Source organism: Pseudomonas yangonensis, from assembly GCF_009932725.1.
Classification (GTDB): Bacteria; Pseudomonadota; Gammaproteobacteria; order Pseudomonadales; family Pseudomonadaceae; genus Aquipseudomonas; species Aquipseudomonas yangonensis.
Map to the genome: position 1 here is coordinate 445,239 of NZ_BLJU01000002.1, position 223,444 is coordinate 668,682.

The 223,444-nt window shown below is 63.4% G+C and carries 218 protein-coding genes, 3 tRNA genes and 2 pseudogenes (2 of these 223 only partly in view); 155 read left to right on the plus strand and 68 right to left on the minus strand.

Annotation, left to right across the window (positions count from 1 at the left end; all coding sequences use genetic code 11):
* Both GYB81_RS03745 and GYB81_RS03750 read right to left on the minus strand, forming a co-directional pair.
* A protein-coding gene (locus tag GYB81_RS03745) for an arsenic transporter (protein WP_161866543.1) crosses the window boundary here: on the minus strand, positions 1–1,282 show its 5' portion. Its footprint begins 2 nt before the window's first position; only the first 1,282 of its 1,284 coding nucleotides appear in the window; the start codon lies at positions 1,280–1,282; its stop codon straddles the left edge of the window (only 1 of its three bases is visible, at position 1).
* Between the two features lie 9 nt (positions 1,283–1,291).
* Entirely contained in the window at positions 1,292–1,648 is a 357-nt protein-coding gene (locus tag GYB81_RS03750; protein ID WP_161866542.1) for a metalloregulator ArsR/SmtB family transcription factor, read from the minus strand.
* A 151-nt stretch (positions 1,649–1,799) separates the two neighbouring features.
* Here GYB81_RS03750 and GYB81_RS03755 point away from each other — a divergent pair, with 151 nt between their 5' ends.
* On the plus strand, positions 1,800–3,248 hold the full coding sequence (locus tag GYB81_RS03755) for an alpha/beta hydrolase (RefSeq protein WP_161866541.1): 1,449 nt from the start codon (positions 1,800–1,802) through the stop codon (positions 3,246–3,248).
* A 163-nt stretch (positions 3,249–3,411) separates the two neighbouring features.
* Here the strand turns inward: GYB81_RS03755 and grxC are convergent, their stop codons facing one another.
* Together grxC and GYB81_RS03765 are read right to left on the minus strand one after the other, a co-directional pair.
* Positions 3,412–3,666, minus strand: a complete 255-nt coding sequence (grxC, locus tag GYB81_RS03760; protein WP_161866540.1) for a glutaredoxin 3 — start codon at positions 3,664–3,666, stop codon at positions 3,412–3,414.
* Positions 3,667–3,684: 18 nt separating this feature from the next.
* Positions 3,685–4,203, minus strand: a complete 519-nt coding sequence (locus GYB81_RS03765; protein WP_161866539.1) for a carboxymuconolactone decarboxylase family protein — start codon at positions 4,201–4,203, stop codon at positions 3,685–3,687.
* 121 nt (positions 4,204–4,324) lie between these two features.
* Here GYB81_RS03765 and GYB81_RS03770 point away from each other — a divergent pair, with 121 nt between their 5' ends.
* The 5 genes from GYB81_RS03770 (at position 4,325) to GYB81_RS03790 (ending at position 8,579) form a co-directional block, all read left to right on the plus strand.
* Positions 4,325–5,152: an AraC family transcriptional regulator gene (locus GYB81_RS03770; protein WP_161866538.1), complete on the plus strand. Its 828-nt coding sequence runs from the start codon at positions 4,325–4,327 to the stop codon at positions 5,150–5,152.
* Positions 5,153–5,263: 111 nt separating this feature from the next.
* The gene (locus tag GYB81_RS03775; RefSeq protein WP_161866537.1) at positions 5,264–5,788 is read left to right on the plus strand and encodes a DUF3087 domain-containing protein; all 525 of its coding nucleotides are present in this window, start codon (positions 5,264–5,266) and stop codon (positions 5,786–5,788) included.
* A 166-nt stretch (positions 5,789–5,954) separates the two neighbouring features.
* Entirely contained in the window at positions 5,955–6,302 is a 348-nt protein-coding gene (locus GYB81_RS03780; protein WP_161866536.1) for a hypothetical protein, read from the plus strand.
* Between the two features lie 61 nt (positions 6,303–6,363).
* Entirely contained in the window at positions 6,364–7,107 is a 744-nt protein-coding gene (locus GYB81_RS03785; RefSeq protein ID WP_161866535.1) for an SDR family NAD(P)-dependent oxidoreductase, read from the plus strand.
* A gap of 158 nt (positions 7,108–7,265) precedes the next feature.
* Positions 7,266–8,579, plus strand: a complete 1,314-nt coding sequence (locus GYB81_RS03790; protein ID WP_161866534.1) for a CitMHS family transporter — start codon at positions 7,266–7,268, stop codon at positions 8,577–8,579.
* Positions 8,580–8,729: 150 nt separating this feature from the next.
* Here GYB81_RS03790 and GYB81_RS03795 read toward each other — a convergent pair whose 3' ends face one another.
* On the minus strand, positions 8,730–9,467 hold the full coding sequence (locus GYB81_RS03795) for a GntR family transcriptional regulator (RefSeq protein ID WP_161866533.1): 738 nt from the start codon (positions 9,465–9,467) through the stop codon (positions 8,730–8,732).
* Positions 9,468–9,631: 164 nt separating this feature from the next.
* Between GYB81_RS03795 and GYB81_RS03800 the strand changes: the two genes are divergently transcribed.
* Positions 9,632–10,462 carry an amidohydrolase family protein gene (locus tag GYB81_RS03800; RefSeq protein WP_161866532.1) on the plus strand — a complete coding sequence of 277 codons (831 nt, stop codon included), beginning with the start codon at positions 9,632–9,634 and terminating at the stop codon, positions 10,460–10,462.
* A gap of 40 nt (positions 10,463–10,502) precedes the next feature.
* Positions 10,503–11,804 (plus strand): SLC13 family permease, encoded by a 1,302-nt coding sequence (locus GYB81_RS03805; protein ID WP_161866531.1) that lies wholly within the window; start codon positions 10,503–10,505, stop codon positions 11,802–11,804.
* 825 nt (positions 11,805–12,629) lie between these two features.
* Here GYB81_RS03805 and GYB81_RS03810 read toward each other — a convergent pair.
* From GYB81_RS03810 to GYB81_RS03820, 3 genes are all read right to left on the minus strand, one after another.
* Complete coding sequence (locus GYB81_RS03810) at positions 12,630–13,187, minus strand: COG3904 family protein (RefSeq protein ID WP_161866530.1); 558 nt, start codon at positions 13,185–13,187, stop codon at positions 12,630–12,632.
* Positions 13,188–13,252: 65 nt separating this feature from the next.
* Complete coding sequence (locus GYB81_RS03815) at positions 13,253–14,452, minus strand: MFS transporter (RefSeq protein WP_161866529.1); 1,200 nt, start codon at positions 14,450–14,452, stop codon at positions 13,253–13,255.
* Positions 14,453–14,526: 74 nt separating this feature from the next.
* Entirely contained in the window at positions 14,527–15,450 is a 924-nt protein-coding gene (locus GYB81_RS03820) for a LysR family transcriptional regulator (RefSeq protein WP_161866528.1), read from the minus strand.
* A 280-nt stretch (positions 15,451–15,730) separates the two neighbouring features.
* Between GYB81_RS03820 and GYB81_RS03825 the strand changes: the two genes are divergently transcribed.
* Positions 15,731–16,780, plus strand: a complete 1,050-nt coding sequence (locus GYB81_RS03825) for an SDR family oxidoreductase (RefSeq protein WP_161866527.1) — start codon at positions 15,731–15,733, stop codon at positions 16,778–16,780.
* Positions 16,781–16,823: 43 nt separating this feature from the next.
* The gene (locus GYB81_RS03830) at positions 16,824–18,134 is read left to right on the plus strand and encodes an NTP/NDP exchange transporter (RefSeq protein ID WP_161866526.1); all 1,311 of its coding nucleotides are present in this window, start codon (positions 16,824–16,826) and stop codon (positions 18,132–18,134) included.
* Between the two features lie 43 nt (positions 18,135–18,177).
* Here GYB81_RS03830 and GYB81_RS03835 read toward each other — a convergent pair whose 3' ends face one another.
* The gene (locus tag GYB81_RS03835) at positions 18,178–18,879 is read right to left on the minus strand and encodes a glutathione S-transferase N-terminal domain-containing protein (RefSeq protein ID WP_161866525.1); all 702 of its coding nucleotides are present in this window, start codon (positions 18,877–18,879) and stop codon (positions 18,178–18,180) included.
* 176 nt (positions 18,880–19,055) lie between these two features.
* Between GYB81_RS03835 and GYB81_RS03840 the strand changes: the two genes are divergently transcribed.
* The gene (locus GYB81_RS03840; protein ID WP_161866524.1) at positions 19,056–19,493 is read left to right on the plus strand and encodes an HIT family protein; all 438 of its coding nucleotides are present in this window, start codon (positions 19,056–19,058) and stop codon (positions 19,491–19,493) included.
* A 53-nt stretch (positions 19,494–19,546) separates the two neighbouring features.
* On the opposite strand, the gene GYB81_RS03845 is transcribed toward GYB81_RS03840, so the two are convergent.
* On the minus strand, positions 19,547–19,813 hold the full coding sequence (locus GYB81_RS03845) for a DUF2790 domain-containing protein (protein ID WP_161866523.1): 267 nt from the start codon (positions 19,811–19,813) through the stop codon (positions 19,547–19,549).
* Positions 19,814–19,999: 186 nt separating this feature from the next.
* Here GYB81_RS03845 and GYB81_RS03850 point away from each other — a divergent pair, with 186 nt between their 5' ends.
* The 4 genes from GYB81_RS03850 (at position 20,000) to GYB81_RS03865 (ending at position 23,535) form a co-directional block, all read left to right on the plus strand.
* Positions 20,000–20,425, plus strand: a complete 426-nt coding sequence (locus GYB81_RS03850; protein WP_161866522.1) for a PQQ-binding-like beta-propeller repeat protein — start codon at positions 20,000–20,002, stop codon at positions 20,423–20,425.
* 86 nt (positions 20,426–20,511) lie between these two features.
* Positions 20,512–21,786, plus strand: coding sequence for an FAD-dependent oxidoreductase (locus tag GYB81_RS03855; protein WP_161866521.1), 1,275 nt, complete (start codon positions 20,512–20,514; stop codon positions 21,784–21,786).
* Positions 21,787–21,908: 122 nt separating this feature from the next.
* Positions 21,909–22,475: a nicotinamide riboside transporter PnuC gene (pnuC, locus tag GYB81_RS03860; RefSeq protein ID WP_161866520.1), complete on the plus strand. Its 567-nt coding sequence runs from the start codon at positions 21,909–21,911 to the stop codon at positions 22,473–22,475.
* 1 nt (position 22,476) lies between these two features.
* Positions 22,477–23,535 (plus strand): AAA family ATPase, encoded by a 1,059-nt coding sequence (locus GYB81_RS03865; RefSeq protein ID WP_161866519.1) that lies wholly within the window; start codon positions 22,477–22,479, stop codon positions 23,533–23,535.
* Here GYB81_RS03865 and GYB81_RS03870 read toward each other — a convergent pair.
* Both GYB81_RS03870 and GYB81_RS03875 read right to left on the minus strand, forming a co-directional pair.
* Entirely contained in the window at positions 23,526–24,257 is a 732-nt protein-coding gene (locus GYB81_RS03870; RefSeq protein ID WP_233787474.1) for a substrate-binding periplasmic protein, read from the minus strand. The two genes, GYB81_RS03865 and GYB81_RS03870, sit on opposite strands and share 10 nt — an antisense overlap.
* A gap of 5 nt (positions 24,258–24,262) precedes the next feature.
* Positions 24,263–25,873, minus strand: coding sequence for an FMN-binding glutamate synthase family protein (locus GYB81_RS03875; protein WP_161866517.1), 1,611 nt, complete (start codon positions 25,871–25,873; stop codon positions 24,263–24,265).
* A 237-nt stretch (positions 25,874–26,110) separates the two neighbouring features.
* On the opposite strand from GYB81_RS03875, the gene GYB81_RS03880 reads away from it, so the two are divergent.
* The 3 genes from GYB81_RS03880 (at position 26,111) to GYB81_RS03890 (ending at position 28,133) form a co-directional block, all read left to right on the plus strand.
* Entirely contained in the window at positions 26,111–27,232 is a 1,122-nt protein-coding gene (locus tag GYB81_RS03880; protein WP_161866620.1) for a beta-ketoacyl-ACP synthase III, read from the plus strand.
* A 71-nt stretch (positions 27,233–27,303) separates the two neighbouring features.
* Positions 27,304–27,906, plus strand: a complete 603-nt coding sequence (locus GYB81_RS03885) for an RNA polymerase sigma factor (protein ID WP_090426324.1) — start codon at positions 27,304–27,306, stop codon at positions 27,904–27,906.
* Positions 27,900–28,133 (plus strand): anti-sigma factor family protein, encoded by a 234-nt coding sequence (locus tag GYB81_RS03890; protein ID WP_161866516.1) that lies wholly within the window; start codon positions 27,900–27,902, stop codon positions 28,131–28,133. The genes GYB81_RS03885 and GYB81_RS03890 overlap by 7 nt, the downstream gene beginning before the upstream one ends.
* 159 nt (positions 28,134–28,292) lie before the next feature.
* Here the strand turns inward: GYB81_RS03890 and rpsU are convergent, their stop codons facing one another.
* The 5 genes from rpsU to GYB81_RS03915 form a co-directional block, all read right to left on the minus strand.
* On the minus strand, positions 28,293–28,547 hold the full coding sequence (rpsU, locus tag GYB81_RS03895; protein WP_161866515.1) for a 30S ribosomal protein S21: 255 nt from the start codon (positions 28,545–28,547) through the stop codon (positions 28,293–28,295).
* Between the two features lie 132 nt (positions 28,548–28,679).
* Entirely contained in the window at positions 28,680–29,471 is a 792-nt protein-coding gene (locus tag GYB81_RS03900) for a hypothetical protein (protein ID WP_161866514.1), read from the minus strand.
* 90 nt (positions 29,472–29,561) lie between these two features.
* Positions 29,562–30,566 (minus strand): HNH endonuclease, encoded by a 1,005-nt coding sequence (locus GYB81_RS03905; RefSeq protein WP_161866513.1) that lies wholly within the window; start codon positions 30,564–30,566, stop codon positions 29,562–29,564.
* 91 nt (positions 30,567–30,657) lie between these two features.
* Positions 30,658–31,146, minus strand: a complete 489-nt coding sequence (locus GYB81_RS03910; RefSeq protein ID WP_161866512.1) for a hypothetical protein — start codon at positions 31,144–31,146, stop codon at positions 30,658–30,660.
* Positions 31,147–31,638: 492 nt separating this feature from the next.
* Positions 31,639–32,016, minus strand: a complete 378-nt coding sequence (locus GYB81_RS03915; protein ID WP_161866511.1) for a hypothetical protein — start codon at positions 32,014–32,016, stop codon at positions 31,639–31,641.
* Positions 32,017–32,478: 462 nt separating this feature from the next.
* On the opposite strand from GYB81_RS03915, the gene GYB81_RS03920 reads away from it, so the two are divergent.
* From GYB81_RS03920 to GYB81_RS03935, 4 genes are read left to right on the plus strand one after another with little or no spacing between them, the layout of a single operon-like run.
* On the plus strand, positions 32,479–32,772 hold the full coding sequence (locus GYB81_RS03920) for an HvfA family oxazolone/thioamide-modified RiPP metallophore (RefSeq protein WP_161866510.1): 294 nt from the start codon (positions 32,479–32,481) through the stop codon (positions 32,770–32,772).
* A gap of 20 nt (positions 32,773–32,792) precedes the next feature.
* Positions 32,793–33,635, plus strand: coding sequence for an HvfB family MNIO-type RiPP peptide maturase (locus GYB81_RS03925; protein WP_161866509.1), 843 nt, complete (start codon positions 32,793–32,795; stop codon positions 33,633–33,635).
* Positions 33,632–34,342 carry an HvfC family RiPP maturation protein gene (locus tag GYB81_RS03930; RefSeq protein ID WP_161866508.1) on the plus strand — a complete coding sequence of 237 codons (711 nt, stop codon included), beginning with the start codon at positions 33,632–33,634 and terminating at the stop codon, positions 34,340–34,342. The genes GYB81_RS03925 and GYB81_RS03930 overlap by 4 nt, the downstream gene beginning before the upstream one ends.
* A gap of 5 nt (positions 34,343–34,347) precedes the next feature.
* Positions 34,348–34,947 carry an HvfX family Cu-binding RiPP maturation protein gene (locus GYB81_RS03935; protein WP_161866507.1) on the plus strand — a complete coding sequence of 200 codons (600 nt, stop codon included), beginning with the start codon at positions 34,348–34,350 and terminating at the stop codon, positions 34,945–34,947.
* A 188-nt stretch (positions 34,948–35,135) separates the two neighbouring features.
* On the opposite strand, the gene gliR is transcribed toward GYB81_RS03935, so the two are convergent.
* Positions 35,136–36,170, minus strand: coding sequence for an AraC family transcriptional regulator GliR (gene gliR, locus GYB81_RS03940; protein WP_161866506.1), 1,035 nt, complete (start codon positions 36,168–36,170; stop codon positions 35,136–35,138).
* A gap of 125 nt (positions 36,171–36,295) precedes the next feature.
* On the opposite strand from gliR, the gene GYB81_RS03945 reads away from it, so the two are divergent.
* The 3 genes from GYB81_RS03945 to GYB81_RS03955 all read left to right on the plus strand — a co-directional run bounded on the left by GYB81_RS03945 (position 36,296) and on the right by GYB81_RS03955 (position 41,396).
* Positions 36,296–37,891: an FAD-binding oxidoreductase gene (locus GYB81_RS03945; RefSeq protein WP_161866505.1), complete on the plus strand. Its 1,596-nt coding sequence runs from the start codon at positions 36,296–36,298 to the stop codon at positions 37,889–37,891.
* Positions 37,892–37,893: 2 nt separating this feature from the next.
* Complete coding sequence (locus GYB81_RS03950; RefSeq protein WP_161866504.1) at positions 37,894–39,477, plus strand: glycerol-3-phosphate dehydrogenase/oxidase; 1,584 nt, start codon at positions 37,894–37,896, stop codon at positions 39,475–39,477.
* Between the two features lie 359 nt (positions 39,478–39,836).
* Positions 39,837–41,396 carry an FGGY-family carbohydrate kinase gene (locus GYB81_RS03955; protein WP_161866503.1) on the plus strand — a complete coding sequence of 520 codons (1,560 nt, stop codon included), beginning with the start codon at positions 39,837–39,839 and terminating at the stop codon, positions 41,394–41,396.
* A gap of 120 nt (positions 41,397–41,516) precedes the next feature.
* Here the strand turns inward: GYB81_RS03955 and GYB81_RS03960 are convergent, their stop codons facing one another.
* The gene (locus GYB81_RS03960) at positions 41,517–42,215 is read right to left on the minus strand and encodes a pirin family protein (protein ID WP_161866502.1); all 699 of its coding nucleotides are present in this window, start codon (positions 42,213–42,215) and stop codon (positions 41,517–41,519) included.
* A gap of 177 nt (positions 42,216–42,392) precedes the next feature.
* On the opposite strand from GYB81_RS03960, the gene yegS reads away from it, so the two are divergent.
* Entirely contained in the window at positions 42,393–43,319 is a 927-nt protein-coding gene (gene yegS, locus GYB81_RS03965; RefSeq protein ID WP_161866501.1) for a lipid kinase YegS, read from the plus strand.
* On the opposite strand, the gene GYB81_RS03970 is transcribed toward yegS, so the two are convergent.
* The 9 genes from GYB81_RS03970 to GYB81_RS04010 all read right to left on the minus strand — a co-directional run bounded on the left by GYB81_RS03970 (position 43,303) and on the right by GYB81_RS04010 (position 52,229).
* Entirely contained in the window at positions 43,303–43,947 is a 645-nt protein-coding gene (locus GYB81_RS03970; RefSeq protein WP_161866619.1) for a response regulator, read from the minus strand. The two genes, yegS and GYB81_RS03970, sit on opposite strands and share 17 nt — an antisense overlap.
* Positions 43,948–44,140: 193 nt before the next feature.
* On the minus strand, positions 44,141–45,244 hold the full coding sequence (locus tag GYB81_RS03975) for a protein-glutamate methylesterase/protein-glutamine glutaminase (protein ID WP_161866500.1): 1,104 nt from the start codon (positions 45,242–45,244) through the stop codon (positions 44,141–44,143).
* Between the two features lie 22 nt (positions 45,245–45,266).
* On the minus strand, positions 45,267–46,076 hold the full coding sequence (locus tag GYB81_RS03980; protein WP_161866499.1) for a CheR family methyltransferase: 810 nt from the start codon (positions 46,074–46,076) through the stop codon (positions 45,267–45,269).
* Positions 46,076–46,585, minus strand: a complete 510-nt coding sequence (locus tag GYB81_RS03985; RefSeq protein WP_161866498.1) for a chemotaxis protein CheW — start codon at positions 46,583–46,585, stop codon at positions 46,076–46,078. Before GYB81_RS03985 ends, GYB81_RS03980 begins: the two co-directional genes overlap by 1 nt.
* Before the next feature lie 10 nt (positions 46,586–46,595).
* Positions 46,596–48,239, minus strand: coding sequence for a methyl-accepting chemotaxis protein (locus GYB81_RS03990; protein WP_161866497.1), 1,644 nt, complete (start codon positions 48,237–48,239; stop codon positions 46,596–46,598).
* Positions 48,240–48,252: 13 nt separating this feature from the next.
* Entirely contained in the window at positions 48,253–50,472 is a 2,220-nt protein-coding gene (locus GYB81_RS03995; protein WP_161866496.1) for a chemotaxis protein CheA, read from the minus strand.
* A 13-nt stretch (positions 50,473–50,485) separates the two neighbouring features.
* Positions 50,486–50,812, minus strand: coding sequence for an STAS domain-containing protein (locus tag GYB81_RS04000; RefSeq protein WP_161866495.1), 327 nt, complete (start codon positions 50,810–50,812; stop codon positions 50,486–50,488).
* A gap of 1 nt (position 50,813) precedes the next feature.
* Positions 50,814–51,179, minus strand: a complete 366-nt coding sequence (locus tag GYB81_RS04005; RefSeq protein ID WP_003245288.1) for a response regulator — start codon at positions 51,177–51,179, stop codon at positions 50,814–50,816.
* A gap of 21 nt (positions 51,180–51,200) precedes the next feature.
* Positions 51,201–52,229 carry a methyl-accepting chemotaxis protein gene (locus GYB81_RS04010; protein ID WP_438810698.1) on the minus strand — a complete coding sequence of 343 codons (1,029 nt, stop codon included), beginning with the start codon at positions 52,227–52,229 and terminating at the stop codon, positions 51,201–51,203.
* A gap of 318 nt (positions 52,230–52,547) precedes the next feature.
* Between GYB81_RS04010 and GYB81_RS04015 the strand changes: the two genes are divergently transcribed.
* Together GYB81_RS04015 and GYB81_RS04020 are read left to right on the plus strand one after the other, a co-directional pair.
* The gene (locus GYB81_RS04015; RefSeq protein ID WP_161866493.1) at positions 52,548–53,480 is read left to right on the plus strand and encodes a chemotaxis protein CheV; all 933 of its coding nucleotides are present in this window, start codon (positions 52,548–52,550) and stop codon (positions 53,478–53,480) included.
* A 75-nt stretch (positions 53,481–53,555) separates the two neighbouring features.
* Positions 53,556–54,362: an MOSC domain-containing protein gene (locus tag GYB81_RS04020; protein WP_161866492.1), complete on the plus strand. Its 807-nt coding sequence runs from the start codon at positions 53,556–53,558 to the stop codon at positions 54,360–54,362.
* A gap of 66 nt (positions 54,363–54,428) precedes the next feature.
* On the opposite strand, the gene GYB81_RS04025 is transcribed toward GYB81_RS04020, so the two are convergent.
* Entirely contained in the window at positions 54,429–56,357 is a 1,929-nt protein-coding gene (locus GYB81_RS04025; protein ID WP_161866491.1) for a transglycosylase SLT domain-containing protein, read from the minus strand.
* Between the two features lie 235 nt (positions 56,358–56,592).
* Between GYB81_RS04025 and GYB81_RS04030 the strand changes: the two genes are divergently transcribed.
* Both GYB81_RS04030 and GYB81_RS04035 read left to right on the plus strand, forming a co-directional pair.
* Positions 56,593–58,518 (plus strand): ATP-binding cassette domain-containing protein, encoded by a 1,926-nt coding sequence (locus GYB81_RS04030; RefSeq protein ID WP_161866490.1) that lies wholly within the window; start codon positions 56,593–56,595, stop codon positions 58,516–58,518.
* An 18-nt stretch (positions 58,519–58,536) separates the two neighbouring features.
* Positions 58,537–59,223: a DUF6901 family protein gene (locus tag GYB81_RS04035; protein WP_161866489.1), complete on the plus strand. Its 687-nt coding sequence runs from the start codon at positions 58,537–58,539 to the stop codon at positions 59,221–59,223.
* A gap of 90 nt (positions 59,224–59,313) precedes the next feature.
* On the opposite strand, the gene GYB81_RS04040 is transcribed toward GYB81_RS04035, so the two are convergent.
* Positions 59,314–59,763, minus strand: coding sequence for a universal stress protein (locus GYB81_RS04040; RefSeq protein WP_161866488.1), 450 nt, complete (start codon positions 59,761–59,763; stop codon positions 59,314–59,316).
* Positions 59,764–59,914: 151 nt separating this feature from the next.
* Positions 59,915–60,736 (minus strand): hypothetical protein, encoded by an 822-nt coding sequence (locus tag GYB81_RS04045; RefSeq protein WP_161866487.1) that lies wholly within the window; start codon positions 60,734–60,736, stop codon positions 59,915–59,917.
* 469 nt (positions 60,737–61,205) lie between these two features.
* Here GYB81_RS04045 and fadB point away from each other — a divergent pair, with 469 nt between their 5' ends.
* The 6 genes from fadB to GYB81_RS04075 all read left to right on the plus strand — a co-directional run bounded on the left by fadB (position 61,206) and on the right by GYB81_RS04075 (position 68,710).
* Positions 61,206–63,353, plus strand: a complete 2,148-nt coding sequence (fadB, locus tag GYB81_RS04050; protein ID WP_161866486.1) for a fatty acid oxidation complex subunit alpha FadB — start codon at positions 61,206–61,208, stop codon at positions 63,351–63,353.
* 171 nt (positions 63,354–63,524) lie between these two features.
* Positions 63,525–64,700 carry an acetyl-CoA C-acyltransferase FadA gene (gene fadA / locus GYB81_RS04055; RefSeq protein ID WP_161866485.1) on the plus strand — a complete coding sequence of 392 codons (1,176 nt, stop codon included), beginning with the start codon at positions 63,525–63,527 and terminating at the stop codon, positions 64,698–64,700.
* 73 nt (positions 64,701–64,773) lie between these two features.
* Positions 64,774–65,016: a DUF1653 domain-containing protein gene (locus tag GYB81_RS04060; RefSeq protein ID WP_161866484.1), complete on the plus strand. Its 243-nt coding sequence runs from the start codon at positions 64,774–64,776 to the stop codon at positions 65,014–65,016.
* 105 nt (positions 65,017–65,121) lie between these two features.
* Positions 65,122–67,728 (plus strand): type I DNA topoisomerase, encoded by a 2,607-nt coding sequence (topA, locus tag GYB81_RS04065; RefSeq protein ID WP_161866483.1) that lies wholly within the window; start codon positions 65,122–65,124, stop codon positions 67,726–67,728.
* Between the two features lie 142 nt (positions 67,729–67,870).
* Positions 67,871–68,389 carry a DUF6586 family protein gene (locus tag GYB81_RS04070; RefSeq protein ID WP_161866482.1) on the plus strand — a complete coding sequence of 173 codons (519 nt, stop codon included), beginning with the start codon at positions 67,871–67,873 and terminating at the stop codon, positions 68,387–68,389.
* Positions 68,390–68,470: 81 nt separating this feature from the next.
* On the plus strand, positions 68,471–68,710 hold the full coding sequence (locus GYB81_RS04075; RefSeq protein ID WP_090426226.1) for a hypothetical protein: 240 nt from the start codon (positions 68,471–68,473) through the stop codon (positions 68,708–68,710).
* Between the two features lie 63 nt (positions 68,711–68,773).
* On the opposite strand, the gene sulA is transcribed toward GYB81_RS04075, so the two are convergent.
* Together sulA and lexA are read right to left on the minus strand one after the other, a co-directional pair.
* Positions 68,774–69,244 (minus strand): SOS-induced cell division inhibitor SulA, encoded by a 471-nt coding sequence (sulA, locus tag GYB81_RS04080; protein ID WP_161866481.1) that lies wholly within the window; start codon positions 69,242–69,244, stop codon positions 68,774–68,776.
* Between the two features lie 9 nt (positions 69,245–69,253).
* Complete coding sequence (gene lexA, locus GYB81_RS04085) at positions 69,254–69,868, minus strand: transcriptional repressor LexA (protein WP_161866480.1); 615 nt, start codon at positions 69,866–69,868, stop codon at positions 69,254–69,256.
* Between the two features lie 216 nt (positions 69,869–70,084).
* On the opposite strand from lexA, the gene GYB81_RS04090 reads away from it, so the two are divergent.
* The 3 genes from GYB81_RS04090 to nagZ are packed head-to-tail and all read left to right on the plus strand — an operon-like array spanning position 70,085 to position 72,379.
* Positions 70,085–70,792 (plus strand): TetR/AcrR family transcriptional regulator, encoded by a 708-nt coding sequence (locus GYB81_RS04090; RefSeq protein ID WP_161866479.1) that lies wholly within the window; start codon positions 70,085–70,087, stop codon positions 70,790–70,792.
* 49 nt (positions 70,793–70,841) lie between these two features.
* Positions 70,842–71,369 (plus strand): L,D-transpeptidase, encoded by a 528-nt coding sequence (locus tag GYB81_RS04095; protein ID WP_161866478.1) that lies wholly within the window; start codon positions 70,842–70,844, stop codon positions 71,367–71,369.
* An 11-nt stretch (positions 71,370–71,380) separates the two neighbouring features.
* Entirely contained in the window at positions 71,381–72,379 is a 999-nt protein-coding gene (gene nagZ / locus GYB81_RS04100; RefSeq protein WP_161866477.1) for a beta-N-acetylhexosaminidase, read from the plus strand.
* A gap of 38 nt (positions 72,380–72,417) precedes the next feature.
* Here nagZ and GYB81_RS04105 read toward each other — a convergent pair whose 3' ends face one another.
* Both GYB81_RS04105 and mfd read right to left on the minus strand, forming a co-directional pair.
* The gene (locus tag GYB81_RS04105; protein ID WP_161866476.1) at positions 72,418–72,942 is read right to left on the minus strand and encodes a CsiV family protein; all 525 of its coding nucleotides are present in this window, start codon (positions 72,940–72,942) and stop codon (positions 72,418–72,420) included.
* Positions 72,943–72,953: 11 nt separating this feature from the next.
* Complete coding sequence (mfd, locus tag GYB81_RS04110) at positions 72,954–76,391, minus strand: transcription-repair coupling factor (RefSeq protein ID WP_161866475.1); 3,438 nt, start codon at positions 76,389–76,391, stop codon at positions 72,954–72,956.
* 131 nt (positions 76,392–76,522) lie between these two features.
* Between mfd and GYB81_RS04115 the strand changes: the two genes are divergently transcribed.
* From GYB81_RS04115 to sthA, 10 genes are all read left to right on the plus strand, one after another.
* Positions 76,523–77,989: a glyceraldehyde-3-phosphate dehydrogenase gene (locus GYB81_RS04115; RefSeq protein WP_161866474.1), complete on the plus strand. Its 1,467-nt coding sequence runs from the start codon at positions 76,523–76,525 to the stop codon at positions 77,987–77,989.
* Positions 77,990–78,299: 310 nt separating this feature from the next.
* Positions 78,300–79,637 (plus strand): Na(+)-translocating NADH-quinone reductase subunit A, encoded by a 1,338-nt coding sequence (locus GYB81_RS04120; protein ID WP_161866473.1) that lies wholly within the window; start codon positions 78,300–78,302, stop codon positions 79,635–79,637.
* 3 nt (positions 79,638–79,640) lie between these two features.
* The gene (locus tag GYB81_RS04125) at positions 79,641–80,852 is read left to right on the plus strand and encodes an NADH:ubiquinone reductase (Na(+)-transporting) subunit B (protein WP_161866472.1); all 1,212 of its coding nucleotides are present in this window, start codon (positions 79,641–79,643) and stop codon (positions 80,850–80,852) included.
* Positions 80,845–81,633, plus strand: a complete 789-nt coding sequence (locus tag GYB81_RS04130) for a Na(+)-translocating NADH-quinone reductase subunit C (RefSeq protein WP_161866471.1) — start codon at positions 80,845–80,847, stop codon at positions 81,631–81,633. The genes GYB81_RS04125 and GYB81_RS04130 overlap by 8 nt, the downstream gene beginning before the upstream one ends.
* Positions 81,630–82,304: an NADH:ubiquinone reductase (Na(+)-transporting) subunit D gene (locus GYB81_RS04135; RefSeq protein ID WP_178101849.1), complete on the plus strand. Its 675-nt coding sequence runs from the start codon at positions 81,630–81,632 to the stop codon at positions 82,302–82,304. The genes GYB81_RS04130 and GYB81_RS04135 overlap by 4 nt, the downstream gene beginning before the upstream one ends.
* Positions 82,304–82,912, plus strand: a complete 609-nt coding sequence (gene nqrE / locus GYB81_RS04140) for an NADH:ubiquinone reductase (Na(+)-transporting) subunit E (RefSeq protein WP_161866469.1) — start codon at positions 82,304–82,306, stop codon at positions 82,910–82,912. The genes GYB81_RS04135 and nqrE overlap by 1 nt, the downstream gene beginning before the upstream one ends.
* A gap of 15 nt (positions 82,913–82,927) precedes the next feature.
* A complete protein-coding gene (gene nqrF, locus GYB81_RS04145; RefSeq protein ID WP_161866468.1) occupies positions 82,928–84,151 on the plus strand; it encodes an NADH:ubiquinone reductase (Na(+)-transporting) subunit F in 1,224 nt (407 codons plus the stop codon).
* Between the two features lie 3 nt (positions 84,152–84,154).
* Entirely contained in the window at positions 84,155–85,180 is a 1,026-nt protein-coding gene (locus tag GYB81_RS04150) for an FAD:protein FMN transferase (protein ID WP_438810696.1), read from the plus strand.
* Entirely contained in the window at positions 85,177–85,407 is a 231-nt protein-coding gene (gene nqrM / locus GYB81_RS04155; RefSeq protein ID WP_161866466.1) for a (Na+)-NQR maturation NqrM, read from the plus strand. The genes GYB81_RS04150 and nqrM overlap by 4 nt, the downstream gene beginning before the upstream one ends.
* 96 nt (positions 85,408–85,503) lie before the next feature.
* Positions 85,504–86,898, plus strand: a complete 1,395-nt coding sequence (gene sthA, locus GYB81_RS04160) for a Si-specific NAD(P)(+) transhydrogenase (RefSeq protein ID WP_161866465.1) — start codon at positions 85,504–85,506, stop codon at positions 86,896–86,898.
* 473 nt (positions 86,899–87,371) lie between these two features.
* Here sthA and GYB81_RS04165 read toward each other — a convergent pair whose 3' ends face one another.
* From GYB81_RS04165 to GYB81_RS04175, 3 genes are read right to left on the minus strand one after another with little or no spacing between them, the layout of a single operon-like run.
* The gene (locus tag GYB81_RS04165) at positions 87,372–88,091 is read right to left on the minus strand and encodes a glycerophosphodiester phosphodiesterase (RefSeq protein WP_161866464.1); all 720 of its coding nucleotides are present in this window, start codon (positions 88,089–88,091) and stop codon (positions 87,372–87,374) included.
* On the minus strand, positions 88,088–88,396 hold the full coding sequence (locus tag GYB81_RS04170) for a phosphodiesterase (RefSeq protein ID WP_161866463.1): 309 nt from the start codon (positions 88,394–88,396) through the stop codon (positions 88,088–88,090). The genes GYB81_RS04165 and GYB81_RS04170 overlap by 4 nt, the downstream gene beginning before the upstream one ends.
* A gap of 19 nt (positions 88,397–88,415) precedes the next feature.
* Entirely contained in the window at positions 88,416–88,982 is a 567-nt protein-coding gene (locus GYB81_RS04175; protein WP_161866462.1) for a PilZ domain-containing protein, read from the minus strand.
* Between the two features lie 293 nt (positions 88,983–89,275).
* On the opposite strand from GYB81_RS04175, the gene GYB81_RS04180 reads away from it, so the two are divergent.
* From GYB81_RS04180 to GYB81_RS04190, 3 genes are read left to right on the plus strand one after another with little or no spacing between them, the layout of a single operon-like run.
* Positions 89,276–90,523, plus strand: coding sequence for a lipoprotein-releasing ABC transporter permease subunit (locus GYB81_RS04180; RefSeq protein ID WP_024307561.1), 1,248 nt, complete (start codon positions 89,276–89,278; stop codon positions 90,521–90,523).
* Between the two features lie 19 nt (positions 90,524–90,542).
* Positions 90,543–91,229 (plus strand): lipoprotein-releasing ABC transporter ATP-binding protein LolD, encoded by a 687-nt coding sequence (gene lolD / locus GYB81_RS04185; RefSeq protein WP_178101854.1) that lies wholly within the window; start codon positions 90,543–90,545, stop codon positions 91,227–91,229.
* A complete protein-coding gene (locus tag GYB81_RS04190; RefSeq protein ID WP_161866460.1) occupies positions 91,229–92,473 on the plus strand; it encodes a lipoprotein-releasing ABC transporter permease subunit in 1,245 nt (414 codons plus the stop codon). Before lolD ends, GYB81_RS04190 begins: the two co-directional genes overlap by 1 nt.
* Before the next feature lie 58 nt (positions 92,474–92,531).
* Here the strand turns inward: GYB81_RS04190 and GYB81_RS04195 are convergent, their stop codons facing one another.
* A complete protein-coding gene (locus GYB81_RS04195; RefSeq protein ID WP_161866459.1) occupies positions 92,532–93,056 on the minus strand; it encodes a DUF2062 domain-containing protein in 525 nt (174 codons plus the stop codon).
* Positions 93,057–93,182: 126 nt separating this feature from the next.
* Here GYB81_RS04195 and GYB81_RS04200 point away from each other — a divergent pair, with 126 nt between their 5' ends.
* The 8 genes from GYB81_RS04200 to murB are packed head-to-tail and all read left to right on the plus strand — an operon-like array spanning position 93,183 to position 99,978.
* Positions 93,183–95,408 (plus strand): DNA internalization-related competence protein ComEC/Rec2, encoded by a 2,226-nt coding sequence (locus tag GYB81_RS04200; RefSeq protein WP_233787476.1) that lies wholly within the window; start codon positions 93,183–93,185, stop codon positions 95,406–95,408.
* A gap of 57 nt (positions 95,409–95,465) precedes the next feature.
* Positions 95,466–96,098, plus strand: coding sequence for a flagellar polar localization protein PocA (gene pocA / locus GYB81_RS04205; protein ID WP_013714801.1), 633 nt, complete (start codon positions 95,466–95,468; stop codon positions 96,096–96,098).
* On the plus strand, positions 96,095–96,523 hold the full coding sequence (gene pocB / locus GYB81_RS04210; protein WP_090426166.1) for a flagellar polar localization protein PocB: 429 nt from the start codon (positions 96,095–96,097) through the stop codon (positions 96,521–96,523). Before pocA ends, pocB begins: the two co-directional genes overlap by 4 nt.
* Positions 96,524–97,525, plus strand: coding sequence for a tetraacyldisaccharide 4'-kinase (lpxK, locus tag GYB81_RS04215; protein WP_161866458.1), 1,002 nt, complete (start codon positions 96,524–96,526; stop codon positions 97,523–97,525).
* 22 nt (positions 97,526–97,547) lie between these two features.
* A complete protein-coding gene (locus GYB81_RS04220) occupies positions 97,548–97,733 on the plus strand; it encodes a Trm112 family protein (RefSeq protein WP_013714804.1) in 186 nt (61 codons plus the stop codon).
* Positions 97,734–98,498 carry a 3-deoxy-manno-octulosonate cytidylyltransferase gene (gene kdsB, locus GYB81_RS04225; RefSeq protein ID WP_161866457.1) on the plus strand — a complete coding sequence of 255 codons (765 nt, stop codon included), beginning with the start codon at positions 97,734–97,736 and terminating at the stop codon, positions 98,496–98,498. It begins immediately after the preceding gene.
* Positions 98,498–98,962: a low molecular weight protein-tyrosine-phosphatase gene (locus tag GYB81_RS04230; protein ID WP_161866456.1), complete on the plus strand. Its 465-nt coding sequence runs from the start codon at positions 98,498–98,500 to the stop codon at positions 98,960–98,962. The genes kdsB and GYB81_RS04230 overlap by 1 nt, the downstream gene beginning before the upstream one ends.
* Positions 98,959–99,978 carry a UDP-N-acetylmuramate dehydrogenase gene (gene murB, locus GYB81_RS04235; RefSeq protein WP_161866455.1) on the plus strand — a complete coding sequence of 340 codons (1,020 nt, stop codon included), beginning with the start codon at positions 98,959–98,961 and terminating at the stop codon, positions 99,976–99,978. Before GYB81_RS04230 ends, murB begins: the two co-directional genes overlap by 4 nt.
* 115 nt (positions 99,979–100,093) lie before the next feature.
* Here the strand turns inward: murB and rne are convergent, their stop codons facing one another.
* Positions 100,094–103,141 (minus strand): ribonuclease E, encoded by a 3,048-nt coding sequence (gene rne, locus GYB81_RS04240; RefSeq protein WP_161866454.1) that lies wholly within the window; start codon positions 103,139–103,141, stop codon positions 100,094–100,096.
* 578 nt (positions 103,142–103,719) lie between these two features.
* Between rne and rluC the strand changes: the two genes are divergently transcribed.
* Genes rluC through sppA form a run of 3 tightly spaced genes read left to right on the plus strand, consistent with a single transcriptional unit; the run spans position 103,720 to position 106,328 of the window.
* The gene (rluC, locus tag GYB81_RS04245; RefSeq protein WP_161866453.1) at positions 103,720–104,673 is read left to right on the plus strand and encodes a 23S rRNA pseudouridine(955/2504/2580) synthase RluC; all 954 of its coding nucleotides are present in this window, start codon (positions 103,720–103,722) and stop codon (positions 104,671–104,673) included.
* The gene (locus tag GYB81_RS04250; protein WP_161866452.1) at positions 104,666–105,361 is read left to right on the plus strand and encodes an HAD-IA family hydrolase; all 696 of its coding nucleotides are present in this window, start codon (positions 104,666–104,668) and stop codon (positions 105,359–105,361) included. Before rluC ends, GYB81_RS04250 begins: the two co-directional genes overlap by 8 nt.
* A complete protein-coding gene (gene sppA, locus GYB81_RS04255; RefSeq protein ID WP_013714811.1) occupies positions 105,351–106,328 on the plus strand; it encodes a signal peptide peptidase SppA in 978 nt (325 codons plus the stop codon). Before GYB81_RS04250 ends, sppA begins: the two co-directional genes overlap by 11 nt.
* A 67-nt stretch (positions 106,329–106,395) precedes the next feature.
* On the opposite strand, the gene GYB81_RS04260 is transcribed toward sppA, so the two are convergent.
* Positions 106,396–106,977 (minus strand): Maf family protein, encoded by a 582-nt coding sequence (locus GYB81_RS04260; RefSeq protein WP_161866451.1) that lies wholly within the window; start codon positions 106,975–106,977, stop codon positions 106,396–106,398.
* A gap of 119 nt (positions 106,978–107,096) precedes the next feature.
* On the opposite strand from GYB81_RS04260, the gene GYB81_RS04265 reads away from it, so the two are divergent.
* From GYB81_RS04265 to GYB81_RS04325, 13 genes are all read left to right on the plus strand, one after another.
* Positions 107,097–107,624, plus strand: a complete 528-nt coding sequence (locus GYB81_RS04265; protein WP_003245186.1) for a YceD family protein — start codon at positions 107,097–107,099, stop codon at positions 107,622–107,624.
* Positions 107,625–107,637: 13 nt separating this feature from the next.
* The gene (gene rpmF, locus GYB81_RS04270; protein ID WP_003245185.1) at positions 107,638–107,820 is read left to right on the plus strand and encodes a 50S ribosomal protein L32; all 183 of its coding nucleotides are present in this window, start codon (positions 107,638–107,640) and stop codon (positions 107,818–107,820) included.
* Between the two features lie 3 nt (positions 107,821–107,823).
* On the plus strand, positions 107,824–108,834 hold the full coding sequence (gene plsX, locus GYB81_RS04275; protein WP_161866450.1) for a phosphate acyltransferase PlsX: 1,011 nt from the start codon (positions 107,824–107,826) through the stop codon (positions 108,832–108,834).
* A 126-nt stretch (positions 108,835–108,960) separates the two neighbouring features.
* Positions 108,961–109,899 carry an ACP S-malonyltransferase gene (fabD, locus tag GYB81_RS04280; RefSeq protein ID WP_161866449.1) on the plus strand — a complete coding sequence of 313 codons (939 nt, stop codon included), beginning with the start codon at positions 108,961–108,963 and terminating at the stop codon, positions 109,897–109,899.
* Positions 109,900–109,914: 15 nt separating this feature from the next.
* Complete coding sequence (gene fabG / locus GYB81_RS04285) at positions 109,915–110,658, plus strand: 3-oxoacyl-ACP reductase FabG (protein WP_013714817.1); 744 nt, start codon at positions 109,915–109,917, stop codon at positions 110,656–110,658.
* A gap of 228 nt (positions 110,659–110,886) precedes the next feature.
* Entirely contained in the window at positions 110,887–111,123 is a 237-nt protein-coding gene (gene acpP / locus GYB81_RS04290; RefSeq protein WP_003245177.1) for an acyl carrier protein, read from the plus strand.
* A gap of 111 nt (positions 111,124–111,234) precedes the next feature.
* On the plus strand, positions 111,235–112,479 hold the full coding sequence (gene fabF / locus GYB81_RS04295) for a beta-ketoacyl-ACP synthase II (RefSeq protein ID WP_161866448.1): 1,245 nt from the start codon (positions 111,235–111,237) through the stop codon (positions 112,477–112,479).
* Complete coding sequence (pabC, locus tag GYB81_RS04300) at positions 112,479–113,294, plus strand: aminodeoxychorismate lyase (protein WP_161866447.1); 816 nt, start codon at positions 112,479–112,481, stop codon at positions 113,292–113,294. The genes fabF and pabC overlap by 1 nt, the downstream gene beginning before the upstream one ends.
* A 3-nt stretch (positions 113,295–113,297) precedes the next feature.
* Positions 113,298–114,353, plus strand: a complete 1,056-nt coding sequence (mltG, locus tag GYB81_RS04305) for an endolytic transglycosylase MltG (RefSeq protein ID WP_161866446.1) — start codon at positions 113,298–113,300, stop codon at positions 114,351–114,353.
* A 9-nt stretch (positions 114,354–114,362) separates the two neighbouring features.
* Complete coding sequence (gene tmk, locus GYB81_RS04310; RefSeq protein WP_161866445.1) at positions 114,363–114,995, plus strand: dTMP kinase; 633 nt, start codon at positions 114,363–114,365, stop codon at positions 114,993–114,995.
* A complete protein-coding gene (locus GYB81_RS04315; RefSeq protein WP_161866444.1) occupies positions 114,988–115,980 on the plus strand; it encodes a DNA polymerase III subunit delta' in 993 nt (330 codons plus the stop codon). Before tmk ends, GYB81_RS04315 begins: the two co-directional genes overlap by 8 nt.
* A 126-nt stretch (positions 115,981–116,106) precedes the next feature.
* Positions 116,107–116,463, plus strand: a complete 357-nt coding sequence (locus tag GYB81_RS04320) for a PilZ domain-containing protein (protein WP_003245164.1) — start codon at positions 116,107–116,109, stop codon at positions 116,461–116,463.
* Positions 116,464–116,577: 114 nt separating this feature from the next.
* Positions 116,578–117,360 carry a TatD family hydrolase gene (locus tag GYB81_RS04325; protein ID WP_161866443.1) on the plus strand — a complete coding sequence of 261 codons (783 nt, stop codon included), beginning with the start codon at positions 116,578–116,580 and terminating at the stop codon, positions 117,358–117,360.
* A 305-nt stretch (positions 117,361–117,665) separates the two neighbouring features.
* On the opposite strand, the gene GYB81_RS04330 is transcribed toward GYB81_RS04325, so the two are convergent.
* Positions 117,666–118,799, minus strand: a complete 1,134-nt coding sequence (locus GYB81_RS04330) for an aminotransferase class V-fold PLP-dependent enzyme (protein ID WP_161897735.1) — start codon at positions 118,797–118,799, stop codon at positions 117,666–117,668.
* 75 nt (positions 118,800–118,874) lie between these two features.
* Here GYB81_RS04330 and GYB81_RS04335 point away from each other — a divergent pair, with 75 nt between their 5' ends.
* The 6 genes from GYB81_RS04335 to GYB81_RS04360 all read left to right on the plus strand — a co-directional run bounded on the left by GYB81_RS04335 (position 118,875) and on the right by GYB81_RS04360 (position 123,547).
* The gene (locus GYB81_RS04335) at positions 118,875–119,495 is read left to right on the plus strand and encodes a TetR/AcrR family transcriptional regulator (RefSeq protein WP_003245158.1); all 621 of its coding nucleotides are present in this window, start codon (positions 118,875–118,877) and stop codon (positions 119,493–119,495) included.
* Positions 119,496–119,628: 133 nt separating this feature from the next.
* Positions 119,629–120,597, plus strand: coding sequence for a GTP 3',8-cyclase MoaA (locus GYB81_RS04340; RefSeq protein ID WP_161897736.1), 969 nt, complete (start codon positions 119,629–119,631; stop codon positions 120,595–120,597).
* Positions 120,598–120,737: 140 nt separating this feature from the next.
* Positions 120,738–121,631 (plus strand): radical SAM protein, encoded by an 894-nt coding sequence (locus GYB81_RS04345; protein WP_161897737.1) that lies wholly within the window; start codon positions 120,738–120,740, stop codon positions 121,629–121,631.
* A gap of 73 nt (positions 121,632–121,704) precedes the next feature.
* Entirely contained in the window at positions 121,705–122,307 is a 603-nt protein-coding gene (locus GYB81_RS04350; RefSeq protein WP_161897738.1) for a DUF4823 domain-containing protein, read from the plus strand.
* Between the two features lie 73 nt (positions 122,308–122,380).
* Positions 122,381–122,950, plus strand: coding sequence for a DUF1285 domain-containing protein (locus GYB81_RS04355; protein ID WP_161897739.1), 570 nt, complete (start codon positions 122,381–122,383; stop codon positions 122,948–122,950).
* Positions 122,951–123,016: 66 nt separating this feature from the next.
* On the plus strand, positions 123,017–123,547 hold the full coding sequence (locus GYB81_RS04360) for a GNAT family N-acetyltransferase (RefSeq protein ID WP_161897740.1): 531 nt from the start codon (positions 123,017–123,019) through the stop codon (positions 123,545–123,547).
* Positions 123,548–123,559: 12 nt separating this feature from the next.
* On the opposite strand, the gene GYB81_RS04365 is transcribed toward GYB81_RS04360, so the two are convergent.
* On the minus strand, positions 123,560–125,296 hold the full coding sequence (locus tag GYB81_RS04365; protein WP_438810699.1) for a S8/S53 family peptidase: 1,737 nt from the start codon (positions 125,294–125,296) through the stop codon (positions 123,560–123,562).
* Positions 125,297–125,502: 206 nt separating this feature from the next.
* On the opposite strand from GYB81_RS04365, the gene GYB81_RS04370 reads away from it, so the two are divergent.
* Positions 125,503–126,642 carry an acetyltransferase domain-containing protein gene (locus tag GYB81_RS04370; protein WP_161897741.1) on the plus strand — a complete coding sequence of 380 codons (1,140 nt, stop codon included), beginning with the start codon at positions 125,503–125,505 and terminating at the stop codon, positions 126,640–126,642.
* 80 nt (positions 126,643–126,722) lie between these two features.
* Here the strand turns inward: GYB81_RS04370 and GYB81_RS04375 are convergent, their stop codons facing one another.
* Positions 126,723–128,774, minus strand: a complete 2,052-nt coding sequence (locus tag GYB81_RS04375; protein ID WP_161897742.1) for a TonB-dependent receptor — start codon at positions 128,772–128,774, stop codon at positions 126,723–126,725.
* A 601-nt stretch (positions 128,775–129,375) separates the two neighbouring features.
* Complete coding sequence (locus GYB81_RS04380; protein ID WP_161866435.1) at positions 129,376–129,936, minus strand: type 1 glutamine amidotransferase domain-containing protein; 561 nt, start codon at positions 129,934–129,936, stop codon at positions 129,376–129,378.
* A gap of 338 nt (positions 129,937–130,274) precedes the next feature.
* Here GYB81_RS04380 and GYB81_RS04385 point away from each other — a divergent pair, with 338 nt between their 5' ends.
* The gene (locus tag GYB81_RS04385; RefSeq protein ID WP_233787478.1) at positions 130,275–130,985 is read left to right on the plus strand and encodes a MauE/DoxX family redox-associated membrane protein; all 711 of its coding nucleotides are present in this window, start codon (positions 130,275–130,277) and stop codon (positions 130,983–130,985) included.
* Entirely contained in the window at positions 130,969–131,628 is a 660-nt protein-coding gene (locus GYB81_RS04390) for a DUF2238 domain-containing protein (protein ID WP_161866433.1), read from the plus strand. Before GYB81_RS04385 ends, GYB81_RS04390 begins: the two co-directional genes overlap by 17 nt.
* 41 nt (positions 131,629–131,669) lie before the next feature.
* Here GYB81_RS04390 and GYB81_RS04395 read toward each other — a convergent pair whose 3' ends face one another.
* The 5 genes from GYB81_RS04395 to GYB81_RS04415 form a co-directional block, all read right to left on the minus strand.
* Positions 131,670–132,653 (minus strand): SDR family oxidoreductase, encoded by a 984-nt coding sequence (locus GYB81_RS04395; RefSeq protein WP_161866432.1) that lies wholly within the window; start codon positions 132,651–132,653, stop codon positions 131,670–131,672.
* A 56-nt stretch (positions 132,654–132,709) separates the two neighbouring features.
* Positions 132,710–133,084 carry an NUDIX hydrolase gene (locus tag GYB81_RS04400; protein ID WP_161866431.1) on the minus strand — a complete coding sequence of 125 codons (375 nt, stop codon included), beginning with the start codon at positions 133,082–133,084 and terminating at the stop codon, positions 132,710–132,712.
* Positions 133,085–133,299: 215 nt separating this feature from the next.
* On the minus strand, positions 133,300–133,485 hold the full coding sequence (locus GYB81_RS04405) for a con-10 family general stress protein (protein ID WP_161866430.1): 186 nt from the start codon (positions 133,483–133,485) through the stop codon (positions 133,300–133,302).
* Between the two features lie 132 nt (positions 133,486–133,617).
* Positions 133,618–134,163 carry a hypothetical protein gene (locus GYB81_RS04410; protein WP_161866429.1) on the minus strand — a complete coding sequence of 182 codons (546 nt, stop codon included), beginning with the start codon at positions 134,161–134,163 and terminating at the stop codon, positions 133,618–133,620.
* Positions 134,164–134,429: 266 nt separating this feature from the next.
* Positions 134,430–135,446 carry an alpha/beta hydrolase gene (locus GYB81_RS04415; RefSeq protein WP_161866428.1) on the minus strand — a complete coding sequence of 339 codons (1,017 nt, stop codon included), beginning with the start codon at positions 135,444–135,446 and terminating at the stop codon, positions 134,430–134,432.
* Between the two features lie 144 nt (positions 135,447–135,590).
* Between GYB81_RS04415 and GYB81_RS04420 the strand changes: the two genes are divergently transcribed.
* The gene (locus tag GYB81_RS04420; RefSeq protein ID WP_161866616.1) at positions 135,591–136,499 is read left to right on the plus strand and encodes a LysR family transcriptional regulator; all 909 of its coding nucleotides are present in this window, start codon (positions 135,591–135,593) and stop codon (positions 136,497–136,499) included.
* Positions 136,500–136,696: 197 nt separating this feature from the next.
* Positions 136,697–137,326: an isochorismate family cysteine hydrolase YcaC gene (gene ycaC / locus GYB81_RS04425; RefSeq protein WP_013717727.1), complete on the plus strand. Its 630-nt coding sequence runs from the start codon at positions 136,697–136,699 to the stop codon at positions 137,324–137,326.
* Between the two features lie 697 nt (positions 137,327–138,023).
* Here the strand turns inward: ycaC and GYB81_RS04430 are convergent.
* A complete protein-coding gene (locus GYB81_RS04430) occupies positions 138,024–138,977 on the minus strand; it encodes an AraC family transcriptional regulator (RefSeq protein WP_161866427.1) in 954 nt (317 codons plus the stop codon).
* Positions 138,978–139,186: 209 nt separating this feature from the next.
* Between GYB81_RS04430 and GYB81_RS04435 the strand changes: the two genes are divergently transcribed.
* Positions 139,187–139,951: an SDR family NAD(P)-dependent oxidoreductase gene (locus tag GYB81_RS04435; protein WP_161866426.1), complete on the plus strand. Its 765-nt coding sequence runs from the start codon at positions 139,187–139,189 to the stop codon at positions 139,949–139,951.
* Positions 139,952–140,050: 99 nt separating this feature from the next.
* Here GYB81_RS04435 and GYB81_RS04440 read toward each other — a convergent pair whose 3' ends face one another.
* Positions 140,051–141,112, minus strand: coding sequence for an AI-2E family transporter (locus GYB81_RS04440; protein WP_161866425.1), 1,062 nt, complete (start codon positions 141,110–141,112; stop codon positions 140,051–140,053).
* Positions 141,113–141,298: 186 nt separating this feature from the next.
* Here GYB81_RS04440 and GYB81_RS04445 point away from each other — a divergent pair, with 186 nt between their 5' ends.
* Entirely contained in the window at positions 141,299–142,003 is a 705-nt protein-coding gene (locus GYB81_RS04445) for a class I SAM-dependent methyltransferase (RefSeq protein WP_161866424.1), read from the plus strand.
* 10 nt (positions 142,004–142,013) lie between these two features.
* Here GYB81_RS04445 and GYB81_RS04450 read toward each other — a convergent pair whose 3' ends face one another.
* Complete coding sequence (locus GYB81_RS04450) at positions 142,014–142,403, minus strand: GFA family protein (protein ID WP_161866615.1); 390 nt, start codon at positions 142,401–142,403, stop codon at positions 142,014–142,016.
* 319 nt (positions 142,404–142,722) lie between these two features.
* Here GYB81_RS04450 and GYB81_RS04455 point away from each other — a divergent pair, with 319 nt between their 5' ends.
* A complete protein-coding gene (locus tag GYB81_RS04455; RefSeq protein WP_161866423.1) occupies positions 142,723–144,426 on the plus strand; it encodes an amidase in 1,704 nt (567 codons plus the stop codon).
* 275 nt (positions 144,427–144,701) lie between these two features.
* Here GYB81_RS04455 and gspD read toward each other — a convergent pair whose 3' ends face one another.
* Complete coding sequence (gspD, locus tag GYB81_RS04460) at positions 144,702–146,645, minus strand: type II secretion system secretin GspD (RefSeq protein WP_161866422.1); 1,944 nt, start codon at positions 146,643–146,645, stop codon at positions 144,702–144,704.
* Between the two features lie 4 nt (positions 146,646–146,649).
* Positions 146,650–147,297, minus strand: a complete 648-nt coding sequence (locus GYB81_RS04465; protein WP_233787480.1) for a type II secretion system protein N — start codon at positions 147,295–147,297, stop codon at positions 146,650–146,652.
* 230 nt (positions 147,298–147,527) lie between these two features.
* Here GYB81_RS04465 and gspE point away from each other — a divergent pair, with 230 nt between their 5' ends.
* The 28 genes and pseudogenes from gspE to GYB81_RS04605 all read left to right on the plus strand — a co-directional run bounded on the left by gspE (position 147,528) and on the right by GYB81_RS04605 (position 174,262).
* Positions 147,528–149,015 (plus strand): type II secretion system ATPase GspE, encoded by a 1,488-nt coding sequence (gene gspE / locus GYB81_RS04470; protein ID WP_161866420.1) that lies wholly within the window; start codon positions 147,528–147,530, stop codon positions 149,013–149,015.
* Between the two features lie 123 nt (positions 149,016–149,138).
* The gene (xcpS, locus tag GYB81_RS04475) at positions 149,139–150,356 is read left to right on the plus strand and encodes a GspF family T2SS innner membrane protein variant XcpS (protein ID WP_161866419.1); all 1,218 of its coding nucleotides are present in this window, start codon (positions 149,139–149,141) and stop codon (positions 150,354–150,356) included.
* 151 nt (positions 150,357–150,507) lie between these two features.
* The gene (gene gspG, locus GYB81_RS04480) at positions 150,508–150,960 is read left to right on the plus strand and encodes a type II secretion system major pseudopilin GspG (RefSeq protein ID WP_161866418.1); all 453 of its coding nucleotides are present in this window, start codon (positions 150,508–150,510) and stop codon (positions 150,958–150,960) included.
* Positions 150,961–151,066: 106 nt separating this feature from the next.
* Positions 151,067–151,561: pseudogene (gspH, locus tag GYB81_RS04485) on the plus strand (type II secretion system minor pseudopilin GspH); the annotation flags it as partial.
* Positions 151,558–151,944: a type II secretion system minor pseudopilin GspI gene (gene gspI, locus GYB81_RS04490; RefSeq protein ID WP_161866417.1), complete on the plus strand. Its 387-nt coding sequence runs from the start codon at positions 151,558–151,560 to the stop codon at positions 151,942–151,944. The pseudogene gspH and the gene gspI, both read left to right, overlap by 4 nt.
* Positions 151,945–151,985: 41 nt before the next feature.
* A complete protein-coding gene (gspJ, locus tag GYB81_RS04495) occupies positions 151,986–152,687 on the plus strand; it encodes a type II secretion system minor pseudopilin GspJ (RefSeq protein ID WP_161866416.1) in 702 nt (233 codons plus the stop codon).
* On the plus strand, positions 152,684–153,655 hold the full coding sequence (gene gspK / locus GYB81_RS04500) for a type II secretion system minor pseudopilin GspK (RefSeq protein WP_161866415.1): 972 nt from the start codon (positions 152,684–152,686) through the stop codon (positions 153,653–153,655). The genes gspJ and gspK overlap by 4 nt, the downstream gene beginning before the upstream one ends.
* Positions 153,652–154,791 (plus strand): type II secretion system protein GspL, encoded by a 1,140-nt coding sequence (gene gspL, locus GYB81_RS04505; protein WP_161866414.1) that lies wholly within the window; start codon positions 153,652–153,654, stop codon positions 154,789–154,791. Before gspK ends, gspL begins: the two co-directional genes overlap by 4 nt.
* A gap of 5 nt (positions 154,792–154,796) precedes the next feature.
* Positions 154,797–155,318, plus strand: a complete 522-nt coding sequence (locus tag GYB81_RS04510) for a type II secretion system protein M (protein WP_161866413.1) — start codon at positions 154,797–154,799, stop codon at positions 155,316–155,318.
* Between the two features lie 472 nt (positions 155,319–155,790).
* Complete coding sequence (locus GYB81_RS04515) at positions 155,791–156,564, plus strand: ABC transporter substrate-binding protein (RefSeq protein ID WP_161866412.1); 774 nt, start codon at positions 155,791–155,793, stop codon at positions 156,562–156,564.
* A 184-nt stretch (positions 156,565–156,748) separates the two neighbouring features.
* A complete protein-coding gene (locus GYB81_RS04520; protein WP_161866411.1) occupies positions 156,749–157,438 on the plus strand; it encodes an ABC transporter permease in 690 nt (229 codons plus the stop codon).
* Positions 157,439–157,448: 10 nt separating this feature from the next.
* Positions 157,449–158,147 carry an ABC transporter permease gene (locus GYB81_RS04525; protein WP_161866410.1) on the plus strand — a complete coding sequence of 233 codons (699 nt, stop codon included), beginning with the start codon at positions 157,449–157,451 and terminating at the stop codon, positions 158,145–158,147.
* A 28-nt stretch (positions 158,148–158,175) separates the two neighbouring features.
* On the plus strand, positions 158,176–158,940 hold the full coding sequence (locus GYB81_RS04530) for an ABC transporter ATP-binding protein (RefSeq protein WP_161866613.1): 765 nt from the start codon (positions 158,176–158,178) through the stop codon (positions 158,938–158,940).
* A 55-nt stretch (positions 158,941–158,995) separates the two neighbouring features.
* A complete protein-coding gene (gene argR, locus GYB81_RS04535) occupies positions 158,996–159,976 on the plus strand; it encodes a transcriptional regulator ArgR (protein ID WP_161866409.1) in 981 nt (326 codons plus the stop codon).
* A gap of 370 nt (positions 159,977–160,346) precedes the next feature.
* Positions 160,347–161,567: an aspartate aminotransferase family protein gene (locus GYB81_RS04540; protein ID WP_161866408.1), complete on the plus strand. Its 1,221-nt coding sequence runs from the start codon at positions 160,347–160,349 to the stop codon at positions 161,565–161,567.
* 123 nt (positions 161,568–161,690) lie between these two features.
* Positions 161,691–162,707 (plus strand): arginine/ornithine succinyltransferase subunit alpha, encoded by a 1,017-nt coding sequence (gene aruF / locus GYB81_RS04545; protein WP_161866407.1) that lies wholly within the window; start codon positions 161,691–161,693, stop codon positions 162,705–162,707.
* 82 nt (positions 162,708–162,789) lie between these two features.
* Entirely contained in the window at positions 162,790–163,806 is a 1,017-nt protein-coding gene (gene astA, locus GYB81_RS04550; protein WP_161866406.1) for an arginine N-succinyltransferase, read from the plus strand.
* Positions 163,807–163,867: 61 nt separating this feature from the next.
* Positions 163,868–165,331 (plus strand): succinylglutamate-semialdehyde dehydrogenase, encoded by a 1,464-nt coding sequence (astD, locus tag GYB81_RS04555; RefSeq protein ID WP_161866405.1) that lies wholly within the window; start codon positions 163,868–163,870, stop codon positions 165,329–165,331.
* Entirely contained in the window at positions 165,331–166,677 is a 1,347-nt protein-coding gene (astB, locus tag GYB81_RS04560; RefSeq protein WP_161866404.1) for an N-succinylarginine dihydrolase, read from the plus strand. The genes astD and astB overlap by 1 nt, the downstream gene beginning before the upstream one ends.
* A 55-nt stretch (positions 166,678–166,732) precedes the next feature.
* The gene (locus tag GYB81_RS04565) at positions 166,733–167,011 is read left to right on the plus strand and encodes a topoisomerase II (protein WP_161866403.1); all 279 of its coding nucleotides are present in this window, start codon (positions 166,733–166,735) and stop codon (positions 167,009–167,011) included.
* A 17-nt stretch (positions 167,012–167,028) separates the two neighbouring features.
* Positions 167,029–168,042 carry a succinylglutamate desuccinylase gene (astE, locus tag GYB81_RS04570; RefSeq protein WP_161866402.1) on the plus strand — a complete coding sequence of 338 codons (1,014 nt, stop codon included), beginning with the start codon at positions 167,029–167,031 and terminating at the stop codon, positions 168,040–168,042.
* A 150-nt stretch (positions 168,043–168,192) separates the two neighbouring features.
* Positions 168,193–169,197 carry a low-specificity L-threonine aldolase gene (ltaE, locus tag GYB81_RS04575; protein WP_161866401.1) on the plus strand — a complete coding sequence of 335 codons (1,005 nt, stop codon included), beginning with the start codon at positions 168,193–168,195 and terminating at the stop codon, positions 169,195–169,197.
* 270 nt (positions 169,198–169,467) lie between these two features.
* Positions 169,468–172,092: an alanine--tRNA ligase gene (gene alaS / locus GYB81_RS04580; protein WP_161866400.1), complete on the plus strand. Its 2,625-nt coding sequence runs from the start codon at positions 169,468–169,470 to the stop codon at positions 172,090–172,092.
* Positions 172,093–172,193: 101 nt separating this feature from the next.
* Entirely contained in the window at positions 172,194–173,432 is a 1,239-nt protein-coding gene (locus GYB81_RS04585) for an aspartate kinase (protein WP_161866399.1), read from the plus strand.
* Positions 173,433–173,624: 192 nt separating this feature from the next.
* Positions 173,625–173,810: a carbon storage regulator CsrA gene (csrA, locus tag GYB81_RS04590; protein WP_003244478.1), complete on the plus strand. Its 186-nt coding sequence runs from the start codon at positions 173,625–173,627 to the stop codon at positions 173,808–173,810.
* A 61-nt stretch (positions 173,811–173,871) separates the two neighbouring features.
* Positions 173,872–173,962, plus strand: a tRNA-Ser gene (locus tag GYB81_RS04595).
* A 73-nt stretch (positions 173,963–174,035) separates the two neighbouring features.
* Positions 174,036–174,112, plus strand: a tRNA-Arg gene (locus tag GYB81_RS04600).
* A 73-nt stretch (positions 174,113–174,185) separates the two neighbouring features.
* A tRNA-Arg gene (locus GYB81_RS04605) sits at positions 174,186–174,262 on the plus strand.
* Between the two features lie 44 nt (positions 174,263–174,306).
* On the opposite strand, the gene GYB81_RS04610 is transcribed toward GYB81_RS04605, so the two are convergent.
* The gene (locus tag GYB81_RS04610; protein WP_161866398.1) at positions 174,307–174,801 is read right to left on the minus strand and encodes a DUF4124 domain-containing protein; all 495 of its coding nucleotides are present in this window, start codon (positions 174,799–174,801) and stop codon (positions 174,307–174,309) included.
* Between the two features lie 322 nt (positions 174,802–175,123).
* Here GYB81_RS04610 and mgtE point away from each other — a divergent pair, with 322 nt between their 5' ends.
* Entirely contained in the window at positions 175,124–176,566 is a 1,443-nt protein-coding gene (gene mgtE, locus GYB81_RS04615) for a magnesium transporter (protein WP_161866397.1), read from the plus strand.
* A gap of 1 nt (position 176,567) precedes the next feature.
* Here mgtE and GYB81_RS04620 read toward each other — a convergent pair whose 3' ends face one another.
* Genes GYB81_RS04620 through GYB81_RS04630 form a run of 3 tightly spaced genes read right to left on the minus strand, consistent with a single transcriptional unit; the run spans position 176,568 to position 178,119 of the window.
* Complete coding sequence (locus GYB81_RS04620; RefSeq protein WP_161866396.1) at positions 176,568–177,029, minus strand: nuclear transport factor 2 family protein; 462 nt, start codon at positions 177,027–177,029, stop codon at positions 176,568–176,570.
* 29 nt (positions 177,030–177,058) lie between these two features.
* Positions 177,059–177,385, minus strand: a complete 327-nt coding sequence (locus tag GYB81_RS04625) for an Atu4866 domain-containing protein (RefSeq protein ID WP_161866395.1) — start codon at positions 177,383–177,385, stop codon at positions 177,059–177,061.
* Between the two features lie 11 nt (positions 177,386–177,396).
* The gene (locus GYB81_RS04630) at positions 177,397–178,119 is read right to left on the minus strand and encodes an SDR family oxidoreductase (RefSeq protein WP_161866394.1); all 723 of its coding nucleotides are present in this window, start codon (positions 178,117–178,119) and stop codon (positions 177,397–177,399) included.
* 175 nt (positions 178,120–178,294) lie between these two features.
* On the opposite strand from GYB81_RS04630, the gene GYB81_RS04635 reads away from it, so the two are divergent.
* The 4 genes from GYB81_RS04635 to GYB81_RS04650 all read left to right on the plus strand — a co-directional run bounded on the left by GYB81_RS04635 (position 178,295) and on the right by GYB81_RS04650 (position 182,589).
* Entirely contained in the window at positions 178,295–179,191 is an 897-nt protein-coding gene (locus GYB81_RS04635; RefSeq protein ID WP_161866612.1) for an AraC family transcriptional regulator, read from the plus strand.
* A gap of 191 nt (positions 179,192–179,382) precedes the next feature.
* Positions 179,383–179,640, plus strand: a complete 258-nt coding sequence (locus GYB81_RS04640) for an OadG family protein (RefSeq protein WP_178101847.1) — start codon at positions 179,383–179,385, stop codon at positions 179,638–179,640.
* Between the two features lie 23 nt (positions 179,641–179,663).
* Positions 179,664–181,442: a sodium-extruding oxaloacetate decarboxylase subunit alpha gene (oadA, locus tag GYB81_RS04645; protein WP_161866392.1), complete on the plus strand. Its 1,779-nt coding sequence runs from the start codon at positions 179,664–179,666 to the stop codon at positions 181,440–181,442.
* 10 nt (positions 181,443–181,452) lie between these two features.
* Positions 181,453–182,589 carry a sodium ion-translocating decarboxylase subunit beta gene (locus tag GYB81_RS04650; RefSeq protein ID WP_161866391.1) on the plus strand — a complete coding sequence of 379 codons (1,137 nt, stop codon included), beginning with the start codon at positions 181,453–181,455 and terminating at the stop codon, positions 182,587–182,589.
* Between the two features lie 109 nt (positions 182,590–182,698).
* Here the strand turns inward: GYB81_RS04650 and GYB81_RS04655 are convergent, their stop codons facing one another.
* Positions 182,699–183,025: an Arc family DNA-binding protein gene (locus GYB81_RS04655; protein WP_003461866.1), complete on the minus strand. Its 327-nt coding sequence runs from the start codon at positions 183,023–183,025 to the stop codon at positions 182,699–182,701.
* Positions 183,026–183,406: 381 nt separating this feature from the next.
* Here GYB81_RS04655 and phnC point away from each other — a divergent pair, with 381 nt between their 5' ends.
* From phnC to GYB81_RS04725, 14 genes are all read left to right on the plus strand, one after another.
* Positions 183,407–184,231: a phosphonate ABC transporter ATP-binding protein gene (phnC, locus tag GYB81_RS04660; protein WP_161866390.1), complete on the plus strand. Its 825-nt coding sequence runs from the start codon at positions 183,407–183,409 to the stop codon at positions 184,229–184,231.
* Positions 184,232–184,284: 53 nt separating this feature from the next.
* Complete coding sequence (gene phnD / locus GYB81_RS04665) at positions 184,285–185,286, plus strand: phosphonate ABC transporter substrate-binding protein (RefSeq protein ID WP_161866389.1); 1,002 nt, start codon at positions 184,285–184,287, stop codon at positions 185,284–185,286.
* A gap of 62 nt (positions 185,287–185,348) precedes the next feature.
* Positions 185,349–186,140, plus strand: a complete 792-nt coding sequence (gene phnE / locus GYB81_RS04670; protein WP_161866388.1) for a phosphonate ABC transporter, permease protein PhnE — start codon at positions 185,349–185,351, stop codon at positions 186,138–186,140.
* A gap of 20 nt (positions 186,141–186,160) precedes the next feature.
* Positions 186,161–186,883, plus strand: coding sequence for a phosphonate metabolism transcriptional regulator PhnF (gene phnF / locus GYB81_RS04675; protein WP_161866387.1), 723 nt, complete (start codon positions 186,161–186,163; stop codon positions 186,881–186,883).
* Positions 186,884–186,894: 11 nt separating this feature from the next.
* A complete protein-coding gene (phnG, locus tag GYB81_RS04680) occupies positions 186,895–187,344 on the plus strand; it encodes a phosphonate C-P lyase system protein PhnG (protein WP_003244506.1) in 450 nt (149 codons plus the stop codon).
* A complete protein-coding gene (gene phnH, locus GYB81_RS04685; RefSeq protein WP_024308758.1) occupies positions 187,344–187,955 on the plus strand; it encodes a phosphonate C-P lyase system protein PhnH in 612 nt (203 codons plus the stop codon). Before phnG ends, phnH begins: the two co-directional genes overlap by 1 nt.
* A complete protein-coding gene (locus tag GYB81_RS04690) occupies positions 187,955–189,031 on the plus strand; it encodes a carbon-phosphorus lyase complex subunit (protein ID WP_161866386.1) in 1,077 nt (358 codons plus the stop codon). The genes phnH and GYB81_RS04690 overlap by 1 nt, the downstream gene beginning before the upstream one ends.
* Positions 189,031–189,900, plus strand: coding sequence for an alpha-D-ribose 1-methylphosphonate 5-phosphate C-P-lyase PhnJ (locus tag GYB81_RS04695; protein WP_129483085.1), 870 nt, complete (start codon positions 189,031–189,033; stop codon positions 189,898–189,900). The genes GYB81_RS04690 and GYB81_RS04695 overlap by 1 nt, the downstream gene beginning before the upstream one ends.
* Positions 189,897–190,706 carry a phosphonate C-P lyase system protein PhnK gene (gene phnK, locus GYB81_RS04700; protein ID WP_161866385.1) on the plus strand — a complete coding sequence of 270 codons (810 nt, stop codon included), beginning with the start codon at positions 189,897–189,899 and terminating at the stop codon, positions 190,704–190,706. The genes GYB81_RS04695 and phnK overlap by 4 nt, the downstream gene beginning before the upstream one ends.
* Positions 190,707–190,788: 82 nt before the next feature.
* Entirely contained in the window at positions 190,789–191,505 is a 717-nt protein-coding gene (gene phnL, locus GYB81_RS04705) for a phosphonate C-P lyase system protein PhnL (protein WP_161866384.1), read from the plus strand.
* On the plus strand, positions 191,495–192,640 hold the full coding sequence (locus tag GYB81_RS04710; protein WP_161866383.1) for an alpha-D-ribose 1-methylphosphonate 5-triphosphate diphosphatase: 1,146 nt from the start codon (positions 191,495–191,497) through the stop codon (positions 192,638–192,640). The genes phnL and GYB81_RS04710 overlap by 11 nt, the downstream gene beginning before the upstream one ends.
* Positions 192,640–193,236 (plus strand): phosphonate metabolism protein/1,5-bisphosphokinase (PRPP-forming) PhnN, encoded by a 597-nt coding sequence (gene phnN / locus GYB81_RS04715; protein ID WP_161866382.1) that lies wholly within the window; start codon positions 192,640–192,642, stop codon positions 193,234–193,236. The genes GYB81_RS04710 and phnN overlap by 1 nt, the downstream gene beginning before the upstream one ends.
* Complete coding sequence (gene phnP, locus GYB81_RS04720; RefSeq protein ID WP_161866381.1) at positions 193,227–193,991, plus strand: phosphonate metabolism protein PhnP; 765 nt, start codon at positions 193,227–193,229, stop codon at positions 193,989–193,991. The genes phnN and phnP overlap by 10 nt, the downstream gene beginning before the upstream one ends.
* Positions 193,992–194,086: 95 nt before the next feature.
* The gene (locus tag GYB81_RS04725) at positions 194,087–195,286 is read left to right on the plus strand and encodes an MFS transporter (RefSeq protein ID WP_161866380.1); all 1,200 of its coding nucleotides are present in this window, start codon (positions 194,087–194,089) and stop codon (positions 195,284–195,286) included.
* Between the two features lie 18 nt (positions 195,287–195,304).
* Here the strand turns inward: GYB81_RS04725 and GYB81_RS04730 are convergent, their stop codons facing one another.
* The 3 genes from GYB81_RS04730 to GYB81_RS04740 form a co-directional block, all read right to left on the minus strand.
* Positions 195,305–195,922: an NAD(P)H-dependent oxidoreductase gene (locus GYB81_RS04730; protein ID WP_161866379.1), complete on the minus strand. Its 618-nt coding sequence runs from the start codon at positions 195,920–195,922 to the stop codon at positions 195,305–195,307.
* Entirely contained in the window at positions 195,915–197,309 is a 1,395-nt protein-coding gene (locus GYB81_RS04735; protein ID WP_161866378.1) for a class II fumarate hydratase, read from the minus strand. The genes GYB81_RS04730 and GYB81_RS04735 overlap by 8 nt, the downstream gene beginning before the upstream one ends.
* Positions 197,310–197,393: 84 nt before the next feature.
* Positions 197,394–198,404: a DUF2804 domain-containing protein gene (locus GYB81_RS04740; RefSeq protein ID WP_161897743.1), complete on the minus strand. Its 1,011-nt coding sequence runs from the start codon at positions 198,402–198,404 to the stop codon at positions 197,394–197,396.
* Positions 198,405–198,678: 274 nt separating this feature from the next.
* Between GYB81_RS04740 and GYB81_RS04745 the strand changes: the two genes are divergently transcribed.
* The 5 genes from GYB81_RS04745 (at position 198,679) to GYB81_RS04765 (ending at position 203,186) form a co-directional block, all read left to right on the plus strand.
* Positions 198,679–199,176, plus strand: a complete 498-nt coding sequence (locus GYB81_RS04745; RefSeq protein ID WP_161866376.1) for a DUF2059 domain-containing protein — start codon at positions 198,679–198,681, stop codon at positions 199,174–199,176.
* 11 nt (positions 199,177–199,187) lie between these two features.
* A complete protein-coding gene (locus tag GYB81_RS04750; RefSeq protein ID WP_024308745.1) occupies positions 199,188–199,481 on the plus strand; it encodes a BolA family protein in 294 nt (97 codons plus the stop codon).
* A gap of 357 nt (positions 199,482–199,838) precedes the next feature.
* Positions 199,839–200,777: an oxygen-dependent tRNA uridine(34) hydroxylase TrhO gene (gene trhO, locus GYB81_RS04755; RefSeq protein WP_161866375.1), complete on the plus strand. Its 939-nt coding sequence runs from the start codon at positions 199,839–199,841 to the stop codon at positions 200,775–200,777.
* A 2-nt stretch (positions 200,778–200,779) separates the two neighbouring features.
* Positions 200,780–201,412 (plus strand): DsbA family protein, encoded by a 633-nt coding sequence (locus GYB81_RS04760; RefSeq protein ID WP_161866374.1) that lies wholly within the window; start codon positions 200,780–200,782, stop codon positions 201,410–201,412.
* On the plus strand, positions 201,405–203,186 hold the full coding sequence (locus tag GYB81_RS04765; protein ID WP_161866373.1) for an ABC transporter ATP-binding protein: 1,782 nt from the start codon (positions 201,405–201,407) through the stop codon (positions 203,184–203,186). The genes GYB81_RS04760 and GYB81_RS04765 overlap by 8 nt, the downstream gene beginning before the upstream one ends.
* A gap of 431 nt (positions 203,187–203,617) precedes the next feature.
* Here GYB81_RS04765 and GYB81_RS04770 read toward each other — a convergent pair whose 3' ends face one another.
* Positions 203,618–204,481, minus strand: a complete 864-nt coding sequence (locus GYB81_RS04770; RefSeq protein ID WP_161866372.1) for a LysR family transcriptional regulator — start codon at positions 204,479–204,481, stop codon at positions 203,618–203,620.
* Between the two features lie 96 nt (positions 204,482–204,577).
* Between GYB81_RS04770 and GYB81_RS04775 the strand changes: the two genes are divergently transcribed.
* The 9 genes and pseudogenes from GYB81_RS04775 to GYB81_RS25140 all read left to right on the plus strand — a co-directional run bounded on the left by GYB81_RS04775 (position 204,578) and on the right by GYB81_RS25140 (position 213,735).
* Positions 204,578–205,315, plus strand: a complete 738-nt coding sequence (locus tag GYB81_RS04775; protein WP_161866371.1) for a CTP synthase C-terminal region-related (seleno)protein — start codon at positions 204,578–204,580, stop codon at positions 205,313–205,315.
* Entirely contained in the window at positions 205,312–205,638 is a 327-nt protein-coding gene (locus tag GYB81_RS04780) for an antibiotic biosynthesis monooxygenase family protein (protein WP_161866370.1), read from the plus strand. Before GYB81_RS04775 ends, GYB81_RS04780 begins: the two co-directional genes overlap by 4 nt.
* 224 nt (positions 205,639–205,862) lie before the next feature.
* Positions 205,863–206,948 carry a 4-hydroxyphenylpyruvate dioxygenase gene (hppD, locus tag GYB81_RS04785; protein ID WP_161866369.1) on the plus strand — a complete coding sequence of 362 codons (1,086 nt, stop codon included), beginning with the start codon at positions 205,863–205,865 and terminating at the stop codon, positions 206,946–206,948.
* A 4-nt stretch (positions 206,949–206,952) separates the two neighbouring features.
* On the plus strand, positions 206,953–208,086 hold the full coding sequence (locus GYB81_RS04790; protein ID WP_161866368.1) for a homogentisate 1,2-dioxygenase: 1,134 nt from the start codon (positions 206,953–206,955) through the stop codon (positions 208,084–208,086).
* Between the two features lie 103 nt (positions 208,087–208,189).
* Positions 208,190–209,176 (plus strand): fumarylacetoacetate hydrolase family protein, encoded by a 987-nt coding sequence (locus tag GYB81_RS04795; protein ID WP_161897744.1) that lies wholly within the window; start codon positions 208,190–208,192, stop codon positions 209,174–209,176.
* A gap of 96 nt (positions 209,177–209,272) precedes the next feature.
* On the plus strand, positions 209,273–209,923 hold the full coding sequence (maiA, locus tag GYB81_RS04800) for a maleylacetoacetate isomerase (protein ID WP_161866366.1): 651 nt from the start codon (positions 209,273–209,275) through the stop codon (positions 209,921–209,923).
* Positions 209,924–210,014: 91 nt separating this feature from the next.
* Positions 210,015–211,475 carry a sodium-dependent transporter gene (locus tag GYB81_RS04805; RefSeq protein ID WP_161866365.1) on the plus strand — a complete coding sequence of 487 codons (1,461 nt, stop codon included), beginning with the start codon at positions 210,015–210,017 and terminating at the stop codon, positions 211,473–211,475.
* A 1,216-nt stretch (positions 211,476–212,691) separates the two neighbouring features.
* Positions 212,692–212,877: pseudogene (locus GYB81_RS25135) on the plus strand (HAMP domain-containing protein); the annotation flags it as partial.
* On the plus strand, positions 212,872–213,735 hold the full coding sequence (locus tag GYB81_RS25140; protein ID WP_438810700.1) for a methyl-accepting chemotaxis protein: 864 nt from the start codon (positions 212,872–212,874) through the stop codon (positions 213,733–213,735). The pseudogene GYB81_RS25135 and the gene GYB81_RS25140, both read left to right, overlap by 6 nt.
* A 3-nt stretch (positions 213,736–213,738) precedes the next feature.
* Here GYB81_RS25140 and GYB81_RS04815 read toward each other — a convergent pair whose 3' ends face one another.
* The 4 genes from GYB81_RS04815 to GYB81_RS04830 form a co-directional block, all read right to left on the minus strand.
* Positions 213,739–214,512: an SDR family oxidoreductase gene (locus GYB81_RS04815; RefSeq protein ID WP_161866363.1), complete on the minus strand. Its 774-nt coding sequence runs from the start codon at positions 214,510–214,512 to the stop codon at positions 213,739–213,741.
* Between the two features lie 150 nt (positions 214,513–214,662).
* Positions 214,663–215,364, minus strand: coding sequence for a tRNA (N6-threonylcarbamoyladenosine(37)-N6)-methyltransferase TrmO (tsaA, locus tag GYB81_RS04820; RefSeq protein WP_161866362.1), 702 nt, complete (start codon positions 215,362–215,364; stop codon positions 214,663–214,665).
* Positions 215,365–215,374: 10 nt separating this feature from the next.
* A complete protein-coding gene (locus GYB81_RS04825; RefSeq protein WP_161866361.1) occupies positions 215,375–215,581 on the minus strand; it encodes a hypothetical protein in 207 nt (68 codons plus the stop codon).
* Between the two features lie 43 nt (positions 215,582–215,624).
* Positions 215,625–216,335 (minus strand): rRNA pseudouridine synthase, encoded by a 711-nt coding sequence (locus GYB81_RS04830; RefSeq protein WP_161866360.1) that lies wholly within the window; start codon positions 216,333–216,335, stop codon positions 215,625–215,627.
* Positions 216,336–216,516: 181 nt separating this feature from the next.
* Between GYB81_RS04830 and wecB the strand changes: the two genes are divergently transcribed.
* The 4 genes in view from wecB to GYB81_RS04850 are tightly spaced (at most 7 nt apart) and all read left to right on the plus strand, a layout consistent with a single transcriptional unit that may run on beyond the window.
* The gene (gene wecB, locus GYB81_RS04835; protein WP_161866359.1) at positions 216,517–217,659 is read left to right on the plus strand and encodes a non-hydrolyzing UDP-N-acetylglucosamine 2-epimerase; all 1,143 of its coding nucleotides are present in this window, start codon (positions 216,517–216,519) and stop codon (positions 217,657–217,659) included.
* Positions 217,660–217,666: 7 nt separating this feature from the next.
* Positions 217,667–219,841 carry a cyclic di-3',5'-guanylate-activated glycosyltransferase NfrB gene (gene nfrB, locus GYB81_RS04840; RefSeq protein ID WP_161866358.1) on the plus strand — a complete coding sequence of 725 codons (2,175 nt, stop codon included), beginning with the start codon at positions 217,667–217,669 and terminating at the stop codon, positions 219,839–219,841.
* On the plus strand, positions 219,838–222,969 hold the full coding sequence (locus GYB81_RS04845; protein ID WP_161866357.1) for an NfrA family protein: 3,132 nt from the start codon (positions 219,838–219,840) through the stop codon (positions 222,967–222,969). Before nfrB ends, GYB81_RS04845 begins: the two co-directional genes overlap by 4 nt.
* On the plus strand, positions 222,969–223,444 hold the 5' portion of the coding sequence (locus GYB81_RS04850; RefSeq protein ID WP_161866356.1) for a DUF4434 family protein. 370 nt of this gene lie beyond the right edge of the window; the window shows 476 of its 846 coding nt (coding positions 1–476); the start codon lies at positions 222,969–222,971; its stop codon lies beyond the right edge, outside the window. Before GYB81_RS04845 ends, GYB81_RS04850 begins: the two co-directional genes overlap by 1 nt.

Genomic DNA, 223,444 nt, shown 5'->3' on the forward strand with positions numbered 1-223,444 from the left:
AGAGGCTCAGGCGCAGGGCCAGAGCGGCAAGAGTCAGCAGGAGGATCGGCAGGGTGAGGATGATGCCGACCCTGAAGTAATAGCCCCAGGTAATACGGATGCCCTTGCGGGCCAACACGTGCAGCCAGAGCAGGGTGGCCAGGCTGCCAATGGGGGTGATCTTGGGGCCGAGGTCGCAGCCAATCACATTGGCGTAGACCATTGCCTCACGTACCAGGCCGCTGGCCTGGCTGGCGTCGATGGCCAGAGCGCCGATCAGTACGCTGGGCATGTTGTTCATGATCGAGGAGAGCAGGGCGCTGAGCAGGCCAGTGCCGATGGCGGCGGCCCAGATGCCTTGCGCAGCCAGCGCGTCGAGCAGGGTGGTGAGGTCCGCCGTGAGGCCGGCGTTGCTCAGGCCGTAGACCACCAGATACATGCCCAGCGAGAACACCACCACCTGCCATGGCGCACCGCGCAGCACCTTGGCCGTGGCGATGTGATGGCCGCGCGCGGCCACGCCGAACAGCACCGCCGCGCACACTGCAGCAATCGCGCTGATCGGGATGCCCAGCGGCTCCAGCGCGAACAGACCGAGCAGCAGCACCAGCAGGACGATCCAGCCGGCGATGAAGGTGTGTGGATCGCGGATCGCCTCACGCGGCGCCGGTAGGCTGCCTACGGCATAGCGCGCAGGAATGTCACGGCGGAAGAACAGCCAGAGCATGCCCAGGGTGGCGGTCACGCTGACCAGATTCACTGGCACCATCACCGCGGCGTAGGCGCCGAAGCCGATGCCGAAGTAGTCGGCCGAGACGATGTTGACCAGGTTCGACACCACCAGTGGCAGGCTGGCGGTATCGGCAATGAAGCCGGCGGCCATGACGAAGGCCAGGGTCGAGGCCGGCGAGAAGCGCAGCGCCAGCAGCATGGAAATGACGATGGGCGTGAGGATCAGCGCGGCGCCGTCGTTGGCGAACAGCGCCGATACCGCTGCGCCGAGCAGAATGCACAGGGCGAACAGGCGTGCGCCATGGCCGCCGGCCCAGCGCGCCATGTGCAGCGCAGCCCACTCGAAGAAGCCGGCCTCATCCAGCAGCAGGCTGATGATGATCAGGGCGATGAAGGTGAAGGTCGCGTTCCACACGATGTCCCACACGGTGGGAATGTCGCCGGGGCTGACCACTCCGGTGAGCAGGGCCAGCACCGCGCCGAGCGAGGCACTCCAGCCGACGCCAAGGCCGCGCGGTTGCCAGATGACCAGAATCAGAGTGAAGACGAAGATGGCGGCGGCGATAAGCATGCGGGCTTCTCAACAGCAAGTGGCGAGGCGGGCAGGGCGGTCGCCCATGTTGGCGAGACGGCTGGCATCCTGCTGCAGCCAGGTGCGGTTGGCAGCCAGGGTGGCGGCCAGCACGTCACGCACCCATTGCGGCAGATCCGGCGCCAGGCGGTAGTACACCCATTGGCCCTGGCGGCGGTCCTGCAGCAGGCCGCTCGTGCGCAGTTGCGCCAGGTGACGTGAGATCTTCGGCTGGCTGTCGGCCAATGCGCAGACCAGCTCGCATACGCATAGCTCACCTTGCTCGACGATCAGCAGTACGGCACGTGCGCGGGTTTCATCGGCCAGGGATTTGAACAGTGCGGGTGGAGACAGTTGATCGGACATTGGCGGAGCCCAAATATGTGGTTTTCCGAATATACGAAAATCCATATGTGTAAGGCAAACCCGGTGGAGCTCGTCGGGGCTTTGCACTACAGTCCCCGAGCCGGTCGCCGGGACGGATTTTCCCGGCCAGAGATTTCAAGGGAGGCGCTTGATGCGTTTACCGCGCATGCGCAACGTGATGGCCTGGACGCTGGTGGTGCTGTTGTTGATCCTGGTGGCCTTGCTCGGCATTCGTATCGCCGGGCTGTCGGCATTGCCCGAGTTGGAGCCCTGGCACCGCCTGGTGCCGCAGGAGCTGGAGGTCAGCGAGCTGGATGAGGGCGACTGGCAGGCCTATCTGGCTGCCGAGGCGGCCCTTTTCGAGCGCCTGCAACGTGATCTGATCGAGCCGGTCACGGTCTCCGGCACGGCGCCATACAGCCGTTATGCCAGCGACAGCCCGGTCTACCCCGGCAATCTGCCGCATGACTGGAACCGTTCCTTCATCCTGCCGCCTTCTGGCCCGGCGCGAGGCGTGGTGGTGTTGCTGCACGGCCTGACCGACTCACCCTACAGCCTGCGCCATATCGCGCGGCATCTGAGCGAGCGGGGGCTGCTCGCCGTGGTGCCGCGCATGCCCGGCCATGGCACGGTGCCGGCGGCGCTCACCGCTGCGCATTGGGAGCAATGGCTGGCCACCACGCGCCTGGCTGTGCGTGAGGCGCGGCGTCAGGTACCGGACGGGCCGCTGTATCTGGTCGGCTACTCCAATGGCGGGGCGCTGGCACTGCGCTACAGTCTGGCGGCGCTGGAGGATGAGCGTCTGGCCATGCCGCAACGTCTGGTGCTGATCTCGCCGATGATCGGCGTCACCAGTTACGCGCGTTACGCCGGCTTGGCGGCCCTGCCGGCGGTGCTACCGGCCTTCGCCAAGTCGGCGTGGATGAATGTGCTGCCGGAGTTCAATCCGTTCAAGTACAACTCCTTCCCGGTGCAGGCGGCGCGGCAGACCTACGAGTTGACCCGCGAGGTGCAGAGCGCCTTCGATGCTGCCGAGGCCGATGGCCGTCTGTCGCGGCTGCCACCGGTGCTGGCCCTGCAATCACTGGCCGACAGCACCGTGAGCACGCCCGCGGTGGTGCGCCAGCTGTTCGCGCGCCTGCCGGCCAACGACAGCGAGCTGGTGGTGTTCGATATCAATCGCTCGCAGGCCGCCAGCTCCCTGTTGCGAGCCGATATGAGCGGATTGCTGGAGCAACTGCTGCCAACGGCTCGGCGTGACTACGACCTGACCGTGGTCGGCGTGGTCACCGAGCAGGGCCGTGCAGTCGAGGCCCGACGTATCGCCGCAGGTAGCCAGCAGGTTCAGCGTCAGCCGCTGGGCGTGGATTACCCGAGTCAGCTGTTCTCGCTGTCGCATGTGGCCTTGCCGTTCCCGCCGAGCGATCCGTTGTACGGAAGCGACCCGGCAGCGGACGAATCCTATGGCGTATCGCTCGGCACCCTGGCGCCGCGTGGTGAACATGGCGTGCTGGTGGTGGGGTTGGACAGTCTGCAACGGGCAACTTCCAACCCCTTCTACGACTACCTGCTGCAGCGCATCGACGAGCACTTGGAGTGAGCGCCGAGGTGGGCGGCCAGCATGCGTTTCTTCCCCTTTTATGGGCGCGAACACCGGCCGCGGGGCGTGCCTGCCGATCGCTGCTGGCCATCGCGGCAACAGGCGCGCGTTGATAGCGGCGACCAGCAGGGCGGTGGCCGCCCACCAGGCCGGCCGTCAGCGCTCAGTCTTGCAGCAGCGCGTCCAGCTTGCCTGCACGCTCTAGCGCGGCCAGATCATCGAAGCCACCGACATGCTGCTCGCCGATGAAGATCTGCGGCACGCTGCGGCGCTTGCTGCGCTGCAGCATTTGCGCCATCAGCTCGGGCGAGCGGCTCACATCGATCTCCTCGTAGGTCACGCCCTTGCGCGTCAGCAGCGCCTTGGCATTGATGCAGTAGGGGCAGTACGCAGTGGTGTAGAGGGTGACGGCTTGCATGGTGGACCTCCGGCGTCATCAGACGGCTACTGGTGGAAAGTCGACAACGGTTTCGGCCAGGTTGTTGAGGTAATTGGTCAGCGTCATCAGGGCGACGTTGGCCACCACCTCGACGATAGCGGCCTCGCTCAGCCCGGCATCGCGCGCGGCTTGCAGCTGCGCATCGCTGATGCGGCCACGGCTGTCGATGACCTGCCGGGCCAGGCGCGCCACGGCATCGAACTCGCCATTGCGGGCGCTGCGAATGTCTGCCTCGCTCAAACCGGCCTTGCCGGCGAACAGGGTGTGTGCGGCCAGGCAGTAGTCGCAGCCGTTGACCTGCGAGCTGGCCAGCGCCACCACTTCGCGCGCCCTGGCGTTCAATGTGCCTTTGCCGAGGGCCTGGGACAGCGCCAGGTAGCCGCTCAGCGCGGCCGGGGCATTGGCCAGGGTGGCGAAGGTGTTGGGGATGAAACCGAGGCCCTTGCGGATGCCTTCCAGTTGCGACTGGGCGCTGGCAGCGGTTTGTTCGAAGGGCAGTGCGGCGATGCGAGTCATGGTGATTCTCCAGTCTTGGTGGGGAGCTTGTCGTTCAAGCCTGGAGCCAGATTATTGAAGCGAGCTGGCCTTTCGGATTCAGATCGTCGATGTTATGCGACAGATCGTCCAAGAGTGCGAAATGACCATGGATCGCCTGTCCAGCCTGCTGCATCACTTCAATCTGCACGCCAGCACCTTCCACCGCGGTGGTTTCTGCGGCACCAGCAGCCATGGCGAGCATGAGCCGCACGGTTACATCCACCTGCTGCGCGCCGGACGCATGAGCTTTCGCGAGGGCGATGGCCGCGAACTGCATCTGGCCGAGCCGAGCCTGATGCTGGTGGCCAGGCCGCGCCTGCACCAGATGAGCGCCAGCGAGGCCGACGGCGCCGAACTGGTCTGCGCCACCCTGGCCTTCGATGGTGGCATCGACAATCCGCTGTCGCGGTCGCTGCCCGGGGCCATCGTCAAACCCTTGCGCGAACTGCCGAGTCTGAGCGGTTGCCTGGACTGGCTGTTCGCCGAGGCGGCGGGGGAGGATTGCGGGCGTGAACTGGTGCTCAACCGCCTTTTCGAGCTGATGGTAATCCAGCTGCTGCGCCATCTGATGAACAATCGCGAACTGGCCTCGGGGATGATCGCGGGCCTTGCCGAACCGCGCCTGGCGCGCGCGCTCAATCGGATGCATGAGAAGCCGCAACATGGCTGGTCGGTGGCCGAGTTGGCTGCGCTGGCCGGCATGTCGCGGGCCAGTTTCGCTGCGTATTTTCACCAGGTGGTAGGCGCTACGCCGGCCGATTATCTGGTGGGCTGGCGTGTCAGCCTGGCGCAGAAGCGCCTGCGCGAAGGCAGGCCCATGGCACTGATCGCCGATGAGGTCGGCTACGAAAGCCCCTCGGCCCTGGCCCGCGCGTTTCGCCGCAAGGTGGGAACGAGCCCCAGTGAGTGGCTGAAGCAGGGCGGTTGAGTATCATGCGGCAGCTTTGATCTGCGGCAATCGGGCTGCTGATTGGGCTCGACCACAGTGCCCCGATAGTGCATGGTGGCGCCCCATGCTGCCTGCTTCGAGAGTTGCTCCATGTTCGAAATCCAAGCCATCGACCCCGCCTATTACCGCCAGCAGACACGCCGCAGCACGATGGTGATCGCGATCATCTTCGTGGCGCTGGCCATGCTCTGCGCCACGCTGAGTACGCAGGTGTTCGGCACGCCCGGTGGCGACAACTTCAAGTGGAACCTGCTCGGTGTGGCAGCGGGTCTGATGCTCACCGTCGCCCTGGTGCGCCAGCAGCTATGGTCGCGGCCGTTCATGGCACCGGCCGTTTATGGCTGGCGGCTCAAACGCAGCCTGATGCGCATCACCAACGTCATGCATCACGTCAAGGCGGGTGTGGCGCAGGGGGATGAAAGCGCGATGAAACTGCTGCGTTTCTATCACCTGGGGGTCACCCAGATGCACCAGCTCGACGGCAATTCCAGTGAGCTGAGCCAGATGGTGCGCGAGATCGACGACCATCGCGAGGCGATGCAGCAGCGTGGGCTGGATATCGAGCAAACGCGGCTCGATCCTGCCTCGCTGGAGTGGGTGAAGTCCTTTAACTGAACACTTCGTTATCGAGTCACAATGACTTATTTGCTGTTATTTTGACTTTTCTTTTCTGCTGTCATTAGTACCTATATTTTTCTATCTATTTGTTTTTAAAGATAAAAATATGTGGCACGAAATCTGACTATCTCCGGGTGCAATGCCCATTACAGGAGAAAATCAGATGAAACCCCTTGCCTTGCTCGCTTTTTCCCTTGGCCTTGCGGCCACCAGTGTCTTGCAGGCGGCCGAAGTGGTCGCCGAGCGTGAGGAAAACTCCGTCGGCGCCGGCTTCGGTGGCCTGTCCGGCCTGATGCTCGGCGCTGCCGCTGGCGGCCCCGTCGGTGCGCTGGTTGGCGCTGCCGCCGGGCTTTGGTCCGGAGCTCAGGTTCAGTCCGCCAGTGGCAACAGCGGTACTGCCTATGTCGTGCGTCATGAAGACGGTCGCGAACAGTGGGTGCGCTCGCCTAATGAGCGCTTCGAGTTGGGCCAGCAAATGGAAATGAACGGTATCCGTCTGCTGGCTCAGTAAACCGATTTGGCTGGGAGGTTACTCAGCCACCGCATTCACTTTTTCGCTTCGAGGACTTTTCATGAATACGAATTTTCAGGGCCGTCTGGCGGTCGTGACCGGGGCCAGCTCGGGTATTGGGCTGGCTGTGTGCGATCTGTTGCTGCAGCGCGGTGCGCGAGTGCTTGCCTTCTCGCGGCGCCTCGGTGCACTGGCCGAGTTGCAGGCGTCTTACCCCGAGCAGCTGCACTGGTGCGCCGGCGACGTCACCGATATCGACTCTCTGCACGCACTGGCCGAGCGGGCCGGGCGACTCGGTGCCGTGGATTATCTGGTGCCCAATGCCGGTATCGCGCGGCTCGCGCCGGGCGGCGACATGCAGGCATTCGAGCAGCAGTGGCGGGTCAACGGCGCTGGCGCGGTGAATACCTTCGAGGTGATCAAGCCGCATCTGGCGCGGCCGGCGTCCGTGGTGTTCATCAGTACGTTCCTGCGCCAGCTTGGTTTCGCCGGGCTCGGTGGATACATCGCCAGCAAGGCAGCGTTGTCGGCGCTGGTGCGCAGCCTGGCACTGGAACATGCCGGCGAAGGGCTGCGGCTCAATCTGGTTTCGCCGGGACCGACGGCGACGCCGATTTGGAGCAGTCTGGGCCTGGCCGAGGATGCCCTGGCGGGTGTCGCCAGTGAAGTGAACAAGCGCCTGGTCAATGGTGAGTTCCTCGAACCGCAGGCGATCGCCGAAGTGGTGCTGTTCCAGCTGAGCAACGGAGCACGCGGCGTCTATGGTCAGGATTGGGTGGTGGACAAGGGCTATACCCTGCAGTGAGCGGTTCAGGGGCGGCATGGCTGCCGCCCCGACTGCGCGACATATCCCCTGACATTTGCTCAACCTCGCGGTCAACGCTTAAAGGTTATTGAAAGGTTCGCCTCTTAGCCTCCCCACGCGCCTTTCGCGTGCTTACAAGAAAAAGAGGAGAAAGCGGTTTGTTGACCCTGATTGGCCTGTTGACCATTTGCAGCCTGGTTGTGCTGCTGCTCATCGGGCGCATGTCGCCTGTTCTGCCGTTGATCGTGGTGCCGCTGCTCGGCGCCTTGGCCGCGGGTTTCGGCCCGGAGGCAATTTCCGGTTTCTTCACCGATGGCATCGGCCGCGTGACGGCGATCGCCACCATGTTCGTGTTTGCCATCACCTTTTTCGGCGTGCTGCAGGACACCGGGCTGTTCCGCCCATTGATCGGCGGCATGGTGCGACTGACCCGCGGCAACGTCATCGCCGTCACCGTGGCCACGGCCATCATCGGCATGCTGGCGCACCTCGATGGCGCTGGCGCCACCACCTTCCTGCTTACCGTTCCCGCGCTGTTGCCGCTATACAAGCAGCTGCGCATGAGCCCCTATCTGATGCTGCTGTTGCTGGCCCTGGGCGCCGGTATCTTCAACATGGTGCCCTGGGCCGGGCCGTTGGGGCGCGCTGCGGCGGTTACGGGTATCGACGTCACCGAATTGTGGCGTCCGCTGATCGTCATTCAAAGCATTGGCGTGGTGCTGTTGATCGCCCTGGCTGCCTTGCTGGGCGTACGTGAACAACGCCGCATCGCCGCAGGCAACAGCAGCGACGAGGGCGTGCTGGTGGATACCAGTGGCGACCTGCATACCACGCCCAGCGACGAGGAGCGTGAACTGGAGCGCCCGCAGCTGCTGTGGGTCAACGCGGCGCTGTTCCTGCTGGTACTGGTGGCGCTGTTCACCGGAATCCTGCCGGCCGGCTATGTATTCATGATCGGGCTGTCGCTGGCGCTGTTGCTCAACTACCGTGGCGGCAAGGCGCAGATGCAGCGCATCGCCGCGCATGCGCCGGCCGCCCTGAGCATGGGCATGATCATTCTGGCGGCGGGGTCGATGCTCGGCATTTTCACCGGCACCGGCATGCTCACTTCCATCGCCCAGGATCTGGCCGGCGTGCTGCCAGCGTCCCTGGTGGGCCAGATGCATATCGTGCTCGGCCTGTTCGGCCTGCCGATGGAGCTACTGCTGAGCACCGACGCCTATTACTTCGGCCTGCTGCCGGTGACCCTGGAAGTGGTTTCTGGGCACGGCGTGGAGCCGGCCAGCGTGGTCTATGCGCTGATCATCGGCAATATCATCGGCACCTTCATCAGCCCGTTCTCGCCGGCGTTGTGGCTGGCACTGGGCCTGGCCGGGCTGGATCTGGGCCGGCACATCCGTTACTCGCTGTGGTGGATGTGGGGCTTCTCACTGGTGCTGTTCGGCGCCGCCTGGGCGCTGGGCATGTTCTAGACCAAACTCAGCGTGTACTGCACACGCCCGGGTTTGCTCGTAATGCTGTTCACTTAAGGTTGCACACGTTTGGCTCCCCTCTCCCATTTATGGGAGAGGGGTTGGGGGAGAGGGCCGCTCGGGCGTGTTGCATCTGGCGGACGGGAGGCGTCAGCTGATTTCCACCTGATAGCGGAAGTTTTCCGCTGCCGCGCGTGACAGGCGATATTCCAGCGGGGTGCGGTCATAGCCCAGTGCGGTTCGTTCGATCACCACGCTCGGGCTGGCTTCGGCGACATCGAGAATGGCCGCGAGCTCGGCATCGGCGGCAGAAACCGTGAGGGTCTCCTTCGCCGAAGCGATGCGCTGGCCGCAGTGCTGCTCGTAAAAGGGATAGAGCAACTGCGGGAATTCATCCGGCGTGAGCTCCAGCAGCGCGCCGAAACGCGAAGCGGGTAGCCAGATGCGCTCGTGGAACAGCGGACGGCCGTCGATCAGGCGCAGGCGTTGCAGGAAGACGCAGCGTTCGCCTTCAGCCAGTTGCAATGCCTGGCGTGCTGCCGCGTCCGCAGGCTCGAGGCGGCATTCGAGAATGCGGCTCTGCGGCACCTGCGACTGGCCGCTGGCGCTGACCTGACGGAAGAAGCGAAACAGCGATCCATCGAAGTTCGGCCGCCGCACGAAGGTGCCGCGGCCCTGGGCGCGCAGCAGCAGCCCCTCCGCAACCAGGGTTTCCACCGCCTTGCGCACCGTGCCCACGGCCACGCCGTACTGGCGGGTCAACTCCGCTTCGGTGGGGATGGCTTCGCCGGGTAGCCATTCGCCTGCGGCAATCTTGCCCAGCATCTCGTCACGTAGCCGCTGATACAGCGGCAGGCGTTCATCCTGTCCCAGTGCCGTGGTGCTCATAAACCTCAAATCCGCAATTCGACCGGCCGTCACTTTACCACCGGTGGGTGCGTTGACAGCACTGGAACTCTATCTATACAGTCATCTATTCATATATATGACTATATGTGCAGACATGGCTGCCTCACGAGCGGCCCGAACAAGAACGACAGAGGTATTGCTTCGTGACGCCCATGCCTTATGCCGGTATCACCGGCATCGACACCCATGCCCACATATTCCGTCAGGACCTGCCCATGGTCCCGGGGCGCCGCTACAGCCCCAGCTACGACGCCACCGTAGAGCAGTACCTGGCTCACCTGGATGCCTGCGGCCTGTCTCATGGCGTGCTGATCCAGCCGAGCTTTCTCGGCACCGACAACCACTACATGGTCGAGGCATTGCGGCGCTTTCCCGAGCGTTTGCGCGGCGTAGCGGTCGTCGAGGCGCAGGTCAGCGATGCCGAACTGGACGAGTTGGCTGCCACCGGTGTGGTGGGCGTGCGTCTGAACCTGATCGGCAAGGTGCTGGAGGGCTGCACCGGGCCGGCCTGGAATGGCCTGTTCCGGCGCCTGGCGCAACGTGGCTGGCAGGTGGAGATCCAGCGCGGCTTCGGCGATCTGGCGCTGATCCTGCCGGCGATTCTCGAGTCCGGCGTCACCGTGGTGATCGATCACTTTGGCCTGCCGGCGCCGAGCGTGCAGCTGGACGATGGCCAGCATGACGCCTTCTTCGCTCTGCTCGGCCAGGCGCCGGTGTGGATCAAGCTGTCGGCAGCCTACCGCAGCCAGTCCGACCTGGCCCGAGCCCAGGCCATCGAGGCGCGCCTGCGCGAGGCCTGCGGCGGCATCGGCCGCTTCCTCTGGGGCAGCGACTGGCCCAACACCCAGTTTGAGTCGCAGACCCGCTACGATCAGCAGTTCGCGCTGCTCGAGGCCCTCTTACCCGACCCCGAGGAGCGCCGTCGCGTTCTGGTGGACAACCCCGCAACCCTGTTCGGTATCGCCTCGGCGTAAGCGCCGCTCACATCAGAACAACAAAAGGAGTCAAATCATCATGATGAGCTTGCTCGTCGTCGTCGCGATCGTTCTTGCCGTCGCGCTGGGTTACACCACCAAGATCAACATCGGCCTGTTCGCCATCGCCTTCGCCTACCTGCTCGGCTGTTTCGGCATGGGCATGAGCCCGGGTGAGATCATCAACATGTGGCCGCTGAAGATCTTCTTCGTGATCTTCTCGGTCTGCCTGTTCTACAGCTTCGCCACCGTCAACGGCACCCTGGAAAAACTCGCCGGGCATCTGCTGTATCGCTGCCGTGGCGTGCCGCACCTGCTGCCCTATGCCATTTTGCTGACTTCGGGGGTGATCGCTGCCATGGGCGCCGGTTACTACACCGTGCTGGCCTTCATGGCACCGCTGACCCTGCTGTTGTGCCAGCGTACCGGCATGAGCCTGATTCTCGGCGGCATGGCGGTGAACTACGGTGCGCTGGCCGGGGCCAACTTCGTCTCCAGCCAGAGCGGCATCATCTTCCGCGGCCTGATGACCGGCGCCGGCATGCCCGAGAGCGAAGCCTTCGTCAATGCCCTGGCGATCTTCGCCAGCACGGCGATCATCCCGGTGCTGGTGATTTCCGCCTTCGTCTTCCTCGGTGGCCATGGCCGTAACCTGAAGAATGCGGTACTCACCGCCGACCTGCCGGAAGCCTTCAATCGCGAGCAGAAACTGACCCTGCTGCTGACGCTGCTGATGATGGTGCTGGTACTCGCCGCGCCACTGGCGCTGCTGGCCTTCCCGGATAACGCCACGGTCAGGTTCATCAACAGCAAGGTAGACATCGGTCTGATCGCCAGCGTCTTCTCGGTGATCGCACTGCTGCTCAAGCTCGGTGACGAGCGCAAGGCGATCGCCTCCGTGCCCTGGGCCACGCTGATCATGATCTGCGGCGTCGGCATGCTGATCTCGATCGCGATCAAGGCTGGCACCATCGATGCGCTGGCGTCCTGGATCGGCGGTAACATCCCGCCGCTGATGGTTCCAGTGGCATTCGGTGTGGTAGCGGCCCTGATGTCGATCTTCGCCAGCACCCTCGGTGTTGTGACGCCGGCACTGTTCCCGATGGTGCTGCCACTGGCGGCTTCGATGTCGATCGATCCGATGATCATCTTCGTCGCCATCGTGGTGGGTGCGCAGGCCACCTCGATCTCGCCGTTCTCCTCGGGTGGCAGCCTGCTGCTGGGGTCGTGCACCGATGACAAGGCGCGCTCGACGCTGTTCTCGCAGCTGCTGCTACGCGCCGCGCCCATCGGCTTCGTCGCCGCCATGCTGTTCAACCTGGCGCTGACCTTCCTGTTCTGACGAAAAAAGGTTTTTCGCATAGTTTGGGGAGAGTGTGAGCCAATACCGGATTGGCAAGTTTGTGTGCGTACCGCTTACTGACTTAGCACTATCCATTACCGAGTGCGCTGAATGTTTGGGTTGCGCCCCTTACGGGCGCCACACCTTTCTTGCTTGCCCAAGAAAGGTGTGCCAAAGAAGGGCACCCCGACATCCGGGTTTCGCTTCGCTCAACTCCCCTCACTCCGGCGCCGCTCCGGGGGCCGGCTTACATGGGCCATCCCTGGCCCATTAAGCCTTTCGCCGCATCCATGCGGCTCATCCCCCTACGCGACACCTCCACTCGGCCTTCTGACGGGACCAGGTCGCGAGCTTGCGAAATCTCCGGAAGATCAAAGTCGGTAGCGTTTGGCTTTTGCTCTTGAAGTGCGATCTCACAGACGACGCTCAAGTCCCCTTCAGGAGGCCGAGTGGAATCACCGTGGAAGGGGTTGAGCGACATGGATGTCGCGAGAGCTGCGATGGGCCAGGGATGGCCCTTCGCAGCGTGCCTCTGGAGCGGTGATGGAAGGAGGGAACCCCGGCGCAGCAGGGCGGGGGCGCCTAGCTCGTATGCAGGGGTGTGTTTCTTTGCTTACTTTCTTTGCACAAGCAAAGAAAGTGAGTCGCCCGTAAGGGGCGAAACCCATCAGGCCAGGCGGCGTGCTAATGGATAGTGCCAAGTCATCGACAGCTGACACTTAATTGCCAGTCTGGTGCCAAGAGTATCCCCCCGCGAGAATGCGAAGAACCTGAAAAAACCGGCATCGCGTGATGCCGGGGTTCTATCCCCGCAAGTCCATATCGCTATTTCAGTCGATAACGCGCCAGTTCATCCGGGCTCAGCAGACGCAAGCGCCCCGGCTCTAGCTGATAGATGTCTTCCGCCAGACGCACCTCGACGCCCATGTCGCGCAAGTAATTGGCCGGGCTGAACGACTGGCGGCCATGGGCGGCCTGCGCCAGTGCCGAGTCCCCGGCGGGGAAGGGCGGCCGACGCAGAGCGACGTGGCCGTTGATGGTGCGCTTGGTGCCGGCAGCGAGCAGGTAGATGCAGCTGCCCTGGCACATACCACCTGAAGGCACCAGCGCCTCGAAGCCGGTTTCGCGCAGTAGGCGCCCCATGCGTATGGCTTCCGGAGCGCTGCCGCCGATGCTGTCGAGCAGCACGACCTTGCGCTTGTGCTTACCCGGATTGGCGCGCAAGCCAGCCAGCAGTTTCTCGTAGTCGCCTGGAACGATCTCTTCGGAAATCTTTGCCGCCAGCATGCCGGCATTGGCCTCGACCTCCACCTGTGCCTGGGCGGTCATAGCGGTGAACAGAGTGGTGGCGATCAGGGCGAAGCGTAAACGCTGGGCAATCATCGGCTGGGTTCGTCGGTGGCTCGGGAGGTAGAAGATACCTTGCCCGAGTCACCTCACGCACCTGTTCAGATTGCAGTGTTCCTTCGCTGTACCTGCCACGCCCAGCCGAACAACAGCAGGCCGCCGATTGCGGTAGCGGCGCCAATATAGCCGGTCACCGTCCAGCTCATGCCGGCGCTGATGGCCAGGCCGCCGAGCCAGGGGCCGAGGGCGTTGGCGAGGTTGAACGCGGCGTGGTTGGAGGCGGCCGCCAGCGTCTGCGCGCCGGTGGCGACGTCCATCAGGTGGGTCTGCAGTGCCGGGCCGAGGGCGATCATAGTGCCGATGGCGAAGATCGCCGGCAGGATGGTCCACAGGCTGTGCGCGGCAAAGGGGAAGACCAGCAGCACCAGGGTGCTCCACGCCAGGATCCAGGCCACGGCCCGCAGGCGCAGGCGGTCGAACAGCCAGCCGCCGGCGCTGTTGCCGACGATGCAGCCGGCGCCGAACACGCCCATGGCCAGGGGAATCCAGCCGGGGCCGACCTGGGTGACGTGCAGCAGTGTGGGCGCCATGTAGCTGAACACGCAGAACATCCCGGCGAAACCGATCGAACCGATGCCCAGGGCCAGCCAGATCGGCGCACGGTTGAAGGCGCGCAGCTCGCCCTTGGGGCTGCTGCGCTGCTCGTTGGGGTCTGCAGGCAGGAAGATCGCCACCATGGCGATGGTGGTGATGGCGATGATGCCGACCAGGGCGAAGGCGTAGCGCCAGCTCATGAACTGGCCTAGCCAGGTGGCCAGCGGGTTACCGATCAGGATGGCCACGGTCAGGCCGGCCAGCACCCGGCTCACCGCCTTGGCGCGTTTGTGCGGCGGCGCCATGGACGCGGCCACCAGCATGGCGATACCGAAGTAGGCGCCATGTGGCAGGCCGGCGATGAAGCGGAACATCAGCAGCGGCTCGTAGCCCGGTGCCAGGGCGCTGGCGAAGTTGCCGAGGGCAAAGCAGCCCATCAGCAGCAGGAGCAGGATGCGCCGCGGCAGGCGTGCTCCGAGCAGGGCCAGCAGTGGTGCGCCGACCACCACGCCGAGGGCGTAGGCGCTGATCACGTGACCGACCTGCGGTTCGCTGACGCCAAGGTCGGCGGCGACGTTGGGCATCAGGCCCATGATGGCGAACTCGCCGGTGCCGATGGCGAAGCCGCCGAGGGCCAGGGCGAGTTGAATGAGAAGGATCGCGCCCGGCGACAGATGCGTCGCAGCGCTGGGGGAAGGCGTGCTCATGAGTGACCTGGAAGGGAGAAGGCAAGCGCGCAATTATAATCTCCGAGTGCCGCGCCTGGATATTACCGGCCGCTCTATATCGGCCTTTGGGACGAATGGTCGGCGTCGTTCAGGGCTTTCACATAGTCGACGAAGGCGCGCAGCGGCGCCGGCACGTTGCGCCTGCTGTGGTAGTACAGGTAAGGCCCCTCGAAGTGCTGCCACCAGTCATGCAGGATGGGTTGCAGCTGGCCGCTGGCGAGATGCGCCGCGATGTACTCCTCGAAGGTGTAGAGAATGCCGTGGCCGGCGCAGGCCGCGGCGATCAGCAGGTCCTGCGATGAGCTGACCAACCTGCCCTCCGGGGCGATGCGCAAGGTACGTCCATCTCGCTCGAACTCCCAGACACCCAGCTTGCCGCTGGCGAAGCGGTAACCGAGCAGGCGGTGCTCGTTCAGTTCGCCGGGATGCTGCGGCGTGCCGTGGCGCTGCAGATAGCTGGGCGCGGCGACTGCCATGAAGCACTGCCGGCGCGGCCCGATGGGGACGGCGATCATGTCCTTGGCCAGACTTTCCTCGTAGCGGATGCCTGCGTCGTAACCGGCGCCGATCACGTCGATGAAGGTGTTGTCCATGTTCACCTCCAGCGCGATGCCGGGGTAACGCGCGAGAAAACCATCCAGCAGCTGCGGCAGGATGTGCCGGGCGATTACGCCAGGCACATGCAGGCGCAGCGAGCCGACCGGATGCTGCGGGTCTTCCTGCAGGTCGTTGAGTGCTGTGTTGATCTCGTCCAGCGCCGGGCGCAGGCGCTCCAGCAGTCGCGCACCGATTTCCGTCGGCGTCAGGCCGCGGGTGGTGCGGTTGAGCAGGCGCACGCCCAGCTCCTTTTCCAGGCGGCGTATGCAATCGCTGAGTGACGAGGCTGACGTGCCGCGGCGCTGCGCTGCGGCACGAAAACCACCGGCCTCGACCACGGCGGCGAACAGGGCGATATCGGACAGATTCGGTTGGCGCATGAGCGTCGGCTGGGAAATGAAAGGTCCGATAATGCGGCGCAGCGCCCGCTTTGCCAATCCTGGGCTCCGTAGCCTGGATGAAATCCGGGAATGCATGCCAATGGCCCCGGATTGCATCCGGGCTACGATTCGCGCCTTTGAAACACCGGGTAACTGTACGCCTGGCCGTATACCCTGTTCGGTCGTGACCGGCTTATCGCACAGTCTTTCTGCTCGCACCCTATGTCCTGCGCCGTTGCCTGATTTGGCGCATCGAGCTAACGCATAGGAGGAAGCTGCAATGAGCAGAAGAAACGAAGCGCGGCTGAGCCATACGCGCCGTGATGCACTGAAGCTGTTCGGCATGGTGGGCGGCAGTCTTGCCTTGCAAGGGGTGCTGGGCGGCATACCGAGGTTCGCCTGGGCCGACACCGCAACGGGCTGGCAGGCGACGGACATGCCGCCTTTGACCGGCAAGCGCATGCTGGTCACCGGTGGCACCAGCGGTATGGGCTTCGAGGACGCTCTGGCCCTGAGCGGGGCCGGTGCGCAGGTGATCATCGCCGCGCGTAATGCGCAGCGTGGCGCCGAAAGCATCGAACGTATTCGTGCCCAGGTGCCGGATGCGCGGGTGCGTTTCGAACAATTGGACCTGGCCGACCAGGCCTCGGTGCGCCGCCTGGCTCAGCGCCTGAATGCCGAGGGCGAGGTGCTGGACGTGCTGATCAACAATGCCGCGATCATGGCGCCGCCACAACGCGGCGTGTCTCGCGACGGTTTCGAGCTGCAGCTGGCGACCAACTTTCTCGGCCATTTCGCCCTGACCGGTTTGCTCCTGTCGTCGCTGCGCAAGTCATCCGATCCGCGCGTGGTGACGCTGGCGAGCATCGCGGTCAATCGTGGTCGGATCAATTTCGATGACCTGCAGTCCGAGCGCAGCTACGACCCCTATGCGGCTTACGCCCAGTCGAAGCTGGCCTGTCTGATGATGGCCTTCGAGCTGCAGCGGCGCAGCCTGGCCAACGACTGGGGCGTGCGCAGCGTCGCCGCGCATCCTGGCGTGGCCGTCACCGAACTGGTCGAGCGCGGGCCAGGACTGGAAAGCGAGTTCGCTCAGCAGTGGGCGAAGGATCGCGATGTCTATCACTCGGCGGCGCAGGGTGCGCTGTCGTCACTGTTCGCGGCGACGGCGGTCGAGGCCGAAGGTGGCCGCTACTACGGGCCGACCGGCGAAGAGGAAAAGCGCGGCCCTCTGGGGCTGGCCAAGGTACCGCCTGCCGCGGCGGATGCCGCTGATGCGGCGCGCCTGTGGTCGGTGGCCGAGCGCCTGACGGGCGTGAAATACGGCTGAATCTTGGCGCGCCTCGAGGCGCGCCCCCTTCGAGGAATTTGCCATGTCATCTTCAACGATGGCGCAGCGCGTGGCCGTGGCCATTAACGCGCAGCGCAACGAGCTGTGGCCGGCGCTGGCCGGTTTCACCCTGTTCTTCTGCCTGTTCTCGGGCTACTTCATGCTGCGGCCGATCCGCGAAGCCATGGGCATCGTCTCCGGCGTGGAGAACCTGCAGTGGCTGTTCACCGCCACCTTCGTGGTGATGCTGATCGCAGTGCCGTTGTTTGCCTGGCTGAGTTCGCGGGTGCCGCGGCTCCATTTCATCGACTGGGTGTATGGCTTCTTCACCCTGAATCTGGCGTTGTTCGCCCTGTTGTTCTTCAGTGCTGAAGAGAGTGTGTGGCTGGCGCGCAGCTTCTACGTGTGGATTTCGGTCTATAACCTGTTCGTCGTCTCGGTGGCCTGGAGCCTGATGGCCGACGTGTTCGACAGCGAACAGGCCAAGCGGCTGTTCGCCTTCATCGCCGCCGGTGCCAGTGTCGGCGGTCTGGTCGGTCCGGCGTTGAGTGCCTTGTTGGTGAGCACGCTGGGACAGAGTGGGCTGATTCTGCTGGCTGCAGTGCTGCTGGCCGTGGCGCTGTCGCTCAAGCAGGTGCTGATGCGCTGGCGCGAGGAGGGTGGCGCGGGACGGGCCGGCGCCGTGCAGGCGGAGAGCCCGCGGCGTCCGGTGCCGGGCAACCCGTTCAGTGGCCTGATGCGTGTGCTGTCTTCGCCCTACCTGTTTGGTATCGCCGGTTTCGTCATCCTGCTGGCCACGGCCAGCACCTTTCTCTACTTCGAACAGGCCCGCCTGGTGGCCGAGCTGTTTCCGGATCGCGCCGCGCAGGTGCGAGTGTTCGGGGTGATCGATTTCGTGGTGCAGGCCGGCGCGCTGATTTCCCAGTTGTTCATCACCGGGCGCATCGCGCGGCGTCTGGGTGTGCGCGTGCTGTTGGCCTGTGTGCCGCTATTGGTATGCGTCGGCTTCATCGGTCTGGCCTTGATGCCGACCTTCGCCATGCTGGCAGCGCTGATGATCGTACGGCGCATCGGCGAATACGCCTTCGTGCGGCCGGGGCGGGAGATGCTCTTCGCGCCGCTGGATGCCGAGAGCAAATACAAGGCGAAGAACTTCATCGACACCGTGGTCTACCGCGCCGGCGATGCGTTGAGTGGCTGGCTCAAGAGCCTGCTGGACATACTCGCACAAGGCGCCTGGCTGGTGGCGCTGGTGGGCGCGGCCAGCGCGGCGCTGTGGGGGTTGCTCGGCTGGTATCTGGGGACCCAGGCGGACCGCAAGGCCGCCGAGCGGCAGGAACTGGTGGTTACATAGAGCGGACTTTGCAGGAGCCGCAGGCACGGCTCCTGCAAACGCGTCAGCCGCGTGCCGGAATGCTCAAGCCGCGCTGCACGGCCGGGCGCGCGAGGAAGGCGTCGAGCACGCGGCGCACGTTGCCGAAGCGTTCGAACTGCACCATATCGCCGGCCTTGTAGAAGTCCACCAGGCAGCGCACCCAGGGGAACACGGCGATATCGGCAATGCTGTACTCGCCGGCGATCCAGCTACGGCCCTCCAGGTGTTGGTCGAGCACACCGAGCAGGCGAGCGGATTCGGCGACGTAGCGATCACGCGGGCGCTTGTCCTCGTACTCGGCACCGGCGAACTTATGGAAGAAGCCGAGCTGACCGAACATCGGGCCGAGACCGCCCATCTGCCACATCAGCCATTGAATCGTCTCGTAGCGGGCTGCGGCGTCCTGCGGCAGCAACTTGCCGGTCTTCTCCGCCAGGTAAATCAGGATCGCCCCGGACTCGAACAGCGGCAGCGGGTGGCCATTCGGCCCGTCGGGATCGAGGATTGCCGGAATCTTGTTGTTCGGCGCCAGCGAAAGGAACTCGGCGCTGAACTGGTCATTGCTGTCGAAGCTGACCAGGTGCGCCTCATAGGGCAGGCCGATTTCTTCCAGCATGATCGAGACCTTGACACCGTTGGGCGTGGGCAGCGAGTAGAGCTGCAGGCGCTCGGGATGCTGCGCGGGCCATTTGCGGGTGATGTGAAAGGGGCTGAGGTCGGTCATGTGGTTTCCATATCCAGTGGGCCTTGGGAACGGCGATCAAAACACGAGTGGCGGCAGTGACGGAAATCGATGCGCCTGCTAATAGTCATCGACTCGGGCGATCCTGCCTGGTTCCCTGTGCGCGAACGAGGCGGTATGGTGCGGGTTTTCATCCACCCGGCACGGAGCCCATCGGCATGAGCCTGCACGGTACCTACGATCCCCAGAACATCTTCGCCCAGATCATTCGTGGCGACCTGCCTTGCTACAAACTCTACGAGGACGACGATGTACTGGCGTTCCTCGATCTGTTCCCGCAATCCAGGGGCCACAGTCTGGTCATTCCCAAACGCGCTGCCGCGCGCAATATCCTGGAAATCGACGACGCCAGCCTGGCCAAGGTCATGGCCGTGGTGAAGAAGGTCACCCAGGCGGTGGTCGACGAACTGCAGCCGGCCGGCGTGCAGGTGGCGCAGTTCAACGGCGCGCCTGCCGGGCAGACGGTGTTTCATATCCACATGCACGTGATCCCGCGCTTCGAGGGTGAAGGCCTGGGCATTCATGCGGCCAACAAGGCCGATCCGGCCGAGCTGGAGGCGCTGCAGGCGCGTCTGGTCAAACGTCTGCAAGGCTGAAGCAGCATCGCCCCGGACGAGTGTCTCGTCCGGGGCAGCAGGCCGGCGGTGGCTTAGCCGTTCTGGCTGCTCAGCCCGCCCCATTCCATGAAGCGCACGGCGTGCACTTCACCCTGGCTGTCGCGGTAGACCAGAACGCTCGGCACCACACCGCTCTTGCGGCTGTTGTCGGTGCGTTGCAGGACCTGATCGATATCCAGCTGCATGCCGTACTGGTATTCCTGTACTTCGACCTTGGGAGTGGCAGGTGCTTTCTCGCTGGCGATGGCCAAGGGGGCCAGAACGGCGAGTAGGGTGGTGTTGAAGGCTGCGAATTTCATCTTGTGTCTCTCCGATATGTGGGCGCCTGGATAGGGTGGCGCTGAGTTCGAGAGAAATGAAAACACCGCGCTCTTCATTGCAGAAATCGATGCTTTTGCTAGCGAAGATCGCTGTCATCGATACCTTGCCCACAGACGTGCCAAGCTCAATACTCAAGCGGCACTCATCTGCCCATGGAGGGCTTCATGCGTTCGATCCTCATCGCTCTACCCCTGATGCTGCTGGCCGGCTGCTCGTCGTTTCGAGGTGATCCTGAAGACATCAAACCCGTGCCGGAGGACCGTCTGCTGGCCTTCCAGGAGGCGCAGGAGAATGGTGCGCAGATCGTGGTCAATCGCGATTTCGGCATGATGGGTGGCGGCTGCTACGTAGCCATCGAGGTGGATCGCAAGGTCGCCGCGCGCATCGGCGTCGGTGAGGTCGCAACCTTCCAGGTGCGTCCAGGCACGCGCGTGGTCGGCATCACGCCGGATCGCATGGACGACACCCTGTGCGGCATGGGCCGCCTGCTGCGCGAAGTGGCAGTGCCGGTGAAAAGCGGGGAAATCCAGCACCTGCGCATCGTCAGCCAGAACAAGGGCGGCTTCGATATACGCCCCGACAAGCCTTGATGACCGTTCTGGCGCTGTGCGGGCGGTCATACCGCCAGTGATGCCAGACGGTTAGTATTCCCTGCAGCCAATCAGGGAGCACGAACGTGAATGGATTGCCGATCGCCATAGTCGGGGCGGGCACTGCTGGTCTCGCCACCGCCATATTCCTTGCCCGTCAGGGCTATGCGGTGCGGCTGCTGGAGCGGGTCGAACGACTGCAGCCGGTGGGCGCCGGCATCCTGCTGCAGCCTTCCGGCCTGGCGGTGCTGCAGCGCCTTGGTCTGCTCGCCGAATGTACCGCACTCGGCGCACCGGTCAGCCGACTGTATGGCACCAGTTGCCGGGGGCGGGTGATCCTCGATACCCGCTATTACGACTGGCAGCCCGGCAGCTTTGGCCTGGGTATTCACCGCGGCGTGCTGATGACGGCGCTGCTCAATGCGGCGCAGCGCATTGGCGTGCAGGTGCAAACCGGGGTGACTGTAAGCCGTTTCGAACAGGGCAGCGGCCATGTCCGTTTGCTGCGTCAGGACGAAGAAGGTGTTGAGCGACCTCTGGGGGATTTCGCCGCGCTGATCCTGGCCGATGGCACCCGTTCGACGCTGCGCGCGCAGATGCAGGTGCGCCAGTGGTCGCGGCCCTATCCCTGGGGCGCTTTGTGGAGCATGTTGCCGACTGCGACGTCGGCCGAAACCGGCGAGCTGCGTCAGTGGTATCGCGGCTGCCGGGAAATGTTCGGGCTGATGCCCACTGGCTGCACCCATCAGGCACGCGAACGGTCGCTCACCAGTCTGTTCTGGAGCCTGCCGCTCAGTGAGCACGAGACGTGGCGAGCGAGTGGCCTGGAGGCCTGGAAAACCCGTGTGCGCGCCCTCGCTGGCGAAGCGGCGCAGCCCTATCTGCAACAGATCATCGATCCCGCACAGCTGACGCTGGCGGCCTATGCCGATGTGCGCATGCAGCGCTGGCACGATGGTCGCGTCCTGGCCATCGGCGATTGCGCCCACGCCATGAGTCCGCAACTGGGACAGGGCGCCAACATGGCGCTGGTCGATGCCGCCGCGCTCGCTGATACGCTCGGCAACGCGGCCCAGCATGCAATCGACTGGAACGCCATCTTCACTCGTTACGGTGATGCTCGCCGTGACCACCTGCGGTACTACCGCCAGGCGAGTCGGCTGCTGACGCCCTTGTTTCAATCCAACAGCATCACCCTGGCGGTGCTGCGCGATATTGCCCTGACGCTGGCCCGCCATAACCGCTTCGGCCGCCAGCATGCGGTCAGCACCCTGGTCGGTGCGCGCAGCGGCTGGTTGTGGTCCGGCGCGCAGAAGCGCGAACTGCATGCCTGGACGGGGGAGCGGGAGGCGTGGGAATAACAGGCCCCGTCCAACTGCGCTGCAGGCCGCGCAGCGCCCCGTGACTCAGAGCCAGCCACTCCTTGTTCCGCGCGTCGCGTGATAGGCTGCGCGGCTGATTTCATGTCCATAGGGATGCGTGCATGCCGTCGTCGCTGGAGATTTTCGCCAACCTTTTCTACCTGGTTTCGGTGCTGCTGGCGGCGCGCAATTCTGCGCATACCTGGGCCGTCGGCCTGGTCGGTTGCGCGCTGTTCGGCTGGCTGTTCTTCAGCGTGCAGCTATATGCGGATGTGACCTTGCAGGGCTTCTTCATCCTGACCAGCCTGATCGGCTGGTGGAGCTGGTTGCGTGGGCGCGGCGGCGAACCCATGTCCATCACCCGTACGGCCTGGCCGGGATTGGCCCTGGCGCTTGGTTTGGCGGTGCTGGTGGCGCTGGCCTACGGCGCCTTGCTGCATCATTTCAGCGACGCCTACGCGCCCTTTATCGATTCCCTGGTGCTGACCTTCAGCGTGCTGGCGCAATTGCTGCTGATGCGCCGCAAGCTGGAGACCTGGTACGGCTGGCTGCTGGTCAACACCCTGGCAGTGCCGCTGTTCGCCTCGCGCGAGCTGTACCTGACCGCCTTCATCTACCTGCTGTTCTGGTGCAATGCCTGGTACGGCCTGTATCGCTGGCGGCGTGAACTGAAAGCGCAGGCGGCCTGAGATGAGCAAGCGATTCGCCCGTGGCCTGGTGGTGGGCAAGTTCGCGCCGCTGCATCTGGGGCACGAATGGCTGATCCGCCAGGCGCAAGAGCAGTGCAAGCAACTGGTGCTGCTCAGCTGGGCCTACCCGGAGCTTGCCGGTTGCGAGCCCGAGCGCCGTGCGAACTGGTTGCAGGTGCGCTTTCCCGAATTGCGCAGCTGGGTAGTGACGCCTCACTGGGTTGCCCGGCAACGCGAACGCGGCCTGGCGCTGCCGGACCTTCCTCACGAATCCGACCCCGATGTCGTACAGCGCCAGTTCGTTGCCGAGTTCTGTCTGGCGGTGCTTGGCCATCCGGTGGACGCGGTCTTTACCAGCGAGGCCTATGGCGATGGGTTCGCCGCGCATTTGAGCAGGTGTTTCGGGCGGCCGGTGGAGCATGTCGAGATCGACCGCGCGCGCATTCAGGTTCCGGTGTCCGGTACGCGACTGCGCGCCGATATTCACGGCCTGCGCCAGTATCTGGCACCGCAGGTCTACGGCGATTTCGTCGAGCGCATCGCCCTGCTCGGCGGCGAGTCCACCGGCAAGAGCAGCCTGGCCCTGGCGTTGGCCGAGACGCTGGGTACGCAGCATGCCGCCGAATATGGCCGCGAACTTTGGGAAGAGCAGGGCGGTGTGCTGGCTTACGAGGATTTGCTGCGTATCGGCTGCACCCAGGTCGCCCGCGAACAGACGCTGGCGGGGCAATGCGTGCGTTACCTGGTCTGCGACACCACGCCCCTGACCACATTGTTTTACTGCCGCGAGCTGTTCGGTCGCGCCGAGGCCGAGCTGGAGCGCCTGGCCGAGCGGCATTACCAGCATCTGTTCCTGTGCGCCGACGACTTCCCCTTCGTGCAGGACGGCACCCGTCAGGACGAGACCTTTCGCCGCCGGCAGAACCAGTGGTACGAGCAGGAGCTGCAACGCCGAGGTCTGGCCTTCACGCGCCTGACGGGGTCGCCGAAACAGCGTATCGAACAGGTGCTGTGGCACCTGGAAGGATCCCGGCGAGCTAGTCCCGTATTTCAGCGATAGCGGGAAAGAATGGCCTCGAACTCGCCATCCTCTTTCATCTGGATCAGGGCCCTTAGCAGCGCCTGGGTGGGCACGTCCGGCGCATCGCGCACAAGGCAGGAAAGCGCATCGGCGCTGAACTCGCCCAGTGCGCGCAGGCGTTTGTTCTCCGGCAGGTCGCGGTTGAACCAGGCCAGGGCCAGCTCGTTGCTGACCGCGTAGCGATAGCGTCCGGCTTCCAGCTTCTCCAGTACCAGCTCCTGCGTGCGGGCGTCTTCGCGCTGCAGCTGGCCGCTGGCGAACAGCGGGTCCAGGCGTGGGTAGCTGTAGCCCAGCACGGTACCCAGGCGCTGGCCCGGCAGTTGTGCGAGGCTGATGTCGGCTTCGTCGTGACGGCCGACGATCAGGTCGCGCTGCACCATGAATGGTACGCTCCAGATGTATTGACGGTGCGTTTCGCTTAGCCAGCCCGGGTTGACGTAGCAGCGCACGTCGATCTCACCCCTGGCCATCAGGCGCTGTACGCGTAGACGCGGCAACACCAGCAGTTCGGCGCGGCGGCCGACCTTCTGCGCCAGACGTGTCTGCAGGTCGTAGAGCACGCCGGACGTGGCACGGCCATCTTCGATGAGGATCATCGGCATGGCCCAGCCCTCGGTTACCGAGAAGCGCAGCGGGCGTTGTTCCTGCGCGCTGGCAACGGCGCTCAGCGAAACCAGCAAAGCGAAAAGCAGCAGACGCATGCGCATCAGGCCGCTGCGGGATCGAAACTGTCAGCACGGGCCATGCGCCACATGCGCTCGTAGAACTCACCCTCGATCTGGCCGCCGAGCAGTTCGCCCGGGGCGAGGAACACATGCTGCTGGGCGAACAGCTTGATCTCGGTAGCCGACATGCGCTGCACCAGGTGCTTGGCATCGATCTGCGAGGGGTGGTCCAAGCCGGCGGCGGCGAGCATCTCGGCCAGCGCCTTGAGCGTGTTGCGGTGGAAGTTGTAGACGCGCTGAGCCTTGTCCTCGACCACCAGGGCGCGCTGGCGCAGCGGGTCCTGCGTCGCCACGCCGGTGGGGCACTTGTTGGTATGGCAGCTTTGGCTCTGGATGCAGCCGATGGCGAACATGAAGCCGCGTGCCGAGTTGGCCCAATCGGCGCCGATGGCCAGCACGCGGGCGATATCGAAGGCGCTGACGATCTTGCCGCTGGCGCCGAGCCTGATCTTGTCGCGCAGGTTGCTGCCGACCAGGGTGTTGTGCACGAACAGCAGGCCCTCGCGCAGCGGTGCGCCGAGGTGGTCGGTGAATTCCAGCGGCGCCGCGCCGGTGCCGCCTTCCTTGCCGTCGACGACGATGAAGTCGGGCAGGATGCCGGTCTCCAGCATGGCCTTGACGATGCCCATGAACTCCCAGGGATGGCCCAGGCAGAACTTGAAACCCACCGGCTTGCCGCCGGACAGTTCGCGCAGCTGAGCGATGAACTGCAGCAGCTCGATGGGCGTAGAGAAGGCGCTATGGCGCGACGGTGAGATGCAATCCTCACCCATGGGCACGCCGCGGGTGTTGGCGATTTCCTCGGTGACCTTGTGTTTCGGCAGGATGCCGCCATGGCCCGGCTTGGCGCCCTGGCTGAGCTTGATCTCGATCATCTTCACCTGCGGGCTGGCCGCCTGTACGGCGAAACGCTCGGGGTCGAAGCGGCCGTCCGAGGCGCGGCAGCCGAAATAGCCGCTGCCCAGCTCCCAGACCAGATCGCCGCCGTGCTCGCGGTGGTAGGGGCTGATGCTGCCTTCACCGGTGTCGTGATAGAACTCGCCGAGCTTGGCGCCCTGGTTCAGCGCGCGGATGGCGTTGGCGCTGAGCGAGCCGAAGCTCATCGCCGAAATGTTGAACAGCGACGCCGAGTACGGCTGGCTGCATTGTGGCCCGCCGATCTCCACACGAAAGCTGCACGGGTCGGTCAGCGGTGCCGGGCGCATGGAATGGCTGATGAACTCGAAGCCGTTCTGGTACACGTCGCTCAGGGTGCCGAAGGGCTTGTCCGAGCCTTCGTTCTTGGCGCGGGCGTAGACCAGCGAACGCTGCGCGCGGGAGAAGGGCAGCTGCTCGGCATCGCCTTCGAGCAGATACTGGCGAATCTCCGGGCGGATGCCTTCGACCAGGTAACGGATATTGCCGAGGATCGGGTAGTTGCGCCTGACCGCATGGCGCGTCTGCAGCAGATCGCCGATGCCGATCAGGCTGAGCACGCCCGCGAGCAGGGTGAGCGGCCACAGCCATTGATGAGCGAGGAAGGGCAGGCTGGCCAGGGTGAACAGCACGCAGAAGGCAAAGAATGCATAGCGGCTGAGCAAAGAGAGGTTCATGAAGATTCCCGAAACGTAAGTCAGGTAGAGATTTTAGACTAAACGGCTATAACGGGTCACGTTCTGTCCGTACAGACACTCTTAAGGGCTAAGGACGAACGCCGATGCCCTGTGGCACACTCAGTGGCCCGGAGCCAACCATCGCAAGAGCTTGGCCCATGTCCCCCGATTTTTGGCCAGCGCGATTGTCGCCGGCCTACTGCCTGAGGCCGCCAGCGGCCAAGAAGAGGAATGAGCGTGCAAAACGTCGTGATCAGTGGTACCGGCCTCTACACCCCGGCCAACAGCATTTCCAACGACGAGCTGGTGGCATCCTTCAATGCCTATGTACAGCAGTTTAACGCCGACAACGCCGAGGCCATCGCCCGTGGCGAGGTTGAGGCGCTGAGCGAATCCAGCACGGCCTTCATCGAAAAGGCGTCGGGCATCAAGAGCCGCTTCGTCATCGACAAGGACGGCATTCTCGACCCGCAGCGCATGGTGCCGCGTATCCCCGAGCGTTCCAACGACGAGTGGGGCATCCTCTGCGAGATGGCCGTTGCCGCAGCCAAACAGGCCCTGGAGCGCGCCGGCAAGACCGTCGCTGACATCGATGGGGTGATCGTCGCCTGCTCGAACCTGCAGCGTGCCTATCCGGCTGTGGCCATCGAAGTGCAGGCCGCACTGGGCATCGACGGCTGGGGCTACGACATGAACGTGGCCTGCTCCTCGGCCACCTTCGGCATCCAGGCCGCGACTACCGCGATCCAGACCGGCCAAGCCCGCGCCATCCTCATGGTCAACCCGGAAATCTGCACCGGCCACCTCAACTTCCGTGACCGCGACAGCCACTTCATCTTCGGCGACGCCGCCACCGCGGTGATCATCGAGCGCGCCGACCAGGCCACCTCCAAGCACCAGTTCGATGTGGTCGGCACCAAGCTGCTGACCCAGTTCTCCAACAACATCCGCAACAACTTCGGCTTCCTCAACCGCGCGGCGGAAGAGGGCGTCGGCGCGCGCGACAAGCTGTTCGTGCAGGAAGGCCGCAAGGTGTTCAAGGACGTCTGCCCGATGGTCGCCGAGCTGATCGCCGCCCACCTGGCGGAAAACCAGCTCAACGTCGCAGATGTGAAGCGCTTCTGGCTGCACCAGGCCAACCTCAACATGAACCTGCTGATCGCCCGCAAGCTGCTCGGTCGCGACGCCGAGCCGCACGAGGCGCCGGTGATTCTCGACACCTACGCCAACACCAGTTCGGCCGGTTCGGTGATCGCCCTGCACAAGCATCAGGACGACCTGCCCGCCGGCAGCCTGGGTGTTCTAAGCTCCTTCGGTGCCGGTTATTCCATCGGCAGTGTAATTTTGCGCAAGCGTTGAACTCTCTGTAGGAATGCCTGACGTGCACGGGGCGTTCGGCTTCGTGCGCAGGCCTGACCTACGGGAGTGCCATGTCCGATTCCGATCTCTTGGGGCGCCTGCTCGCCGGCGAGCAGAAGGCCTACCGCGAGCTGGTGGCTCGCTATCAGGGTGCGATGCGGGCGGTGGCCTACGCCATCGTCGGCAGCCGCCATGCCGATGAGGTGGTGCAGGATGCCTGGTTCGCCGTGGTGCGCAACCTGGCAGGTTTTCAAGGCCGCGCCAGCCTCAAGACCTGGCTGCTGACCATCACCGCCAACACCGCCAAGACCCGACTCAAGCACAACCGCCGCGAGGTGCTGCTCGACGACCTGCCCGCGCCCCACGGCACGGTGGGTGACGAGCGTTTCGCCGATGACGGTCATTGGCTGTTGGCGCCACATGCCTGGCATCAGGACAGCCCCGAAGCCCTGCTCACCGAGGACGAACTGCGCCAGTGCTTGGAACACACCCTGGCCAGCCTGTCCGAGTTGCAGGCCAGCGTGCTGGTGCTGCGCGAACGCCAGGGCCTGGAGCTGGAGGCGATCTGTAATCTTCTCGACATCTCCCTCTCCAATGCCCGTGTGCTGCTGCACCGAGCACGCCTGAAAGTCTTCGCCACCCTGGAACATTTCGAGGAGACAGGCCAATGCTGACCTGCAAGGAATTGGTCGCTCATTCCAGCGATTATCTCGACGGCCAAATGACGCTACGCCAGCGCCTGGCCGTACGCGCCCACTTGGCCATGTGCGGCAACTGCCGGCGTTTCATCCGCCAGATGAAACTGACCCAGGCAGTGATCCGGCAGATGCCCGAGGGCGAATTGCTTGAACTCGATGCCCTGGCCGAGCGTCTGGCGCAGAGCCGGCGCAACCAGGGGTGAGCGAGGGCTTTGTTGGGTTTTCGGATGTTTATTCCGGGTGTCGCGTTTTGTTGAAAGCTATGGCGTCGCCCACCCAGGTGAGCACTGCGTAGGGTGGATCGGGGCGCGTAGCCGACGTTTTTTTCATCCACCGTTTGCGGTGGTTGTTTGGGCTACTTGCTAGCGCCCCGCAGCTAAGTTACCGCTTTTGGAGAATTGTTCCTTAAGGCCAATTTTCAACCACAAACTACCACCTGACTGTATTGAAAGCTTTTTCATCTTTTTTGCCTTGCGCTTCAATATGGATGGTTTTTCGTAATAACCAAATCTTCGCTTGTGCCAGCGCCGATCGGTCTCGTGCTTTACCTTTTTCTTGAGCTTGCGTAATGCAACCTCAATTGGCTCGCAATCTTCTGCGATGATTGATATTGTCATTTTTTATGTTTACGGACTGATGCCTGTCCATGTTTGGTTTCTAACGCCAGCCACAGCGGAAAAACGGAGAAGAGCATGTTTGTGCAATAGTGGCGTGTGGTTTTCCAGTGCTGGTTATTGTTGGGTGATGGATTACTTTTCATATGGATAAGGTGCTGTTGTACCATCTGCATAGCGCAAAAGCCCATTCCAACTCAGACCAATAAACACAGGGTCTCCTTCTTTTCTAGACATCACTATAGCACCAGGGTGATAAAGATGTTTGAGCCCATTCGGAGAGAATCGATTCGTTAAATCAGGGATATTTCCTGCTTCTAGAATTTCGGGGAGTTCTGTTTTTAACGAGGCAAATAATGGCATGCCGTGCACAGTAACGTATGCGCCAACAAGTATTTTGCCGAGTGATGTACCCATATGAATTGGTGTAAAAGTTACACCTCCGGTAGGGCGGTGTGACGGATCTACTCCATCAACACTATAAAGTCCTAGCTTCTCGGGGATTGGTTCCAATCCAAAAATTGCCCTAGCGATACTTGGTGAAGGCTGCCATTTCACTGGCGCAGCCCATCCTGCGGCAGCAGAATTTATGACAGTCTTTAAAAGCCACCTTTCGAGAAGCTCTCCCTGAACAATAAGCGAGCCGTTGAAATTTTTATCGTTGGCTTCTGCTTGAAATCGGGTGATTCTGCCAATGGTCTCGTCCAGCGGGCTTAATATAGAGTTGTGATTCCTGCAAAGTATATTTGACTTTTCTGCGCCGCGTGTAGGTGCACCGTCCCTAATACGCTTTACACCTTCAATTATGATAGGGCACGAACAGCCAGCTTTGAATATTGCGTTACTGACAACATGCTCACCGGACATGGTGTCACAGCCACCCAAGGAATTTGCCCAGCACCTCGATTTATTAATTTTATCGTTCAAATCTTGCTTCCTTGTTTAAACAGTGCTTTCACCTAACGTGGAGTTCAGCGCCGCGCCGCCGATATGCGGAGCGTCCCCTGGGACGAAAGGTTAGAACTCATTCGCATGGCCGAGCAACTCGCCGAGAGTAAATATCCCTGATTTACCGCCGTTGATGCTGCTCAGATAGACCTTCGCAACATCTGAGGCCGCGGATATTCCTTCAAGGTCTTTGGTGTGGAAAACGGCGCCCATACCAAGCATTGAACAAACCACACCGGTAGGCGTAACTACAGCAACATGGTACGTCTGCTGATTGTTGTTAGTCAGATGCTTGACGAAGCCGTCAAGCCCCGGTGGTAACTGCGGCGCGACGTTTAGATACTTGGCAACCTCAAGCCACTCCCACGGCTCTGGAACATCAGTGCATCGGGCCAGAAGAAATGTTCGGAGTCGTTGCCCGGATGCGCTATCTCGAAAGTCATTGCCAAACTCAAAGCAACAAATTTCATAGATGACTTTAACGTGCTCAACGAACAGTGCCTTGAGATCAATCATCCAGCTCCCTCCCAAGGACGACTGAATTTGCTCAGATTTAGGACGGACTTTTTTTGCTCCTTCAACTGATCTTTGGATTGCTCTTTCTTTTTCTTCCTCCGACCACCCAAGCTGCATACCCTCTTCTGACTTGAAAAATCGGGACAGAGTAGTTCGGATGACTTTTGGGATTTCCTTCATGTCCCTTGCGTCGCGGGACAAGCTAAGACCAATTTCACCACTTTCGGTAATCCATACCCTTGGCGCTTGAGGTACTACCCTTGGGGCAAAGTTTGAATCCAGTTTTATCTTCAGCTCATATTCTGAGTCATCCATGGTGTATGTATCCGAAAATGGCTGCGGTATCTTTCCGGTTTTCCCCTGAACCTTGTAGGCAGCGCGGGCTAGTTGAATAAGCTTTTGGTCGACGTAAGGCGCATCAACCCAATGGCCCAGTTTGTTGTTGCATGTCTTGCAGAGCAAATATTTTGAAATGCTTCCACCTGCGGCCTCCGGAAAGATGTGTTCTTCCGTCAGTGGTTCACTTGACTCAAGGCAAAGTATGCAGGTGTCGGACATTTCCAATGCGCTCAGAAGTGATGAGTTCTAACGTTTGGTTAAGGGGCCGGCTTCAGCCGGTTCCGAGTGAGCGAAGCGAACGACTTGAGCCTTATGCGCGCTCTCGCTCGGATTTTAAGTGCACTGACATTAGATTTATTATTTTTAATATTTCGTCATTTAGTTGAGGGCGTAGTTCTTCAGCTTGTTTTGAATATTTTGAGTCTGTGCTTGAAATTATTGCCATATCGGTGTCTCCCACTTTCTTTGGGGCGCCCTTGCGAAAAAGTGACGACCACTTGTACATGAGAGCGGAGATGCTTTCCGATTGGTCGTTAATTTCCTTGGTGGAGAGAAGGCGTAGAAGAGCATTATTTTTTGAAAGATCGCGTTCTATATTCTTATAACTTTCTAAGGACTCAGTTATACGCATGGTCATTTCTAGTAGCTCAATGCTTTCTGCGTAAAGATTTTCTAGTTTATAAGTATAGTCTCTTTGCAGGTCTCGCCTGAAAGTCTGCCTCTCTCGATATCCGGCAAGCAGCCAAGTAATGAGCGCGACTGCTACACCGAATGCTCCCGACAAAAGGGCGTCACTCATAAACTCTCCAGTGTGCATAACGATTAAGCTAAAGGGCCGGCTTTAGCCGGTCCCAGTGAACGCTTTGAGCGCATAGTTAGACGACATGCATCACCTCGCATAGTGGGCTAGCCTCTGATTTCGAAAGAAGGCAAGCCATACCCCTCAGCTTTGTTATGAACGGTTGGGTACAGCTGGTTATTGCGAATTTCAAAGGCTGGTAGACCATATGAGTCTATTTTGTTGTGCACTGTTGGATACAGAGCGCTTCCGCGCACCTCATATGCAGGCAACCCATATGGATTGCATTTGTTATGGACTGTCGGATAGACCTGGTTGCCCCGAACTTCATAGGCTGGTAACCCGTAAGAGCAGCTCTTGCAATGAACAGTAGGGTAAAGGTTGCTCATATTCACCTCCGTGTATAAAAGCTGTTGCCCAACGTTTGGTTAAGGGGCGAACTCTAGCCCGTCCCAGTGAGCGAAGCGAACGGTTTGGACCATTTGTTAGACCTTACACCGCTACTTGGATGAACGGAAAAGCAGTTCTGAATTCTGTAAGGATAGCCTGGTTCATATGTAGCGAGTTTATAGCATGCTCTCTAGCTGGGCCGTCAAACACCTCGCGATTACGTAGGTATGCAATGCCAAAAATTGCTTCGTCCTCCTGATTTGTAAAGCTGCGGCCAGGGCTGAAGCCGATTGTTTTGTAGATATGGAAGCGAGGAGCATCAAAGCTAAGCAACTCAGCTATGTAGTCTGGGTATGCTTCAGTTGACTCCATGATTCGAATAGCCCATTGCTGCAATTCATCTGTGCTTATTGAGTTGCTTAGGTAGCAATTCACGACAAAGGCAATGGTTGATGAATTTTCGCGGGTGAGTCCGTTCATGATCTAGGTCTAACGGTGGTTAGATGGATGGCTGTACTAATCCAATAGTAGAGCCTTCCATCTAACTCCGCACCATCCCGCTTCGCTTCGTACCTAAAAGCCTTCCCACTCATAGCCTTAACGCTATGCACCGGCAGTCCGCTGTATGCGCTTGACCTCCGTTTTTTTGCTCCAGCATTACCCCTGGTACACCGCGCGGTGTATGACGCTTTTTCATCCACCGTTTGCGCTGGCTGCCTCGGCTCGGGCTTCCTGCTTCGCTCTACCTCCTGCATCCTGCAGTTGTCGCCTACGTTTTTAGAGGCGCCCGTTAGCCGCGACTGGTAGCGGGCAAAGCGCCCCCGGATTTCATCCGGGCTACGAAAAACTTTTTTCTCCCTCTGTAACGCCCGCATCTCTGCCTCGTCCATTGCTGCGAGGGCGCCAATCCGGCCCCGCATTCGAAACCGATGGAGAGATGCCATGAAACAACTCAATACCCTGACTGCCACCCTGGGCGCTGCGCTGCTGACTTCCGTGGCCTTCACTGCCCACGCCGCGAGCAACCCCTTCGCTACGCAGGAACTGGCCAGCGGCTACAGCCTGGCCGCTGCCGAGAAGGCGCAGGAAGGTTCTTGTGGCGAAGGCAAATGCGGTGGCGAGATGAAAGCCGACAAGGAAGGCAAGTGCGGCGAGGGCAAGTGTGGCGGCGAGAAGAAGGCCGACGCCGAGGGTAAATGCGGCGAAGGCAAGTGCGGCGGCGAGAAGAGCGAGTAAGGGCAAAGGGAGGACGGATCATGCACCTTGCACACCTCACCGGCGCCGGCCTCGGCCTGCGTCGCGGGCTACTCGCCGAGCTGATCGGCGATGACGCCAGCGGCGCCGACTTTCTCGAAGTGGCGCCGGAGAACTGGATCGGTGTCGGTGGCCGGCTGGGCAAGCAGTTGCGCGCCCTGAGCGAACGTCGGCCGTTGCTGTGCCATGGTCTGTCCCTCAACCTCGGCGGCTTCGCGCCGCTGAACCTGGAGTTGCTGCACGCCATCAAGGGCTTTCTCGACGAGCACGGCGTGCTGGCCTACAGCGAACATCTGTCGGCCTGTGCCGACGATGGCCAGCTGTATGACCTGATGCCGCTGCCGTTTTCCGACGAGTCGGTGCTGCGCATCGCCGAGCGCGTGCGTATCGTTCAGGACGTGCTGGAAAGGCCGTTGATCATCGAGAACGTCTCGGCCTATGCGCGCCTGCCCGGCGAGCTGGACGAGGCGGATTTCGTTCGCGCCGTGCTGGAACGTGCCGACTGCCAGCTGCTGCTGGACGTCAACAACGTCTACGTCAACAGCCTGAACTTCGGCTTCGATGCCGAAGCCTATATCGCCGCGATGCCGAGTGAGCGTATCGCCTATCTGCATGTCGCCGGTCATTACGACCAGGCGGCAGACCTGAAGATCGACACCCACGGTGCGCCGGTGATCGACCCGGTGTGGACGCTGCTCAGCAGCGCTTATGCGCTGCATGGCGTACGCCCGACGCTGCTGGAACGCGACTTCAACTTCCCGCCGCTGGCCGAGCTGTATGCCGAGCTGGCGCATATCCGCAGCCTGCAGCAGGCCGTGCAACCGCTGAGCAGGTACGGCACATGAGCGGCATTCAGCAGCAGCGCGACTTCGCTGCACGTATTCGCCAGCCTGAGGCGCAGTCTTTGCTGCCGGGCATCACGGCCGAGCGCATGGCGGTCTACGAGGAGCTGTTCTTCAACAACGTCGCCAGCCTGGTGGGCGGCGCCTTTCCGGTGCTGCGTGGGGTTCTCGGGGCAGAGCGCTGGCAGCGGTTGCTGCGCGCGTTCTTCGCCGAGCACCGGGCGAGCACGCCGTACTTTCTCGAGATCAGTCAGGAGTTCATTGCCTGGCTGCAGCAGGGCTATCGCCCTGAGCCTGACGACCCTGCCTTCGTGCTGGAGCTGGCGCACTACGAGTGGGTCGAGCTGGCACTGGACGTCAGCGACGCGCAGGTGCCCGCGCAAGGCTGGTCACCGCTGGCCTGGCCGTTGGCCTACCAGTGGCCGGTGCAGATGATCGGTGCCGATCACTGCCCCACGCAGCCACCGGTCGAGCCGACCTGCCTGCTGGTCTGGCGCGACCGCCAGGATCAGGTGCGCTTCATGCAGCTGGCGCCGTTCGCCTATCAGCTGGCGCTGCGGCTGCAGGCTGGCGAGCCGTCTGGGCAGGCGCTACAGGCGCTGGCCATCGAGCACGGCCTGGCTGCCGACCACCGTTACTTCACCAACGCCCGCGCGCTGCTGGATGACTGGCAGGCGCGCGATATCTGGTTTCCCCATTCCGAGGACTGACCGCCATGATCGCTTTGCTCAATCGCTTCCAGGACGCGCTGGAGGCTACCCGGCGCCTGGATTTTCTCGGCCCGCTGCTGCTGCGCCTGTATCTGGTGCCGGTGTTCTGGATGGCCGGTACACAGAAACTGGCCGACATCGACGCTACCGCCGCTTGGTTCGGCAACCCGGACTGGGGCCTGGGCCTGCCATTTCCCGAGCTACTGGCCTGGGCGGCAGCGCTGACCGAGGCCGGTGGCGCCATTCTGCTGTTGTTCGGCTTTGCCGTGCGCTGGATCAGCATTCCACTGATCGTCACCATGCTGGTGGCGATCTTCGCCGTGCACTGGCCCTATGGCTGGCAGGCGATTGCCGACCCGTCCGCGCCGTTCGCCAACGAGCGCGTGCTGGCGGCGGCGGAGAAGCTCGAACGGGCGCGCAGCATCCTGCGTGAGCACGGCAATTACGACTGGCTGACTGGTAGCGGCAAGTTCGTGGTGCTGAACAACGGCATCGAGTTCGCCGCCACCTACCTGGTGATGCTGGTGGCGTTGTTCTTCAGCGGGGCAGGGCGCTGGTTGAGCATCGATTACTGGCTCGCGCGACGTTTCCGAACTCCGCGCTAAGCAGGCCACTGAAAAACTACCTGCGTTGGCAATACTGCGTTAAAAAACGACCTCGCGTGCGAGCCCAGTCAAAATGCTCATTTACAGCACGTAAACCCGAGTGCGGGCCCAGTGCTTTTTTCGGCCGTTTTTGCGGGGCCGCCATCGGTATTGTCTTGCCTGCCTCGCCTACGTTTTTCAGCGGCCTGCTAACCCAGCGGATTGTCGCGGCGCCGGCTCTCACGAAATTCGCCCGGCGTCTGCCCGGTCCAGCCCTTGAAGCTGCGGTGGAAGGAGCGCGCCTCGGTGAAACCGAGGTAGCAGGCAATGTCCTGGATCGCCAGGTCGCTGCGCAGCAGGTAGTGCTCGGCCAGCTCCTGGCGCAGCTCGTCGAGAATCTGCTGATAGCTGGTGCCGGCCTGCTGCAGGTGGCGCTGCAGGGTGCGCACGGTCATGTCGAACTTCTCCGCCACCCGTTCCTTGCGCGGCAGGCCGTCCTTGAGCAGCAGGCGCAGGGCGTTCTTCACCCGCTGCGGCAGCGGCTCGTCCTCGTCGAGCCCGGCCATCAGCGCCAGAGCGTGTTCCTCCAGGGTGCGCAGCAGGTTGGCGTCGGCCTGGCGCAGCGGCACGCCGAGGTAGTCCAGCGGCACCAGCAGGGCGTTGCAGGGTTGCTCGAACAGTACCGGGCAGCCGAACAGCGCCTGGTATTCGGCCAGCTCGGTGCCGGCCGGTTGCGCGTGCTCGAACCAGACTTCGCGCGGCGAGTGCTCGGAGTCGGCGATCCAGCGTGCGTACAGCAGCCAGGAGGCGAGCACGTTCTCCACCATGTGCCGGCGCACCTGCGGCGCCTGATGGCGACAACTCCAGATCAGCCGCACGTGATCCTCGGCGGCTTCGAGACGGCTGGTGCCCATGTCGCCCACCAGTTTCTCGTACGGCACGATGCGGCCCATGGCTTCACCCAGGGTGGCGCAGTTCATGGCGATATAACCGAGCACGCTCCACGAGCCGGGCTGCACGAAACGCGCGGCGTGCAGGCCGAACAGCGGGTCGCCGGACACCTCCAGCAGATGCGCGAGCAGGCGTTCGTGCACCTCGCTGGGAATCCGCTTGCCGTTGTCGGCCAGATCCTGCGCCTGGACACCGGCGGCGGCCAGCGCACGGTCGATATCCAGACCGAGCTGTTCGGCTTGGCGCAGGTACTTGAGCAGAGCGGGAACCGAGGTGTAGCCGAGGTTTTCCATGGATTCTTCTTGTTCTGCGAGGCCTGTCTTGATTGGCGATATGGCCTGTCCCGATTCGACAGTGACGGAAATCGGCGGCTGGCTAGTATAGGCAGCCATAAGTGCTGATCGGAATGGGGGATGCGATGCGACGCTGGAACGGATGGGGAGACGAAGCGACCGAGGTGGAACTGCCGGCCCATGGCGAGGCCTTTCTCGCGGAGCTGATCGGGCCGGGGCAGCGCCTGGCCGACGCCAGCCTGCAGGACGTGCTGGCGCGTGTGCCGGCCTCGCGTCTGGCCCCGCATCCGCTGATCAGCGTTGATGCCGACGTGCGCGTGCGCCATGCCCGTGGCCAGAGCCTGCCGGACTGGCTGGCCATGCGCTCCGGCGAGTTCGGCCTGTTTCCCGATGGCGTCGCCTGCCCGGAAAGCGCCGAGCAGATCCGCGAGCTGCTGGCCTGGGCACAGAAGCATGACGTCACCCTGATCCCCTACGGTGGCGGCACTTCGGTGGCCGGCCACATCAACCCGCAGGCCGGGCAGCGCCCGGTGCTGACCCTGTCGCTGGAGCGCATGACGCGCCTGCTGGATATCGACGAGGACAGCCTGATCGCCACCTTCGGCCCTGGCGCCAACGGCCCGCAGGTGGAAAGCCAGTTGCGCGCGCGCGGCTATACGCTGGGCCACTTCCCGCAATCCTGGGAGCTGTCGACCCTCGGCGGCTGGGTCGCCAGCCGCTCCAGCGGTCAGCAGTCGCTGCGCTACGGGCGCATCGAGCAACTGTTCGCCGGCGGCAAGCTGGAAACCTTCGCCGGCACTCTGGAGATTCCCACCTTCCCGGCGTCGGCCGCCGGCCCCGATCTGCGCGAGCTGGTGCTGGGTTCGGAAGGGCGTTTCGGGGTGATCTCCGAGGTGCGCGTGCGTATCAGCCGTCTGGCCGAGCAGGAGCGCTTCTACGCGGTATTCCTGCCCAACTGGCAACAGGCGCTGAGCGCCATTCGCAGTCTGGCTCAGGCGCGTGTGCCGCTGTCCATGCTGCGCCTGTCCAACGCCATCGAAACCCGCACCCAGCTGGCCCTGGCCGGCCACCCGCAGCAGATCGCGCTGCTGGAAAAGTACCTGGCGCTGCGCGGCGCCCGTGACGAGAAATGCATGCTGACCTTCGGCGTCACCGGCAGCCGGGTACAGAACGCCGCCTCGCTGAAACAGACGCGGCGCCTGCTGAAAGGCTTTGGCGGGGTGTTCACCGGCACCCTGCTGGGCAAGAAGTGGGAGCATAACCGCTTTCGCTTCCCCTATCTGCGTCACGGTCTGTGGGAGCGCGGCTACCTGGTGGACACCCTGGAAACCGCCACCGACTGGTCCAACGTCGACAACCTGTTGAACAAGGTCGAGGCCAGCCTGCGTGACGAGCTGACCGGGGAGGGCGAGCGGGTGCACGTGTTCACCCACCTGTCGCACGTCTACGGCGAGGGTTCGAGCATCTACACCACCTACGTGTTCCGCCCCGGCGCCGACTACGCCGAGGCGATGGCGCGCTGGCAGCGGCTCAAGGCGGCGGCCAGCCGCACCATCGCCGAGAATCGCGGCACCATCAGCCATCAGCACGGCGTCGGTCGTGACCACGCACCTTATCTGGCGGCGGAGAAGGGCGAGCTGGGCATGGCTACGCTGCGCAGCCTGGCCACGCATTTCGACCCGGAGCAGCGCCTGGCTCCCGGCGTGCTGTTGCAGGATTGAGCATGGAACTTTGGAACGCCCGCTGGCGCGAGCGTGCGCTGCCCGAGCTGGCCGCGTATGACTGGGATCTGCTGGTGATCGGCGGCGGCATCTGCGGCGCCGGCATCCTGCGGGAGGCGGCGCGACGCGGCTGGCGCTGCCTGCTGCTGGAGCAGCGCGACTTTGCCTGGGGCACCTCCAGTCGCTCGTCGAAGATGGTGCACGGTGGCCTGCGCTACGTCGCCAAGGGCCAGCTGGGGCTGACCCGCGACTCGGTGCGCGAGCGCCAGCGCCTGCTCGGCGAGGCGCCGGGGCTGGTGGAGCCGCTGAGTTTCGTCATGCCGCATTACCGCGGCGGCTTCCCCGGGCCGAAGGTATTCGGCGGCCTGCTGAGCCTGTACGACGCCCTGGCCGGCAAGCGCAACCATCTGTTCTACCCGCTGCAGCAGCTGCGTTACCTGGCGCCGGGCATCCGTGAGGACGGCCTGCTCGGCGGCACGCGCTTCTTCGACGCGGTGACCGACGATGCCCGCCTGGTGCAGCGCGTGCTGTGCGAGGCACGTGCCGAAGGCGCAGAGGCGCTCAATGGCATGCGTGTGGTCGAGTTGTTGCGTGAAGCGGGACAGGTGCTCGGCGTGCTCGCCGAGGATGTGGAAACGGGCAAGCAGTACCGCCTGCGCAGCCGCGCCGTGGCGCAAGCCACAGGTGCCTGGGCCGATCGCCTGCGTCAGCCTGGCAATGGCCGCATCCGTCCGCTGCGCGGCAGCCATCTGCTGCTGGCCGGCTGGCGCCTGCCGGTGGCGCATGCCTTCAGCTTTATGCATGCGGCCGATGGCCGGCCGGTATTCGTCTTCCCCTGGGAGGGCGCGACGGTGATCGGCACCACCGATCTGGATCATGCGGACGATCTGGACACCGAGGCGGCGATCAGCAAGGAGGAGGTCGATTACCTGCTAGCCGCCTGTGCCCAGCAATTTCCGTGCGCCGAAGTGACGCGCGGCGACGTGCTGTCGACCTGGGCCGGCGTGCGCCCGGTGGTGAGCGATGGCAGCGCCGGGCTGAAACCCTCGGACGAGAAGCGCGAACATGCGCTATGGATCGAACCAGGCAGCGTGACCCTGGCTGGCGGCAAGCTGACCACCTTTCGCCTGCTGGCGCTGGAGGTACTGCGCGCCTGCGCGGGCTTTGTCGGCAAAGCGGTGGACGATCAGGGCGGCGCGGTCTTCGCTGCGAGTACACCGAGGCCGATGCCGGCATTGACTCCGGCGCAGCAACGCCGGCTGGCCGGCCGCCATGGCCGCCAGCTGGGCGAGGTGCTGCGTCTTATCGACGAGGTGGGCGGCGATTGCGTCGCGGGTACGAACACCCTGTGGGCCGAGCTGGCCTGGGCCGCCGAGGGCGAGCTGGTGCTGCACCTGGACGACCTGCTGCTGCGCCGCACGCGCCTGGGCCTGCTCTTGGCCGAAGGCGGCCGCGCCGAACTGCCGCGCATCCGCGCGCTGTGCCAGCCGCGCCTGGGTTGGAACGATGCACGCTGGCAGCAGGAAGAGACGGATTACCTGGCGTTGTGGCGGCGTTGCTATAGCCTGCCGGATGACAGCGAATGATGTGCGTAGGGTGCACCGTGGGCACTGGCAATCCACTGCTACCCGGGCCTGTCGCTTGTAGCCCGGATGCAATCCGGGGATGAACGACGATGCAGCTCCCGGCTTTCATCCGGGCTACGTAGCTAGATTGCGGCAACTCCGATCAGCTCCCTCTCCCGCTTGCGGGAGAGGGTTGGGGAGAGGGAAGGCGTTTATTCGCAGGCCACCTGGCTCAGACGGAACACCCTCTCCCCCGGCCCCCGCTCTGCGCCCCAGCCCTTCGCAGAGCTCAGGGCGCTTCAGCGGGCGAAGCAGTGCTTCGCTATTTCCGCTTACGCCCCATAAATGGGAGAGGGGAGACATAACAAAAGGACCACACCTTGAGCGAACCAAGCTACCTGCTGAGCATCGACAACGGCACCCAGAGCGTGCGAGCGCTGCTGTTCGATACCCAAGGCAACCTGCTGGCCAAGGGCAAGGTCGAGCTCGACCCCTATTTCTCCAGCCAGCCGGGCTGGGCCGAGCAGGACCCGGAATACTACTGGGCCAGCCTCGGCGAGGCCTGCCGGCTGCTGTGGCAGCAGGTGAATATCGACCGCCGCCTGATCCGCGGCGTCGCCGTTACCACCCAGCGCGGCAGCATCATCCATGTCGACGAGCAGGGTGCGCCGCTGCGCCCGGCGATTCTCTGGCTCGACCAGCGCCGCGCCGAGGTGCAGGGACGGATCAAGGGCCCCTGGGGCTGGCTGTTCAAGCTGGCGCGGGCCGAGGAGGCGGTGGATCACTTCCGCGCCCAGGCCGAGGTCAACTGGGTGGCTCAGCATCAGCCGGACATCGCGAATCGCGCGCATAAGGTGCTGTTGCTCTCGGGTTTTCTCACCCAGCGCCTGTGCGGCCGCTTCGTCGATTCCACCAGCAGCTGCGTGGCCTACCTGCCGTTCGACTACAAGCGCTTGCGCTGGGCGGCGCCGGGCGACTGGAAATGGCAGGCGCTGAAGGTGCGCCCCGAGCAACTGCCCGAGCTGTTCAAGCCGGGCGAGCGACTGGGCAGCATCACGGCCTCCGCCAGCCGTCATACCGGTATCCCCGAGGGCCTGCCGCTGATCGCCGCCGGGGCCGACAAGGCGTGCGAAGTGCTCGGCTCCGGCGCGCTGGAGGCCAGCACGGCCTGCCTGTCCTACGGAACCACCGCGACCATCAACACCACACGCAGTCGCTATCTGGAAACCATCCGGCTGATCCCGCCTTACCCGGCGGCATTGCCGGATCATTTCAACACCGAGGTGATGATCTATCGCGGCTTCTGGATGGTCAGCTGGTTCAAGCGCGAGTTCGGCCTGCGCGAAATGCAGCGCGCCGAGGCACTGGGCGTGCCGCCCGAGGCGCTGTTCGACGAGCTGGTCAACGCCGTGCCGCCCGGCTCCATGGGTCTGATGCTGCAGCCTTACTGGACGCCGGGCATCCGCGAGCCGGGCCTGGAGGCCAAGGGTTCGATCATCGGTTTTGGCGACGTGCACACCCGCGCGCATCTGTATCGGGCGATTCTGGAGGGATTGGCCTACGCCCTGCGTCAGGGCAAGGAGCGCATCGAGAAACGCGCCGGCACACGTATCGAGCGCCTGCGCGTATCAGGTGGCGGTTCACAGAGCGATGCGGCGATGCAGCTGACCGCCGATATCTTCGGCCTGCCGGCCGAGCGTCCGCATCTGTACGAGACCAGTGGGCTGGGCGCGGCGATCAACTGCGCGGTGGGCCTGGGGCTGCACGCCGATTACCCGAGCGCCATCGCCGCCATGACCCGCGTCGGCCAGGTGTTCCAGCCGAACCCGGAGGCACAGCGCGTTTACCAGCAGCTCTACGGGCAGGTCTATCAGCGCATGTACCGTCAGCTCAAACCGCTGTACCAGCGCATTCGCAAGATCACCGGTTATCCGGCGTGAGTTGAGTGAAGGGATTTGTGGGAGGGGTTTTAGCCGCGACCGAGACTATCTGGATCGCGGCTAAAGCCCCTCCTACAGAAAACAAGTCGCCCTCCAGAGCGGAGGGCGATTGGTTTGGCATCAGGCGACATCCACCAGCACGATCTCGCTGTCTTCCTGGGCCTCGACGCGGATCAGCGCTTCATCGGCGATGGCCACGCCATCACGTGCCTTGGCCGCTACGCCGTTGACGGTGAAGGCGCCGGTGGCGCCCACCAGATAGGCCTTGCGACCGGGCTGCAGCACGTACTCGGCGCTTTGCCCAGCCTTGATCGTGGCCGCTACCAGGCGTGCGTCAGTGCGGATGCGCAGGGCATCGACGTCTTCCTCGTAGCCGCTGGCCAGGGTGACGAAGGCTCCGGAGCGATCGCCTTTGGGGAACGGCTTGGCCCCCCAGGACGGCGGCAACCCGGCCTGGTTCGGCTGGATCCAGATCTGGAAGATCCTGGTGGTCTCGTCCTCCAGGTTGTACTCGCTGTGGGCGATGCCGGTGCCGGCGCTCATCACCTGCACGTCGCCGGCTTCGGTACGTCCCTTGTTGCCCAGGTTGTCCTCGTGGCTGATCGCCCCTTCGCGGACGTAGGTGATGATTTCCATGTCGCGGTGCGGATGCGGCGGGAAGCCCGAATGCGGGGCGATCTCGTCGTCGTTCCAGACGCGCAGGCGGCCCCAGTTCATCCGCTCGGCGTCATAGTATTCAGCGAACGAGAAATGGTGGCGGGCATTCAGCCAGCCGTGATGAGCGCCACCGAGTTGTTCGAACGGACGTACATCGATCATGGTCAATCCTCCAGTCATGCACGAGGTCAGTCCCGTGCAATGTCGATGGATAAATATTCCTTTTTGATTGATCGATTTAAAAGCGCAATATTTGCAGTTTAACTATCTATTTATTTGATTAATTTTGGCGGGAGGCACGCACTAGTCTTTCGTCTATCCGTTTCAAGGAGGACTGCGATGCGCGAGCGCAAGGCCTGGCTGATTCTGCATGGCAAGCAGGCGTTGAACGAGGAGGTGAGGGCGGCGGTGAACGGTCTGCGCGAGCGTGGCTGGGATCTGGCGGTGCGTCTGACCTGGGAAGGTGGTGATGCCGAACGTCTGGTGCACGAAGGGCTGGCGGCCGGTTACCCGACCCTGATCGCTGGTGGTGGGGATGGCACGCTGCGTGATGTGGTCGAGGCATTGGTCAAGGCCCGCAGTGAGGCCAGCCTGGCCCTGTTGCCGCTGGGTACGGCCAACGACTTCGCCCACGCAGCGGGCGTCCCGCTGACGCCCGCTGCGGCAATGGCGCTGCTGGAAGTGGAGCCCGTAGCGGTGGATGTCGGCATGGCCGGCGATCGCGCCTTTCTCAATATGGCCACCGGTGGCTTCGGCTCCAATGTCACGGCCAATACCTCGGAAGACCTCAAGAAAGTCCTGGGTGGCGCCGCCTACCTGCTGACAGGGCTTAGCCGCTTTTCCGAAGTGCGTGCCGCTGCGGGCCGTTTTCATGGGCCTGACTTCGAATGGCAAGGCGAATTTCTCGCCCTCGGTATCGGCAATGGACGTCAGGCCGGCGGCGGGCATCTGCTTTGCCCGGATGCGACCATCGATGATGGCCTGCTGGATGTCAGCATCGTGCCGGCAGCGCAGGACGTGGTGAGCACGCTCGGCACGCTGCTGACTGGCGGCATGCATGGCTTGCAAAGCGTTGCGATCAGCGCGCGGCTGCCCTGGCTGGAGGTGGAGGCACTGGAAGGCCTGGATCTGAATCTTGACGGGGAGCCCACGCAAAGCACGCAGCAGCGTTTCGAGGCATGTCCGGCGGCACTGCGTCTGCACCTGCCACCGGCTTGTCCGCTGCTGGGGAAGCGGTCTGAACGCGCGCTCAGTCGTCCGGACTGATGATGCCCTCGCGTACCGCATAGAGCACCAGGCTGGGCACGTCGTGGATCTGTAGACGCTTCATGATCTGCGCCCGATGCGCCTCGACGGTCTTCACGCTCAGCCCGAGGCCGTTGGCGATGGAACGGGTCGATTCGCCACGGGTGATCAGACGCAGAATTTCCAGCTGGCGTTGGGTCAGGCCGTGCTCGGAATGGGCATTGACCTTGGAGACCGCCTGCTCGATCACCGGCTGCACAATGGCCGAACTGAGGTAACGATCGCCACGACGCACCGCCTCCAGCGCCATGCGCAGTTCGAACGCTGCGGCGTCTTTCAGCAGGTAACCGTGAGCGCCTTTCTGCAGGGCCTCGAGCACCACCTCGGGGCCGGTGTGCATGGAGAGGATCAGCACCTTGCAATCCGGCGAACGGCGATTGAGTACCTGCAGGGCCTCCAGGCCGCTGACGCGCTTCATGGAAATGTCCAGCAGGATGATGTCGGGCTCCAGTTCACAAGCCAGTTCCACCGTCTCCTTGCCGTCTTCGGCCTCGCCGACGATGGTGTAGTCGGCGATGTCCTGGATCATCGCGCGTACACCGGCGCGGATGAGGGCATGGTCGTCCGCCAGCAGCACGCGACAGGTCATGGCAGCACCGTCATGGCCGCGATAGGGAAAAGGGGAAAGCAACACACATGTGAGCGCTCCTTTTTCGGTCGGACAGATGTCCGAGGTTCCAGAGTGAGCGGCCAACCGATGGTGATAGGGACTTGGGTCCAGATTCAGGCTGTGAGAGTCGAGTGGCTGCCCCTGCTTCAGGGTAGACCATTCTCGGCCGATGTCAGTTCGGGGCCTGACGTCCGTCGCTTCTGGTCGTGTCGCTGCGCCCGAACTGCTCGATGAGCCTGGGGATGCCTTGCAGCGACTCGCTGCTCTGCGCTGCTCCCATACGCAGGGCCTCCTTGGGCATGCCGAACACCACGCAACTGGCTTCGTCCTGAGCAACGGTACGCGAGCCCGCCTCGCGCATGCACAGCAGACCGCGTGCGCCGTCATCACCCATACCGGTCATGATCACGCCCAGGGCGTTGTGCCCGGCATGCCTGGCCACCGAGCGAAACAGTACGTCCACCGATGGGCGATGACGGTTGACCGGCGGGCCGTCGATCACCTCGACGAAGTACTGTGCACCGCTGCGTTTGAGTTGCATATGGCGGCCACCTGGCGCCACCAGCGCCAGGCCGGGACGTACGCGGTCCATATGTCGCGCCTCGCGTACTTCGATGGCGCAGACGCTGTCCAGGCGCTGGGCGAAGGCAGCGGTGAACTTCTCCGGCATGTGTTGCACGATGACGATGCCGGGGCAGTCGACCGGTAGTTGGCGCAGCACCACTTCCAGAGCCTGGGTACCGCCCGTGGACGTACCCAGCGCCACCACCCGGTCGGTGGTGGTCAGGTGAACAGCCGCGGCGCGCTCGCTCTTCAGCGGCGTGACCGGAGCAGCTTCGACGGCCTTGCGTGGCATGGCGCGAGGTTGGCTGCGCGCCGCGATCTCGATTTGTCGAATCAGATCGCCGGACATCTGCTGCAGGCTTTCCCGCAGGCCCAGCCTGGCCTTGGTGAACACACCGACCGCACCAGCCGAGAGCGCATCCAGGGTCACAGCCGCGCCCGCCTCGGTCAGGGTGGAGCAGATGATCGCCGGCGTGGGGCGCTCGGCCATGATCTTGCGCAGGAAGGTGATGCCATCCATGCGCGGCATCTCCACGTCCAGCACCAGCACGTCGGGCCACTGCTTGTGCATCTTCTCCAGGGCGAACAGTGGGTCGGCGGCCTGGCCGATCACCTGAATGCCGGGATGGCTCTCCAGGCAGGCCGTCAGTACCTGGCGCACCAGCGCCGAGTCGTCGACGATAAATACCTTGATCAGGGCAGCGCTGGCCATCTTGGCACTCCAGGCAATGACGTCATTGGCGCTCGAAGACCGACGGGCGCAGGGTTCGCAGTGGCAGGCCGAAACCGTGCAGGCTTTCGGCGTGGCCGATGAACAACAGGCCACCCGGACGCAGGCGTTCGAGCAGGCGGGTGACGATCTCGCGCTTTTGCTCGGCGCCGAAGTAGATCAGTACGTTGCGCAGGAAGATCACGTCGAATGGACCGATACCATGGGCGAGAGGACGCATCAGATTGACTTCGGCGAAGGTCACCCGGTGGCGCAACGGCTGGCTGATGCGCAGCAACCCCTCGCTTTCCTCCACGCCGCGCAGGCAATGACGCTTGAGCCAGCCAGGGGGGAACTGCCCGGCCTGGTCCATGGAATAGGTGGCGGTGCGTGCCCGCTCCAGTACCCGGCGACTGATATCGCTGGCAAATACCGACCAGTCCTGAGTGCGGGCGTGCTCGGCCACGGTCATCGCCATGCTGAAAGCCTCTTCGCCGGAGGAGCTGGCCGCGCTCCACAGGTGCAGAGGGCGGCGCTGATTGGCTACCCACTCGCCCAGTACCCTGAAGTGCTGCGGCTCGCGGAAGAAATAGGTCTCGTTGGTGGTCAGCAGGTCGATTACGGTACGCCGCTCATCCGCTGATTCGGGGCGATTGAGCAGTTGCAGATACTGGCTGTAGTCCTGCAGCTCCAGTGAGCGCAGTCGGCCCATCAGCCGCCCGGCGACCAAGGTGCGCTTCTGCTCGGCCATGCGGATGCCCGATGCCTCCAGCATCATGCGCTGGAGGAAGCGGAAGTCCTGATCGTTGAGCTTGGGCAGATTACCGGTGGGCATCAACTGGCCTGCTGGGCGAGGCTCAACTGGCGGATATCGTCGAGCGACAGTACCCGACGCACGTCGATGATGATGGTGAAACCACCATTGTCGCGAGCCATACCGGCGATGAAATCGGTACGGATGCCGGCGCCGAAAGGTGGCGCCTGCTCGACCTCGCCCGGCTCGATGTCGAGCACCGCGTCGACCGCATCGACCACCAGACCGATGCGTTGCTGCTGTTCATCCAGATTGAGCTCGATGATCACGATGCAGGTGCGCTTGCCGGGGCGGGTCAGCTCGAAGCCGAAGCGGGCGGCCAGGTCCAGCACCGGCACCACGTTGCCGCGCAGGTTGATCACGCCGTGGATGAAGCTCGGCATCATCGGCACCGTGGTCACCTGGCCGTACTCGATGATCTCCCGCACCAGTTCGATGGGCAGGGCGTAGCGGGCATCGCGCACACGAAACGACAGATGTTGCACGCTCTCCGGCGGCGCCGCCTGCTGACCGGCTTGAAGACTGTTCATGCCAGGGGCCTCAGTTGAAGTTGACGAACTGGCCTTCATCGGCCGGGGCCGCGGGCGTCTTGCGTTCGCTGTTGCGCCGCAGCTCGCGCACGTTGCTCGGGCCGCGCTCGTCGCGCCGCGGTGCCTTGGCCGTGCTGCTGGAGCCCAGACGGAAGTAGCTGATCAGCTCCTGCAGCTGGCTGGCCTGGGCATTCATTTCCTCGGCGGTGGCGGCCAGCTCCTCGGAGGCCGACGCGTTCTGCTGGGTGATCTGGTTCATCTGGCCCATGGCGATGTTGATCTGCCCGGCGCCGCTGCTCTGTTCCTGCGAGGCGGCAGTGATCTCCTGCACAAGATCGGAGGTTTTCTGAATGTTCGGCACGATCTGGTCGAGCAGGGCGCCGGCCTGTTCGGCCAGGTGCACGCTGTTGCTGGCCACGCCGCCGATTTCCTGGGCGGCGACCTGGCTGCGTTCGGCGAGCTTGCGCACCTCGGCCGCCACCACCGCGAAGCCCTTGCCGTGGTCGCCGGCACGCGCCGCCTCGATGGCTGCGTTGAGGGCCAGCAGATTGGTCTGGTAGGCGATGTCGTCGATGATGCCGATCTTGTCGGCGATCTGTTTCATCGCCTGGACCATGTCGCGCACGGCCTGGCCGCCCTGTACGGCGTCGTTGGCCGCCTTGCCGGCGATGCCGTCGGTGATCTGCGCGCTTTCGGTGTTCTGCGCGATGGAGGCGGACATCTGCTCCACCGACGCGGTGGTTTCCTCGACGCTGGCAGCCTGCTCGGTGGCCGCCTGGCTCAGCGACTGCGAAGTGGCGCTGACTTCCTCGGAGGCCGAGGACAGCGAGTCGGCGGCACTACGTACGTCGGCCATCACGGTGCGCAGACGTTCGGTCATGTGTTGCATCGAAGCGAGCAGGCGGCCGGTTTCGTCACGGCTGTCGACTTCGACATTGACCGTCAGGTCGCCCTCGGCAAGGCTGTTGGCCACGCCAACCGCGCGGTTCAGAGGCCTTGAGATGGAGCGGGTGATGAAGATGCCGATGGCGAAGCCAAGCGCTGCGGCAATGAGGATCAGAACGATCATCTGGGTACGCGAACTGGTATAGATCTGGTTGATCTGCTGATTGGCATCGCGGGCCCGCTCGCGCTTGTGGCCGACCACCTCGCTGAGCAGGTTGTCGATGATCTCGCCGCGGCGCGCCAGCTCGGGCATCTGTGCGCTGATGCCGGTTTCCGTGGCCAGGGCGCCGGAAGCCAGGTAGGACCGAAGCAGTTGCTCCAGCAGCACGGCGTAGTCATTCAGCGGATCGTCCAGACGATCCACGTAGGCCTTACCTTCTGCGGTGAGGAAGGAGCTCTTGGATTGCTCCACCAGCGCCTTGGTGTCGCCCAGGGCCTTGAATGCGCGGTTGGCGGCAGCGTCGCGTGCTGCCTCGTCACTGGCCAGCAGCGCGGCGCGCAGCGAGCGACCGGCGACGATCAGCTGGGTGTTGGCTTCCTGCAGCGCGTTCAGGCCGAGCATGTCGTTCTCGTACATGCGGTCGGACAGATGGCTGACTTCGGCCAGGTTGCGAATGCCCATCACGCCGATGGCGACCGTGAGGATCACCACCAGGGTAAAGCCGGCGATCAGCCTGACGCCGATCTTGAGATTGCGGATGAATTGCATGGTGGGTTACTCCTCAGGAGCCACTGATGTCGATACGGGATTGGCGAAAGTTGCCGGTACTGGCTTCAACCTGGTTCTGCAGGTGGCGGAACAGGCTTGGGATATCCAGGATGAGGGCGACCTGCCCGCTGCCCAGGATGGTCGAACCGCCTATGCCCTGCAGATGCTGGAACAGCAGGCCCAGCGGTTTGATCACGGTTTGCAGTTCGCCGTGCAGGTTGTCGACCACCAGCCCGGCCTGTTGCCGGCCAAAATTGACTACCACGATGTTGCGGCGCTTGCTGTGACTGATCGGCAGCTCGAAGTGCGCCGCCAGGGAAATGCACGGCAGTGGTTTGCCGCGCAGGGTCAGGTAACCGTAGGTGCTGTCGCCGAGTTGTTCGGCGTCCATTTCCAGGCACTCGGTGACCATGTCCAGGGGAACTACGAAGTATTCGTTGCCGAGGCTGATCAGGAAACCGTCGATGATCGCCAGGGTCAGCGGCAGGCGGATGCGGAAGGTACAGCCGGCACCCAGCACCGAGTCGATCTCGATGGTGCCGCGCAGGCCGTCGATGACGCTGCGCACCACATCCATGCCAACGCCGCGGCCTGAGAGATCGGAGACGCTGTCGGCGGTGGAGAAACCGGCGGCGAACACCAGCGCGTGGATGTCCTGTTCGGCGAGGTTGGCCTGCGCATCGATCAGGCCACGGTCGATCGCCTTCTGGCGGATACGCTCGGTATTCAGACCGCGACCGTCGTCGGCCACTTCGATGACGATCATCCCGGACTCGTGATAGGCATTGAGCTGCAGCTGGCCCTCGGCCGGCTTGCCTGCAGCCAGGCGCTGCTCGGCCGACTCGATGCCGTGATCGATGGCATTGCGCACCAGGTGGGTGAGCGGGTCGGCAAGCTTGTCGATCACCGACTTGTCCAGCTCGGTATCGGCGCCGCGGATCTGCAGGCGAATGTTCTTGCCCAGTTGCTGGCTGACGTCGCGCACCACCCGGTGGAAGCGGTTGAAGGTGTCGCCGATCTCTATCATGCGCAGTTTCAGCGCCGCCTCGCGGATCTGCTCGACGTGCTGGTTGACGCTCTGGGTGCTCTCCACGCAGGCGGCATCGCCATGGGCCTGCGCGCGTAGCTGGGCGCCGGCGGCACTGATCACCAGCTCGCCGACCAGGTTGATCAGCTCGTCGAGCTTGTGCGCTGCGACGCGTATCTGAGTGTTTTCCTGGCTGCGTTTCTCGCGAACCGACTGCTGTTTGGCCAGGGCGGCATTGACCACTTGTGGCGGGACCATGCCTTCTTCCACCAGCAGACTGCCCAATGGCGGCTTTTCCGCTTCGGTCTTTGCCTGCAGGGCCAGCCCCTGATTCAGCTCGTGTTCGGTGAGCAGGCCGCTGGCAATCAGGATGCTGCCGATACGCTGATCGGTTTCCGGCAGCTCCTGAATCAGGCGCAGATAATCCTCCTGCGCGCTGTTGGGCGGCAGGATGCGCAGGGTGCAGAAGTCATGGATGAACTCGAACACCTCTTCGATTTCGAGCTTGCTGGCCTCGCTGCACAGATCGATTTCCAGACCGATGTAGCAGCTTTCCGGATCCATTTCGGCCAGCGAGGGCAGGGCCTCGTCGATGACTTCGAGGCGCAGTATGTCGCCCAGACGAGACAGGTACCGAACGAAGGAGGCGGGATCGAAACCGTTGCGTAGCAGATCGGCTTCGAATCGCAGGGAAATATGCCAGGCACCATCTGTGTCGCAGCTTGCGCAACGGGCGAAACGGCCTCGTTGCGCGCACTTGGCAGGAGACGAGTCAACAGCAATGACCTCAGGCTCGATGCGTGCGGGAGCACCATAGGCCGCCAGCGCGGCGATCAGCTCGTTCTGGTGGGTCTCGTCTACCGGCAGCTCACCGGTATCGGCATCGATCAGCCCCACCATGCTGGCGATCTCGTCCAGGCAGCGCAGCATCAGCGAGATCAGCGCTGGCTCGAGCTTGCGCTGGCCGTCGCGGACCGACATCAGCAGGCTTTCCAGGTGATGGGTGAAGCTGACCAGCGATGTCAGCGAGAACAGCCCGGCGGAGCCCTTGAGGGTGTGCATGGCGCGAAACAGGCCATTGACGGCATCCTCGTCCTCGGGCGTCTGGTCCAGCTGCAGCAGGTACTCCTCGGCCTGTTTGATCAGGTCGCCGGCTTCGTCGATGAAACCTCTGAGCAACTGGCTCCATTGTTCTCCATTGAGCATCTGTGCCTCCGGCTCAGGCTTGCGCCGCGGGGTTGGCAGGAAGGAGCGAATGCAGGTGCAGTACCTCCAGCAGCTCACGCGGACCTTCGGCGGCACTGAGCACTTCCAGGCGTGTCTGGCGCTCGCTCAACTGCCGCTGCAGGGCCAGCAACAGCTGGGCGCCGGCGCTGTCCATCTCCTCCAGCCGATCCATGACGAGTTGCCAGTGACCGCCTTCGCTGCTGCCGGTCAACGCTGCCAGAAGCGCCTCGTGGGCCTGGCGCACCTCGTAGATGGTCAGGCTGCCGATCAGTGTCAGGCGTTCGGGCTGCTGCTGCGGCTCGTGAATGAGTTCGAACATGTCAGCTGGCCAGCTTGTCCACGGCCGCCAGCAGTTGCTGTGGCTGGAATGGCTTGACGATCCAGGCCTTGGCACCGGCGGCCTGGCCTTCGGCTTTCTTGCCCTGTTCGCTTTCGGTGGTGAGCATGACGATGGGGGTGAAGCGATATTCGTTGCGCGCCTTCACTTCCTTGACCAGGCCGATGCCGTCGAGGTTGGGCATGTTCACGTCGCTGATGATCAGATTGATCTTCTGCCCGTTGAGCTTGCTCAGGGCATCGCGCCCGTCCACCGCTTCGATCACGGTATGGCCGGCGCCGGAAAGTGTCATCTTCACCAGTTGGCGCATTGAGAGTGAGTCGTCGACGATCAGAATGGTCTTGGCCATGCCGGGTTGCTCCTTGGCAAATCAGAAAAAGGTCACGTCGTCTTGCTGCTTGGTGCTGCGCCGGCCACCGTGGCGTTCTTCGTCGGTGGTGAAGCGGTCGCGCAGTTCGCGCAGCCAGCGCGTCGGGTTGGCGAGAATGCCGTCCTGCTCGCGTACCGCCTTCTGCAGGCGGTCGAGGTCGATCTGCAGGTGGTCGAGCATCTGGTCGGTGCGGTCCTGGAATTGCAGGCTGACGATGATTTCCTGAATGTCTGCCTGGGTGGTGCGGGCGTCCTGCTGCAGCTGCAGCGAGCTGCTGGACAGTTCATCGAGGTTGGCGCTGAGGCGCTGCATCACTTCGCCAGCGACCTGGTCCAGATAGTCGAGATTGCTCTTCTCGCTGCCCGACAGTTCCTCGGCGGCTGTTACCGTGGCGCGAATTGCCTGGTTGATTTCACCAACCTTCTCGCCCATGCGCTGGCCGGTTTCGGCCGACAGGCTGGAGAGCTTGCGCACTTCGTCGGCGACCACCGAGAAGCCTCGGCCATGTTCGCCGGCGCGCGCCGCCTCGATGGCGGCATTGAGCGCGAGCAGGTTGGTTTGACTGGCGATGTCCTGCACCAGCTTGGACATCTTCTGCAGCTCGCTGGCATAACTGTCCAGGTGGGCGATGGTGCCGAGCAGCTCGGTCTTGCGCGCGCTCGCTCCATGGAACGAGGCGATGACTTCGTCCAGGCGCCGATGTGCCTCGCGCAGGTTGGCAGTCACGCCGCCGCCGCCGATGGCCTGCTCGGAGCTGTTCAGCGTCTGCTCCAGACGGCCGCTGAGCCCGGCGAAGCGCTCGAACAGACGCTGGATATTTTCCTGCACCAGCTGGCGCACGTGACCGAGGTTCTGGCTCCAGGCCGGCAGCACCTCCAGCAACAGTGGTTCGACGCTGGCAGGTTGCGTCGCGTCGACAGGCGCTTCATCTATGCTTGCAGCATTGCGCGCGGCAACCGGGCGCGCCGGGCGGTTAAAGCACGCGGCCAGTGTGCTCAGCGCACAGCCTGCGCCAGCCAGCCAGGGCATGCCGCTAAGAAGTCCGGCAAGGCTGACGGCGATTCCTGTCCATAGGGCGGTGTAGGCGATCACGTGGCGGATCTCTATCGGAAGTGAGGATGTAGCAACGATAGAGACGGGGGAGTTTTTGCGGTATCGGGGGCTCCCCTAGATGCCCCTAGGGGCGCCCCGATGTCGATTGTTTGCAGCGGGGCAGACTGGTATCTGTAGAGGGCAGCGGGTATGGTGGCAGAAAGCCAAGCTACGGCTTTTTCCGGGCCTGCCGATAACCTCGTGCCACGGCTCGCGCCTGGTCAGCATTCGTTCATATTTCAGCAGGAGCAGGCGATGGCCGGCATTCTCGATTCAGTAGATCAACGCACGCAACTGGTCGGCGAGAACCGCCTGGAAATCCTCATGTTCCGCCTGGCCGGCCGGCAGTTGTTCGCCATCAACGTGTTCAAGGTGCAGGAAGTCCTGCAGATGCCCAAGCTGACGCTGATGCCGCAACGCCACCGTTTCGTCTGCGGCGTGGTCAATCTGCGTGGCCAGACCCTCCCGGTAATCGACCTGTCGCAGGCCATCGGCATGCGCCCTCTGGTACCGGATGAGCGCAGCACCATCATCGTCACCGAGTACAACCGTTCGGTGCAGGCGTTTCTGGTCGGCAGCGTCGATCGCATCCTCAACCTCAACTGGGAGTCGATCCAGCCACCGCCCGGCGGGGCTGGCCGCCAGCACTACCTGACCGCGATCACCAAGGTCGACGAGCAGATCGTCGAAGTCATCGACGTCGAGAAGGTGCTGGCCGAGATCGTGCCGATGAGCACCAAGGTCTCCGAGGAAAAGCTCGCCGACCCGCTGCTGGAGAAGGCGCGCGGTCGCGAGGTGCTGCTGGTGGACGACTCCAGCGTCGCCCTCAGCCAGCTGCGCGATACCTTGTCGCAACTGGGCATCCGCCTGCATATGGCCAGCGATGGCCTGAAGGCGCTCAACCTGCTGAAGAAGTGGGCCGACACCGGCGAGGTGATGACCGACAAGCTGCTGATGATCTTCACCGATGCCGAGATGCCGGAAATGGACGGCTATCGCCTTACCAGTGAAATTCGTAATGACCCGCGCCTCAAGGACCTCTATGTGGTACTGCACACATCGCTGTCCGGCAGCTTCAACGAGGCGATGGTGAAGAAGGTCGGTTGCGACAACTTCCTCTCCAAGTTTCAGCCGGACAAACTGGTGGATGTGATCCGCCAGCGCCTCGCGCTGGACGAGCCAAGCTAGGCCGGCAGGTCCGCAGTGCTTGTGAGCAACGGCGTCAGCTCGTATAACGGCGTTTTGCCAACAGGAAGCTGACCCATGCTGAGTCTCTCGGGGCTTTACCGTTATCCGCTCAAGTCCGGCCGCGGCGAGGCCTTGCAGCGCAGTGCGGTCGATGGTCTTGGGCTGCATGGTGATCGGCGCTGGATGCTGGTCGACGCCGATAACGGCCGCTTCATCACTCAACGCCTGCTGCCGCAGATGAGCCAGCTGAGCGCGCTGTACGATGCGCGAGGCGGCCTCACGCTGAGCGCGCCTGGTCGTGACGATCTTTCCGTTGCGCTGCCAGGCCCAGAGCAGGATCTGCGTGGCGTCATCGTATGGCGTGACAGCCTGCGAGTGCCGGATGCCGGCGATGAAGCCGCCGAGTGGCTAAGTGCCTTGCTGGGCAAGGCCTGCCGTCTGGTCCAGGTGCCAGAAGGGCGCACCCGCCAGGTCGATACCGCCTATGCCCAGCCGGGTGATCGCGTGGCGTTCGCCGATGGTTTCCCGCTGCTGCTGATCGGTCAGGCCTCGCTGGACGATCTGTCCCGGCGTGTCGGCCAGCCGCTCTCGATGCTGCGCTTCCGTCCCAACTTGGTCGTTACCGGCAGCGAGCCCTACGCCGAAGACAGCTGGAAGCGCATCCGCATCGGTGAGGTGGAATTCGAGGTGGCCAAGGGCTGCTCACGCTGCATTCTCACCACCATCGATCCGCAGACCGGCGAGCGAGACGCCCGGCGTGAGCCGCTGGCTACGCTCAAGACCTATCGTGAACGCGAGGGTGATGTGTTCTTCGGGCAGAACCTGTTGCCGCGAGGTATCGGCGAGCTGCAGCTGGGCATGCCGGTAGAAGTGCTGGAATAGAGCGGCTTGAGGCTACAGGCCGCAGGCTCCAGGAAAAAGCGGATCGCCTGCAGCCTGCAGCTGCCCTTATTGATCGTCGAAGAAACGCTCGTTCCACGCCACCAGTGGGTGCGGCGCGCCCAGCTTCTGACCGTAGATCACCGAGTAGGACAGCACGTTCTGCACGTACTGGCGGGTCTCGTCGAACGGAATGTTCTCCACCCAGACGTCGTAGCTCAGATGATTGGCGCCGCGCAGCCACTGACGTACACGGCCCGGCCCGGCGTTGTAGGCGGCCGAGGCGAGCACGCGGTTGCCGTTGAACTGGCCGTACACCTGGCTGAGATAGGCCGCACCCAGCTGGATGTTGGTGTCCGGGTTGAGCGCTTGTTGCGGCGACGCCAGGGGGATGCCGAACTTGCGCGCGGTTTCCTTGGCAGTAGCCGGCATCAGCTGCATCAGGCCCATGGCGCCGGCGTGGGAGCGGGCGTCGGCCATGAAGGCGCTTTCCTGGCGGGTGATGGCGAATACCCAGCTCGAGTGCAGATCGCGGCGTCTGGCTTCGCGGACCAGTTCGTCGCGATGGGCCATGGGGAAGCGCACTTCCAGGTCGTCCCAGTACTGGGCCTGGCTGATGGTGCGGATGGCCGGGAAGTACCATTCCATTTCGTAGGCCAGGCGCGCCTGGGCCACCAGTTCGTCACGGCTGAACAGGCGGCTGACGTGATACCACTCGCGGCGACCGTCGACGATCTGGCCGCGCGCATGAAATTCCATGGCGCGCTTGATGCCGGCGGTGCTGCGCACTTTCTGCACGATCTTGGGGTCGAGCGCCAGTGGCTGGTTGTTCAGCGCGTAGGGCGCCTTGACTTGATCGGCTGCCATGAATCCGTAGAAATCACGCTCCTTGGCCAGGGCCTGGAACAGCACCGCTGGTTGCTGGCTGTTGGGCTGCGCCAGTTGCAGGCTGCGCGCGTTCCAGTAGCGCCAGCGGTTGCTGCTGGCCAGGTCGGACGGCATGCGCTGGGTCAGCTGGTAGGCCTCTTCCCAACGGCCATGGCGCAGCAGCAGGCGTGCACGCCACTCGCTGACGGTGTTGTCACGCAGCTGCGGATCGTACTTGTCCATGACCTGCAGGCCGCGCAAGTCGAAGCGTTGCGCCAGGCGCAGGCCGATCTGCCGGGCGATGGCGACCTGTTCATCGGCGGAGAACTTCATGCGCTGGGCGTAGCCGTCGAGCAGGGTTAGGGCATCTTCGGGATTCTGCCGGGCCAGGCGGCGCAGGCCGAGACCGACCACATCGCTCATGGCGTCATCGGCGGGGGTGAAGCGTGCGGTGTTCTTCAGCAATTGCGGCTTCTGCGCCACTTCGACCATCAGTTTGCCGCGCTCGCCGAGCGTGGGCATGCTTTTGATCAGGAAGTTGGCCAGCCCGTAGTTGCCACTTTCCACCGCCAGCTTGGTGCGTTGCCAGCGACGTTGTTCGGTGAGCTGGCCATTGGCGGCCCAGCGTTCGAACAGCGGGTCGCAGGCGTTGGGCTGGGACTTGCCCACCAGCCAGAGCTTCTCGGCGGTGGCATTACCTTCGGCCGTCAGACCGTGGCTCATCTGGTACTGGCCGTACAGGCAATCCAGTTCGGTGAAGTTGAGGTCCGGGTCGTAGTGATCGAGGAAGGGTTTCCAGTCGCCACGTTCGGCCAGCCAGCGCAACCAGCGCAGCTTCATCCAGTTCGCCTGGGGCAGGTCGCCGTGCTCGGCAAGAAACTTCTCGATCTCGGCATTGCTCGCCGATTTGAGGCGATTGGTCAGCTCGTCATAGGCCAGATACGGCGTCAGCGGGTAATCGCGCAGTGCACCGGCGTACTGGCGATAAGGGCCGCTGTCGCCCTTGGCCAGGGCGCGCTTGGCTTCATCGTAGTACTGGCGCTGCTGGGAGAGGCTGGCGGCTTCGACACTGGCGATGCCAGTGGCGGTAAGAATCAGACAGGAAACTACAGAGAGAAAGCGACTGCGCATGGCATTTCCAGGGGCAAGCAAAGGTATGGGGCAACACGATCCGTGTCGTTGCATGCTTCTAGCTTAGCCTTTCACAAGGGCGCGGTGAATGCCGCCGGGCCGGATGGACACATACAGCAAAAATGCGCGTGCCTGCGTCAGCTTGTGTATGGGCGTCACGTCTGTCTCCCCGTGGAAACGGCAACAGTCGGCTGGCAACTCGGGTAGAATGCGCCGCCTGTTTCTGGAGATGCCCATGACCCTGCTCAAGTTTGCCGACGTATCCCTCGCCTATGGCGCCATGCCCCTGCTCGATGGAGTGTCCTGGCAGATCGCGCGGGGTGAGCGGGTGTGCATCATCGGCCGCAACGGCACGGGCAAGTCGAGCATGCTGCGCCTGGTCAAGGGCGACCAGATGCCGGACGACGGCGAGATCTGGCGTGCTCCGGGGTTGAAAATCGGCGAGTTGCCGCAGGAGCTGCCGCGCGCCGATGAGCGCACGGTCTTCGACGTGGTTGCCGAAGGCCTGGCCGGCGTCGGCGAGCTGCTGGCGCGTTATCACCACCTGGCGCAGAACATCCACGGCGATGACGATCTCGAGCAACTGATGCACGTGCAGCAGGAGCTGGAAGCCAAAGACGGCTGGCGTCTGCAGCAGCTGGTCGACAGCACCTTGAGCCGCCTGCAGTTGCCGGCGGACAAGACCCTGGCCGAGCTTTCCGGTGGCTGGCGCCGTCGCGTGCTGCTGGCCCAGGCGCTGGTGTCCGAGCCGGATCTGCTGCTGCTCGACGAGCCCACCAACCACCTGGATATCGGCGCCATCGCCTGGCTGGAAGAGGCGCTGAAGGACTTTGGCGGCGCCGTGCTGTTCATTACCCACGACCGCTCCTTCCTGCAGAACCTGGCCACACGCATTCTCGAACTGGACCGTGGCGGGCTGATCGACTGGAACGGCGACTACGCCAGCTTCCTGGTGCACAAGGAGCAGCAACTGGCTGCCGAGGAAACTGCCAACGCGCTGTTCGACAAGCGCCTGGCCCAGGAAGAGGTGTGGATTCGCCAGGGCATCAAGGCCCGCCGCACCCGCAACGAGGGCCGCGTGCGTGCGCTCAAGGCGATGCGTGCCGAGCGTGCCGAGCGCCGCGAGCGTCAGGGCAAGGCGAATATCCAGCTGGAGACCGCGGACAAGTCCGGCAAGCAGGTGATGGTGGCGGAGAACGTCAGCTTCGCCCATGCCGGTGGCCCGTTTCTGGTCAAGGATTTTTCCATGGTCCTGCAGCGCGGCGACCGCATCGGTCTGCTGGGTGCCAACGGTACCGGCAAGACCACGCTGCTGAAGCTGTTGCTGGGTGATCTGCAGCCAAGCAGTGGCAGCATCGAGGTCGGCACCAAACTGGAAGTGGCGTATTTCGACCAATTGCGTCACCAGCTCGATCCGGAAAAGACGGTGATCGACAACGTTGCCGAAGGCCGCGACTTCATCACTATCGATGGCCAGAACCGCCATGTGCTGAGCTACCTGGGCGACTTCCTGTTCAGTCCGCAGCGGGCCCGTACCCCCGTCAAGGCGCTATCGGGTGGCGAACGGGCACGACTGTTGCTCGCCAAGTTGTTCAGCAAGCCGGCCAACCTGCTGGTGCTGGACGAACCGACCAACGATCTGGATGTAGAAACCCTGGAACTGCTCGAAGAAGTGCTGCTCAATTTCCCCGGCACCGTGCTGATGGTCAGCCACGACCGTGCCTTCCTCGATAATGTCGTGACCAGCACCCTGGTGTTCGAGGGCGAAGGCAAGGTGCGCGAGTACGTCGGCGGCTATCAGGACTGGCTGCGCCAGGGCGGCTCGCCACGCCTGCTCGGGGTGGGTGAAAGCAAATCCGGCAAGGCCGAGCTGGCCACGGCCATCGTCGAAGCACCGACCCCGGTCGCAACGACTCCCGCGCAGGAGAGCTCGGAGCCTGCGAAAAAGAAACTAAGCTACAAGCTGCAGCGCGAGCTGGAAGCGATTCCCGGGCAGATCGACGCCCTGGAGCAGGAAATGGCCGCTGTACAGGAGCAGGTATCCGATCCTGCCTTCTATCAGCAGCCGGTGCAGATCACCACGGAAGTACTGGCGCGTCTCGACAGCTTGCAGAAGGAAATGGACGTCTTGCTCGAGCGCTGGGCAGAACTGGAAGGCTGACGAAGGAACGAACGGGCAATGGCCATCGAGTACCGCATTACTCTCGACGACAATCATCAGTTCAGCTATCGGATCGAGTTGAATCGCGAATATGACCCCGCGCAGGCGCAGCAGGCACCCGCCTGGACGCGCCTCGGGCATCAGCAGTGCAGCAATTGCCCGCTCAGTCGCGAGCAGTTCAGCCATTGCCCGGCTGCAGTCGATCTGCACCGGGTGATCGAGGACTTCCGTGGCCTGCCGGCATTCAAGAAGGCCAGTGTCTGGGTACGCACGCCGGAGCGTGAGTACACCAAGCATGTCGGCCTGGAGGAAGGGCTGCGCGCACTGCTCGGGGTGATCATGGCTACCAGCGCCTGCCCGGTGCTGGCGCGCCTGAAACCCATGGCGCAGCACCACCTGCCCTTTGCCAACAACCAGGAGTTCATCCTGCGCGCGGTATCGCTGTATCTGACGCGGCAGTACTTCAACATGCGCGAAGGGCGTCTGGCCGACTGGGAACTAAAAGGCCTGGTGCGCCTGTTCCAGCAACTCAAGCTGGTCAACCAGGCTTTCTGGCAGCGTATTCACGACACCTGTGAAGACGACTCCAATCTCAAGGCCTTTCTCACCTTCTTCTCGATGTCGTCGAGCATGACGGTGTCGCTGGAAACCCAACTGCAGAAGATCCGCCCGCTGGTCATGAGCGCGGGCGAGTCGTTTGAGTAGGGCCGAAGCCCAAAAGCTCGCCGCTGAAGCGCCTCCCACGGGCAGAGCCAACGCGGCTACTGTGGGAGGGGCTTCAGCCGCGACGCGATCTCAAGCGCCTTTTTCCGCTTTCTTCAAACGCACGGCGAGCACATCGCAGGGCGCGCCGTGCAGCACGTCATTGGCCGTGGAACCCAGCAGCAGGGCCAGGCCGTGGCGGCCATGGCTGCCGACCACGATCAGATCGCAGCCTTGTTCTTCGGCCAGACGGTGGATTTCCTGACGCGGTTGGCCATACGCCAGATGGCGCTGGTCGGCGGTGAGTTCCGGGTACTTGCCTGTGAAGCTGTCCAGGCGCTCGCGGGCCTGCTCGAACTGCTGTTGCTGCAGCATCGACAGATCCATCGGCACGTCACCGCCAAAGGCCATGGCCATCGGCTCGACGATATGCACCAGGGACATCTTGGCACCGCTGGCCTGGGCCAGCTTCTGCGCACGGACCACTACGGGGTCGCATTCTTCGGTCAGGTCGACGGCGACCAGAATGTGCTGGTAGGGCATGGTTGGATCCTCCTCGAAGGGGCAAATGGCTATGTGGCAAGTATGGCCCCGTTGTGCACCATAAGGGGCGGATTGTCATCATTCGGGCAAAGAAAAGCCCGGTGCGAGCACCGGGCGGGGGCAGGGCCAGGCAGGCCGGAAATCATTGGCATCATTGTTGGCCGGCGGCGTACTGCGCTGCAACGCCTTCCAGGCCCTCGATGATGCTGTCGGAATACTTGCTGATCAAAAAAGGTACGGTGTTCTCATTGTAGTTGCGCAGGGATTTCTCGATGTAACGCCATTTGGTCTCGATGGAGCCCAGCGCAGCGCTGATCTGCGGGGTGTTCTGCTGGGCGGCGCTGAGGTTGTCGAGTTGACTGGCGAACTCGCCGACCAGTTCATCGATGGCGCGCTCTTCGCCGCCGCCAAAGAAACTGGTGCCGACCGAGGCGCTGCGTGATGCATAGTCCAGCGCGATGTTCTGCATCAGCAGGCTCTGCTCGCGGCTCTTCTGGGTCAGTGGCGGTACGCTGAAGCCGCTTTCTTGCTGAATCTTCTGGTACAACTCCTGACTAATGGCCATGAGGCGCTGGTTGTTGGCGGCCAGGTCGGCAATCGGCTGCAGGTCGGTGTAGCCCTGGCGTCGCATCGCTTCCATCAGGGCCTGCAGCCCGCTGCGGTAGCTCTGCCAGCCGTTTTGAAGTTGAGTATGCAGCGCTCTGCTGGCGTCACCCGGCATCTCGCCCAGGCCGTCAAGGTGCGCCTGGCCCTCCTGCAGGGATTCGCCAATCATCCGGGCGTAGCGCTGGTCGCCTTCCATGCCGTTGTACATGTAGAAGTCGCCCAGGCTCTTCTGCGTCGCCAGGCGCAGTTGGTGCAGGCGCAGCAGATCATCGGCCGGTGCGGCGTTGAGCAGGGGGGAGGTGAGCGATGCCAGGAGGAACAGGAGCAGAGTGCTCAGCGGAAATGCAAGCGAACGGCGGCTCGACATTATTGGTGACTCCGTGTGGCCCATCTTGGGGCTCGATTTGTTTTTGTATTGCTCGCGGATGGCCCTGTGCCAGCCGAAAGTGAGACGAATGTACCCGTAGCTTGGGCGTTTGGCTAGGCGTTCGGATACGCCAGCAACACCCAGGAAAACTCGCGCAATGGCGCGATATTGACGCGGTTTATCGAAAGCCGCTGGAGCCCGCGAATGACCGGGCCTGCAGAAAACGTCGGGAAAACGACGAAAACTGGCCAATTGACAAGCGCAGGCTTTTCCCCGATGGTGTGCACACCCAAATCAAACGGGCGTATGAATTGAGCGTTTGCCTGGTCAGGCGCGCCGTTACAGCCCGAATATCGCGTCGGTGGGTGTGTCGTACCGATTGGAGCTATGCTCGCGGCTATGCCGAGAGCTGGCCTGCCGGTTGGCTCCGATGTGTACTGTTCAGCTTCCATACCGTGGAGATCAGTTGATGATTTACGAAGGTAAAGCCATCACGGTTAAGGCTCTTGAGAGCGGCATTGTCGAATTGAATTTCGATCTCAAGGGTGAGTCCGTCAACAAATTCAACCGTCTTACCCTCAACGAGCTGCGCGCCTCCGTCGACGCGATCAAGGCCGACGGTTCGATAAAGGGCGTGATTGTCACCAGTGGCAAGGACGTGTTTATCGTCGGTGCCGATATCACCGAGTTCGTCGACAATTTCAAACTCCCCGACGAAGAGCTGGTGGCTGGCAACCTCGAAGCCAACAAGATCTTCAGTGATTTCGAAGACCTCGCCGTGCCCACCGTAGTCGCCATCAACGGCATCGCCCTGGGTGGCGGTTTCGAGATGTGCCTGGCCGGCGACTACCGCGTAATGAGCGAAACCGCCAAGATTGGTCTGCCGGAAGTCAAACTGGGCATCTACCCGGGCTTCGGCGGTACCGTGCGTCTGCCGCGCGTGATCGGTACCGACAACGCCGTCGAGTGGATCGCCTCCGGCAAGGAAAACCGCGCGGAAGAGGCGCTGAAAGTCGGCGCTGTCGATGCTGTCGTCGCCCCCGCCAAGCTCAAGGACGCCGCGCTGGATCTGGTCAAGCGTGCCATCTCCGGCGAGCTGGACTACAAGGCCAAGCGTCAGCCCAAGCTGGAAAAGCTCAAGCTCAATGCCATCGAGCAGATGATGTGCTTCGAGACCGCCAAGGGCTTCGTCGCTGGCCAGGCCGGCCCGAACTACCCGGCTCCGGTCGAGGCGATCAAGACCATTCAGAAAGCTGCCAACTTCGGCCGCGACAAGGCCCTGGAAGTCGAGGCCGCCGGCTTCGTCAAGCTGGCCAAGACCTCGGTCGCCGAGAGCCTGATCGGCCTGTTCCTGAACGATCAGGAACTGAAGAAGAAGGCCAAGCACCACGACGAAATCGCCCGCGACGTGAAACTGGCTGCCGTACTCGGCGCCGGCATCATGGGCGGCGGCATCGCCTACCAGTCGGCGTCCAAGGGCACCCCGATCCTGATGAAGGATATCCGTGAAGAGGGTATCCAGATGGGCCTTTCCGAGGCTTCCAAGCTGCTCGGCAAGCGCGTCGAGAAGGGCCGCATGACCCCGGCGAAGATGGCCGAAGCCCTCAACGCCATCCGTCCGACCATGTCCTACGGTGATTTCGGCAACGTCGACATCGTCGTCGAAGCCGTGGTCGAGAACCCCAAGGTCAAGCAGATCGTGCTGGCCGAAGTGGAAGACGTGGTGCGTGAAGACGCCATCCTGGCCTCCAACACCTCGACCATCTCCATCTCCCTGCTGGCCCAGGCGCTCAAGCGTCCGGAAAATTTCGTCGGCATGCACTTCTTCAACCCGGTGCACATGATGCCGCTGGTGGAAGTCATCCGTGGCGAGAAGTCCAGCGAAGTGGCCGTGGCCACCACCGTGGCCTATGCCAAGAAGATGGGCAAGAACCCGATCGTGGTCAACGACTGCCCGGGCTTCCTGGTCAACCGCGTGCTGTTCCCGTACTTCGGCGGCTTCTCCAAGCTGCTGGGCTTCGGTGTCGACTTCGTGCGCATCGACAAGGTCATGGAGAAGTTCGGCTGGCCCATGGGCCCGGCTTACCTCTCCGACGTGGTCGGCATCGACACCGGCCACCATGGCCGTGACGTGATGGCAGAAGGCTTCCCGGACCGCATGGCGGTGGAAGGCAAGACCGCTGTCGACGTGATGTACGAAGCCAATCGCCTGGGCCAGAAGAACGGCAAGGGCTTCTACGCCTACGAGACCGACAAGCGCGGCAAGCCAAAGAAGGTCTCCGACCCTGAAGCTTACGAGCTGCTCAAATCCATCGTGGTCGAAGAGCGCGAAGTCACCGACGAGGACATCATCAACTTCATGATGATCCCGCTGTGCCTGGAAACCGTTCGTTGCCTGGAAGACGGCATCGTCGATACCGCAGCCGAGGCCGATATGGGCCTGATCTACGGCATCGGCTTCCCTCCCTTCCGTGGCGGTGCGCTGCGCTACATCGATTCCATCGGTGTCGCCGAGTTCGTCGCCCTGGCCGACAAGTACGCCGACCTGGGCGCGCTGTACCACCCGACCGCCAAGCTTCGCGAAATGGCCGCCAAGGGCCAGAAGTTCTTCGGTTAACAGGCTGTTTGAAAAACGTGGACGAGGCGGCCAGTGCAAGGCAGAAACAGGCGAAAAAGCGGAGTTTACGTGTTGTAAATGAGCATTTTGAGCCTGTTTCTAACGCAGCAATGGCAACGCAGTCAGTTTTTCACCAGCCTGTAGCGCGCAACGACTAGAGAGAGTGAATATATGAGCCTGAATCCTAGAGATGCAGTGATCGTCGACTTCGGCCGTACCCCGATGGGTCGTTCCAAGGGCGGCATGCACCGCAACACCCGTGCCGAGACCATGTCCGCGCACCTGATCAGCAAAGTGCTGGAGCGCAACTCCAAGATTGACCCGGCTGAAGTCGAGGACGTGATCTGGGGCTGCGTCAACCAGACCCTGGAGCAGGGCTGGAACATCGCGCGCATGGCGTCGCTGATGACCCAGATCCCGCACACCAGCGCCGGCCAGACCGTCAGCCGTCTGTGCGGTTCGTCCATGAGCGCTCTGCACACCGCCGTGCAGGCGATCCAGACCGGTAACGGTGACGTGTTCGTCGTCGGCGGCGTGGAGCACATGGGCCACGTTGGCATGATGCACGGCGTCGATCCGAACCCGCACCTGTCTCTGTACGCCGCCAAGGCGTCCGGCATGATGGGCCTGACCGCCGAGATGCTGGGCAAGATGCACGGCATCAGCCGCGAGGCGCAGGACGCCTTCGGTGAGCGTTCTCACCGCCTGGCACACAAGGCCACCGTCGAAGGCAAGTTCAAGGATGAGATCATCCCGATGCAGGGCTACGACGAGAATGGTTTCCTCAAGATGTTCGACTATGACGAAACCATTCGTCCGGAAACCACCCTTGAAAGCCTGGCTACCCTGAAGCCTGCCTTCAACCCGAAAGGCGGCACCGTAACTGCGGGCACCTCCTCGCAGATCACCGACGGCGCTTCCTGCATGATCGTCATGAGCGCCCAGCGTGCTCAGGACCTGGGTATCGCACCGATGGCCGTGGTTCGCGCCATGGCCGTTGCCGGCGTCGATCCGGCGATCATGGGCTACGGCCCGGTGCCGTCCACTCAGAAGGCGCTCAAGCGCGCCGGTCTGAGCATGGCCGACATCGATTTCGTCGAGCTCAACGAAGCCTTCGCCGCCCAGGCCCTGCCGGTGTTGAAGGATCTGAAACTGCTCGACAAGATGGAAGAGAAGGTCAACCTGCACGGCGGCGCCATCGCCCTGGGTCACCCCTTCGGTTGTTCCGGGGCCCGTATCTCCGGTACCCTGCTCAACGTCATGAAGCAGAACGGTGGCACCCTCGGTGTCTCCACCATGTGCGTGGGCCTTGGCCAAGGCATCACCACCGTCTTCGAACGCGTTTAAGCGTAAGCGGACAGAAACCGGGGCCCAGTGCCCCGGTTTTGCTTTTTAAGGCTTTTTTATCGGGAACCTCTCAATGCAGTTGCAGCCAGGACTCTATCGCCACTACAAAGGCCCGCAATACCGTGTATTCGGTGTGGCACGTCATTCCGAAACCGAGGAAGAGGTGGTGGTTTATCAGGCGCTGTACGGCGAATTCGGCCTTTGGGTGCGGCCGCTGAGCATGTTCTGCGAAGAGATCGAAGTGGACGGCAGGCGCGTTCCACGCTTTGCTTTGATTCAGGCCGAAGTCAGCCCTATCGGCAGTTCGGAAGTCTGACTGAGCAGCCCCTGCGCTTGACCTTCGCTCGGTCGCCACTATATATAGCGGGGCCTCAAGGCTCCCTGCCTTCTATATTTCGCAATTTTAGGAATTCTCTGATCCATGGGCAAATCGCTGGTCATCGTGGAATCCCCGGCCAAGGCCAAGACCATCAACAAGTATCTGGGCAGCCAGTACGTGGTGAAGTCGAGCATCGGCCACATCCGTGACCTGCCTACCAGCGGCTCGGCAAGCGCCGCCAAGGAGCCGGCCAAGCGCGGCAAAGCTGCTGCCGAGGCGCCTGCGCTGTCGCCCAAGGAAAAGGCCAAGCGTCAGCTGTTCGCGCGCATGGGTGTCGACCCCGAGCATGGCTGGAAGGCCAAGTACGAGATCCTGCCCGGCAAGGAAAAGGTGATCGAGGAACTGCGTCGCCTGGCCAAGGATGCCGACACCATCTATCTCGCAACCGACTTGGACCGCGAGGGGGAAGCCATCGCCTGGCACCTGCGCGAGTCCATCGGCGGCGACGACAGCCGCTACAAGCGTGTGGTGTTCAACGAGATCACCAAGAAGGCGATTCAGGAAGCCTTCTCCAAGCCCGGCGAGCTGGATATCAACCGCGTCAACGCGCAGCAGGCGCGGCGCTTCCTCGACCGCGTGGTGGGCTACATGGTCTCGCCGCTGTTGTGGGCCAAGATCGCCCGTGGTCTGTCCGCCGGCCGCGTGCAATCGGTGGCGGTAAAACTGGTGGTGGCGCGCGAGAAGGAAATTCGCGCCTTCGTCCCGGAAGAATACTGGGAAGTACACGCCGATCTGGGCACGGCGAAGAATGCCAAGGTGCGTTTCGAGGTGGTCCGTGAAGGCGGTGCTGCCTTCAAGCCGGTCAATGAAGCGCAGGCCATGGCTGCGCTGGAGAAGCTCAAGGCCTCCAGCTACAGCGTGGTCAAGCGTGAAGACCGTCCGACCAGCAGCAAGCCGTCGGCGCCTTTCATCACCTCGACCCTGCAGCAGGCAGCGAGCAACCGCCTGGGCTTCGGCGTGAAGAAGACCATGATGATGGCTCAGCGTCTCTACGAGGCCGGCTACATCACCTATATGCGTACCGACTCGACCAACCTGTCGGCCGACGCGGTGGAGATGGTGCGCGGCTTTATCGGCAGCGAGTACGGCGACAAGTACCTGCCGGGCAAGCCCAATCTGTATTCGAGCAAGGAAGGCGCTCAGGAGGCGCACGAAGCGATTCGTCCGTCAGACGTCAACCTGCGTCCAACTCAACTGTCCGGTATGGAGCGCGATGCCGAGCGTCTGTACGACCTGATCTGGCGTCAGTTCGTGGCCTGCCAGATGCCGCCAGCCGAATATCTCTCTACCAGCGTGACCGTAGCCGCTGGTGACTTCGAGCTGCGCGCCAAGGGCCGCATCCTCAAGTTCGATGGTTACACCCGTGTGCTGCCGCAGCAGAGCAAGCCGGGCGAGGACGATGTCCTGCCGGAAATGAAGGAAGGCGAGGGGCTCAAGCTGATCCAGCTCGACCCCAGCCAGCACTTCACCAAGCCACCGGCACGCTACTCCGAAGCCAGCCTAGTCAAGGAACTGGAAAAGCGCGGTATCGGTCGTCCATCCACCTACGCGGCGATCATCTCCACCATTCAGGATCGTGGCTACGTGACGGTGCACAACCGCCGTTTCTACGCCGAGAAAATGGGCGATATCGTCACCGAGCGTCTCGACGAGAGCTTCGCCAACCTGATGGATTATGGCTTTACCGCCACCATGGAAGAGCATCTGGACGATGTGGCCCAGGGGGAGCGCGAGTGGAAGAACCTGCTCGACGAATTCTACGGCGACTTCAAGAAGAAGCTCGAAGCCGCTGAGGCAGGCGAGGGCGGCATGCGTGCCAACCAGCCGACCCTGACCGACATTCCGTGCCGCGAGTGCGGCCGGCCGATGATGATTCGTACCGCCTCCACTGGGGTTTTCCTCGGTTGCTCCGGCTATGCGCTGCCGCCGAAGGAGCGCTGCAAGGCCACCATCAATCTGGTGCCGGGCGACGAAATCGCAGCCGACGACGAGGGCGAGTCCGAATCCCGCGTGCTGCTGGGCAAGCACCGCTGCCCGATCTGCTCCACGGCCATGGATGCCTACCTGCTGGACGAGACCCGCAAACTGCATATCTGCGGCAACAACCCGGACTGCACCGGCTACGAGATCGAGCAGGGTCAATACCGCATCAAGGGCTATGAGGGCCCGAGCCTGGAATGCGACAAGTGCGGCAGCGAAATGCAGCTCAAGACCGGCCGTTTCGGCAAGTTCTTCGGTTGCACCAACCCGAGCTGCAAGAACACCCGCAAGCTGCTGAAGAATGGTGAGGCCGCACCACCGAAGATGGATAAGGTGGACATGCCCGAGCTCAAGTGCGAGAAGGTGGACGACACCTACGTGCTGCGCGACGGTGCATCGGGCCTGTTCCTTGCTGCCAGTCAGTTCCCCAAGAACCGCGAGACGCGTGCGCCATTGGTGCTGGAAATCGTCCCGCACAAGCACGAGATCGATCCGAAGTACCACTTCCTTTGCGACGCTCCGCAGAAGGATCCGGATGGTCGTCCGGCGGTGATCCGCTACAGCCGCAAGACCAAGGAGCAGTACGTGCAGACCGAGGTGGATGGCAAGCCGACTGGCTGGCGTGCGTTCTTTGATGGTGGCAAGTGGAAGGTCGAGGACAAGCGCTAGGGCTTTGCCCATGAGCTGGCAGGCGTCTGCCTGGTGGTGGTCGCTCGCAAGATGGAAAAGGGCCTGAAAGGCTGACGAGATGCGCGTCTGGTTGGTAGTCGACGCGCGTATCATGACCCGATCTGTTGTGGAGGTCGCCGTAATGGCCAAAGAAATCTACACCCGCACCAATCAGAAGATCTTCTTCGCCGGCACTGCCCTGGATAACTGGCGCAAGGCCGAGGCCTCCTCCGCATTCAATGTTCAGGCGCTGGTGCAGGCCGAGCGCGAGGCCGCGCTGTTTCACCTTTACGGCGGCCTGCTCGGGTTGTGCCATGAGATTGCCGGCTACTACCGCATGAACGACGCCGCGCCTTCGCGTGTCGAGGCTTTCGTTCAGCAGGCGGTGCTTGAGGGATCGCCCAGCCCGGAACTGGCTGAGCTGGTCGAACTGGCGCAGCAGCGTGAAACCTGGCTGGCGCAGTTGCTGACTGCCTATGCCGAGCTGTTCCAGCCGCCGCGCGAGGCGCGCAAGGCCAAGGTCGATCCGTCGATGCCGTTGATCACGGCTGTCAGCGTCGGCGAAGAACCAGTCGAGCTGAGCCTCGATGATATCGATGCCTGGCGTCAGCAGCTCAAGGCCTTGGTGTTGCGTTTTCGTGAAGGCCTCAGCGAATGCTGATTGCGTTTAACTGGACCAGTGGGCTGGGGATGACTCCGGCTGGCTGTTATAATGTCGCGTTTTTGCACAGAGACTGAGCCAATGCCTACATCCTTTCTGGAAATCGTCGAACTGCCCGATGGGCGTATTGCCCTGCGTCGCGCAGAGGATGAAGAGGCATTGGTGACTCTGGACTTCTCCGCGGATGCCAAGGCTTTCCTGCAGGGCCAGCATATCGAGGTGGCCAAGGCCATGCTCAATGTCGGCGTGCAGATGGCCGGTCGAATGGCCGAGGGGGATTTCAGTAGCGAAGAAGATGAAGGGCCGCGCGTTCTGCACTGAAGCTGCTGCGACATAATGAAAACGGGGCTCCAATGGAGCCCCGTTTTCATTTGCTTGAATGCTTCAGCCCAGGCTGATATTCAGACTCTGCGCGCCACCGCTAGTGGCAGCCAGCGCCAGGCGCTGGCGAGTGCTGCGCTCTACCGGGTGCAGCCAGCTGATCACCGTATGGCTTCGGCCCAGCTTGAGCGCTTCCTCGGCCAACTCCAGAGCGCTTTGCCCTTGTCGAGGATGTAGCAGCAGGATGCGTTCTCGGTTCAGGCCTGCATCGCGTAGCCAGGCCTGAGTCAGGCTTGCAGGCGGCGCCACCAGGCTCAGCCAGCGTGCATCCTGATTCTGACTCAGCTCGCGCAGAATCGGCGCCAGCAAATGCAGGCAGTGGCCGGTCGCGCCGCGTAGAGCCAGCTCGCTGAAAGCCTGGTCATCCTCGCTATGGGCGATGTTCTTGGTAACCACTGGCTCGCCCGACACACCGGCAAGAAAGGCGTCGAAAAGGGGAAGTTGTGGGCGCTCGAACGACGGCTGCATTTGCATGGCGTTTCCTCAGCGGCGGATTACACCGACACTCAAACCTTCGATGATCAGGTCCTGGTGCTCCAGGTCCACTTCGATCGGGGCGAATTCAGGGTTTTCGGCAATCAGCCAGACCTTGTTGCCCTCGCGCTTGAAGCGCTTGACCGTCACCTCATCGTCGATGCGGGCGACGACGATCTGGCCGTTACGTGCTTCGCGTGTGGTATGTACGGCGAGCAGATCACCATCGAAAATACCGATGTCCTTCATGCTCATGCCGCGGACACGCAGCAGATAGTCGGCCTTGGGCTGAAAGAATGTCGGGTTGATCTGGCAGGATTCCTCGACATGTTGCTGTGCGAGGATCGGTGCGCCGGCGGCGACACGGCCGATCACCGGCAGGCCTTCATCCTCGTTCGCGGCACCTGCCTCGAAACCTGGGATGCGGATGCCACGCGATGCGCCCGGGGTCATCTCGATGGCGCCTTTGCGGGCAAGGGCCTTGAGATGCTCTTCTGCCGCATTGGGTGATTTGAACCCCAGTTCCTGAGCGATTTCCGCGCGGGTGGGGGGGTAGCCGTTGTCTTCCAGGCAGCGTTTGATGAAGGCGAGAATTTCGGCTTGGCGGGGCGTCAGTTTCAGCATGGCTGGGCTCTGTCTTTTTATACAGTGACTGGGATTATATACAGTAAGCGAAGCTTGGCAACGATCTATTTGCTGGCGCCTGTTACCCGGGCCGAGCAATCTTCGTCTCTGCTTGTTGTAAGCTGTGACCCGCCGGCCAAAAGACGGCTCATGCGGCTTGACAATGCAGTGAGCTGAAACGTATGTTTCAAACAAGTGTTTGTCAGGTGATATCTCATGGCTCAGTCGGAAACCGTTGAACGCATTCTCGATGCTGCAGAACAGCTGTTCGCGGAAAAAGGCTTCGCCGAGACCTCGCTGCGTCTGATCACCAGCAAGGCAGGGGTCAACCTGGCCGCCGTCAACTATCACTTCGGTTCCAAGAAGGCGCTGATCCAGGCGGTCTTCTCGCGTTTCCTCGGGCCATTCTGTGCCAGTCTGGAAAAGGAACTCGATCGTCGTCAGGCCAAGTCCGATACCCAGGTTTCCCTGGAGGAGTTGCTCGAGCTGCTGGTCGAGCAGGCGCTGGCGGTGAAGCCGCGCAGTGGCAATGACCTGTCCATCTTCATGCGCCTGCTGGGCCTGGCCTTCAGTCAGAGCCAGGGACACCTGCGCAAATACCTCGAAGAGGTGTACGGCAAGGTTTTCCGCCGCTACATGCTGCTGGTACACGAAGCCGCACCGCGTATACCCCCGCTTGAGCTGTTCTGGCGCGTGCACTTCATGCTCGGCGCAGCCGCGTTCAGCATGTCCGGCATCAAGGCCCTGCGCGCCATGTCCGAAACCGATTTCGGCGTCAACACCTCGATCGAGCAGGTGATGCGCATGATGGTGCCGTTCCTGGCTGCGGGTATGCGTTCGGAAACCGGGGTCAACGATCCGGCACTGGCCGGCGCGCAACTCAAACCGCGTAGCAAGACGCCGAGCGCCGCCCCCAAGGTCTGATCGGTCAGCAGGTGGGCTTGGCTTCGCCCTTCGGCTAAGCTAGCGGCCCATGTCCGATCTCGATTTACTCCACATCTCCATTGCCGACCAGATGCTCTATGGCTTCAGTGCCGGGCAGTTATCGGTGCGTTTGCCTATATCTACCGCCCGTAACGGCGCGGGCGAGCGCAATGGCTCCGGTTGCACGCCGCGAGGACTTCATCAGGTGCGTGCAAAGGTTGGCGCCGGGTTGCCGCTGGCTGCGGTACTGCGCGGCCGTCGCTGGACGGGGGAGGTGTGGTCGCCGCAGCTGCACGAGCAGTTCCCCGGGCGTGACTGGATTCTTACTCGCATCCTCTGGTTAAGCGGTCTTGAACCAGGGCGCAACCGTATGGGCGAGGTCGATACCTTCCGTCGCTACATCTACCTACATGGCACGCCGGACACGGAACCCATGGGTGAGCCGTTGTCCCATGGCTGCATTCGTTTGCGTAACACCGACATGCTGGAACTCTTCGAACGCGTGCCGCTGAACTGCCAGGTGCGCATCGACGAGGCGCCGTGCCCGCGGTGGACTGCGAACCAGGATTTCAAATAAGGAATAGGTTCATGCAAGGTTCTTTGATGATGGACATCGCCGGCACCTGGCTGACTGTCGAGGATCGCCAGATGCTGCGCCAGCCCGAGGTGGGGGGGCTGATCATTTTTGCCCGCAACATCGAATCGCCGCGTCAGGTGCGCGAGTTGTGCCAGAGCATCCGCGCCGTGCGCCCGGATCTGCTGTTGGCGGTGGATCAGGAAGGTGGTCGCGTGCAGCGGCTGCGTCAGGGTTTTCTGCGCTTGCCGGCGATGCGTGCGATTGCCGATAACCACAACGCCGAAGAGCTGGCTGAACATTGCGGCTGGCTGATGGCGACCGAGGTGCTGGCCATCGGGCTGGATCTGAGCTTCGCCCCGGTGCTGGATCTCGACCATCAGCGCAGTGCGGTGGTGGGCAGTCGCGCGTTCGAGGGTGACCCGCAGCGCGCCACCACGCTGGCTGCCGCCTTCATTCGCGGCATGCACCAGGCTGGCATGGCTGCCACCGGCAAGCACTTCCCCGGGCATGGCTGGGCCGAGGCCGATTCACACGTCGCCATCCCGCTCGACGAGCGCAGCCTCGACGAGATCCGGGCCTGCGACATGCAGCCGTTCAGGCGCCTGGCGAGCGAGCTCGATGCGGTGATGCCGGCACATGTCATCTATCCGCAGGTCGATGAGCAGCCTGCGGGCTTCTCCCGTCGCTGGCTGCAGGACATCCTGCGCGGCGAGCTGGGCTTCGACGGGGTGATTTTCAGCGATGACCTGTCCATGGCTGGTGCGCACGTGGCCGGCGATGCCGGCAAGCGTATCGAGGCGGCGCTCGCAGCCGGCTGTGACATGGGGCTGGTGTGCAACGACCGTGGCTCGGCCGAATTGGCCCTGAGCGCACTGCAGCGCCTGCAGGTCAGGCCAGCCGAGCGCCTGCAGCGCATGCGTGGGCGTGGTCATGCCTGCACTGATTACCGCCAGGCACCACGCTGGTCGGCGGCTGTGGCGGCGCTCAGAACTGCGCAGCTGATCGACTGAGAGGCAGGGCAGCCAGGCAAGGCTGCCCTGCGGCCCGCTCAAAGCGGGCTGATGCGCACCAGTGCGCCCAGGCTGCCATGATCCAGATAGGTCAGGCTGTTGTCCTTCAGGCGCTGGGCGATTTTCATGTGCTCGCTGCTTTCCAGCAGGCCGTCGGCGCTGAAGCGGTTGATCCACAGTTCCAGATCCAGATCGGCGAAGCGATCCTGGGTGAAGGCGAGGGTGCCTTCGACCGGGTAGTGGCCGAGGTGCGCTTCGCCACTGCTGACCGCGACGCGGCTTGGCGTGCCGCTCAGCGTCTGGCTCCAGGCCTTGTGCAGCAGAACCTGATAGCCGTTGCCCGGATTTAGTTTGGTGGCTTCATTGTCGAGGCTGGTGGGGCGCTCGTTGCCGGCGATCGGCACTGCTGTGCCTGCCCAGTCGTCCGGAGCGGTCTTCGGCGCGATGACCGGGTCACCCGCCTGGCGGAATACCAGCAGTTCGACCTGGTACAGGCGTTCGGCGAAGGCGCTCGGTGCCAGCAGGCACAGCAGCAGGGCGATCAGGTGCAGTGGGCGCATCATGTGAGAGTCCTTCAGGTGGTGGGCGCGAGGCGCTCGAACAGGGCTTCCAGGGTATTGAAACGCTCTTCCGCGCGTTCCATCGGCACCTGGATCTTGAAGACGGTGGCGCCTTCGAACTTGTAGCGTTTCGGTTGAGCCTGGATCAGCTTGATCAGGGTCAGCGGGTCGACGCTGGTTTCTGCGGCGAACTCGATACGGCCGCCCTGCGGGCCTGCGTCGACCTTGGTGATGCCCAGCTTATCGGCCTGCAGCTTGAGCAGGGTCAGGCGCATCAGGTGCTTGGTCGGTTCCGGCAACAGGCCGAAGCGGTCGATCATCTCGACCTGCAGCTCCTTCAGGCCGTCCTCGTCGGTGGCCGAGGCGATACGTTTGTAGAGGATCAGGCGCGCATGCACATCGGGCAGGTAGTCCTCAGGGATCAGCGCCGGCACGCGCAGGTTGATTTCCGGGCCGCCACCCAGCGGCTGATCGAGATTGGGCTGTTCGCCTTTCTGGATGGCCTTGACCGCGCGCTCGAGCATTTCCATGTAGAGAGTGAAGCCGACCGCCTGAATCTGCCCGCTCTGACCATCGCCGAGCAGCTCGCCGGCGCCGCGGATTTCCAGATCGTGCGTCGCCAGGATAAAGCCGGCGCCCAGGTCCTGAGCGCCGGCAATGGCCTCCAGGCGCTTCTGTGCATCGTCGGTCATGCTCTTGCGCGGCGGCGTGAGCAGGTAGGCGTAGGCCTGGTGGTGGCTGCGGCCGACACGGCCGCGCAGCTGGTGCAGCTGAGCCAGGCCGAACTTGTCGGCGCGTTCGATGATGATGGTGTTGGCGCTGGGTACATCGATACCTGTTTCGATGATGGTCGAGGCCACCAGCACGTTGAAGCGCTTGTGGTAGAAGTCGCTCATCACCTGTTCCAGCTCGCGCTCGCGCATCTGCCCGTGGCCGATGCCGATACGTGCCTCGGGCACCAGTTCGGCCAGATCGGCGGCACATTTCTCGATGGTCTTCACATCGTTGTGCAGGTAGTACACCTGGCCGCCGCGCAGCAATTCGCGCAGCAGCGCTTCCTTGATGGTCGGCTTGTTTTCTTCCATGACGAAGGTGCGTACCGACAGGCGCCGCGCCGGTGGCGTGGCGATGATCGACAGGTCGCGCATGCCGGCCACGGCCATGTTCAGGGTGCGCGGGATCGGTGTGGCAGTCAGGGTGAGGATATCCACCTCGCTGCGCAGCGCCTTGAGCTGCTCCTTCTGACGCACGCCGAAGCGGTGTTCCTCGTCGATGATCACCAGGCCCAGGTTGTGGAATTTCACATCGTCCTGCAGCAGCTTGTGGGTACCGATGACGATATCCACCTTGCCTTCGGCCAGCTGTTGCACGGCGCCTTCGACTTCCTTGGCGCTCTTGAAGCGGCTCATCACCTCGACCTTCACCGGCCAGTCGGCGAAACGGTCGCGGAAGCTGTTGTAGTGCTGCTGGGCGAGCAGCGTGGTGGGTACCAGCACGGCCACCTGCTTGCCGCTGTGCACGGCGATGAACGCGGCGCGCATGGCCACCTCGGTCTTGCCGAAGCCGACGTCGCCGCAGACCAGGCGATCCATCGGCTTGCCGGCCAGCATGTCGGCGCGCACGGCGTCGATGGCGGTCTGCTGATCCGGGGTTTCCTCGAAGGGGAAGCCGGCGCTGAAGGTGGCGTAGTCCAGGGCCGGGTCCTGGAAGGCGAAGCCTTCGCGAGCGGCGCGGCGGGCATAGATGTCGAGCAGCTCGGCGGCGACGTCGCGTACCTGTTCGGCGGCCTTGCGTTTGGCTTTCTGCCAGACCTCCGAGCCGAGGCGGTGCAGCGGCGCCAGAGCGTCATCGCTGCCGCTGTAGCGGGCGATCAGGTGCAGGCTGGCCACTGGCACGTAAAGCTTGGCGTCGTCGGCGTACTGCAGGGCGAGAAATTCGGCGGCCTGGCCGTCGAACTCCATGGTCACCAGGCCCAGGTAGCGGCCGACACCATGATCGATATGCACCACCGGCGCGCCTTCGCGCAGTTCGGTGAGGTTCTTGATCACGTTGTCGCCGCCGTCGCGGCCTTTCTCGCGACGACGGCGCTGCATCACGCGCTGGCCGAACAGCGGGTTTTCCGGGACCAGCGCCAGATCGTCGAGCAGCAGGCCTTCGTCCAGGGGCGCGATGCAGATGTTCAGACGTTCGCCGCTTTCGGCGAATGCCGGCCAGCCGTCGACTTCCCTGGGCTTGAGCTTGAGGCGAGCGAGCAGTTCCAGCAGCACTTCGCGGCGCCCGGCCGACTCGGCGCAGAACAGCACGCGGCCCTGATATTCCTCGATGAAGCGGCGCAGTGCGGCCAGCGGCTCGCCGGCCTTGGACTGAATCGCCAGATCGGGCAGGGCGCGCGCCTGGAAGCGGGTCTGGCCGACACCGGGCTCGATATCCTCATGGTTGACCACGACTCGCGGCCAGTTCTTCAGGCGGGCAAAGCATTCGTCTACCGGCAGGAAAATGTCGGCGGGCGGCAGTAGCGGGCGCTCGGGATCGACGCGGCGGTCCTCGTAGCGGTTGCGCGCATCCAGCCAGAACTGCTCGGCGGCCTTTTCGATACCCGGCAGTGAGAACACCTGGGTGTCGCCCGGCAGGTAGTCGAACAGCGTGCCGGTTTCCTCGAAGAACAGCGGCAGGTAGTACTCGATACCGGCTGGTGTAATGCCCGAGGACAGGTCCTGATAAATGGGGCAGCGGCGAAAATCCACGTCGAAGCGTTCGCGAAAGCGCCCGCGAAAATCGCTGACCGCCTTCTTCTCCAGCGGGAATTCACGTGCCGGCAGCAGGCGGATCGACTCGACCTTGTCTACCGAGCGCTGGTTTTCCGGATCGAAGGTGCGCAGGGTTTCGATTTCGTCGTCGAACAGATCGATGCGGTAGGGCACCTCACTGCCCATCGGGAACAGGTCGATCAGCGCGCCGCGTACGGCGAACTCGCCATGTTCGTACACCGTATCGACGCAGCGGTAGCCGGCGGCCTCCAGGCGCGTGCGCATCTGTTCCACATCCAGCTTCTGGCCGACATCCAGCACCAGGCTGCTACCCAGCAGGAAGCGCTTGGGCGCCAAGCGGTGTAGGGCGGTGGCAATCGGCACTACGAGGATGCCGCGGCTCAGCTGAGGTAGCCGATACAGCGCAGCGATACGCTGGGAAATGATGTCCTGGTGTGGCGAGAAGACGTCGTAGGGGAGGGTTTCCCAGTCGGGAAAGTGCAGCACCGGAAGGTCCGGAGCGAAGAAGGCCAGTTCTTCCTGCAGGCGCTCGGCGCTCTGGCTGCCCTCGGTCAGTACCAGAGTGAAACGCCCGGCGTTACTGGCCGCTTCGGCTATCGCCAGGGAAAGGGCGGCGCCAGGCAGGTTGCCCCATTGCTGTTTGCCGGCATTGGCTGGCAGAGACGGAAGACGCAGTACGGACACGGGCGGCTCACGATCATTACGAAGGGCCGGGAATTGTAGCGGGGCTTGGTGGTCAATGTCAGTCACGACAGGCGCGCATTGCTCCCGCTCGCGAGCGCCGTCATAATGTAGCCCCTTTTTTCAGCCCCTACATGTGGAAGGTACTGCCCGTGACTCAGAAGCCCGACCAGTGTCTCGGTGAATGGATCGATCGTGAAGCCCTCGCGGAAGCGATGATTCCGCTGATTGGTCAGCTCTATCGCAACAACAATGTGGTGACCTCGATCTACGGCCGTGGCCTGATCAACCGTTCGGTCATCGACATCCTCAAGGCTCACCGTTTCGCCCGTCACCGCCTGGCTGACGAAGCCGAGCTGTCGGTACACGACACCTTCCCCATGCTCAAGGCCATGAGCGAGCTCAAGCTGGGCGCCGCCTCCGTTGACCTGGGCAAGCTGGTTGCCAAGTTCAAGGCCGAAGGTGCTGGCCGTGGCGTCGAGCAGTTCGTCAAGGACGAGCTGGCCGATGTGGTCGGCAAGCAGAACGGTTCGGCTCGTGAAGGCACTGACGTTGTCCTCTACGGCTTCGGTCGTATCGGTCGCCTGCTGGCGCGCATCCTCATCGAGAAGACCGGTGGCGGTGACGGCCTGCGCCTGCGCGCCATCGTCGTGCGCAAGGGTGCCAGCAACGATCTGGTCAAGCGTGCCAGCCTGCTGCGTCGTGACTCGGTACACGGCAAGTTCAACGGCACCATCACCATCGATGAAGAGAACAACACCCTGACGGCCAACGGCAACCTGATCCAGGTGATCTACGCCAAAGACCCGAAGGAAGTCGACTACACCCAGTACGGCATCAAGAATGCGCTGCTGGTGGACAACACCGGTGTATGGCGTGACGCCGAGGGTCTGGGTCAGCACCTGACTTGCCCAGGCGTCGATCGTGTGGTCCTCACTGCACCTGGCAAGGGCGCGCTGAAGAACATCGTGCACGGTATCAACCACGGCGAGATCACCGCCGAGGACAAGATCATCTCCGCCGCTTCCTGCACCACCAATGCCATCGTGCCGGTGCTCAAGGCGGTCAATGATCAGTACGGCATCGTCAATGGTCACGTCGAGACCGTTCACTCCTACACCAACGACCAGAACCTGATCGACAACTTCCACAAAGGCAGTCGCCGTGGTCGCAGTGCCGCGCTGAACATGGTCATCACCGAAACCGGCGCGGCTACCGCTGCTGCCAAGGCGCTGCCTGTGCTCAAGGGCAAGCTGACCGGTAATGCCATTCGTGTGCCGACGCCGAACGTGTCCATGGCCATCCTCAATCTGAATCTGGAGAAGGCCACCACCCGCGAAGAGATCAACGAGTACCTGCGTCAGATGGCCATGCACTCGGATCTGCAGAAGCAGATCGATTTCGTCAGTTCGCAGGAAGTGGTCTCGACCGACTTCGTCGGTTCGCGCCACGCCGGTGTGGTCGATGCCGAAGCCACCATCGCCAACGATAACCGCGTTGTGCTGTATGTCTGGTACGACAACGAGTTCGGTTACAGCTGCCAGGTTGTGCGCGTGATGGAAGACATGGCCGGGGTCAACCCGCCGGCTTTCCCGCGTTGATAGCTGAATAGCGTGAAGAAAACGGGAGCCTCGGCTCCCGTTTTTTTATGCGCAAGATTTGCTTTGGCTGGGGCGGTCGGTTGACCTGAATCAGCATCGAGATTGTTGCGCCCTGTTACCGAAAAGCCAAAAAAAGCAAGCGCTTGGGTGGTCAGTGCGGGGGGGCGTCTTTATAATTGAGCAGATTTTTTACCCAGGTTTGGCGCCTTCCTCCACGCCCATATCGTATCGGTGTGGTTGGGTCTATTAGACTTTTGGTTGCGCCGCCTGTCCTATAAAAAGCTTTCTAAATCAGTGGTTAGGCAAACCTATGATCAAACTAAAGCATGGGCTCGATTTGCCCATAACGGGTGCGCCGACACAGCGTATCGAGGCCGCCAGGCCCGTGCGCAGTGTCGCCGTCATCGGCTTCGACTATCACGGGATGAAGCCGACGATGGAAGTGCAGGTCGGTGATCGGGTCAAGCTCGGTCAATTGCTGTTTACCGACAAGAAGACACCCGGCGTGCGCTACACCGCCCCCGCTGCCGGCGTGATCAGCGCCATTCACCGTGGCGAGAAGCGTGTTCTGCAATCCGTGGTCATCGATATCGATGGCGACGAGCAGGAGACCTTCGCTCAATACGCCGCCGATCAGCTCGAAGCGCTGAGTGACGAGCAGGTTCGCGAAAACCTGCAGCAGTCCGGTCTTTGGACCGCACTGCGTACGCGTCCGTTCAGCAAAGTGCCGGCGCTCGACGCCGTGCCCAGCTCGATCTTCGTCACTGCCATCGATACGCACCCGCTTGCCGCTGATCCTGCTGTGATCATCGGTGAATATGCCGCTGATTTCGAAAATGGCCTGAAGGTTCTCGGTAACCTGGGCAAGGTGTTCCTGTGCAAGTCCGACGGCGCCAGCCTGCCTGGCGAGAAGCTGGCCAAGGTGCAGAGCGAAGCTTTCGCCGGCCCGCACCCGGCCGGTCTGCCGGGCACTCACATTCACTTCCTCGACCCGGTCAGCACCAGCAAAAGTGTGTGGCAGATCGGTTATCAGGACGTGATCGCGGTGGGCAAACTGTTCACCACGGGTCAGTTGTTCGTCGAGCGCGTGGTTGCTCTCGGCGGCCCGGTTGTCGAGCAACCCCGTCTGCTGCGCACCCGTCTGGGCGCCAACCTGGAAGAGCTCACCGCCGGTGAACTCAAGCCCAGCTTCAATCGGGTGGTTTCCGGCTCGGTGTTCGGCGGTCGTACCGCGCAGGGCGCTTTTGCTTTCCTGGGTCGTTACCACAATCAGGTGTCCTGCCTGAGCGAGGGCAACGAGCGCGAAATGATGCATTACCTGCGTGCCGGGGTTAACAAGCACTCGGTACTGAACATCTTCGTTTCCAAGCTGGCCGGCTCCAAGCTGTTCAACTTCACCACCACTACCAATGGCAGCCCGCGTGCGATGGTGCCGGTGGGCAACTACGAAGCGGTGATGCCGCTGGACATCCTGCCGACTCAACTGCTGCGCTACCTGATCGTCGGTGACACCGAGATGGCTCAGAAACTGGGTTGCCTGGAACTCGACGAAGAAGACCTGGCGCTGTGCACCTACGTGTGCGCCGGCAAGTATGAATATGGCCCGATCCTGCGGGACAACCTCACCCGCATCGAGAAGGAGGGTTAATCCGTGGGCATTCGTGCATTCCTCGACAAGATCGAGCACAACTTCGAGAAGGGCGGCAAGTACGAGAAGTGGTACGCCCTCTACGAAGCCATCGACACCTTCTTCTATCGTCCTGGCAGTGTGACCAAGACCACCGCTCACGTACGCGACGGCATCGACCTCAAGCGCATGATGATCACCGTGTGGTTGTGCACCTTCCCGGCCATGTTCTTCGGTATGTGGAACACCGGCTACCAGGCCAACCTGATTTTCGCCCAGAGCCCTGATCTGCTGGCGGTCCAGGATGGCTGGCGCTTCGCGCTGATCGGCTCGCTGGCCGGTTTCGATCCGAACAGCCTGTGGGACAACTTCATCCAGGGCGCGGCCTACTTCCTGCCTGTCTACGCGGTGACCTTCATCGTCGGCGGCTTCTGGGAAGTGCTGTTCGCTTCGATCCGCAAGCATGAAGTCAACGAAGGCTTTTTCGTCACCTCCGTGCTGTTCGCCCTGATTCTGCCGCCGAGCATTCCGCTGTGGCAGGTCGCACTGGGTATCAGCTTCGGCGTGGTGATCGGCAAGGAAGTGTTCGGTGGTACCGGCAAGAACTTCCTCAACCCGGCCCTGACCGGCCGTGCCTTCCTGTTCTTCGCCTATCCGGCGCAGATGTCGGGCGATGCGGTCTGGACTGCGGTCGATGGCTTCGCTGGCGCTACCTCGCTGAGCCTCGCGGCTTCCGGCGGCATCGAGAACGTGATCAACAACGGCATCACCTGGATGGACGCTTTCATCGGCACCATTCATGGCTCGCTCGGCGAAACCAGCACCCTGGCCATCGCTATTGGCGGCCTGGTCCTGCTGATCACCAGGATCGCCTCCTGGCGCATCGTCGCCGGCGTGATGCTGGGCATGATCGGTCTCTCCCTGCTGCTCAACGCCATCGGTTCGAGCTCCAACCCGATGTTCGCCATGCCCTGGTACTGGCATCTGGTGGTGGGCGGCTTTGCCTTCGGCATGTTCTTCATGGCCACCGACCCGGTGTCGGCCTCCATGACCAACACCGGCAAGTGGATCTTCGGCGCCCTTATCGGGGTGATGGTGGTGCTGATCCGTGTGGTCAACCCGGCCTTCCCCGAGGGCATGATGCTGGCGATCCTGTTCGCCAACCTGTTTGCACCGCTGATCGACCACTTCGTCGTTCAGGCCAATATCAAGCGGAGGCTGGCACGCAATGTCTAGTCAAAAAGAATCCACCGTCCGCACGCTGACGGTGGCTGTGCTGGTGTGCCTGGTGTGCTCGGTGTTCGTCGCCGGAGCTGCCATCGCACTGAAGCCGACCCAGGTTGAAAACCGTCTGCTGGACAAGCAGCGCAGCATCCTGGCCATTGCCGGCCTGGGCGAGCCGGGTATGTCATCGGCCCAGGTCAAGCAGGTGTTCGACGGCACCATCACCGCCAAACTGGTTGATCTGGAAACCGGGAAGTTCTCCGACGAGTTCGACCCGATTACCTTCGATCCGCTCAAGGCTTCCAAGGACCCTCAATTGTCTACGGCGCTGAGCAGCAGCGAGGACATCGCGGGCATCAAGCGCCAGGAGCGTTACACCACCGTTTATATGGTGGAAAAGGATGGCCAGGTGCAGACCCTGATCCTGCCGGTGCGTGGTTACGGCCTGTGGTCGACGCTGCACGGTTTCATTGCCGTCGAGGGCGACCTCAATACGGTGGTCGGCATGGGTTTCTACCAGCACGGCGAAACACCGGGTCTTGGTGGCGAAGTGGACAATCCGAAGTGGAAAGGCCAGTGGCCGGGCAAGACCCTGTATGACGAAGATGGCAACCTTGCCGTTCAGGTCGTCAAGGGTGGCGTCGACCCGCAGAGCCCGCGAGCGAACCATCAGGTCGATGCACTCGCTGGTGCCACGCTTACCAGCAACGGGGTGGATCATCTGTTGAAGTTCTGGCTCGGCCAGAACGGCTTCGGTCCGTTTATCGCTAACCTGCGCGCAGGGGAGGCTTGATCATGTCGCAGCCGACTATTAAAGAAGTCCTGCTCAACCCGATCTTCAACAACAACCCCATCGGCCTGCAGATCCTGGGGATCTGCTCGGCCCTGGCGGTTACGTCCAATCTGCAGACTGCGCTGGTGATGTCGGCCGCGCTGACGTTGGTGACCGGTTTCTCCAACCTGTTCATCTCCATGATCCGCAGTCAGATCCCGGGTTCGATCCGTATGATCGTGCAGATGGTGATCATCGCCTCGTTGGTGATCGTGGTCGATCAGGTGCTCAAGGCTTATGCCTTCAGTCTGTCCAAGCAGCTGTCGGTATTCGTTGGTCTGATCATCACCAACTGCATCGTGATGGGACGCGCCGAAGCCTTCGCCATGCAGAACCCGCCGGTGTTGTCGTTCTTCGACGGTATCGGTAACGGTCTGGGCTACAGCGCCATGCTGATCGCACTGGGTGTGATCCGTGAGCTGTTCGGCGCCGGCAAGCTGATGGGCTACGAGATCTTCTCGGTGGTTAACGATGGTGGCTGGTACCAGCCCAACGGCATGCTGCTGTTGCCGCCTTCGGCCTTCTTCCTGATCGGTCTGTTCATCTGGGGTATCCGTAGCTGGAAGAAAGACCAGATCGAGAAGAACGCATACAAGATGGCGCCTCAGGTATCCAGCAAGGAGGCCTATTAATGGAACATTACATCAGCCTGTTCGTCCGTGCGGTGTTCGTCGAGAACATGGCGCTGGCGTTCTTCCTCGGCATGTGCACCTTCATCGCCATCTCCAAGAAGGTGGAAACCGCCATCGGTCTTGGCGTCGCGGTGATCGTGGTGTTGGGTATCACCATGCCGGTGAACAACCTGATCTACGCCAACATCCTCAAGGATGGCGCCCTGGCCTGGGCCGGCCTGCCTGAAGTGGACCTGTCGTTCCTTGGCCTGCTGACCTTCATCGGCGTGATCGCGGCGCTGGTACAGATCCTCGAGATGACCCTGGATAAGTACGTACCTTCGCTGTACAACGCCCTCGGTGTGTTCCTGCCGCTGATCACCGTGAACTGCGCCATCATGGGTGGCTCGCTGTTCATGGTCGAGCGTGACTACAACCTGGCCGAAAGCACCGTCTACGGTGTCGGTGCGGGTGTGTCCTGGGCGCTGGCCATCGCCGCGCTGGCGGGTATTCGCGAGAAGCTCAAGTACAGCGACGTACCGGCTGGCCTGCAGGGTCTGGGCATCACCTTCATCACCATCGGTCTGATGTCGCTGGGCTTCATGTCCTTCTCCGGCGTGCAGCTGTAAGGAAAGGATGAACAGATGAATTACGAAATCTTCCTCGCCATCGGCATGTTCACCGCCATCGTTCTCGCGCTGGTGCTGATCATCCTCGCTGCGCGCGCCAAGCTGGTGTCCAGCGGTGACGTGAGCATCGAGATCAACGGCGAAAAAACCATCGTGGTACCGGCTGGCGGCAAGCTGTTGCAGACCCTGGCCGACAACAACATCTTCCTGTCCTCTGCCTGCGGTGGCGGCGGTACCTGCGCCCAGTGCAAGTGCATCGTCGAAAGCGGCGGCGGCGAGATGCTGTCCACCGAAGAATCGCACTTCACCAAGCGCGAGGCTCGCGAGGGCTGGCGCCTGTCCTGCCAGACTCCGGTCAAGCAGGACATGAAGATCGAAGTCCCGGAAGAGGTCTTCGGCGTCAAGAAGTGGGAATGCACCGTGCAGTCCAACCCCAACGTCGCCACCTTCATCAAGGAGCTGACGCTGAAGCTGCCGGAAGGCGAGAACGTCGACTTCCGTGCCGGTGGTTACGTGCAGCTGGAGTGCCCGCCGCACACAGTGCACTACAAGGACTTCGACATTCAGGAGGAGTATCGCGGCGACTGGGACAAGTTCAACCAGTGGAAGTACGTGTCCAAGGTCGACGAAACCGTGATCCGTGCCTATTCCATGGCCAACTACCCGGAAGAGCGCGGTCTGGTGAAGTTCAACATCCGTATCGCCTCGCCGCCCCCCGGCAAGGACGATCTGCCGCCGGGCAAGATGTCGTCCTACGTGTTCAGCCTCAAGCCGGGCGACAAGATCACCGTGTACGGACCCTTCGGTGAGTTCTTCGCCAAGGACACCGACGCCGAGATGGTCTTCATCGGTGGTGGTGCCGGTATGGCGCCGATGCGTTCGCATATCTTCGACCAGCTCAAGCGCCTGAAATCCAAGCGCAAGATCAGCTTCTGGTACGGTGCGCGCTCGATGCGTGAGTCGTTCTACAACGAAGAGTACGATCAGCTGGCTGCGGAAAACCCGAACTTCGAATGGCACCTGGCGCTGTCCGATCCGCAACCGGAAGACAACTGGACCGGCCTCAAGGGCTTCATCCACAACGTGCTGTACGAGAACTACCTGAAGGACCACCCGGCTCCGGAAGATTGCGAGTTCTACATGTGCGGCCCACCCATGATGAACGCCGCCGTGATCAAGATGCTGACCGATCTGGGTGTCGAGCCGGAGAACATCCTCCTCGACGACTTCGGCGGTTAACGCATGAGGTCTGCTGTACTCCAGCCCGTTATCGCTGTCGCCCTGGCGGCAGCCCTAACGGGCTGCTTGCATTCTGAACGGATCGAAGAGTTCGGTGGCCCGACCATGGGCAGCACCTATTCGATCAAATACGTCCGCAGTGAAGGTGTCGCGCCGCAAGCCGAACTCAAGGCCGCGACCGAGGCGATCCTTGCCGAGATCGATCTGCAGATGTCCACCTATCGCGATGATTCGCTGATCGAGCAATTCAATCGTGCGCCGGCCGGTACCTGTCAGGCTATGCCTGAGGGCGTGCTGGACCTAGTGCGAGCCGGTGATCGCCTGCATGAGGAAAGCCAGGGCTATTTCGACCTGACGCTGGAGCCTCTGCTCGACCTCTGGGGCTTCGGGCCCAAAGCGCAGGGCGAGGCGGTGCCAAGCGACGAAACGCTTGCCGAAGTGCGCCAGCGTGTCGGTCAGCAGCACCTGAGGATCGATGGCGAGCAGCTGTGCAAGGATGTCGACGTCGAAGTCGATTTCAACAGCATCGCGGCCGGTTACGCTGTCGACAAGATCGTTGCGCGTCTGGGCGAGCTGGGTGTCACCAGTTACCTGGTGGAGGCCACCGGCGAGCTCAAGGCGGCCGGCTTCAAGCCCGATGGCAGCCACTGGCGTATCGGCCTGGAAGCGCCGCGTGATGATCAGCGCATCGCACAGCGTATTCTGCAGCTCGATGGTTACGGTATCTCCACCTCGGGTGACTACCGCAACTACTTCGAGGAGAACGGCCAGCGCTACTCGCACACGCTCGATCCGCTGACGGGGAAGCCGGTCAACCACAAGCTGGCAGCTGTCACGGTGGCAGATCCATCGACCTTGCGCGCTGATGGCTTGTCTACCCTTTTGATGGTGCTTGGGCCGGAAGCCGGCATGGCCTTCGCCGAGCGCAACGATATCGCGGCGTTTTTCGTGACGCGTGAAGGCGAGGGCTTCGTCACACAGGGCACGGCCGCATTCGAGCAGCTATTCGCTGCAGGAGATGAGCAATGACTTTTTTGGTTGTATTTCTGGCCATGGTTCTGGTCGTCGGCATGATGGCCGTCGGCGTGATCATGGGGCGCAAACCCATCGCCGGTTCCTGCGGCGGTATCGCCAACCTGGGCATTGAGAAGGAATGCTCGATCTGTGGCGGTAGCCGTGAGAAGTGCGAAGAGGTCAATCGCGACAAGAGCGAGGCGCCCAACACCGACCTGGCCTACGACGCGAGCAAGCGCTAAGCCAGGCGGCATGCTATGAAAGCCGGCAGCGCTATCCGCTGCCGGCCCTGCCGAGGGTGCGCCACAAGCGCTCCGGCCTGATCTGAAGGAGTAAACATGGCGGTCTACAACTACGATGTGGTGGTGCTGGGTTCCGGCCCAGCGGGCGAGGGCGCGGCGATGAACGCGGCCAAGGCCGGGCGAAAGGTGGCCGTGGTGGACAACCGTCCGCTGGTCGGTGGCAACTGCACCCACCTGGGCACCATTCCCTCCAAGGCGCTGCGCCACTCGGTGCGGCAGATCATGCAGTTCAACACCAACCCGATGTTCCGCCAGATCGGCGAGCCGCGCTGGTTCTCGTTCCCCGACGTGCTGAAAAGCGCGGAGAAGGTGATCGCCAAGCAGGTCACCTCGCGTACCGGCTATTACGCGCGCAACCGCATCGACACCTATTTCGGTACCGCCAGCTTCGCCGACGAGCAGACGGTGGAAGTGGTCTGCCTCAATGGCATGGTGGAAAAACTGGTGGCCAAGCAGGTCGTCGTCGCCACGGGGTCGCGCCCCTACCGCCCGGCCGATGTGGATTTCACTCATCCGCGCATCTATGACAGCGACACCATTCTCAGTCTGGGTCATACGCCGCGCCGCCTGATCATCTACGGAGCCGGGGTCATCGGCTGTGAGTACGCTTCGATCTTCAGTGGCCTGGGTGTGCTGGTGGATCTGATCGACAACCGCGATCAGCTGCTCAGCTTCCTCGACGCGGAAATCTCCGATGCGCTTTCCTACCACCTGCGCAACAACAACGTGCTGATTCGTCACAACGAAGAGTACGAGCGCATCGAAGGCGTGGAAAACGGCGTGGTTCTGCACCTGAAATCGGGCAAGAAGATCAAGGCCGACGCCCTGCTGTGGTGTAACGGCCGTACCGGCAACACCGATCAGCTGGGCCTGGAGAACATTGGCATCGCGGTCAACAGTCGTGGTCAGATTCAGGTCGATGAGTACTACCGGACCGAGGTGAGCAACATCTACGCCGCCGGCGATGTGATCGGTTGGCCGAGCCTGGCCAGTGCTGCTTCCGACCAGGGGCGATCCGCTGCCGGCAGCATTGTCGACAACGGCAGCTGGCGGTTCGTCGATGATGTGCCGACCGGCATCTATACCATTCCGGAGATCAGCTCGATCGGCAAGACCGAGCGTGAGCTGACTCAGGCCAAGGTGCCTTACGAAGTCGGCAGGGCCTTCTTCAAGGGCATGGCCCGTGCGCAGATCTCGGTCGAACCGGTGGGCATGCTGAAGATCCTGTTCCACCGCGAAACCCTGGAAGTACTGGGTGTGCACTGCTTCGGCTATCAGGCCTCGGAGATCGTCCACATCGGCCAGGCGATCATGAACCAGAAGGGCGAAGCCAACAGCATCAAGTACTTCATCAATACCACCTTCAACTACCCGACCATGGCCGAGGCCTATCGGGTTGCCGCGTTCGACGGCCTCAACCGGCTTTTTTGAGCGGCTCCGGCCGGCGGCCTGAGCCGGTCGGGGAGGCGGGCTGGGAGCAGGCTTGCGAGTGGCGCTGGCCGAATCGGGAAAGCTTCTAGCGTCTCAGGCAGCAGCAAGCGATAAAACCGGCCTAGTGCCGGTTTTGTCGTTGTTGGGCGTTGTGTTCGTAGCCTGGATGCAATCCGGGTGCAGGAGCGAAGACAAATCCGGATTGCATCCGCGCTACACGGCTTCGAGTAGGAGCGAATTTATTCGCGATGCTGGTGCGCTCGGTGTTGGCTGCGTATCGCGGATAAATCCGCTCCTACAAAGGCTAATCGCCTCAGCCCGTAGGGTGTGCCGTGCGAACCGCCAGTTCGTAGCCCGGATGCAATCTGGGGAGGCTCTCTCTGCATCCCTCGAATTGCATCCGGACGACCCGCGAGCTGCTCTGGCTTGCTCCCCTCTCCCGCTTGCGGGAGAGGGGGAGAGGGCGATGAGTCTCAGCCGCGCAGTGTCTGTACGGCCAGGCCGGGAAAGTCGGTGATGATGCTGTCGGCGCCAAAGTCGGCCAGGCGGCGCATGAGCGCGGCCTCGTTCACTGTCCACACCGACACGTGCAGCCCCTGTTTCTGCGCCTTGAGCAGGCGCTCAGGGGTGCACAGCGTCCAGTTCAGCGCCAGCAGGTGGCACTGGTGATGCGCGGCTACCTTCAGCGGGTCGAGCCAGGCGTACTCGGCGACCAGGCCCAGTTGCAGCTGTGGAGTCAGCTCGCGGGCGGCCTTGAGCACCTCGCGTGAGCTGGAAGTGATGGTGATCTGTTCGCGCAGGCCGAAGCGCTCGGCGAGTTCAGCGATGGCCAGTACGGTACGCGCGGCGCGCACCTTCGAGGCGCTTTTCACTTCCAGCTGCCAATGCTCGAACCGGCATTGCTCGAACAGGTCCTGCAGGCGCGGAATGGGGCAGGGGTGCACCCAGCCCGGGCCGCCCTTGCGCGCGTCGTACCTGATCAGCTCGGCGGCGTCGTGCTCGACCACCTTGCCGCGCATGCCGGTGGTGCGTTTCAGGGTCGGATCGTGAATCACCATCAGTTCGCCGTCGCGTGACAGGTGAAGATCCAGTTCGCAACGATTGACGCCATGCTCCAGGCAGCGCTGGAAGCTGGCGAGGGTGTTTTCCGGGGCTTCGCCCTTGGCGCCACGATGGCCGTAGATGAGGGTCACTGTTGCTCCTTGACGGTGTCGGAATGGCGCGGCCGGTGATGACGCACGCTGTTGATCACGTGATCGTATTCGAAGTAGACGCTGAACTCGCGGTAGTCCCAGCGGGTGATCGGTGGCTGGCCGACGGGTTTGTGCTCCTCATCGGCCAGACCGAAACGCTCAAGCACCGAGCGTTTGGACTCGCCTTTGTGCGGCAGGTTGCGCGCGTCGATATCGGCGCCCTGGCTGCCTAGCGGGATGGTCAGGGTGTCGGCGAACGAGAAAAGCGGGGCGAGCAGGGCGAGTAGCAGAGCGAAGCGGTACATGGCGGTTCCTTGGCGGCGTTCATTCGCGGGCCTGGCGACGTTCCAGGGCCTGTCTCTGCAGGATATGCCGAGCCAGCAGCTGGCGCTGTGCGTCGGTCAACGCTTCGAACTCTGTACCGATTTCGTACTGGCCGTCGCTGCGTGCGCTGCAGTGCACCACTTGAGCGCGCAGCATCAGACCGAGTGCCTGTGGCATCAATACCATCTTGATCGCCAGGTGGCTGCCCGGTGCCACGGCCTGAGCATGGCTGAAGCTGATACCGCCTTCCGATAGCGATACCTGGCGTGGGGCGCCGATTTCGCGCAGCAGGCTCTGCGCCACTGCCTGGCCGAGCAGGTCGATGCGCTTGTTGATCACTTTCAGGTAGTTGGCCAGGGTGCGGTCGCGTTCGCTGATGTGGCGCAGCAAATGCTGCGACTCGAAGTCCATCAGGTGCAGATCGCTGAGCAGATTGAACAGCGGCGACGGGTCGTGAAGCACGTCGCTGGCCTGGGCTTCGGCCCCCGACAGCAGGCTGAATTCCAGTGCGATCGTATCCTCGATACGGTAGTATTCGCGGCGATCATCTACATCGTTAGTCGACATGGCGAACCCATGAAAGCAGTGGTGGTCGAAGAGCCTGTTGAAGGCCTCGCGAACGGGATGCGTGCCAGGCAGGCATCGCCGGGCAAGCGCCGGTTACGAATGGTAAACGAGCATTTCTCGCTTCGCTCGCCCCTTCGGGGTCACACTGAAGTGTGGTTGGCCATGAGTGGCTTTCCAAGTGTTTTTAACGCAGCAGGTCCGTTACGCAGCCCACCTCTAGTCGCTTCTGAGTGTAAGGCCGCTGACCGGGCCCCGCCACATGGACGTTTTTCTTTCCCCCGAATCTCTCCGACATGTTCAGACCTCTGTTCGTATTCATCGGCACGCGCTACACGCGGGCCAAGCGCCGCAACCACTTCGTCTCCTTCATTTCCCTGACGTCCATGCTCGGCCTCACCCTGGGGGTGATGGTGATGATCCTGGTGCTGTCGGTCATGAACGGTTTCGACCACGAGATGCGCACCCGTGTGCTGGGGATGATTCCCCACGCCACGGTCGAGTCGCCGACCCCGGTAAGTGACTGGCCTGCGCTGGCGCGTCAGGTCGAGCGCCACCCGCGTGTCGAGGCGCTGGCCCCCTTCACCCAGATGCAGGGCTTGCTGACGCATGACGGCAAGGTGCAGAAGGTACTGATCAACGCCATCGATCCCGAGCAGGAGCGCAAGGTCTCGATCATCGATGATTTCTTCCAGCAGGGCAGTCTCGACAGTCTGCAGCCAGGCGATTTCGCCATGGTCATCGGCGACAAGGCCGCCGCCAAGCTGGGCCTGAAACTCGGTGACAAGGTCACCTTCGTCGCCCCCGAAGTCACCGTGACCCCGGCCGGCATGTTCCCGCGCCTGAAGCGTTTTACCGTCACCGGTATCTTTCATGTCGGTGCCGGCGAGATCGATGGTGCCCTGGCGCTGGCCAACATCAGTGACCTGGCGCGCCTACAGCGCTGGCAGCCGGATCAGGTCCAGGGCCTGCGTCTGAAGTTCGATGACCTGTTCCAGGCGCCACGTAGCGCCTGGGAGATCGCCCAGACCCTCGACGGTGATTTCTACGCCCGCGACTGGACCCGCACTCACGGCAACCTGTACCAGGCCATCCGCATGGAGAAGACCATGATCGGCCTGCTGCTGCTGCTGATCGTCGCGGTGGCCGCCTTCAATATCATCTCCACCCTGGTGATGGTGGTGACCGACAAGAAAGGCGACATCGCTATCCTGCGCACCCTTGGCGCCACGCCGCGGCAGATCATGGCCATCTTCATGGTGCAGGGCACGGTGATCGGTGTGGTCGGTACCTTCATCGGTGCCGTGTTGGGGATTCTCGCGGCGCTCAACGTCAGCAGCCTGATCGCCGGCATCGAGCGCCTGCTGGGCATCAAGTTTCTCAATGCCGATGTCTACTTCATCGATTACCTGCCTTCGCAACTGCAGAGCGCCGACGTGGTGATGGTCTGTACCGCGGCGCTGCTGCTGAGCTTCTTCGCCACCCTGTATCCGGCCTGGCGCGCCGCGCGCACCCAACCCGCCGAGGCCCTGCGCTATGAGTGAGTCCATGAACCAGAACGCCATGAAACAGCACAATGCCGTGCTCAGCTGCCGCAACCTGAGCAAGCGTTACGACGAAGGCCCCGAGTCGGTAGTCGTGCTCGACGGGCTCGAACTGGAACTCTTCCCTGGCGAGCGCGTGGCCATCGTCGGCAGCTCCGGCTCCGGCAAGAGCACCTTGCTGAACATGCTCGGTGGCCTGGATACGCCCAGCGAGGGCAGTGTCTGGCTGGCCGGCGAGCAACTGTCGGCACTGAGCGAGACCGCCCGTGGGTTGCTGCGCAATCGGGCGCTGGGTTTCGTCTATCAGTTCCATCATCTGCTGGCCGAGTTCACCTCGCTGGAGAACGCCTGCATGCCGCTGCTGATCGGCAAGACCTCGATCGCCGAAGCGCGCCAGCGCGCGACGGCATTGCTGGAGCGCGTGGGGCTTGGTCATCGCCTCAACCACAAACCGGCCGAGCTGTCCGGTGGCGAGCGCCAGCGTGTGGCCATCGCCCGTGCCCTGGTCAATCGCCCTGGGCTGGTGCTGCTCGACGAGCCGACCGGCAACCTCGATCAGCACACCGCCGAAGGCATTCAGGAGCTGATGCGCGAGCTCAGCCGCGACTCCAATACCGCGTTCCTGGTGGTGACCCACGACATGCAGCTGGCGCGGCAGATGGATCGCGTGCTGAGCCTGCAGGACGGCAAGCTGGTGGCCCTCTGATGTTTCGTCCGCTGAGTATCTTCATCGGCGCTCGCTATACGCGGGCCAAGCGCCGCAATCATTTCATCTCCTTCATTTCGCTGACCTCGATGATCGGCCTGGCGCTAGGCGTACTGGCGATGATCGTGGTGTTGTCGGTAATGAACGGCTTCCAGAAGGAAATGAGCTCGCGGATTCTCGGTATGGTGCCGCATGCCATGGTCTATGGTGCCGATCCGGTTGCCGACTGGCGCGCCCTGGCCGGCAAGGCCATGGCCAATCCGCAGGTGCAGGCTGCCGCGCCTTATGCCGAGCTGGAGGGCATGCTTTCGCATCGCGGACTGATGCAGCCGATCCAGATCCACGGCATCGATCCGGCGGAGGAGGGCAAGGTGTCGATCCTGCCTGAACACATTCGTCAGGGCAGCCTGAACAATCTGCTACCCGGTGAGTTCGGTGTGGTGATCGGTGATATCACTGCACGGCGCTTCGGCCTGCAGGTCGGCGACAAGCTGACGCTGATCATTCCGGAGCTGAGTAACGCTCCCGGTGGTGTCACGCCGCGCATGCAGCGTCTGAACGTGGCGGCGGTGTTCAAGGTCGGCGCCGAGCTGGACAGCTCGCTGGCGCTGATCAACGTTGCCGATGCCGCAGCCATGCAGCGCCTGCCGGAGGGCACGGTGCCGGGCATCCGCCTGGCGCTGAAGGATCTCTACCAGGCGCCGCAGGTGTCCAAGGCGCTGCTCGCCGAGCTGGGTGCTGATTACCGCGCCGATGACTGGACCCACACCCAGGGCAGCCTGTTCAGCGCGATGAAGATGGAGAAGACCATGATCGGCCTGCTGCTGCTGCTGATCGTTGCGGTCGCTGCCTTCAATATCATCGCCACCCTGATCATGGTGGTCGCCGATAAGGGCGGTGATATCGCCATCCTGCGCACCCTGGGCGCCACACCGCGGCAGATCATGGCGATCTTCATGGTGCAGGGCTCGGTGATCGGTCTGGTCGGCACTCTGATCGGCACGGTGCTTGGCGTGCTGGCGGCGCTGAATGTCAGTGCCCTGGTGGCCTGGCTGGAATCTTTCGCCGGGCAGCAGGTGCTGAGCTCCGACGTCTACTTCATCAGCAGCCTGCCATCGGACCTGCAATGGCTGGACGTGGCGCTGATCTGCTCGGCGGCGTTGATCCTGAGTTTCCTCGCCACGCTCTACCCGTCCTGGCGAGCGGCACAGGTGCAGCCGGCCGAAGCGCTACGCTACGAATAAAAGCGGCGGCAGGCCTCAGGCTGCAGGTGAAAGCGGCCTGTAGCCTGCAGCTTGTGGCCTATTGCCGCTTTTGTCTGCTCTCTTGGCGCTTGCGCCAACTGCGCTGGACCCACCAGCGCCAGTAGAGCATGGTCAGCACATAAGCCAGCGCGGCCAGGATCAGGCCGCAGACGAAGGAGCCGAGGTAAAGCGGCTTCCACAGGATGGCGACCTCGGCCGTGATCCATTCCAGGCTCAGGGTCTGCGGCATGCGCACTGGAGGTGTCTGCATGATCCATGCGCCGAGTTTGTAGGTGCAGTAGAAGATTGGCGGCATGGTGATGGGATTGGTCAGCCACACCAGGCCGATGGAAATCGGCAGATTGGCGCGCAGCGGAATGGCCACGGCGGCGGCGGCGAGCATCTGCATCGGCATGGGGATCATGGCCCAGAACAGACCAATGGCCATGCCGCGTGCTACGGAGTGACGGTTCAGGTGCCAGAGATTGGGGTCATGAATCAGCTTGCCGAGAAAGCGCAGGGACTTGTTACCCTTGATGCTGTCGGGTGTGGGCATGTAGCGCTTGAATAAACGACGCGGCATGAAGAGTCTCTGGGCAGGCAAAAGCGCCGATATTATGCACGGATTCAGCAGGGCCAGCGTTTTCATATTGTGACCGAAGGTGAGCGCCGGACGCGTTCGCTGCAGCTCGATGAGCAGGGAGGATGGATGCGAACAGGGATGTTGGCGCTGGCCTTGGGGCTGCTCAGCTTGCGCTTTCTACCGAGCCTGCCGTCCGGCTGGCTGCTGCTGGTTTCGGCCTGTGCCGGCCTGGCTTTGTTGTTCTCGCGTCTCTACCCACTGGGGTTCTTTCTGTTGGGGTTGGCGTGGGCCTGCAATTCAGCGCAGTGGGCGCTGGATGATCGCCTCTCCCCGGAGCTCGACGGCCGCACGCTATGGCTGGAGGGACGGGTGGTCGGGCTGCCCGAGGTCTCCGATGGTGTTGTGCGCTTTCTGCTGGAGGAGGCGCACTCGCGTCGCGCCGAGTTGCCGAAAAGCATACGGGTGGCCTGGTATGGCGGGCCACGGGTGCAGGGCGGTGAACGCTGGCGTCTAGCAGTCAACCTGAAGCGCCCACACGGGTTGGTCAATCCGCAGAGTTTCGACTACGAGGCCTGGTTGCTGGCTCAGCGTATTGGCGCCACGGGCACCGTCAAGTCCGGTCAACGTCTTGCGCCAGCCACGGGGCTGGGGAGCTGGCGCGACGGCTTGCGTCAGCAGTTGCTGGCCGCACCGGCTTTTCAGCGAGAAGGCGCTATCGCCGCTTTGGTACTGGGCGACGGATCGGGCTTGAGCACCGGTGATTGGCGCTTGTTGCAGCACACCGGCACGGTGCATCTGATGGTCATTTCCGGACAGCACATCGCGCTGTTGGCCGGCTTTCTTTATGGACTGGTGGCGTTACTGGCGAAGCTCGGCGCATGGCCGGCGCGCTGGCCCTGGCTACCCTGCGCCTGTGCCCTGGCCCTGAGCGGGGCCTTGACCTACGGCTTGTTGGCTGGCTTCGAGGTGCCGGTGCGCAGGGCCTGCGTGATGGTCGCACTGGTGCTGCTGTGGCGTATGCGCTTTCGCCATCTGGGTGCGTGGTGGCCATTATTGCTGGCCTTGATCGTGGTTCTGCTGCTGGAGCCGCTCGCGTCGTTGCAGCCGGGCTTCTGGCTGTCGTTTTCGGCGGTGGCGATTCTGGCTCTGGTGTTTGGCGGTCGGCTCGGCGTCTGGGCTTGGTGGCGTGGGCTGACGCGTGCGCAATGGACCATGGCCATTGGGCTGTTGCCGATGATGTTGATCCTCGGCTTGCCGGTCAGCAGCAGCGGGCCGCTGGCCAACCTGATCGCCGTGCCCTGGGTCGGGTTGGTGGTTGTGCCTCTGGCCTTGCTGGGCACTTTGCTGCTGCCCGTTCCGATGCTGGGCGAAGGGGTGTTGTGGCTGGCCGGTGGCGCGCTGCATCTGCTGTTCGAGTTGCTCGGTATCATCGCCGGCTGGCTGCCCGCCTGGTTGCCCAGTGTTCTGCCGTTGTGGGCGTGGTTGCTGGCAGCAGTCGGCGCGGTACTGCTCCTGTTGCCAGCGGGAGTGCCGCTGCGTCTGCCCGGCCTTGCGCTTCTGCTGCCCGCGCTGCTGTTGCCCACGCCGCGTCTGGAGGATGGCCGTGCCGATGTCTGGGTGCTGGATGTGGGACAGGGGCTGGCGGTGCTGGTGCGCACCCGAGAGCACGCGCTGTTATACGACGCTGGACCGCGCTTCGGTGATTTCGACACCGGCGAGCGTATCGTCCTGCCCTCCTTGCGTGCGCTTAACGTCCGGCAGCTCGACCTCATGCTGCTTAGCCATGCCGACAACGATCATGCCGGCGGCGCTGCAGCGATCAAGGCCGGGATGCCGGTAGCAAGGGTGATCAGCGGTGAACCGCAAAGGCTGGCAGCCGCGCTCGGCGCCGAAGCTTGCGAGTCCGGGCAAAGCTGGCAATGGAACGAGGTGACCTTCAGGTTGTGGCAGTGGGAACGGGCCCGCTCCGGCAACCAGCTGTCATGTGTCCTGCAGATCGAGGCGGCAAGCGAGCGCCTGCTTCTGACCGGCGATATCGACGTGCAGGCCGAACGGGCGCTGATGCAGGCCGGCTTTCCCCTGGCCTCGCAGTGGCTGCTGGCGCCTCATCACGGCAGTCGCACTTCGTCCAGCCAGGCCTTTATCGATGCGGTCGAGGCGCGCCATGTGCTGATCACCCGCAGCCGCCATAACGCCTTTGGCCATCCGCACCCGCAGGTGCTGGAGCGTTACCAGGCGGCGGGCATCGACGTGCATGACACGTCGAATACGGGTGCACTGCATCTGCGCCTGGGTGAATGGCGCGCGCCTCGCGGGTTGCGAAGCGAGGCACGCTTCTGGAGGGAAAAATGAGAAGGAGCTGCGCCCTATGCTAGAGTGGCGCCACTTTTTCGAGGGGGATTCTCTACCGTGTGGGAACTGGTCAAAGCTGGCGGCTGGATGATGCTGCCGATCATTCTCTGTTCCATCGCTGCTGCCGGTATCGTTGCCGAGCGCCTGTGGACCCTGCGGCCCGCCCGCGTCACTCCGGCCAATCTGCTGGCCCAGGTATGGCGCTGGATCAAGGACAAGAAACTCAACAATCAGAAGCTCAAGGAGCTGCGTGAGGATTCGCCGCTGGGGCAGATTCTCGCCGCCGGCCTGGCCAACTCCAAGCATGGTCGCGAGATCATGAAGGAATGCATCGAAGAGGCCGCCGCGCGCGTCATCCATGATCTGGAGCGCTACCTCAACGCCCTCGGCACCATCGCCGGCATCGCACCGCTGCTCGGCCTGCTCGGCACCGTGCTGGGCATGATCGAAATCTTCAGCTCCTTCATGGGCTCGGGCATGGCCAACGCGCCGATGCTCGCCGGAGGCATCTCCAAGGCCCTGATCACCACCGCAGCCGGCCTGATGGTGGCGATTCCGGCACTGTTCTTCCATCGCTACCTGCAGCGCCGCGTCGACGAGCTGGTGGTGGGCATGGAGCAGGAAGCGATCAAGCTGGTGGAAATGGTCCAGGGTGATCGCGACGTCGACCTGGGCGAGGGCAAGGCGTGAAATTCCGGCGTAAACCGCGGGAGAACGTCGAGATCAACCTGGCCTCGTTGATCGACGTGGTATTCATCCTGCTGCTGTTCTTCGTGGTCACCACCACCTTCACCCGCGAGACCCAGCTCAAGGTCGACCTGCCCGAGGCGGCCAGCGGCACGCCGCCGGAGCAGACCGAGCTCAAGCAGGTCGAGGTACTGATCGGTGCCGACGGCGCGTTTTCGGTCAACGGCAAGGCGCTGCTGGAAAGCAACCTGAGCAATCTCATGGCTGCCCTGCAGAAGGAATCCGATGGCGACAACAGCCTGCCGCTGATCATCAGCGCTGACGGCAAGACGCCGCATCAGGCGGTGATCACCGCCATGGACGCCGCTGGCAAGCTGGGCTTCTCGCACCTGCGCATCACCACGGTGGAAGCACAGGAAACTCCCTAAGTGAGCGCCGCCGATCGCCTGCTCGAGGCCTGGTACCGCGGCCACCCGGCGCTGGCGCTGCTGCGCCCGCTGGGGTGGCTTTACCGCCGCGTGGTGCAGGGCAAGCGCGCGCGGTTTCTCGCCGGCGAGGGCGACATCTACAGGGCGCCGGTACCGGTACTGGTGGTGGGCAACATCACCGTCGGCGGCACCGGCAAGACGCCGCTGATTCTCTTTCTGATCGAGCACTGCCGCGCCCGTGGCCTCAAGGTTGGCGTGGTCAGCCGCGGCTATGGCGCCATGCCGCCGAGCCTGCCGTGGCGAGTGCGTGCCGATCAATCGGCCGCACAGGCCGGTGACGAGCCGCTGCTGATCGTCCAGCGTACGGGCGCGCCCTTGATGATCGACCCGGACCGCAGCCGCGCCGTGCGTGCGCTGCTGGCCGAAGAACCACTGGACCTGATCCTCTGCGACGATGGTCTGCAGCACTACCGCCTGGCACGCGATCTGGAGCTGGTGCTGATCGACGCCGCCCGCGGTCTGGGCAATCGCCGCTGCCTGCCGGCCGGGCCGCTGCGCGAGCCGGCCGAGCGTCTGGCTGAGGTGGATGCCGTGCTGTTCAACGGCGCCGACACCGATAGTGCCGAGGGTTACGCCTTTCGCCTGCAGCCGTCCGCGTTGGTCAACCTGGCCAGTGGCGAACGTCTCGGTCTCGAGCACTTCCCGCCCGGCCAGGCCGTGCATGCGGTCGCCGGCATCGGCAACCCGCAGCGTTTCTTCAATACCCTCGAAGCGCTAAACTGGCGCCCGGTTCCGCACCCCTTTGCCGATCATGCGCAGTACGATGCCGCCCAGCTCAGCTTCGAGCCGCCGCTGCCCCTGCTGATGACGGAAAAGGATGCGGTGAAATGCCGGGCCTTCGCCGCCGCCGACTGGTGGTACCTGGCCGTCGACGCCGTGCCCACGCCGGCTTTCGTCGACTGGTTGGACAAGGAGCTGGCTCGCCTCATACCGGGGTCTTGATGACCTCACCAAGGACTGCGCCATGGACCTTAAACTGCTCGACATTCTCGCCTGCCCGATTTGCAAGGGCCCGCTGCAGCTTTCCGAAGACAAGACCGAACTGATCAGCAAGGGTGCCGGCGTGGCCTACCCGATTCGCGACGGTATCCCGGTGATGCTGGAAAGCGAAGCACGCACCCTCAATACCGACGAGCGTCTGGACAAGTAAATGAGCGCAGCCTTCACTGTCGTGATTCCCGCCCGTTACGCCTCCACCCGTCTGCCCGGCAAGCCGCTGCAGGACATCGCCGGCAAGCCGATGGTGCAGCACGTCTGGGAGCAGGCGAGCAAGAGTTCGGCCAGCCGCGTGGTGATCGCCACCGACGATGCGCGCATCGTCGAGGCCTGCAAGGCTTTCGGCGCCGAGGTACTGCTGACTCGCGAGGATCACAACTCCGGCACCGACCGTCTGGCCGAAGTGGCTACCCAGCTCGGCCTGCCGGCCGATGCCATCGTGGTCAACGTGCAGGGTGACGAGCCGCTTATTCCGCCTGTGATCATCGATCAGGTGGCGGCCAACCTGGCGGCCAACCCGCAGGCAGGCATCGCCACCCTGGCCGAGCCCATCGAAGACGTCACCGCGCTGTTCAACCCCAATGTGGTCAAGGTGGTCGCCGACAAGCATGGCCTGGCCCTGACCTTCAGTCGCGCGCCGCTGGCCTGGGCGCGCGACGCCTTTGCCAAGAGCCGCGACGTGCTGCCGCAAGGCGTGCCGTACCGCCGTCATATCGGCATCTATGCCTACCGCGCGGGCTTCCTGCATGACTTCGTCGCCTGGGGCCCGTGCTGGCTGGAAGATACCGAGTGCCTGGAGCAGCTGCGCGCGTTGTACAACGGTGTGCGTATCCATGTCGCCGATGCCCTCGAAGCACCGGCTGCCGGTGTCGATACCGCCGAAGACCTGGAGCGGGTGCGCCACCTGCTGGGGGCCTGATGAAGGTCCTGTTCGTTTGTCTGGGCAACATCTGCCGTTCGCCCACGGCTGAAGGCGTTTTCCGTCACAAGCTGCGTGCGGCAGGGCTGGACGATCGGGTGCAGGTGGATTCCGCCGGCACCGGCGACTGGCACGTCGGCAAGGCGCCGGACAGTCGTACGCGCCAGGCCGCGCTGCGCCGTGGCTATGATCTGTCCGCGCAGCGTGCGCGTCAGGTCGAGGCCGCTGATTTTCAGCGCTTCGACCTTATCCTGGCCATGGATCAGAGCAATCTGCGCAATCTCAAGGCGCTGCGCCCGGCCGAAGCCCGCGCCGATCTGGATCTGTACCTGCGTCGCTATGAGCTGGCGCTGGATGAGGTGCCCGACCCGTACTACGGCGGCGAAGAGGGCTTCGAGCAGGTGCTGGACCTGATCGAGCAGGCCAGCGATGCGCTGCTGAACGAAATCAAGGGGCGCCTGTGACTCTGAATCTGCAGAGCGACGTTTCGCTCAAGGCCTTCAACAGCTTTGGCGTCGATGTACGCGCACGCTGTTTCGCTGAAGCCCACAACGATGACGATGTTCGCGAGGCGCTGAACCTGGCAAATCAGCAGGGCTTGCCGCTGCTGGTGATCGGCGGTGGCAGCAACCTGCTGCTGACCCGCGATGTCGAGGCGCTGGTGCTGCGCATGGCCAGCCGTGGCATTCGCATCCTCGAGGACGATGGCGAGCAGGTGCTGGTGGAGGCCGAAGCCGGCGAGCCCTGGCATCCGTTCGTGCAGTGGAGCCTGGCACAGGGCCTGAACGGTCTGGAAAACCTCAGCCTGATTCCCGGCACCGTGGGCGCCGCGCCGATGCAGAACATCGGCGCCTATGGTGTGGAAATCAAGGATCTGTTCGCCGGCCTGACCGCGCTGGATCGGCATACCGGCGAGCTGCGCGATTTCGCTCTGGAGGAATGCGCCTTCGCCTATCGCGACAGCCTGTTCAAGCGCGAAGCCGGGCGCTGGCTGATCCTGCGCGTGCGCTTTTGTTTGAGTCGCCTGGCTTCGTTGCGCCTGGACTACGGTCCAGTGCGCCAGCGCCTTGCCGAAATGGGCGTGGAAGTGCCGACTGCCAGCGACGTCAGCCAGGCCATCTGCGCCATTCGCAGCGAAAAGCTGCCCAATCCCGCTGAACTGGGCAATGCCGGCAGTTTCTTCAAGAACCCGGTGGTGTCGTTCGAGCTGGCCGCGCGCATCCGTGGCGAGCATGCCGATCTGGTCAGCTATCCGGCGGGCGATGGTCTGGTGAAGCTGGCCGCCGGCTGGCTGATCGAGCGGGCAGGGTGGAAGGGGGTGCGCGAGGGTGATGCCGGCGTGCATCGTCTGCAGGCGCTGGTGCTGGTCAACTACGGCAGCGCCACAGGTGCGCAACTGCTGCAGCTGGCGCAGCGCATCCAGAGCGATATCTTGCAGCGTTTTGGCGTAGCGCTGGAAATCGAACCGAACGTGCTTTGAGCGTTGCCCCAGGCGTGATCCGGCAGCCGCCGCCCCCGGATTGCATCCGGGCTACCAGTGACGGAAATGAAAAAGGGGATGCCTAGGCATCCCCTTTTTAGTGACCGCAGGAGGATCAAGCCTGAGGCTTGACCTCCTCCTTGTCGGCTGGCGTTTCTTCTTCCGGCTGCGCTTGCTCTACCGCTTCGCTCACGCTTTGCTCGCTGACGACAGAGCTGGTTTCGGCTTCAGCGACCGGCTCCACCGCAGGAGCGGTTTCGACTGCAGCGGCTTCGGCTTCTGCCGGGGCGCTTGCTTCAGCGAACGGAGCGGCGTCGACTACTGGGGCAGCTTCTACAGCCGGGGCTGCAGCAGCGGCTTGAGCAGCTTCGCGGGCCAGACGCTCGGCTTCACGCTGACGACGACGCACTTCGCGCGGATCGTTCGGTGCACGGCCGGTGGCATTGGCGGCTACCGGTGCCGGAGCGGGTGCCGGCTCGACCGGAGCCGGGGCAGGCTGAACGGCTTCGGCAACCGGCTCGGCCTGAACTGCAGGCTCGGCGGTCGGCGCTTCGGCGACAACAGGTGCTTCGGCTGCAGCAGCCGGTTCGGCTTCCTGCGCTTTCTCCGCGACCGGAGCGCTTTCGGCCACTTCCACCGCGACCGCATCGACTTTCACCTCGACCGCTTCAGCGGCTGGTGCTTCAGCTTGAGCGGGCGCTTCAGCAGTCGGAGCTTCGCTGGCGACGTTCTCGCTGCTGTCGACGCTTTCGGCAACCACTGCAGCGGCTGTCGCCACGGCAGCAGCTGGGACAGCTGCCTGAGCGGCAGTCTGAGCTTCGTTACCGGCGGCTTCGCTGTTCTCGGCGCTTTCGATCAGGTTGCCGTCGGCATCACGCTGACGCTCGCGACGGTTGCTGCGGCGACGCTGACCACGGGAGCGGCGGCGCGGGCGCTCACCGTCATTGTTGTCCTGCTCGTCATCCTGCAGCTGCTCTTCATTCGGCAGTGCTTCATCCTGCAGAGCCTCGGCCTGCTCGGCACGCGGCTGACGTTCTTCGCGCGGCGGACGCTGACGTTCCTGGCGCTCGACCCGCGGCTGGCGCTCGGCACGCTCTTCGCGTTGCTCGTTACCGGCGTCCAACGGCTCGCGCAGTTCACGTACGCGCTCTTCACGCGGGGCACGCTCTTCGCGCGGCTTGCGCTCGCGACGGTTTTCCTGGCCTTCGCGCGGCTCGCGTGGGGCACGCTCTTCACGCGGAGCACGCTCTTCGCGAGGTTGGCGCTCTTCACGCGGTTCACGGGCCTGACGCTCTTCACGCGGTGCGCGCTCTTCGCGCGGCTTGCGTTCGTCATCGCGGCGACCGCCACGGTTACGGCTCTGCTGGCGACCGTTGCGACGCTCTTCGCGCGGCGGACGCTCATTGCTCTTCTTCTCGGTAACCGCAGGCTGGGTCTCTTCTTCCTTGCCGGCGAAGAGACTGACCAGGGACTTCACCAGGCCCTTGAACAGGCTCGGCTCAGGCGATTTGGTCGGAGCCAGTGGCGCCGGTTGCGGTTCGGCGGCAACCGGAGCGCTGCTGCGCGGTGCGGCCTTGATCGCGGCTTCCTGGCGAACCAGGGTGCGGGTCGCTGCGGTCGGGTGAGCGGCAGCTTCCTCGTTTTCCGCGGTGGCGGCGATCTCGTAGCTGGTCTGGCCGCTCAGCGCCTCCGGGCTGTCGTCACGCAGACGCTGTACTTCGAAATGCGGAGTTTCCAGGTGATCGTTGGGCAGGATCACGATGCGCGCACGGGTGCGCAGTTCGATCTTGGTGATCGAGTTGCGCTTCTCGTTGAGCAGGAAGGCAGCGACCGGGATCGGTACCTGAGCGCGGACTTCGGCGGTGCGATCCTTCAGCGCTTCTTCTTCGATCAGGCGCAGGATGGCCAGCGACAGGGATTCCACGTCGCGGATGATGCCTTGGCCGTTGCAGCGCGGGCAGACGATGCCGCTGGTCTCGCCCAGGGACGGACGCAGACGCTGACGGGACATTTCCAGCAGGCCGAAGCGCGAGATGCGACCGACCTGAACGCGGGCACGGTCGGCGGCCAGGGCTTCACGTACCTTGTCTTCGACGGCGCGCTGGTTCTTGGTCGGCGTCATGTCGATGAAGTCGATGACGATCAGGCCGCCGATGTCGCGCAGGCGCAGCTGACGGGCGATTTCTTCGGCCGCTTCCAGGTTGGTCTGCAGCGCGGTTTCCTCGATGTCGCTGCCCTTGGTGGCGCGCGCCGAGTTGATGTCGATGGAAACCAGGGCTTCGGTCGGGTCGATGACGATGGAGCCACCGGACGGCAGCTTCACTTCGCGCTGGAAGGCGGTCTCGATCTGGCTTTCGATCTGGAAGCGGTTGAACAGCGGCACGCTGTCTTCGTACAGCTTGATCTTGCTGGCGTATTGCGGCATCACCTGCTGGATGAAGGCAAGCGCTTCTTCCTGGGCTTCGACGCTGTCGACCAGCACTTCGCCGATGTCCTGGCGCAGGTAGTCGCGGATGGCGCGGATGATGACATTGGATTCCTGGTAGATCAGGAACGGGGCAGGGCGGCTGGTGGAGGCTTCCTTGATGGCGCTCCACAGTTGCAGCAGGTAGTCGAGGTCCCACTGCATTTCTTCGCTGGAGCGGCCCAGACCGGCGGTGCGAACGATCAGACCCATGTCGGCCGGAGCGTTGAGGCCGTTCAGTGCTTCGCGCAGTTCGTTGCGCTCTTCGCCTTCGATGCGGCGAGAGATGCCGCCGGCACGCGGGTTGTTCGGCATCAGCACCAGGTAACGGCCGGCCAGGCTGATGAAGGTGGTCAGGGCTGCGCCCTTGTTGCCGCGCTCTTCCTTCTCGACCTGGACGATGACTTCCTGGCCTTCCTTGAGCACGTCCTTGATGTTGATGCGGCCGCCTTCAGGGGCCTTGGAGAAGTATTCGCGGGAGATTTCTTTGAGGGGGAGGAAGCCGTGGCGTTCTGAGCCGAAGTCGACGAAGGCGGCTTCGAGGCTGGGTTCTACGCGGGTGATGCGGCCTTTGTAGATATTGGCCTTCTTCTGTTCGCGGGCGCCGGACTCGATGTCCAGATCGTAGAGTTTTTGGCCATCTACCAGGGCAACACGCAACTCTTCAGGCTGAGTCGCGTTAATTAGCATTCTTTTCATGTGGTACCAATGGGTTCCGGGGCTAGCGGAAGCCACGTTAGGCACACACGACTCTCAGGGTCGGTGTCAGGCGCGTCAGAAACGGTCGTAAATCGTTCCACTGTCGAGCGACGGCCTGCCATCAGAGGCTGCGGTCGCGACGGACGTCTCCTGCTTGCTGTGGTGACAGAAGCACTCAGTCAGGAAGAGGAATCAACTGGCGGTAGCGGACGAGATGAGGCGTCTTTGATCAAGCGATATGCTACGCAGTCCGACAGTTGTACATCTCCACCCTACACGTATCGCTGAAAATCGGGTGCCGCGCGCGGATTCCGCAGCGGTTGTCATTTACCGCGACCGCCCTGCGGGCGAATCGCGCATCATACTCAAGGCTTTATTTCCGAAATCTTCATGGCCTTTTGCGGCCTTTCTAACCTGAAGAATCCGTGGGACGGCCTCACGTCCAAGTAAGGTTTGCGCGGGCAGGGGATGGCAAGTTTGGCAATCATCCACAAGCCAGGCCACTTTTGGCGGCGTTCGCGACTATAGCAGCAATGATTAAGTGCTTCAATTCCATAAAAAATTGTTATGATTGCGCGATGACTACTCCTGCCTCTCCAACCTCCGGCGTCCAGCTGATCGAGGTTGCACCGGAACTCGCCGGCCAACGCATCGACAATTTCCTTCGGGCTCAGCTCAAGGGCGTGCCCAAGACCCTGATCTACCGCATTCTGCGCAAGGGCGAGGTGCGTGTGAACAAGGGGCGGATCAAGCCCGAATACAAACTCCAGGCCGGCGATGTGGTGCGCGTGCCACCGCTGCGCCTTGCCGAGCGCGACGAGCCCGAGCCGCTGGCGCAGGGGCTGCTCGAGCGTCTCGAGGCAGCGATCGTCTACGAGGACAAGGCGCTGATCGTGCTGAACAAGCCGGCCGGCATCGCCGTGCATGGTGGCAGTGGCTTGAATTACGGGGTGATCGAGGCCTTCCGTCAGCTGCGCCCTGATGCCAAGGATCTGGAACTGGTTCATCGCCTGGATCGCGATACGTCCGGTCTTCTGATGATCGCCAAGAAGCGCAGCATGTTGCGTCATCTGCATGAGCAGCTGCGAGGCGATGGCGTCGACAAGCGCTACATGGCGCTGGTGCGCGGCCACTGGGCGACAGCCAGGAAGCAGGTCAATGCGCCGCTGCAGAAGAGCAACCTGCGCTCCGGCGAGCGCATGGTCGAGGTCGATGACGAGGGCAAGGAGGCGCTGACGTTGTTCCGCGTGCTGCGCCGCTTCGGTGATTTCGCCACGCTGGTCGAGGCCAAGCCGGTGACCGGCCGCACTCACCAGATTCGCGTGCACGCCAAGCATGCCGGGCACTCCATCGCTGGTGACTCCAAATACGGTGATGACGAGTTCACCCGCGAGATTCGCGAATTGGGTGGCAAGCGCCTGTTCCTGCATGCCTACGAATTGCATGTGCCGCTGCCTGAGGGTGGAGTGCTGAAGCTCGAGGCGCCAGTGGATGAGATGTGGGCCAGGACCCTGGAGCGGCTCAGTGCCTGACTATCAACTGCTGATCTTCGACTGGGACGGCACGCTGGTGGACTCCATCGGCCGTATCGTCGAAGCCATGCATCGAGCCGCCGATGTGACGGGCGTGCCGCGCTGCACGGATGTCGCAGTGCGCGGCATCATTGGGCTGGAACTGGGGGTGGCGATTCGCACGCTCTATCCGGAACTCGATGAGCCGTTGCGTATCGAAGCCATCCGTAGCGCCTACAGTGAGCAGTATCTGGCGCTGGAAACCGAGCCTTCACCGTTATTCGACGGTGTGAGCGAGTCGCTCGAAGCCTTTCGCGAGCAGGGTTATCAATTGGCTGTCGCGACCGGCAAGGGGCGCAAGGGGCTGCATCGGGTACTGGCCGACAAGGGTTGGTTGGATTACTTCGATATCACCCGTTGCGCTGACGAGACGGCGAGCAAGCCCGATCCGCTGATGCTGCACGAGATTCTTGCACATTGCCGGGTGCAGCCTGAGCGCGCGCTGATGGTCGGAGACTCGACCTTCGATCTCTTGATGGCGCGCAATGCGGGGATGGATGCGGTTGCGGTGGGTTTTGGTGCGCAGCCGCTGTCGCTGTTGCGCGAATGCTCGCCGCGACTGGCGATCAACGAATTTAATGAGCTGCGTGCATGGCTGGAAGGCTATCGCGCGCAGCGTTCTGCAGAGGTGAGTGAGCATGTCGGATGAGTGGAAGTCATCGTCTTCGTCGGGCGAGGATGCCAAGAGCTGGAAGCTGCTGGAGAAAGCCCTGCTTTCCAGCGTTCAGGAGCAGCGCCGTTCGCGTCGCTGGGGCATCTTTTTCAAGCTGCTGACCTTTATCTATCTGTTCGGCGCATTGGCATTGGTGTTGCCGGCGCTCGATCTGAAATCGGCCTCGACCACCACCGCTCATACCGCGCTGATCGAAATTCGCGGCATGATCGCCGATCGCGAGGAGGCCAGTGCCGACAAGGTCGTGGGTAGCCTGCGTGCGGCTTTCGAAGATACCAATACCAAGGGCGTGATCCTGCGCATCAACAGCCCTGGCGGAAGTCCGGTGCAGTCCGGCTATATCTATGACGAGATTCGCCGCCTGCGCGGCGAGTACCCGCAGACCAAGGTCTATGCGGTGATCAGTGACCTGGGGGCCTCTGGTGCCTATTACATCGCCAGTGCGGCCGATGAGATCTATGCCGACAAGGCGAGTCTGGTCGGTTCCATCGGTGTCACGGCAGCCAGTTTCGGCTTCGTCGAAACCATGGAGAAGCTCGGCGTCGAGCGTCGCGTCTACACCTCGGGTGAGCACAAGGCATTCCTCGATCCGTTCCAGCCGCAGAAGGAAGAGGAAACCCGTTTCTGGAAAACCGTGCTCGATACCACTCATCGCCAGTTCATCGACAGTGTGAAGAAGGGGCGTGGTGATCGTCTCAAGGCAGACGAGCATCCCGAGTTGTTCTCGGGGTTGGTCTGGTCTGGCGAGCAGGCGCTGCAACTTGGGTTGGTCGACGCGCTGGGCAGTGCCAGCTACGTGGCGCGTGAAGTGATCGGCGAGAAGGAAATGGTCGATTTCACCCAACGTGACACGCCGTTCGACCGTTTCGCCAAGCGCCTGGGTACCAGTGTGGCCGATCGCATTGCGTTGTGGATGGGCTTCCAGGGGCCGACGCTGCGCTGATTCTGTAGGAGAGAATTTATTCGCGAATAAATTCTCTCCTGGCAGATATTGGCGGGTTGCACCCGCCCTACGGAATCTCCACGCCCTCGTTCAGCAGCATGTCCACCAGGCGAATCAGCGGCAGGCCGATCAGGCTGGTGGCGTCCTCGCCCTCGGTGCTGCGGAACAGGCTGATACCCAGTCCTTCGGACTTGAAGCTGCCGGCACAGTCGAATGGCTGCTCGCGTTGCAGGTAGCGCAGAATCTGCTCGTCGCTGAGCGGGCGGAAATGTACGGTAAAGGGCACGCAGTCCACCTGGCACCTACCGGTACTGGTATTGAGCAATGCCAGGCCGGTCAGAAAGGTAACACTGCTGCCGCTGGCGGCGCGCAGCTGTTGCTGGGCTCTTGGCAGGTCGTGTGGCTTGCCGAGTATCTGGCCGTTGCCCAGTACGGCGACCTGGTCAGAGCCGATGATCAGGAGGTCGGGTTGGTCGGTGGCGAGGGCGCGGGCCTTTTCTTCGGCCAGGCGCTTGACCAGATCGATGGCCGCTTCGCCCTCTCGTCGGCTTTCGTCGATGCTGGGCGACTGCCAGGTGAAGGGCAGTCGCAGGCGTTCGAGCAGCTCGCGGCGGTAGGGGGAGCTGGAGGCGAGCAGCAGCGCGGGCATGTTCTTTTCCTTTTATATATGTCTGCAGGCGGGCGGGAAATTCTACTGATCGTTGCTATTGGACGACAGGCCGAATTTCCTTTGACATGGGCAGGGTGCATCCCTAGAATGCTGCGCCTATGTTGAATGGGCCGATTCCACCTCACGTTGATCCGCGCAAGCTCGCCGACCGCGAAGCTACCCTCGAAGGGCAGCTCGAACTGGCCAGCCTGCCGCGTCTCTGCGACCCGCTTGCCGATACGGCTGGCACGGTGCAGGCGAAATTTCATTTCGGGCGTGACGAGCAGAAAACTGTGGTGATCCGCAGTGAGCTCGAGGTTGAGGTCAAAATGGTCTGCCAGCGTTGTCTGGAGCTGGTCGCGCTACCCATCCGCAGCGAATGTGAATACGCGGTGGTTCGGGTTGGAGCGAACACTCAGTCCTTGCCGAAGGGCTACGACGTGCTGGAAGTGGGTGAAGAGCCGCTGGAGCTGCTCGGTCTGGTCGAGGATGAATTGCTTCTCGCCCTGCCGATCGTTCCTGCTCATGCCCCAGGTGATTGCCAGCAGCCGGACGGTCTCGATGAGCCCGAGCCGGGCGAGGACGAGGTATCGCGGTCCAACCCGTTCAGTGTATTGGCGCAGTTAAAGCGTGACCCAAACGTTTAGGAGTTAATGAGTTATGGCTGTTCAGCAGAACAAAAAATCCCGTTCCGCCCGCGACATGCGTCGTTCGCACGACGCTCTCGAGGCCAGCACCCTGTCCGTAGAGAAGAGCACCGGTGAAGTTCACCTGCGCCACCACGTTTCTCCGGAAGGCGTGTACCGCGGTCGCAAAGTGATCGACAAGGGCGCTGACGAGTAATCCTTGTCCGCCTCGATCATCGCGATTGATGCAATGGGTGGGGACTTCGGTCCCCACTGCATTGTTCCGGCCTGCACTTCTGCGCTGGCTGAATTCCCCTCGCTGCACCTGGCTCTCGTCGGCCAAGCTCCCCTCATCGAAGAACAGCTCGCTCGCCAGTCCGGCGTCGATCGCTCGCGCCTGCAGGTTCATCACGCCAGTGAAGTGATCGCCATGGACGAGCGTCCGGCTCAGGCCTTGCGCGGCAAGCCCGATGCCTCGATGCGCGTGGCCCTGGAGCTGGTACGTCAGCGTCAGGCGCATGCCTGCGTCAGTGCCGGTAATACCGGTGCGCTTATGGCGCTTTCGCGTTATGTGCTCAAGACGCTGCCAGGTATCGACCGGCCGGCCATGGTCAGCCCGATTCCGACCGAGCGGGGCCATTGTTACCTGCTGGATCTGGGCGCCAATGTCGACTGCAGTGCCGAGCATCTCTATCAGTTCGCGATCATGGGCGCCGTGGCGGCCGAGACGCTGGGTGTGTCTCGGCCGCGGGTCGCCTTGCTCAATGTCGGTACCGAAGACATCAAGGGCAATCAGCAGGTCAAGCTGGCCGCCAGCCTGCTGCAGCAGGCGAGCGGGCTGAACTTCATCGGCTATATAGAAGGCGATGGAGTGTACCGTGGCGAAGCCGATGTCGTGGTGTGCGACGGCTTTGTCGGCAACATCCTGCTCAAGTCCAGCGAAGGCCTGGCGAAGATGATCACTGGCCGGGTCGAGACGCTGTTCAATGAGGGGTTGTTCGCTCAGGCGGTCGGGGCTTTGGCGATGCCGCTGCTGCGCCGTCTCAAGGCCGACCTGGCTCCCGCTCGGCACAATGGCGCGAGCTTTCTCGGGCTGCAGGGCATCGTGGTCAAGAGCCATGGCGCGGCGGGGCAGGAGAGCTTTCAGAGCGCCATTCGCTGTGCGCTGCGTGAGGTGCAGGAAAATTTGCCGCAGCGACTGCATGGTCGACTTGAGGACTTGTTGCTGTAGACTCGTCGCGTTTTCAGGGTATGGGCTGCGGCGGAATGTGACCGCGGCACGCGGCCTGTCATCCAACTGTCAGTTTGCTGCGCCAGGCTCGCCTGGCGCTGGTTTTTCGACTCAAGGGACTTATTCATGTCTGCATCCCTCGCATTCGTCTTTCCCGGTCAGGGTTCGCAAGCCCTGGCCATGCTCGCCGATCACGGTGCCCAGCAGAAGCTGGTACTCGATACCTTCGGCGAAGCCTCCGAAGCGCTCGGTTACGACCTCTGGGCGCTGACCCAGCAAGGCCCGGAAGAGCAACTGAACCAGACCGACAAGACCCAGCCGGCCATTCTTACCGCCTCCATCGCCCTGTGGCGTCTCTGGCTGGCCGAGGGTGGCGCCAAGCCGGCGTTCGTCGCCGGTCACAGCCTGGGTGAGTACTCCGCGCTGGTCGCCGCGGGCAGCATCGGCTTTACCGACGCCGTGAAGCTGGTGGAGCGCCGCGGTCAACTGATGCAGCAGGCTGTTCCGGCCGGGCAGGGTGGCATGGCCGCCATCCTCGGCCTGGAAGATGCCGACGTGCTGGCTGCCTGTGCCGAAGCGGCGCAGGGCGATGTGGTCAGTGCGGTGAACTTCAACGCCCCGGGCCAGGTGGTGATCGCCGGTAGCGCGGCTGCCGTCGAGCGTGCCATCGAGGCGTGCAAGGCGCGTGGTGCCAAGCGCGCCATGGCGCTGCCGGTCAGCGTGCCGTCGCACTGCGCGCTGATGAAGCCCGCTGCCGAGCGTTTCGCCGAGTCGGTCGAGGCATTGAACTGGCAGGCGCCGCAGATCCCGCTGGTGCAGAACGTCAGCGCCGCCGTGGTGTCCGATCTGGCCACCCTGAAGGCCGACCTGCTGGCGCAGCTGTACAGCCCGGTTCGCTGGGTAGAGTCCATGGTGCGTCTGTCCGAGCAGGGCGTAACCGATCTGGTCGAGTGCGGCCCCGGCAAGGTGCTCAGCGGCCTGAACAAGCGCTGCGTCAAAGGCATCAACACCCACAATCTGGATACCCCCGACGCTTTCGCCGCTGCTCGTGCTGCGTTGGCTTGAGAAAGGAGAACGAACATGAGTCTGCAAGGTAAGGTCGCGCTGGTCACTGGCGCCAGCCGTGGTATCGGCCAGGCAATCGCTCTTGAGCTGGGCCGTCAGGGCGCCATCGTCATCGGCACTGCCACTTCGGCATCCGGTGCCGAGCGCATCGCTGCCACGCTGAAAGAGCACGGCATCAGCGGTACCGGCATGGAGCTGAACGTGACCAGTGCCGAGTCCGTCGAGGCCGTGCTGGGTGCTATCGCCGAGCAGTTCGGTGCGCCGGCCATTCTGGTTAACAACGCCGGTATCACCCGCGACAACCTGATGCTGCGCATGAAAGACGACGAGTGGTTCGATGTCATCGACACCAACCTCAACAGCCTCTATCGCCTGTCCAAGGGTGTGCTGCGTGGCATGACCAAGGCACGCTTCGGCCGGATCATCAACATCGGTTCCGTGGTTGGTGCCATGGGCAATGCCGGACAGGCCAATTACGCTGCCGCCAAGGCCGGTCTGGAAGGTTTCAGCCGCGCTCTGGCGCGTGAAGTCGGTTCGCGCGGCATTACCGTCAACTCGGTAGCTCCTGGTTTCATCGACACCGACATGACTCGCGAGCTGCCGGAAGCACAGCGCGACGCGCTGCTGACGCAGATTCCGCTGGGCCGTCTGGGCCAGGCCGAAGAGATCGCCAAGGTCGTCGGTTTCCTGGCTTCCGATGGCGCAGGCTACGTCACTGGGGCTACTATTCCGGTGAACGGCGGTATGTACATGAGCTAAAAAGGCCGCCTCCGACTGTCCGGAGGTTCTCGAATGTGACGCGAGCCATCAGAAAACTGTCATAGTGGCTGTCTAAAATCCGTTATAAAGCTGCAACAGGTTTATAGACAGATCGTTGAAGTGTTCCTGGGGGCTCCCCGGCATTCAGCTTGAAATGCTAAAAACCCTTTCTATACACTTGGCCGCTACCAGCTGCCTGGATTTGTCCAATAGGAGTGAAAACAAGGTATGAGCACCATCGAAGAACGCGTCAAGAAAATCGTTGCTGAGCAACTTGGCGTCAAGGAAGAGGAAGTAACCAACAGCGCTTCCTTCGTCGAAGACCTGGGTGCCGACTCTCTTGACACCGTTGAGCTGGTGATGGCTCTCGAGGAAGAATTCGAGACCGAGATCCCGGACGAGCAAGCTGAGAAGATCACCACCGTTCAGGAAGCCATCGACTACGTGACTGCCCACGCGCAATAAGTCACAGTCAGCTTTCTGACCGAGAAAAGCCGCACTGCCCTCATCAGGCGTGCGGCTTTTCTTTACGTGCAAGGCGCATGTAGCGCCTGAGTAGAACAAGAGGAGATTGCTGTGTCGCGTAGACGCGTCGTGGTTACCGGTATGGGCATGCTGTCGCCGCTGGGTAACGATGTGCCGAGCAGCTGGCAGGGCATTTTGGCCGGGCGCAGTGGCATCGGTCTGATCGAGCATATGGACCTGTCGGCCTACTCCACCCGTTTTGGCGGGTCGCTCAAGGGCTTCAACGTCGAGGAGTACCTCTCTGCCAAGGAGGCGCGCAAGCTCGACCTGTTCATCCAGTACGGTCTCGCTGCCTGCTTCCAGGCCGTGCGTGATTCCGGCCTGGAAATCACCGATGCCAATCGCGAGCGTATCGGTGTGGCCATGGGCTCAGGTATCGGCGGCCTGACCAATATCGAGAACAACTGCAAATCGCTGCACGAGCAGGGGCCGCGGCGCATTTCGCCGTTCTTCGTGCCGGGCTCGATCATCAACATGATTTCCGGTTTCCTGTCGATCCACCTGGGGCTGCAGGGGCCGAACTACGCCATCGCCACGGCGTGTACCACCGGCACCCATTGCATCGGCATGGCCGCACGCAATATCGCCTATGGCGAAGCTGACGTCATGGTCGCCGGCGGCGCCGAGATGGCGGCCTGCGGCCTGGGCATGGGCGGTTTCGGTGCGGCGCGTGCGCTGTCGACTCGCAACGACGAGCCGACCAAGGCCAGCCGCCCGTGGGACAAGGGCCGTGACGGCTTCGTGCTGTCCGACGGTTCCGGCGCCCTGGTGCTGGAAGAACTGGAACACGCCAAGGCGCGTGGCGCCACCATCTATGCCGAGCTGATCGGTTTCGGTATGAGCGGCGACGCCTTCCACATGACCTCGCCGCCCGAAGATGGCGCCGGTGCGGCGCGCTGCATGGCGGCAGCCCTGCGTGATGCGGGCATCAATGCCGACCAGGTGCAGTACATCAACGCGCACGGCACCTCGACTCCGGCTGGCGATATTGCCGAAGCGGCAGCGGTGAAGAGCGTGTTCGGTGATCACGCCTACAAGCTGGCGGTCAGCTCGACCAAGTCCATGACCGGTCACCTGCTGGGGGCTGCGGGCGCGGTGGAAGCGATCTTCAGCGTGCTGGCGATCCGCGATCAGGTCGCGCCGCCGACCATCAACCTGGACGAGCCGGACGAAGGCTGCGACCTGGACTTCGTCGCGCACCAGGCCAAGGCCATGCCGATCGAGATCGCCCTGTCGAACTCCTTCGGCTTCGGCGGCACCAACGGCTCGCTGCTGTTCCGTCGGTACCACGGCTGATGCTGAGCTGGGTCAACGGCGCGCCCGGCGAGCAACTGTCGGTTCGCGACCGTGGCCTGGCTTACGGCGATGGTCTGTTCGAGACCATCGCTGTGCGTGGCGGGCGCATCCCGTTGCTGGCGCGGCATATGGCGCGCCTGGCCGATGGCTGTCGGCGTCTGTCCATTCCTCTCGATCTGCCGCTGATGGAAGGCGAGTTGCAGGCCTTTGCCGGGCAACTGGGCGAGGGCGTGGCCAAGCTGGTCGTTACCCGAGGTGAGGGCCAGCGCGGTTATGCGCCGCCACAGCCCTGCCAGCCGCTGCGCATCCTGCAGGCCGCACCTTTGCCGCAGTATCCCGCTGTGCACGCCGATCAGGGCGTGCGTCTGTTCCCCTGCGTGACACGTCTGGCCGAGCAGCCCTTGCTGGCCGGTCTCAAACATCTCAACCGTCTGGAGCAGGTGCTGGCGCGTGCCGAGTGGCAGGACGCCGAGTGTGCCGAGGGGCTGATGCGTGACAGCCATGGCCGGGTCATCGAAGGCGTGTACAGCAACCTGTTTCTGGTCATCGACGGCGGGCTGGTGACGGCCGATCTGTCGCGCTGTGGCGTGGCGGGGGTGATGCGTGCGGAGATTCTGCAGCAGGCGCAGATGCTTGGGCTGGCCATCGAGTTACGCGATATTTCATTGGAAGAACTGCTGAGTGCCGATGAAGTCTTTCTCTGCAACAGCCTTTACGGCATCTGGCCTGTACGGGCGCTGCAAGAGCGACACTGGTCGGTCGGGCCGCTCACCCGTAAACTGCAGGCCATCGTCTGCGACCTACTGAGTAAATAACTGGTGCTACGCAAGATCTTGTTGCTGCTCGAGTGCGGTGTGCTGCTGGCTGCGCTGCTGGTGGTAGGGGCCGCCTGGCAGCAGCACAGAGCGCTGGAACAGCCTCTGCATCTGACTGAAGAAATGCTTCTGGAAGTGCCGTCCGGCGCTACGCCGAGCGGCCTGCTCAATCGTCTGCAAGCCGACGGCGTGATCGACAACGCTTTCTGGCTGCGCCTTTACTGGCGTTTCAATCTGCGTGCTCCGGCCATGCACAGCGGCGAATACCGCCTGCTGCCCGAGCACAGCGCGCGGGACATGCTCGGCCTGTGGCAGCGCGGCGAAGTGGTGCAGTACAGCCTGACGCTGGTCGAGGGCTGGAACTTCCGCCAGGTGCGTGCGGCCCTGGGGCGTCAGGAGCGCCTGGAGCAGCGTCTGGCCGATCTCACCGATGCCCAGCTGATGGAACGTCTGGGGCTGGCCGGACAGAATCCGGAAGGGCGCTTCTTTCCCGACACCTACCGCTATGTGCGCGGCATGAGCGACGAAGACCTGCTTAAGCAGGCCAATGCTCGCCTTGAAGCCGTGCTTGCCGAAGAGTGGCAGAAGCGCGCCGAGGGTTTGCCCTACCGCGAGCCGTACGAGGCACTGATCATGGCCTCCATGATCGAGAAGGAAACCGGCGTGCCCGAGGAACGCGGCGAAATCGCAGGTGTGTTCGTCCGCCGTCTGCGCATGGGCATGCGTCTGCAGACCGACCCTACTGTGATCTACGGCATGGGCGAGCGCTACAACGGTCGTATCACTCGTGCAGACCTGCGCACGCCGACGCCCTACAATACCTACACCATCGACGGCATGCCGCCGACGCCGATCGCCATGGTCGGGCGTGAGGCCATTCACGCCGCGCTCAACCCGCTCGATGGCACCACCCTGTATTTTGTCGCGCGAGGCGACGGCAGCCATGTGTTCTCCAACACCCTGGATGAGCACAACCGCGCCGTGCGCGAATACCAGCTCAAGCGTCGCGCCGACTACCGCTCCAGCCCCGCGCCTCGCGCGGCGGCCGAAACTGAATAAGGGCAATCCGTGACCGGTCTGTTTATTACCCTGGAAGGCCCGGAAGGTGCTGGCAAGAGCACCAATCGCGAGTATCTGGCCGAACGCCTGCGCGAGCAGGGCGTCGACGTGCTGCTGACCCGTGAACCGGGCGGCACACCGCTGGCCGAGCGTATCCGCGAGCTGCTGCTCGATCCCAGCGACGAGCCGATGGCGGCCGATACCGAGCTGCTGCTGGTGTTTGCCGCCCGTGCTCAGCACCTGCAACAAGTGATTCGCCCGGCCTTGGCCAAGGGCAGCGTGGTGCTGTGCGACCGTTTCACCGACGCCACCTACGCCTATCAGGGCGGCGGGCGAGGACTGTCCATCGAGCGCATCGCGCAGCTGGAACAGTTCGTCCAGGCCGAGCTGCGCCCCAACCTGACGCTGATTTTCGATCTGCCTGTGGAAGTGGGGCTTGCGCGCGCAGCGGCGCGCGGGCGCCTGGACCGTTTCGAGCAGGAAGGCCGTGGCTTCTTCGAAGCGGTACGCCAGGCCTACCTGCAGCGCGCCGCGCAGGCGCCGCAGCGTTATCGCGTGCTCGATGCCGGGCAGAGCCTGGCCCAGGTTCAGGCTGATATCGATACCTTGTTGCCGAGCCTGCTGGAGGCCTGCCGTGGCTGAGATCTACCCCTGGCAGCAACCGCTCTGGCAGCAACTGGCCGGGCGCAGCCAGCATGCCCATGCCTACCTGCTGCATGGTCCCAGCGGCATCGGCAAGCGCGCGCTGGCCGAGCGCCTGATGGCATATCTTCTCTGTCAGAGCCCGAGCGGCCTGGATGCCTGCGGCAACTGCAAATCCTGTCATCTGCTGGTTGCCGGCACTCACCCGGACAACTTCGTGCTCGAGCCCGAGGAGGCGGACAAGCCGATCAAGGTCGATCAGGTGCGCGAGCTGGTCGATTTCGTGGTGCAGACCGCGCAGCTTGGCGGGCGCAAGGTGGTGTTGCTGGAGCCGGCCGAGGCGATGAACCTCAATGCCGCCAATGCGCTACTCAAGAGCCTTGAAGAACCGTCCGGCAATACCGTGCTGCTGCTTATCAGCCACCAGCCCAGCCGCCTGTTGCCGACCATCAAGAGTCGCTGCGTACAGCAGGCCTGCCCGCTGCCGAGCGAGGCGACGAGCCTGGCCTGGCTGGCCCAGGCGCTGCCCGAGCTGGGCGACGATGAGCGCGCCGATTTGCTGACCCTGGCAGCGGGCTCGCCACTGGCCGCTGTGCGCTTGCAGGCGCAGGGCGTGCGCGAGCAGCGCGCGCAGGCGGTGGAGGGGGTGAAGAAGCTGCTCAAGCAACAGGTTTCGCCAAGCCAGCTGGCGGAAAGCTGGAACGCGCTGCCGTTGAATCTATTGTTCGACTGGTTCTGCGACTGGGCACAGCTGATGCTGCGTTACCAGCTGACCAGGGACGAGGAGGGCCTGGGCCAGGCCGATATGCGCAAGGTGGTGCAATACCTGGCGGACAAGACGCCGCAGGCCAGGGTGCTGGCCATTCAGGAATGGCTGCTTGGCCAAAGGCAGAAGGTGATCGGCAAGGCCAACCTCAACCGTGTGCTGCTGCTGGAAGCCTTGCTTGTGCAGTGGGCCGCTCTGCCCGAGCAGGGGCGCGGCTGACCGAGGTCGCATCGGGATTCGGCAAGGCGTCACATTCTGCTGGCTGCGTGCCACCCGGTGGTTTGCGCCGGAGTATGAACAGGCCCTAGAATCAAGCATTAAGCAATAAACGCCAGGAATGCGCTGATGAGCCTGCCACCCAATCTGGGGCCCCGTAACGGAATTCTGTCCCTGACCATCAAGGACAAGTCCGTGCTGTACGCGGCCTACATGCCTTTCATCAAGAACGGCGGGCTCTTTATTCCCACCAACAAGAGCTACAAGCTCGGTGATGAAGTGTTCATGCTGCTCAACCTGATGGACGAGCCGGAGAAGATCCCGGTGGCCGGCAAGGTGGTGTGGATCACTCCGAAAGGCGCTCAGGGCAACCGCGCCGCCGGTGTCGGCGTACAGTTCAACGATGGTGACAACACCGCGCGCAACAAGATCGAGACCTACCTGGCCGGCGCGCTGAAATCCGACCGCCCGACGCACACCATGTAATGCGCTGGCCGCGAGCGAACTCCCCTCGCGGTCAAAGCATCTCCCTCTGAACGTCCAGGCACCTGCCTCTTTCGATTACAATTCGGGTTTTCCCTTTGCCCGAGTTTTCCCGCTGTGCTGATCGACTCCCATTGCCACCTTGATCGTCTCGACCTCGCTGCCCATGGCGGTTCGCTGGATGCTGCCCTGGATGCGGCGCGTGCCGTCGGCGTCGGCCATTTTCTGTGCATTGGCGTAAGCGCCGACAACGCGGCCACGGTCAAGGGCCTGGCTGAGCGCTACGCGGACGTCGATTGCTCGGTGGGCGTGCATCCGCTGGACCTCGAGCCAGGCGCGGAGCCGGCGCTGGACTGGCTGCTGGGCGAGCTGGCGCATCCGAAGGTGGTCGCCATCGGTGAGACCGGACTGGATTACCACTACGAGCCGGAGTCTGCTGCATTGCAGCAGGCGTCCTTCCGTCTGCATCTGGAAGCGGCGCGCATCACCGGCAAACCGGTGATCGTGCATACCCGCGAGGCTCGCGCCGATACTCTGGCCCTGCTGCGCGAGGTGGCGCTGCCGCAGGCCGGCGTGCTGCACTGCTTCACCGAAGACTGGGAGATGGCCAAGGCCGCGCTGGACATCGGTTTCTATATTTCCCTGTCCGGTATCGTTACCTTCCGCAATGCCGAGGCGCTGCGCGAGGTCGCCCGCCAGGTACCGGCCGACCGCCTGCTGGTGGAAACCGACTCGCCTTACCTGGCGCCCGTGCCGCATCGCGGCAAGCCCAATCTGCCGCAATACGTTCGGGAAGTGGCTGAATACCTGGCGGTGCTGCGTGGCGTCAGTTACGAGACCCTGGCCGAGCAGACCTCGAGCAACTTCAAGCGCCTGTTCCCGTTGGCTGGTGTGGCTTGAAACTATGGCGTAGCCCGGATGCAATCCGGGGACATCGGTAGATATTTCCCGGATTGCATCCGGGCTACGATTAGCGCCTCTACCAATCGCCAGGCAAAAAAAACCCGGACTCTGGGGGATGAATCCGGGTTAAGACCATTAGGAGTAAATCAAGGTACGCGGTCCACGGTACCTTGGCTGGCGGGGCACTTGGGGGGAGATGCCGCACACCAGTAAGTTCCAGTATTGGTCATGTTGGGCGAGCGTCCAGGCAAAATCGTGTGTTTTTTAAACAGATTTGGAATACCGCGGTCGCTGTTGAGTCCTCACCCTTTTGCCAGCTGGGCTAGAAGCTCCAGCGTTTCGTCGATTACCTGCTCCTGGGTGTAGAAGTGCGGTGACAGGCGGACCCCGGGCCCGCGCTGCACACAGATCACCTGTTCTTCGCGCAGGCGCTGATACAACGCAGCATTGTCCCGGCCCGCCAGGCTGAAGTTGAGGATGCCGGCGCGGCGTTGCGTATCCAGCGGACTGTGCAGCGTAGCGCCGGGTAACCTGGCTATGCCGTCGGTCAATTGCCGCACACGTTCCTCCAGCAAGGCGCCGACGCGCTCCATGCCCACTTCCTCGAGCAGCGCCAGGCTCGCTTCCAGGGCGAAGGCGCCGAGCATGTTCGGGCTACCGCATTCGAAGCGCCGGGCGCTCCGTGCCGGTTGCCAGTCCTGGCGGGTGTAGTCGCCAGCATGCTCCAGCATATGCCAGCCGTATTCGTGCAGCTGCAACTGATCACGCACGGCGGTGCGGCAATAGAACACGCCGAGACCTTCTGGGCCGAGCATCCATTTGTGGCCATCGGCCATGGCGAAATCACAGTCGTAAGCCTGCACGTCGAAGGGCAGGGCGCCCAGCTGCTGGATGGCATCCACGCAGAACAGCACGCCGTGCTGACGGCAGCCGCGGCCGAGGCGCGACAAATCCAGGCGCAGGCCGCTGGCGAACTGCACGGCGCTGACAGACAGCAAGCGTGTACGTGGGGTGAAGGCTGCGAGCAGCGCTGCTTCCGGGTCATCACCCTTGAGGCTGACTTCGATCACCTCCACGCCCTGGGTTGCCAGCGCCAGCCAGACGATGCGGTTGGAGGGGAATTCCTCGTCACTGATGATTACCTGGTCGCCGGGGCGCCAATCCAGACCGAAGGCCACGAACGACAGCGCTTCTGACGTGTTCTTGACCAGAGCGATATCGCCGGTGCTTGGCGCGTTCAGCAAGCGCATCAGGCGTTCGCGCAGACTACGCTCCAGTTTCAGCCAGTCGGGATAATCACGCGCCCCGCTGGTCACGTTCGCTTCCGAGAACCGGCGCACCGCTTCGGCACTGCGTTTCGGCCAGGGGGCAACCGCGGCATGGTTCAGATAACGCAATCCACTTTCTTGGGGAAACTCATCATGAAACACGTACATGGTCGGATGATCCGTGCAATTTGGCTACATTTGGGCATAATAGGCGGCTTCGATTTTTGACCCCGCAGTCCCTTTATGCAGAAAGAACCCCGTAAGGTCCGCGAATTCCGTCGCCGCGAGCAAGAAATTCTCGACACCGCGCTGAAACTCTTCCTCGAACAAGGAGAAGACAGCGTCACCGTCGAGATGATCGCTGATGCGGTTGGTATCGGCAAAGGCACTATTTACAAGCACTTCAAGTCCAAGGCGGAGATCTACCTGCGCCTGATGCTCGATTACGAGCGCGATCTGAACGAGCTGCTGCATTCGGCTGATGTGGATCGCGACAAGGAAGCGCTGTCGCGTGCCTACTTCGAATTCCGCATGCGCGATCCGCAGCGCTATCGCCTGTTCGACCGCCTGGAAGAGAAGGTGGTCAAGGGCAATCAGGTGCCGGAGATGGTCGAGCAGCTGCACAAGATCCGCGCCTCCAACTTCGAGCGCCTGACCCAGCTGATCAAGGGGCGCATCGCCGAAGGCAAGCTGGAAGACGTGCCGCCGTACTTCCATTACTGCGCCGCCTGGGCGCTGGTTCACGGCGCAGTAGCGTTGTACCACTCGCCGTTCTGGAGCAACGTGCTCGAGGATCAGGAAGGCTTCTTCCAGTTCCTCATGGACATCGGCGTGCGCATGGGTAACAAGCGCAAGCGCGACTGAGCCGGCGCGGGGCGCCGTGCCGAGGCGACACTGACCTGCGGCAAATGCGACCCCGCTCATTCAGCCGGCCGATGGTCCATGTGCCACGGCCGGTTACGGCGATATACTCCAGTCATCCTGCTTGGAGTACGCCATGATCGTTGACCGCCAGGGCAGACGCTTTCGCAACCTTCGCGTCAGCCTGACCGCCGCCTGCAATTACGCCTGCATCTACTGCGTGCCGAACGGCAAGCGCCTGGTCGCCGCTCAGGACGAACTCTCCGCTGACGCCATGGCACGCGGTGTTGCCTACCTGATCGAAGCAGCCGGCATCGAACGTCTGCGTATCACCGGTGGCGAACCGCTGGTGAGCACGCGCCTGGAGCCTTTCCTGCACCAGGTCAGCCAGCTCGGCCTCGATGACATCAGCCTGACCACCAACGGTCAGTTGCTCGAGCGCAAACTGCCGGTGCTGGTCGAATGCGGTATCCGTCGCTTGAACGTTTCCCTCGATACCCTCGATGCCGAGGCTTTTCGCGGCATCGCCCGTGGCGGGGACCTGGCTACCGTGTTGGCTGGCATGGAAGCAGCGCGTGATGCCGGGATGAAGATCAAGGTCAATATGGTGCCGTTGCGTGGGCAGAACCTCGACCAGGTGCTGCCGCTGCTCGACTATTGCCTGGAACGCGGCTTCGAGTTGCGCTTCATCGAGTTGATGCGCATGGGCCACCTCGCACGTGACCCCAACACCTTCAATCAGCAGTTCGTCGGCATGCCCGAGCTGCTGGAACTGATAGGGGGTCGTCACCAGTATGTCCAGGCCAGCGCTCCGGTGGATGCCACCGCGCTGCGCTACGCCATTCCCGGCGTGGGGCACTTCGGTGTGATCGCCAATGAAAGCGTACCGTTCTGCCGGACCTGTTCGCGCCTGCGCCTGTCCTCCACCGGCTGGCTGCATGGCTGCCTGTCGTCGAGCAACCGCCATTTCGTCGGCGACCTGCTGGACAAGCCGCGCCACCAGGCCCTGCCAGCGCTGCAGCGTCTATTGGTCAAGGCGCTGGGTGACAAACAGGACCTGGCTTTTTCCGGTGGCGTGACGGTGATGAAGATCATCGGCGGCTGAGCCGCAGGGCGCGCCATGCACAACGCTGGCGGCAAGACGGCTGGGGCGATGTTCGGCTGCTGCGATAGCCCGCGTGGCTCGGCAGTCACGTCCGACCCGGATACACTGCCGGGGCGTCAACCAACCGAGTGTCCTCCCGCATGTCCGCCACCTTTCCCATCGCCTACATCGAGCCGGTGTTCCGTCCGCCGAGCGAAGCCCAGTCGTTGGTTTTGCCGGTCACCAATGGCTGCTCCTGGAACCAGTGCACCTTCTGCGAGATGTACACCGCACCGCAGAAGAAATTTCGCGCCCGTGACGAGGCGCAGGTGCTGGAGGAGATTCGTCGCGCCGGCGAGCAACTGATCGTCAGCCGCGTATTTCTTGCCGACGGCGATGCCCTGGTGCTGCCGACCCGGCGTCTGCTGGCCATACTGCAAGCCATACGTGACTACATGCCCGAGGTCCGCAGGGTTTCCAGCTATTGCCTGCCGCGCAATCTGCGCAAGAAGTCGGTGGAAGAGCTCAGGGAGCTGGCCGATGCCGGGTTGAAGATGGCCTACGTCGGCTGCGAGTCCGGTGATGACGAGGTGCTGGCACGAGTCAACAAAGGGGAAACCTTCGACTCCAGCCTCGCCGCTCTGGACAAGCTCGGCCAGGCCGGCATCATCCGCTCGGTAATGATTCTCAACGGGCTGGGCGGCCAGGCGCTCAGCGATCAGCACGCCGACAATTCCGCGCGCCTGATGAACGAAGCTCAACCCGAGTACCTGTCCACCCTGGTGGTCAGTTTCCCCATGGGCGAGGCGCGCTTTCGCCAGCAGTTCGCCGATTACCAGCCGCTGACGCAGTTGCAGCTGTTCGCCGAAGTCGAGCGGTTGCTGCAGGGGCTGGAGCTGCAACAGACGGTGTTTCGCAGCGATCACGCCTCCAATTATCTGGTGCTCAAGGGCAACCTGGGGCGCGACAAGGAACGTCTTCTGGCCCAGGTGCGCAGCGCCATCGAGCGACCGCAGCAGGCGAACCTGCGTCAGGAGTGGCAGCGCGGGCTTTAACAAGGCTGGCGCAAAATCTGCATCTATGCCTCATTCGCCGGTTTTCCGTCACCGGCACGAGGAGGATTCATTCATGCGTAACCTGCTTCTACTGGTGGCGTTGCTGGGGCTGGCTGGCTGCATGAAGGTCAGCGATCTGGCCAGTGGCGCCGAGTACCACCTGCGCGATGCCGGTTTTCTCGATCATGGCCGCACCGAGCGCATGGCTTCGCGGCGCCTGCAGCAGGATTCGTTCATCTATATCGCCCAGGGCCATTTCGTACCGCCGGGCCACGGTTACCCGCGGCCCAACGTGGTGGCCGAGGAAGCCTTCAAGGGCTTCGTCGAATACTTCCCGTTGGTGCGCCGTGCCCGTCAGCCTGCAGGCCTGGATGAGGCCATGGCCGAGGCGCGTAGCGCTGGCGCGCACTATCTGTTGTATGCGCGCTTCGCCTACAGCGATGACCGCATCGGCACTCTGGAAGAATGGGAAGATCAGGAAGCGGTGGACCGGCTCGGTACCGACCGTGCTTCGATCCAGTTGATGCTGATCGAAACCAATACCCGATATCTGGTGGATACGGCGCGGATTCGCAGCCGTGGCGGATTCCTGACGTTTTACGATGCCAAACCCCAGGACCTGATCGGGGCGCCGCTGCATGACTATGCACGCAGCCTGATCGGGCTTGGGCGTTGAGCACTGCGCGCGGCTAAAGCGCTGTTCAGGGTGTATCCTCTTCGGTTCGCAGCAATCTGAACGAGGAGAGAGCATGAGCGATCCAGGCAAGGCTGGCGACCTGCTGGCGCAGATCCCCAAGGGCGAAGGCAAGGGCCTGCCACCCGTTCACCTGTGGAACCCGGATTTCTGTGGCGATATCGACATGCGTATCGCCCGTGACGGCACCTGGTATTACCAGGGGACGCCCATTGGCCGCAAACCCATGGTGCGGCTGTTTTCCACCATCATCCGCCGTGACGGCGACGACTACTTCCTGATCACGCCGGTGGAGAAGGTCGGCATTCAGGTCGAGGATGCGCCCTTCGTGGCCGTGACCCTGCAAGTGGAAGGCGAGGGCGAGGCGCAGGTGTTGCGCTTTACCACCAATGTCGAGGATGAGGTGGTGGCCGGCGTCGAACACCCGATCCGTGTACAGATCGATCCTGCGACACTCGAACCCTCGCCCTACATTCTGGTGCGGCGTAACCTCGAAGCGCTGATTCACCGCAATGTGTTCTATCAGTTGGTAGAACTGGCGGTGGAGCGTGAAATTGACGGAGAGCCCTGGTTGGGCGTGTGGAGCAGCGGGCAGTTCTATCCCATAGGGCCATCTCCGGCCTGAGAGTGATTGGCTTGAGCGACTGCGACGGTGCGCGCGGGCACACCACTGGCATGAAGGGAGACGCAAATGGATGAGCAGCGCATCGAAACAGAACGCCTGACACTGCGCCCGCCGCAGCCGCAGGATGCCGACGAGGTGCAGCGCCTGGCCGGTGATTTTCGTATTGCCGATGTCACCCGCAGCATTCCCCATCCCTATCCGCCCGAGCTGGCGCAGCAGTGGATCGAACGCTGCGCGCAGGAGTGGGCCAGCGGCGCGGCGGCCAACTTCATCATCACCGAGTCGGGCAGCGGCCAGCTGGTCGGCAGCATTGCGCTGAAGGATATCGGCCGCGGCGAGGCCGAGGTGGGTTACTGGCTCGGCGTGCCGTACTGGAGCCGTGGCTATGCCAGCGAGGCCTGCAATGCACTGGTGGATTTCGCTTTCCGCCAGCTGCGTCTGCGCCGGTTGCATGCCAGCCATCTGGCGCGCAATCCGCAGTCCGGGCGTGTGCTGTTCAAGGCAGGATTTCGTCACCTCGGGCTGGGCCATAGCAAGTGCGGCAGCCAGGGCAAGGTCGAGCCGGTGGAGTTGTACGAGCGCGTTTGCGGCGAGTGATCCTCGGGTGGTTCAACGCACCCGATCGCGACTCTGCACTGCCAGGTCCAGCGCCTTCTGCATATCCAGCCGTGCGGAACGGCCGACGTCCTTGTCGCTCAGTTCATAGTTGCGCTCGGACGGCAGGATGGGCGCTGTCAGGTCCTCGGCGTCCATCGGTTCGAAATCGTATTCGCCGCCGATGGTCATGGCGCTGCGCCTCAGCAGCATGCGCACCTGCTCCGGTTGCAGGTCCGGGTTGATCGACAGCATGGCGGCGACCACGCCGGTCACCAGCGGGGTGGCGTAGGAAGTGCCGCAATGCACGTCGCCGGTGGCGTCCACTTCGCTGGTCGAAGCCTGAGCACAGGCGGCCGCGGTGATGTCGACGCGCATGTCGACGTTCGACGAGTTGCGTTTGACCACGTAGCCCGGGTCGTCTATTTCAACCTCGTCCTTCTTGCTGCGCTGGTGCCCGCCGACCACCAGCAGTTGTTCGGTGATGAAGGAGGAGGGCAGGCGGTACTCGTCTCTGCCGGAGTAGGAGGAGCCATTGCCGGCTGAGTTGATCACCATCACGTCAGGGTGTTCCTTGCGCAGCCAGAGGAAGAACTCCTCCAGCAACTCCTCGTAGCCACTCATGGCGATGCCGGAGCGCACCAGCGAATCGATCTCGTCGCCTTCGACGTTGCGCGTGCCGACGCGGTGGATGCCCCAGCTCCAGTTGAGGACGCGTACGCCGTCTTCCACCAGATTGACCGAGGCGGCGATATTGGCCGTGATTCCCGCATCCGAGTTGCGCTCGACTATGACGTCGAAGCCGTTGCTGGCCTTGTCCATCCCGCGCAGAAAACCGGTGTTGCCGCCCTTTTCCCAGTGCGCGGCGAGAATGCCGGCGACGGTGCTGCCATGGTTGTCCGGCTCGTCGGCGTCGCGCGCGTAGACGCAGGTGCGCGACTTGCCGTCCGGGCAGGCGCCCAGGTAGTCGGCAAAATCAGGCGCGTCGAAGTCGACGTTACGTTCGATCACGCCCACGCGGATGCGCTCGGCCTCGATGGGCGAGTCGCCTGCGGGAATGCGCCGCTGGTAGTAGTTCACCGCATCCATGAAACGGTTGGCGGCCCATTCCTCGGAGTTCTTTTCCGGTTTGCGTGCCGGCTTGCGCGCGGCTTCGCTCTCTTCGCCGCGCTCGGGGGCGCTTTCCTCCACGACCACGGCATCGACGCTGGTTTCGTTGCCGATACGCAGTACCAGCGCATCGCGCTCGGTAAGATCTTTCACTGGCAGGCGCAGCTGGTAGACGTTCAGCGGCGGGATGGCGCCGACCACCTTGGCGTCGTATTTCTTCGCCAGACGCTTGGCCTCGTCGAGGCCGTCGTGGCTTTCCTCGATCAGCAGGCTGACCAGATCGACGTAGGTGGTCAGACCGTCCATGTTCTTCGCCACTTCATCGGGGCCGGCGGCGAGCACATGGCTGCGATGCAGTGACAGCCATACCGGGTTGCTCGCGCGGGCGCCGTCTGCCAGCCACAGTGGCGCGCTGCGGTGTTCGTTGCTGTTGAGCCGCAGGCGCAGGGTGTCGCCGCTGCGTTGCACCGCCGAGGTGGGCAGGGTGTCGTCGCCGAGGTGCAGCTTGGGCAACGTCTGGCCAAGGCCACGCACCTGCATGCACCATTGCTGCTGTTCACTGGCAAGCAGATCGCCACAGCGTTGCAGACTCTGGATGCGCAAAGCTTCCTGCGCATCGGCAAGCGGGCTGAGCACAGCCATGACGAGAGCGGACAGAAGAACGCGGTTGGGCAGCATGGGGGCGGGGCCTCCGTGGCGGATGTTCAGCTTTTCCGACTTTTTTCGGCCGCTTTCGTTCAGCTTGGGTGCGTGCGCTCGGTCGCTGTGAATCCTTGTGGCAGTGGCGCCGTTGCGCCTGATTTTGGTTATAGTATTACGTTTCAATCACGTACTACTCGAAGCCTTACATGCCCTCCAATCGTCTGCTTTCGATCGATGCCCTGCGCGGCTTGGTCATCCTCTTCATGCTGCTCGATCACGTTCGCGAAACCTTCTACCTGCATCAGCAGGTTGGCGACCCCATGGATGTAACTGCCACGGAACCGGCGCTGTTCTTCAGCCGCACCCTGGCGCATCTGTGCGCGCCGGTGTTCATCCTGCTCACCGGGCTTTCGGCCTTTCTCTACGGGGAAAAGCAGATGAGCCGCACGGCGACCAGCGCCTTTCTGTTCAAGCGCGGGCTTTTCCTGGTGGTGCTGGAATTCACCCTGGTCAACTTCGCCTGGACCTTCCAGTTCCCGCCCACGGTGATCTACCTGCAGGTGATCTGGGCCATCGGCCTGAGCATGCTGGCGCTGTCCCTGCTGCTATGGCTGCCGCGCGCGTTGCTGGCCGTGCTGGGCCTGATGCTGGTGGCCGGGCACAACCTCCTCGACGGGATGCACTTCGGTGTCGAGTCGGCCATGCACATCCCCTGGGCGATCCTGCATGACCGTGGCTGGCTCGAGTTTTCCGAGTCGCTGCGTCTGCGTACCTCTTACCCCCTGTTGCCGTGGATCGGTGTGATTGCCCTGGGCTATGTGATCGGTCCCTGGTTCCGCAGCTCGCGCGACCCTCGGCAACGTCTGCAATGGCTGCAGTTGTCTGGGTTCGGCGCGCTGGCGTTGTTCGTGGTGCTGCGCCTGGTCAACGGCTATGGCGAGAAACCCTGGACGGTCGGGGAGAGCGGGCTGCAGACACTGATGAGCCTGCTCAACATCACCAAGTACCCGCCGTCGCTGCTGTTCCTGGCGCTGACGCTGGGCATTGGCCTGCTACTGCTGGCTGCTTTCGAGCGCCGCAATGAGGGGCGCATGGTGCACACGCTAGCCGTGTTCGGCAGTGCGCCGATGTTCTTCTATCTGCTGCACCTGTATGTGCTGAAGCTGCTCTACATCGCCGCGTTCGCCCTCTGGGGCGCAAACCAGGGGCATTATTTCGGCTTCGCCTCGATGGTCTGGGTCTGGGCCGCGACAGTGGTGTTGGCCGTGTTGCTGTTCCCGCCAACGCAATGGTTCGCGAGGCTCAAGGCGCAGCGTCGCGACATTCGCTGGCTGAAGTACTTCTGATCAGCAAATAGAAAAGGCCAGGGTTCTTCCCTGGCCTTTTCATTCGAGGTTCTGGCGCACCTGTGCGCGGCGTGTTGGGCTTACAGCTTCATGTTCACCGACAGATAGGCCGAGCGGCCCGGCGCCGGGGAGAACATCGGCTGGTCGTCACCGCCCCAGAAGAAGTTGTCGAACCACACGTACTCATACTCGCGATCGGTCAGGTTCTTCAGCTGCAGGTCGAGGCTGGTGGTCGCGGAGACCTGATAGCGCACGTTGGCATCGAGCACCGCGAAGCCGCCGTACTTGCCCTGTTCGTTGAGCGTGTCGATGTAGTAGTCGCCCTGGGCGCGGGCTTGCAGGCCGAAGCGCCAGGCGTCGTTGAACTGGTAATCGACACCGGCATTGCTGATGTAGCGCGGGGTGGAGATCACTTCGTTACCTGCCAGGGAGCGACCGCCGTCGGTGAAGGCGCTGCGTACCTTGGCTTGCTGGATGGCGTGCGAGCCCCATACCGTCCACTGCTGGTTGAGTTGCGCGGTGATCTGCATGTCGACACCGCGGCGGCGGGTTTCGCCGAGGCCGACCGTGGTACCGGTCGCGGGCATGTTGGAAACCTCGTCGGTGGCGTCCTGCTGCCATACGGCGATCCGCGCCTCGGAGCCGGCGAAGGGCTTGAACTTCACGCCCACTTCCTTGCCGGTGTTGATCGAGGGCTTGTACGCAGCCTGGCCGGCGGTCATGTAAGCCGGGCCCTCCGAACCCGTGAGAATCTGGAAGGTACGGCCCCAGTTGGCATATACGTTCATGTCCGGGGTGATGCTGTACACCACGCTGAGCTTGGGTTGCTCGATCCAGCCGTAGTCCTGCAGCTTGGCTTTCTCACCGCTCATCAACTCGGTGTTGCCGGAAAACTTGTCCACCCGGTAGGCCGGGATGATCTTCAGTTTTTCGATGGGCTGGATGATCGCCTGAGCGTAGGCACCGGTGTTGTACAGCGTGTAGCTGTCATCGTTCTGCGTACGTGCCGGCGGCGCGTCGAAGTCGGTGGGGATGCCGAAGTTGTAGCGATAGCGGCGGTACTCGTTGTTCTGCTGCTCGTAGTTGACGCCACCATCAAGGGTGAGCATCTCGTGGGCGCGCCAGGTCAGGTTGCTCAGCACGCCGGTCTGCCGTTCCTGCCACTGGCGGCGCTGGCGTGGGGCGTTGCCGACCGGGTAGTCGGTGAAGGTCACGGTGCGGTCATCGTCGTAGCTGTTGTAGTACAGCTTGTTGCTCAGGCTCAGGTCGTCGCTGAGCTGGAAATCTGCATGCCCGCTGAGGTGCTTCATGTCGCGGTCGTCGCCGTCGTTGGCGTTCTTCGCTGGCGACTGCGTGCGGCTGGCAGCCAGTTGCCGGGCGGTGAGAAAGCCCGGTTCCTCGGCTTCGTGATGATAGAGGCGGGCGACCACACCGAGCTTCATGGTCTGCTCGTCATCGGTGACGAACCACTTGCCGCCCAGTGAGTATTTGTTGGAGTCGCTGTGGTCGCGGAAGCCGTCGGAGTCCTGCTTGGCCAGGAAGTAGTTCTGCGCGAAATTGCCTTCTTCATGGCCGACCGCCAGCTGGAATTCGCGGGTGTTGAAGCTGCCGTAGGTCAGGCGGCCATCGGTGTAGTTGCCGCCCTGACGGGTGACGAAGTTGATGTTGCCGCCAATGTTGTGCAGGCCGTAGCGCGGATCGTTGGTGCCGCGCACCACCTCGATGTAGTCGATGTCCAGCGGGAAGACCATGTCGATGAAGCGCTGGTTGCCGCTGTTGACGTTGCTCGGCACGCCGTCGATCAGGGTCTTGATGCCGTTGATATAACCCTCGCCATTGAAGGCGCGGAAGGTCACCTTGCCCGATTCGGCGCCCATGCGCGTCTCGGTCAGCTGGATACCGGGCATCTGGCCCACCAGCTCCCAGCTGTTCATCACGGTTTTGTCCTCGATCTTGTCGCTGCCCATGATGTCGACCGAGGTCAGGATATTGTCGGTGCGCAGCGTGCCGGTGGCGTCCGGGGTGACGTAGACCGAGCCGAGCGAGACGGTGGAATTGCCGGAGGAGGCTGCATGGATCTGAGGCGCGACCAGTGCGGTCATGACGGCGAGGGAGGCCGAAGTGGCTTTCATGGGTATTCCTAGCGTTGCGTTTTCTAAGTGTCGGGAGGTTGTTGCGTTGGCCTGCAGCGCGGGCTGGCGAATCTCCAGCCGCAGCGAGATGTCCGGTTGTGCCGGAGCGTTGCCAATTATGCGGTGATAAAGATGTTATATCATAACGATTTTGTGGCGGGCGGCCAGCCTTAAAGCCCCGTGGCCGGCACACGCGGATACTCAGGCTAGACGCCTCGGTCACCTGGTGGCGCTGCAACGCCACCGACGTTGACCTGAACGGCATACCGGAGCCAGTCCGTCATGAGCGTCGGGCAAAATTTCTGAATTACCAGCAGATGGATGCGCAGGGCTGACAGCCGTACGCCTGGGGGCGGGGATTGCAGCGGTGTTCAGTCAGGCGAGCCTGGAACTGGCCAGGCGCGACGCCGCGCGCTTTCAGAGCCAACTGGCCAGTCGATCAAGCCAGCAGCCAGGAGAGCCGATCTGCCTGGCCGCCAGCGTTGGCATCTTAACGCTCGATGCAAGCGGCGAAACTGCCTCGTCGCGCAGCGACATCGCCCTGTGCTGCGTCAGGCGCGGCGGGCGAAATCGCCTTGAGCACTTTTGATGGCCGACTCGATCAAGCCGCCCGCAACGCCTGGCTGATCGCATCGTTGAACGCAGGAATGTCGTCCGGGTTGCGTGAGGTGATCAGCGTCCAGTTCTGCCCCGGGCACACCTGCACTTCGGCGTCTACCCAGCTGGCGCCGGCGTTGGCCAGGTCCAGGCGCACGCTGGAATAGGAGGTCATCACCTTACCCGGCACCACGCCGGCATCGATCAGCAGCCAGGGCCCGTGGCAGATCGCCGCGACCGTCTTGCCGGCAGCCTTGAACTCCTGAACCAGGCGCTGGGCATCCTCGTCCTGGCGCAGGTTGTCGGCATTCACCGTGCCGCCGGGGATCACCAGCAAGTCGTAATTCTCTGCGCTCTGCCCCTTGATCTGCGAGTCCGACTGCACGGTAACGTCTTTCTCGCTGTCCTTGAGCCAGGTTTCGGCCTCGCCACCCTTGACGCTGGCATGGGTGACGCTCGCTCCCTGATCCTTCAGGGCCTGCATCGGCTTGAGCAGCTCGTCGCGCTCGATGCCACTGTTGGCGGTGATAAACAGCACCTTTTTGCCTTGCAGATTCGAACTCATGATCGATACCTCCGCTGATGCGCCGCACGGACGCGATGAGTGGCCGCGTGGGTGAACGCGGCATGTATCAGGATTGAAAGGTTCGAGACGCAGAAGTTCGAATTGATTACCCCAGGGTTCGACACAAGCAGGTGTATGACGCGAATACGAAAAATCCCGGCTTGGGGTTGAGCACTGCGGAGAGAAAACCGGTGACGCGCCTGCCTGTCGGCGAATGCCGGTGCCGCTCGACAGCCGTGAAGACTCTTCGAACTCGACACTGTGCTCGGCCTCTACTGATCGACGACAGTGAACAGGGGGAGACGTGAATGACGACCAAGCACGCGGTAATCCATCGCATGGTGATGAAGGACCATATCTGTCCATTCGGCCTGAAGGCCTTGCACCTGCTTCGTCATGAAGGTTACGAGGTCGAGGATCATTGGCTGCGTGATCGTGAGCAAACCGACGCGTTTAAAGCGGCGCATCAGGTCGACAGTACGCCACAGATTTTCATCGAAGGGCAGCGTATCGGCGGCTATGACGAGTTGCGCCGGCATCTGGGTAAGGGCGGACAATCCTCGTTGTCCGTCTATCAGCCGGTAGTGGTGGTATTTGCCATGGCCGGAGTGTTGGCCTTGGCGCTTAGTTGGGTGGCTTTCGGCTCCTTGCTGCAGGCGCGCATTCTGCAGTGGTTCGTGGCCATCAGCATGTGTCTGCTGGCAATGCTCAAGCTCAGGGATCTGGAGAGCTTCAGCAATACCTTTCTTGGCTACGATCTGCTCGCGCGTCGCTATGTCCCCTACGCCTCTTTCTATCCCTTCGCGGAGGCGTTGGCCGGTGTGCTCATGGTCGCGGGCGCACTGATCTGGTTGGCGGCACCACTGGCCATTTTCATCGGCGCCATAGGCTCTGTTTCGGTGTTCTATGCGGTTTACATCCAGAAGCGGGAGCTGAAGTGCGCGTGTGTGGGCGGTGACAGCAGTGTTCCGCTCGGCCCTGTCTCACTGGGCGAGAACCTGCTGATGCTGTTGATGGGGGGCTGGATGCTCTATGGCTACAGTGCCTGACCTTGCCCCGTCAGCCAGGCCTGCAGCAGCACTTGCCCTGTTGGGCATGGGTATCGCAGTGCTGGCCCTTGCAGGCATGGCGCCTCAGGACAGGGTGAGTTGGGCGCTGGAAAGTGCGCTGCCCCTCCTGTTGCTACTCGGACTCAGCATCGCCTGGCCCTGGCTGCGCTTGTCGACCGGCGCCTATCTGGCGATCCTGGCGCTGCTGGTAGTTCACGAGCTGGGTGCGCATTACAGCTATGCGAAGGTGCCCTATGACCAGTGGCTGCACAGCCTGAGCGGTCACTCACTGGATGACGCCATGGGCTGGAGGCGCAATCAGTATGACCGTCTGGTGCACTTCAGTTACGGCCTGCTGATCGCAGTACCGCTGCGCGAGCTGCTGCTGCGCCTGACCCCGATGCGTGGCGGCTGGCTGATTTTGCTGACCCTGAGCCTGGTGGTGTCCACTTCGGCGTTGTATGAACTGATCGAGTGGATCGGTGGCGCGTACTTGGGCGAGGACCAGGCCAGAGCATTCCTGGCCACTCAGCAGGACCCCTGGGACGCCCAGAAGGACATGGCACTTGCTCTTGGCGGTGCAATCCTGTGCTGCCTGATCGGCCTGGCTCGTAAGCGTCTGGGTTGGTCGAGCGCCCGTTGAGTCGCGCTGGCTGCAGGACGCCTGCAGCCAAGCGTGTTTTCTCAGCCTGAGCTCTTGCGCAAGCGCCGCAGGCCCCAGCCCAGCAGCAGGGCCGCCGCCGTACAGGCCAGCAGCACTGGAACAGGCCGGGCGGTGCTCTGGGTGCGCCAGCCACCTTCGATCCGTCGCTCTCCTGACGGCGGTTGGAACAGATTGCCGGTAGATCGCTGCGCGGGCTGCCCGCGCCTGATGGCACGCCCCACCAGCAGCGCTGAGATCTGCGCGAACCCTGGCACCAGGAAGTGGCCAAGGCGCAGCAGGGTCGCCGCACTGCCGACGGTTCTGCTGGGCCGTGGGTTCAGTGCCATCTTGACCATGGCTTCGGCAACGCGACGTGGATCGTAACGGGGCGGGGGCGGGCTCAGCTCATGGCCGGTGAAGTTGCCGCCGTCACGGAAGCCGGGCGTGTCCATCACCGCCGGGTAGAGGTCGCAGACATGAATGTCCGGCCAGCTTGCCAACTCGCCCCGCAGCGCCTCGGTGAGGCCACGCAAACCGTACTTGGCTGCGGAGTAGGCTGCCGCGTAGGGCTGGGCGACCCAACTACCGAGTGACAAAGTGTTGATCAGTACACCCGAGGACTGGGCCTTGAAATAGGGCATGACGACATAGGCGCCGCGCAGGTAGCCGAGCAGATCGGTCTGGACCACCTGCTCATGTGCGGCCAATGGAGTGGCCTCGAAACTGCCCACCGCGCCAACGCCGGCATTGTTCACCCAGATATCGATGCGTCCATTGCCAAACGCCGCGGCTTGTTCGGCCAGCTTCTCCATTGCCTCGTTACGGGTGACGTCGGTGGGTACAGCCAAGGCGTATGCCCCGAGCCGTTCACATTCGTCGACGACGCAAGCCAGCGCCTCGCGGTCGCGTGAAGCCAGTACCAGACGCGCCCCGTGCCGGGCGAACTCGTGGGCGGCGCAGCGGCCAATGCCGCTCGATGCCCCCGTGATCACTACCAGCGCGTCATTCAGTCGGGCTGATTTCATCGGTTTCTCCTGCAATGAGTCGGGAAGATTGACGGGAGACCGTTGCCGTCTGGGGCTCAGATAGCTTGGCAATAGCGGCGCAACAGCTTCTTGCTCGGACGCTTGACCGGCATTTCGCGCAGCTCCGCCAATGCGAACCAGCGGCAATCCGCTATCTCGTTCTGCGGCCGTGGCGTCTGTGTGTCAGCGACCGACAGGTGAAAGACATGATGCACACCTGCGCCGAACTCATGTCTTGCCAGGTATTCGAGGCTGCTGAAGCTGAGCCCCGTTTCTTCGTCCAGCTCGCGTAGCGCAGCTGCCGCGGCGCTCTCGTTCGCCTCGATCTTGCCTCCGGGCAGGTTCCATTTCGCCTCGGCCTTGCGTACCAACAGAAACTTGTCGCCACGTCGGCAGATGACGGTAGCGCGTACTTTGCTCGCTTTGCCCATCGATAATTCTCGACAGTCTGGAAAGGACAGGCCCTGAGCGACTTAGGCGTCTCAGGTCGCCATGGCGTTGCAGATCGATCACTTGCTAGGGTGAGGCGGTTATCGAGCCTTCACATGCCCCCTTGGCGGCATTGCTGCAATGATCGGATCAGTTCATATGCGAGCATGCCTGGCTCCCGAAGAGGCCCTTGCCGGGCCTCCTATTGGGTTAACGCTTATTGGTTGCGGCCGCCGTGGCTGTTCTGACCGCCTTTCTTGCCGGCCTCGGAAGCCTTTTCGCGATCATTGGCAAAGTTGCCGCCACTTGCCTGACCGCCCTTCTTGCCAGCCTCGGAGGCTTTTTCACGATCGTTGGCGAAATTACCCGGATTGTTGTTACCAGTGCTTTTGCTAGTGGTCATCTCGGTACTCCCGATTGCAGAGGCGGAATTGCCTCGTTAAGCAATGGAGGAAAATGCTGCCGCTAACGTTCAGCCTATTTCCACGCTGCGCTTGGCAAAAGCTGACGAGTGGTGGAGCGGCGAAGGGCCAGCTCACAGATTCGCAGAGGGCAGTTGCAGCCAGAGGGAGAACAGGCCGAGCACGCTCCAGAACACGATGAACAGCCAGGGCGAGCGCAGAAAGAACAGCAGCGATTTGTAGGTGCTTTCCCTACTTGCCTCCTGCTCGCTGAACAGCGGCGAATCGTCATAGGCATGGCCGAATTCCGGGTCGCTGCGCAGCAACTGCTCCTGCTTGTAGTGCCAGTGCTCGATGATCGTGGCGGAGGCTCTGATGCCCGGCCAGGCGTGCAGTGAGCTGATGATGCCCAGCAGCGTGAACAACGCCGGAACCACCAGGGTGAACACTGCTCCCCAGTTTTCGTTCAGATTGGCCATGGACGATGCATAGGCAATCACCAGAAACGACTGCGCGGTCAGATAGGAATTGGTACGTCCGGCCAGCAGGCTGGTTTCATACTGAATTTCCCGCCGATAGAAATCGAGTCGCTCCTTCGGCGTGCCGAAAATAAGCAGCTCCGCCTGCTTGTCCATCTTCGTGTCACGTGTGTCGGAGGTAATGATTCGTGAGGTTTTCATCGACGTGGCTCGACTGTTTGTTGGGCTTCGCCGCATAGCGAGAAGTAGCCGGGCAATAGGACGTTAGACTGCGGGGGCTGCAGTTATTCAGTGTTTTTATCGATCAGGGAGAAAGGCGTCGAACGTGACGCGGTTCGGCGAGCCAAACACGATCATCACAGGTGAACAGCATTACCGGCGATGCCGGGTTGGTGCTGTTGGCAGGTACCACTACTCCGTTATTCCCTGTCAGCGGCGAGGCCGCTGACAGGGACATTGCCGGTCCTTCAGTTCAAGTGAGCTTTCAGTTCGCCGGCAGCCTGGCGCATTGCCGCCTTGACCTCGGGAATGTCGTGCAGTGGGTTGAGCAAGCCATAGTCGTGAATCATGCCGCTATAGCGCACAGCGGTTACGTCGACGCCTGCGGCATCCAGTTTCCGTGCATAAGCCTCGCCTTCGTCACGCAGCACGTCCAGACCTGCAGTCTGGATCAGCGCAGGTGGTAGGCCTTTCAACTGCTCAGTGGTCGCCCGCAGCGGGGAGGCATGAATATCGGCGCGTTGCTTGGGATCGGTGGTGTAGTTGTCCCAGAACCACTTCATCATGCCGGTGGTGAGGAAGTGACCCTCAGCGTACTGGCGATACGAGGCGGTCTCGAAGTTGGCGTCCGTCACCGGCCACAGCAGCAGCTGGAAGCGCAGCTCGGGGGTGTTGCGTTCCTTGGCCATCAGGCTGACTACGGCTGCCATGTTGCCGCCGACGCTGTTGCCTGCAACTGCCAGGCGGCTGCCATCGACGCCGATGGTCTTGCCGTTTTCCGCGACCCAGCGAGTCGCCGCGTAGGCCTGGTTGATGGCTGTCGGGTACTGCGCTTCTGGTGACCGCGTGTAATCGACGTAGACCGCCACTGCACCGGAGCCAACCACCAGATCACGAATCAGACGCGCATGGGTCGGGTAATCGCCCAGCACCCAGCCGCCGCCGTGGAAGAACATGAAGACAGGCAGATCGCCGCTCTGCTTTTCCGGACGCACGATGGTCAGCTTGATCGTCTGGCCATCGGTGGAGATGGTGCGTTCGCTGACCTCGGTGCCGGACAGGTCGACCTTGACGGACGCCTGGGCGCCGGTCAGAACGGCACGCGCCTCGCTGGGAGTCATCTGCTCGATTGGCTTGCCGCCGCCACTATTCAAAGCATTCAAGAAATTCTGAGTACGATGCTCGGCGACTGGTTCGGCAGCGTAGGTGCTGCCAACGCATACGGCGAGTGCCAGGGCGGTGAGGGTGTTTTTCAAGACGGTCATAGCAAGGTCCTTCAAGATATTTGTCGTTGGAGTGCGCAGTTGCCGCCTGGCTGTACCGGCGGCATGGACGCCACTTTAGATATGGCCTTTAGCGGGGACAATTACCTAAAATCGAGATTCATTGATTCTGATTTGGGGACAGTGGTGGATCGTATAGATTGCATGCGTACCTTTGTTGCCACGGTAAATGCCAATGGCTTTGCCGCCGCTGCCCGAGTGCTGGCGGTGCCCCGGTCGAAAGTCAGCAAGCAGATCCAGGCGCTCGAGGAGAGCCTGGGCGTGCAATTGTTGCTACGCACCACCCGTAGCCTGCACCTGACCGAAGCCGGCAGTGATTACTACGAGGCGTGCCGCGAACTGCTCGCTTCGCTGGATGAAGCAGAGCAGCGGGCGCGTAGTGGGCTGGCCGAAATTCAGGGTGTATTGAGGATCAACGCGCCGATGTCGTTCGGTTTGTGCCGGTTGGGGCCATTGATTCCCACGTTCCATCAACTGCATCCGAAAGTGGAACTGCAATTGGTGTTCAGTGACGAGCAGGTCGATCCGGTGAAAGGCGGCTTCGATGTCACCATTCGCATCGCCAGTTTGGCGGACTCGTCTCTGGTGGCCCGGCACCTGGCCCCAGCTCCGCGCGCACTGGTTGCCTCACCGGATTATCTCAAGGCTAATGGAACGCCCCGGGTACCGCGCGACCTGGCTGCTCACCAATGCCTTAACTACGGTTATCTGCAGGGCGGCGTCAGCCTGCAGTTGAGCAATGGCCGAGAGACGCAAAGCGTTCTGGTAACGGGGCCCTTGCACGCCAACAACGGTGATCTTCTGGCCCAGGCTGCCGAAGCGGGGATGGGTATTGCTTTGTTACCGACATTCATCGTGGAAAAAGCACTTCAGGAGGGGCGTCTGGTTGCAGTGATGTGCGACTGGCAGGCGCCCCCCATCTCCATCAACGCTGTCTATCCATCCGCACGACGTATCCCGCTCAAAACCCGGGCATTTTTGGATTTTCTCGCGGGGCAGCTGGGCGACCAGGCAGCCAGTCATATCCTGAGGTGAGCTGCTTGCTCCCACCACTGAGAAGCTGTTGAGGCTGTTTATCGTTCTGAAAATGGAACGCTGGAGGTGATTTTTACGGTCTAGTCGATAATTGGTCCCGAATTTAATCTTTCTTCCATGCAGTGACGCACTGCTGAAGCAAACCCAAGTCTCCGGCCCGGCCGGCAACCAAAAGAGAACAATTCGAGGACTTCATCATGACCAACGCCACCTACAACCGCCTGGACAAAGACAACGCCGTAGTACTGCTGGTCGACCACCAGGCCGGCCTGCTCTCCCTGGTTCGCGACATCGAGCCGGACAAGTTCAAGAACAACGTGCTGGCGCTGGCTGATCTGGCCAAGTTCTTCAACCTGCCGACCATCCTCACCACCAGCTTCGAAACCGGCCCCAACGGCCCGCTGGTTCCCGAGCTGAAGGAAATGTTCCCGGACGCGCCGTACATCGCCCGCCCTGGCCAGATCAACGCCTGGGACAACGAAGACTTCGTCAAGGCGATCAAGGCCACCGGCAAGAAGCAACTGATCATCGCCGGTGTGGTCACCGAAGTCTGCGTAGCGTTCCCGGCCCTGTCGGCCATTGAGGAAGGGTTCGACGTGTTCGTGGTGACCGATGCCTCGGGCACCTTCAACCAGATCACCCGTGATTCGGCCTGGAGCCGCATGACCCAAGCCGGCGCGCAACTGATGAACTGGTTCGCCGTAGCCTGCGAGCTGCACCGCGACTGGCGCAACGACGTGGAAGGCCTGGCCAAGATCTGCTCGGATCACATCCCGGACTACCGCAACCTGATCACCAGCTACAGCGCGCTGACCGCTGGCAAGTGATCCTCGCCTGAAACGCAACCGGAGCCTTCGAAGGCTCCGGTTTTGCTTCGTCTGAACATATCTCGGTGATCTGTCGGGCCCTTGCGCCTGCGCAATGCCAGCAGCCGGGTTCGCTGGTTAGGGATTGCCTACCGTTGATCGTGCGAGCCGAACCTGGGCATGGGGCCAGTGACCCAAACAAGGGTCATAAACCGAAGTGAGAACGCCCCATGAAATCCATGCCAGTCGTCATTGCTACAGCCGCCTTGCTATTCGCTACCACCGCTCTGGCCCAGGCTCCTGCAGGAAGCCCGGATGCCGGACGAGGCTCGGCGCCGAGCCCGAGCGGCACCCCCGCGCCTCAACACGAGATGGATGTTCACCGGGAAGATGGCCAGTTGCGGACCGATGAGGGGCACAAGGTGAACACCCGCGATGGCAATATGCAGAACGACGGTGGTCGTGATGGCTCTGCCGAACATTCCTCACCCGGCGGCCCTACCGACCCTTCCTCCGACCCCGGCTCACTCGAGTAGTGAAGAACCAGGCGGACAGTACCTGACGATGGCGACTACAGGCGGATCAGAAAACCGTCCAGGCGCAACGGCAAGAAGTTGCGATATTCGATCCTGTATCACCGGCCCTGCTTAATACGCTGGGGCGAATCGCCGCATTGGCTGCCATAAGGGCAGGTCTCGTTTGTGCGCTATTGCCGCTGCTAATCTTGCGCAGGATTGCGGTAGGCGCTCGGCGTTACGCCCACTTCCCGGCGAAAGACTTGCGAGAAATGGCTGGCGCTCGAGTAGCCCACTTCCAGTCCGATGTCGATCACGCTGCGCTCGGTTTCCAGCAGCAGTTGCCGGGCGCGAGCCATGCGCAGGCCAATGAAATAGTGCGACGGCGACAAGCCGGTAGCGCGTTTGAACAGGCGGCTGAAGTGGTACTCGCTCAGTTGCGCGGCCTGCGCCAGGGTGGCCAGGGAGAAGTCTTGCGCCAGGCGCTGGTTCATCAGGTCGAGGACGCGTCTTAATTTGTAGGCTTGCAAGGCATTGCTGCGCCTGCCGGTGGGCAGCGCGGCGCGATAGGTACGCACGAGGTGAATCGCCAGGGCTTGTGCCAGGCTGTGCACCAGCAGGCGGCTGGGCATACGGCTGTCGACAAGCTCCGAACGCAGCTGTTCGAGCAGCAGGCGAACCCAGTCGTCACGACCGCCGGATACGTCGACGAAATTTACCGGGCCGGCTGCTCGGAGCCCAAGGTCGCGTGCCGCCTGCTCGATCAGCGTCGGCGCGAGATAAAGATGCATCACTTCGAAACTGTCGCCGCCCGTGGTCTGCCAGCGCATTTCGTAGGGCTGCGTGGTACTGGTCAGAAAGAAGTCGCCGATGCGTACCTCGCTCTTTTCCCATTCGCCGCCCGCTGCACGCTCTTCGACGATGGCCGATCCCGCCAGCACCATCACCAGCAGCGGCTCGGCCACCGCAGGTACGAGGATCGGTTCGGCGATGCTGCGGTGGGTGAACAGGTGCAGCACCACGTCCTGCGGGGCATGCGGCAGTGGCGGCGCGGAGGCGTCGCTCGGCAGGTATTCCGACATGGCCTCGGCCGTGATCCGCAGGGCGTCGGAAAGGGGGGCGGCAGGTTCGGATTGGCTCACCAGTAACGCGTCCATCGATGGGGCCCGATGTCAGGGCGGCGCTGGACAGGTTAGCGCACCGGCGCCGGGCTGCCAGCCGTGCATGCCAGAGCGGACTCATGCGGATTGCGCGCAAGATCGCGACAGCCCACGCAACGCGGCGAAAGCCGGCCATGGCCAACCGGGAGAGGATGAAACCGTCTTCTAACGCACCCTGTGTGCTCGCCGAATGAGGAGGAATCACCATGGCTGACATCAAGAACATCACCACCCAGGAAGTCGCGGGCAAAGTCGCCCTGATCACGGGCGCTGCCAGCGGCATCGGCAGGGTTACCGCGCTTTTGCTGCATGCTCGCGGAGCCAGGGTCATCGCCGAAGATATCGATCCTGCCGTGGAACAGCTGGCCCGGCCGGGGCTGGTGCCGCTGGTGGCGGACATCACCGAGGACGGCGCCGCCGAGCGTGCGGTGACGCTGGCGGTCGAGCACTTCGGTCGGCTCGATATCCTGGTGAACAATGCGGGCATCATCATCAACAAGGCGCTGGTGGAAATGACCCGACAGGATTGGGAGCGCATCCAGGCCGTCAACGCCACCGCCGCCTTTCTGCATTGCCGCGAGGCGATGAAGGTGATGATGCCGAACAAGGCCGGTGCGATCGTCAACATCGCCTCCTATGCCTCTTACTTCGCCTTTCCCACGATCGCTGCCTATGCCGCTTCGAAGGGGGCGCTGGCCCAGCTCACCCGCACGCTGGCGCTCGAGGCCATCGAGCATGGCATTCGGGTCAATGCCGTCGGCTCGGGGGACGTTGTGACCAACATCCTCAACGATGTGGTGGAAGACGGTCCGGCGTTTCTGGCCCAGCACGGCGAGAGCGCGCCGATCGGTCGTGCGGCTCAGCCGCAGGAAATTGCCGAAGTGGTTGCCTTCCTGGCGTCAGAACGGGCGAGCTTCATGGTTGGCGCCGTGGTCATGGTCGATGGCGGTATGACCGTGACGGCTGGCTGACCAGCCCTGGGTGATGCGCTGCGTCTTGCTGCGGCTGGGGCAGCGCATTGCCCTCGGATGAGCGTGCACGGCACCTTTGCGCCGAGGTTTCAGTTTGCATCAATCCGGCAGCCGGACCTTTTTCTTTGCCGCGAACAGATTCCAACTGGCGACGAACAATGCGGCCACCAGCGGGCCGATCACGAAACCGTTGAGGCCCAGCAAAGAGAGGCCGCCGAGGGTGGAAATGAGGATGAGGTAGTCGGGCATGCGGGTGTCCTTGCCGACCAGAATGGGGCGCAGGATGTTGTCCACCAGCCCGATCACCAGTACGCCGAAGGCGGTGAGAATCACGCCTTGCCACAGGCTGCCGCTGAACATCAGGTACATCGCAACTGGCGCCCAGACGATACCGGCACCGGCTGCCGGCAGCAGCGACAGGAAGGCCATCAGCACGCCCCACAGCAGCGGGCTGTAGATGCCCAGCACCCAGAAGATGAGACCGCCTAGGGTGCCCTGTACCGCGGCGACTACCACGTTGCCTTTCACCGTGGCGCGTACCACACGGGTGAATTTGATCTGCAGGCGGCGTTTGGTGGTGTCCGCCAGAGGAATGGCGGTGCGGATCTTGCGGACCAGCTCCTTGCCGTCGCGCAGCAGGAAGAACAGCAGGTACAGCATGACAAAGAAGCCGATGAAGAATTCGAAGGTGCCCTGGCCGATTGCGAAGACCTTGGTGGCTAGGTATTGGCTGCCGGCCATGGCGCCTTTGGAGATCTGCTCGCGCAGGCCGTCGAGATCGCTCATGCCGACGCGATCGAGTTGTTCCTGTACCGAGGGCGGCAACATCTGGACGAAGCTGGTGACGTAGGTGCCGATGTCCAGCTCGCCGGACTCCAGTTTCTGATAGAGGGCAGTGCCTTCGGCCACCACGGCAGAAGCGATGAAGATCACCGGCAAGATGGCCACCAGCAGACAGATGACCGACGTCAGCAGGGCCGCCAGGTTGCTTCGCCCGCCAGTGCGGCGGATCAGGCGCTCCTGCAGGGGGGCGAACACCACCGCCAGCACCATGGCCCAGAACACCGCCCCGTAGAACGGCAGCAGTATCCAGAAGAAGGCGATGGTCACCAGCACGAGTAGCAGGATGAAGGCTTTCTGTTCGAAGGTCGGGTTCTGCATGTCGGGTCCGCTGGGAGTGGGCATGCCCGTTAGTCACCCGAAGCTCTGGCAAAGTGCCAACAAATTCAACATTGGCAGATCGCTCATTCCGGCGTTGTGGCTGATTCCATTTCGGGCCGGCGGGAGGACTTGACAGCTCTGGGATACTGGAGAGCGTAAGGACGATCATTCGACGGAGGCTTCGCTATGCGTGACGAGGAAATCAAGGCGCTGTTCGACCAGCAGGCGGCAGGTTACGACCAGCAATGGGCAGGTATGGCGCCCATTCGCGAGGCGCTGTATCTGCTGCTCGATGCGCTGCTCATCGGGCTGCCGGCCGATGCGCGGATTCTCTGTGTAGGCGCCGGTACGGGGGCCGAGATCGCCCATCTGGCCGAGCGCTTTCCCGGTTGGCGCTTCACGGCACTGGACCCCTCCGCAGCGATGCTGCAGAAGTGTCGCCAGCGGGCAGAGCGCGGCGGTTTTGCCCATCGCTGCGACTTTCATGAGGGCTATCTGGAGACGCTGGCGGCAGGTCAGACCTATGACGGCGCCACCTGCTTTCTGGTATCGCAGTTTTTCACCGACGTGCAGAGGCGTACCGGCTTCTTCCGGCAGATCGCGCAGCGGTTGAAGCCAGGCGGGCTGCTGGCCAATGCCGACCTCGCATCGGATATCCACTCGCCAGCCTACGAGGTGCTGCTGCCTGGCTGGATGATGTTGATGTCATCGGCTGGCGTCGATGCGCAGATGCTGGAACGGGTGCGAGCGGCCTATGCACGCGACGTCGCGGTGCTGCCGGCGCAGGAGGTGGCTGGCATCATTCAGGCGGGCGGCTTCACGGCGCCGACGCAGTTCTTCCAGGTCGGGCTGATGCACGCTTGGCTGTGCTCTCGCGAGGCAGCGGTTTGAAGGTCGCTCGCTACTCCTGGCGCTGGCTGCGGTCCCGGTCGCGCGGGTAGTGCCGGTTGAAGGGAAAGGGCGGCAGCCACGCCTCGCGGCGGATGGTCCAGAGTTCGTAGGTCGGAGTGAAACGGTCCGGTTCGTCCAGCGAGCCGACGTTCACTTCGATTTCATCCGCCGAGCGTCCGTATACCGATGAGCCGCAGCGCGGGCAGAAGTGCCGACCGGCGTACTGGCCGGTTTCGCCCTCTATCGTCACCGCGTCCTGCGGGAATATCGCAGACGTATGAAAGAGTGCCCCATGGTGCTTGCGGCAGTCCATGCAGTGGCACACGCCGACGCGATAAGGCTGGCCGCTGGTTTCGAAACGTACCTGGCCGCAAAGGCAGCCGCCGGTGTGCCGATCCATGTCCTCGTCCTCCAGTGGTTTGGCATGCAGGAGCTGAAAACATAGCAGGAGATGGCAGGAAGGCCGGGGGGCGTTCAAGCCCTGCGCAATTTCGCCCGATCCTTCGCCGGTCATGAGCCTTCCTGAAGCATAGTGCCAAGGCTGCATAACATCGCGAGGTGCCTGACCATCGGCCGCAGGCTGCTGCTCAGGCTCGGCGGCATGTATCATCGGGCACATAGTTGCGCGGCTCGATCTGCCTCTGAGCATCGGCCGTGAACGCACTGCTTTCTCACCCGGGGCCGGCGAGACCGGCCCGCCCTCTGCGAGTGATGACACCATGATCGAGGTAACCGAAGTTTCCATCGCCGAGCTGCGTGCCGCGCTGGAGTCCGGCCGCACCACGGCGGTCGAACTGGTCAAGGCCTACCTGGCACGTATCGATGCCTATGATGGCCCGAACACACCCACCAAACTCAATGCAGTGGTGGTGCGCAACCCCGATGCACTCAAGGAGGCTGAGGCTTCCGACGCTCGTCGCGCCCGTGGCGAAACCCTCGGTCCGCTCGATGGCATCCCTTACACCGCCAAGGACAGCTATCTGGTCAAGGGCCTGACGGCTGCCTCGGGTAGCCCCGCATTCAAGGATCTGATCGCGCAGCGCGACGCCTTCACCATCGAGCGCCTGCGCGCCGCTGGTGCCATCTGCCTGGGCAAGACCAACATGCCGCCAATGGCCAATGGCGGCATGCAGCGCGGCGTGTATGGCCGCGCTGAAAGCCCGTACAACGCCGATTACCTGACTGCACCCTTTGCCTCGGGCTCGTCCAATGGCGCCGGCACGGCCACTGCTGCCAGTTTTTCGGCCTTCGGCCTCGCCGAGGAAACCTGGTCCAGCGGGCGCGGGCCGGCTTCGAACAACGGCCTGTGTGCCTATACGCCGTCGCGTGGGGTGATCTCGGTGCGCGGCAACTGGCCGCTGACGCCGACCATGGACGTGGTGGTGCCCTATGCCCGCACCATGGCCGATCTGCTCGAGGTGCTCGACGTGGTGGTGGCCGATGACCCGGACACCCGTGGCGACCTGTGGCGCATGCAGCCCTGGGTGCCTATCCCCAAGGCTTCCGATGTGCGCCCCGAATCCTACCTGGCGCTTGCCGCCAAGGCCGACGCGCTCAAGGGCAAACGCCTGGGCGTGCCGAAGATGTTCATCAACAAGGACGAAGCCGCCGGCACCAGCGAGTCGCCCGGCATCGGTGGGCCTACCGGTCAGCGCATCCACACCCGGCCGACGGTGATTGCCCTGTGGGAAGCCGCGCGTCAGGTACTGGAAGCGGCGGGCGCCGAAGTGGTGGAAGTGGACTTCCCGCTGGTGTCGAACTGCGAGGGCGACCGCCCCGGCGCGCCGACCGTGTTCAATCGCGGCATCGTCACACCGGAGTTCCTGCATGACGAGCTGTGGGAGCTCAGCGGCTGGGCTTTCGATGATTTTTTGCGCGCCAATGGCGACCCGAAACTCAATCGCCTGGCCGACGTGGATGGCCCGCAGATTTTCCCGCATGACCCGGGCACGCTGCCGAACCGCGAGGGCGACCTGGCGGCGGGCATGGACGAGTACGTCAACATGGCCAAGCGCGGCATCAAACCCTGGGATCAGATCGCCACGCTGCCCGATGGCCTGCGCGGCCTGGAGCAGATTCGCAAGATCGATCTGGAAGACTGGATGGATCGACTGGGGCTGGATGCGGTGCTGTTTCCCACGGTGGCCGATGTGGGTCCGGCCGATGCCGACGTCAACCCGGCTTCCGCCGATATCGCCTGGAGCAATGGCGTGTGGGTCGCCAATGGCAACCTGGCGATCCGTCACCAGGGTGTGCCGACCGTGACCGTGCCGATGGGCGTGATGGCCGATATCGGCATGCCGGTGGGGCTGACCTTCGCCGGCCGTGCCTACGACGACAATGCGCTGCTGCAACTGGCGGCGGCTTATGAGTCTACCGGCAACAAGCGCCAGGTGCCGCCGCGTACGCCGCCTTTGGGCTGATCAGGCCCCGCTGGTCGCGCGCATTGCGTGTAGGAGCGAGCTCCGCTCGCGAATCGCTTTTCGCGAGCAGAGCTCGCTCCTACAGAGGGGCACTTAACGCCTCTTTCCATCGTGGAAAGGGAAGCAGCGCTGACTAAGTGGGAGCGGCTTTAGCCGCGATTGCTGTAGAGACCGTCGCCGCTAAAGCGCCTGCCACGGTTCGTGACGCGCCACGATCCAGTGCGTAGGGCGGGGCGACCCGCCATATTCCGGCGGGTGGTGCCCAGCGCCCCGTCTTACTGGCGCAAATCCACCGCCGGTACGCCCTGACCATCGAACAGTTGGCTCGGCTGGCTGGGCAGGATGCTTGGGCGGCCGTCGTTCCTGCCGCCATTGCCGATGATGCGGATATCGCTGTACTTCTTGCCGGAAAGCGCCGCCAGGCCGGCCCCGTCACGCACCACCGTGGGCCGCAGGAAGACCATCAGGTTGCGTTTGATGTGCGAGTCGCGCGTTGAGCGGAACAGGCCGCCGAGCAATGGGATGTCGCCCAGCAGCGGCACCTTGGAAGTGGCCTGGGTGACATCGTCCTGAATCAGGCCGCCGAGCACGATCACCTGGCCGTCGTCGGCAAGGATGGTGCTCTTGATCGAGCGTTTGTTGGTCACCAGGTCGACTGCCTGGGCGTTGAGCCCGGTACTCGGGGCGATGGAGGAAATCTCCTGCTCGATCTCCAGGCGCAGGGTGGCACCTTCGTTGATATGCGGGGTGACCTTGAGGGTCACGCCGATGTCCTTGCGCTCGATGGTGGTGAAGGGGTTGCCGGCACCCGAGGCGTCGGTGGTGTAGGAACCGGTCTGGAAGGGCACGTTCTGGCCGACGAGGATTTCCGCCTTCTGGTTGTCCAGGGTCAGCAGGCTCGGGGTGGACAGCAGGTTGCTCTTGCTGTTGGCCGACAGTGCGGTGATCAGCGCGCCGAAACGGTCGCTGCCGACACCGATGATGGCGCCGTCGGGCAGGGTGGTGTTTTCTGGTATCTCGCCGCTCTGCAGAATCTGCAGCACGGTGCCGACCGACAGGCCGGTACCGCCGAAATTCACCCCGCCCAGGCCGCCGGTCCGGCCGCGAGCATCCACCGCCCACTGCACGCCGAGGGCATCGGTGATGTCACCGGATACCTCGACGATGGCGGCCTCGACCATCACCTGCGCGCGCGGCACATCGAGCTGACGCACGATGTCTTCGAGGGTGGCGACCAGATCGGGTTCGGCCAGTAGCACCAGGGCGTTGAGGCTCTCGTCGGCGCGGATGAGGATATTCGACTGTCTGCCGGTGGTTTCGCTGCCTTCCTGATTCTTCAGCCCTTCGGAGATTTCGCCAAGGGTTTCGGCCAGGGATTTTGCGTCGTTGTGGCGCAGGCGAATCACTCGCGTATTGGCCGAACGGCTGCTGGGACTGTCCAGCGAGCGGGCGAGGTCGGCCAGTTTGGCGCGGGCTTCCGGTGGGCCGAGCAGGATCAGACGGTTGGTGCGGGCATCGGCCACCACCTGAGTGGCGCTGGTACCTTTGGCCTGGCCGCGGGCGATGGAGGCATTGAGCACCTCGGCGGCGTCCATCACCCAGGCGTGCTGCAGGGTGACCACACTGAAGTCCTGTGCGCCGCTCTGGTCGAGCTGGCGCATCAGGTCTTCGATGCGTGCGATGTTGGCGCTGCGGTCGCTGATGATCAGCGCGTTGGCCGAGGTAACGGCCGCCAGGTGGCCGTACTGCGGCACCAGCGGGCGGATCAGCGGGATCAGTTCGGCTACTGGCGCGTGCTGTACCTGGATCAGCCGGGTTTCCAGGCGATCCGGCGCCGGGCGGCCGGCATCGGCTTCGGCCTTGGCTTCGGCGTTGGGCACGATGCGTGCCTGGTCGCCCTGGGTCAGCACGCTGAAGCCATGGGTGGCCATCACCGAGAGGAACAGCTGATAGACCTCGGACAGCCCCAGCGGCGTGCTCGATACCACGTTGACCTGGCCCTTCACACGCGGATCGACGACGAAGGTCTGCCCGGTGATGCTGGCGATCTGGTCGATGAACTCGCGGATGTCGGCGCCTTTGAGGTTGATGGTCCAGCTTTCCTCCTGCTGATTGGCGCTGGCCGGCACCTGTTCGATCTGCGCGAGCAGGGGCAGGGGAGCAGTGGCCAGGCCGGCGGCGAGGAGGGCAAGGGTCAGTCGGCTTCGGAGAACATGCATCGGTTCAGTCGCTTTCCATGGGCTGTTCGGCGGGCGTTTCCTCCGGCGGGGTGCCGGAGGCTTCCATCTGTTCGCGCAGCTCTTGCATGCGCTGGCGCAGTTGTTCGAGGTTGTCCTGGTCGAGTTGATCGAGTTGCTGCAGCGAATCGTCTTCGCTGACTTCGACCGGCGGCGTATAGCTGTACTGCCCGCTTTGCTGGCGCGGGAAGGTGAGGCTTTCGCGGCGGCCATTGCGCAGCAGTTCGACGCGGTCGGCGTAAACGGCGTCCAGACGCACGCCGCTGTCCACTTCCGTGCCGACGCTGTAGCGCTGAGCGCTCTGGCCGTGGCGCTGGATCAGCGCGCTTGAGCGCTGCGGGTCACTGTGGACGAAGCTGCCGAGCAGGGTCAGCTGCAGGTTGGTGGCCGGTGGCGGGCCGCTATCGGCCTGAGTCGGGGTGCCGAACAGTTGGGCGATTGGCGCCTCGGCGCGTTGTTCGGTACTAGGCGCGTTCGGCGCGGTGGGCGGCTGAACCGGGCCGCGCACCAGGCGCAGTAGTTCAGCGCTCTGCCATGCCAGGCTGACGCTCAGGGCGATCAGCACGAGCATGCCGATCAGGCTCGGGGCATTGTCCTTGAGCCGTTGGGAAAGGGCCGGGGTGGGCAAAGGCATTACTCCGCAAACGACGTTTTATTTCTTCTTATGGCCTGGGCGTCGCGGGCTGATCATAGCAGTCTGCGCGCGCTTGGCATCCCCCAAATGGAGTGGGTGTGCACTTGAGGTCAATGTGTTAAAGATAATTTGATAACCATTACAAAAAGACCGTCCTAGGTGTAGTCATTGGGTCAAACAGTCAGGTTAGGCTGTACGACTCGGGATAAGGTTCTGCTCTAAGGTCTCGCATGAACGCTTCGCTGCTCGAAACTCCGCTGCGCCGCCTGCCCTTCAGCTTCGCCAAGCGTCATGGCGTGGTGTTCGTCGTACATGACGGCCGCGCCAGCCTGGCTCATCGCGCCGATTGCGACCTGGTCGCGCTGGCCGAGGCGCAGCGCTTCGCCGGTCGAAGCCTGCCGCTGCAGGTGCTCGGCGCCCAGGAATTTGCCCAGGCGCTGGGCGCTGCCTATCAACACGACTCCGCTTCCATGCAGCTGGCCGAGGACATCGGCGGCAGCCTCGACCTGGCCTCGCTGGCCGATCAGGTGCCGGAAACCGAAGACTTGCTGGAGCAGGAGGACGACGCGCCGATCATCCGCCTGATCAACGCCATCCTCGGCGAGGCGATCAAGGAAAACGCCTCCGATATCCACCTGGAAACCTTCGAGAAGCGTCTGGTGGTGCGCTTTCGTGTGGACGGCATCCTGCGTGAGGTGCTCGAGCCCAAACGCGAACTGGCCGCTCTGCTGGTTTCAAGGGTCAAGGTGATGGCGCGGCTGGACATCGCCGAGAAGCGCGTACCGCAGGACGGACGCATCTCGCTCAAGGTCGGCGGGCGCGAGGTGGACATTCGCGTGTCGACCCTGCCGTCAGCCAACGGTGAGCGTGTGGTGTTGCGTCTGCTCGACAAGCAGGCCGGGCGCCTGTCACTGCAACATCTGGGCATGCGCGGCGAGGACCGCGCTCTGATGGAGCAGACCGTGCGCAAGCCCCACGGCATCCTGCTGGTCACCGGGCCCACCGGCTCGGGCAAGACCACCACGCTGTACGCCAGCCTGGTCAGCCTCAACGACCACACGCGCAACATCCTCACCGTCGAGGACCCCATCGAATATCACCTCGAAGGCATCGGCCAGACCCAGGTCAACACCAAGGTGGACATGACCTTCGCCCGTGGCCTGCGCGCCATCCTGCGCCAGGATCCGGACGTGGTGATGGTCGGCGAGATCCGCGACAAGGAAACCGCCGAGATCGCCGTGCAGGCCTCGCTGACCGGTCACCTGGTGCTCTCGACCCTGCACACCAACAGCGCCATCGGCGCCATCACCCGTCTGGTGGACATGGGCGTGGAGCCCTTTCTGCTTTCGTCCTCGCTGCTCGGCGTACTGGCCCAGCGCCTGGTGCGTGTACTGTGCCCCGCGTGCAAGGAACCTTACCCGGCCGATGCGGCCGAATGCGCGTTGCTCGGTGTGCCGGCCAGCCAGCCGCCGACGCTGTATCACGCCCGCGGTTGCGCCCACTGCCATCAGCAGGGCTATCGCGGGCGGACGGGTATCTACGAACTGGTGGTGTTCGACGAAACCATGCGCACCCTGGTGCACAGCCGTGCGTCCGAGCAGGACATGACCCGCCACGCCCGTACCCTGGGTCCGAGCATTCGCGACGATGGGCGGCGCAAGGTGCTGGAAGGGGTGACCACGGTGGAAGAAGTGCTGCGCGTGACACGAGAAGAATGATGCTGAGAGGGATACTGGCAATGGCTCTTGCAGGAGCGGCAGGGCGGCATTGCGCTTCAGCCGCGGGCCATTGTGAATCGCGGCTGAAGCCGCTCCTACGCAGACAGCTGGGGCGACCTGTCGATGGCGGCCTTTGAATATATCGCCCTGGATGGGCGCGGCCGCCAGCAAAAGGGCGTGCTGGAGGCCGATAGCGCGCGTCAGGTGCGCCAGCTGTTGCGCGAGCGCCAGTTGGCGCCGTTGGAGGTCAAGGCCACCCGTAGCCGCGAGCAGGGCAGTGGCGGCGCTCGCCTGGGCTTTGCCCGTGGTCTTTCGGCGCGTGATCTGGCGCTGGTCACTCGCCAGTTGGCGACGCTGATCCAGGCGGCGCTGCCCATCGAGGAGGCACTGCGCGCCGCTGCCGCGCAATCCACCAGTTCGCGTATCCAGGGCATGTTGCTGGCGGTGCGCGCTCGCGTGCTGGAGGGGCACAGCCTGGCCGGCAGTCTCAAGGAATTCCCGGCCGCCTTCCCCGAGCTCTACCGCGCCACGGTGGCGGCGGGTGAGCACGCCGGTCACCTCGGCCCAGTGCTGGAGCAATTGGCCGACTACACCGAGCAGCGCCAGCAGTCGCGGCAAAAGGTGCAGCTGGCCTTGCTCTATCCGGTGATTCTGATGTGCGCCTCGCTGCTGATCGTCGGCTTCCTGCTTGGCTACGTGGTGCCGGATGTGGTCAAGGTGTTCGTCGATTCCGGGCAGACCCTGCCGGCCCTGACCCGCGGTCTGATCGCCCTGAGCGACTGGGTCAAGGCCTGGGGGCTGGTTGCGCTGGTCGCGCTGATATTGGCGGTGATCGCCTTGCGCGCAGCGCTGCGTGATGAGGCCTTCCGCCTGCGCTGGCATCGCTTTCTCCTGCGCCTGCCGCTGATCGGCCGGCTGGGCCGCGCCACCGATTGCGCGCGCTTCGCCTCGACCCTGGCGATCCTTACCCGCAGTGGCGTGCCGCTGGTCGAGGCGTTGGCAATCGCCGGCGAGGTGATCGGCAACCGGGTGATCCGTGGCGAGGTGCTGGTGGCGGCGCAGAAGGTGCGCGAGGGCGGCAGCCTGACCCGTTCGCTGGAGGCCACCGGGCAGTTCCCGCCGATGATGCTGCACATGATCGCCAGCGGAGAACGCTCCGGCGAGCTGGATCAGATGTTGGCGCGCACGGCGAAGAATCAGGAGAACGATCTGAGCGCGCAGATCGCCTTGCTGGTCGGCTTGTTCGAGCCGTTCATGCTGGTATTCATGGGCGCAGTGGTGCTGGTGATCGTGCTGGCCATCCTGCTGCCGATTCTTTCTTTGAACCAAATGGTGGGGTAACTAGGTGAATAGCAGACTGTTGAAACACGTAGTCGAGGAAACCAGTGCAATACCGATGGCGGCCCCACAAAAACAGGCGAGGATTCGGTCGGAGTCGCGTTCGACTTTACGAGCTGTAAATGAGCAGTCCGAGCCTGTTTTTAACGCAGCAATGGCAACGCAGGTAGTGTTTCGACGGTCTGCTAGAAGACAGGCAGGTTTCACCCTGATTGAAATCATGGTGGTGGTGGTGATTCTGGGCATCCTGGCGGCGCTGGTGGTGCCGCAGGTGATGAGCCGGCCGGATCAGGCCAAGGTCACCGCTGCGCAGAACGACATCCGTGCCATCGGCGCGGCGCTGGACATGTACAAGCTCGACAACCACAACTACCCCAGCACTCAGCAGGGGTTGGAGGCGCTGGTGAGCAAGCCGAGCGGCAACCCGCCGGCGAAGAACTGGAACAAGGACGGCTACCTCAAGCGCCTGCCCATCGACCCCTGGGGCAATCCCTATCAGTACCTGGCGCCCGGCACCCGCGGCGCCTTCGATCTCTATTCGCTCGGCGCCGATGGCAAGCAGGGCGGCAGCGAGCTGAACGCCGATATCGGCAACTGGGATCTCTGACCCGACCATGCCGTCGTTCGCCTGTAGGAGCGAGTGCCGCGAGCGAAGCGTTCGACAACGCCCATGTTCGCGAGCAGAGCTTGCTCCTACAACCTCTGGCCAGTGCGGTTTCACCCTGATCGAGCTGCTGGTGGTGCTGGTCATCCTCAGCAGCCTGATCGGTCTGGCGGTGTTCAGTACCGGCATCGCCGGGCCGTCGCGCGAGTTGCGTAGCGAGGCCGAGCGGCTTAGCGGGCTGATCGGCGTGCTGGTCGACGAAGCGGTGCTGGACAACCGCGAATACGGGCTGAGCTTCACCCGTGAGGGTTACCGGGTGATGCGTTACGACCCGCTGCGCGCCGAGTGGCAGGCGCTGGATCGGCAGACACACCCCTTGCCGGAGTGGGCCGAGTTGGCGTTCGAGGTCGAGGGCGAGGCGCTCGCCCTGCCGGCAACGAGCAGCACGGGCGCACCGCAGCTGCTGATTCTCTCCAGCGGCGAGCTGACGCCCTTTCGCCTGCGTCTGGCCGAACGCCGGCGCGATGGTTTGCGCCTGCAATTGTCCAGCGACGGCTTCGGCCTGCCGCGTGTCGAGGAGCTGGGTACGGGGCGTGCGCGATGAAGGGCGCGCGCGGCTTCACCCTGCTCGAAGTGCTGGTAGCCCTGGCCATCTTCGCGCTGGTCGCCGCCAGCGTGCTGACCGCCAGCGCACGCAGCGTGCGTACCGCCAGTCAGCTCGAGGACAGGACCCTGGCCATGTGGGTGGCCGACAATCGTCTGAGCGAGTTGCAACTGGCCGACACGCCGCCAGCCGATGGCCGCGACCAAGGGCAGGTGGAGTTCGCCGGGCGTCGCTGGCTCTGGCAAAGCGAGATTCAGGCCACCAGCGAGCCGGCCATGCGTCGGGTGACGCTGTGGGTCGCCGCTGAAGAGCGTGGCGCCAGCGGTGATCTGCGTGAGCGGGCACTGGTCAGCCTCAGCGGCTTTCTGGGGGCGCCGCAGTGATTCGTCTGCCCTGTGGGAGCCAGCTTTGCTCGCGAAACGGTATGGATGCGGGTTCGCGGGCAGCGCTGGCTCCTACAAAACCATCTCAGCGCGGCTTTACCCTGCTGGAGCTGCTGATCGCCATCGCCATCTTCGCTCTGCTGGGCCTGGCCACCTACCGCATGCTCGACAGCGTGCTCAGCGCCGATGCCGTCACCCGTGAACACGAGCGCCAGTTGCGCGAGCTGACTCGTGCTTTGTCCGCTTTCGAACGCGACCTGCGGCAGGTGACGGTGCGGCCGATTCGCGATGCCTTCGGTGATACGCAGCCGGCGCTGCACAGTGATCTGGCCGATGCCACGGCGCTGGAGCTGAGCCGTGCCGGCTGGCGCAACCCACTCGGCCAGCCGCGCGCCGAGATACAGCGCGTACGCTGGCAGCTCAGCGGCGAGCAATGGCAGCGGCGTTACTGGCGTGTGCTGGATCGGGCGCAGGACAGTGCGCCGCAGATCCAGCAGGCGCTCGAGGGTGTCGAGTCGCTGAGCCTGCGCTACCTGGACAAGGACGGGCAGTGGCAGCCCGACTGGCCGCCGGCCAATGCGACGGGCGACGGCCTGCTCACCGAGCTGCCGCGTGCGGTGGAGCTGCGCCTGCAGCATCGTCGCTATGGCGAGCTGCGTCGTCTGTTGCGCCTGCCGGACCTGCCGGTGCAGAACCGCAGCGGTGCGCCGGCGGGCGATCCGGCCGAGGTGCCGCAGTCATGAGGCGCCAGAACGGGGTGGCCCTGATCACCGTATTGCTGGTGGTTGCCGTGGTCACGGTGGTCTGCGCCGGGTTGATCGCGCGGCAGCAGCTGTCGATCCGCAGCAGTGCCAACCAGTTGCACGTGACCCAGGCCTGGCACTACGCGCTGGGCGGCGAGACCCTGGCCAAGGCGCTACTGGAGCGAGATCTGCGCCGCGGCGATCCGCGTCAGCCGGTTGATCACCTCATGGAGCCTTGGGCCAGGCCACTGGTGTTCCCCCTGGATGAAGGCGGTGAGCTGCGGGTACGCATCGTCGACCCAAGCGGGCGCTTCAATCTCAACAGCCTGGTGCGCCAGGGGCGGCCCAATGAGTTGGCGGTGTTGCGCCTGCGTCGCCTGCTGCTGCGCCTGGGCATCGACAAACCTTACGCCGAGCGCCTGCTGGACTGGCTGGACCATGACAGTGAGCCGCAGGGCGGCAACGGCGCCGAGGACAGCCAGTACCTGCTGGCGACGCCGCCGTACCGTGCGGCCAACCGCGAGATCACCGACGTCTCCGAGTTGCGCCTGTTGCTGGAGATGGAGGAGGCCGACTATCGCCGTTTGCTGCCCTTCGTCAGCGCATTGCCCAGCGAGGCGCTGCTAAACGTCAACACGGCCAGTGCCATGGTGCTCTCCAGCCTGTCCGAGGGTCTGACGCCGGATGCGGCCATGGCACTGATCGCCGCACGGGGCGCCGAGGGTCATGCCAGCCCGGCAGCCTTCGCCGCGCAGCCAGCGCTGGCCGGACTGGGTGAGCAGGTGGTGCAGGGCTTGGCGGTTGGCAGTCAGTATTTCGAAGTGTTCAGCGAGGTCAGCCTGGGCGAGCGCCGGGTGGTCTTGCGCAGCCTGTTGCAGCGCAGCAATGATGGCCAGGTCAGTGTCCTGGCGCGTGACCTGGGGCAGGGCGGGATGCCACCAGCACCGATCGAGGAAGAACAAGAATGACACCCCTATGGATCTTTCTGCCGCCCGAGGCGAGCCACGACCTCTCCGCGGACCTGTCCGTGCAGTGGGTCACGGCAGATGGCAGCCGTGCCCTGAGCCTGTCCGATGCCCTGGCGGATTTGCCGGCGCACTGGGAGCTGGTGCTGCCGGTGGAGGCCGTTGCCGCATGTGCCGTGCAATTACCGACGCAGAAGGCGCGCTGGATGCGCCAGGCGCTGCCGTTCGCAGTGGAGGAGCTGCTCGCCGAGGACGTCGAATTGATGCACTTGGCGCTGGGCGAGCGCCTGGCCGATGGCCGGCATCGGGTCTATGCCGTGCGCGCCGCCTGGCTGCGCGAGTGCCTGGCGCTGTTCGTCGCGCAGCCGCCGCAGGCCATCCGTGTCGATGCCGATCTGCTGCCGCGCCAGGGCAGCCAGTTGCTCTGGTTGCAGTCGCGCTGGCTGCTGGGTGGGGAAGCGCCCTGGCGTCTGGCCCTGCAGCGCGAGGATTGGCCGGCGCTGGTGGCACGTTGCACGTCGCCATGCATCGCACGAGCGCCGGCCGGCCAGGCGCTGCCCGAGCCGGTCGACGAAGGCCTGCAGTTGGTGGATGCGCACCAATGGCTGGCGCAGCAGGGTGGTTCCGTCGATCTGGCGCAGGGCGCGTTCGCCCTGCGCCAGAGCGGCGAGGGTTGGCTGCGCTGGCGCCCGCTGGCCGGGGTGTTGGCGCTGTGCCTGGTCTTGCAGTGGGGCTTCAATCTGGCGCAGGGCTGGTACCTGCAGCGTGAGGCCGATGCCTATTCCGCGTCCAGCGAGGCGCTGTATCGCGCGCTGTTTCCGCAGGACAACAAGCTGATCAACCTGCGCGCGCAGTTCGATCAGCATCTGGCGCAGTCCGCCGGCAGCGACAGCCCGCTACTGGGATTGCTAGCCGAGGTGGCTGCCGCTTTGCATGCCGATGGCGCTGCGCAGGTGCAGGTCAACCAGCTCGACTACAGTGCGACTCGCGCTGATCTGTCGCTGCAGTTGCAGGCGCCCGGGTTCGCCGAACTGGAGCGCTTGCGCGAACGCCTGGAGGCGGCGGGGCTTTCCGTGCAGATGGGCTCTGCCAGCCGCGAGGCCGAGGGTGTCAGCGCACGCGTGGTAATAGGGGGATGAGCGGCATGTCGAAGATGAGCCTGAGCGAAAGCCTGCATCAGCATTGGCAGCGCTCGCCGTTGGCACTGCGCTGGCAGGGGCTGCCGGCGCGTGATCGTCTGGCGCTGATGGCGCTGAGCGTCTTTCTGCTGCTGGTGCTGTTCTATCTGGCGTTGTGGCAACCGGCGCAGCGCCACGCAGATGAGGCACGCGCCGCGTTCGAGGAGCAGCGCGCCCTGTATGCGTACCTGCAAAGCCGTGCGCCGCAGGTACAGGGCCGTGACCTGCAGCCACGCGCCAGCCTCGACCCCGCGCGCCTGCAGGGTGTGGTCACAGCCACTGCGGCCGAGCAGGGGCTGGTAATCGAGCGGCTGGATACCGAAGGCTTTGGCGCCGTGCAGGTCAACCTGCAGCCGGTCGCATTCGCCCAGTTGCTGCGCTGGATCGAGGCGCTGGAAGGGCAGGGCATACGCGTCGAGGAGGCCGGGCTGGATCGCGCCGAGGAGAACCGGGTGATCTCGCGCCTCAGCCTGCGCGTAGAGGGGTAGGTGCGCCACGCGCGGCGGCTTTTTGTGAGGGTCGCAGGCGGGCGCCGCCTTGGGTGGGCTGCATGGTCACGGTAACATCGCGCACCCGATTGGGCGGTTAGGGAACGTTGGTGCCCGGTTAGGGTGCCGGTTTCAACGACGATGACCGGAGCGAGAGTCATCGGCGCCCATGAAATGGGCCTTTATTGATACCTGGCCTGAGTCTTGCTGTAGATATCCGTTTACCTTTTTCTGCTTGATCACTCCTTTTTGAAGCTGTCAATATCTTCGCCCGGCGCATCCAATGCTTCTGTAATTAGTTGTCGCATTGAGGAAATATCGCCTCATTGCCTGCCGCTAGAATGCCGCTCACCCAGCCAAGGCCCCTTTGTCGCCCGTCCACCACGACAGCGCAGCACTGCCTTATACAACCCATAAAAGGCCCGGGCCCCTCACTGCCATCGATGCCATACCCAATTCGAAGGAGCAAAGAATGAAGAAGATCGCACTGCTAGGCGCCCTGGCGCTGTCCCTGATGTCGCCCCTGGCGCTGGCTGAAAAGCCGCTGCGCATTGGCATCGAGGCGGCCTACCCACCCTTCGCATTCAAGACTCCCGATGGTCAGATTGCCGGCTTCGACTACGACATCGGCAATGCTCTGTGCGAAGAGATGAAGGTCGAGTGCAAGTGGATCGAGCAGGAGTTCGACGGTCTGATCCCGGCGTTGAAGGTGCGCAAGTTCGACGCCGTACTGTCGTCCATGTCGATCACCGAAGATCGCAAGAAGTCCGTGGACTTTACCGGCAAGTACTACGCCACTCCCGCCAAGTTGGCCATGAAGGCCGGTACCGAGTTCGAGGATCCGCTGGTCGACCTGAAAGGCAAGAAGGTCGGCGTGCAGCGCTCCTCCGTGTATGACCGTTACGCCACCGATGTCTTTGCCCCGGCGGGTGCCGAGATCGTGCGTTACAGCTCGCAGAACGAAATCTTCCTCGACATGCAGTCCGGCCGCCTGGATGCCACCCTGGCCGACTCGGTGAACATCGATGACGGCTTCCTCAAGACCGACGGCGGTAAGGGTTTCGCCTTCGTAGGTCCGGACTTCACCGACGTTAAGTACTTCGGTGAAGGCCAGGGTATCGCCGTGCGCAAGGGTGACAAGGCGCTGGCCGACAAGATCAGCGCAGCCATCCTGGCCATTCGCGCCAACGGCAAGTACAAGGAAGTGCAGGACAAGTACTTCGACTTCGACGTTTACGGCGAGTAAACGCGCCGAGGCAGATGAAGTGGCACTAACCTTTGCCGAGGTTGTGCCACTTTTTTCTTGGTTCATTCTCTAGAGATCGCTGCCTGTTCGCCTGTGCTGGCATTCAGGTGTGTTCGTCGCCCCGGCGACATCCATTTTCTTTGTGCGATACGGCGCCATCCTGGTGCCTGCGAGGTATTGGCGCATGCTTCAAGGCTACGGCTCGACCATTCTCGACGGTGCCTGGCTTACCGTGCAGCTGGCGCTGCTGTCGATGGCGGTCGCTGTCGCGCTTGGTCTGCTCGGCGCGGCTTTTCGTCTGTCACCAGTGAGATGGCTGGCCCTGATGGGTGAGACCTACGCCACGGTGATTCGCGGTATTCCCGAGCTGGTGCTGATCCTGCTGATCTTCTTCGGCGGCCAGGATCTGGTGAACCGCATCGCTCCGTTGCTGGGCTATGAGGATTACATCGACATCAATCCGTTCGTGGCAGGTGTCGGCACGCTGGGCTTCATTTACGGCGCCTATCTGTCGGAGACCTTCCGCGGCGCCTTCATGGCCATCCCCAAGGGGCAGGGCGAGGCGGGCCTGGCCTATGGCATGAGCCCGCTGCGGGTGTTCTTTCGCATCCTCGTGCCGCAGATGATCCGTCTGGCGATTCCCGGCATCACCAACAACTGGCTGGTACTGGTCAAGGCCACCGCGCTGATCTCCCTGGTCGGGCTGCAGGACATGATGGCCCGCGCCAAGAGCGCCGGTGATGCGACCCGCGAACCGTTCACCTACATTCTCCTGGCGGCGGCCGTGTATCTGGCAATCACCAGTGTGTCGCTGCTGGTGTTGCGCTATCTCGAGCGGCGCTATTCGGTCGGCGTGAAAGCCGCCGAGCTCTGAGGGAGTGACCATGCTTTTCGATTACAACGTGGTACTCGACAGCCTGCCGCTGTATTTCGGTGGTGTGCTGGTGACCCTCAAGCTGCTGATCATTGCGCTGGCCGTGGGCCTGCTGCTGGCGGTGCCGCTGGCGATCATGCGGGTGTCCAGACAAAAGCTGATCAACTTCCCGGCGTGGCTCTACACCTATGTGATCCGTGGCACGCCCATGCTGGTGCAGCTGTACCTGCTGTATTACGGGCTGGCCCAGTTCGACGCCGTGCGTGAGAGTTTCATGTGGCCCTACCTGTCCAGCGCCACCTTCTGCGCCTGCCTGGCCTTCGCCATCAACACCAGTGCCTACACGGCTGAAATCCTCGCAGGCAGCCTCAAGGCCACGCCGCCCGGCGAGATCGAGGCAGCCAAGGCCATGGGCATGTCGCGCGGCAAACTGTATCGGCGCATTCTGCTGCCGTCGGCGTTGCGTCGCGCGCTGCCGCAGTACAGCAACGAGGTGATCATGATGCTGCACACCACCAGCCTGGCCTCGGTGGTGACCCTTATCGACATCACCGGTGCGGCCAAGACCGTCAGCTCGCAGTACTACCTGCCGTTCGAAGCCTACGTCACTGCCGGCCTGTTCTACCTGGCGCTGACCTTCATCCTGGTGCGCCTGTTCAAGCTGGCCGAGCGCCGCTGGCTGGCCTACCTGGCGCCGCGCAAGGCCTGACGCCATGACGATTCAAGAGAACCCGAACATGTACAAACTCGAAGTTCAGGACCTGCACAAGCGCTACGGCAGCCACGAGGTGATCAAGGGCGTGTCGATGGCGGCCAAGGCCGGCGACGTGATCAGCATCATCGGCTCCAGTGGCTCGGGCAAAAGCACCTTCCTGCGCTGCCTGAACCTGCTGGAACAGCCGCATGCCGGCAAGATTCTGCTCAACAACGAAGAGCTGAAGCTGGTGCAGGCCAAGGACGGTTCGCTGCGCGCCGCCGATGCCAGGCAGTTGCAGCGCATGCGCTCGCGCCTGGCCATGGTGTTCCAGCACTTCAACCTGTGGTCGCACATGAGCGCCCTGGAAAACGTGATGGAAGCGCCGGTGCACGTGCTTGGCGTACGCAAGGCCGAGGCGCGTGACAAGGCCGAGCACTACCTGGCCAAGGTTGGCGTGGCGCACCGCAAGGACGCCTACCCGGCGCACATGAGCGGTGGCGAGCAGCAGCGTGTGGCCATTGCCCGTGCCCTGGCGATGGAGCCGGAAGTGATGCTGTTCGACGAGCCGACTTCGGCACTTGACCCGGAGCTGGTCGGCGAAGTGCTCAAGGTGATGCAGGATCTGGCTACCGAAGGCCGCACTATGGTGGTGGTGACCCACGAAATGGGTTTTGCCCGCGAGGTGTCGAACCAGCTGGTATTCCTGCACAAGGGGCTGGTGGAGGAGAGTGGTTGCCCGAAGGAAGTGCTGGCCAACCCGCAATCCGAGCGGCTCAAGCAGTTCCTTTCCGGTAGTCTCAAATAATAAGAAGCTAGACTGCGCACTTAACTGGTGCGTTGAACCTATTGAATAGACGCTAATGACCCCCCATCGAATCGGCTTTCTCTACTGGCCCGGCACCAAGGCTCTGACGTTGTCTCTGGCGGAGGAAGCACTGCGCGTTGCCCAGCGTGTGCATCCGGAAGTGGTATACGAGCTGGTATTCCTCCAGGCCGAGCCGCTGGCGGCCGGTGACTGGCGTCTGCCGGGCGAACCCTGGGCCGGGCATCTGGAGGGGCTGGACAAGCTGTTCCTGCTGGCCGATGCGCCGCCGGCGCAGGTGTCCGCCGGCCTGGCGGCCGCGCTCAAGCAACAGGTGCGCAGCGGTTGCGTGATCGGCGGGCTGTCTGCGGGGGTCTATCCGCTGGCTCAGCTCGGCCTGCTCGATGGTTATCGTGCGGCGGTGCACTGGCGCTGGCAGGATGATTTTTCCGAGCGCTTCCCCAAGGTCATCGCCACCAGTCATCTGTTCGACTGGGATCGTGATCGCCTGACTGCTTGCGGCGGCATGGCCGTGCTCGATCTGCTGCTGGCGCTGCTGGCGCGCGATCATGGCGCCGAACTGGCCGGTGCGGTGAGTGAGGAGCTGGTGGTCGAGCGTATTCGCGAGGGCGGTGAGCGTCAGCGCATTCCGTTGCAGAATCGCCTCGGCTCCAGCCACCCGAAGTTGACCCAGGCCGTGCTGCTGATGGAGGCTAATATCGAGGAGCCGCTGACCACCGACGAGATCGCCCAGCACGTGTGCGTGTCGCGCCGGCAGCTGGAACGCATCTTCAAGCAGTATCTCAATCGTGTGCCCAGCCAGTACTACCTGGAGCTGCGCCTGAACAAGGCGCGCCAACTGCTGATGCAGACCAGCAAGTCGATCATCCAGATCGGCCTTTCCTGCGGTTTCTCCTCGGGGCCGCACTTCTCCAGCGCCTACCGCAACTTCTTCGGCGCCACGCCGCGCGATGATCGCAACCAGCGCCGCAGCAACAGCCCCTTCGAGTTGACCTCCAGCCCCGTCGAGCGCGGTTGACCAGGGCTGTCGCGGCTAAAGCCCCTCCCACGGCGCGCTAGCTGTAGCCCGGATGAAATCCGGGGTATCTGACGTCGATCCCGGCTTTCATCCGGGCTAGGCGAGCAGGACTTTCGATACTGACCAGTCAGCCTGCGGAGATTTTTTCCGGCGGCGTGCTCCCGGCGGCGATCTGCGATTAAACTGCGCCTTTCCGACGCTTTCTGTCGCTTGGGCGACAACCCGCGGAAAACCTGGGGTGGCGCTGTAAGAAGTTGTCGCATGGCGACAATGCCGGCCCCGATTCAGTCCCTACAATCCTTGCATTCCCAGTCGTTTCGGGCGTTTCGTCGCCTGCCTGCGACCGGTATTTCTCATCAGGAGAGCTTTGATGTCCGTTCAGCACGATGCGGTGCAACGCGCCGACTTCGACCAGTTCATGGTCCCCAACTACGCCCCTGCTGCCTTCGTCCCGGTGCGCGGCCTGGGTTCGCGAGTCTGGGATCAGAGCGGCCGAGAGCTGATCGACTTCGCCGGCGGCATCGCCGTCAACGTGCTGGGCCACTGCCACCCGGCGCTGGTCGCGGCGCTGACCGAGCAGGCCAATACCCTGTGGCACATCTCCAACGTGTTCACCAACGAGCCGACGCTGCGTCTGGGCAAGAAGCTGGTCGAGGCGACCTTTGCCGAGCGCGTGTTCTTCTGCAACTCCGGTGCCGAGGCCAACGAGGCCGCGTTCAAGCTGGCGCGTCGCGTCGCTCATGACCGTTTCGGCGCGGAAAAGCACGAGATCATCGCCGCCACCAACAGCTTCCACGGCCGCACCCTGTTCACCGTCAGCGTCGGTGGCCAGCCGAAGTATTCCGACGGTTTCGGCCCGAAGATCCAGGGCATCACTCATGTGCCGTACAACGATCTGGAAGCGCTGAAAGCCGCCATATCGGACAAGACCTGCGCCGTGGTGCTGGAACCCGTGCAGGGTGAAGGCGGGGTACTGCCGGCGGACAAGGCCTACCTGGAAGGCGCCCGCGAGCTGTGCAACGCGCACAACGCGCTGCTGGTGTTCGATGAAGTGCAGAGCGGCATGGGCCGTACCGGCGAGCTGTTCGCCTACATGAACTACGGCGTAGTGCCCGACATTCTGTCCAGCGCCAAGAGCCTGGGCGGCGGTTTCCCCATCGCGGCGATGCTCACCACCACCGACCTGGCCAAGCATTTCTCGCCCGGCACCCACGGCACCACCTACGGCGGCAACCCGCTGGCCTGTGCGGTCGGCGAGGCGGTACTGGACATCGTCAACACCCGTCAGACCCTGGATGGCGTCAAGGCCAAGAGCGAACAGTTCAAGACTCGTCTGCTGGCGCTGGGCAAGCAGTACGGCCTGTTCGAGCACGTGCGCGGCATGGGCCTGCTGCTCGGCTGCGTGCTGAATGACGCGTGGAAGGGCAAGGCCAAGCAGGTGCTCGATGCCGCCACGGCCGAAGGCCTGATGATTCTGCAGGCCGGTCCGGACGTGGTGCGTTTCGCCCCGAGCCTGGTGGTCGATGAGGCCGATATCGAAGAGGGCCTGGCCCGGTTCGAGCGTGCGCTGAGCAAACTGACGGTGGCCTGAGTCCTTGCTGACTCGCTGTGAGAGGGGCTTTGCCGCGAATATCGCCGCTCAAGCGCCTCCCACGGCGGTGTGCCCGAGCCTGACTACGAATCTTGCAGCTTCCGTGTTTAGAAGGAGTGACCCATGCTGGTGATGCGCCCTGCGCAAATGGCGGACCTGGCGGATGTGCAGCGACTGGCTGCGGACAGCCCGGTGGGTGTCACTTCCTTGCCGGACGACGCAGGCCGGCTGGGCGACAAGATCGCCGCATCGGAGGCGTCCTTCGCCGCCGAGGTCAGTTTCAACGGTGAGGAAAGCTACTTCTTCGTCCTCGAGGATACCGACAGCGGCCGACTGGTCGGCTGCTCCGGCATCGTCGCCTCGGCTGGCTATTCCGAGCCCTTCTACAGCTTTCGCAACGAGACCTTCGTGCACAACTCGCGCGAGCTGAAGATCCACAACAAGATTCACGTGCTGTCGCTGTGTCACGACCTGACCGGCAACAGCCTGCTCACCAGCTTCTATGTCGAGCGCCCGCTGGTCAGTAGTGCGTTCGCCGAGCTCAATTCGCGCGGGCGCCTGTTGTTCATGGCCGGACATCCAGAACGCTTCGCCGACGCGGTGGTGGTGGAGATCGTCGGCCATAGCGACGAGAACGGTGATTCGCCGTTCTGGGATGCGGTGGGGCGCAACTTCTTCGATATGACCTACGCCGAAGCCGAGCGTCTGTGCGGCCTCAAGAGCCGTACCTTCCTCGCCGAGCTGATGCCGCATTACCCGATCTACGTGCCGCTGCTCTCCGACGAGGCGCAGGAGGCCATGGGGCAGGTGCATCCGCGGGCGCAGATCACCTTCGACATCCTCATGCGCGAGGGCTTCGAGACCGATCATTACATCGACATCTTCGACGGTGGCCCGACGCTGCATGCGCGCACCTCGGGCATTCGCAGCATTGCGCAAAGCCGCCTGGTGCCGGTGAAGATCGGCGAGGCCGTGACGGGTGGCCGCCAGTACCTGGTCAGTAATGGTCAGCTGCAGGATTTTCGCGCCATCGTCGCCGACCTCGACTGGGTGCCGGGCAAGCCTGTGGTGCTCAGCGCGCAGGCGGCCGAGGCACTGGGTGTCGGGGAAGGTGCCAGCGTCAGGTTGGTAGCGGTTTAACAGGCTCTGCTCCGGTTGGAGAGGGCGCCCTTCGAGGGCGGATGAGAGCGCCGAGGGTGCTCTTGAGGAATCTGGAGGATTTATGATCGTTCGTCCCGTGCGCAGCGCCGATTTGCCGGCCCTGATCGACCTGGCTCGCAGTACCGGCGCAGGCCTGACCACGCTGCCGGCCAACGAGCAGCGCCTGGCGCATCGGGTCGGCTGGGCAGAGAAGGCCTTTCGCGGTGAGGCCGAACGTGCCGATGCCGACTACCTGTTCGTGCTCGAAGACGATGCCGGCAAGGTTGTGGGCATTTCTGCGGTGGCTGGCGCCGTCGGCCTGCGCGAGCCCTGGTACAACTACCGCGTCGGCCTGACCGTTAGCGCTTCGCAGGAGCTGAACATCCATCGCCAGGTGCCGACGCTGTTCATGGCCAACGACCTGACCGGCAATTCCGAATTGTGCTCGCTGTTCCTGCATGCCGATCACCGCAGCGGCCTCAATGGCCGCCTGCTGTCCAAGGCACGTCTTCTGTTCATTGCCGAGTTTCGCGAGCTGTTCGGTGACAAGGTCATCGCCGAGATGCGCGGGATGTCGGACGACCGCGGGCGTTCGCCGTTCTGGGAAAGCCTCGGCCGGCATTTCTTCAAGATGGAATTTTCCCAGGCCGACTACCTCACCGGCGTCGGCAACAAGGCCTTCATTGCCGAGCTGATGCCCAAGTTTCCGCTTTACACCTGTTTCCTTTCCGACGATGCGCGGGCCGTGATCGGTCGCGTGCACCCGGACACCGAGCCGGCGCTGACCATGCTCAAGGCTGAGGGTTTCAGCTATCAGGGCTACGTCGACATATTCGATGCAGGCCCGGCCATCGAGGCGCAAACCGCAAAGATCCGCGCCGTGCGCGACAGTCAGAACCTGGTGCTGGCCATCGGCACGCCAGGCGACGACGCCGAGCCGTTCCTGGTGCACAACCGCAAGCGTGAGGACTGCCGCATCACTGCCGCGCCGGCGCGCATGGCGGCCGGCACGCTGGTGGTCGCTCCACTGACTGCCAAGCGCCTGCGCCTGTCTGCTGGCGATCAGGTGCGCGCCGTGCCGCTGGCGGCGCACGGCTGAGTTATGGATTTGTGCAGCGGTCCAGGCAGGCCGCTGGAAATGCTGGGAGTGGTAGAACAAGATGAACACTCATTACATCGCAGGTCAGTGGCAGCCCGGTCAGGGCGAGCCGCTGCAATCGCTCGACCCGGTCAGCCAGGCCGTGCTCTGGCAGGGCCAGGGCGCCACCGCAGCGCAGGTCGATGCAGCCGTTGCCGCTGCGCGTGGCGCTTTCTCGTTGTGGGCGGCGCATTCGCTGGATGGCCGCATCGCCGTGCTGGAACGCTTCGCCGCCTGCCTGAAAACGCGTGCCGACGAAGTGGCGCGGGCGATCGGTGAAGAGACCGGCAAGCCGCTGTGGGAAGCCGCCACCGAAGTGAACAGCATGGTGGGCAAGGTCGCCATTTCCATCCAGAGCTATCGCGAGCGGACCGGCGAGAAGAGCGGCCCGCTGGGCGACGCCACCGCTGTGCTGCGGCATAAACCACATGGCGTGGTGGCGGTATTCGGCCCCTACAACTTCCCGGGTCACCTGCCCAACGGCCACATCGTACCGGCATTGCTGGCCGGCAACTGCGTGCTGTTCAAGCCTAGCGAGCTGACGCCCAGGGTGGCCGAGCTGACCGTGCAATGCTGGATCGAGGCCGGGCTGCCCGAGGGCGTGCTCAGCCTGCTGCAGGGGGGGCGCGAAACCGGCGTGGCGCTGGCTGGTCACCCCGGTATCGACGGATTGTTCTTCACCGGCTCCAGTCGCACCGGCAATCTGCTGCACGCCCAGTTCGCCGGGCGCCCGGACAAGATACTGGCGCTGGAGATGGGCGGTAACAACCCGCTGATCGTCGATCAGGTGGCCGATGTCGATGCGGCGGTCTACACCATCGTCCAGTCCGCATTCATCTCTGCCGGCCAGCGCTGCACCTGTGCCCGTCGCCTGCTGGTGCCGCAGGGGGAGTGGGGCGACACCCTGCTGGCGCGCCTGGTGCAGGTTGCCGGACAGCTCAGGGTCGGTCGCTTCGATGCGCAGCCGGCGCCTTTCATGGGCGCGGTGATTTCCCTGCAGGCCGCCGCTCAGCTGATGCAGGCGCAGCACAACCTGGTGGCTGGCGGCGCCACGGCGCTGCTGGCAATGACCCAGCCTGAGACGGACGCTGCGCTGTTGACGCCCGGCATCCTCGATGTCACATCGCTTGCCGAGCGTCCCGACGAGGAGTTCTTCGGCCCCCTGCTACAGGTGATCCGCTACGACAGCTTCGAATCGGCCATTGCCGAAGCCAATGCCACTGCTTACGGCCTGGCTGCGGGGCTGCTGTCCGACTCGCGCGCGCGCTTCGAGCAATTCTGGCTGCATAGCCGCGCCGGCATCGTCAACTGGAACAAGCAGCTCACCGGGGCCGCCAGCACTGCGCCCTTCGGCGGTATCGGCGCCTCGGGCAACCACCGCGCCAGTGCCTACTACGCCGCCGACTATTGCGCCTACCCGGTGGCGGGGCTGGAGAGTGAAAGCCTGGCCCTGCCCGCGACTCTGACCCCGGGAGTGACCCTGTGATGGCTGCCTATGAGATGAACTTTGACGGTCTGGTCGGGCCGACTCACAACTACGGTGGACTGTCTTACGGCAACGTCGCCTCGCAGAGCAACAGCCAGGCCGTGTCGAGCCCCCGGGAAGCGGCGAAGCAGGGCCTGGCGAAAATGAAGGCATTGATGGACATGGGCTTCAAGCAGGGCGTACTGGCCCCGCAAGAGCGCCCGGATGTCGCTGCGCTGCGCTGCCTGGGCTTCACCGGCAGCGACGTCGAGGTAATCCGGCGCGCAGCGCGCGAGGCCATGCCGCTGCTGGTGGCAAGCTGCTCGGCATCGAGCATGTGGACGGCCAATTCCTGCACTGTCAGTCCCAGCGCCGACACGGCGGACGGGCGCGTGCACTTCACCGCCGCCAATCTCAACTGCAAGTTCCACCGCAGCATCGAGCACCCGACCACCAGCCGCGTGTTGCAGGCGATGTTCGCCAATCAGGCGCACTTCGCTCATCACCCGGCGCTGCCTGCCGTGGCGCAGTTCGGTGACGAGGGTGCGGCCAATCACACGCGCTTCTGCAAGGGCTATGGCGATGCCGGGGTCGAGTTCTTCGTCTATGGACGCAGCGCCTTCGATACCCGTTACCCGGCGCCGGCACGTTACCCGGCGCGGCAGACTCTGGAGGCCAGCCAGGCCGTGGCGCGCCTGCATGGGCTGAGCGAGGCCGGCGTGGTCTATGCCCAGCAGAATCCGGCGGTGATCGATCAGGGTGTGTTCCACAACGACGTGATCGCCGTGGGCAACGGCGAGGTGCTGTTCTATCACCAGGACGCCTTCCTCGATAGCGACGAGGTCTTGGCGGAGCTGGGCGACAAGCTGGCGCGGCGTGGCGGCAACTTCCAGGCGGTGTGCGTGCCGGGCTCTGCCGTCAGCGTGCAGGATGCAGTGCGTTCCTATCTGTTCAACAGCCAGCTGCTGAGTCGAGCCGATGGCGGCATGCTGCTGATCGTGCCGGAAGAGTGCCGCAACAATGCCAGTGTCTGGCGCTATCTGCAGCAACTGACCACTAGCGGCGGGCCAATTCGCGAGGTGCGCGTATTCGACCTCAAACAGAGCATGCAGAACGGTGGTGGACCGGCCTGCCTGCGCCTGCGTGTGGCGCTCAACGAGCAGGAGCTGGCGGCGGTCAATCCGGGCGTGGTGATGAGCGATGCCTTGCACGACACCCTGGTAGCCTGGGTCGACAAGCACTATCGCGACCGCCTGAGCGAAGCCGATCTGGCCGACCCGCAATTGCTGACCGAATGCCGCACGGCATTGGATGAACTGACGCAGATCCTTAAACTGGGCTCGGTTTATCCTTTCCAACTGAACTGACCCACAGGGTGGATGTCGCTTGTTACATCCACCTCAGAACTCTCCCGGAGATTTTATGAGCGACGCGCTGCAACTGATTCTTGAAGATAACGACGGCACCCAACTGGAAACCTCCTGCAGCCGTTTCGCCGTGGTGTGGCAGGGCAAGGAGCTGTGGGTCCAGGCCGTTGGCGATCAGTTGCTGATCGGTGTCGATGTGGAGGAGGGCGATACCGAGTACGCCAACCTACTGCTGCGTCCGCAGGCGACCAACCTGGTCAGCCTGCAGCTCGAGATGGAGCCGGCGCTGGCTGATGAGGACGATCATGTTCATGGTCCGGACTGCAATCACTAAGCCCTGAGGAGTGTGCGATGCTTGCCCTCGGCAAATTGCTTGAACTGACCCTGGCCGGCCATGAGCCGTCGGCGAAGATTCAACTGACGCCCGATGGCACGCGTCTGCGCTGGCTGGATGAAGGTGCGCTGGAGGTGACCCCGCCTGCAGCGCGCGACAATGGTCTCGACCTGCTGCTGTCGGCCGGCATTCACGGCAATGAAACCGCCCCCATCGAACTGCTCGACCGTCTGCTGCGTCGCATTGCACGCAACGAGCTGCATCCGGCTGCACGCATTCTCTTTCTGTTCGGCAATCCCGAGGCCATGCGCCGTGGCGAGCGCTACGTCGAGCAGGATCTCAACCGCCTGTTTAGTGGCCGTCACGAGCAGTCCAGTGGCTTCGAGGCCATCAGGGCATGCGACCTCGAGCACCTGGCCGTCAATTTCTTCGGCAAGGATACCGGCCGCACGCGCCTGCATTACGATCTGCATACTGCCATTCGAGCCTCGAAGATCGAGCAGTTCGCCCTCTATCCCTGGCAGGAGGGACGCGCGCATTCCCGCCGCGAGCTGGAGCGTCTGTGCGCCGCCGGTATCGAGGCGGTGCTGCTGCAGAACAAGGCCTCGACCACCTTCAGCGCCTACACCTACGCGCAGCTTGGTGCCGAAGCCTTCACCCTGGAGCTGGGCAAGGCCCGTGCCTTCGGGCAGAACGAACTGGTCAATCTCGATCTGCTGGAGAACGCGCTGCATGCGCTGATCGAAGGGCGCGAGGTGATCAGCGGCGAGCCCACGCTCGATGGCATGCAGCTGTTTTCGGTTTCGCGTGAAGTCATCAAGCACAGCGACAGCTTCCAGCTGCACCTGCCGACGGATATCGAGAACTTCACCGAGCTGGAGCCTGGCTACCTGCTCGCCGAGGATATCGCCGATACCCGCTGGATAGTGGAGGAGCAGGACGCGCGCATCATCTTCCCCAATCCCAAGGTCAAGAACGGCCTGCGTGCCGGCATCCTGATCGTCCCCGACGACGGCGCCGGCTTGGTGTGATGCTGCTGTGGGAGGGGCTCTAGCCGCGCCGCTGCGGCCTCTTGTTCACCGCTGAAGCGCCTCCCACGATTTTTGCCCTCAACTGTATCTGTCACCCTTCGGGCGACCTCTTTAGCATGGGCCTTTCGCCAATCAATCGGAAAGCCAGCCATGCCCCTGATCGACCTGCGTAGCGACACCGTCACCCAACCCACCGCCGCCATGCGCGAAGCCATGATGACAGCCGGGCTGGGCGACGATGTGTACGGTGAAGACCCGACGGTGAACCGCCTGGAAGCCTGGTTGGCGACGGAGCTAGGCTTCGAGGCTGCGCTGTTCGTGCCCACCGGCACCATGAGCAACCTGCTGGGCCTGATGGCGCATTGCGAACGCGGTGACGAATACATCGTCGGCCAGCAGGCGCATACCTATAAATACGAAGGCGGCGGAGCCGCGGTGCTCGGCTCCATCCAGCCGCAGCCGATCGACGGCGAGGCCGATGGCTCGCTGGACCTGGCCAAGGTCGAAGCGGCGATCAAGCAGGACGACTTCCACTTCGCCCGTACCCGTTTGCTGGCGCTGGAAAATACCATGCAGGGCAAGGTGCTGCCGCTCGACTACCTGGCTGCCGCCCGCGAGCTGACGCAGCGCCGAGGTCTGGGCCTGCACCTGGACGGCGCGCGGCTGTACAACGCCGCTGTCAAACTGGGCGTACCGGCACGGGAGATCACCCGGCATTTCGATTCCGTCTCGGTGTGCCTGTCCAAGGGGCTCGGTGCGCCGGTCGGTTCGGTACTCTGTGGCAGTGCGGAATTTATCGGCAAGGCGCGGCGTCTGCGCAAGATGGTCGGCGGTGGCATGCGCCAGGCCGGCGTATTGGCGGCGGCGGGGCTTTATGCCCTGCAACATCAGGTCGAGCGCCTGGCCGAGGATCACGCCAACGCCGCACGTCTGGGCGAGGGCCTGGCCGCACTGGGCTACAGCGTCGAACCGGTGCAGACCAACATGGTTTATGTGCAGCTCGGCGAGCGCGCCGGACAGATCACGGCTTTCATGGCCGAACGCGGCATCGCCGTCAGCGCGGCGCCGCGCCTGCGTCTGGTCACTCATCTGGACGTCAGCGCCGAGCAAATCGAGCAGGTGATCGAAGCCTTTGCCGTTTTTCGCTCGCTTTGAGTCGCAACCGCAGCGCCCGATAGGCGCCTGCTATCAACAAAGGCACTAGCCGCGCGCGGTAGGCCCGATATAATGCGGCCCTTTGCAGACTGCGTGAAAACTACTGCGCTCGGTCATGCTGCGTTAAAAACCGGCTCAGAATGCTCATTTACAGCCCGTAAACTGCGCTTCTTCGCCGGTTTTTGCCTTGCCTGACCTTCGCTCGCTACGTTTTCACTTTGTCTGCCTCGCCGGCTTTTGCCGTGGCCGCCTGATTCCGTGGATATCCCTATGAAAAGCGCAGAAATCCGTGAAGCCTTCCTGAGCTTCTTCGAAGAAAAAGGGCACACCCGTGTCGCTTCCAGCTCGCTGATCCCGGCGAACGACCCGACCCTGCTGTTCACCAACGCGGGCATGAACCAGTTCAAGGACTGCTTCCTGGGCCTGGAAAAGCGCGCCTACACCCGCGCCACCACCAGCCAGAAGTGCGTGCGTGCCGGCGGCAAGCACAACGACCTGGAAAACGTCGGTTACACCGCGCGTCACCATACCTTCTTCGAGATGCTGGGCAACTTCAGCTTCGGCGACTACTTCAAACGCGATGCCATTCATTACGCCTGGGAATTTCTGACCTCCGACAAGTGGCTGAACCTGCCCAAGGAAAAGCTCTGGGTCACCGTCTACGCCACCGATGACGAGGCCTTTGATATCTGGACCAAGGAAGTCGGCATCCCCACCGAGCGCATGATCCGCATCGGTGACAACAAGGGCGCGCCCTATGCGTCCGACAACTTCTGGGCGATGGGCGATACCGGCCCGTGCGGCCCCTGCACCGAGATCTTCTTCGATCACGGCGAGCACATCTGGGGCGGCCCACCCGGCAGCCCGGAGGAAGATGGCGACCGCTACATCGAGATCTGGAACAACGTCTTCATGCAGTTCAACCGCACCGCGGACGGCGTGCTGCACCCGCTGCCGGCGCCGAGTGTGGACACCGGCATGGGCCTGGAGCGCATCAGCGCGGTGTTGCAGCACGTCAACTCGAACTACGAGATCGACCTGTTCCAGAACCTGCTGGCCGCCTCGGCCAAGGCCATCGGCTGCACCAACGAGGGCCAGGCTTCGCTGAAAGTGGTGGCGGACCACATCCGCTCCTGCAGCTTCCTGATCGCCGACGGCGTGACCCCGTCCAACGAAGGTCGCGGCTACGTGCTGCGCCGCATCGTGCGTCGCGCCTGCCGTCACGGCAACAAGCTGGGCGCCAAGGGCAGCTTCTTCTATCAGATCGTCGCTGCGCTGGTTGCCGAGATGGGCGATGCCTTCCCCGAGCTCAAGCAGCAGCAGGCGCACATCGAGCGCGTGCTGAAGACCGAGGAAGAGCAGTTCGCCAAGACCCTGGAGCAGGGCCTGAAGATTCTCGAGCAGGATCTGGCCAGCCTGCAGGGCTCGGTCATTCCTGGCGATGTGGTGTTCAAGCTGTACGACACCTACGGCTTCCCGGTCGACCTGACCGCCGATATCGCCCGCGAGCGCGAACTGTCGGTAGACGAAGAAGGCTTCGAGCGTGAGATGGAGGCGCAGCGTGAGCGCGCCCGTTCCGCCAGCGCCTTCGGCATGGATTACAACGCCCTGGTGAAGGTCGACGCCGACACCCGCTTCCTCGGCTACGAGGGCACCAGCGGCAGCGGCAAGATCATCGCCCTGTTCAAGGCCGGTGCCGCGGTCGACAGCCTCGCTGAAGGCGAAGAGGGCGTGGTGGTGCTGGATCAGACCCCGTTCTACGCCGAGTCCGGTGGCCAGATCGGCGACTGCGGCTATCTGGAAGGTGCAGGCGTGCGTTTCGACGTGCGAGACACCACCAAGGCTGGCGGCGCCTTCCTGCACCACGGCGTGGTCACCAAGGGCGGCCTCTCCGTCGGTACCAGCGTCAAGGCCGAGGTTGAGGCCGAGGTGCGCCAGGCCACTGCGCTGAACCACTCGGCGACCCACCTGCTGCACGAAGCCCTGCGTATGGTGCTTGGCGACCATGTGCAGCAGAAGGGCTCGCTGGTCAACAGTCAGCGCCTGCGTTTCGACTTCAGCCACTTCGAGGCGATCAAACCCGAGCAACTCAAGCAGCTCGAGGACATCGTCAATCGCGTGGTGCGCGAGAACACGCCGGTAGAGACTGAAATCACCGACATCGAGACCGCCAAGGCCAAGGGCGCGACCGCGCTGTTCGGCGAGAAGTACGGCGATCAGGTGCGCGTCCTGAGCATGGGCGGTGACTTCTCCGTCGAGCTGTGCGGCGGTACACACGTGGCCCGCACGGGCGACATCGGTCTGTTCAAGATTGTCAGCGAAGGTGGTGTGGCGGCCGGCGTGCGTCGTATCGAGGCGGTCACCGGTGCAGCCGCGCTGGCGTACCTCAATGGCGCAGAAGAGCAGCTCAAGGAAGCCGCTTCCCTGGTCAAAGGCAGCCGCGACAACGTACTCGACAAACTGTCGGCGCTGATCGAGCGTAACCGCCAGCTGGAAAAGGAGCTGGAGCAGCTCAAGGCCAAGGCCGCCAGCGCTGCGGGCAACGACCTGGCCGGCTCGGCTGTGGACGTCAAGGGCATCAAGGTGCTGGCGTCGCGTATCGATGGCCTGGACGGCAAGGCGCTGCTGGCGCTGGTTGACCAGCTCAAGAACAAGCTGGGCAGTGCGGTGATTCTGCTCGGCGGCGTGTTCGAGGACAAGGTGGTGCTGGTCGCTGGTGTCACCCAGGATCTGACCGCCAAGCTCAAGGCCGGTGACCTGATGCGTCAGGCCGCTGCGACCGTGGGCGGCAAGGGCGGCGGTCGCCCCGACATGGCCCAGGGCGGCGGCGTCGATGCCGGCAAACTGGATGAAGCCCTGGCCCTGGCCGCGACCCTGGTCGAGCAGGCTTCGTAAAGAGCGTGAAAGCGGGGCCCGCAGTGCGTCCGGCGGGCCTTGGCAGTGTGACCCGATGCGGGTTTAATGGGCGCCCTTGAGGAATCAGGCGGCTTTTTGAAATGGCTTTGATCGTACAGAAGTTTGGGGGCACCTCAGTCGGCACCGTCGAGCGTATCCAGCAGGTGGCCGAGAAGGTTAAGAAGTTCCGCGAGAAAGGCGACGACATCGTCGTCGTGGTGTCCGCCATGAGTGGCGAAACCAACCGCCTGATCGATCTGGCCAAACAGATCACCGACGGCGAGCCGGTACCGCGCGAACTGGATGTAATGGTGTCCACCGGTGAGCAGGTGACCATCGCGCTGTTGGCCATGGCACTGATCAAGCGCGGTGTGCCAGCGGTGTCCTACACCGGCAACCAGGTGCGCATCCTCACTGACAGCGCCTACAACAAGGCGCGCATTCTGCAGATCGATGACCAGAAGATTCGCGCCGACCTCAAGGCCGGTCGTGTTGTCGTCGTCGCCGGTTTCCAGGGCGTCGATGAACACGGCAGCATCACCACCCTCGGCCGTGGCGGTTCCGATACCACCGGCGTGGCTCTGGCTGCGGCGCTGAAAGCCGACGAGTGCCAGATCTACACCGACGTCGATGGCGTCTACACCACCGATCCACGCGTGGTGCCCAAGGCGCAGCGCTTGGAGAAGATCACCTTCGAAGAGATGCTGGAAATGGCCAGCCTCGGTTCCAAGGTGCTGCAGATTCGCTCGGTGGAGTTCGCCGGCAAGTACAACGTCCCGCTGCGCGTCCTGCACAGCTTCCAGGAGGGGCCGGGCACCCTCATTACCCTTGATGAAGAGGAATCCATGGAACAGCCGATCATTTCCGGCATCGCTTTCAATCGCGACGAAGCCAAGCTGACCATCCGTGGGGTACCGGATATCCCCGGCATTGCCTTCAAGATTCTCGGCCCGATCAGCGCCGCCAACATCGAGGTGGACATGATCGTGCAGAACGTCTCGCACGATAACACCACCGATTTCACCTTCACCGTGCACCGCAACGATTACAACAACGCGCTGGGCGTGTTGCAGAAGACCGCTGACGAGCTGGGCGCCCGTGAAGTGGTGGGCGATACCAACATCGCCAAGGTTTCGATCGTTGGTGTCGGTATGCGTTCCCATGCTGGTGTTGCCAGCCGCATGTTCGAAGCGCTGGCCAAGGAGACCATCAATATCCAGATGATCTCCACCTCCGAGATCAAGGTGTCCGTAGTGATCGAGGAGAAGTATCTGGAACTGGCGGTGCGTGCTCTGCATACTGCCTTCGAGCTGGACGCTCCGGCCCGACAGGGTGAGTGATTGATCTGATCCGAAAGGCGCGGCTGGTTCCGCGCCTTTCGTTTTTTTGACCGATTCGCGGGAACTTTCTTTCTGCGCGGGCTGGTCAATACTTGGGTGGAGGCTTTCAGGCTTGTGGTAGCAGGGAGCCGGCACCATTTTCTTTTTGCAGACTGTTGTCCTGAAAAAATGTAATCCGTGAAGGAGAAAGGAATGCTGATTCTGACTCGCCGGGTCGGAGAGACCCTGATGGTCGGTGATGATGTGACTGTCACCGTGTTGGGCGTGAAAGGTAACCAGGTGCGTATTGGTGTCAATGCGCCGAAAGAGGTTGCCGTACACCGTGAGGAAATCTACCAGCGTATTCAGAAAGAGAAGGGTGACGAACCAAGCCACTAATTTTTCTACAAATTTTTGTTTGCAAACGGGGAAAACATGTTTATCATGCGCCCCGTGTTGCGGAGAGGTGGCCGAGTGGCCGAAGGCGCTCCCCTGCTAAGGGAGTACACCTCAAAAGGGTGTCGGGGGTTCGAATCCCCCCTTCTCCGCCATTATTCAGCGAGTCGGGCGTGAGCCGGGCTGGCGAATCACCAGAGGTGATCTGGTATAAAAGCACCAACAAGCGGACTCATAGCTCAGCTGGATAGAGTACTCGGCTACGAACCGAGCGGTCGGAGGTTCGAATCCTCCTGAGTCCGCCATATTCAATGGCACTGCAGCGATGCAAGGTCATGTTTCAACCAGTGGTGATCTGGTCTAAAAGCGCCAACGTGTGGACTCATAGCTCAGCTGGATAGAGTACTCGGCTACGAACCGAGCGGTCGGAGGTTCGAATCCTCCTGAGTCCGCCATACCCAAAGGGCCTGCAGCAATGCAGGCCCTTTTTCTTTGCGCGTCATTTCTTCACACAGCCGGCTTCGTCGAAGCTGACCTGGCGGCTGTTGCCGCCTTTGCGCTTTTCACGATAGTGGTAGCGCTCCTGGCCATTGCTGGCCGTCACTCTGTCCGGCTTGCCCAGGCTGCTTTCCACGTCGGCGCGGCTCATGCCGCGGCGGATTTCCTTGCGGATGATCGCCTGGCGCCTCTCGCTACTGCTCAGTAGATTGCCGCAGCCATCATCCTGCTGACCGACAATCACCAGTTCGCCGGAGCTCGCGCTCGCACGTGCCTGACGCCTGTCGGGGTCGGCCAATGGGATGGGTTTGCCGCTGCTGGGCGTATGGTTGCGTGCATCCTGCAGATGCTGTTCCTGATCGGTGCTGCAGCCGTGCCGGGTGAAGGTGACATGGCCGTCAGCATCCACGCAGCGGAACACGCTGGCGGCCGAGCTGTCTTCAATAGGGGAGAGAAGCGCAGCGGCCAATAGCGCTGCCAGGTGTCTTCCTTGCATGAATCGTCCTCCATGACGTTGCAGGTTTCAGGTTAGACCGTTTTTTCGCCCATGCCAGGGTGTCCTGGCGTTGACGGCTGGCGTCGCATAGCCAGGTTTTCATGCGGGATTGAAGTTTGCGATGCAAGCAGTTGTTCTTGCCGCGCTTTTGTCACGTACAAAGCTGTTTGGCGGTGTTATCATTCGCCGTGTCAGCCCCGCCGGGGCTTGTGGAATACCACCATGGACTTACCCAGTAGTTACTCAATACTCCCCTCGAACAATCGTGTAAGACCTGATTGATCCCCTTTGGCGTGCCCGCCAACTGGGGGTGGAGCGCGCTATGACTGAAGTAGAAGCCAAAAAGCCGCAAGAGAGCTTGCAGGATCGCCTGGCCCAGGTGATTGAACTGCTGCATCGGCACAAACTGGTCGAAGACCTGACCCATCGTCAGGAAGGCCAGCACCACGATCGGGTCGAGAGCCTGGTTCATCGGCAGAACCTAGCCGAGCTACAGCGCAAGCTCGACGACCTGCACCCCGCGGATATCGCCCACATTCTCGAAGCCCTGCCGCTCGATGAGCGTTTGACCGTCTGGCAGCTGGTCAAGGCCGAGCGCGATGGCGACATCCTGCTCGAAGTATCCGACGCAGTGCGGGAAACCCTGATCGCCGACATGGACGATCACGAGATTCTCGCTGCGGCCAAGGACCTGGACGCCGACGAACTCGCCGACCTGGCACCTGAGCTGCCGCGTGACGTTGTGCACGAGCTGATGGAGTCGCTCGACGCCCAGCAGCGTGAGCGTGTGCGTTCGGCTCTGTCCTACGAGGAAGATCAGGTCGGTGCGCTGATGGACTTCGAGATGGTCACCATCCGTGAGGACGTCAGCCTGGAAGTGGTGCTGCGTTATCTGCGCCGTCTCAAGGAGTTGCCGGGGCATACCGACAAGCTGTTCGTGGTCGATTACGACGGCGTGCTCAAGGGCGTGCTGCCGATCAAGCGCTTGCTGGTCAATGATCCGGAGAAGCAGGTCGGCGAAGTCATGGCCGACGATCCGGTGAGCTTCCATCCCGATGAGGACGGCTACGATGCCGCCCAGGCGTTCGAGCGTTACGACCTTATCTCCGCGCCGGTGGTGGACAAGAACGGCAAGCTGATCGGCCGTCTGACCATCGACGAGATGGTCGACCTGATCCGTGAGGAAAGCGAAAGCGAAGTGCTGAACATGGCCGGTCTGCGCGAGGAGGAAGATATCTTCGCCTCGGTGTGGAAGTCGGTACGCAACCGCTGGGCCTGGCTGGCGATCAACCTGGTGACTGCCTTCCTCGCCTCGCGGGTAATCGGCCTGTTCGAAGACTCGATCGAGAAACTGGTCGCGTTGGCGGCGCTGATGCCCATCGTTGCGGGGATCGGTGGTAACTCCGGCAACCAGACGATCACCATGATCGTACGCGCCATGGCCTTGGATCAGGTCAGCACCGGTAATACCAAGCGCCTGCTGCGCAAGGAGCTCGGGGTTTCCCTGATCAACGGCATTCTCTGGGGCGGGGTGATCGGTGCCATTGCCTATGCGCTATACGGCAGCTGGTCGCTGGGCGTGGTGATGACTGCGGCGATGACCCTCAATCTGTTGCTGGCGGCGCTGATGGGAGTGCTGATCCCCATGACCCTGGCACGCCTGGGACGTGATCCGGCCATGGGGGCAAGCGTGATGATCACCGCAATGACCGATAGCGGTGGCTTCTTCATCTTCCTGGGGCTGGCTTCGATCTTCCTCCTTTAGATCACTCCATCAACTGCACCAGTCGCCAGGTATCGAGAAAGGCCGTGACCCGCGTGATTCGGCCATTCTCCAGCTGCATATGCCAGGAGTAGCTGTTCTCGTAGCGGCTGCCGTCCTTGGCGGTCGCCTGGCCATCCCAATGCACGACCACGTGAGGCCCCTGCGCCACGATCTGGCGGACTGTGGGCACGATGGGCGTGGCCAGTTTGTCGGTGATGGGTTTGACTGCATCTTCCATGAACGCCTCGCGCGTGCGGTAAGTCCCGGAGTAAGGGCTGCTGCCGGCCACGACCCAGACGGCATCATCGGCTAGCAACTGGAAAATGCCGCCCTGGCCGGCGCGCCAATCATCGAAGGCTTTCTGAATCAGGGCCTGATTGGCCGCGGTGTTGTCACTTGCCCAGGTCGGCAGGCAGAGCGATACGCTGAGCAGTAGCGCGGCGACAGCTTTTTGCATGTTCATAAGCTTCTTTCCTTGGCTGGTGGGTTGCCTTACTCAGTTGGAGTGCTCTCGCGGCGCAGCACCATGCCGCCGTGGTAGAGCACGTCGTCGATGAACTCACCGTCAGCGGTAAAGCCGGTGTCGTCGACGTAATCGATGTGGTTGCCGGTGACTCGGTAGCTGCCCCGGTAGGCGCTCTCGCGGTTCCCACGTGCCTCGTCATAACGGCCGTTGGCCAATAGCTCATGGCGGACATGGCCATCGTCCGTTACCCACATGCCCACGTAGGGATGTGGGCTTTCCGCTTCCGCGCTTGCCGCGCCGGGTAGCAGGGCGCCGCTGATCAACAGCACCGCCAGGCTGTTTTTCGCTGGCATATTCACCTCCATCAATAAGGACTGGCGGTCGGGCGCACGATGACTTCGCTGACATCGACGTCGTCCGGCTGCTCGACTGCATAGGCCACCGCACGGGCGATGGCGTCCGGTGTGATGGCGATACGGCGGAAGGCCTTCATCGCATCGCGGGCGCTGGCGTCGGTGATGCTGTCGGCCAGTTCGGACTCGACCACGCCGGGGCAGATGGTGGTGACGCGGATGCGCTCGTTCTCCAGGCGCAGCCCCTCGGAAATGGCCCAGACCGCGTACTTGGTGGCGCAGTACACCGCAGCGGTCGGAGATACGGCATGGGCACCGATGGAGGCGATGTTGATCACCTGGCCGCGCCCGCGTTGCTCCATGCCCGGCAGCGCGGCGGCGATGCCGTGCAGGACACCGCGTATGTTGACGTCGATCATGCGGTTCCACTCCTCGACCTTCAGGGCGTTGAGCGGTGACAGCGGCATCACACCGGCGTTGTTGATGATGACGTCGACCGGCCCGTGCTGTGCCTCGGCGCGTTCGACGAAGGCCTGCATATCGGATAGCTGGCTGACGTCGAGGGTGCGGCAGGAGGCGCGTTGACCTTGCGCTTGCAGTTCGTCTACCAGTGCCTGCAGGCGTTCGATGCGGCGGGCGCCGAGTACCACCTGATGGCCCTGGCTGGCGAGGTGGCGGGCGATGGCTTCGCCGATGCCGCTGCTGGCACCAGTGATGAGGATGACCTTGCTCATGGCGATCTCCACTGTTGTTGGGAGGTTCCATGCTAGGTGGGGGGTGGATGGTCGCTAAGTCCGGTTACTCTTTGGATATTGCCTGTTTCTATTGAATGCTTCTTAAATGCCCCAGTGTTCAGCCCGAGCCGATACCCGAGTCATGACAACGACACCCGAGAGCATGAAGCAGCGTATGGTCGAGTTGATGCTGCGGCTCGCCCCCGAGGAAGGCTACACCGCGGCGCAACTGGACGGGGTTACCTTCATGCGTTCCGACCGGCCGCTGCCTGTAACGCCTGCGCTGTACGAGCCGAGCATCGTCATCGTGATCCAGGGGCGCAAACGCGGGCTGCACGACGGCACGCTCTACGTCTACGATGCGCAGCATTATCTGGTGCTGGCGCTGCCGTTGCCTTTTTCCATCGAAACCGAGGCCAGTGCCGAAGAGCCCATGTTGGGGGTGGCGCTGCGGGTCGACCCGCTGCTGGTGGCCGAGCTGGTGATGGATCTGGACGAGCCTCAGGCTGCCGAGCCGGCAACGCTCTATTCCAGCCCGATGGATGTACGCCTGAGCGACGCCACGCTGCGTCTGCTGGAAGCGCTGGCCGACCCTGATGAAGTGCGTCTGCTCGGCCCCTCGATCATGCGCGAGATCGTCTTTCGCGTGCTGCAGGGGGAGCAGGGCAGTGGACTGCGTGCGACTCTTGCGCAGAACAGTCATTTCGGTCGTATCGCGCGCGTGTTGCAACGTATCCACCGCGATTATCAGGAGTCGCTCGACGTGCCCTCGCTGGCCGAGATCGCCAGCATGAGCGTGCCGGCCTTCCATGTGCACTTCAAGGCGATGACCAGCCGCTCGCCTTTGCAGTACCTCAAGGCCATACGCCTGCACCAGGCGCGTCTGCTGATGATTCGCAACGACATGAGCGCGATCAGCGCGGCGCAGCGCGTCGGCTACGAAAGCCCGTCGCAGTTCAGCCGGGAATTCAAGCGGCTGTTCGGGCGCACTCCGGGCGATGAGACCCGTCATTTCAAGCAGCTGCTGGCGCTGGCGCCCGCGGTTGATACCGGTGTGCGCTCGGCCTCCTGAGCGCCGTCTCGCAGAACCTTGCCCCCTGTTTGGTAGTGGGTGTGCAAAAGCCACTACATAAATGGCGGTTCGGTGTTTGCTTCAAACGCTTGTTTCAGGCTAAGGTTCGGCAGCTCTGCCCGGGCGCTGACCCTGGGCGCTCCTGATCAATAATGAATGCAGCCCGCGAGCTGCTGGCCAAAGGAGCCAAGATGACCCCCAGTGAACTCCTGCTCGAGGGTGTCGAACTCATGCTGTTCGGCATGGGTTTCGTGTTTGTCTTTCTGGTGTTGTTGGTGGGTGTGGTCAGCCTGATGTCGCGCCTGATCGCGACCTTCGCTCCACCCGCGCCAACCCCCGCCGTTTCTTCCCCAGCGCACAGCGCCAAGCCGGCCAGCCACAAGCCGGATGCAGAAACGCTGGCCGCCATCCAATCCGCTATTGCCCAGCACCGCGCCCGTCGCGGTTGATCAGGTTCAGAGGGAGTACCTGTATGACTGCCGTTAAACAAGCACTCGGGATCACCGATGTGGTGCTGCGTGACGCCCACCAATCCATCCTGGCCACCCGAGTGCGCCTGGAAGACATGCTGCCGATCGCGGCCAAGCTCGATCAGGTCGGCTTCTGGTCGGTGGAATCCTGGGGCGGCGCCACCTTCGATGCCTGTATCCGTTATCTGGGCGAAGACCCCTGGGAGCGCATCCGCGAACTGAAGAAGGCCATGCCCAACACCCGTCAGCAGATGCTCCTGCGCGGGCAGAACCTGCTGGGCTACCGCCACTACGCCGACGACGTGGTGGAGAAATTCGTCGAGCGTGCCGCGGTCAACGGCGTCGACGTGTTCCGCGTGTTCGATGCGATGAACGATCCGCGCAACCTGGAAACCGCACTCAAGGCCGTCAAGCAGCAGGGCAAGCATGCCCAGGGCACCATCTCCTACACCACCAGCCCTGTGCACACTCTGGACATGTGGGTCGATCTGGCCAAGCAGATCGAAGACATGGGCGCCGACTCGGTGGCCATCAAGGACATGGCGGGCATCCTTACCCCCTACACCGCCTTCGAACTGGTCTCGCGCCTGAAGGCCAGCCTGGCCATCCCGATTCACATGCAGTGCCACGCCACCGCCGGGCTGTCGTCCGTGGCGATTCTCAAGGCAGTTGAAGCCGGTATCGACAATGTCGACACCGCCATTTCCTCGCTGTCGATGACCTATGGCCATTCGCCGACCGAGTCGGTCGTGGCCATGTTCCAGGGCACCGAGCGCGATACCGGGCTCAACCTGGAGCTGCTGGAGGAAATCGCCGCCTACTTTCGCGAGGTGCGCAAGAAGTACGCGAAATTCGAAGGCAACCTCAAGGGTGTCGATTCGCGCATCCTGGTCGCCCAGGTGCCAGGCGGCATGCTTACCAACATGGAAAGCCAGCTCAAAGAGCAGGGCGCCCAGGACAAGTTCGATCAGGTGCTGGCCGAGATTCCGCGCGTGCGCGAAGACCTCGGCTTCATCCCGCTGGTAACGCCAACCTCGCAGATCGTCGGCACCCAGGCGGTGATCAACGTGCTCACCGGCGAGCGCTACAAGTCCATCACCAAGGAAACCGCCGGCGTACTCAAGGGCGAATACGGCGCCGCGCCTGCGCCGTTCAATGCCGAGCTGCAGGCGCGTGTGCTTGACGGTGGCGAGGCCATCACCTGCCGTCCCGCCGATCTGCTCGATGCCGAGATGGACAAACTGACCGCCGAACTCAAGGGCATCGCCCGGGAGAAGGGTATCAAGCTGGCCGCCGACGAGATCGACGACGTGCTGACCTACGCGCTGTTCCCGCAGATCGGCCTGAAATTCCTGGAAAACCGTGGCAACCCGGCGGCCTTTGAGCCGGCGCCGACCGGCAGGGAAGCGCCGGCTCGCGAAGCTGGCAAGCCCGAGGTTTATACCGTCGAGGTCAACGGCAAGTCGTTCGTGGTGCAGGTCAGCGAAGGCGGTGATATCGAAGGCATCAAGCCTGTCGGGGGGGCGGTAAGCGCCGCGCCGGCGGCTGCTCCGGTCGCGGCCGGTGGTGGCGAGCCGCAAGCGGCGCCACTGGCCGGCAATATCTTCAAGGTGCTGGTGCAGCCCGGCCAGACCGTCGAGGAGGGCCAGCTGGTGATCATTCTCGAAGCGATGAAGATGGAAACCGAGATCCGTGCCTTCAAGGCGGGCACCGTCGGTGCCGTCAACGTCAAGGTCGGTGATGCAGTGGCGGTGGGCGACAGCCTGCTGACCATCGGCTGAGGAGCGCACCATGGAAAAGCTGCTCAAGCTCTGGCAAAGCACCGGCCTGTACCATCTGGAGCCCGGTCAGGCCTTCATGATCGCGGTGTGCCTGCTGCTGATCTACCTGGCTATCAAGAAGGGTTTCGAGCCCTTGCTGCTGGTGCCCATCGGTTTCGGCGGTCTGCTGTCGAACATCCCGGTGGCCAACATGGCCGAAGGTGCCGGCTTTCTGCACCTGATCTACGAAGTGGGATTGCCGACCAGCATCTTCCCGTTGCTGATCTTCCTCGGCGTCGGCGCCATGACCGACTTCGGCCCGATGCTGGCCAACCCGAAAACCTTGTTGCTGGGCGCCGCCGCGCAGTTCGGTATCTTCGGCACTCTGATGGGCGCGCTGGCGATCACCGCACTGGGCATCCCGGGCATGGAGTTCACGCTCAAGGAGGCGGCGTCCATCGCCATTATCGGCGGGGCGGATGGGCCTACCTCGATCTTCGTCACTTCCAAGTTGGCGCCCGACCTGCTCGGCCCCATCGCCGTGGCGGCCTATGCCTACATGGCGCTTGTGCCGCTGCTACAGCCGCCGATCATGCGTGCGCTGACCAGCAAGGAAGAGCGCGCCATCGTCATGCAGCAATTGCGTCCGGTGGGGCAGACCGAGAAGATCATCTTCCCCATCGTGCTGTGCATCCTGGTCGGTCTGCTGCTGCCCGATGCCGCGCCGCTGATCGGCATGTTCGCCCTTGGCAACCTGCTGCGTGAATGCGGGGTGGTCGAGCGCCTGGCCGATACCTCGCGCAACGCGCTGATCAATATCGTCACCATCTTCCTCGGCCTGACCGTAGGCTCCAAGCTGTCGGCAGAGGCCTTCCTGCAGCTCAAGACCCTCGGCATCCTGATGCTTGGCATGGTGGCGTTCTGCGCCGGTACGGCGGCTGGGGTATTGATGGCCAAGCTGATGAACCTGTTCAGCAGCAACAAGGTCAACCCGCTGATCGGTTCGGCAGGTGTATCGGCGGTGCCGATGGCGGCGAGGGTGTCGAATAAGGTCGGCCTGGAGGCCAACCCGCAGAACTTCCTGCTCATGCATGCGATGGGGCCGAACGTGGCCGGGGTGATCGGCTCTGCCGTAGCGGCGGGGGTATTGCTCAGCTTCGTTGGCTGATGAAGGCGCGGAGTTCGCTCCGCGCTTCGCCTATTGCCCGGCAGTGCTGCTGGCAAATATGGCAGGAATAAAAAAACCGGCTCTAGGCCGGTTTTTTAATGGGCTCGCCTCAGGCTTCTTCGGCGGCCATTTCCACGTCATGGGCAATCAGAGCGACCAGCGCGTTCTGCTGGCGGCGCGACAGCTGACGAAAACGCTGCAGCAATTCACGCTCATGAAGGCTCAGTTCGGGGCTGTCGAGACGCAGACTGAGATCGTCATCCAGAGCGCCTTCCTGCAGCATGCTCTGCTCCAGGCGGGCGATGATTTCCGAGTTCATGCTGCGGTGATGGTTGCGTGCTACGTCAGCAATACGCTCACGCATGCCATCTGGCAAGCGAACGACAAATTTGTCAGCCGTGCGGCTGGAATAAATAGCCTGTTTCATAGGGCGCATACGTTACCGGTTAGTTCAGGGAGCGATACTGGTAATCAGTGTCGATATTGTCACCGGTTTGACCGTGTCTCGCACTAGCCGTTCAACCGGTATCGCGTTCTGCGTCATTACGACCCGAAGGCCATCTGAACAGTTCCTTGACGCCAAATACGTGGCACATTGTGATCGATATACGGGCGTTGTGCCAGCACCGGTCGTCAGAAATGAGTAGCAATTGGCACAAGCGTCCACTTCGACGTTTCTCATTGGAAAAAATTCCAGCGCCTTCATCCAATCGTCACCTGCATTTAACCGCTCTGACATGGAAGCTGCCTACCTTGGTCTACACCAGATGGCGGTCGCGTCGCCTTCTGATCATTGATGATAGTAGAGGGCCAGCATATGAGCGCAGCGATTCGAGTCGACCGTCTGAACAAGAGCTTCGGCCGTAAACAGGCCTTGTTCGACTTGGCGCTGTCGGTGCAGCCGGGTGAGATGGTGGCGCTGATCGGCGCTTCCGGTTCGGGCAAGTCGACGCTGCTGCGTCATCTCGCCGGACTGGCCCGCGGCGATGCCGGCAGCATCGAAGTGCTCGGGCGCCAGGTGCAGGCCGATGGCCGCCTCAATGGCGACGTGCGTCGCCAGCGTGCCGATATCGGCTACATCTTTCAGCAGTTCAATCTGGTCGGCCGCCTAAGCGTTCTGCAGAACGTACTGCTCGGCGGCCTCGGTCGCATGCCGCGTTGGCGTGGCAGCCTCAGCCTGTTCTCGGTCGAAGAAAAACAGCGCGCCATGCAGGCGCTGGAGCGGGTCGGTCTGGCCGAGTTCGCTGCGCAGCGCGCCTCGACCCTGTCTGGCGGCCAGCAACAGCGCGTGGCCATCGCCCGCGCGCTGTGCCAGCAGGCCGAGGTGATTCTTGCCGACGAGCCGATCGCCTCGCTTGATCCGGAGTCGGCGCGCAAGGTGATGGAAATTCTCGCTGACATAAACCGTCGCGACGGCAAGACGGTGGTGGTGACCCTGCATCAGGTTGACTACGCGGTGCGCTATTGCCAGCGCGCCGTGGCGCTCAAGGGCGGGCGCATTCATTTCGACGGCCCCACCGACAGCTTCAACCCCGATTTCCTCAACGACCTCTACGGCGGCGATCTCGATATCAGCCTGCTGCTGCCGCAAGGGCAGCGCCCGCGTGCCGCGGAACGTCCGCTGACGCTGGCCAAGGCCTGACGTCACTTCCTCATTCGAAAAACCAACGCCAACCCGCAACAGGAGTGTGCTCCATGTTCAAACGCATCGGCCAGGTGCTGGCTGCCTCTGCGCTCGTCACCGGTTCCCTGCTGGGCTCGGCCCAGGCCGCCGAGGAACTCAATTTCGGCATCATTTCCACCGAGTCCTCGCAGAACCTCAAGGCCATGTGGGATCCCTTCCTGGCCGACATGAGCAAGCAGACCGGAGTGAAGATCAACGCCTTCTTCGCGCCTGATTACGCCGGGATCATCCAGGGCATGCGCTTCGACAAGGTCGACGTGGCCTGGTACGGCAACAAGTCGGCAATGGAGGCGGTTGACCGCGCTGGTGGCGAGATCTTCGCCCAGACCGTGGCGGCCAACGGTGCCCAGGGCTACTACAGCCTGCTGGTGGCGCACAAGGACAGCCCGATCAACTCGGCCGAGGACATGCTCAAGAACGCTTCGAGCCTGACCTTCGCCAACGGTGATCCCAACTCCACCTCCGGCTATCTGGTGCCTGGCTACTACGTATTCGCCCAGAACAACGCCGACGCCAGCAAGATCTTCAAGCGCTCGCTCAACGGCAGCCACGAGGTCAACGCGTTGTCGGTGGCCAACAAGCAGGTCGATGTCGGCACCTTCAACAGCGAGGGCATGGAGCGCCTGGAAGTGACTGCGCCGGACAAGGCGGCGCAGCTAAAGGTGATCTGGACCTCGCCGCTGATCCCGTCGGACCCCATCGTCTGGCGCAAGAACCTGCCGCAGGAAACCCGCGACAAGCTGCGCAACTTCTTCATGACCTACGGCGCCAAGCCGGAAGAGAAGAAGGTGCTCGAGGGCCTGCAGTGGGGCCAGTTCAAGCCTTCGGATAACGATCAGCTGCTGCCGATTCGTCAGCTCGAGCTGTTCAAGAAGCGTACCGAAGTGGCCAACAACGACAAGCTCAAGGACGCCGACAAGCAGGCTCAGCTCAAGGAGCTGGACGCCGAGCTGGCCAAGCTGGAGCAGCGCATGGCCGAACTCGAGAAGAAGAACGGCGCCAGCGCCGGCTGACCCCGAGAGCCGCCGCGCTTCGACATGGCGGCTCGTTTTGAGTGCGTGAACGAGAGTTACCCATGACCACAATGACCACCGCCACCCCGATCGCCGAGACCAAGCGCAGCTGGCTGCAGTTGATCGGCTGGGGCCTGTTCTTCGCCGTGCTCGCCTGGTCCTGGCGAGGCGCGGAAATGAACCCGCTGGCGCTGGTGCGCGATGCCGGCAACATGGCCACCTTCGCCGCCGATTTCTTCCCGCCGGACTTCAGCAACTGGCAGCACTACGTCAAGGAGATGGTGGTCACCGTGCAGATCGCCCTGTGGGGCACGGTGCTGGCCATTCTCTGCGCCATTCCGCTGGGCATCCTCTGTTCCGAGAACATCGTGCCCTGGTGGGTGTATCAGCCGGTGCGCCGGGTGATGGATGCCTGCCGTTCGATCAATGAAATGGTCTTCGCCATGCTCTTCGTCGTCGCGGTTGGCCTCGGCCCCTTCGCCGGCGTGCTGGCGCTGTTCATCAGCACCACGGGGGTGCTGGCCAAGCTGTTCGCCGAGGCGGTCGAGGCCATCGATCCGGGCCCGGTCGAAGGCGTGCGTGCCACCGGTGCCAGTGCCCTGCAGGAAGTGATCTTCGGCGTCATCCCGCAGGTGCTGCCGCTGTGGATTTCTTACTCGCTGTACCGCTTCGAGTCCAACGTGCGCTCGGCCACGGTGGTCGGCATGGTCGGCGCCGGCGGCATCGGGGTGATTCTCTGGGAGGCGATTCGCGGCTTCCAGTTCGCCCAGACCTGCGCGCTGCTGATCGTGATCATCCTGGTGGTGAGCGCCATCGACATCCTGTCCCAGCGCCTGCGCAAGCTCTTTATCTGAAGGAGGAGGAGGGCGCCCGCGTGCGCCCTTTTCAAACGATGAACTTGTCTAGACAAAGCGAACCGCTGTACCGCGAGCTGGCCGCCGTGCTGCGCGAAGACGTGCAGCGCATGAGCCCGGGCGACTACCTGCCGGGCGAGATGCAATTGGCCGCGCGCTTTTCCGTCAACCGCCACACTCTGCGCCGCGCGGTGGACGAGCTGGTGCTCGAAGGCCGCCTGCTGCGCCGTCAGGGTAAAGGTACCCAGGTGCTGGCCAAGCCACTGGTGTACCCGGTGGAGGCGGGCAGTGCCTTCAGCCAGTCGCTGTCTGCGCTCGGCCACCGCGTCGAGGCGAGGCTGATCGAGCGCCTGCGCCGTACTGGCAGCAGTGAGGAATGTCGGCATCTGCAATTGTCCGACGGCAGCGAGCTGATCGAGCTGACCACCCTGCGCCTGCTCGAGGGGCAGCCGCTGAGCCTGATCCGCCACCGTTTCTGCGCCAGCCTGGCACCACAGTTGGCTGACTACCAGGGCGGTTCGCTGCGCCAGTACCTGGCCGAGCGCGACCTGCCGCTGACGCGCACCTTCAGCCTGATCGGTGCGCGCCTGCCCAGCCGCGAAGAGGCGGCGCACTTGCTGATGCCACGCCACGCGCCGTTGCTCAGCGTGCTCACTTTGTCCCGCGATCCCGCTGGTCGGGCGGTAGAGCTGGCGCAGTCCAGCAGCCGCGCCGACCGCTTCCAGTACCAGGTAGCGACCTGATGGAGACCCGCATGAACGAAACCGACCCGAACATCGCCGCGCGCCAGCGCTGGATGGGCGTGCTGGCCCGTGCCGGCAGCGCCCTCGATGCCCACGAGGCGGCGCTGAAGGACAGCGCCTACCAGCTGATCCGCGCCCCCGAGGTGGGCATGACCCTGGTGCGCGGGCGCATGGGCGGCACCGGCAGCGCCTTCAACCTGGGCGAGATGACCGTGACCCGCTGCGTGGTGCGCCTGGCTGACGGCCGCACCGGCTACAGCTACCTGGCCGGCCGCGACAAGCGCCGCGCCGAACTGGCCGCCCTGGCCGACGCCCACCTGCAGGGCAGCGATCAGGCGCGCTGGCTCAGTGACCTGATCGAACCCATGGCTCGCCAGCAGCGCGAGCAGCGCCTGGCCCGGGCCGCGCGCAGCGCCACCACCCAGGTGGAATTCTTCACCCTGGTCAGAGGAGAGGATTGATGACTACGCCGCACAGCTCGCACTGGCTGCAACCGGCTTTCGACGACCCGGTGCTCGATGCCCAGGTCAGCTTCCGCGCCGCCCTCGGCGCCCTGGCCGAACCGGGTCTGCCACGCGCCATGGACCGCGCCCATGCCCTGGGCGACCTGGCCCCGGCCACCTATGGTCTGTGCCTGGCCTTTCTCGACAGCGACACGCCGCTGTGGCTGGCCCCGCGCTTCGATACGCCGCTGATCCGCGCCAACCTGGCCTTCCATTGCGGCTGCCCGATCGTCGCCGAGCGCGAGATCGCCCTGTTCGCCCTGCTCGATGAGAGCGAACTGGATGATTTGTCGGACTTCGACAATGGCAGCGAACGCTACCCGGATCAGTCCTGCACGCTGCTGATCCAGCTGGGTGATCTGCACGCCGGCCCGGCCCTGCGCTGGCGCGGTCCGGGTATCAAGGATGTGCGCAGCGTCAACCTGCCGCTGCCGGCCTCGTTCTGGCAGCAGCGCCAGGCGCGCAGCGCCTTTCCCCGTGGCCTGGACTGCTTCTTCGCCGCGGGCGGGGAAGTGATCGGCCTGCCGCGCAGCACCCGCGTGCTGATCGAAACCGAGGAGGCTGCCTGATGTATGTCGCCGTCAAGGGTGGCGAACGCGCCATCGACAATGCCCATCAGCTGCTGGCCAACCGTCGCCGCGGTGATACCGCCGTTGCCGAACTGGGCGTTGAGCAGATCCGCCAGCAGCTGCCGCTGGCCGTGGCCCGCGTCATGAGCGAGGGCTCGCTGTACGATGAGGAACTGGCCGCGCTGGCGATCAAGCAGGCGGCCGGTGACCTGATGGAAGCCATCTTCCTGCTGCGCGCCTACCGCACCACTCTGCCGCGTTTCGGCGCCAGCGAGCCGCTGGATACCACGAAGATGCAGCTGGAGCGGCGCATCTCTGCCACTTTCAAGGACCTGCCCGGCGGTCAGCTGCTCGGCCCGACCTTCGACTACACCCACCGCCTGCTGGACTTTGCCCTGCTGGCCGAGGGCGACTATCCGGCGCCACAAACCTCGCTCGCCGACGAGCCCAAACCCTGTCCGCGGGTGCTGGATTTTCTCGCAGGCGAAGGCCTGATGGCCCGCGAGACGGATGACGGCGCGCCGGTGCCCGACATCACCCGCGAGCCGCTGGCCTTTCCCGCCAGCCGCGCCGAGCGCCTGCAGGCGCTGGCCCGTGGCGACGAGGGCTTCCTCCTGGCGCTGGGTTATTCCACACAGCGTGGTTACGGACGCAACCACCCCTTCGCCGGGGAGATCCGCATCGGCGACGTGGAAGTGTGGATGACGCCCGCCGAACTGGGCTTCGCCGTGCCACTGGGCGACATCGAAATCACCGAGTGCGAGATGGTCAACCAGTTCGTCGGTGAAAGTGCCGAGCAGGCGCAGTTCACCCGCGGCTACGGCCTGGCCTTCGGTTACGCCGAGCGCAAGGCCATGGGCATGGCCCTGGTCGATCGTGCCCTGCGTGCCGGCGAGTACGGCGAGGAAGTGTCGGGCCCGGCACAGGAGGAGGAGTTCGTGCTGATGCACTGCGACAACGTCGAGGCTGCCGGCTTCGTCTCGCACCTGAAGTTGCCGCACTACGTCGACTTCCAGGCCGAACTGGAACTGATCCGCAAGCTGCGCCGCCAGGCGTCGGCAGAGGAGAACCGCTGATGAACCTTTCCACTGCAAGCGGCGCCCGCGAGGCGTCGGCCTATAACTTCGCCTATCTCGATGAGCAGACCAAACGCATGATCCGCCGTGGCCTGCTCAAGGCAGTGGCGATCCCCGGCTACCAGGTGCCTTTCGGTGGTCGTGAGATGCCGCTGCCCTACGGCTGGGGCACCGGTGGCATGCAGCTGACTGCGGCCATTCTCGGTACGGACGACGTGCTCAAGGTGATCGACCAGGGCGCTGATGACACCACCAACGCGGTGTCGATCCGCCGCTTCTTCGCCCGCACCGCCGGCGTCGCCACCACCGAGCGTACGCTGGAGGCCAGCGTGATCCAGACCCGTCACCGCATCCCGGAGACCCCGCTGTCGGCCGGGCAGATCATGGTCTACCAGGTGCCCATCCCCGAGCCGCTGCGCTTTATCGAGCCGAGCGAGCAGGAGACGCGGACCATGCATGCGCTGGAAGACTACGGCGTGATGCACGTGAAGCTGTACGAGGACATCGCCACCTTCGGCCATATCGCCACTGCCTACGCCTACCCGGTGACGGTGGACGAGCGCTACGTGATGGACCCGTCGCCGATCCCGAAATTCGACAACCCCAAGCTGAACATGAGCCCGGCGCTGATGCTGTTCGGCGCCGGCCGTGAAAAGCGCCTGTACGCGGTACCGCCCTTTACCCGCGTGGTCAGCCTGGACTTCGAGGATCACCCCTTCGCCGTGCAGCGCTGGGACGAGTGCTGCGCCTTCTGCGGCAGCAGCGAGTCCTTCCTCGACGAGCTGATTGTCGACGACGCCGGCAGCAAGCGCTACGTCTGCTCCGACACCGACTACTGCCGCCAGCGTACCGAGGAGAACCTGCAATGAGCGCCGCCGAACCTCTGCAACCTGCCGTGACAGCGGCCGAGCCGCTGTTCTCGGCGCGCGACCTGACCCGCCTGTACGGCCCGGACAAGGGCTGCCAGGGCGTGAGCTTCGACCTCTATCCCGGCGAGGTGTTGGGCATAGTCGGGGAGTCCGGCTCGGGCAAGTCCACCTTGCTCAGCCTGCTCTCCGGGCGCTGCCCGCCGGATCGCGGCAGCGTGAGTTATCGCGCGCGCAGTGGTCAGTGGCTCGACCTGTACAGCGCCAGCGAGGCCGAGCGGCGCACGCTGTTGCGGACCGAGTGGGGCTTCGTCGAGCAAAACCCGCGTGACGGCCTGCGCATGGCGGTGTCGGCCGGCGCCAACATCGGCGAGCGGCTGATGGCCCAGGGCGTGCGCCACTACGGTGAACTGCGTGCCGCCGGGCTCGACTGGCTGAGCCAGGTGGAGATCGACCCGGCGCGTATAGACGACCTGCCGCGCACCTTCTCCGGCGGCATGCAGCAGCGTCTGCAGATTGCCCGCAACCTGGTCTCCGCGCCGCGCCTGGTGTTTATGGACGAGCCGACCGGGGGCCTCGATGTGTCGGTGCAGGCGCGCCTGCTCGACCTGCTGCGTGGCCTGGTGCGCGAGCTGGACCTGGCGGTGGTGATCGTCACCCACGACCTGGCGGTGGCGCGCCTGTTGGCCGACCGCCTGATGGTGATGCGCCGCTCGCGCGTGGTGGAGGCGGGGCTGACGGATCAGATTCTCGACGACCCGCAGCATCCCTATTCGCAGCTTCTGGTGTCGTCGGTGTTGCAGCCTTGATTCCGTCTTGTGGGAGGGGCTTTAGCCGCGATCCCTTTTGTCGCGGCTAAAGCCCCTCCCACGCACGCAGAGATTATTGACCATGAACAACCTGATCGAGGTCAGCGGCCTCAGCAAGACCTTCACCCTGCACCAGCAGAACGGCGTCGTCCTGCAGGTGCTGCGTGACCTGAATTTCGCCGTGCGCGGCGGCGAGTGCCTGGTGCTGCATGGGCAGTCCGGCACCGGCAAGTCGACCCTGCTGCGCACCCTGTACGGCAACTACCTGGCGGCGGGCGGCAGCATTCGCATCCGCCACCAGGGCGAGCCGGTGGAGCTGGTCGGCGCCGAGCCGCGCCAGGTGCTGGCGGTGCGCCGGCAGAGCCTGGGTTACGTCAGCCAGTTTTTGCGGGTGATCCCGCGCGTGTCGACCCTGGACGTGGTGATGGAGCCGGCGCTGGCCCGCGGCTGGACGCGCAGGGACGCCGAGGCGCGAGCCAAGGCCCTGCTGAGCCGGCTGAATATTCCCGAGGCGCTGTGGCAGCTGGCGCCGGGCACCTTCTCCGGCGGCGAGCAGCAGCGCGTCAACATCGCCCGCGGCTTCATGGTCGAGTGGCCGGTGCTGTTGCTCGACGAACCCACCGCCTCGCTGGACGAGGCCAACCGTCAGGTGGTGCTGGAGCTGATTCTTGAAGCCAAGGCGGCCGGCAGCGCGCTGATCGGCATCTTCCACGACCGCATCGCCCGCGAGGCGGTGGCCGACCGTTACCTCGACATGAGCGCCGCCGCGGCGCAACCGGAGTACGTCTATGTCGTCTGAACAGATTCTCAGCAACGCCCGTATCGTCACCGCTGAGCGCGAGTTCCTCGGCACCCTGTTGCTGCGCGACGGGCTGATCGCCGCAGTGGACGAGGGCGCCTGTCGCCTGCCGCAGGCCCAGGACCTGGGCGGCGATTACCTGCTGCCGGGGCTGGTGGAGCTGCACACCGATAACCTGGAAAAACACATGAGCCCCAGGCCTGGCGTGGATTGGCCTTCGGCTTCGGCGGTGCTGACCCACGACGCGCAGATCGTCGCCGCGGGCATCACCACGGTGTTCGATGCGCTGTCCATCGGTGACATCAACCCGCGTGGTCGGCGCATGCAGCAATTGCCGGCGATGATCGAAGCTATTGCCGCCAGCGAGGCGGCGGGGCAGACCCGCGCCGAGCACCGCCTGCACCTGCGCTGCGAGCTGTGCCACCCCGATGCTCTGACCATCTATCGCGACCTGGTGGAGCACCCGTTGGTGGCGCTGGTGTCGGTGATGGATCACTCGCCCGGCCAGCGCCAGTTCGCCAAGGTGGAGAAATACCGCGAGTACTACATGGGCAAGTACCACCTGAGCCCGGCGGAAATGGAGGATTTTCTCCAGGAGCAGATCGCCAATTCGCGCCAGTACAGCGACTGCCAGCGTCGCGCCATCGTCGAGGACTGCCACGTCCGGGGCATTTCGGTGGCCAGTCATGATGACGCGACCCTGGCCCACGTGCAGGAGTCGGCCGGCTTCGGCATGGCCATCGCCGAGTTCCCCACCACCCTGGAAGCGGCCAAGGCCAGCCACGAGCTGGGGTTGAAGGTGCTGATGGGCGCGCCGAATGTGGTGCGCGGCGGCTCGCACTCGGGCAATATCGCCGCCGCCGAACTGGCGCGCCACGGTGTGCTGGATATCCTCTCCAGCGACTATTATCCGGCCAGCCTGCTGCATGCGGCCTGGCTGCTCGTCGGGCAGGACAACGACTATGATCTACCTGCGGCCATCGCCACCGTGAGCCGCGCGCCGGCCAGGGCAGCCGGACTTGATGATCGCGGCGAGATCCGTGTCGGTCTGCGCGCCGACCTGGTGCAGGCCAGGGCGCATGGCGAGCAGCCGGTGATCCAGCAGGTGTGGCGCCAAGCACGAAGGGTATTCTGATGCAGGGCAGGTTGATCTATCTGATGGGGCCTTCGGGCTCGGGCAAGGACAGCCTGTTGCAAGCCGCGCGTGCGCCGCTGGAGGCGCACGGCTGCCGTTTCGCCCGGCGGGTGATTACCCGCAGCGCCGAGTCCGTCGGCGAGGACGCGTTGGGGGTCAGCCCCGCGGAGTTCGAGCGCCTGGAAGGCGAGGGTGCCTTTGCCCTGAGCTGGCACGCCAATGGCCTGGCCTACGGTATCCCGCGCGAGATCGACGACTGGCTGAGCGCCGGTCAGGATGTGCTGATCAATGGCTCACGCGGTCATCTCGAGGCTGCGCGCCAGCGCTATCCGGATCTGCTGGCGATTCTTCTGCATGTCGACGAGGCGGTGCTGCGCCAGCGCTTGCTGGCTCGCGGCCGCGAGACGCCGGAGCAGATCGAGCAGCGCCTGGCGCGCAGCCGCGAATTTGCTTACTCCCCTCTCCCATTTATGGGAGAGGGGCCGGGGGAGAGGGGCGATCAGGCCGACACTATCGTCTTGGACAACTCCGGCCCCCTGCCGCACACCGTCAGCCGCCTGCTGCAGCTGCTCGACGAGATGCGTCGATGCGCCTGACCCTGCTCGGCACCGGCGATGCCCGTCAGGTGCCCGTGTACAACTGCAGTTGCCCGGCCTGCGATGCGGCGCGCGTGTATCCGGCGCGGCGCCGTGGCCCCTGTTGCGCGCTGATCGAATGCGGCGCGCAGCGCTGGCTGATCGACAGCGGCCTGACCGATCTCACCGAGCGCTTCGCGCCGCACAGCCTCAGCGGCATCCTGCAGACCCACTACCACGCAGATCACGCCCAGGGTTTACTGCATCTGCGCTGGGGGCAGGGGTTGGTGATTCCGGTGCACGGCCCGGAAGACCCGGAAGGGTTGGCCGATCTGTACAAGCATCCCGGCATTCTTGATTTCAGCCAGCCTTTCGCTGCCTTCGAGCGCCGCCAACTGGGTGAACTGTTGGTCACTGCGCTGCCGCTGACCCACTCCAAGCCAACCTTTGGGTATTTGCTTGAGCGGAAGGGGTTCGAAGGGCAGGGCAGGCGTATCGCCTACCTGACCGACACGGTCGGCGTGCCCGAGGCCAGCTGCGCCGAGCTTGAACGTGCGCCGCTGGATCTGCTGGTGCTCGATTGCTCCACCGCACCGCAGCCGGTGGCACCGCGCAACCATAATGACCTGACCCGCGCGCTGGAAGTCATCGCTCACCTGCAGCCTGCGCAAGCGGTGCTGACCCATATCGGTCACAGTTTCGATGCCTGGCTGCTGGAGCATCCCGACGCCTTGCCGCCTGGTGTGACGCTGGCGCGTGACGGTCTGGTGCTGTGAGTCCGTATCGCCCGTAACCGAGAAACTCAGGCTGGCCTGGCCTGCCGTTACAGGGTCAGGCCTTCCGATTTGTTTTCCGACAGTCAAGAGAACCCATGAACGCCCGCCGCATCACTCTGTTGCTTTGCACTGCCGAAACCCTGGGCATGGCCGGCTTTGCTCTGTTCGCCGCACTGCTGCCGCAATTCCAGGTGCTCTGGGGATTGAGCAATACCGAGGCGGGCTGGATCGGCGGCGGCTTCTTTCTCGGCTATATGCTGGCCGTGCCGGTGCTCACCGGTCTGACCGACCGTTATGACGCCCGGCTGATCTACCTGTGGGCCATGCTGCTGACGGCGGTGGCCAGCGCCGGCTTCGTCTTCGCCGATGGTTTCTGGTCGGCGCTGCTCTGGCGCGTGCTGGCCGGCATCGGCCTGGCGGGCACCTATATGCCGGGGCTCAAGGCGCTGTCGGAGCGCATCGACGGTGCCTCGCAATCGCGTGCCATCGCCTTCTACACCGCCAGCTTCGGCCTGGGCACTGCGCTGTCCTTCACCCTGTCCGGTGAACTGGCCAAGCTCGGCGGCTGGCAGCTGCCGGCACTGCTTAGCGGCGCCTGCGCGCTGCTGGCCTGGGCGTTGGTGTACTGGGGGCTGGCGCCGAAACCGGTGGCAGCGCATGCACCGCGCAAGCTACTGGATCTGGCACCGCTGAAAAGCCGTGCGGTGTTGGCCTACTGCCTGGCCTACGCGATGCACAACCTGGAGTTGTTCGCGCTGCGCGCCTGGCTGGTGGCCTTCGTGGTGTTCTCCGGGCATTTTCAGGGCGTCGATCCCTGGCTGTCCGGTACCTGGGTGGCGATGCTGGCGACGCTGATCGGCATGCCGTCGAGCATTCTCGGCAATGAGCTGGCGCTGCGTTTCGGTCGGCAGCGCTGGCTGATCGGCGTGATGCTTAGTTCTGCTCTGCTGGCGGCCCTGGTCGGCCTGGGAGCGGCGCTGCCGTTCTGGGTGATGCTGGGGCTGGTTATGCTCTATGCGGTGACCGTGACAGCCGACTCCGCCTCGCTGACCGCCGGGCTGGTCAGCGTTGCCCCAGCCAGTCACCGCGGCGCAGCAATGGCGCTGTATTCCTGCACCGGTTTCACTGGTGCCTTTCTCGGTCCGCTGCTGTTCGGCATGACCCTCGATGCCCTGGGCGATCAGCAGTTGCTTGGCTGGTGGGCGGCGTTCGCCTTGATGGGCCTGTTACTGACGCTGGGGCCGTTGGCGTTGTGGTGGGCGGGTAGTGGGCAAGAGGGCAGTACGCATCCGTAGAGAGGCGCCTGCTCAGGTTCACGCCTTTGTGCCCAATGCTTCCGCTTTACGCAGCCAGCTCTGGCGTTGTTCCTCGCTGGCCGGCCGCACCGGAGCGAATTCGCTCAGGCGGCGGGTCCTTATGCCGCAGAAACCGAGGATGGTGCGCACCATCTGCCGATGGGCCGGAGCGCCATAGATCCAGCGGAAGTACCAGGGTGGCGTGTCCATGGTCACCAGCAGGTCGGCGCTGCGCCCGCTGAGCAGCTTGTCCCAGAGTTGCGAGCGGTTGCGGTACTTGAAGGCGAAGCCGGGCAGGAACACCCGGTCGAAGAAGCCCTTGAGCAAAGCCGGTATACCGCCCCACCACACGGGGTAGACGAACACCAGATGCTCCGCCCAGTGAATCAGACGCTGGGCCTCGAGCAGGTCCGGCTCCAGGCTCTGGCTCTGTTCGTAGCCGTCGCGCAGTATCGGGTCGAACTGCATTTCGCCCAGCTTCAACTGGCGGACCACATGGCCCTTGCTGCGTGCGCCGTGGCTATAAGCCTCGGCCAGAGCATGGCAGAGGCTGTCCTTCTTCGGTGTGCCTAGAATCAGCAGGATTCGTTTGCCATCGCCTTCCAGTGGTGTGGCGCCGCTCTTGCCCTCAGTCATGCCGCGCGGCTCCGAGCATGTCCTGCGGCCTGACCCACTGATCGAACTGCTCTTGAGTCAGATAACCGAGCTGCAGTGCAGCCTGGCGCAGGGTACTGCCCTCGGCATAGGCCTTTTTGGCGATCTCCGCTGCCTTGTCGTAGCCGATATGCGGGTTCAGCGCGGTGACCAGCATCAGGCCGTTCTCCAGATGCGCGGCCATCTGTGTGGCATCCGGCTGGAGATCGGCCACGCAGTGCTGCTGGAAGTTGCGGCAGCCGTCGGCGAGCAAGCGGATCGACTGCAGCAGGTTATGGATGATCACCGGCTTGAACACGTTGAGCTGAAGGTGCCCCTGGCTGGCGGCGAAGCTGATGGTCGCATCGTTGCCCAGCACCTGGCAGGCAAGCATCGACAGCGCTTCGCACTGGGTCGGGTTGACCTTGCCGGGCATGATCGAGCTGCCCGGCTCGTTGGCCGGCAGGCGCACTTCGGCAAAGCCGGCGCGTGGGCCGGAGCCGAGCAGGCGCAGGTCGTTGGCCAGTTTCATCAATGCCACGGCCAGTGTTTTCAGCGCCCCGGAGAGCTGCACCAGCGGCTCGTGCCCGGACAATGCGGCGAATTTGTTCGGTGCGCTGGTCAGCGGCAGGCCGGAAAGGGCCGCAAGCTCGGCGGCGATGGCCTCGGCGAAACCGGCCGGCGCATTCAAACCGGTGCCGACCGCGGTGCCACCCTGGGCCAGCTCGCAGACGGCGGGCAGGGCGGCGCGAATGGCCGCTTCGGCATGGCCAAGCTGGGCGACGAAGGCGGATAGTTCCTGGCCGAAGGTAATGGGCGTGGCATCCATCATATGGGTACGCCCGGTCTTGACCAGGTTGGCGTGGCGCTGAGCCTGCTCTTGCAGGCCGTCACGCAGCTCGGCCAGCGCCGGCAGCAGGCAATGACGTACGCCTTGGACGGCGGCGATATGCATGGCGGTGGGGAAGCAGTCGTTGGAGCTCTGTGCGCGGTTGACGTGGTCGTTGGGGTGTACCGGGCTCTTGCCGCCACGCTGGCCACCGGCCAGTTCGTTGGCGCGACCGGCGATCACCTCGTTGACATTCATGTTGCTCTGCGTGCCGCTACCGGTCTGCCAGACCACCAGGGGGAATTGCGAGTCGTGCTGGCCTTCGAGCACTTCATCGGCTGCCTGCTCGATCAGCCGGGCGATGTCTGCCGGCAGTTCGCCGCTGCGGCTGTTGACCCGCGCAGCAGCTTTCTTGATCAGCGCCAGGGCATGCAGTACTGCCAGCGGCATACGCTCCTGGCCGATGGCGAAGTTGATCAGCGAGCGCTGGGTCTGCGCGCCCCAGTAAGCGTCGTTGGGGACTTCAATGGGGCCGATGCTGTCGGTTTCGGTGCGGCTCATGGCGTTCTCCGGGCATGTTCGAGGTTGCTGGCAGTTTAGGTCGCGCCGCCGGAGACTGGTTCCGCAACTTATCTATCGCGTCGATTACCAGCGGGCGTGGGTTTCACCCAGCCAACCCAATGCACTGTCTACTGCGACGCGCTCGCCCTTCGGGCCGCGCAGCACTCCATCGTAGTGGCCGAAGCGCTGCATGGTGTGGGCGTGGAAGGGGCCGAACTTGGGGCAGGCTCTATGTAGCTGGCGGGGGGTGAACCGCAGGGACACCCGGTCGTCCTCGCTGTCCAGGCGCCAGGGGGCCAGCGGCGCCTGCGAGCTGCGGACGATATGCAGCGGGCTATCGAGCAGTTGTACTTCACCGCCGAACCAAAGCGTGTTCTCCGAAAGGCCGCTGTGGTCCAGCCAGCCCGTGCCGAAGTTGCCGGCGATACCCCCAGCAGCGGCGAAGGCCGCTCGCTGCCAGTGACTGTGCAGCGGCCAGACGCCGCGGCCGAAGTCCAGCGCGGCGAAGCTTTGCCCCGGCACGCAGCTGTACTGCTTGCTACCCAGTTGCAGGCTGCCTGCCGTGGGCAGGCCCAATTGGCGGCTGGTGGCATGAAAACCGCCATTTTGCAGTGGGGCCACCAGGTTGACCGACTGCAGGTGGGCAGGGCGCTGAATGTCCAGGGCGATTTGTAGCGGCTGGCCGCCGATGTCAGGTGCCGATGCGGTAAGACGCAAACGCCCCGGGTGCTCGTCGGCGCGCAGCTGCAGGCGGGAATGATTGAAGGCGTGGCTTTCCAGTGGCAGATCGGGTAACTGGCAGCCAAAGGCGAAAAGTCGGAACTGGGCTCGGGCAACCGACTGGCCGGATTGCAGATCGAGAAAGTAGGCGGCGCCGTAGCCGAGGTAGTCAAGATCGGCCAGGGTTAGCGCGAGCATCCATTGTGGCGTGGTGATGCACCAGTGATTCCAGCGTTTGCGCCGTCCCAGGTGGCCGTGCAGAGCACAGTCCACCAGCGGGCGGCTGGACCAGCCGATGGCCTCGTCCTGCAGGCGGCCCTTGCTGTCGCACAGAGGTTGAAGTGGAAAGGGGGCATGTGAGGTGAGGCTGGTCATCGGGCACGTCCATGTATGTGCGCAGGCTGGCGTTCAGTCGCCGGGTCGGGAGTGCGCATGCCTTGATAAGACTGGCGAATATGACGCAGGATGCCGAGCTGGCCCAAGCATGGGCAAGTACTGGCAATTTGGCAACTGACCAGTGGGTGCACCAGTGTGCAGGGCGTCTGTGAGCTGGTGCACAACTCGCCTCCCTTGAGGGATTTTGGCGCAGGGCACAAAATGCTGCCTTCGTAGTCTACCCAGACTCATTCACAACCACTGGACGCTCTCCATGCTCCGTTTTTCCAAACTCTGCACCGCCGTTCTGCTCAGCGCGAGCGCATCCCTGGCCATGGCCGATGCTGCCAGCCACGCCGCCGATGCCGAGCGTTTTCTCAAACTGGCCCATGCCGACAAGCTGACCGTGCCGGTGTACGGCCAGGTGCAGCAGATGTTCGCCCAGCGTTTCGCCGAGGCGCCGAGTGGCAAGAAGGCGGTGCTGGAAAGCTATCAGGCCAAGGCCAATGCCGCGCTGGACAAGGCGGTGGGCTGGGACAAGCTCAAGCCTGACATGGTCAAGCTCTACACCAGCAACTTCAACGAGCAGGAGCTCAAGGACCTGATCGCCTTCTATGAGTCGCCGCTGGGGCAGAAGGTGCTGCAGAAGATGCCGACCCTGACCGCGCAATCCGCGCAGATCACCCAGAGCAAGCTGGAAAGCGCCGTGCCCGAGGTGAACAAGCTGCTGGCGGACATGAGCAGCGAGCTCGGCCTGCCGAAACAACCCTGATGGAGCTCAAGATGTCCAAGCAAGACCTGATCACCGCCGCCCTGGCCGCGCTGCAGCCTGAGCACCTGGAGGTGCTGGACGAAAGTCATATGCACAGCCGCGGCCTGGAGACCCACTACAAGGCGGTGATCGTAAGCCCGGCGTTCGCTGGGCTGAATGCGGTCAAGCGACATCAGAAGGTCTACGCCACCGTCGGCGAACTGATGGGGCAGATCCATGCCCTGGCCCTGCATACCTATACCCCACAGGAATGGGCAGAGCAGGGCGTAGCCCCGGCCTCGCCGACCTGCCGCGGCGGTCATTGAGGTCGCTCGGATGCAATCCGGGTAAACCCCTCGGCAGTTCCCGGATTGCATCCGGGCTGCGTGACAGGCTGTCGCGCCTTGTCGCCAACCCGCCCCGGCGATTCTCTGCTTTGCTACAATCGCTCCCGCGCCGGCCCACGCCGGCGCTTTCGTTTAGGTTCTCGATCTAGCGAGCTAGAGCCATGCAAGGCGCCACGACCAACGGGAGTAACAGCCTCCGGCTGGTCAAAGCAGGCGAGGAAGCGCAGTGTACTTTTGTACATGAGCATTCCCAGTCTGTTTTAACGCAGCAGGGCCGACGCGCAGCTGATCGAGTCCAGTCCGCCCTTTACGTGGGCGACTACTGAGAGAATATTCATGACCGACAAGATCGTCGTCGCGGCGCTGTACAAATTCGTCTCCCTGCCGGATTACCAGGCGCTACGCGAACCCCTGCTGCAAACCCTGCTCGACAACGGCATCAAGGGCACCCTGCTGCTCGCCGAAGAGGGCATCAACGGCACCGTGTCCGGCAGCCGCGCCGGCATCGACGCGCTGCTCGCCTGGTTCCGCCAGGACGCCCGCCTGGCCGATATCGACCACAAGGAATCCTATTGCGATGAACAGCCGTTCTATCGCACCAAGGTCAAGCTGAAGAAGGAAATCGTCACCCTCGGCGTGCCGGGCGTCGACCCCAACCAGCGTGTCGGCACCTACGTCGAACCGCAGGACTGGAACGCCCTGATCAGCGACCCCGAGGTGCTGCTGATCGACACGCGCAACGACTACGAGGTGGCCATCGGCACCTTCGAGGGCGCCATCGACCCCAAGACCAAGTCGTTCCGTGAGTTTCCCGAGTACGTCAAGGCCCATTTCGATCCGAGCAAGCACAAGAAAGTGGCGATGTTCTGCACCGGTGGCATCCGTTGCGAGAAAGCCTCCAGCTACATGCTCGGCGAGGGTTTCGAGGAGGTCTATCACCTCAAGGGCGGCATCCTCAAATACCTCGAGGAAGTGCCGCAGGAGCAGACCAAGTGGCGCGGTGACTGCTTCGTCTTCGACAACCGCGTGACCGTGCGCCACGACCTGTCCGAAGGCGACTACGATCAGTGCCACGCCTGCCGCAATCCGATTTCCGTGGAAGATCGCCAGTCCGAGTTCTACAGCCCCGGCGTCAGTTGCCCGCATTGCTGGGATTCGCTGCCGGAGAAGACCCGTGAAAGCGCCCGCGAGCGGCAGAAGCAGATCGAGCTGGCCCGTGCGCGCAACCAGCCGCACCCCATCGGCCGTGACCCCCGCCAACTGAACGAGGCCTGACCATGGCTAGCCGCCTGCTCTACGTGATGGACCCGATGTGCTCCTGGTGCTGGGGTTTCGCACCCGTGGTCGAAGCCCTCGCCGAGCAGGCGGCTGCGGCCGGCGTGCCGCTGCAGATCGTGGTGGGCGGCCTGCGCCGCGATCAGGTGGCGATCGATGCCGCAGCACGGGTGCGTTACCTGGGCTACTGGCAGGCGGTCAACGCCAGCACCGGGCAGCTGTTCGACTTCGACCGCGGCCTGCCCGAGGGCATGGTGTACGACACCGAGCCGGCCTGCCGCGCACTGGTCACCGCGCGCAACCTCGACGTGCCCAGCGCCTGGACGCTGCTCAAGCTGGTCCAGCGCGCTTTCTACGCGCAGGGCGCCGACGTTACCCAGGCCAGTGTGCTGGTCGAGCTGGCCGAGCGGGCCGGCATTCCGCGCATCGAATTCGCCGAGGCTTTCGACAGTCAGGCCATGCATGAGGCCACCGCCGCCGATTTCAGCTGGGTGCAGGATCTGGGCATCGCCGGTTTCCCCACCTTGCTGGCCGAGCGCGATGGCCAACTGGCGCTGCTGACCAACGGCTATCAGCCACTCGAGGCGCTGTCACCGCTGCTGGGCCGCTGGCTGGAGCGCGCCGCCAATGCCTGATCGGTTGAGCTGGGCAGAAGTCCGTCGCCTGGCCCTGCGTCACAAGAAAGCGCTGATTCTGGCCAACCTGGTCGCCGTGCTGGCCACCCTGTGCAGCGTGCCGATCCCGTTGCTGTTGCCGCTGCTGGTGGACGAAGTGCTGCTGCACGATGGCGATGCGGCGCTCAAGGTAATGGACAACTTCCTGCCCGCCGACTGGGAAACGGCAGCCGGCTACATCGGCCTGATGCTGCTGCTGACCCTGCTGCTGCGCGGCTCGGCGCTGATCTTCAACGTGCTGCAGGCGCGCCTGTTCGCCAGGCTGTCGAAGGACATCGTCTACCGTATCCGCATGCGTCTGATCGAGCGGCTCAAGCGTATCTCCCTCGGCGAGTACGAGAGTTTGGGCGGCGGCACCGTGACCACTCACCTGGTCACCGATCTGGACACCCTGGACAAGTTCGTCGGCGAGACCCTCAGCCGCTTTTTGGTGGCGATTCTGACCCTGGTCGGCACCTCGGCCATCCTGATCTGGATGCATTGGCAGCTGGCCCTGCTGATCCTGCTGTTCAACCCGCTGGTGATCTACGCCACCGTGCTGCTGGGCAAGAAGGTCAAGCACCTGAAGAAGCTGGAGAACGACAGCACCTCGCGCTTCACCCAGGCGCTGACCGAGACCCTGGAAGCGATCCAGGAAGTGCGCGCCGGCAACCGCCAGGGCTACTTCCTCGGCCGTCTCGGCGGGCGGGCGCGCGAGGTGCGTGACTACGCCGTGGCCTCGCAGTGGAAGAGCGATGCCTCCAACCGCGCCAGCGGCCTGCTGTTCCAGTTCGGTATCGACGTGTTCCGCGCCGCGGCGATGCTCACCGTGCTGTTCTCCGACCTGTCCATCGGCCAGATGCTCGCGGTGTTCAGCTACCTGTGGTTCATGATCGGCCCGGTGGAGCAGCTGCTCAGCCTCCAGTACGCCTTCTATGCAGCCGGTGGCGCGCTGACGCGCATCAACGAGCTGCTGGCGCGCCAGGACGAGCCGCAGTACGCCGGGCGCGTCGATCCCTTCAAGGGGCGTGATACGGTGGGCATCGAGGTTCGCGGTCTGACCTTCGCCTATGGCGAGGAGCCTGTGCTGGATCGTCTCGATCTGTCCATCGGCCCGGGTGAGAAGGTGGCGATCGTCGGCGCCTCTGGCGGCGGCAAGAGCACCCTGGTGCAGTTGCTGCTGGGGCTGTACACGCCACAGGCCGGCAGTATCCGCTTCGGCGGCAGCGCGCTGGAGGAGATCGGCCTGGACGGCGTGCGCGACAACGTCGCGGTGGTGCTGCAGCACCCGGCGCTGTTCAACGACACGGTGCGCGCCAACCTCACCATGGGCCGTGAGCGCAGCGACGAGGCGTGCTGGCAGGCGCTGCGCATTGCCCAGCTTCACGACACCATTGCGCAACTGCCGCAGGGCCTGGACAGCGTGGTCGGGCGCAGTGGCGTGCGCTTGTCCGGCGGCCAGCGTCAGCGCCTGGCCATTGCCCGCATGGTGCTGGCAGAACCCAAGGTGGTGATCCTCGACGAAGCCACTTCGGCGCTGGATGCGGCGACCGAGTATGCCCTGCACGAAGCGCTGGCGCAGTTTCTCGAAGGCCGCACCACGCTGATCATCGCCCACCGCCTGAGCGCTGTGAAGCAGGCCGATCGCGTGCTGGTGTTCGACGGCGGCAGCGTTGCGGAGGATGGCGACCATCAGCAACTGATTGCCGAAGGTGGGCTATACGCCAAGCTTTACGGGCATTTGCAGCAGGGGTGAGGCTGGCGGACTTTGTGCGCATTGCTGCAACCGGGATTGAGCGGCTGAAGCGCAATGCCGCCCAGCCGCTCCTACAGGTGGACAATGTTCATTGACCGCTGCCACCGTGGCCCCGGATTTCATCCGTTTTACACAGCGGCTCGAATCACGTAGCCCGGATGCCATCCGGGGCGCTTTGTAGACGGATACCCACGGGCCCTGACCTGTCGCGGCTAAAGCCCCTCCCACGGGAGCGGTTGCTCTGCTTCTGTGGGAGGCGCTTCAGCTGCATCGTAGGAGCGGCTTCAGCCGCGATGCTCTTTTGCGCAGCCAACGAGCCCGGATTGCATTCGGACTACACAGCTTCCTGGGCTGTCGCGGCTGAAGCCCCACCCACAAGGTTTCGTTGTTGCAATGACAGGCTGCTCCCTTTCTGTGGGAGGCGCTTTGCTTTAGTCACTGTTCATCAAGGCCCTGCCCAGTTCCTCGAACAGCGTCTGCACCGAACGCAACGCCCGGCAATCGGGGCGGGTCAGCAGCCAGAGCTCGGTGTCGCAGCCGGTCAGCGGCGGGCCGAGTGCCTTGAGTTCCGGATGGGCGCGAAGCACGAAGTCGGGCAGGGCGGCAACGCCCAAACCTGCGCGCGCCAGTTGCGCCACGGCGTACATGCTGCTGCAGCGGTAGTTGGGGGTGACGCCCGGCAACTCGCGCAGGCGCCACAGTACCGTGGCGTGATCCGGCATCGCCTCGTCCGGGGCGATCCAGCTCTGGCGGGCCAGGTCGCTGCGGTCCTGGCCATCATCGCGGGCGCAAACCCGATACGACACCTTGGCCAGGCGCCGCCCCACCAGATGCTCCGGCGGCTCGTTGGTCAGGCGCAGGGCCAGGTCGGCGTCGCGCCGGCTGAGGTTGGCGAAGTCATTGGACGTCACCAGCTCCAGTGCCAGGGCCGGGTAACTGGGCATGAAGCGCGCCAGCGCCGGTAGCAGCAGGCTGCTCAGTACGGCGTCGGTACAGGTCAGGCGCACCGTACCGCTGACCACCTGCTTGCCCAGCTCCAGCGCCACTCGCGCGGCATCCAGCGCCTGTTCGGCGCGTTCGGCTTGTTCCGCCAGGGCGCGAGCGGTCTCGCTGGGTTCGTAGCCGCGCCGGCTCTTTTCGAACAGCGCCACACCCAATGCCGCTTCGAGCCGGCGTACGGCGCGAAATACGGTGGAGACGTCCACCTGCAGCAGTTCTGCTGCCCGCGCCAAGGAGCGGCCGCGCACCAGAGCGAGTACCAGCGAGAGGTCGGTGTGATCGATTTGATATTGCACGGCTGCAATCTCTGCTTGTCTATTCGCCAATTATTATTGCGCAAGCGCCATCTTATAGTGGCAAGGAGGCTGCCATGCAAGTTGGAGGGAAAGCGTATGTACAGCAAGTGTCGAGTCAAGGTGGCGCTGGTCGGTGAATACGATCCGGCGATCGCCGCGCACCGGGCCATCCCCGAGGCGTTGCGCCTGGCCAGTGAAGCCCTGGGAGTGGCGGTCGAGCATGATTGGCTGGCCACCGACGGCATTCTCGAGGATGCAGCCCTGATGGCCTATGACGGCATCTGGTGCGTGCCTGGCAGCCCCTATGGCTCCACCGAGGGGGCGCTGCGCGCCATTCGCTTTGCCCGCGAGCAGGGTGTGCCATTTCTCGGCACCTGTGGCGGCTTCCAGCACGCGCTGCTCGAATACGCACGCAACCGCCTGGGCTGGACCGATGCCGAGCACGCCGAATTGTCGCCGCAAGCGCAAAAGCCGCTGATCGCGCCCCTGGCCTGTGCGTTGCTGGATGTCAGCGAGCATGTGCATCTGGTCTCCGGCTCGCGCATTGCCGAACTCTACGGCGTACGTGAGATCAGCGAGCAGTACCTGTGCCGCTACGGTCTCGTCGATGCCTTCGTCGAGCCGCTGATGGTCCAGGCGCTGAAGGCCTCCGGGCATGACCAGGCGGGCGCTGTGCGGGCGATCGAACTGGAGGACCATCCGTTCTTCATCGCCACCCTGTTCCAGCCCGAGCGCGCGGCATTGGAAGGTCGTCTGCCGCCGGTTGTGGCCGGTCTGGTCGGCGCCTGTGCGGTGCAGTCGGTGCATGAGGCTCATCTGGCGGTAGCCTCGTGATTGCCGCCACACCGCAGCCACCTTACTACGTGGTGATCTTCACCTCGCTGCGCACCGAGGTGGAAGGCGGCTACGCCGAAGCCGCGCAACGCATGCTGGAACTGGCCGCGGAGCAGCCCGGCTTTCTCGGCGTGGAGTCGGCGCGCAGCGATGGCCTGGGCATCACGCTGTCGTACTGGCAGAGCGAGGAGGCTATTCGCGCCTGGCGTGAGCACGCCGAGCACAGCGCCGTGCGTGAGCAGGGGCGAGCCGATTGGTACGCCGCATTCGCCACACGGGTGGCCAAGGTCGAGCGCGCCTACAGCTTCTCACGCTCTGACTGAGTGCCAGCGGCAAGCCGGTAGACCGGGCTGTAAGGTTTCCTTTACGCCAAGCGGGTCGTTGTCTACATGAGTGGCTTGGCGTAACGAAAATTTGCCGGTGCTGTGCTTGGCTACTGTGTCGAAGTGTCGCAAGCCATCTTGAGAGCGGGTCTGCGCTCGGTTGTCATGAGGTTGTCCGCAACGCATTCGTGCGGCTGCCATAACAATGACAATCAGGAGGCGAAATGACCGCCGTGGCCAAGATCGAGCAGCACAACCCCATCGGAACCGACGGTTTCGAGTTCGTCGAATTCACCGCACCGACTGCCGAAGGCATCGAGCAACTGCGCCAGTTGTTCACCGCCATGGGTTTCACCGAGACCGCCAAGCACCGCTCGAAAGAGGTGTGGCTGTTCCAGCAGAACGACATCAACATCGTGCTCAACGGCAGCCCCACCGGGCACGTGCGTGCCTTCGGCGAGAAGCATGGCCCCAGCGCCTGCGCCATGGCCTTCCGGGTCAGGAACGCCGCCCAGGCCGCGGCTTACGTCGAGCAGCAGGGCGCCAAGCTGGTGGGCAGCCACGCGAACTTCGGCGAGCTGAACATTCCCTGCGTCGAAGGCATCGGCGGCTCGCTGCTGTATCTGGTCGACCGCTATGGCGACAAGACCATCTACGATGTCGACTTCGAGTACATCGAAGGCCGCAGCCCCAATGACAACGCCGTCGGCCTGCAGTGCATCGACCACCTGACCCATAACGTGCGCCGCGGGCAGATGGATGTCTGGTCCGGCTTCTACGAGCGTATCGCCAACTTCCGCGAGATCCGCTACTTCGACATCGAAGGCAAGCTCACCGGCCTGTTCTCCCGCGCCATGACCGCGCCATGCGGCAAGATCCGCATCCCGATCAACGAGTCGGCCGACGACAAGTCGCAGATCGAGGAATTCATCCGCGAGTACCACGGCGAGGGCATCCAGCACATTGCCCTGTCCACCGACGACATCTACGCCACCGTGCGCCAGCTGCGCGCCAACGGCGTGGACTTCATGACCACCCCGGACACCTATTATGAAAAGGTCGACAGCCGCGTCGCCGGCCATGGCGAGCCGCTCGAGCAACTGCGCGAACTGAACCTGCTGATCGACGGAGCGCCGGGCGACGACGGCATCCTGCTGCAGATATTCACCAACACGGTGATCGGCCCGATCTTCTTCGAGATCATCCAGCGCAAGGGCAATCAGGGTTTCGGCGAGGGCAACTTCAAGGCGCTGTTCGAGTCGATCGAGGAAGACCAGCTGCGTCGCGGTGTGATCAAGGCTGAGGAGTGACGCCATGAGCCGCCAATGGATCCGCTTTCCGCTGCGTGAAGGCGAGTGCTCGCGCCAGGCTCACTGCGACCTGCCGCAGGGCACCTACGAGCGCGAGATGGGCCGCGAGGGCTTCTTCGGCCCCTCCGCGCACTTGCATCACAAGCATCCGCCGACCGGCTGGATCGACTGGGAAGGCCCGCTGCGCCCGCATGCGTTCAACTTCAACGACATCCCCAGCGAGCGCGACTGCCCGCTGGCGGCGCCGCTGACCCTGCACAACGCTGACGTCAAGCTGCGCGTCTGGCGCACCCACGGCGCCATGCGCCACCTGGTGCGTAATGCCGACGGTGACGAGCTGCTGTTCGTCCACGAGGGCAGCGGGCATTTCTATTGCGACTTCGGCCACCTGGAGTACCGCGACGGTGATTACCTGCTGATCCCGCGCGGCACCGCCTGGCGCATCGAGGCCGGCACGCCGAGCTACTTCCTGCTGATCGAGAACAGCGACGGCGCCTACCAGCTGCCGGACAAGGGCCTGCTGGGTCCGCAGGCGATCTTCGACCCCGCCGTGCTCGATCATCCGCGGCTCGACGAGGCCTTCAAGGCGCAGCAGGACGAGAACACCTGGCAGATCCGCATCAAGCGGCGCAATCAGATCAGCACCGTGACCTACCCGTACAACCCGCTGGACGTGGTCGGCTGGCACGGCGACAACACCGTGGTGCGCCTGAACTGGCGCGATATTCGCCCGCTCATCAGCCATCGCTACCACCTGCCTCCTTCGGCGCACACCACCTTCGTCGCCAATGGCTTCGTGGTCTGCACCTTCACCCCGCGGCCGGTGGAGTCCGACCCCGGTGCGCTCAAAGTTCCTTTCTTCCACAACAACGACGACTACGACGAGGTGCTGTTCTACCACCGCGGCAACTTCTTCAGTCGCGACAACATTGAGGCCGGCATGGTCACCCTGCATCCCTGTGGCTTCCCCCACGGGCCGCATCCCAAGGCATTGAAGAAGAGCCAGGAGGACCCGGCCACCTTCATCGACGAGGTGGCGGTGATGATCGACACCCGTCGCGCCCTGGAGGTGAGCGATGCCGCTGGCGCGGTGGACGTGGCCGAGTACGTCAACTCCTGGCGTGCGCCGGGGTTGTAGGGTTAAACAAACCTGTAGGAGCGAGCTCCGCTCGCGAAGCTTTTTGTTCGGTTAGGGTTCGCGAGCAGAGCTCGCTCCTACCTCAGAATTCGAAGGATTACCGATGAAACTCGCATCACTGAACCAGGGCCGCGATGGCGTGCTGATCGTCGTTTCCCGCGATCTCACCCGCGCAGTACTCGTGCCACAGATCGCCATTACCCTGCAGGCTGCGCTGGATGATTGGGCAGTGGCCCGGCCCAAGCTCGAAGCGGTCTACCAGCGCCTCAACGATGGCATGGAGGAGGGTGCTTTCGCCTTCGATCAAAGCGCCTGCCACAGCCCGCTACCGCGTGCCTATCACTGGGCCGATGGCAGCGCCTACGTCAATCACGTCGAGCTGGTGCGCAAGGCGCGCGGTGCCGAGATGCCGGAGTCCTTCTGGCACGACCCGCTGATGTACCAGGGCGGCGCCGATGCTTTCATTCCACCACACAGCCCGATCCGCCTGGCCGACGAAGCCTGGGGCATCGACCTGGAGGCAGAGCTGGCGGTGATCACCGACGACGTGCCGATGGGCGCCACGCCGGCCGAGGCGGGCGGGCACATTCGTCTGCTGATGCTGGTCAACGACGTCTCGCTGCGCAACCTGATGCCTGGTGAGCTGGCCAAGGGCTTTGGTTTCTACCAGAGCAAGCCGTCGTCGAGCTTCTCCCCGGTGGCGGTGACCCCGGACGAGCTGGGCGACAGCTGGAAGGACGGCAAGGTGCACCGGCCGCTGGTTTCGCATATCAACGGCGCGTTGTTCGGCCAGCCGGATGCTGGCGTGGACATGACTTTCAACTTCCCGACGCTCGTGGCACACGCCGCCAAGACCCGCCCGCTGGGCGCCGGCACCATCATCGGTTCGGGCACCGTGTCCAACTACGACCGCAGCGCCGGATCGAGCTGCCTGGCAGAGAAACGCATGCTGGAAATCGTCGAGCAGGGCGAAGCGAAGACGCCGTTCCTCAAGTTCGGCGACCGGGTGCGTATCGAGATGTTCGACGCAGCCGGCCAGAGCATCTTCGGCGCCATCGACCAGGTGGTGGAAAAGTACGACGTCCGCTGATTCGTAGGAGCGGCTTCAGCCGCGATTCGTCTGAAGACGCTAAAGCATCGCGGCTGAAGCCGCTCCTACCAAGTCGCGTTTCGAAAGGAATCCGTAATGCTGAAACTCTACGGCTATTGGCGCTCCAGCGCCGCCTATCGCGTGCGCATCGCCCTGAACCTCAAGGGCCTGGTCTATGAACAGGTGCCGGTGCATCTGGTCAAGGATGGCGGCCAGCAGCACGGCGCCGATTATCGCGCGCTGAACCCGCAGGGTCTGCTGCCGCTTTTGGTGGACGAGGAAAATGGCGGCGTGCGCATCGCCCAGTCGCTGGCGATCCTCGAATACCTCGAAGAAATTTTCCCGGTACCGGCGCTGCTGCCGGCCGATCCGGCCGAGCGCGCGCAGGTGCGGGCCTTGGCGCTGCATCTTGCCTGCGACGTGCATCCGCTGAACAACCTGCGCGTGCTGCAGTACCTGAGCGGTGAGCTGGGCGTGGACGACGACGCGAAGAACGCCTGGTATCGGCACTGGGTCGCACTCGGCCTGGCGGCGCTGGAGGAGGGTCTGGCGCCGTTCGACGGACGTCTGTCGCTCGGTGAACGCCCTGGATATCTGGAAGCCTGTCTGGTTCCGCAGCTGTATAATGCGCGGCGTTTTAACTGTGACCTTGCCGCGTACCCACGCATTGTCGCCATGGCGGCGCGCTGTGAACCCCTGGAGGCCTTCCAATTGGCCGCGCCGGAGGTGCAAGCCGACGCCCAGTGACCCCTCTGGCTTAACCCCAAGCCTTGCATTCCGCTGCGCCACGAGCGCGGCGGGTCCGATTCCGTCACAGATAAAAACAAGCAGGTGACGCATGACCCGTGAAAAACCGAAGAACCTCTGGCTCTCGCGCTGGGGCTTCATCCTCGCTGCAACCGGCTCGGCCGTGGGCCTGGGCAATATCTGGAAATTCCCCTACATCACCGGCGAGTACGGCGGTGGCGCCTTCGTGCTGATGTACCTGGCATGCATCCTGGCCATCGGTATTCCGGTGATGATGACCGAGATCGCCATCGGCCGCCGTGGCCGTGGCAGCCCGATTGACGCCATCGGTCGTGTGGTTCGCGAGAACGGCGGCAACCCATTGTGGAAAGCGGTTGGCGGTATGGCCATGCTCGCCGGTTTCATGATCCTGTGCTTCTACGTGGTGGTCGCCGGCTGGGCCTTCGCCTATACATGGAAAATGCTCGATGGCTCGCTGGCTGCTACCAGCGTCGAGGCCCTCGGCGGGGTGTTCGAGGCGCACAATGCCAATCCCTGGCAGCTCGGTGGCTGGAGCGTGCTGGTGGCGCTGTTGACCCTGTGGATAGTGGCCAAGGGTGTACAGAAGGGCATCGAGAATGCCGTGCGCTGGATGATGCCGGGCCTGGCCCTGATGCTGGTGGTGCTGGTCGGCTACGCCTTCACCAGCGGCAGTTTCAAGGCCGGTTTCGATTTCCTGTTCCATTTCGATGCCTCGAAGATCACCGGCGAGGCGCTGCTGGCTGCATTGGGACATGCCTTCTTCACCCTCAGCCTGGCTTCGGGCGCCATCCTGACCTATGGCTCGTACATTCCCGACGGCCAGTCCATCGCCCGCACCACTTTCCTGGTCGCCATTTGCGATACCTGCGTGGCGCTGCTGGCGGGGCTTGCGATCTTCCCGATCATCTTCGCCAACGGCATGAGTCCCGGAGCTGGGCCAGGTTTGATTTTCATGAGCCTGCCGCTGGCCTTCCAGCAGATGCCATTGGGTACCGCTTTCGGCGTGCTGTTCTTCGCCATGGTGTCGATCGCCGCGCTGACCTCGGCCATCTCCATGATCGAAGCCACGGTCGCCTACCTTAACGAGAAGCACGGTATCAGCCGTCTGCGCGCAGCGCTGGCTTCCGGCGCCGTGCTGCTGGTGATCAGCCTGCTGGCGATGTTGTCGTTCAACCTGCTGTCGGGCTGGACACCTTTGGGCAAGAACTTCTTCGACTGGCTGGACTACCTCACCTCGCGCTGGATGATGCCGCTCGGTGGCATCCTCATCGTCCTGCTGGCCGGCTACGCGCTGCGCAGCGAGATCATGCGTGAAGAGCTGGACTTGCCGCCCGCCGGTTACGCCCTGTGGCTGTTCATGGTGCGCTACGTCAGCCCGGTGCTGATCATGGTGGTATTCCTGCATGCGTTGGGCTGGCTGCTGTTCGATCCGGTCGCGCAGTGGTACTGGATCGCGGGTGCCATCGGTCTGCTGGCTGTGGCTGGCGAAGGCCTGCGGCCTCGGGTGATGCCGGTGCTGATTGGGCGCTGATGCGCAGTTGAGTCGAAAGGGCGCAGTTTCGTCAGAGACTGCGCCTTTTTTATGGCAGCTAACCCATGGCGTCGGCGGTTAATTGCCGGTAATGGGTGGCCAATAAGCGGATATTTGCCGAGTACTCCCGTCTTTACGTAAGAAATTGCCTACGCCGCGAGTAGTGGATTGGCGAATTGCCAGCACTCAAGCGGCTCCGACTTCCTGCCGATAGACTGTGCTCTCAATGGCACAGCTGTTGCGTAATCAGTGGAAAGGTCGTGCCCACAAGGTGCGGCTGCAATAAGAAGAACTCGGAGCTACCCCCTTTATGTTCAAGCCTGCCACACGTCTTTTCGCCAATCTTGCCGTGGGCAAGAAACTCCTCATCGGTTTCGGGCTGGTGCTGTTGCTGACAGCCGCCATGACCGTAAGCGGCTATCTCGCCGTCCAGGCGGTATTGAAAGGGCATGAGCAAGTCGGGGAACTGGCGCAGGTGAACCAGGAAATCCTCCAGGCACGTCGCCTCGAGCGCAATTTCGCCATCGAGCAGACCCAGGAAAGCGCCGAGCGCGTGCGCGAAAGTCTGCTCAAGGTGCAGGGCATGCTGGAGCATCTGGGTCAGGATGTGGCCGAAAACGCGCGCATTCAGACCATGCAGCAAGCCACTGCCGAGTACTTGAAGCAGTTCGACAATTATGTCGAGCAGCAGGGCAAGGCGCGCGAAGCCCGCCAGGACATGCGTACCGCAGCGGCGGAAGCTCGCGATCAGTTCGAGGTGATCGAACTGGACATGTACGACGCGGTGCGCGAGCTGCGCTTGCAGGGTGATCGCCTGCGTGGCAGCGATCCGCTGACCCTGGCAGAAACCGCATCCGGTCTGAGCAAGCGCATGCTCGATCTGCGCAGCCAGGAAAGCCTCTACATCATCGATGGTTCTGCCGAGGCGCTGCAGGAGTGGGAATACGTCAGCGACGACCTGCAGACCGTTGCCGGCAGCCTGAAAGTCTGGCTCGACGACGATCAGAAAGCAGCCATCGATACCGCCTTGCAGGCGCTGACCCTTTATCAGCGTTCCTTCCTCTACTACCAGCAGCTTCGCGAGCAGAACCAGGCGACCGAGAAGGCCATGATCGAGCGCGCGCGTTCGGTCGTCGATCTGGCCGAGTCGGCTCAGGCCAGCGCCGAAACTCATATGCTCGCCGATACCCAGCGGGCACTGGTGATGCTCGGCATCATGGGCGTCGCTGCGGTGGTGCTGGGGCTGTTCGCCTCGCTGCTGATCACCCGCCTGATCGTCACGCCGCTGCGCCAGACCGTCAGTTACGCCCAGCGTATCGCAGCGGGCGATCTCAGCCAGGATATTCCGCAGGACCGACGTGACGAAGTCGGTCAGCTGCTTGCAGCCATGCAGGATATGACTCTCAGCCTGCGCAACCTGGTCGGTCGCATCGGTGGCGGTGTCGGGCAGATCGCCGCGGCTGCCGAGCAGTTGTCAGCGATCACCGCGCAGACCAGTGCCGGTGTGCAGACGCAAAAGGTGGAGACCGAGCAGACCGCCACCGCCATGCACCAGATGGCGGCGACCGTGCAGGAGGTCGCGCAGAATGCCGAACAGGCCTCGCTGGCGGCGCGTGATGCCGATCTGGAGGCGCAGCAGGGCAACCGTGTGGTGCAGCAGGCCGTGGATCAGATCGACAGCCTGGCCAGCGAAGTGGAGCAGTCGGCCAAAGCCATCGCCGACCTGAATCAGGAGAGCGCGCGTATCGGCACTGTGCTGGAGGTGATTCGCAACGTCGCCGAGCAGACCAATCTACTGGCGCTCAACGCTGCCATCGAAGCGGCGCGAGCGGGTGAGCAGGGCCGTGGTTTCGCCGTGGTCGCCGATGAGGTGCGGGCGCTGGCCAAGCGCGCTCAGGACAGCACCGAGGAGATCGAAGGCCTGATCGCCGGCCTGCAGCGCATGGCCAAAGGCGCTGTGCAGCAGATGGACAGCAGTCGTGACCTGACCCGCCGCACCGTCGAACTGGCCGGTGAAGCCGGTGATGCCCTGGGTCGCATCACCCAGGCGGTCAGCACCATCGAACAGATGAACCAGCAGATCGCCGCCGCCGCCGAGGAGCAGAGCGCGGTGGCCGAGGCGATCAACGAGAGCGTGACCCGCGTGCGCGACATCGGCGAGCAGAGTGCCGCGGCCAGCGAGCAGACCGCCGCCTCCAGCGCCGAGCTGGCGCGCCTGGGCGTGGAGCTGCAGGGGCTGGTGCGGCAGTTCCGCACCTGACCCTCAGCCCAGGTGAAAACCGCCATCGATGGGGATGATGGCGCCGGTCATGTAGGCACCGGCGCTGCCGGCCAGGCTCAGCGCCAGGGCGGCCATCTCGTCCTCGCGACCCCAGCGCTTCATCGGGATCACTGCGGTATCGGCGGCCAGCGCCGCTTCGTCCTCGGCGATGAAGCGGGTCATCTTGCTCGGGAAGCGCCCCGGCGCGATCACGTTGACGTTGATGTGCTCGCCCACCAGCTCCTTGGCCAGCATGCGCGACAGCTGATGCAACGCGGCCTTGCTGGGGCCGTAGGCGTAGGCTTGCTCTCCCATCGCGCTGATGCCGGCTACCGAGCCGATATTGATCACCCGCGCCGGGCATTGCGCCGAACCTGCCTTGCGCAGCAGTGGCAGTAGCTGCTGGATGCAGCCGAACACCGAGGTGACGTTGAGCTGCATGACCTTCTCCCAGCCCTTGGCGGGATAGCTTTCCAGCGGCGCGCCCCAGGTGGTGCCGGCGTTGTTGACCAGAATATCCAGCTGATCGATGCGCCCGGTTAGTTCGCCAGCCAGCGCCTGCACACCTTCCTCACTGGCCAGGTTGGCGGCTATTCCCGTGCACCGGCCCAGCGCAGAGAGCTCTGCCGCGGTCTGCGCACAGGCTTCGCTGTCACGGGCGCAGACGTAGACATGGGCGCCGGCCTCGACGAAGGCCCTGGCGATCATCAGGCCGATACCGCGGGTGCCGCCAGTGACCAGGGCGGTGCGGCCGACAAGGGAGAAATACGGATGCATGAGAAGGCCTCGATGAATGATGACGTCTTCACCCTAGGGCCTGGCTCCGAGGAAAGCAGGCATCATTGCCGGCCGAAATGACGATTCATGCGTTTTGTCTTGTCGCGGCTAAAGCCCCTCCCACGCAATCGATGCTCTGTGGGAGGGGCTTTAGCCGCGACTTGCCATCTGCACATCCAGCACACGAATACGCCCTGGTTCCGGGTAATGCCAGTGCACGTCCAGATCCCAGAAGCGCGCGCCGTAGCGCCGCTCCGGCTGTGGTTGTTGGTAGGCCGGGCGCGGATCCTGCGCCAGACATTGCTCGATCAGCGCCACTAGAGGTTCGTCCAAACGCAGCCCGTGACTGCGCGCAGCTGCCAGGGCGTCGTCCTGCCAGTCCACCGGAATCAGCGCCGGCGGGGCATCTGCCATCTCGTTGCGCGCGTCGGCAACAGCGTCGGCGTAAGGTACGTAAGGCTTGATATCCAGTACCGGCGTGCCGTCGAGCAGGTCGATGCCCGACAGGTGCAGGCGCCCCGGCTCGACTCGCTCCAGGCGCACCACCGACTGGCCGATGCCGTTGGGACGGTGGGTGGCGCGGGTGCTGAATACGCCGACCGACTGATTGCCGCCCAGGCGCGGCGGGCGCACCTTCAGGCGCGGTTTGTCTTCCAGTGCCTGGTGAAAGAGAAACAGCAGCCAGACGTGGCTGACCTGCTGCAGGCCCTGGACGGCCTCGCCCTGATCGAAGGGCGGCAGCAGTTCCAGCACGCCGCGCGCTGCGGGGGCCAGATGCGGCTGGCGGGGAATGGCGAACTTTTCCCTGAAGCAGGAGCGGACGATACCGACCGGGGAGACCAGATGCTGCATGGCGTCCTGCTTAGCGGCGGTTGACGGGCGCGTCATGCGCCACCCGGCAGCCGGCATCGCGGAATGGGCCGGTGAAGCGAATCCAGCCCTCGCCGGGGCTGGTCTGGGCGCAGGTCAGGTGACCATCGACCTTGCTCTGCCAGAGAAAGAAAGGCGCTGGAGCAGCGAAGCTGGGCAGGCTCAAGGCGAGCAGGGCGGTCAGAAGCAGGGTGCGCATGAGGGTGGTCTCCAGAGCGTGATGGGCACAGCCTAACACGGCCTCAGAATCGTTCCTTGTCGCCCAGATAGCGCCATTGTCCGACCGGCAGCTTGGCCATCGGCACGCCGCCGATACGGATGCGCTTCATGCCCAGCACTTTCAGGCCCAATGCCGCGCAGATCTGCCGCAGCAGGTCGGGTGCCGGGTTCTTCAGGGCGAAGCGCAGGCGCTGTTCGCTCTGCCAGCTGGCCTTGCACGGCGGGAACTGCGTGCCCTTGTGCAGCAGGCCTTTCTTCAGGCGCTCCAGGGCGCTGGCCGGCAGCTCGCCAGCGACATCGACCAGGTATTCCTGCTCCAGCTTGGCGCCGTCCTCACGCAGCTTGCGCTGTGCACGCCAGTCCTGGCTGAGCACCACCAGGCCGCTGGCGCCGTTCTGCAGCGGCAGACTCTGTTCCTGACGCAAGAAATGGCCATGCAGAATGCGCTGGGCGTGCGGATCCTCCTCCCAGTGCCGCTCGCGCACGAGCAGGTGCTGCAGTTGCGCGGCGCTGGCGCCGGCCGGGCAGTGCACCAGCAGCGTGACCGGTGCTACCGGGTCGAGGCTGGCGCCGGGCAGCAGCTCGACACGCTGCGCCTGGACCTTGAACTGCGGCGTTTCGACCACCTGGCCATCCACCGTGACCCAGCCGCCAGTGATGTACAGGTCAGCCTCGCGTCGGGAACAGCCGAACAGTTCGATGACGCGTTTGGACAGGCGGGTGGGTTCGCTCATGGGATGGCTCTGCAAAAAGGCTGTCATTGTAGCGCCGTGTTTGTCGGGGCGTGCACAAAACGATGCCGATCCGCGGCTGGAAGGACTTGAGGATCAGCGCCCACCTTATGTGGCGAACTCTTTTTACCGTACGGGCGTCAATACCCTTGGCCAACGGAAGCTTGTAGTCAAGGAGCTGCGCATGTCACTCAAGGTACAGATGGTCTTCGGCACTCGTCCCGAGGCGATCAAGATGGCGCCTCTGGCACGTGTTCTGAAACACTGGCCCGGGATCGATCTGTTCGTCTGCTCCACCGGGCAACACCGCGAAATGCTTCAGCAGGTACTCGACGCTTTCGAACTGAAAGTGGACGAAGACCTCAATGTCATGACTCAGGGGCAGACCCTGAACGGCCTGTCGCAGCAGTTGCTGCAGCGGCTCGACGAGAGCTACGCGCGGGTGAAACCGGATATCGTGCTGGTACACGGCGATACCACCACCAGTTTCATTGCGGCCTTGGCCGCCTATCACCGGCAGATCGCCATCGGGCACGTCGAGGCGGGCCTGCGTACCGGGAATCTGCGCTCGCCCTGGCCAGAGGAGGGCAACCGCACCCTGACGGGCGTGCTGGCCGATCTGCATTTCGCCCCAATCGGCAAGGCGCGCGACGACCTCGTGCGGGAAGGGCGCAGCATCGATCAGATCGAGGTGACCGGTAATACGGTGATCGATGCGTTGTTGTGGATGCGCGATCACCTGCAGCGAAGTCAGTGGCAGCCCGCAGCGGATTCGCCGCTGGCGACATTGCACCCGCAGCAGCGTCTGGTGCTGATCACCGGCCACCGCCGGGAAAACTTCGGCAAGGGCTTCGAGCATATCTGCCAGGCCTTGGCGGAGCTGGCCGGACGTTACCCGGATGTGCAGTTCGTGTATCCGGTTCATCTCAATCCGCAGGTGCAGGGGCCGGTGCACGCGCTGCTCGGCGGCTACGGCAACATCCACCTGATCGCGCCACAGGACTATCAGCACTTCGTCTGGCTGATGGATCGCGCCTATCTGATCCTGACCGACTCCGGAGGGGTGCAGGAGGAAGCGCCAGCGCTCGGCAAGCCATTGCTGGTACTGCGCGAGGTGACCGAGCGGCCCTCGGTACTGGAGGGCGGTACGGTGTTGCTGGTAGGCACCGACCCACAGCGAATTGTCGAACAGACTGCGCGCCTGCTGGACGATGCCGAGGCTTACACTTCGATGAGCCGGGTATTCAGCCCCTATGGTGACGGCCATGCCAGCGAGAAGATCGCTCAACGCCTGACACGTTGGGCCGCAGAACGCCAGGGCAAGTGAGGCGCGCATGAGTCTGGAACTGGTCGATCTGCTGGCCTACGTACTCTATGGTCTGAAGTTCCTCGCCATCGCATTGGCTGCGCTGATGTTTCTGCTCGGTCTGGATGACCTGTTCATCGACCTGGTCTACTGGGGGCGCGCGCTCATTCGGCGCTTTCGCATCTATTCCGGGCGCAAGCGCGCCGATGAGAAGCTGCTTTACGGTACGCCGGAAAAGCCGCTGGCGATCATGGTGCCGGCCTGGCAGGAGGTCGGTGTGGTGGGCGAGATGGCGCGCCTGGCCGCCTCGACGCTGGACTACGAGAACTACCAGATCTTCGTCGGCACCTATCCCAACGATCCCGACACCCAGCGCGATGTCGACGCGGTTTGTCTGCATTACCCCAACGTGCACAAGGTGGTATGCGCGCGGCCGGGGCCGACCAGCAAGGCCGACTGTCTGAACAACGTGATCGATGCCATTTTGCGCTTCGAGGCTGAGGCGCGGGTGCAATTCGCGGGTTTCATCCTGCACGACGCCGAGGACGTGATCTCTCCGCTGGAGCTGCGTCTGTTCAACTACCTGCTGCCGAACAAGGACCTGATCCAGGTCCCGGTCTATCCCTACGCGCCCGAGTGGAGCGGCTTCACGGCGGGGCATTACGTCGATGAGTTCGCCGAGAATCATGGCAAGGACGTGGTGGTGCGCGAGGCACTTACGGGCCAGGTGCCCAGCGCAGGGGTCGGTACCTGCTTCAGCCGGCGCGCTGTCGCCGCGCTGCTGGAGGAGGGCGACGGCATTGCTTTCGACGTGCAGAGCCTGACCGAAGATTACGACATCGGTTTTCGCCTGAAGGCCAAGGGCATGAAATGCATCTTCGCCCGCTTCCCGGTCAGCGATCCGAAGCTGGCCCTGGCTCAGGAATCGGGGTGGGGCATGAGCAAGCGCTTCTCTCAGGTGATTTGCGTGCGCGAACACTTTCCGCGCACCTGGTCGCATGCCGTGCGGCAGAAGTCGCGCTGGATCACCGGCATCGTTTTTCAAGGCACGACCAATCTCGGCTGGAGCACACGCAAGACGCTCAACTACTTCCTCTGGCGCGACCGCCGAGGCTTGCTCGCCTACCTGCTGAGCTTTCTGGTCAACATGCTGCTGGTGGTATTGCTCTGCATGTGGCTGTTCGGCCTGTTCAATCCCGACGCCTGGCACTTCCCCTCGATTCTGTCCGGCAGCCCGCTGCTCAGCACGCTGCTTTGGCTCAATGGCGTGCTGCTGCTCAATCGCCTGTTTCAGCGCGCTTACTTCGTCACCCGTTTCTATGGCATCGGCCAGGGGCTGTTGTCCGCACCGAGGATGATGTGGAGCAACTTCGTCAATTTCTTCGCCAATGTGCGGGCGCTCAAGCAGGTGCTGGCGATGGGCGATTCGCGACGGGTGGCCTGGGACAAGACCACTCACGAATTTCCTTCGCTGGGCCAGAACCAGCAAACGCCACTGGGGCAGCGCCTGGTCGAACAGGGGGTGCTCAGCGAAGAGCAACTGGCCGCCGCGCTGACCAACCCGGTGCGGCGGCGCCTGGGGCGGCAATTGCTGCTCGACGGGCTGCTCGACAGTCGGCAACTGGTGCAGGCATTGGCCGAGCAGTTGGACGAGCCCTGGGCGCCTCTGGACCCGTTTCGCCTTGAGCGTCGCCTGATGGAAGCCTTTCCCCGGCGTCTGGCGCTGCGCTATGCGGTGTTACCGGTGGCCGAGGAGGGGCAGACGCTGGTGTTGGCCAGTGAACGCCTGCTCAGTCAGGTTTCCGTCGGGGCGATCAGTCGTCAGCTCGGCCGGCCCGTGCGTTGGCAGTTGGCGCCCCAGGGCCGGGTAACGCTTGGTTTGCGTTACTGGTATGGCGGCCGCCACGCCGGCGAAGAGGTGAGCAGAATGCTGGACATGCTCGAGCGTCATGCCGGGGACGAGGCCCTGCTGGAAGAGGTTTGCAAGCATCAGGTGCTGTTTGGCGATCTGTTGCAGGTGCGTGGCTTGCTTCCGCCCTCGTTGTTCAATCAGGCACTGATCGACTTCGACCCCGAGGCGCATTCACTCGGTCAGCATCTGCTGCAGCGTGGGGTGATCACGGAAGACGTACTGCAGCAGGCATTGCGCGAGCAGGCCGAAGAGCAGCACGAGTCTTATCGCATCGTGGAGGCCCTGGCATGAGGCATTTGCTTGGTTTTTCCCTGGCGGCCTGCCTGATTGCACCGACGACATTCGCTGCCGAAGCGTTGACGGGGTTTCAGCAGTTTCGCAGTTATCCTTTTCTCGATCGCGCCTACCGTGAAGCTGAACGGCAGAACTGGGCGGAGGTGGAGCGGCTCATGCGCCAGCTGCTCGAGCGCGTGCCAAACAACGACGAAGGGCGCAGCCTGTTGGTCGAGGCGCTGGCCAAGCAGCGGCGTTACCGGGATTCCGAAGAGCTGGCGGCGCAACTGAGCGACAGTCACCGGGCACTGTTCGAGCTGCGTATGGCCTGGATCGAACAGGACCCGCCCAGCAGCGAAGTGGTCGAGCGTTGGCTGGAAGAGAGTGAAGGTGACCAGCGCGTGCGTTTGTGGCAGGCCTACAGCCTGACCCTGGCCAAGTTCGGCGGGGCCAAGCGCGCACTGGACTGGCTCAATCAGGTGCCGGTACGTGGTGACGGTATTGCCATGCGTATGGCGCGCGCCAACTGGGCTGAGCAATTGCGCGATTGGCAGGCCAGCGAGGCGCAGCTGGCGCCACTGGAGGCGCAGGGTAACCTCGCTCCCGAAGAGTGGCAGCGCCTGGCCAATGCCCGTGTGCAGTTGCTCGATGAGGCGGGGCTGCAGCGCCTTCTGAAGCAGCCGCCGTCAGCCGAAGCAGAAAAACGCGTGCGTTTGGCGATGCTCGACCGCGCCGTTGCATTGGGACGCCCGGATATGGCGCAACACTGGTTGAACAGCCTGCCCGAGGAGGATCGCGATACGCTGCAGGAGCGCACCCGTGTCTGGGAACTGGCGCGTCAGGGTGGCAACAGCCAGCAGGTGCGTGAACTGAGTGAGCAACTTGGACGCCCCTGTCTGGAAACGGCCGAATGGCTTTCCCGCCATGATCGCGACTCGGCCCTGCAGGAGTTGCGTGGCTGTCGCGCGGAAGAGGATCCGCAGACCTGGCTGGTGCTCGCCCAGCGTCTGGGGGCCACCGATCTGTTGGCCGGTCAGACGCTCCCCGGCCCGTGGGAGGCTTCGCGTCAGGAACGACTGCTGGAAGCCTGGCACGCACAGGGGCGCGACGATCTGGCCCTGGCCTGGCTGGCGCGCCAGCCGCAAACACCGGTGTTATCTCGCCGCCGCGCAGAGCTGCTGCAGGCCACCGGGCAATTGCAACAGGCCGAACGCCAGTGGCTGGATTATTACCAGCGCACCGGCGATCTGCAGGGGCTGGATCAGGCCAGTTTTCTCGCGCTGCAGCATGGGCGCCGGGACGAGGCTCTGCAGTGGCTCGAGCAGGCGCTCGATAGCCGCCAGGGCAAACTGCCGGCTTCCCTGCTGCAACGCCTGGCCGGGCTCTATACCGATACGGGGTCGACCTTCGATGCGAGTCGCGCACGCGCGCTGCTGCCCCAACTGGACGCGCAGGGCCGAGTGGCGTTGCTTGGTCGACTGGCGGAAACCGGCGACTGTGCCTGGGTACGCGAAAGTATTGGCGATTCACCGCAAACGCCCGGCGAGCTGCGTGTGCTCGGACGTTGCGCCATGCCTCAGCGGCCTGGTGAGGCGGTGGTGCACTATCGCGCTGCGCTGGCGCAGGGCGATGAAGCCAGTCGTCTGCCATTGGCCTATGCGCTGGAGGCAGCCGGTGATGCGCCTGGTGCCTGGCGCATCTGGCGCCAGTTGCCCCTGCAGCAGCTCGACCATATCGCCCGTCTGACGGCGGCCCGCAGTGCACTGGCTGTGGGAGATTCGGCGGCTGCCGAACGATACTGGCGCAGCACCGCGCCCGGCTCGGCTGACGACTGGGCGCTCGGAGCCGCCATCGCTCAGGATCGTGGCGACCTGTCTCTGGCCTTGGAGCGCCAGCGTAAGGCGCTGGCCTCGCAGCCGAATGCCGGCCACTACTACGGCGCTGCGGCGACGGCACAGGCTGCAGGCGATACACGGCAGAGCCGCGACTGGCTGGCGGAGGCCGTACGGCTGGACCCGGATAACCCGCGTTATAACGCCGATTACGCCATGCGCCTGGCCGCTGCCGACACGCCGGATCAGCGACGTAGCTCGATTGCGAGGCTGGAGCGGGCGACGCGTGACTATCCCGAGGATTATCGCCTGGGCGAGACGCTGGCCTGGCGCTACGACGAAGCCGAAGACAGCGCAGCGGCGCGCGGCGAACTGCGCCGGGTGATCGATCTGGAGCAGAATCCGGTCGCTGCGGACGACGACTTCGGCAGCATGGAGGCGCGCCGTTATCGCCAGCGTCGCGCCCATGAAACGCTGGCGCGACGTGACAGTTTCACCCTGGCCAGCACCTGGTCACCGGCGGGCGTGGCGACCGTCGCAACGCCCAGCGGTGGTTCCCGGCGGGCCTCTTCGCAGAACGTGCAAATGGCCGTCTGGGATCACGCGCTGGGCGAAGAGCCAACGCGCAACGGTAGCAGCCTGTCCGTCTATGGGCGTGCGCTGGCCGGAGCCAATGGTCGCAAACTCTACAACCAGTACCTCGCCGCGGGCGTTGGGCTGCGCTACAAACCGCTGGGTGACTACAACCTCAACCTGTACGCGGAGCTGTACAAGCAGAACGCATATCCGGACGGCGGCTTCGACGGCGAGCGCTGGAACAAGCTCTGGACGCCGGAGAAATTCGAGCGGCACATACGTGACCGTGATCGCTATGCGCAGACCTCCACCGACTACCTGCTGCGCGCCACTGCGTCGTTCCTCGATCAGGGCGAATATCGCAACGACTGGCGCGTCGACGAGCAGGACTGGAACGAGCGCTCGCTCTATCTGGATGCCGCCTGGTGGACCAAGGCCGGCGATCATCAGTGGCTGTCGCGCTTCCAGCAAGGGCGCGTATGGAAGCTGCACACCGAGGGTGCGCAGACGCTGATGCTTTACGGGTTCGGTGAATTCAGCACGCAGGATCCGGATAACGACTGGCGGCAGGACCTGCGCAGTGGAATAGGTCTACGCTGGCAACTGTGGTACGGCGACAGCCGTTATAACGCTTTCCCTGCCCATGTCACGGTACGCACCGAGTACCAGTTCGGCCTGGGAGGCAATCTTTACGAGCGGGCCAATGGCTGGCTGCTAGGCATGGAGGTCAACTTCTGATGCGCCGTCTACTGATAGGCATCCTGATGAGCCTGGCCATGCTCCAGGCCCAGGCTGAGGAGCGCCTGTTCTTTCAGCCGCTGAACGTGGACAGCAGTCTCGATCAAAAGACCTGGAGGAGCATCTGGCGTGACACCGCCAAGGCCGGGGTGAAGGTGGTGGTGGTGCAATGGACGGCCCACGGCGAGTCGAACTTCGGCGGACGCGACGGCTGGCTGGCCAACAGCTTGCGCGCCGCTCAGGAACAGGGCCTGCAACTGGTGCTGGGCCTGTACATGGACCCGGCCTACTACCAACGTCATGCAGAGTTGGATGGTCCGGGGCTGGAGACATACTGGCAGCACCAGCTGGGCCTTTCCCTGGCGCAGCAGCGTCTGCTGCGGGATCAGTGGCAGCTGCCGGTGGCTGGCTGGTATCTGCCGATGGAGCTCGATGATCTGCAGTTCCAGGCGGTTGAACGGCGCCGGGTGTTGTA

Excerpts from the sequence above, each read along its gene's own strand:
- sppA (WP_013714811.1), top strand. The coding sequence starts at position 105,351 with ATGTCGGATGAGTGGAAGTCATCGTCTTCGTCGGGCGAGGATGCCAAG.
- maiA (WP_161866366.1), top strand. The coding sequence starts at position 209,273 with ATGCTGAAACTCTACGGCTATTGGCGCTCCAGCGCCGCCTATCGCGTG.
- tsaA (WP_161866362.1), bottom strand. The coding sequence starts at position 215,364 with ATGCAGCATCTGGTCTCCCCGGTCGGTATCGTCCGCTCCTGCTTCAGG.
- GYB81_RS03820 (WP_161866528.1), bottom strand. The coding sequence starts at position 15,450 with ATGCGCCAACCGAATCTGTCCGATATCGCCCTGTTCGCCGCCGTGGTC.
- GYB81_RS04400 (WP_161866431.1), bottom strand. The coding sequence starts at position 133,084 with ATGGGCAAAGCGAGCAAAGTACGCGCTACCGTCATCTGCCGACGTGGC.
- nqrF (WP_161866468.1), top strand. The coding sequence starts at position 82,928 with ATGAATTACGAAATCTTCCTCGCCATCGGCATGTTCACCGCCATCGTT.
- gspJ (WP_161866416.1), top strand. The coding sequence starts at position 151,986 with ATGGATGCGGGTTCGCGGGCAGCGCTGGCTCCTACAAAACCATCTCAG.
- GYB81_RS04320 (WP_003245164.1), top strand. The coding sequence starts at position 116,107 with ATGAGCCTGCCACCCAATCTGGGGCCCCGTAACGGAATTCTGTCCCTG.
- nqrE (WP_161866469.1), top strand. The coding sequence starts at position 82,304 with ATGGAACATTACATCAGCCTGTTCGTCCGTGCGGTGTTCGTCGAGAAC.
- GYB81_RS04750 (WP_024308745.1), top strand. The coding sequence starts at position 199,188 with ATGTCCAAGCAAGACCTGATCACCGCCGCCCTGGCCGCGCTGCAGCCT.
- GYB81_RS04340 (WP_161897736.1), top strand. The coding sequence starts at position 119,629 with ATGATCGTTGACCGCCAGGGCAGACGCTTTCGCAACCTTCGCGTCAGC.
- gspD (WP_161866422.1), bottom strand. The coding sequence starts at position 146,645 with ATGCATGTTCTCCGAAGCCGACTGACCCTTGCCCTCCTCGCCGCCGGC.
- GYB81_RS04265 (WP_003245186.1), top strand. The coding sequence starts at position 107,097 with ATGTTGAATGGGCCGATTCCACCTCACGTTGATCCGCGCAAGCTCGCC.
- GYB81_RS04415 (WP_161866428.1), bottom strand. The coding sequence starts at position 135,446 with ATGACCGTCTTGAAAAACACCCTCACCGCCCTGGCACTCGCCGTATGC.
- GYB81_RS04740 (WP_161897743.1), bottom strand. The coding sequence starts at position 198,404 with ATGACCAGCCTCACCTCACATGCCCCCTTTCCACTTCAACCTCTGTGC.
- GYB81_RS03755 (WP_161866541.1), top strand. The coding sequence starts at position 1,800 with ATGCGTTTACCGCGCATGCGCAACGTGATGGCCTGGACGCTGGTGGTG.
- phnE (WP_161866388.1), top strand. The coding sequence starts at position 185,349 with ATGACCACAATGACCACCGCCACCCCGATCGCCGAGACCAAGCGCAGC.
- GYB81_RS03785 (WP_161866535.1), top strand. The coding sequence starts at position 6,364 with ATGAATACGAATTTTCAGGGCCGTCTGGCGGTCGTGACCGGGGCCAGC.
- ycaC (WP_013717727.1), top strand. The coding sequence starts at position 136,697 with ATGACCAACGCCACCTACAACCGCCTGGACAAAGACAACGCCGTAGTA.
- GYB81_RS04830 (WP_161866360.1), bottom strand. The coding sequence starts at position 216,335 with ATGAGCGAACCCACCCGCCTGTCCAAACGCGTCATCGAACTGTTCGGC.
- GYB81_RS04090 (WP_161866479.1), top strand. The coding sequence starts at position 70,085 with ATGGCTCAGTCGGAAACCGTTGAACGCATTCTCGATGCTGCAGAACAG.
- fabG (WP_013714817.1), top strand. The coding sequence starts at position 109,915 with ATGAGTCTGCAAGGTAAGGTCGCGCTGGTCACTGGCGCCAGCCGTGGT.
- phnC (WP_161866390.1), top strand. The coding sequence starts at position 183,407 with ATGAGCGCAGCGATTCGAGTCGACCGTCTGAACAAGAGCTTCGGCCGT.
- GYB81_RS04175 (WP_161866462.1), bottom strand. The coding sequence starts at position 88,982 with ATGTCGACTAACGATGTAGATGATCGCCGCGAATACTACCGTATCGAG.
- GYB81_RS04380 (WP_161866435.1), bottom strand. The coding sequence starts at position 129,936 with ATGAGTTCGAATCTGCAAGGCAAAAAGGTGCTGTTTATCACCGCCAAC.
- GYB81_RS04385 (WP_233787478.1), top strand. The coding sequence starts at position 130,275 with ATGGTGATGAAGGACCATATCTGTCCATTCGGCCTGAAGGCCTTGCAC.
- GYB81_RS04745 (WP_161866376.1), top strand. The coding sequence starts at position 198,679 with ATGCTCCGTTTTTCCAAACTCTGCACCGCCGTTCTGCTCAGCGCGAGC.
- GYB81_RS25140 (WP_438810700.1), top strand. The coding sequence starts at position 212,872 with ATGACTCTCAGCCTGCGCAACCTGGTCGGTCGCATCGGTGGCGGTGTC.
- pabC (WP_161866447.1), top strand. The coding sequence starts at position 112,479 with ATGCTGAGCTGGGTCAACGGCGCGCCCGGCGAGCAACTGTCGGTTCGC.
- GYB81_RS04200 (WP_233787476.1), top strand. The coding sequence starts at position 93,183 with ATGCGAACAGGGATGTTGGCGCTGGCCTTGGGGCTGCTCAGCTTGCGC.
- GYB81_RS03750 (WP_161866542.1), bottom strand. The coding sequence starts at position 1,648 with ATGTCCGATCAACTGTCTCCACCCGCACTGTTCAAATCCCTGGCCGAT.
- GYB81_RS04360 (WP_161897740.1), top strand. The coding sequence starts at position 123,017 with ATGGATGAGCAGCGCATCGAAACAGAACGCCTGACACTGCGCCCGCCG.
- GYB81_RS04525 (WP_161866410.1), top strand. The coding sequence starts at position 157,449 with ATGCTTTTCGATTACAACGTGGTACTCGACAGCCTGCCGCTGTATTTC.
- GYB81_RS04005 (WP_003245288.1), bottom strand. The coding sequence starts at position 51,179 with ATGGCCAAGACCATTCTGATCGTCGACGACTCACTCTCAATGCGCCAA.
- GYB81_RS03845 (WP_161866523.1), bottom strand. The coding sequence starts at position 19,813 with ATGAAATTCGCAGCCTTCAACACCACCCTACTCGCCGTTCTGGCCCCC.
- GYB81_RS04075 (WP_090426226.1), top strand. The coding sequence starts at position 68,471 with ATGCCTACATCCTTTCTGGAAATCGTCGAACTGCCCGATGGGCGTATT.
- GYB81_RS04725 (WP_161866380.1), top strand. The coding sequence starts at position 194,087 with ATGAACGCCCGCCGCATCACTCTGTTGCTTTGCACTGCCGAAACCCTG.
- GYB81_RS04220 (WP_013714804.1), top strand. The coding sequence starts at position 97,548 with ATGGACCTTAAACTGCTCGACATTCTCGCCTGCCCGATTTGCAAGGGC.
- GYB81_RS03775 (WP_161866537.1), top strand. The coding sequence starts at position 5,264 with ATGTTCGAAATCCAAGCCATCGACCCCGCCTATTACCGCCAGCAGACA.
- GYB81_RS04540 (WP_161866408.1), top strand. The coding sequence starts at position 160,347 with ATGTCCGTTCAGCACGATGCGGTGCAACGCGCCGACTTCGACCAGTTC.
- GYB81_RS04825 (WP_161866361.1), bottom strand. The coding sequence starts at position 215,581 with ATGCGCACCCTGCTTCTGACCGCCCTGCTCGCCTTGAGCCTGCCCAGC.
- pnuC (WP_161866520.1), top strand. The coding sequence starts at position 21,909 with ATGCCGTCGTCGCTGGAGATTTTCGCCAACCTTTTCTACCTGGTTTCG.
- GYB81_RS03990 (WP_161866497.1), bottom strand. The coding sequence starts at position 48,239 with ATGCAATTCATCCGCAATCTCAAGATCGGCGTCAGGCTGATCGCCGGC.
- GYB81_RS04010 (WP_438810698.1), bottom strand. The coding sequence starts at position 52,229 with ATGCCCTGGCTGGCTGGCGCAGGCTGTGCGCTGAGCACACTGGCCGCG.
- oadA (WP_161866392.1), top strand. The coding sequence starts at position 179,664 with ATGACTGCCGTTAAACAAGCACTCGGGATCACCGATGTGGTGCTGCGT.
- GYB81_RS04805 (WP_161866365.1), top strand. The coding sequence starts at position 210,015 with ATGACCCGTGAAAAACCGAAGAACCTCTGGCTCTCGCGCTGGGGCTTC.
- GYB81_RS04045 (WP_161866487.1), bottom strand. The coding sequence starts at position 60,736 with ATGTCGAGCCGCCGTTCGCTTGCATTTCCGCTGAGCACTCTGCTCCTG.
- GYB81_RS04070 (WP_161866482.1), top strand. The coding sequence starts at position 67,871 with ATGGCCAAAGAAATCTACACCCGCACCAATCAGAAGATCTTCTTCGCC.
- gliR (WP_161866506.1), bottom strand. The coding sequence starts at position 36,170 with ATGGAAAACCTCGGCTACACCTCGGTTCCCGCTCTGCTCAAGTACCTG.
- GYB81_RS04625 (WP_161866395.1), bottom strand. The coding sequence starts at position 177,385 with ATGCCAGCGAAAAACAGCCTGGCGGTGCTGTTGATCAGCGGCGCCCTG.
- GYB81_RS03825 (WP_161866527.1), top strand. The coding sequence starts at position 15,731 with ATGAGCAGAAGAAACGAAGCGCGGCTGAGCCATACGCGCCGTGATGCA.
- hppD (WP_161866369.1), top strand. The coding sequence starts at position 205,863 with ATGACCGCCGTGGCCAAGATCGAGCAGCACAACCCCATCGGAACCGAC.
- GYB81_RS03915 (WP_161866511.1), bottom strand. The coding sequence starts at position 32,016 with ATGAACGGACTCACCCGCGAAAATTCATCAACCATTGCCTTTGTCGTG.
- GYB81_RS03970 (WP_161866619.1), bottom strand. The coding sequence starts at position 43,947 with ATGACCTGTCGCGTGCTGCTGGCGGACGACCATGCCCTCATCCGCGCC.
- astA (WP_161866406.1), top strand. The coding sequence starts at position 162,790 with ATGATCGTTCGTCCCGTGCGCAGCGCCGATTTGCCGGCCCTGATCGAC.
- phnP (WP_161866381.1), top strand. The coding sequence starts at position 193,227 with ATGCGCCTGACCCTGCTCGGCACCGGCGATGCCCGTCAGGTGCCCGTG.
- fadA (WP_161866485.1), top strand. The coding sequence starts at position 63,525 with ATGAGCCTGAATCCTAGAGATGCAGTGATCGTCGACTTCGGCCGTACC.
- grxC (WP_161866540.1), bottom strand. The coding sequence starts at position 3,666 with ATGCAAGCCGTCACCCTCTACACCACTGCGTACTGCCCCTACTGCATC.
- GYB81_RS04410 (WP_161866429.1), bottom strand. The coding sequence starts at position 134,163 with ATGAAAACCTCACGAATCATTACCTCCGACACACGTGACACGAAGATG.
- GYB81_RS04430 (WP_161866427.1), bottom strand. The coding sequence starts at position 138,977 with ATGGACGCGTTACTGGTGAGCCAATCCGAACCTGCCGCCCCCCTTTCC.
- GYB81_RS04815 (WP_161866363.1), bottom strand. The coding sequence starts at position 214,512 with ATGCATCCGTATTTCTCCCTTGTCGGCCGCACCGCCCTGGTCACTGGC.
- GYB81_RS04730 (WP_161866379.1), bottom strand. The coding sequence starts at position 195,922 with ATGACTGAGGGCAAGAGCGGCGCCACACCACTGGAAGGCGATGGCAAA.
- GYB81_RS03890 (WP_161866516.1), top strand. The coding sequence starts at position 27,900 with ATGCTGACCTGCAAGGAATTGGTCGCTCATTCCAGCGATTATCTCGAC.
- acpP (WP_003245177.1), top strand. The coding sequence starts at position 110,887 with ATGAGCACCATCGAAGAACGCGTCAAGAAAATCGTTGCTGAGCAACTT.
- GYB81_RS04030 (WP_161866490.1), top strand. The coding sequence starts at position 56,593 with ATGACCCTGCTCAAGTTTGCCGACGTATCCCTCGCCTATGGCGCCATG.
- xcpS (WP_161866419.1), top strand. The coding sequence starts at position 149,139 with ATGGCGGCCTTTGAATATATCGCCCTGGATGGGCGCGGCCGCCAGCAA.
- lexA (WP_161866480.1), bottom strand. The coding sequence starts at position 69,868 with ATGCTGAAACTGACGCCCCGCCAAGCCGAAATTCTCGCCTTCATCAAA.
- ltaE (WP_161866401.1), top strand. The coding sequence starts at position 168,193 with ATGCCCCTGATCGACCTGCGTAGCGACACCGTCACCCAACCCACCGCC.
- topA (WP_161866483.1), top strand. The coding sequence starts at position 65,122 with ATGGGCAAATCGCTGGTCATCGTGGAATCCCCGGCCAAGGCCAAGACC.
- GYB81_RS04450 (WP_161866615.1), bottom strand. The coding sequence starts at position 142,403 with ATGGATCGGCACACCGGCGGCTGCCTTTGCGGCCAGGTACGTTTCGAA.
- phnG (WP_003244506.1), top strand. The coding sequence starts at position 186,895 with ATGAACGAAACCGACCCGAACATCGCCGCGCGCCAGCGCTGGATGGGC.
- fabD (WP_161866449.1), top strand. The coding sequence starts at position 108,961 with ATGTCTGCATCCCTCGCATTCGTCTTTCCCGGTCAGGGTTCGCAAGCC.
- GYB81_RS03985 (WP_161866498.1), bottom strand. The coding sequence starts at position 46,585 with ATGAACAGTCTTCAAGCCGGTCAGCAGGCGGCGCCGCCGGAGAGCGTG.
- GYB81_RS04465 (WP_233787480.1), bottom strand. The coding sequence starts at position 147,297 with ATGCCTTTGCCCACCCCGGCCCTTTCCCAACGGCTCAAGGACAATGCC.
- GYB81_RS04180 (WP_024307561.1), top strand. The coding sequence starts at position 89,276 with ATGTTCAGACCTCTGTTCGTATTCATCGGCACGCGCTACACGCGGGCC.
- GYB81_RS04345 (WP_161897737.1), top strand. The coding sequence starts at position 120,738 with ATGTCCGCCACCTTTCCCATCGCCTACATCGAGCCGGTGTTCCGTCCG.
- GYB81_RS03925 (WP_161866509.1), top strand. The coding sequence starts at position 32,793 with ATGCACCTTGCACACCTCACCGGCGCCGGCCTCGGCCTGCGTCGCGGG.
- GYB81_RS03795 (WP_161866533.1), bottom strand. The coding sequence starts at position 9,467 with ATGAGCACCACGGCACTGGGACAGGATGAACGCCTGCCGCTGTATCAG.
- GYB81_RS04020 (WP_161866492.1), top strand. The coding sequence starts at position 53,556 with ATGCTGAGTCTCTCGGGGCTTTACCGTTATCCGCTCAAGTCCGGCCGC.
- astD (WP_161866405.1), top strand. The coding sequence starts at position 163,868 with ATGAACACTCATTACATCGCAGGTCAGTGGCAGCCCGGTCAGGGCGAG.
- sthA (WP_161866465.1), top strand. The coding sequence starts at position 85,504 with ATGGCGGTCTACAACTACGATGTGGTGGTGCTGGGTTCCGGCCCAGCG.
- kdsB (WP_161866457.1), top strand. The coding sequence starts at position 97,734 with ATGAGCGCAGCCTTCACTGTCGTGATTCCCGCCCGTTACGCCTCCACC.
- GYB81_RS04530 (WP_161866613.1), top strand. The coding sequence starts at position 158,176 with ATGTACAAACTCGAAGTTCAGGACCTGCACAAGCGCTACGGCAGCCAC.
- GYB81_RS03945 (WP_161866505.1), top strand. The coding sequence starts at position 36,296 with ATGCGACGCTGGAACGGATGGGGAGACGAAGCGACCGAGGTGGAACTG.
- GYB81_RS03830 (WP_161866526.1), top strand. The coding sequence starts at position 16,824 with ATGTCATCTTCAACGATGGCGCAGCGCGTGGCCGTGGCCATTAACGCG.
- GYB81_RS03765 (WP_161866539.1), bottom strand. The coding sequence starts at position 4,203 with ATGACTCGCATCGCCGCACTGCCCTTCGAACAAACCGCTGCCAGCGCC.
- GYB81_RS04760 (WP_161866374.1), top strand. The coding sequence starts at position 200,780 with ATGGCTAGCCGCCTGCTCTACGTGATGGACCCGATGTGCTCCTGGTGC.
- yegS (WP_161866501.1), top strand. The coding sequence starts at position 42,393 with ATGCGCGAGCGCAAGGCCTGGCTGATTCTGCATGGCAAGCAGGCGTTG.
- gspI (WP_161866417.1), top strand. The coding sequence starts at position 151,558 with ATGAAGGGCGCGCGCGGCTTCACCCTGCTCGAAGTGCTGGTAGCCCTG.
- GYB81_RS04390 (WP_161866433.1), top strand. The coding sequence starts at position 130,969 with ATGGCTACAGTGCCTGACCTTGCCCCGTCAGCCAGGCCTGCAGCAGCA.
- GYB81_RS04000 (WP_161866495.1), bottom strand. The coding sequence starts at position 50,812 with ATGTTCGAACTCATTCACGAGCCGCAGCAGCAGCCCGAACGCCTGACA.
- GYB81_RS03835 (WP_161866525.1), bottom strand. The coding sequence starts at position 18,879 with ATGACCGACCTCAGCCCCTTTCACATCACCCGCAAATGGCCCGCGCAG.
- GYB81_RS04440 (WP_161866425.1), bottom strand. The coding sequence starts at position 141,112 with ATGCAGAACCCGACCTTCGAACAGAAAGCCTTCATCCTGCTACTCGTG.
- GYB81_RS04190 (WP_161866460.1), top strand. The coding sequence starts at position 91,229 with ATGTTTCGTCCGCTGAGTATCTTCATCGGCGCTCGCTATACGCGGGCC.
- GYB81_RS04775 (WP_161866371.1), top strand. The coding sequence starts at position 204,578 with ATGTACAGCAAGTGTCGAGTCAAGGTGGCGCTGGTCGGTGAATACGAT.
- astE (WP_161866402.1), top strand. The coding sequence starts at position 167,029 with ATGCTTGCCCTCGGCAAATTGCTTGAACTGACCCTGGCCGGCCATGAG.
- GYB81_RS04015 (WP_161866493.1), top strand. The coding sequence starts at position 52,548 with ATGGCCGGCATTCTCGATTCAGTAGATCAACGCACGCAACTGGTCGGC.
- gspK (WP_161866415.1), top strand. The coding sequence starts at position 152,684 with ATGAGGCGCCAGAACGGGGTGGCCCTGATCACCGTATTGCTGGTGGTT.
- nfrB (WP_161866358.1), top strand. The coding sequence starts at position 217,667 with ATGAGTCTGGAACTGGTCGATCTGCTGGCCTACGTACTCTATGGTCTG.
- GYB81_RS04170 (WP_161866463.1), bottom strand. The coding sequence starts at position 88,396 with ATGTACCGCTTCGCTCTGCTACTCGCCCTGCTCGCCCCGCTTTTCTCG.
- trhO (WP_161866375.1), top strand. The coding sequence starts at position 199,839 with ATGACCGACAAGATCGTCGTCGCGGCGCTGTACAAATTCGTCTCCCTG.
- GYB81_RS04040 (WP_161866488.1), bottom strand. The coding sequence starts at position 59,763 with ATGCCCTACCAGCACATTCTGGTCGCCGTCGACCTGACCGAAGAATGC.
- phnD (WP_161866389.1), top strand. The coding sequence starts at position 184,285 with ATGTTCAAACGCATCGGCCAGGTGCTGGCTGCCTCTGCGCTCGTCACC.
- mgtE (WP_161866397.1), top strand. The coding sequence starts at position 175,124 with ATGACTGAAGTAGAAGCCAAAAAGCCGCAAGAGAGCTTGCAGGATCGC.
- GYB81_RS04395 (WP_161866432.1), bottom strand. The coding sequence starts at position 132,653 with ATGAAATCAGCCCGACTGAATGACGCGCTGGTAGTGATCACGGGGGCA.
- GYB81_RS03770 (WP_161866538.1), top strand. The coding sequence starts at position 4,325 with ATGACCATGGATCGCCTGTCCAGCCTGCTGCATCACTTCAATCTGCAC.
- GYB81_RS04585 (WP_161866399.1), top strand. The coding sequence starts at position 172,194 with ATGGCTTTGATCGTACAGAAGTTTGGGGGCACCTCAGTCGGCACCGTC.
- GYB81_RS03935 (WP_161866507.1), top strand. The coding sequence starts at position 34,348 with ATGATCGCTTTGCTCAATCGCTTCCAGGACGCGCTGGAGGCTACCCGG.
- GYB81_RS04330 (WP_161897735.1), bottom strand. The coding sequence starts at position 118,799 with ATGTACGTGTTTCATGATGAGTTTCCCCAAGAAAGTGGATTGCGTTAT.
- GYB81_RS04565 (WP_161866403.1), top strand. The coding sequence starts at position 166,733 with ATGAGCGACGCGCTGCAACTGATTCTTGAAGATAACGACGGCACCCAA.
- GYB81_RS04765 (WP_161866373.1), top strand. The coding sequence starts at position 201,405 with ATGCCTGATCGGTTGAGCTGGGCAGAAGTCCGTCGCCTGGCCCTGCGT.
- GYB81_RS04025 (WP_161866491.1), bottom strand. The coding sequence starts at position 56,357 with ATGCGCAGTCGCTTTCTCTCTGTAGTTTCCTGTCTGATTCTTACCGCC.
- GYB81_RS04695 (WP_129483085.1), top strand. The coding sequence starts at position 189,031 with ATGAACCTTTCCACTGCAAGCGGCGCCCGCGAGGCGTCGGCCTATAAC.
- GYB81_RS04710 (WP_161866383.1), top strand. The coding sequence starts at position 191,495 with ATGTCGTCTGAACAGATTCTCAGCAACGCCCGTATCGTCACCGCTGAG.
- GYB81_RS04630 (WP_161866394.1), bottom strand. The coding sequence starts at position 178,119 with ATGAGCAAGGTCATCCTCATCACTGGTGCCAGCAGCGGCATCGGCGAA.
- GYB81_RS04640 (WP_178101847.1), top strand. The coding sequence starts at position 179,383 with ATGACCCCCAGTGAACTCCTGCTCGAGGGTGTCGAACTCATGCTGTTC.
- GYB81_RS04060 (WP_161866484.1), top strand. The coding sequence starts at position 64,774 with ATGCAGTTGCAGCCAGGACTCTATCGCCACTACAAAGGCCCGCAATAC.
- GYB81_RS03920 (WP_161866510.1), top strand. The coding sequence starts at position 32,479 with ATGAAACAACTCAATACCCTGACTGCCACCCTGGGCGCTGCGCTGCTG.
- astB (WP_161866404.1), top strand. The coding sequence starts at position 165,331 with ATGGCTGCCTATGAGATGAACTTTGACGGTCTGGTCGGGCCGACTCAC.
- GYB81_RS04375 (WP_161897742.1), bottom strand. The coding sequence starts at position 128,774 with ATGAAAGCCACTTCGGCCTCCCTCGCCGTCATGACCGCACTGGTCGCG.
- rluC (WP_161866453.1), top strand. The coding sequence starts at position 103,720 with ATGACTACTCCTGCCTCTCCAACCTCCGGCGTCCAGCTGATCGAGGTT.
- nqrM (WP_161866466.1), top strand. The coding sequence starts at position 85,177 with ATGACTTTTTTGGTTGTATTTCTGGCCATGGTTCTGGTCGTCGGCATG.
- GYB81_RS04735 (WP_161866378.1), bottom strand. The coding sequence starts at position 197,309 with ATGAGCCGCACCGAAACCGACAGCATCGGCCCCATTGAAGTCCCCAAC.
- GYB81_RS03980 (WP_161866499.1), bottom strand. The coding sequence starts at position 46,076 with ATGCCCACCGGTAATCTGCCCAAGCTCAACGATCAGGACTTCCGCTTC.
- GYB81_RS03815 (WP_161866529.1), bottom strand. The coding sequence starts at position 14,452 with ATGAGCACGCCTTCCCCCAGCGCTGCGACGCATCTGTCGCCGGGCGCG.
- GYB81_RS03960 (WP_161866502.1), bottom strand. The coding sequence starts at position 42,215 with ATGATCGATGTACGTCCGTTCGAACAACTCGGTGGCGCTCATCACGGC.
- GYB81_RS03885 (WP_090426324.1), top strand. The coding sequence starts at position 27,304 with ATGTCCGATTCCGATCTCTTGGGGCGCCTGCTCGCCGGCGAGCAGAAG.
- phnN (WP_161866382.1), top strand. The coding sequence starts at position 192,640 with ATGCAGGGCAGGTTGATCTATCTGATGGGGCCTTCGGGCTCGGGCAAG.
- gspE (WP_161866420.1), top strand. The coding sequence starts at position 147,528 with ATGAACGCTTCGCTGCTCGAAACTCCGCTGCGCCGCCTGCCCTTCAGC.
- gspL (WP_161866414.1), top strand. The coding sequence starts at position 153,652 with ATGACACCCCTATGGATCTTTCTGCCGCCCGAGGCGAGCCACGACCTC.
- phnL (WP_161866384.1), top strand. The coding sequence starts at position 190,789 with ATGAACAACCTGATCGAGGTCAGCGGCCTCAGCAAGACCTTCACCCTG.
- GYB81_RS03910 (WP_161866512.1), bottom strand. The coding sequence starts at position 31,146 with ATGAGTGACGCCCTTTTGTCGGGAGCATTCGGTGTAGCAGTCGCGCTC.
- GYB81_RS04105 (WP_161866476.1), bottom strand. The coding sequence starts at position 72,942 with ATGATGCGCCCACTGCACCTGATCGCCCTGCTGCTGTGCCTGCTGGCA.
- aruF (WP_161866407.1), top strand. The coding sequence starts at position 161,691 with ATGCTGGTGATGCGCCCTGCGCAAATGGCGGACCTGGCGGATGTGCAG.
- GYB81_RS04150 (WP_438810696.1), top strand. The coding sequence starts at position 84,155 with ATGAGGTCTGCTGTACTCCAGCCCGTTATCGCTGTCGCCCTGGCGGCA.
- GYB81_RS04620 (WP_161866396.1), bottom strand. The coding sequence starts at position 177,029 with ATGAACATGCAAAAAGCTGTCGCCGCGCTACTGCTCAGCGTATCGCTC.
- GYB81_RS04355 (WP_161897739.1), top strand. The coding sequence starts at position 122,381 with ATGAGCGATCCAGGCAAGGCTGGCGACCTGCTGGCGCAGATCCCCAAG.
- GYB81_RS03870 (WP_233787474.1), bottom strand. The coding sequence starts at position 24,257 with ATGCGTCTGCTGCTTTTCGCTTTGCTGGTTTCGCTGAGCGCCGTTGCC.
- GYB81_RS04095 (WP_161866478.1), top strand. The coding sequence starts at position 70,842 with ATGTCCGATCTCGATTTACTCCACATCTCCATTGCCGACCAGATGCTC.
- GYB81_RS04690 (WP_161866386.1), top strand. The coding sequence starts at position 187,955 with ATGTATGTCGCCGTCAAGGGTGGCGAACGCGCCATCGACAATGCCCAT.
- rpsU (WP_161866515.1), bottom strand. The coding sequence starts at position 28,547 with ATGACAATATCAATCATCGCAGAAGATTGCGAGCCAATTGAGGTTGCA.
- alaS (WP_161866400.1), top strand. The coding sequence starts at position 169,468 with ATGAAAAGCGCAGAAATCCGTGAAGCCTTCCTGAGCTTCTTCGAAGAA.
- GYB81_RS04350 (WP_161897738.1), top strand. The coding sequence starts at position 121,705 with ATGCGTAACCTGCTTCTACTGGTGGCGTTGCTGGGGCTGGCTGGCTGC.
- GYB81_RS04435 (WP_161866426.1), top strand. The coding sequence starts at position 139,187 with ATGGCTGACATCAAGAACATCACCACCCAGGAAGTCGCGGGCAAAGTC.
- GYB81_RS03930 (WP_161866508.1), top strand. The coding sequence starts at position 33,632 with ATGAGCGGCATTCAGCAGCAGCGCGACTTCGCTGCACGTATTCGCCAG.
- GYB81_RS03780 (WP_161866536.1), top strand. The coding sequence starts at position 5,955 with ATGAAACCCCTTGCCTTGCTCGCTTTTTCCCTTGGCCTTGCGGCCACC.
- GYB81_RS03850 (WP_161866522.1), top strand. The coding sequence starts at position 20,000 with ATGCGTTCGATCCTCATCGCTCTACCCCTGATGCTGCTGGCCGGCTGC.
- phnK (WP_161866385.1), top strand. The coding sequence starts at position 189,897 with ATGAGCGCCGCCGAACCTCTGCAACCTGCCGTGACAGCGGCCGAGCCG.
- csrA (WP_003244478.1), top strand. The coding sequence starts at position 173,625 with ATGCTGATTCTGACTCGCCGGGTCGGAGAGACCCTGATGGTCGGTGAT.
- GYB81_RS03905 (WP_161866513.1), bottom strand. The coding sequence starts at position 30,566 with ATGTCCGACACCTGCATACTTTGCCTTGAGTCAAGTGAACCACTGACG.
- rne (WP_161866454.1), bottom strand. The coding sequence starts at position 103,141 with ATGAAAAGAATGCTAATTAACGCGACTCAGCCTGAAGAGTTGCGTGTT.
- GYB81_RS04370 (WP_161897741.1), top strand. The coding sequence starts at position 125,503 with ATGCCCTCCAATCGTCTGCTTTCGATCGATGCCCTGCGCGGCTTGGTC.
- GYB81_RS03805 (WP_161866531.1), top strand. The coding sequence starts at position 10,503 with ATGATGAGCTTGCTCGTCGTCGTCGCGATCGTTCTTGCCGTCGCGCTG.
- GYB81_RS03865 (WP_161866519.1), top strand. The coding sequence starts at position 22,477 with ATGAGCAAGCGATTCGCCCGTGGCCTGGTGGTGGGCAAGTTCGCGCCG.
- GYB81_RS04520 (WP_161866411.1), top strand. The coding sequence starts at position 156,749 with ATGCTTCAAGGCTACGGCTCGACCATTCTCGACGGTGCCTGGCTTACC.
- GYB81_RS04195 (WP_161866459.1), bottom strand. The coding sequence starts at position 93,056 with ATGCCGCGTCGTTTATTCAAGCGCTACATGCCCACACCCGACAGCATC.
- GYB81_RS04445 (WP_161866424.1), top strand. The coding sequence starts at position 141,299 with ATGCGTGACGAGGAAATCAAGGCGCTGTTCGACCAGCAGGCGGCAGGT.
- GYB81_RS04230 (WP_161866456.1), top strand. The coding sequence starts at position 98,498 with ATGAAGGTCCTGTTCGTTTGTCTGGGCAACATCTGCCGTTCGCCCACG.
- GYB81_RS03975 (WP_161866500.1), bottom strand. The coding sequence starts at position 45,244 with ATGGCCAGCGCTGCCCTGATCAAGGTATTTATCGTCGACGACTCGGCG.
- GYB81_RS03950 (WP_161866504.1), top strand. The coding sequence starts at position 37,894 with ATGGAACTTTGGAACGCCCGCTGGCGCGAGCGTGCGCTGCCCGAGCTG.
- GYB81_RS04365 (WP_438810699.1), bottom strand. The coding sequence starts at position 125,296 with ATGGCTGTGCTCAGCCCGCTTGCCGATGCGCAGGAAGCTTTGCGCATC.
- lolD (WP_178101854.1), top strand. The coding sequence starts at position 90,543 with ATGAAACAGCACAATGCCGTGCTCAGCTGCCGCAACCTGAGCAAGCGT.
- GYB81_RS04335 (WP_003245158.1), top strand. The coding sequence starts at position 118,875 with ATGCAGAAAGAACCCCGTAAGGTCCGCGAATTCCGTCGCCGCGAGCAA.
- GYB81_RS04650 (WP_161866391.1), top strand. The coding sequence starts at position 181,453 with ATGGAAAAGCTGCTCAAGCTCTGGCAAAGCACCGGCCTGTACCATCTG.
- fadB (WP_161866486.1), top strand. The coding sequence starts at position 61,206 with ATGATTTACGAAGGTAAAGCCATCACGGTTAAGGCTCTTGAGAGCGGC.
- GYB81_RS03995 (WP_161866496.1), bottom strand. The coding sequence starts at position 50,472 with ATGCTCAATGGAGAACAATGGAGCCAGTTGCTCAGAGGTTTCATCGAC.
- argR (WP_161866409.1), top strand. The coding sequence starts at position 158,996 with ATGACCCCCCATCGAATCGGCTTTCTCTACTGGCCCGGCACCAAGGCT.
- phnH (WP_024308758.1), top strand. The coding sequence starts at position 187,344 with ATGACTACGCCGCACAGCTCGCACTGGCTGCAACCGGCTTTCGACGAC.
- GYB81_RS04790 (WP_161866368.1), top strand. The coding sequence starts at position 206,953 with ATGAGCCGCCAATGGATCCGCTTTCCGCTGCGTGAAGGCGAGTGCTCG.
- rpmF (WP_003245185.1), top strand. The coding sequence starts at position 107,638 with ATGGCTGTTCAGCAGAACAAAAAATCCCGTTCCGCCCGCGACATGCGT.
- GYB81_RS04635 (WP_161866612.1), top strand. The coding sequence starts at position 178,295 with ATGGTCGAGTTGATGCTGCGGCTCGCCCCCGAGGAAGGCTACACCGCG.
- GYB81_RS03875 (WP_161866517.1), bottom strand. The coding sequence starts at position 25,873 with ATGAACCTCTCTTTGCTCAGCCGCTATGCATTCTTTGCCTTCTGCGTG.
- GYB81_RS04405 (WP_161866430.1), bottom strand. The coding sequence starts at position 133,485 with ATGACCACTAGCAAAAGCACTGGTAACAACAATCCGGGTAATTTCGCC.
- GYB81_RS04260 (WP_161866451.1), bottom strand. The coding sequence starts at position 106,977 with ATGCCCGCGCTGCTGCTCGCCTCCAGCTCCCCCTACCGCCGCGAGCTG.
- GYB81_RS04035 (WP_161866489.1), top strand. The coding sequence starts at position 58,537 with ATGGCCATCGAGTACCGCATTACTCTCGACGACAATCATCAGTTCAGC.
- GYB81_RS04795 (WP_161897744.1), top strand. The coding sequence starts at position 208,190 with ATGAAACTCGCATCACTGAACCAGGGCCGCGATGGCGTGCTGATCGTC.
- GYB81_RS04120 (WP_161866473.1), top strand. The coding sequence starts at position 78,300 with ATGATCAAACTAAAGCATGGGCTCGATTTGCCCATAACGGGTGCGCCG.
- nagZ (WP_161866477.1), top strand. The coding sequence starts at position 71,381 with ATGCAAGGTTCTTTGATGATGGACATCGCCGGCACCTGGCTGACTGTC.
- GYB81_RS04455 (WP_161866423.1), top strand. The coding sequence starts at position 142,723 with ATGATCGAGGTAACCGAAGTTTCCATCGCCGAGCTGCGTGCCGCGCTG.
- GYB81_RS04655 (WP_003461866.1), bottom strand. The coding sequence starts at position 183,025 with ATGCGCCCTATGAAACAGGCTATTTATTCCAGCCGCACGGCTGACAAA.
- GYB81_RS03810 (WP_161866530.1), bottom strand. The coding sequence starts at position 13,187 with ATGATTGCCCAGCGTTTACGCTTCGCCCTGATCGCCACCACTCTGTTC.
- GYB81_RS04515 (WP_161866412.1), top strand. The coding sequence starts at position 155,791 with ATGAAGAAGATCGCACTGCTAGGCGCCCTGGCGCTGTCCCTGATGTCG.
- GYB81_RS04510 (WP_161866413.1), top strand. The coding sequence starts at position 154,797 with ATGTCGAAGATGAGCCTGAGCGAAAGCCTGCATCAGCATTGGCAGCGC.
- gspG (WP_161866418.1), top strand. The coding sequence starts at position 150,508 with ATGGCAACGCAGGTAGTGTTTCGACGGTCTGCTAGAAGACAGGCAGGT.
- GYB81_RS04845 (WP_161866357.1), top strand. The coding sequence starts at position 219,838 with ATGAGGCATTTGCTTGGTTTTTCCCTGGCGGCCTGCCTGATTGCACCG.
- GYB81_RS03840 (WP_161866524.1), top strand. The coding sequence starts at position 19,056 with ATGAGCCTGCACGGTACCTACGATCCCCAGAACATCTTCGCCCAGATC.
- sulA (WP_161866481.1), bottom strand. The coding sequence starts at position 69,244 with ATGCAAATGCAGCCGTCGTTCGAGCGCCCACAACTTCCCCTTTTCGAC.
- GYB81_RS04130 (WP_161866471.1), top strand. The coding sequence starts at position 80,845 with ATGTCTAGTCAAAAAGAATCCACCGTCCGCACGCTGACGGTGGCTGTG.
- wecB (WP_161866359.1), top strand. The coding sequence starts at position 216,517 with ATGTCACTCAAGGTACAGATGGTCTTCGGCACTCGTCCCGAGGCGATC.
- GYB81_RS04115 (WP_161866474.1), top strand. The coding sequence starts at position 76,523 with ATGTGGAAGGTACTGCCCGTGACTCAGAAGCCCGACCAGTGTCTCGGT.
- GYB81_RS04610 (WP_161866398.1), bottom strand. The coding sequence starts at position 174,801 with ATGCAAGGAAGACACCTGGCAGCGCTATTGGCCGCTGCGCTTCTCTCC.